This window comes from Streptomyces misionensis (assembly GCF_900104815.1).
In the GTDB taxonomy this organism is placed as follows: domain Bacteria; phylum Actinomycetota; class Actinomycetes; order Streptomycetales; family Streptomycetaceae; genus Streptomyces; species Streptomyces misionensis.
This window is the reverse complement of the sequence record NZ_FNTD01000004.1, coordinates 2,062,501-2,288,409: the sequence shown is the minus strand read 5'-3', so window position 1 is coordinate 2,288,409 and position 225,909 is coordinate 2,062,501. Positions and strand designations below refer to the sequence as shown.

The window sequence follows — 225,909 nt, the reverse complement described above, 5'->3', positions numbered from 1 at the left end:
CCGCCTACGAGCGGCTGCACGCCACCAACAACTTCCCGGAGTTCACCGGGCGGCTGTGCCCGGCGCCCTGCGAGTCGGCGTGTGTGCTCGGCATCAACCAGCAGCCGGTCACCATCAAGAACGTCGAGGTCTCCATCATCGACAAGGCGTGGGACAGCGGGCACGTCACCCCGCGCATCCCCGAGCGCCTGTCCGGCAAGACCGTCGCGGTGATCGGCTCGGGCCCCTCCGGCCTGGCCGCCGCCCAGCAGCTGACCCGGGCCGGCCACACGGTCGCCGTCTACGAGCGCGCGGACCGCATCGGCGGCCTGCTGCGGTACGGCATCCCCGAGTTCAAGATGGAGAAGCGGCACATCAACCGCCGCATCGAGCAGATGCGCGCGGAGGGCACCCGCTTCCGCACCGGCGTCGAGATCGGCCGCGACCTGAGCGCCCGTGACCTCAAGAAGCGCTACGACGCGATCGTGATCGCCGCCGGCGCCACCACCGCCCGCGACCTCCCGGTCCCCGGCCGGGAACTCAAGGGCATCTACCAGGCCATGGAGTACCTGCCGCTGGCCAACAAGGTGCAGGAGGGCGACTACGTGGTGTCGCCCGTCTCGGCCGAGGGCAAGCACGTCGTGGTCATCGGCGGCGGCGACACCGGCGCGGACTGCGTGGGCACCGCCCACCGGCAGGGCGCGGCCTCGGTCACCCAGCTGGAGATCATGCCCCGGCCGAACGAGGAGCGGCACCCCACCGGCCAGCCCTGGCCGACCTTCCCGATCCTCTACAAGGTCACCTCGGCCCACGAGGAGGGCGGCGAGCGGATCTACTCCGCCTCCACCACCCGCTTCGAGGGCGACGAGGACGGCAACGTGCAGTGGCTGCACCTGGCCGAGGTCGAGTTCGTGGACGGCAAGCTGACCCGGAAGCCGGGCACCGAGCGCCGTATCCCGGCCCAGCTGGTCACGCTGGCCATGGGCTTCACGGGCACCGACCGCGAGAACGGTCTGGTGGAGCAGCTCGGCCTGGAGCTGGACGAGCGGGGTAACATCGCCCGCGACGCCGACTTCCAGACCAACGTGCCGGGGGTGTTCGTCGCCGGTGACGCCGGCCGCGGGCAGTCCCTGATCGTCTGGGCGATCGCGGAGGGCCGCTCGGCCGCCCGCGGAGTCGACCGCTACCTGACCGGGGCCAGCGACCTGCCGGCCCCGATCCGCCCGACGGACCGCGCCCTCGCGGTCTGACGGCACCACGAGACGTTTCCGCACAAAGGCGTGCGGAACACCTGACGGCGCCTGCCCACTGTCCCCGACCGGACGACCGGGCAGGCGCCGTTGCCTTGCCCCGGTGCGGGCCCGCTCAGCCGGTCAGCGAGGTCGCCTTCAGCCAGGCGAGGACCAGCAGCAGCGCCGTCAGGGCCACGCACACCCCCGCCTGGACCACGGTGCGCCGCGCGTCGCGGGGCGCGTAGGCGAAGGCCAGCGTCACCACGCCGCCCGCCAGCAGCCCGCCCAGGTGGCCCTGCCAGGAGGTCAGCCCCGCGGAGATCACCAGCCACAGCAGCAGGCCCGCCATGGAGCGGTTGACCGCCCGCATGTCCTGGCCGAGGCGGCGGCCCATGACCCAGTAGGCGGCGCCGAGCCCGAAGATCGCGCCGGACGCGCCGACCGAGTACGACCCGGGGTCGAGCAGCAGCTCCAGCACCGAACCGCCGAGCGCGGACAGCAGATACAGGGCGGTGTAGCGGATGCGCCCCAACTGGGTCTCCACGACCCGGCCGACGTTCCACAGCGCCACCATGTTGAGCAGGATGTGGGTGATCCCGAACGTGCCCTCGCCGGGCGTCATGTGCAGGAACGCGCCGGTCAGCAGCCGGTACCACTCGCCGTGCGCCACCCCCTCGGGGACATAGCCGGCGGGCGAGGCGCCCAGCATGGCGAAGCGGTACTCGAACTCCGGCCGGGCCAGCTCCACCAGGTAGGCGACCACGTTCAGCCCGATCAGCACGTACGTCACCAGCGGCACCGTGCCGACCGGGGCCCCGAACACGGTCCGCGCCTGCCGGACGGAACGGGCGCCCTCCTTCACGCACTCCACGCACTGGTGGCCGACGGCGGCCTCCCGCATGCACGACGGGCAGATGTGGCGGTCGCAGCGGGTGCAGCGGACGTACGACTCCACCTGCGGATGACGGAAGCAGGTGGTCACAGCGGACTCGGCGGCCACGGGCCGGCTCCTCGGATAAGGGAGGGAAGGGGGATGACAACGGGCCGGTGGGGCGGCAGCGATCAAAATAGCGAACCGGGGTGACCGGCGCGAAACAGCCGTTGTCCTTGATCCCTGAGCCCGGGGCCTCCGGGGAGCCCAAGGGGGACGATGCGGCCGGGCGGGATCAGGTGTCGCACTCCAGCACGGTGCGGCACAACCCGCACCGGGCCCGGACCCGCCCCCGCACCGGCAGCCTGATCCGCTGGTGGCAGGTCGGGCAGGGGAAGGAGACGCGCAGGTCGCCGGACGGGCCGGGGGCGAAGGAGTAGGGGCTGCCCGGCGGTGACGGCACGGCATGGTGCCGGTCGTGGGCGTACCGGCGGCGGCCCGCCCAGCCCGCTCCCGTCAGCGGCGGCTGCTGCTCGTCCCGGCGCGCACGGGCCAGGCCCTTGGTGTACGCGGTGTAGGCCTGCGCGCTGGTGAACCACACCGAGGGGTCCTCCTGGAAGAGCAGGGACCGCTTGGCCAGCACGTAGCCGAACTCCTCCGGGGTGAGATAGCCCAGCTTCTGCGAGGAGACCCCGTCCTCCCGGTAGGCGTCCAGCAGCAGCCACCCCGCGCCCAGGTACGTCGTCACCGTGTCCGTGAGGATCTCGTTCTCCGCCGTCGTCGGGAAGGCGAGGTCGAGCCGGTGCAGATAGACGTGCGCCACCTCGTGGGCGAGTGCGGCCCCGATGTCCTCCCGGTGGGTGCGGAAACGGTCGTTCAGCTCCACGAAGTACTCGGGGCCCGCCGTCAGTTCGATGTTCGCCGCATGGGTCATCTCCCGGAAGCAGACGATCAGCCGCGCGTCCGGCAGCCGGAAGTGCCGCACGATCTCGTGGGCCACCCGCTGCGCCCCCAGATGGAGGTCGTCGGTGTCGCAGAACGCCACGTCGGCGGGGACCACGCTGGCCGAGAACGTCTGCACGGTGGTCGGTGACAGCCGCCGGTACAGCGCGTTGATCGCGGCCCGCACCGTCTCCAGGTGCGGGAACCCGTGCTCCACCGGTCCGCCGTTCGCCACGTCGGCACCCCCAGAATGGCCCCCTGCGGGCCCTTTCCCAGGGTAGGCGCCCGTGGGCCCCGCGCCCCCGCTCACACCGGCAGCAGCCGCACCGCCCCCGCGTCGCCGTCCTGCGCGCCCTCCAGTTCCAGCACCCACACCTCGTTGGCCCCTTCGCGCAGCACCGGTCCGGGCACGTACAGCGACCGCTGCGGGCCCACCGACCAGTAACGTCCCAGGCAGAAGCCGTTGACCCAGGCGAAGCCGCGCGTCGGGCCGGGCAGTTCCAGGCGCGCGTCCCCGGCCGTACCGGACACCGTGGCCGTGCCCCGGTACAGGCCGGGGCCGCCGACCGCCGGGGGCGGCGCGCCGAACGGCACCGCCGACACACCGTCCTCGAACGCGTCCAGGTCCAGTCCCCGCGCGCGCACCCCGTGCAGGTACTGCCGCTCGTGCAGCACGCCCCCGGTGATCCCCTTGGCCTCGCCGACCAGCGGTCCGTAGTTCACCCGGCCCAGGGACTCCACCCACAGCTCCACCCGCGCCGGACCCGCGACGGGGTCCTTCAGCCGCGGCTCCTCCTCGGTGAGCACCCCGGCCCGCTCGCCGTCGACGTACACCACGGCCAGGTCGCGCAGCCCCCGCACCCAGAGCGGATACGGCCGGCGCGGCCCGGGCACGTCCACCTGGTAGCGCACCAGGCCCCGGGTGACGCCCAGTTCCTCGAAGGAGGGCGGCCGGGGGGAGCACGTCTCGGCACCGCCCAGCGCCTCCAGGACGGCGTCGAGGGGAGCCCAGCCGGTGAGGAGGACATCGGCCGGGCGGTCCAGGGCGGCGGGGGGCGGCGGGAGTTCGGGCAGCGGGTCCGCCCGGTGTTCGGCCAGCACCTCGCGAAAGCGCCAGAACTTCTCGGTGGGGCGGCCGTACTCGTCCACGGGGGCGTCGTAGTCGTACGACGTCACATCCGGCAGCAGCGCGCCCTCGTGCAGCTCGCCGTCGCGGTTGGCGCCCGCCCAGCCGCCGAAACTGGTGCCGCCGTGTGCCATGTAGAGGTTCACCGAGGCGCCGCACTCCAGGATCTCGCGCAGCGCCCGCGCGGCCTCGTCCGGGTCGCGCACGGCACTCCCGCCGGACCAGTGGTCGAACCAGCCGCACCAGAACTCCATGCACATCAGCGGCCCTTGGGGGCGGTGCCGGCGCAGCGCGGCGAACGCCTCGCGCGCGTGGGAGCCGAAGTTCGCCGTGGCGAGCACCCCGGGCAGCGAGCCGCCGGTCAGCATGTGGTCCTCGGGGCCGTCCGAGGTGACCAGCGCGGCGGTGACGCCCTCGGCGCGCAGCAGTCCGGCCAGTTCGGCGAGGTAGCCGGCGTCCGAGCCGTAGCTGCCGTACTCGTTCTCGACCTGTACCAGGATCACCGGGCCGCCGCGGTCGGCCTGCCGGGAGACGACCTCGGGCAGCAGCCGGCGGAACCAGTCGCGGACCGGGGCGAGGTACCGCTCGTCCCGGGTGCGCACGCGCGTGCCCGGCCCGGCCGTCAGCCACGCCGGCAGCCCGCCGTTCTCCCACTCGGCGCAGATGTAGGGCCCCGGCCGCACGATCGCCCACAGGCCCGCCTCGCGCACCGCGTCCAGGAACCGGCCGACCGCCGCCACGTCCCGGTACCTCCCCGGAGCCGGCTCGTGCAGGTTCCACGGGACATAGGTCTCCACGCAGTTCAGGCCCATCGCCCGCAGCATCGCCAGGCGGTGCCGCCACTGGTCCTCGTGCACCCGGAAGTAGTGCAGCGCGCCGGACAGCAGCCGCACCGGCCGCCCGTCCAGCAGGAAGTCGGTCTCGCCCACCGTGAACTCGCTCATGCCGCACAGCCTCACCCCTTCCGGTGCCCCGCGCCATGGACGAAGATCGGCACCGCTTGGACAAAAACCGGCCGCCGCCGACGCCGGGAGGAGCAGCGGTGTACCAGACCTGGATGCGGTTCTTCAGCCCCGGCCCGGCGCACCACCGCCTCGGCCTGGTCTGCCTCGGGGTGGGGCTCCAGCACGGCGCGCTGCCCACGGTCGGCCCGCGCACCCTCGACCACCACGTGGCCGTCGTGATCGGCTCCGGCGCCGGCTGGTACCGGGGCGCCGACGGCCGCCGTACGACGGTCACCGCGCCCGCGCTGCTCTGGCTCACCCCCGGGGTGCCCCACCACTACGCCCCCGACCCGGACACCGGCTGGGACGAGGGCTTCGTGGACTTCGCCGGGCCCGCCACCGCCACCTACACCGAACTCGGCTACATCGAGCCCGGCCGGCCCGTGGTGCCGCTGTCCGACGCCGCCGGGCCGCGCGCGGTCGTCGCCCGCATCGCCCGCGCCGCCCGCCGCGGCAACCCGCTGCTGGAGGTGGAGACCGGCGCCGCCGTGCACGAACTCCTCGTCGCGCTGCGCCGCGCCCGCGCCGACCTCGCCCCCGACGGCGACCACGTCCTCAAGGCCCTCGCCCGGGACGCCTGCAGCCCGCTCAGCGTCGCCGACCACGCCGCCCGGCACGGCATGACCACCGCCGAACTGCGCGGCGCGGTCCGCCGGGCGGCCGGCTGCACCCCCAAGGACTACCTGCTCGGCATCCGGCTCGGCCGCGCCAAGGAGCTGCTCGCCGCCACCGAACTGCCCGTCGCCGCCGTCGCCCGCCGGGTCGGTTACGACGATCCCGCGTACTTCTCCCGGCTGTTCACCCGCCGTGTCGGTATCGCCCCGGTCCGCTTCCGCGCCCAGCAGGGGCGCAGCGTCCCCGGCGGCTGGAGCGACCGGGTCCCCGACCCCGACGATCCGCCCATGGTCGGCCCCGCGTGACCGCCCCGCCGAACCCCCGGTGACCAGCCGTGACGCGCCCGCCCCCGCCCGGTGGTCCGCTGCGCGATCCACTCCTCGGACACCACGTGAAACCGCCCCGCCGACCACATACAGTGGGCGCCCATGACCACCAGCAACACGGGTACCGGTGCCGTGGACCCCGAGGTCCGTCAGGAACTGGAGCGGCTGCGCGACAGCATCGACAACATCGACGCGGCCGTCGTCCACATGCTCGCGGAGCGCTTCAAGGCCACGCAGCAGGTCGGCCGGCTCAAGGCGGTGCACCAGCTGCCGCCCGCCGATCCGGCCCGCGAGGCCCGGCAGATCGAACGGCTGCGCAGGCTCGCCGAGAGCGCGAAGCTCGACCCCGCGTTCGCCGAGAAGTTCCTCAACTTCATCATCGCCGAGGTGATCAGACACCACGAGCGCATCGCCGAGGACACCAACGGCAACTGAAACCGGTACAACGGTGAGCAAAACGGCGATCCGGGCAAGAGCCGTGTAACGCTCCCCCTCTGTGCGCTGTCGGTCCCATCAGGCAGCATGGCGTGCATGTCCGTACTCACGCGCGATGAAGCGCAGCTCCGAGCACAGTTCCTCGACGTCCACCGCTACACGGTCGAACTGGACCTCACCACCGGGGACGAGACCTTCGGCTCCCGCACGGTGATCCGGTTCACCGCACGGTCCGCCGGGGACACGTTCGTCGAGGTGAAGCCCGCCGAGCTGCGCTCCGTCACGCTCGACGGACAGCCCCTGGACCCGGAGTCGCTGCACGAGGACCGGCTGCCGCTGAAGAACCTCACCGCGGGCGAGCACGAACTGCGCCTCGACGCGGTCATGCGCTACTCGCGCACCGGTGAGGGCATGCACCGCTTCACCGACCCGAGCGACGGCGAGACGTACCTCTACACGCAGTTGTTCATGGACGACGTCCAGCGCATCTTCGCCGCCTTCGACCAGCCCGACCTGAAGGCCGTCTTCGAGATGCGGGTCAAGGCGCCCGAGGGCTGGAGCGTGCTCGCCAACGGCGTCACCGAGCAGCGCGCCGACGGCGTCTGGGAGGCCGCGCCCACCCCGCCGATCTCCACCTACCTGGTCGCCGTCGCGGCCGGCCCCTGGCACTCGGTGCGCACCGAGCACCGCGGGCTGCCCTTCGGCATCCACTGCCGCCGCTCCCTCGCGCCCTACCTGGACGCCGACGCCGAGGAGATCTTCGAGGTCACCCGCGCCTGCTACGACCGCTACCACGAGAAGTTCGAGGAGCCGTACCCCTTCGACTCCTACGACCAGGCGTTCGTCCCCGAGTTCAACGCGGGCGCCATGGAGAACCCGGGCCTGGTCACCTTCCGCGACGAGTTCGTCTACCGCTCCGCCGTCACCGACACCGAGCGCCAGACCCGCGCCATGGTCATCGCGCACGAGATGGCCCACATGTGGTTCGGCGACCTGGTCACCCTCAAGTGGTGGGACGACATCTGGCTGAACGAGTCCTTCGCCGAGTACATGGGCTACCAGACCACGGCCGAGGCCACCCGCTTCACCGACCCCTGGACCGAGTTCGGCGTCACCCGCAAGGCCTGGGGCTACGAGGCCGACCAGCGCCCCACCACCCACCCGGTCGCCCCGGAGAACGTGGACGACACCGCCTCCGCCCTGCTCAACTTCGACGGCATCTCCTACGCCAAGGGCGCCTCCGCGCTGCGCCAGCTGGCCGCCTGGCTCGGCGAGAAGGACTTCCTCGCCGGCATCAACACCCACTTCGCCCGGCACAAGTTCGGCAACGCCACCCTCGCCGACTTCATCGACTCCCTGGCCTCCGCCACCGAACGCGACGTGCGCGCCTGGGCCGACAGCTGGCTGCGCACCACCGGCGTCGACACCCTCACGCCCGTGGTCGAGACCGCCGACGGCGCCTGCACGCTGAGCGTCGACCGCAAGGGCGGCCGCCCGCACCACCTCGTCGCCGGGCTGTACGACCACGATGTCGCCGACGAGGGCCGGCTGGTGCTGCGCGAACGCATCGGCCTCGACGTCCCGCAGGACGCCCCGCGGCCCATCGGCAAGCGCCCCGCGCTGCTCCTGCTCAACGACGAGGACCTCACCTACGCCAAGGTCCGCTTCGACGCCGGGTCCGCCGAGACGCTGCGCACCAGCCTGTCCGGGCTGCCCGACCCGCTCACCCGCGCGATCGTGTGGAACGCCCTGCGGGACGCGGTGCGCGACGGCGAACTGGCGCCCACCGCCTACCTGGAGACCGCCCGCGCCCACCTGCCGCGCGAGACCGACCTGGCCGTCGTGCAGGGCGTGCTCGCCTTCGCCACCGGCCAGATCGCCGACCGGTACCTGCCGGCCGAGGAGCGCCCGGCCGCCCTGGCCACCCTCACCGCCCTCTGCCGCGATCTGCTGCGGCGCACCGAGGACGGCGACCACCCCGGCCTGCGGCTGATCGCCGTGCGCCACCTGATCGGCGTGGCCGCGCACCCGGACACCATCGCCGCCTGGCTCGCCGACGGCACGGTGCCCGGCGGCCCGGAGCTGGACCCCGAGCTGCGCTGGCGCATCCTCGCCCGGCTCGCCGTGCTCGGCGCCACCGACGAGGCCGCCATCGCCGCCGAACTGGCCCACGACCCCAGCGCCACCGGCCAGGAGGGCGCCGCCCGCTGCCGTGCCGCGCTGCCCGACGCGGAGGCCAAGCGCGCCGCCTGGGCCGCGATGTTCACCGGCGACGAGCTGTCCAACTACCTGTTCACGGCCACCGCGCAGGGCTTCTGGCAGCCCGAACAGGCCGAGCTGGTGCGGGAGTACGTGCCGCGCTTCTACGAGGACGCGGTCCCGCTCGCCGCCCGCCGCGGCCCCGCCATCGCGGCCGCCGCCGGCCGCTACTGCTTCCCGGCCCACTTCGTCGACGCCGGGCACCTGCGGCTGGGCGAGGCCTGCCTGGACGGCGCCGACCTCACCCCGGCCCTGCGCCGGGGCATCGCCGACCAGCTGGACGACCTGGCCCGCGCCCTGCGGGTGCGCGAGGGCGGGCAGCGGAAGTAGGCCGCGGGGCGTAGGGCGCGGCTCGTCCTCGGTGACGATGCGGCGCCCCTTCCCCCTCCCTAGGCTCGGTGGACCACAACGATCGACCGAGCCCTGGAGGCCACATCGTGATCGCAGTGACCGGCGCGACCGGAAACGTCGGCCGTGCCCTGGTGGACCGGCTCCTCGCCGCGGGGGAGCCGGTACGGGCGCTCACCCGCGACCCGGAGCGGGCCGCCCTGCCCGAGCGGGCCGAGGTGGTGCGGTTCCGCACGGAGGAGCCCGCCGCGCTGTTCGACGGGGTGACGAAGCTCTTCCTCTACGCCCAGGCCGTAACCCCGCAGTTGCTGGCGGCGGCCCGCGCGCACGGCGTGCGGCACGCCGTCCTGCTGTCCAGCGGCATCATCGCGGACGGCGCCGACGAGACCCACCCGATCCACGTCCTGCACGCCACCGCCGAGCGGCAGATCCGCGAGAGCGGGCTGGGCTGGACGTTCCTGCGGCCCAACGCGTTCGCCACCAACGCCCTCCAGTGGGCGCCGCAGATCCGCGCCGGCGACACCGTGCGGGGCGTCTTCGCGGGCGCGCGGTCCGCGCCGATCCACGAGGACGACATCGCGGCCGTCGCCGAGCGCGTCCTGCTGGACGACGGCCACGAGGGCGCCGTGCACCGCATCACCGGCCCGGCGGCGACGACCAACGCCGACCAGGTCGAGGCGATCGGCGCCGCCGTCGGCCGGGACCTGACCTTCGTGGAGGTCGACCCGGAGCAGGCGGGCCCCGAACTGTTCCCGCACGTGCCCCCGCAGATGCTCGGGCGGCTGCTCGCGACCTTCCGGGAGTCCGTGGGCGTGCCCCCGGAGATCACCTCCACCGTCGAGCGGATCACCGGCACCCCGGCCCGCCCCTTCAGCCGGTGGGCCCAGGACCACGCGAAGGACTTCGGCGCGTAGCGGCGTCCCGCCGCAGCACCGCCCGCCGTACGCCCCCCTCCCGCGGCCCGGTCCGGCGGTTCGCGCCGGTCGGGCGGGGCTCCGGGTCCAGGGCGAACCCGAGCCGTTCGAGGAAGCGTTCGCCGGGCCGCCAGCCGGGCGGGACCGTCGCCGTCACCTCGGCGGCGTCCCCGGCCCGGGACAGCAGGGCCTCGGCCAGGGCGCGGCCGAGGCCCCGCCCGCGCGCCCAGGGGGCCAGCAGGAACAGGCCGACGGCGACGGCGCCCGGCCCCGGGTGGTCGCGCACCGCGTCCACCACGCCCGCGACCACCCCGTCCCGCTCCAGGACCAGCAGCACCTTGTCGTCCGGGTGCGCGCCCTCGGGCAGGGCGTAGAACAGGCTCTGCACGTCACCCGGTGCCGACGGCAGGCCCGTGGCCGCCGTGAACCAGTCCTCGCACTCCTCGAACAACCGCAGCAGCGGCGCCTCGTCCGCGGGGCCCAGCTCGCGCACCAGCACCCGCTCGCCGGGCACGTCGATCATCCACGTGTCCACCATCCGGCCGACGGTAGCGACGCGCGTCCCGGTCCGCATCCCCGTTCCGACAGGTTTTCCCCGTACGGCAGTACCCACTTTCGGGTTCCGCTCGTTGGGCATTCGGGACACACGCCCCTCTTCCCGTACCACCCGGAGTCCACGCGGCGCGCCCCGGCGGCCCCGCGAGCGGAGGCCAGCCCATGCCGATCGAGCCCCTCGCCTCGGGTCCCCACGGCCCCGACGCCCTCCGGCCGCTCCTCGACACCGTGTTGGAGGCGCTCGCGCAGGGCCGGCGGGCCCGCGGCGGCCCGCTGCCCGCGGGCGGCCCCCGGGCCGTCGCCCGCCGGGTCGCCGACGCGCTCGGCGAGGTACTGCCCGAGGAGGGCGACCCGGACGGACTGCGCCTGCTGGTGGCGGCCCTCGCCGAGGGGGCCGCCGACCCCGCCGACCCGCTGTGCGCCGGCCATCTGCACTGCCCGCCGCTCGCCGTGGCCACCGCCGCCGACCTCGCCGTCAGCGCCCTCAACCCCTCCCTGGACTCCTGGGACCAGGCCCCCGGCGCCACCGCCCTGGAAGCCGTCGTCGCCGGGACCCTCGCCCGGACGGCCGGCCTGGCCGACGCGCTGGTCACCACCGGCGGCACCGAGTCCAACCAACTCGCCCTGCTGCTCGCCCGCGAGGCGTACGGCGGCAGCGTCCGCCTCGTCTGCGCCGCGTCCGCCCACCACTCGCTGGCCCGCGGCGCCTGGCTGCTCGGCCTGCCCGACCCGGTCGTCGTCCCGGCGCCCGGCGGCACCCTCGACCCGGCCGCCCTCGACGCCGCCCTCACCGACCTATCCGGCCCCCTGCTGGTCGCGGCCACCGCCGGCACCACCGACGCCGGCCTGATCGACCCGCTGCCCGAGATCGCCGCCCTGTGCGCCGCCCACGGCGCCCGGCTGCACATCGACGCCGCCTACGGGGGCGGGCTGCTCTTCAGCGACCGGCACCGGGCCCGGCTCGCCGGACTCGACGCCGCCCACACCGTCACCCTCGACCTGCACAAACTCGGCTGGCAGCCGGTCGCCGCGGGCCTGCTCGCCGTCGCCGACCCGGGCGAGCTCGCCGTGCTCCACCACCACGCCGACTACCTGAACGCCGACGACGACACCGAGGCCGGCTTCCCCGACCTGCTCGGCCGCTCCCTGCGCACCACCCGCCGCCCCGACATCCTCAAGGTTGCCGTCACCCTCCGGATTCTCGGGCGGCGCGGACTCGGCGCCCTGGTCGACCAGGTCTGCGACCGGGCACACGAGTTCGCCGCGCTGGTGCGCGCCCACCCCGGCTTCGAGCTGTACGACACCCCCGTCGTCAGCACGGTCCTGTTCCGCCCCGCCGACGCCGACGACGCCACCGTCGCCGCCGCCCGCCGGAACCTGCTGCACGAGGGCCGGGCCGTCCTCGGCCGCGCCCGGCTCGACGGCCGCCTCTGGCTCAAGGCCACCCTCCTCAACCCCCACACCCGCCCCGACGACCTGGCCCACCTGTTGAAACTCGTCGAAGGAAGCACCCCCGGATGATCCCCACCACCGCTCCCCGGACCACCCTCGCCCCGCGCCGCGACCCCGACGCCCCCCGCGACCTGGTCGGCATCGGCATCGGCCCCTGCAACCTCTCCCTCGCCGCCCTCGCCCAGCCCCTGCCCGAACTCGACGCCGTCTTCTACGAACAGCGGCCCGGCTTCAGCTGGCACCCCGGCCTGCTCATCGAGGGCTCCACCATCCAGGTGCCCTTCCTCGCCGACCTGGTCACCCTCGCCGACCCCACCAGCCGCTGGAGCTTCCTCAACTACCTCAGAACCCGTGAGCGGCTGTTCCCCTTCTACTTCTCGGAGCGCTTCCACATCCAGCGCGCCGAGTACGACGCCTACTGCCGCTGGGTCGCCGAAAGCCTGCCCGGACTGCGCTTCGGCCACCAGGTGGACTCGGTGCGCTGGAACGCCGGACGGGGCCTGTTCGAGGTCGACTTCACCCAGCTGGACGCCGACGGCGAGGCCGACGCCCTCGGCCGCGCCTACACCCGCAACATCGTCCTCGGCGTCGGCACCGTCCCCCATGTACCCGCGCCCCTCAAGCCCATGGTCGACGCCCCCGGCCTGCCCGTCGTGCACGCCGCCGACTACCTCGACCACCGCGACGCCGTGCTCGCCGCGGGCCACATCACCGTCGTCGGCTCCGGGCAGTCCGGCGCGGAGATCTTCCTCGACCTGCTGCGCCACCGCCCGGTCGGCGAGGAGCGGCTGCACTGGATCGGCCGCAGCGCCGCGTTCGCGCCGATGGAGTACTCCAAGCTCGGCCTGGAACACTTCACCCCCGACTACACGCGCTACTTCCACGCCCTCGCCGAACCGGTGCGCGACCGGCTCGTCACCGACCAGTGGCAGCTGCACAAGGCCGTCGACGCCGGCACCCTCGCCGCCATCCACGACGAGCTGTACCGGCGCACCCTGAACGGCGGCTGGCCCGACGCCGTGCTCACCCCCGGGGTGCGGGTGCGCACCGCGGGCCGGATCGCCAACAGCAAGGTCGAACTCCATCTGGAGCACCTCCAGGAGGGCAGCCGCTCCCGGCTCGCCACCGACGCCGTCGTCCTGGCCACCGGCTACCGCCAGCGACCCCTCGACCGTCTGCTGGCCGCCCTCGACCCGTATCTCCGCCGCGACGACGGCGACCGCCCGCGCATCGACGCGGACTTCCGCCTCGACCTGGACCCCGCGGTGACCGGCTCCGTCTACGTCCAGAACGCCGAACTGCACACCCATGGCGTCGGCGCCCCCGACCTCGGCCTGGCCGCCTGGCGGGGCGCCACCATTCTCAACTCGCTGACCGGAAAGGACCCCTATCCGCTGCCGTCCCGTACGGCTTTCACCACCTTCGGCCTGCGTGAATCGCATTCCGCCGTCCCGCAAGCCCGGCACGCGCCCCAACTCACCCCGCTGGCCGAGGAGGGATAACGCATCGGCCCGCCGGTTTCGAGCCACCCGGAAATTGCTCATAGGAGCGGCCGTCCGCACAATTCAACACTTGTCAATAAGGTTTCACGTAAAGGTTGTTGAGTGGTCATGCGGCCCGGAATCTCTACCGGCGGGTAAGTCATAGGCTCGAACCATGCGCCGAGCAAAGATCGTTTGTACATTGGGGCCCGCCACCGACTCGTACGCCCAGATCAAGGCACTGGTCGAGGCCGGAATGGACGTCGCCCGCTTCAACCTCAGCCACGGCAGTCGCGCCGAACACGAGGAGCGTTACCAGCGCGTGCGCAAGGCTGCCGACGAAACCGGCCGCAGCGTCGGAATCCTCGCCGACCTTCAAGGTCCGAAGATCCGCCTCGGCCGTTTCGACGAGGGCCCGGTACTGCTTGAACGCGGTGACACCTTCACCATCACCGTCGAGGACGGCGTGGCCGGCGACCGCCACGGGTGCGGCACCACCTACGCCGGCCTCGCCGGCGACGTCGCCCCCGGCGAGCGCGTCCTGGTGGACGACGGCCGGGTCTGCCTGGAGGTCACCGAGGTCGACGGCCCCCGGGTGCGCACCCGGGTCGTCGAGGGCGGCATGGTCTCCGACCACAAGGGCCTGAACCTGCCCGGCGTCGCCGTCTCCGTGCCGGCCCTCTCGGAGAAGGACGAGGAGGACCTGCGCTGGGCGCTGCACACCGGCTTCGACATCGTCGCCCTCTCCTTCGTGCGCAGCGGTGACGACGCCCGTGCGGTGCGGCGCATCATGGCCGAGGAGGGCCGCCGCCTCCCGGTGATCGCCAAGATCGAGAAGCCGCAGGCGGTGGCGAACCTGGACGACATCGTGGCCGCGTTCGACGGGCTGATGGTCGCGCGCGGCGACCTCGGCGTGGAGATGCCGCTGGAGCAGGTGCCGATCGTCCAGAAGCGCGCCATCAAGCTCGCCCGGCGCAACGCCAAACCGGTCATCGTCGCCACCCAGATGCTCGACTCCATGGTGGACAACTCCCGCCCGACCCGCGCCGAGGCCTCCGACGTGGCCAACGCGGTCCTCGACGGCACCGACGCGGTGATGCTGTCCGGCGAGACCAGCGTCGGCAAGTACCCGGTCGAGACCGTCCGCACCATGGCGAAGATCGTCACGGCGGCGGAGGAGGACATGCTCGCCAAGGGGCTGCCGCCGCTGACCGAGCGGAACAAGCCCCGCACCCAGGGCGGCGCGGTCGCCCGGGCCGCCGCCGAGATGGGCGACTTCCTCGGCGCCAAGTTCCTCGTGGCCTTCACCCAGTCCGGGGACACCGCCCGCCGGCTGTCCCGCTACCGGCCGCCGATCCCGCTGCTGGCCTTCACCCCCGATCCGGCCACCCGCTCCCAGCTCAGCCTCACCTGGGGCGCCGAGACCTTCCTCGGCCCGCACGTCGACTCCACCGACGCCATGGTCGACCAGGTGGACGAACTGCTGCTGAAGTACGGCCGCTGCGCGAAGGGCGACGTCGTGGTGATCACGGCCGGCTCCCCGCCCGGGGTCTCCGGCTCCACCAACATGGTCCGGGTCCACCACATCGGCGAGGACGACAGCCCGGAGGAATGAGCCGGGCCCGGAACGCGAAAAGGGCCCCTTCCCGAAGGGGCCCGCAGAAATCGGTGATCACCGAACCGGTGACCTTGGAACACAAGGAAAAGTGCCCCGGGTCGGACTCGAACCGACACTGTACGGGTTTTGAATCCGTTGCCTGCTGCCAATTGGGCTACCGGGGCTCGCAGAATCCAAGGTTTCCCCCGACCCTCCGCGCGTCCACCATACCGTAGCTAGGTAGGCTCTTGTCAGCAGTACCCCTGCCCTGAACGAGGAGCCCCCGTGACCGCCGAGTCGCCCCAGCCCGTAGACGCGCCCGACGACGACAAGTCGCACGTGCCTCCGCTGACGACCCGTGTCGTCATCGCCGAGGACGAGGCCCTGATCCGTCTCGACCTCAAGGAGATGCTGGAGGAGGAGGGCTACAGCGTCGTCGGCGAGGCCGGCGACGGCGAGCAGGCCGTCGAGCTGGCCCGCGAGCACCGTCCCGACCTGGTCATCCTCGATGTGAAGATGCCCAAGCTGGACGGCATCTCCGCGGCCGAGAAGATCGCCGAGGAGTCGATCGCGCCGGTCCTGATGCTCACCGCCTTCTCCCAGCGCGACCTGGTCGAGCGGGCCCGGGACGCCGGTGCGATGGCCTACCTGGTCAAGCCCTTCAGCAAGAGCGACGTGGTGCCGGCGATCGAGATGGCCGTCTCCCGCTTCACCGAGCTGAAGCAGCTGGAGCAGGAGGTCGCCGACCTCACCCAGCGCCTGGAGACCCGCAAGCTGGTCGACCGCGCCAAGTCGGTCCTGCAGACCGAGTACGGCCTGACCGAGCCGGCCGCCTTCCGCTGGATCCAGAAGACCTCCATGGACCGCCGCATGTCGATGCAGCAGGTCGCCGAGGCCGTGATCGCGGACAACGAGGAGAAGAAGGCCGCGAAGAAGGACTGAGCGGCCCCGTACGCGACGACGATGCCCGCGCCCCCTTGCCGGGGGCGCGGGCACCGTCGTGCAGCGGCGGTGTCAGTCCTCGCCGAGGTAGGCCTTGCGGACCGACTCGTCGTGCAGCAGCTCCTGCCCGCTGCCCGACAGCACGATCGAGCCGACCTCCATCACATGGCCCTGGTCGGCGAGCGAGAGCGCGGCCTGCGCGTTCTGCTCGACCAGCAGGATCGTGGTGCCCTGGGACTTCAGCTCGGCGATCGTCGCCATGATCTTCTGCATCATGATCGGCGACAGACCCATGGACGGCTCGTCCAGCATCAGCAGCTTGGGACGCGACATCAGCGCCCTGCCCATCGCCAGCATCTGCTGCTCACCGCCCGAGAGGGTGCCCGCGGCCTGCTTGCGCCGCTCGCCCAGGATCGGGAAGAGGTCGTAGGCCCGCTGGATGTCCTGCTCGATGCCGTCCTTGTCCTTGCGCAGGAACGCCCCGAGCTGGAGGTTCTCGGCGATGCTCAGCCGCGGGAAGATGTGCCGGCCCTCGGGGGAGTGGGCGAGCCCGAGGGCGACGATCTTGTGCGCGGGGACGCCGGCGAGCGGCTTGCCGTCGAAGAGGATCTGCCCGCCGACCGGTTTGAGCAGCCCCGACAGGGTGCGCAGGGTGGTCGTCTTGCCGGCGCCGTTGGTGCCGATGAGGGTCACGACCTGGCCGGCCTCGACGCTGAACGAGATGCCCTTGACGGCCTCGATCTTGCCGTAGGCGACCCTGAGGTCCTCGACCTGGAGCAGTGCGGTCACCGGGCCTCTCCCTCCGTGCTGTCGGCGGCTCCGGCCGCCTCGACCTCCGCGGCCTCCGCCGCGCCCGGCTCGCCCTCGAAGGGCTCGCCCAGATAGGCGGCGACGACCCGCTCGTCGGCCTGGACGACGTCGGAGGTGCCCTCGACCAGCTTCTCGCCCTGCACGAGCACGGCGACGCGGTCGCACAGGTTGAAGATGAACCGCATGTCGTGCTCGATGACGAGGACGGCGATGCCCTTGTCCCGGATGGCGAAGACCAGTTCCTCGGTGGTCCGGGTCTCCTGCGGGTTCATGCCGGCCGTCGGCTCGTCCAGGAGCAGCAGCCCCGGCTCGCTGGCCAGGGCCCGCGCGATCTCCAGCTTGCGCTGCTCGCCGTAGGGCAGGTTGCGGGCCAGGTGGTCGCGCTTGCCGGCCAGGCCGACGAAGTCGAGCAGTTCCATCGCCCGCGCCTCGGACTCCCGTTCGGCCTTGCGGAAGCCGGGGCCGCGCAGCAGCGCCGACCACAGCCCCTCCTTGGTCCGCGTGTGGCGGCCCACGAGGACGTTCTCCAGCACGGTCATGTTGGCGAAGAGCCGGATGTTTTGGAAGGTGCGGGCGATGCCCGCCTGCGTCACCAGGTGCGGCTTGGGCGGCAGCACCTTGCCCTGGTAGGCGACCGTGCCCTCGGTGGGGACGTACAGGCCGGTGAGGCAGTTGAAGAAGGTGGTCTTGCCGGCGCCGTTCGGCCCGATCAGGCCGACGATCTCGCCGCTGTTCACCGTGAAGTCCACGGACCGTACGGCGGTCAGGCCGCCGAACCGCATGGTGACGTCACGGGCTTCGAGTACAGGTGTCGTCATGGTTCCTTACGCCCCTGCCTTGGTGACGGTCGCCCCGTCGGACAGCGTCGTCTGTGCCGGTACGTCGAGCTGGCCGGTCTCGTGGAACTCCAGCTTCTGGCGGCGGTTGGCGATGATGCCCTCCGGCCGGAACCGCATGAGCAGGATCAACGCCACGCCGAAGGCGAGCAGTTCGTAGTTCTGCAGGAACTGGAGCTTCTCCGGGACCAGGTACAGGACGCTCGCGCCGAGCAGCGGGCCGCTGACGGTGCCCATGCCGCCGAGGACGACGGCGGCCAGCAGGAAGGCCGAGTTGGGCGGTGCGGCGCCGGCGAACTGGTAGGGCTGCGGGTTGACGCTGTAGTTCACGTGCGCCATCACGGTGCCGGCCAGGCCCGCGAGGGAGGCGCCGAGCGCGAACGCGATCAGCTTGACCCGGAAGCCGTTGATGCCCATGGCGGTCGCGGCGGTCTCGTCCTCGCGGATGGCGATCCAGGAGCGGCCGATGCGGGAGTCGGCGGCGCGGGTGAAGACGAGCACCACGATGGCCGTCACGATCAGCATCAGGAACAGGTAGTTGGCGAACCGGCCCAGGGTGAACCCGGCGATCTGGTGCTGGTCGCCGAGGTGGAACCCGAAGATGCTCAGGTCCGGGATCTGCGTGATGCCGTTGGGTCCGCGGGTGATGTCCGGACCGGAGTCGCCGTCCAGGTTGTTGACGGCGATGCGGAAGATCTCACCGAAGCCGAGGGTGACGATGGCCAGGTAGTCGCCGCGCAGCCGCAGCGTCGGGGCGCCGATGAGCACACCGAAGACCAGTGAGGCGGCCATGCCGGTGAGGGCGGCGGCCCAGAACGGGAAGTGCACCCCGGAGAAGCGGGAGTACTCCGAGCCGGAGACCAGGGCGGCCGCGTAGGCGCCGACGCCGAGGAAGGCGACGTAGCCGAGGTCGAGCAGGCCGGTCAGACCGACCACGATGTTCAGGCCTAGGGCGACCGTGGCGAAGATCAGGATGTTGACGCCGATGTTGGCGTTGTGGTCGTCGCTCTGGGTGAAGGGGAAGATCACGGCGGCGACGAAGGCGAGCGCGGCCGCGAAGCCCTTGTGCCGCGCGGAGAGGGCGGAGTAGCGGTCGACGAGCCCGGCGTGGATGAGACCCCAGGAGGCGAAGACGATCACCAGCAGGAAGCCGATGAAGGTCTCGCTGTCGTCGTCGTTGATGCCGATGCCGTAGGTGAAGACCACCAGCGCGAGGGCGGTCCCGATGGTGATCACGGCGCGCTCGACGAGCCCGGAGCGCGTGCCCGCGCGCGGCTGGTCGGGCTTGGTGAAGTAGCCGCGCGGACCGGTGCCGGGGGCCGGGTGGGGCAGGGCGAGGGCGCCGACGACGGGCAGGGCCGAGGCGGCCATGGCCACCCAGGCGCCGGGGTCGAGGTTGACCAGGCCGCCGAGGTCGACCGCGATGGCGATGCCGGTGAACCAGCAGACGGTGAACGCGGACAGGGAGACCAGGAAGACGGGACTGGTGGCGCCCGCGGGGTTCAGCCGGTCGAGCCCCTTCACCCGCCACAGGCTCAGCCCGTACAGCAGGGTGAGGGCGCCGGCGACCAGGGCGAGGATCTGGAGTCCGGCCGGGTAGCCGTAGATCGTCAGGTTGCCGGGGAAGTCGGGGGTCCAGGTCCAGCTCATGAAGGCGCTGGCGATGGTGCCGACGGCGCCGATCGGGACGAGCAGCCGGGCGGCGGCCGGCGGGAGGGGTATCGGGCCGCGGTCGGCCCGGCTCGGGGTGGTGGTGTCGGTCATGCTGCTCACGCCCTGTCCGCGACGCGTTCGCCGAGCAGGCCCTGTGGCCTGAAGAGGAGTACGAGGATGAGGAGGACGAAGGCCCACACCGCGGCCCAGCCCTGGCCGCCGAGCTGCTGCATGCCGGGGATGTCCGCGATGTAGGCGGTGGCCATGGCCTCGGCGAGACCGAGGACGAGACCGCCGAGCATGGCGCCGTAGATGTTGCCGATGCCGCCGAGGACGGCCGCGGTGAACGCCTTCAGACCGGCGATGAAGCCCATGTCGTAGGAGACCGAGCCGTACTTGAGGCCGTACGCCGTGCCCGCGACCGCCGCGAACAGGCCGCCGATGGCGAAGGCGACGACGATGATGCGGTTGGTGTCGATGCCCATCAGCTGGGCGGTGTCCGGGTCCTGCGCGGTGGCCTGCATGGCGCGGCCGGTGCGCGACAGCCGCACGAAGAAGGCCAGGACCGCCATGCACACGGGGGCGGCGACGATCAGGAAGACGTCGCCGCTCTGGATGGTGATCGAGCCCAGGTGGTAGGGGCCGAAGGGGAGCTGGGGGAAGACCCGGGCGGTCTTGGCGTTCGGGTACAGGTTGAAGACGAGCTGCTGGAGCGCGAGCGAGAGGCCGATGGCCGTGATCAGCGGCGCGAGGCGTGGCGCGCCGCGCAGTGGCCGGTAGGCGAAGCGTTCGGCGCCGACGGCGATGAGGACGGCGACCAGGGCACCGCCGACGAGCATCGCCGGCAGGGCTATCCACATGGATATGCCGTCCGGGAGGGCGAGGTAGACCGTGAGGGCGCCGAAGCCTCCCGTCATGAAGATCTCGCCGTGAGCGAAGTTGATGAGCTGGACGATGCCGTACACCATCGTGTACCCGATGGCGATCAGGCCGTACATCGAGCCGAGGAACAGCCCGTTGGCCAGCTGCTGCGGCAGGGTGTTCACCGCATGGCCTCCATGTGGTGGGGAGAGTCAAGGTGGCGGTAGAGGGCGGGCCGCGCGGTGACGGTGGTCGGTGCCGCGCGGCCCTGGTGCTGCGGTGTGTTCCGGGACTACTTCGGGTTGGCCGTACCGCTCTTGACGGACTTCCACGCGCCGCCCACGACCTGGTAGACGGTCAGCTGCTTGTTCGTGGTGTCGCCGTACTCGTCGAACGAGATCTTGCCGGAGATGCCGTCGAAGCTGTTGTGCTGGACGGCGTCGACGACCTTGGCGCGGGCGTCGTCCGGGATCTTGCCGTCCTTCACGACCTGGCCGACGGCCTTGATGATCGCGGTGGTGGCGTCGTAGGAGTACGAGCCGTACGTGCCGTAGTCGCCCGGGTACTTCTTGGCCTTGTAGGTGGCCACGAAGTCCTTGGCGGCGGGCAGGGTGTCGACGGGGACGCCGATGGAGGTCACCAGGTCGCCCTCGGCGGCCTTGCCGGCGGTCTTGATGTAGGTCGGGGTGAACATGCCGTCGCCGCCGAACAGCGGGATCTTGGCGCCGGCGTCCTTGAGCTGCTTGGTCAGCACCTGGGACTCGTCGTACTGGCCGCCGTAGTAGAGCAGGTCGGCACCGGAGTTCTTGATCTTGGTGACGAGCGTGGAGAAGTCGCGGTCGCCCACGCTGACGTGGTCGGTGCCGATGACCTGGCCGCCCTGCTTGACGAACTGCTCCTTGAAGAGCTTGGAGAGGCCCGCGCCGTAGGTCTGCTTGTCGTCGACGACGAACGCCTTCTTCTTGTGCAGGCCGTTGTAGGCGTAGTCCGCGGCGAACGCGCCCTGGAGGGCGTCGGTGGTCGCGGTGCGGAAGTAGGTCTTGAACGGACGGACCTTCTTGGTCTGCCAGTTCTTGCCCTGGGTCAGCTCCGGGGCGGTGTTGGACGGGGAGATCTCCACCAGGTTGGCGGTGTCCAGCACCTGCTGCATCTGCGTGGCCACACCGGAGTTGAGCGGGCCGACCACACCGAGGACGTCCTTCTCGGCGACCAGCTGGGTGGCGTTCTGCTGGCCGGTGGCGGGGATCGCCTTGTCGTCCAGCGCCTTGACCTTGAAGGTGACGCCCGGGACCGTCTTGTTCTTGTTCGCGTCGTCCACCGCGATCTGGGCGCCGTACTGGATACCGAGGCCCGTCGCGGAGTTCTGACCGGTCAGCGGCGCGTCCACGCCGATGGTGACCGTCACGTTGCCACTGTCGCCGCCCTTGCCGTCATTGTTGCGGGAGCCGCAGGCGGTGAGAGTCAGAGCTCCGGTCGTCAGTACGGAGGTAAGAATCACCAGAGAACGCTGTCGCACAATCGATCCTTTCCGCGGGCATGGGCGGTCCCTTCGAGGGACGGCGAAGTGCCGCGTCGGTACCGAACTCCCGTTGGAGCGGTGACTGGCCGTGACTCTAAGCCCGCTATGGAGACCTGAGCATCGCCGTGCGCGCGCTTGTGACTTTCTTGTTATGACGGGATGGACGGATGAGTTCCGGCGGGGATACTCTCGGCCGGTTTGGCGGAATTTCCGTGAGGTCCACATTTTGAGAATGCGCACTTCCGGTTGGCCGTGGACCAGCGGGCCCGGCACGCCGGGCCCGCGGGGGCCGGGGGCGGCCCGGAAAGATCACCCGGGGGCTCGTCCGGGCGGGGGAGGCAAGGGCGCTTATTGCATGCGTGTTACGCAGTGTTACGAGCAGAAAGAAAGGTGCGCCATACAGGAATTTCGGGTGGCCGGACGCCGACATATCCGCACTGATCCGATGTGCCCACCAGGCCCGGACGATGGAATTCCGTTTCTCCGCCGCACGGGAAGAAAAGGCGGCAAAAAACGAGAAAGGCCCGGTCAGCCCCTTGGCGGGGGCGGACCGGGCCTTTGTCTCGCGGACCGTCAGGCGGAGGTGGGCGCCTGCGCGCCGTCCTGCGGCCGGACGTCGCGCAGCATGCAGGTCAGCCGGGCGCTGCACACCCGGCGGCCCTGCTCGTCGCTGATCACGATCTCGTACGTCGCCGTCGACCGGCCCCGGTGGACGGGCGTGGCCACGCCGGTCACCAGGCCCGAGCGGATGCCGCGGTGGTGGGTGCAGTTGAGGTCGACGCCGACCGCGACCTTGGTGCTGCCGCCGTGCAGCATGGCGCCGACCGAGCCCAGGGTCTCCGCCAGCACCGCCGAGGCGCCGCCGTGCAGCAGGCCGTACGGCTGGGTGTTGCCCTCCACCGGCATGGTCCCGACGACCTTGTCCGCGGCGGCCTCGACGATCTGCACGCCCATCCGCGTGCCGAGGTCCCCGGCCGAGAACAGGGCGGGCAGGTCCACGCCGAGCGCCGCGTACTCGTCTATGACCTCCTGCGGGAATCTCACCTGCTGCTGCTCGCCCATGGGCCGGCTCCGTTCGTCGTACACCTGTCTCTGGCTGAGCGAACGCTCAGTCGGTCGCCGATTGTTCCAGACGGCCTTCCGTGTGCGCCTCCAGGCGTACGATCACCGACTTGCTGGCCGGGGTGTTGCTGGTGTCCGCGGTCGCGTCCAGCGGCACCAGCACGTTCGTCTCCGGGTAGTACGCCGCCGCGCAGCCCCGGGCCGTCGGGTAGAGCACCACCCGGAACCCGGGCGCCCGCCGCTCCACGCCGTCCCGCCACTCGCCGACCAGGTCCACGTACGCGCCCTCGGCGAACCCGAGCGCGCGCGCGTCCTCCGGGTGCACCAGCACCACCCGGCGGCCGCCCTTGATGCCCCGGTAGCGGTCGTCCAGGCCGTAGATCGTGGTGTTGTACTGGTCGTGCGAGCGCAGCGTCTGCAACAGCAGCCGCCCGGCGGGCAGTTCGGGGAACTCCACCGGTGCCGCGGTGAAGTTCGCCTTGCCGGTGGCGGTCGGGAAGCGGCGCTCGTCGCGCGGCGCGTGCGGCAGCGCGAAGCCGCCGGGCCGGGCCACCCGCGCGTTGAAGTCGGCGAACCCGGGGATCACCCGCCCGATCCGGTCGCGGATCGCCGCGTAGTCCTTCTCGAACTCCTCCCACGGCACCACGCTCCGCTCCCCGAGCACCGCGCGCGCCATCCGGCACACGATGGCCGGCTCGGACAGCAGATGGGCGCTCGCGGGCGCCAGTCGGCCGCGCGAGGCGTGCACCATGCCCATCGAGTCCTCGACGGTCACGAACTGCTCGCCGCTCGCCTGCACATCGCGCTCGGTGCGGCCGAGGGTGGGCAGGATCAGCGCCCGCGCGCCGGTGACGGTGTGCGAACGGTTCAGCTTGGTCGACACGTGCACGGTCAGCCGCGCCCGCCGCATCGCCGCCTCGGTCACCTCGGTGTCCGGGGAGGCGGAGACGAAGTTGCCGCCCATGGCGAAGAACACCTTCGCCTCGCCGTCGCGCAGCGCGCGGATCGCCCGTACGACGTCGTACCCGTGCTCCCGGGGCGGCGCGAAGCCGAACTCCGCCTCCAGGGCGTCCAGGAAGCCGGGGGCGGGGCGCTCGAAGATGCCCATGGTGCGGTCGCCCTGCACGTTCGAATGGCCGCGCACCGGGCACACGCCCGCCCCCGGCCGGCCGATGTTGCCGCGCAGCAGCAGGAAGTTGACCACCTCGCGGATGGTCGGCACGGAGTGCTTGTGCTGGGTGAGGCCCATGGCCCAGCAGACGATGGTCCGCCGCGAGGCGAGCACCATCTCCAGCGCCTGCTCGATCTCCGCGCGGCTCAGGCCGGTCGCGGTCAGCGTCTCCTCCCAGTCGGCCGACCGGGCGGCCCGCGCGAACTCCTCGAAGCCATGGGTGTGTTCGCGGACGAACTCCTCGTCGACCGCGCCCTCGGTCTCCAGGATCAGCTTGTTGAGGAGCCGGAAGAGCGCCTGGTCGCCGCCGATGCGGATCTGGAGGAACAGATCGGTGAGCGCGGCGCCCCGGACGAGGCCCTGGGGGGTCTGCGGGTTCTTGAACCGCTCCAGACCCGCCTCGGGCAGCGGGTTGACGCTGACGATCTTCGCGCCGTTCGCCTTGGCCTTCTCCAGCGCGGAGAGCATGCGCGGGTGGTTGGTGCCCGGGTTCTGGCCCGCCACGATGATCAGGTCGGCCTTGTACAGGTCCTCCAGCAGGACGCTGCCCTTGCCGATGCCGATGGTCTCCGACAGCGCCGAGCCCGAGGACTCGTGGCACATGTTCGAGCAGTCCGGCAGGTTGTTCGTGCCCAGCTCGCGCGCGAAGAGCTGGTACAGGAACGCCGCCTCGTTGCTGGTGCGGCCCGAGGTGTAGAAGACCGCCTCGTCCGGGGAGCCGAGCGCGGCGATCTCCTCGGCGATGATGCCGAAGGCGCGCTCCCAGGTGACCGGCTCGTAGTGCGCCGCGCCCTCGGGCAGGTACATGGGGTGGGTGAGCCGCCCCTGCTGGCCCAGCCAGTACCCGCTGCGGGTCGCCAGGTCGGCCACGGGGTGCGCGGCGAAGAACTCCGGGGTGACCCGGCGCTTGGTGGCCTCCTCGGCCACCGCCTTCGCGCCGTTCTCGCAGAACTCCGCGGTGTGCCGGTGGTCCGGCTCCGGCCAGGCGCAGCCCGGGCAGTCGAAGCCGCCCTTCTGGTTCACCCGCAGCAGCGTCAGCGCGGTGCGCCGCACACCCATCTGCTGCTGGGCGATGCGCAGGGTGTGTTTGATGGCCGGCAGCCCCGCCGCCGCGTGCTCCGGCTCCGCGACCTGCGGCGCGTCCTGCACCGGATCGCCCTTGGGCGGCTTCGTCGCCATCGCAACGCTCCCCTTCGACTGCGTGTGCCGTGTACGCAGGGATCCTCCCACGAGGGGGTGACGGCGGGTACGGCTGCCTCGGCCCTCCTTCCGCCCGGCCGTCCCGCCGTGCCGTGACGCCGGTCACCGCGCGCGGGGCCCGCCCGGCGAAGGCGGACGGTCCGGACTGTCGGTGGGGCGTGGCAGGATCGGTGGCGTGGCAGAGAAAGCATCGAAGAAGACCGACCAGACCCCCGGCGGTACCCGTCCCCGGCTGATGCTCATGGACGGGCACTCGCTGGCCTACCGCGCGTTCTTCGCGCTGCCCGCGGAGAACTTCACGACCGCGACGGGCCAGCCGACGAACGCGATCTACGGCTTCGCGTCGATGCTGGCCAACACCCTGCGCGACGAGGCGCCCACCCACTTCGCGGTGGCCTTCGACGTCTCCCGCAAGACCTGGCGCTCGGAGCGCTTCACCGAGTACAAGGCGAACCGCTCCAAGAGCCCGGACGAGTTCAAGGGCCAGGTCGAGCTGATCGGCGAGCTGTTGGACGCGATGAACGCCCCGCGCTTCGCCGTCGAGGGCTTCGAGGCGGACGACGTCATCGCCACCCTCGCCACCCAGGCCGAGGCCGAGGGCTTCGAGGTGCTGATCGTCACCGGCGACCGCGACTCCTTCCAGCTGGTCAGCGAGCACACCACCGTGCTGTACCCGACCAAGGGCGTCTCGGAGCTGACCCGGTTCACCCCCGAGAAGGTCCAGGAGAAGTACGGCCTGACGCCCGCCCAGTACCCGGACTTCGCCGCCCTGCGCGGCGACCCGTCCGACAACCTCCCCGGCATCCCCGGCGTCGGCGAGAAGACCGCCGCCAAGTGGATCAACCAGTTCGGCTCCTTCGCCGAGCTGGTCGAGCGCGTCGACGAGGTCAAGGGCAAGGCGGGCCAGAACCTCCGCGACCACCTGGAGTCGGTCAAGCTCAACCGCGTCCTGACCGAGCTGGAGCGCCAGGTGGAGCTGCCCAGGGCGGTCACCGACCTGGAGCGCCTGCCGTACGACCGCAAGGGCGTCGCGATGGTCCTGGACACCCTGGAGATCCGCAACCCGTCGCTGCGCGAGCGCCTGTTCGCGGTGGACCCCGGCGCCGCCGAGTCCGAGACCACGCCGGTCGCCGCCGAGGGCGTGGAGATCGACGGGAGGGTGCTGCGCACCGGCGAGCTGGCCCCCTGGCTCGGCGAGCACGGCACGCGGCCCCTGGGCGTCGCCACCGTCGACACCTGGGCGCTGGGCACCGGCTCGGTCGCCGAGGTCGCCCTGGCGGCGGCCGGGGGAGCGGCCGCCTGGTTCGACCCCGCCGAGCTGGACGAGGCCGACGAGAACGCGTTCGCGGCCTGGCTGGCGGACGCGGAGCGCCCCAAGGTGTTCCACGACGCCAAGGGCGCCATGCGGGTCTTCGCCGAGCACGGCTGGCGCGTCGAGGGCGTGCGCATGGACACCGCGCTCGCCGCCTACCTGGTCAAGCCGGGCCGCCGCTCCTTCGACCTGGACGCGCTGTCGCTGGAGTACCTGCACCGCGAGCTGGCGCCGGCCGCCGCGGCCGACGGCCAGCTGGCCTTCGGCACCGACGAGGCCGCCGAGGCAGAGGCCCTGATGATCCAGGCCCGCGCCGTGCTGGATCTGGGCGAGGCCTTCGCGAGCCGCCTGGACGAGGTCGGCGCCGCCGACCTGCTGCGCGACATGGAGCTGCCCACCTCCGCGCTGCTCGCCCGCATGGAGCGGCACGGCATCGCCGCCGACCGCGCCCACCTGGAAGCGATGGAGCAGATGTTCGCGGGCGCGGTGCAGCAGGCCGTGAAGGAGGCGCACGCGGCCGCGGGCCACGAGTTCAACCTGGGCTCGCCCAAGCAGCTCCAGGAGGTCCTCTTCGGCGAGCTGGCCCTGCCCAAGACCAAGAAGACCAAGACCGGCTTCACCACGGACGCCGACGCGCTGGCCTGGCTCGCCACCCAGACCGACAACGAGCTGCCGGTGATCATGCTCCGCCACCGCGAGCAGGCCAAGCTCCGCGTCACCGTCGAGGGCCTGATCAAGACCATCGCGGGCGACGGCCGTATCCACACCACCTTCAACCAGACGGTGGCCGCGACCGGCCGGCTGTCCTCCACGGACCCGAACCTCCAGAACATCCCGGTGCGCACCGACGAGGGCCGGGCCATCCGGCGCGGCTTCGTCGTCGGCGAGGGCTTCGAGTCCCTGATGACCGCCGACTACAGCCAGATCGAGCTGCGGGTGATGGCCCACCTCTCCGAGGACGAGGGCCTGATCAGGGCGTTCACCTCCGGTGAGGACCTGCACACCACCGCCGCCTCCCAGGTCTTCGGCGTCCCGCAGTCCGCCGTGGACGCGGAGATGCGCCGCAAGATCAAGGCGATGTCGTACGGCCTGGCGTACGGGCTGTCCGCCTTCGGCCTCTCGCAGCAGCTGAACATCGAGGCGGCCGAGGCCCGCGCCCTGATGGACGCCTACTTCGAGCGGTTCGGCGGCGTCCGCGACTATCTGCGCCGCGCGGTGGACGAGGCCCGGGCCACGGGCTACACGGCGACCCTCTTCGGCCGCCGCCGCTATCTGCCCGACCTCAACAGCGACAACCGCCAGCGCCGCGAGGCCGCCGAGCGCATGGCCCTCAACGCGCCGATCCAGGGCACGGCCGCCGACATCGTCAAGATCGCCATGCTCAAGGTGGACGACGCGCTGCGGGCCGCGGAGCTGAAGTCCCGGATGCTGCTCCAGGTCCACGACGAAATCGTGCTGGAGGTCGCCCCCGGCGAGCGCACCGCCGTCGAGGAGATCGTCCGCCACGAGATGGCCCACGCCGTGGACCTGCGCGCCCCCCTCGACGTCTCGGTCGGCGTGGGCCCGGACTGGGAGTCGGCGGCGCACTAGCCCGCCGCGCACCGGCCTCCGGCGCCGCGGTGCCTCGCGCTGCGGTGAGGGGCCGCACTCCGTGGGAGTGCGGCCCCTCACCGGTACCGGAGGACGCGGCGGCGCCCGGCCGCCGCAACCCGGGATCGCCCATTCCGTGCCCGCACCACAAAGACGGCCCAACCCCCGGCGGGACCGTCACTCACGTGGCCCCCGCCAAAACGCCCCCCGGCCCCCGCAGCCGCAAAACTGCGGGCATGGGTATACGCATGCTTCACCGCCGGACGCCCGAGGCAGTCACCCGGGTCTGGGCGGACACCGCCTCGGCGCAGGCACCGACCGCCTCGCCGGTCCCGGCCCTCGCGGCCGGCGCAAGCACCGCCCGCATCCCGGCCGACCCGGCCACGACCGTCCGCAGGGCCGCCGAGCACGTCCGGCGCGGGCTCACCGACCGGGCCAGGGCGGTCAGGACCGGCCACGCCCCCGACTGGCGCCAGTGGGCCGATCTGGCCCGCGGCTATCTCGCCCTCGCGCTCACCCTGATCCCCCGCACGCGCCCCCGGCCCACCCTCACGGTCTTCGTCGCGTCCCCCGCCGAACGACCGGCCCCCCGCCACCGCGACCCCCGCGATCCCGGCCCGAGCGCCGCCCTCTGAACGACCGGCCCCTCCCGCGCCGTTGTCACCGTCCTGGCGGATCGCCGGGCGCGCCATGGCAACGACAGTTGGCCAACCGGTGAAAATCGGGCATGAACGGGTGCCCGCACAAAGCAAGTTGTCGTAGGGTCGCCTGCGGCGCCGTGCCTGGCGCACGGTCGCACAGCCATCACCACGTGGAAGGCGGCACAGGGGCAACCGGAACACCGGGTCAACCGTCACACCAGGGCGAGACACACAGACGGAAACGGACGCACGACGTCCACGGGAGGGGTTCACTCTATGGCGGCGCATTTCGGCAGGCGGCTCCGCAAGGGAGCGGCGACCACGGCCGTGGCCGCGGCAGCGGTCGCGGCACTCTCCGCTTCCCAGGCTCCGGGAGTGACCGGCGACGACCACGGCAGACAGACGGCGGCCGGCGCCTCCGCCCCCGTACCCGACGCCGCCGGCGACGACGCCACGGGCAACTCGCCCTACTACACGGACCTGCCGCCGCTGAACAGCCCCAAGCCCAGCCCCTCGCCGACCACCGGCACCCCGGTCGTGCAGGGCGAGGCCGAGGCCGGCATACCGGCCACGGTGCTCGACGCGTACAAGAGGGCCGAGGCCGAACTGCGCACCTCCAAGCCCGGCTGCAACCTGCCCTGGCAACTCCTCGCCGCCATCGGCAAGGTGGAGTCCGGCCAGGCCCGCGGCGGCCAGGTCAGCGCCGACGGCACCACGCTGAGCCCGATCCTCGGCCCGGTGCTCGACGGCAACGGCTTCGCGCTCATCAAGGACACCGACCACGGCGAGTACGACGGCAACAGCCGGTACGACCAGGCCGTCGGGCCCATGCAGTTCATCCCGTCCACCTGGGCCTGGGCCGGCCGCGACGGCAACGGCGACGGCAAGAAGGACCCCAACAACATCTACGACGCCGCCCTCGCCGCCGGCCACTACCTGTGCCGCGGCGACCGGGACCTGTCCCGCGAGGCCGACCTGCACGCCGCGATCCTCGGCTACAACGACTCGCAGGACTACCTGAACACCGTCCTGTCGTGGATGGAGTACTACCGCAAGGGCACCTACACCGTGCCCGACGGCAGCGGCGGCCTGCCCGCCCACCGCAGCGACGACGGCACCCCGCACGGCGGCACGTCCCCGAAGCCCTCGAACCCGCACACGCCGGGACGGCAGGACCCGAAGGGCCCCACCGCACCGGCGAGTCCGTCGCCCACGAACCCGGGCGACGGCAAGGACGGCGGCCCGAGCACCGAGCCGCCCACGACGCCCGGCACCCCGCCGGCCACGCCGCCCACCGCCACCGACACCGTGGACCACCTCCGGGACACGGGCACCACCCGGCTCACCGCGATGGCCGGGCACGCCTTCACGGGGGCGATCGGCGCCCGCGCCGAGACCAAGGCCGGCGCGCCGGTGGCGAAGGTCCGCATCCGGTTCACCATCACCGGGGACACCGACACCACCTTCACCGGCGGCGAGAGCGTCGCCACGGTCGCCACCGACGCCCAGGGCGTGGCCAAGGCCCCGGCGCTCCAAGCGGGCGAGAAGACCGGCGACTTCAAGGTCACCGCCACCGTCGTGGGCCGCTCGCTCAAGGGCGTCGACTACCAGGCGACCGTCACCGAGCGCGCCGCCGACGCCCTCACCGCCACCGCCACCGGCGACACACCGCCCACCTGCACCCCGGGCGGCGAGTTCGCGGACCGGATCCAGGTGAAGGCGACCTACAAGGGCGCCGTCGCGGACCAGGTCGCGGCCACCGCCACCCTGGTCACCTCCGCGGCCGACCCCGCCGAGAACACCAAGGGTCCCTACTTCAAGGACGCCGACGGCAAGGCCGTACGCACCCTCACCGGTCTGAAGACCGACGCCAAGGGCCTGCTGACGCTGCCGAAGCTGTACGCCGACGACACCACCGGCACCTTCCTGCTCCGCATCACCACCCCCGGCGGCGGCACCCTCACCGTCCAGCTGAAGGTCGCCGCGGACGACACCGCCACGACGAGCCCGTCCCCGTCCCCGAGCCCGTCCGCCTCCTCCTGACGGACCGGGCCCTTGTGGACCGGCACGGCGCCCTCCCCGCTTCCGGCGGGGAGGGCGCCGTCGTTCGCGCGCGGCCTCCCGTCGCCCGGACGTGACACACCGTCAGCAGTCGTCCCCCCCCCGTCCGCCCGCACTCCCCGAACCGCCGCCGCCGGCGGTCTCCCGGTCAGCGCCTGAGCCGCGCGTTGGTGTGCCGGGTGGGCTCGGCACCCGCCGGGTCCTCGGGCCACGGGTGCTTCGGATAACGGCCGCGCAGCTCCGCCCGTACGCTCTGGTAGCCGTCCCGCCAGAACGACGCCAGGTCGGCCGTCACGGCGGCCGGCCGGCCCGCGGGGGAGAGCAGGTGCACCAGCAGCGGGACGCCCGCCACCGACGGCGTCCGCGCCAGCCCGAACATCTCCTGGAGCTTGACCGCGAGCACCGGCCGTTCCGGGTCCCGGTAGTCGATCCGGATCCTGGACCCGCTCGGCACGGTGATCCGCTCGGGCGCCAGCTCGTCCAGCCGGACCGCCTCCCCGCTCGCCCAGGGCAGCAGCCGCGTCAGCGCCTGCCCGGCGTCGATCCGCGCCAGGTCCGCCCGGCGCCTGGCCCGGCCCAGCTCCGGCTCCAGCCACTCCGCCCAGCGCGCCCGCAGCGCCTCGTCCGAGACGTCCGGCCACGGTTCCCCGAGGCGGGCGCGCAGGAACGCCAGCCGCTGCCGCAGCACCCGCGCGTCCGGCGTCCAGCGCAACAGGCCGAGCCCCTCCTGGCGCAGCCCGTCGAGCAGCGCCGCCCGCACCAGCTCCGGCGCCGCGTCTCGCAGCGGCCGCACGGCCGACTCCACCGCCCCCAGCCGCTCGACACGCCGCGCCACGACGTCGCCCTCGGCCCAGCGCACCTCGTCCCGCTCCACCGACACCGCCCCGGCCGCGGCCCGGGCCACCTCCTCCGGCACGGCGGCCCCCAGCCGCACCCGGGCATGCCCCTTGCCGCCCGGCCGGTCGGCGACGGCCACGACGATCCACGGTGCACCCCGCAGCGCCGAACCCTCCGCCACCTCGGCCCGCGTCCCGGACACCATGAGGTACGACCCGCCGTCCCACTTCGCGATCCGCTCGGGGAAGGCGAGCGCGGCGACCAGCCCGGCGAGGTGCTCGTCACCGGTGCCCGGCCCGGCGCCGAGGGCACCCTCCGGCCGGCCGGCGGACGGCCCGGGCGACTCCGCCGACACCGCCCGCAGCCGCCGCACCTCCGCGGCCCAGCGCCCCGCGTAGGCGTCACCCCCGCGCCGCGCGCGCCGCAACGCGGCGGCGAGATCGTCGCCGTACTCCCGCGGCACCTCCTCCGACAGCAGCGCGACCACCTCGGCCCCCGCGCCCGCGGTGTCGAGCAGGGCCCGCCCCAGCCGGGGGTGGACGCCGAGGCGGGACAGCCGCACCCCGCGGTCGACGGCCCGGCCCGCAGAGTCCACCGCGCCCACCGCCGCCAGCGCGGAGCGCGCCGCCGCCATCGCGCCGGGCGGCGGCGGATCAAGCAGCGCGAGGCCCGAGGCGTCCGGGTCGCCCCAGCAGGCCGTCTGGAGGGCGAAGGCGGTCAGATCGGCCACCTTGATCTCCGGCGCCGGAAACGCCGGCAGACGGCCGTCCTCGGCCTCCGCCCAGCACCGGTACACCGTCCCCGGCGCCTCACGCCCGGCCCGGCCCGCCCGCTGCCGCCCGGCCGCCCGCGAGGCCCGCACCGTCGTCAGCCCGCCGATCCCGCGCGCATGGTCCACCCGCGGCTCCCGGGCGAGCCCCGAGTCCACCACCACCCGCACCCCGGGCACCGTCAGCGAGGACTCCGCGACCGACGTCGCCAGCACCACCCGGCGCCGCGCCCCGGGCGCCAGCACCGCCTCCTGCACGGCCGCCGGTGCCCGCCCGTGCACCTGGAGGACGTCCACCGCGCCCAGCTCCCCCAGCTGTCCGGCCACCCGCGCGATCTCGCCGACCCCCGGCAGGAAACACAGCACGTCACCGTCCCGCTCGGCCAGCGCCCGCCGCACCACCGACGCCACGTGCGCCAGCAGCGCCGGGTCCACCCGCATCCCGTGCGGCGGCCGCACGGGGCGCACGGGCGGCGCCCACACCACCTCCACGGGATGGCTCACGCCGGTCGCCTCCACCACCGGCGCCCCGCCCAGCAGCCGCGCCCACCCCTCGGCGTCCGTGGTCGCCGACGCCGCCACCAGCCGCAGCTCCGGCCGCAGGGTCTGCCGCACGTCCCACAGGAAGGCCGCCGCCGTGTCGGCGTCCAGATGCCGTTCGTGGCACTCGTCGAGCACCACGACGTCGGCCCCGGCCAGTTCCTGGTCGCGCTGGAGCCGCTGCAACAGCACGCCGGTGGTCACGACCTCCACCCGGGTGCGGCGGCCCACGGCCCGCTCGCCGCGCACCGTGAAGCCCACGCTCTCGCCGGGCCGCTCGCCCAGCAGCCACGCCATCCGCCGGGCCGCCGCGCGCGCCGCGATCCGCCGCGGCTCGGCCACCACGACCCGCCGCGCGGGACCGTCCCCGACCAGCCCCGCCAGCACCAGCGGCACCAGTGTCGTCTTGCCGGTGCCGGGCGGCGCCACCAGGACGGCGGTGCCGCCGTCCGCGAGCGCGTCGGTCAGGGCGGGCAGGGCGGAGCGCACGGGCAGCGCGTCCAGGGCGTCGTCACGGATCACGCCCCCCAGTGTCGTACGGCGGCCGAGAGGCCCCGCACGCCCGGTGGGCTGCCCGCTCCGGTCAGTCCCGCTCGCACACGAAGATGGCCGTGCCCGGGATCAGGCCGCCCCGCAGCGGGGACCAGCCGCCCCACTCGGAGCTGTTCCAGGCCGGCCACTCCGGCTCGACCAGGTCCACCAGGCGCAGACCCGAGGCCACGATGTCCCGCACCCGGTCGCCGAGCGTCCGGTGGTGCTCCACGTAGACCGCCCGGCCCTCCTCGTCCTGCTCCACGTAGGGCGTGCGGTCGAAGTAGGAGGCGGACACCGACAGGCCCTCGGGACCCGGCTCGTCCGGGAACGCCCAGCGGATCGGGTGGGTCACCGAGAAGACGAACCGCCCGCCCGGCCGCAGCACCCGCCGCACCTCGCGCAGCACCAGGCGCGGGTCCGCGACGAACGGCAGCGCGCCGTACGCCGAGCACGCCAGGTCGAAGGAGCCGTCCGCGAAGGGCAGCGCGCCCGCGTCCGCGCACACCAGCGGGAACGAACCGCCGATGCGCAGCGCGTGCTGGAGCTGGCGGTGCGAGAGGTCCAGGGCCACCGGGCGCGCCCCCTGGGCGGCCAGCCAGCGCGCGCACTGGGCCGCGCCGGCGCCGATCTCCAGGACGTCCCTGCCCTTCAGGTCCTCCGGCGGGCCGAGCAGCTCGGCCTCCACCTCGTCCAGCCCCTCCGGGCCCCACACGAACCGGTCGTCGCCGAGGAACGTGCCGTGCTCGACCTGGTACTCGTCCGCGTTGCGGTCCCACCAGCCGCGGTTGGCCCGGCTGCTCTCCGCGACCCCGGCGTCACGGCGGGTGGCTTCGGGCTCGAACCCCTCGGGCTCGGGCCGTTCCGGCTCTTGGATGATCGGCTCCCTCGTCGTAATCTTCCGTCCGATCCACCGGACGGCGGTAGGCCGGAGAAGGGGTCGCACGGCCCCGTCACGCGGTCCTGGGGGACATTCTTGCGCCGGGTATGCGGCCGTCTGTCCCGGGTGTCCGCCTTCGCGCATTGACCCTGTCCGGCTGCCCCCGTATGCTACAAGTTGCGCTGCGGGCCTGCGCACCTCAGACGTAGCAGGCTGCGCTCGCATCTGTATGTATGTCCCCTCGGTTGTCGAGGCGCCACTGGTCACCCGGTGTCCTTTTGGTTGGCGCTTCCTTGGCTGTCCGGCTTCTGCAGAGCGAAACGGGCTCCCGGCGTAAGCAGTACCTACGACTTCAATGTCCGTACCGGAGCCCTTTCCCACATGACGAGCAGCACCGAGACCACCGCCACCACCCCGCAGGTAGCGGTCAACGACATCGGTAACGAGGAAGCCTTCCTCGCAGCGATCGACGAGACGATCAAGTACTTCAACGACGGCGACATCGTCGACGGCGTCATCGTGAAGGTCGACCGGGACGAGGTCCTGCTCGACATCGGTTACAAGACCGAAGGTGTCATCCCGAGCCGCGAGCTCTCGATCAAGCACGACGTCGACCCGAACGAGGTCGTCGCCGTCGGCGACGAGATCGAGGCCCTTGTCCTCCAGAAGGAGGACAAGGAAGGCCGCCTGATCCTCTCGAAGAAGCGCGCCCAGTACGAGCGTGCCTGGGGCACCATCGAGAAGATCAAGGAAGAGGACGGCATCGTCACCGGTACCGTCATCGAGGTCGTCAAGGGTGGTCTCATCCTCGACATCGGCCTCCGCGGCTTCCTCCCGGCCTCCCTGGTCGAGATGCGCCGCGTCCGCGACCTCCAGCCGTACGTCGGCAAGGAGCTCGAGGCGAAGATCATCGAGCTGGACAAGAACCGCAACAACGTGGTCCTGTCCCGCCGTGCCTGGCTGGAGCAGACCCAGTCCGAGGTCCGCCAGACGTTCCTCACGACCCTCCAGAAGGGTCAGGTCCGCTCCGGTGTGGTCTCCTCGATCGTCAACTTCGGTGCCTTCGTGGACCTGGGTGGCGTCGACGGTCTGGTCCACGTCTCCGAGCTGTCCTGGAAGCACATCGACCACCCGTCCGAGGTCGTCGAGGTCGGCCAGGAGGTCACCGTCGAGGTCCTCGACGTCGACATGGACCGCGAGCGTGTCTCCCTGTCGCTGAAGGCGACCCAGGAAGACCCGTGGCAGCAGTTCGCCCGCACCCACCAGATCGGCCAGGTCGTGCCCGGCAAGGTCACGAAGCTGGTTCCGTTCGGTGCGTTCGTCCGCGTGGACGAGGGCATCGAGGGTCTGGTCCACATCTCCGAGCTGGCCGAGCGCCACGTGGAGATCCCGGAGCAGGTCGTCCAGGTCAACGACGAGATCTTCGTCAAGGTCATCGACATCGACCTCGAGCGTCGTCGCATCAGCCTCTCGCTGAAGCAGGCCAACGAGTCCTTCGGCGCCGACCCGTCGGCCGTCGAGTTCGACCCGACCCTGTACGGCATGGCCGCGTCCTACGACGACCAGGGCAACTACATCTACCCCGAGGGCTTTGACCCCGAGACCAACGACTGGCTCGAGGGCTACGAGAAGCAGCGCGAGGAGTGGGAGCGCCAGTACGCCGAGGCGCAGTCCCGCTTCGAGCAGCACCAGCAGCAGGTCATCAAGTCCCGCGAGGCCGACGCCGCTGCCGCGGCCGAGGGCGGCGAGGTTGCGGCTCCGGTCGCGACCGGTGGCGGCTCGTACTCCTCCGAGGGTGCGGACAACTCCGGCGCCCTGGCGTCGGACGAGGCGCTGGCCGCGCTGCGCGAGAAGCTCGCCGGCGGCCAGAGCTGATCTCAGGCCGCTGAGGCTTGACAGGTAGCTGCTGAGGGGCTCCACCTTTCGAGGTGGGGCCCCTCAGGGTTTTCCCGGGCGGTCCGCCGTGGGTCGCCGCCCGGTTCCCCGTGCCCCTCAGCCGGTCACCTGGATGTTGGTCAGGCCCTTGCCGTCCGTCACCGTGTTCGAGCTGTAGACCGTCGTCCGGCAGTCGGCGCCGTAGTTGGTGACGTCGATGGCCAGCCGGGTGGATCCCGTGGCCCCCGTCAGGGTCGACCTGTTGCCCTTGAAGACCGTGCCGCAGCCCCAGCCGGGCTGCTGGCTGTGGGTCTGGTAGCCGTCGTTGCTGGTGCGGGTGCCGGTGTTGTCCTGGACCAGGACGTCGTTGCCCTTCACGTCGACCCAGGAGTCGTCGTAGTTGGCGCCGGTCAGGCCGCTGCCGTCGAAGGTGTTCCCGATGATCCGGGTACCGGTCGTGCCCTCCTTGACGTCGACGTTCTCGCCGCCCACGTCCGGGCCGATGGTGTTGTCCAGGATCTGGATGCGGTCGCTCTTGTCGGACAGGGTGTTGGCGGTGCCGACGTACACGCCCTCGCCCATGCCGTCGCCGTCGTTCCCGGTGTCGTAGATCCGCGAGTTCCTGATCACGCCGTCCGTGCTGGAGTTGCGGAAGTGCACCCCCTCCATCGCCGGCCCGTGCACCGTGACGCCGTCCACGGTCACGCCCGTGGAGGCGTCGATCACGATGCCCTTCTGGCCGCCGGCCACCGTGAGCCCGCTGACCGTCCAGTAGGAGGCGCCGTTCAGATGGAGGCCGTAGCCGCCGCCGGCGGTGAGCACGGCCTCGGCGGAGCCGGTGAGGGTGATGCGGGCGGACGCGGTGGCCGGCGTGGTCGCGTTGAAGTTCCCGCTGTAGGTGCCGTCGGCGAGATGGATCGTGTCGCCGGGCCGCGCGTTCGCGAGGGCGGTCTTCAGCTGGGCCGCGGTCGTCACCTCGACGGTGGAGGCGGCGACGGCCGGACTCGGCGCGGCGAGGAGCAGACCGCCGGTGACGGCGGCCGCGCCGAGCAGGGCGGTGAGCGGCGTGCGTGGACGCATGGGGGCTGCCTTCCTGGCGTACGGGCGCTTGGTCTCATACTTCGGGGGCGGCGCGAATCTCATACATGAACCACGGCCGTCATCGTGAACGACGGTCTCCGTGAAGGTACGGACCAGGTGACGGGGCGTCAAGGTGCCCCGAGAGCGACCGCCGATCCACGGCGTGTCGCGGGAATGGTCCCGTGCCGGGGCACGTTGTAGGAGTGGAACAGGAGGAGGAGCGGTCACAGTGCTTGATCCGCAGGGTTTGTACGCATGGGAGCCGAAGGGCCTCGCCGTGGTCGACATGGCGCTCGCCCAGGAATCGGCCGGCCTTGTCATGCTCTACCACTTCGACGGATACATCGACGCGGGCGAGACCGGTGACCAGATCGTCGACCGGCTGCTCGACTCACTGCCCCACCAGGTCGTGGCGCGCTTCGACCACGACCGCCTCGTGGACTACCGGGCCCGCCGGCCCCTGCTCACCTTCAAACGCGACCGCTGGACCGACTACGAGACCCCGGCCATAGAGGTCCACATCGTCCAGGACGCCACCGGCGCCCCCTTCCTGCTGCTGTCCGGGCCCGAGCCGGACGTGGAGTGGGAGCGTTTCTCGACGGCCGTACGGCAGATCGCCGACCGGCTCGGCGTGCGCCTGGCCGTGAACTTCAGCGGCCTGCCCATGGGCGTGCCGCACACCCGCCCCGTGGGCCTGACCCCGCACGGCAACCGCGCGGACCTCGTCCCCGGCCACCGCAGCCCCTTCGAGGAGGCCCAGGTGCCCGGCAGCGTGGAGCAGCTGGTGGAGTACCGCCTCATGCAGGCGGGGCACGACGTGCTGGGAGTCGCCGCACACGTGCCGCACTACGTCGCCCGCTCCCCGTACCCGGACGCCGCCCTGACCGTCCTGGAGGCGATCACCGCGGCCACCGGACTGGTCCTGCCCGGCATCGCGCACTCCCTGCGCACCGAGGCCCGCCGCACCCAGACCGAGATCGACCGCCAGATCCAGGAGGGCGACGAGGAACTGACCTCGCTCGTCCAGGGACTTGAGCACCAGTACGACGCGGCGGCCGGCGCCGAGACCCGGGGCAACATGCTCGCCGAGCCGGTGGAGATCCCCTCCGCGGACGAAATCGGGCGCGAGTTCGAGCGGTTCCTGGCGGAGCGGGAGGGCGAGGCCTGACCACCGGCCGGCCCTGCCGCCGTCCGTGGCAGGGCCTAAGCTTCCGCTCATGCTGAAAGTTGGCCTGACCGGCGGCATCGGTGCCGGCAAGAGCGAGGTGTCGCGGCTGCTCGTGGAGCACGGCGCCGTGCTGATCGACGCGGACCGCATCGCCCGCGAGGTCGTCGCGCCCGGCACACCCGGTCTGCGGGCCGTGGTCGAGGCCTTCGGCACGGACGTCCTCGCCCCGGACGGAAGCCTCGACCGGCCCCGGCTCGGCTCGATCGTCTTCGCCGACCCGGACAAGCTCGCCGTCCTCAACTCGATCGTGCACCCCCTGGTCGGCGCCCGCTCCCGTGAGCTGGAGGAGGCCGCGGCCCCGGACGCCGTGGTGATCCACGACGTGCCCCTGCTGACCGAGAACGGCCTCGCGCCGCTCTACGACCTGGTGGTCGTCGTGGACGCGCGCCCCGAGACCCAGCTCGACCGGCTGACACGGCTGCGGGGGATGACCGAGGAGGACGCCCGCGCCCGGATGGCCGCGCAGGCCACCCGCGAGCAGCGGCGCGCGATCGCCGACGTCGTGATCGACAACGACGTGCCGTTGGACGCGCTGCGCGAGAGCGTCGACGCGGTCTGGGACGACCTGGTGCGCCGCGCCCGTGGCACCCGCGCCGCGGACGGGGCCACGGAATAGCGGTCCGCGCGGGGGCGTTGAACTCCCGGAACAAGGGAAGGACTCTGCCGTGCCCGAGACCAGCGGTTCGCCCGGACCCACTCCGGAGACCCATGTCATCGACTTCCGCGCCGCCGAGCAGTTGCTCAGCGCGCGGGACCCCCGGGGTGCGGTGAAGCTGCTCGACGGGGTCATCGCCGCGCACCCCGAGAACACCGCGGCCCGCCTGCTGCGCGCGCGTGCCTTCTTCGCCGCCGCGCAACTGCGCCCCGCGGAGCTGGAGTTCACCATCGTGCTGGAACGGGAGCCGGACAACGCGTTCGCGCACTTCGCGCTCGCCCGCACCTATGAACGCCAGGGCCGTCCCGACCAGGCCAAACGTCACTTCCGGCTGGCGGCGGCGCTCGACCCCAACCCGGAGTACCTGAAGGCGGCGCGCTTCGACGGCTGACGGACCGGGGCTCCCGTCAGGGGTGCCCGTGTCCGTGCCGGCGCGGGCGCCAGTGGCGCGACGGCGGCCGGGGGTACGGCTGCCCGACGCGCGGCGGCTGGTACGGCGGCACATCGCGGCCCGGCTGGTAGTGCGGGCCCTGCCGGATGTGCCGGACGATCACCGCCATGTCGACGACGATCACCAGCAGCAGCACCCCGCAGGCCGCCGCCCAGCCGGGTAGCCCGACCAGCGCGAACAGCGCCGTGCCGAAGACCGCCCAGACCAGCCCCCACACGCTCAGCCACAGCCGCGCCCGCAGCGCACTGCGCGCGGTCGCCGGTTCACTGCCCGTACGCATGGGAACTCACCACTCCTCCTTGCAACGTACTCTTCGGCGACCGGGCGCACCAACGGCGTCCGCCGGACGCCGGCCGAGAGCGTCGCGGAGTTCCCGCTCGGCGACACTTAGCTCGAACGAGTGAACTACGGTCGAACGGGAACGGGCGGTCGGAGGCGGGCCGTTGTCCGGGCATGACGGTCGAGATGCGTGAGGGATACGAGGGCACGGGAAGCGGCGCGATCACCCCGGACGGCTGCGCGGTGGAGGTCTACTCGCGGCTGCCCGCGGGGCCGGAGCCGGACATCATCGCCGCGGCGGTACCGGCCGGGGCACACATCCTGGAACTGGGCAGCGGGGTGGGCCGGATGACCCATCCGCTGCTGGAGCGGGGGTTCACGGTCACCGCGGTGGACGAGTCCGCGGAGATGCTGGCCCGGATCCACGGGGCGCGCACGATATGCCGCCCCATCGAGGAACTGGACCTGGGGGACGAGAAGTTCGACGTGGTGCTGCTCGCGTCGTTCCTGGTCCACGCCGGTGACGAGGCGGTGCGCCAGGGACTGCTGCGCACCTGCGCCCGCCATGTGGCCGAGGGGGGCAGCGTCCTCATCCAGCGGGAGGGCGAGGGCTACCACACCGATGTGCCGAGAGAGCGGGTCGACCCCGGCGGCTTCACGGTCCGGATCGCCTCGGTGCGGCCCGTGGGGGACGGGGTCAACTCCGTCCACGTCGAGTACATGTTCCCGGACGGCACCTGGACCCAGACCTTCCTCGCCCGGCCCCTGACCAAGGAGCAGTTCGAAGCGGCGCTCGCGGAGGCGGGACTGGAGGTGGACGAGTATCTGACCCCGGACGGGACATGGGTACGGGCCGTGCCGGTGGCGTAGGCGCACGGTGACGGCGGCCGGCCCGGCGGAGGTCCGTCCGCCGGGGCACCGGTCGGCGTTTCGGCGGCGCCGCCCGTCACCGGCCCTTGGGCCGCCCGCCAGGACCGGCGAAGCCGGCGGCGGGGCCGGAGGCGGGGCCCGGGGCGGCGAGGCCGCGCAGGCGCTCCATCTCCCGGCGGTCCCGCTTGGTGGGGCGGCCGGCGCCCCGGTCGCGCAGGCCGGCGGGGGCGACGGCCTCGCGGGGCGGGGGCGGAGGGGAGTTGTCGATGTAGCACTGCACGGCCACGGGCGCGCCGACCCGCTTGCGGATGAGGCGCTTGACGATCACCACCCGCTCCCGTCCCTCGTGCCGCAGCCGCACCTCGTCGCCCACCCGGACGGAGTACGCCGGCTTCACCCGCTCACCGTTCACATGCACATGCCCACCACGGCAGGCGGCGGCGCCGAGGGAACGCGTCTTGATCAGCCGCACGGCCCAGATCCAGCTGTCGATCCGGACCGTCTCGCCGTTGCCCGGCCCCGCGGCCTCGGCGGCGGCCACCTTGGGGTCGAGCGGTTGGCCGGCACGGGCACCGGAGTCCTCGGCGGGCCGGTCGGGGCCCGTCCCGGCGGGCCCGCCGGTGCCAGGGTTCACGTTCTCGTCCGTGTCCTCGGAAGCCATGTTCCGACCCTAACGCCCCGGGCCGGATGAGCCGGACCCGTTTTCCCGGGGGCGGCCCGGGGCCCGGACGGGAGCCGTCGGGAGAAGAGAGAGAAGGAAGGAGGAGAGGCATCACCGAAGATCATGGACATGGGTCGCGGTGCCCTGGGCATACGGTGGCCGTATGGACGACAGCGGTGCCCTCGCCCGGCTGGACCGGCGCCTCACGGGCTGCCGGGCCTGCCCCCGGCTGGTGGAGTGGCGCGAGGAGGTCGCGCGCACCAAACGAGCCGCGTTCGCCGACTGGACGTACTGGGGCCGGCCGGTGCCCGGCTTCGGTCCCGCGGACGCCCGGCTGCTGATCATCGGTCTGGCCCCGGCGGCGCACGGCGGCAACCGCACCGGGCGCATGTTCACCGGCGACCGCTCCGGGGACGTGCTCTACCAGGCGCTGTACGACGTGGGCCTCGCCAACCGCCCCACCTCGGTCAGCGCCGACGACGGACTGGAGCTGTACGGAGTCCGGGTCACCGCGCCCGTGCACTGCGCGCCGCCCGCGAACAAGCCGACCCCCGGCGAGCGCGACACCTGCCGGTCCTGGCTGGTCCAGGAGCTGCATCTGCTGCGCCCGACGGTGCGGGCCGCGGTGGTCCTCGGCGCCTTCGGCTGGCAGGCGGCGCTGCCCGCGTTCGCCGAGGCGGGCTGGACCGTCCCCCGGCCCCGCCCGGCCTTCGCGCACGGCACCCGGGTCACGCTCGACGGCCTGGACCTCTTCGGCTGCTTCCACGTCAGCCAGCGCAACACCTTCACCGGCCGGCTGACCCCAGCGATGCTGCGCGAGGTGCTGCGCACGGCCGCGCAGACGGCGGGACTGCCGGTGTCCTGAAGCCCGGGGCCCCGGCCCGGCCGCGGTGCCCGGCGCGGGCAAGCCCCGGAGAGGGGCGAACCCGCCGTCGCGGAAGGCACGTTCAGGGCTGCCACACGTACCGCACGTCCGGCTCCCGCTCCTCGTTGCCGTGGCCGTCCGTGGTCTCGACGGCGACGAAGCCGTGGCGTTCGTAGAAGCGCCGGGCGGGTCCGTTGACCTGGAAGGTCCACAGGCTCAGCCGGTCCGGGCAGCGCTCCTTGGCCACCGCCATGAACCGGTCGCCGAGCCCCCGCCCCCGCCACCGCGGGTCCAGGTACAGCTGGGACAGCAGTTCCCCGTCGAGCACCATCACCCCGACGATCCGCTCCTCGTCCGCCTCCGCCACCCAGGTCTCGCGCAGCGGCACGACGACGTCCCGGAAGTAGTCGTGGACCTCCTCGTCGGTGCGCGGCCGTACGACCGTGGGCAGCGCGGCGCCGAACGACCGCAGCCACACATCGGAGGCGGCCCGGGCGTCCGCCGCCACGGCCCGCCGCAGGACGACCCCGGTCACCGCTGTTCCCCGGTGTCCGCCGGACCGTCGGGCACCACCGCGGTCGCCGTGATCTCCACCAGCTGTCCGGTGTACCCGAGGCAGGCGACACCGAGCAGGGTGGACGAGTGCGGGCCCTTGCTCAGCCCGGAGTCCTCCACGACCCGCCAGACCGCCGACAGGGTCGCGGGCTCATCGCCCACGACGTACACCTCCGTCCGGAGAACGTGCGCCAAGTCGCTGCCCACGGCGAGCAGTTGCGCGCTCAGGTTGGCGATCACCTGCTCGGCCTGGCGCACGGGATCGCCGGGTCCGACGAGCTCGCCCCGCTCGTCGAGCGGTACGGACCCGGCGAGGAACGCCAGTCGGGTGCCCGCCTCGACCACGGAGGCGTGGGAGTAGGTGGGCGGCGGGAAGAGGGTGGGAACGGTGACGCGCTGGATCACGGATCTGCTCCTGGGACGGTCAGCGGACAACCTCCCGATCATCGGCCCCCGTCGGGCGCGCGCGCATCCCAATTTCCCGGCGCGGGGGCGGACACCGGGGTAATCCGCGCGCGGACCCGGCCCTCCATGGCGCAGGCTGGCCCCATGCCACGTCTCTGCGACCCCGACTTCCTCTCCGCCACCGCCGACCGGCTCGCCGCCCTGCCCACCGTCCGCGCCGTCGCCCTCGGCGGCTCCCGGGCCGAGGGCACCCACCGCCCCGACAGCGACTGGGACCTGGCCGTCTACTACCGGGGCCCCTTCGACCCGGCCGACCTGCGCGCCGTCGGCTGGCAGGGCGAGGTCTGCGGAGTCGGCGACTGGGGCGGCGGCGTCTTCAACGGCGGGGCCTGGCTGACCATCGACGGACGCCGGGTCGATGTGCACTACCGCGACCTGGACGTGGTCGAGCACGAACTGGCCGAGGCGGAGCAGGGACGGTTCCGGGTGGAACCGCTGCTGTTCCACCTCGCCGGCATCCCCACCTATCTGATCGTGGCCGAACTGGCCGTCAACCGGGTGCTGCGCGGCGAACTGCCCCGCCCCGCCGGCTACCCGGACAAGCTGCGCCGGGGCGCCGCCGACCGCTGGCACGGCACCGCCCGCGCCACCCTCGGCTACGCCAAGGCGAACCACGCGCCCAAGGGGCGCCTCACCGAGACCGCGGGCGCCGTCGCCACCGCCGCGACCCAGGCGGCCCACGCCGTCCTCGCCGCCCGCGGGGAGTGGGTGACCAACGAGAAACGGCTGCTGGAACGGGCCGGACTGCGGGTGTTCGACACGCTGCTGAGCGAGCTGAGCCCCGCTCCCGACGCCCTGGTCAGCGCCGTCGCCAGAGCGGAGGAGATCGTCGCGGCGGCACTGCCACCGGCGCCGTGACCGCGGCCGGGTGAGAAAACCCCGCGCACGGCGATGAGTTCCGGGCCCGGCGCCGGTCAGCACTCTCGACCGACCGTCGGACAGGAGGGCCCATGTCGCTTCCGGAGATCGTCTCGCGCGAGCAATGGCGCATCGCGCGCGAGGAGTTACGGCACAGGGAGGAAGCGGTCAGACAGGCGCGCCGGGCGCTCGGTGCCGAGCGGCGCCGGCTGCCCATGGTCGAGGTCGACCCCGAGTACCTCTTCGAGGGCGGCGACGGCAAGGCGACCCTGCTCGACCTCTTCGAAGGACGCTCCCAGCTGGTCGTCCACCACTTCATGTTCGCCCCCGAGTGGGAGACCGGCTGCCCCTGCTGCGCCGCCTTCCTCGACCAGGTCGGCCACCTCGCGCACCTGCGCGCCCGGAACACCTCGTTCGCCGCCGTCTCCCGGGCCCCGTTCACCCGCATCCTGCCGTTCAAGGCGCGCATGGGCTGGGCGGTGCCCTGGTACTCCTCGGCGCCCGGCGACTTCAACACCGACTTCGGGGCGACCGTGCGCGACGGCGGCGAGCTGGTCGAGCGGCCGGGCCTGAGCTGCTTCCTGCGCGAGCACGACCGGGTGTTCCACACCTACTCGGTCAACGACGCGGAGCTGGACGAACTGGGCAGCACCACCGCCCTCCTCGACCTGACCGCCCTCGGCCGGGACCCCGCCGGAAGCGAGGAACTGCGCCTCCACGACGAGTACGACTTCTGACCCGGAAGATGCGGTTTCCTTTCGGAATGTGACCGGACCATCGCGATCCGCGCCGAATCCGTGCCGGACATGTCTCAGTCCGGTCACCGGCCGAGGCGTTCACCTCCCGCCGGGCGTTCTCTCCTTCAGAACGACGAAGGACCACACAGGACGACGCTCTTGCGGAGGTGCGCGATGGTGAACGCACGAACGGTGCTCGGACGCTTCCCGGCCGGCGGCCCGCGCGGATCGCGGCCCGCCGAGGAGTTCGCGCACGCGCGACGCCTGGAGGGCCGGCCCGCCGAGGTCGTCATGGACCTGGCGACGGACACCTTCCTGGTGATCGTGCGGGGGAGCGAAGCGGCCGTCAGGCGGTGATCGTCCGCGACCACTCCGGAGTCGTCCCCGTCGCCCGGCACAGCGCCAGGTAGAGCGGGATCGGCGGGGTGTACGGCACCGTGCCCCGCGGCCGGTGGATCAGCCGCGCGGCGCCCCCGACCAGCGCGCCCGGGGCGTACTCGGCGGGCGCCGGCCAGGGCAGCGCGTAGTCGGAGTCCGACGGCACGATCCACCACCAGCGCGCCCCGTCGGCGTACACACACCCCAGCCGCGGCAGCCGCGCCACGACCGGCGGCCCGAGGCGATCGGGCACGGCCACGGCGTCACAGCCCAGCGGCACGGTCATGCCCTCCGGCACCTGGAGCCGGTGGCCCGGATCCGCGCCCGGACGCCGGCGTTGCAGCCGCACCAGGGTGTTCATCCCCATCGCCCGTTCCCCGCCCGCGACCTCGAGGCCGGGACCAGGGCGCCCGCCGGAGCCCCGCCCCGCCGCGCCGTGCCGTCCCGGGCTCGCCGCGCCGGTCACGGCCGCTCCCAGTCGCGGCGCTGCTCCGGCGCCCGGTGCGGAGGCTGCTCCGCGCCCCGGTGCCGGTACGGCTCGGCGGCGCCGTTCGGACGGCGGTCCGGGGTGCCGTGCCGGCGGTGGTGCCCTTCGGGCGCCCGGTGCGGTGGGTGCGGCTGTCCCGGCACCCGGTGCGCGGGCTGCTCGGCGCCCGTACCGGAGGCGAGGTCGTGGGCCTCGGCCGGTTCGTCCTCGCCGGAGTCGCCGGGCCGGGCCGGCTTGGGGCGCGAGCCCCAGCCGAGATCCTCGCGTGGCGCGGCGGGCTCGGCGGCCGGCTCCTCCCGGCGGGCCAGCTCCGCCCAGACCAGCAGCCCGGAGCCGTGCTCCTGCGCACCCCAGGCCCGGCACAGCGCGTCGACGAGGAGCAACCCCCTCCCGTGCTCCTCGTCGGGCCGCTGCGCGGCGGGGTGGGGCTCGCCGGGAGCACAGCCCTCGTCGCGCACGGCGATGCGGACCATGTCGTCGTGGTCGTGCAACTCGCACACCACCCGTTCGCTCGCGGTGTGCACGATCGCGTTGGTGACCAGCTCGGATATGACCAGGGCCGCGCTGTCACAGGTGTCCGCGCACACCGACCAGCCGGTCAGCCGGGCGTGCGCCAGGCGCCTCGCCCGGGCGACGGAACCCGGATGCGCGACCAGCTCGAAACGGAACCGGCGCTCGGCGGCGCCGCCCCGCGGGGCAGCCACTGCGGCGCCGAGACCGGGGCGGTCGGCGGCGGCGTCTGTTCCTAAAGGCGCGGACGGAATCACGCCTGCCACTATCGCCCTGCCGCGGACACTTGGCAAGAGTCACTCTGAAAATTGCAGAGTGCGCTGTGACTCGGTCAGGCGCCGTGGCACACTGCTCGCAACAGCACGTCCCGCGGCGCCAATTGGGTCCACCGGAGGTCCGACCCGGTCTTCGAATGAGCCTTCGAACGGCGCCGCAGGGCTGTCAGGGTTCCTTTGAGTGAAGGCTTTCGGTGGAGGTGGGAGCGTGAGCGAGCCGCGGTCCGCGCCGACGGTGGGACAGGTTGTCCTCGGGCGGCGCCTGCTGGACCTGCGGGAACGCGCCGGACTCAAGCGCGAGGACGCCGCCCGGGTACTGCGCGTCGCCCCCGCCACCGTCCGCCGCATGGAGATGGCCGAGGTCGCCTTCAAGATCCCGTACCTCCAGCTGCTGCTGAAGGCCTACGGTGTGCCCGAGGACGAGGCGGAGGCCTTCGTCCAGCTGGCCGAGGAGGCCAACCGCCCCGGCTGGTGGCAGCGGTTCCACGACATCCTGCCCGGCTGGTTCTCCATGTACGTCAGCCTGGAGGGCGCGGCGAGCCTCATCCGCTCCTACGAACCCCACTTCGTCCCCGGACTCCTCCAGACCGAGGACTACGCCCGCGGAGTACTCAGATCCGGTGCCATCGGCCAGACCAGCCCGGACGACATCGAGCGCCATGTCGCGCTGCGCATGCAGCGCCAGCAGCTGCTCACCCGCTCCGACGCCCCCCGGTTCTGGGCCGTGATGGACGAGACCGCCCTGCGCCGCCCGGTCGGCGGGCCCGAGGTGATGCGCGCCCAGGTCGACAGGCTCCTGGAGGCGGCGAGCCTGCCGAACGTGACGCTCCAGGTCGCCCCGTTCGAGAACGGGCCCCACCCGGGAACCTACGGGCCCTTCGTGCTGTTCCGATTTGCCATGTCAGAACTGCCGGACATGGTCTACAGCGAGTACCTGACCGGCGCCGTCTACCTCGACGCGCGCACCGAGGTGGCGACCCACCTCGAGGTCATGGACCGCATGGCGGCGCAGGCCGCCACGGCACAACGCACGAAAGAGATCCTCCGGGATCTCCGCAAGGAGCTCTGAATGGAACGCATCAAGCCGCGCGCACGCGTCTACAACGGCATGCCCGCACGGGAGTTGGGCAGCGAGGGCTGGCACAAGCCCTGGAGCGGCGGCAACGGGGGAAACTGCCTGGAGGCGATGAAACTGGCCGACGGCCGGATCGCCGTACGCCAGTCCACCGACCCGGACGGGCCGGCGCTGATCTACACCATGGACGAGATGACCGCCTTCATAGAAGGCGCCAAGGCGGGGGAGGCCGACTTCCTGCTCACCTGACACGTGTCGCCTGTGTTGATTACTTGCTCGACTTCACGCATTGACAACAGACTTGACAATCCTTCACATCAGACGTTTACGGAGTGCCGCATGACAGGGCAGGACCCGACGGCCGTCGAGATCGACACCAGCAAGCCGCATCCCGCGCGGATGTACGACTGGTACCTCGGCGGCAAGGACAACTACCCGGTCGACGAGGAGATGGGCCGGCAGATGCTGGCCCTCGAACCCCGCGTGCCGGTGATGGCCCGGGTCAACCGCGCCTTCATGCACCGCGCCACCAGGTGGCTGGCCCGGCAGGGGGTGCGGCAGTTCCTCGACATCGGCACCGGCATACCGACCGAGCCCAACCTGCACCAGGTCGCCCAGCAGATCGCGCCCGACAGCCGGGTCGTCTACTGCGACAACGACCCGATCGTGCTGGCCCACGCGGCCGCCCTGCTGCGCAGCACCCCGCAGGGCGCCACCGAGTACCTCCAGGCCGACGTGCGCGACCCGGACGCGATCATCGCCGGCGCCCGGGAGGTCCTGGACCTGAAGCAGCCGGTCGCCCTCTCGCTGATCGCCCTGCTGCACTTCGTGCCGGACACGGACGGCGCCCATGAGCTGGTCGCCCGGCTGCTGGCCGAACTGCCGTCCGGCAGCTACCTGGTGATGACCCACGCCACGGCCGACTTCACCCCGAAGGACGCCGCGACCGCCACCGGCAAGCTCAAGGGCGCCGGCATCACCCTCGCCCTGCGCACCCGGGAGGAGTTCACCCGCTTCTTCGACGGCCTCGACCTCGTCGACCCGGGCGTCGAGATCGTCCACAAGTGGCACCCCGAGCTGGGCGAACCCGTCCCGGGTCAGGACGACGGGGTGATCCCGGGGTACGGCGCGGTGGCGCGGAAGGCGTAGCGGCGCCCGGCAGGGGCGGTGGTGTGCGCCCGCGCACCACCGCCCCTGCCCTGCCCGTCCACCGGCTCCTCCCGGGGAGCTCGGCGGCTCACACCTGCATCGGCTTGTCCCCCGGGGAGATCGGCGCGTGCAGTCGCGACGTGCCGGTCAGATAGCGGTCGACGGCCGCCGCCACGGCCCGGCCCTCCGCGATGGCCCAGACGATGAGCGACTGCCCGCGCGCCGCGTCCCCGGCGGCGAACACGCCGGGCACATTGGTCGCGAACCCGTCGTCGCGGGCGATCGTGCCCCGCTCGTCCAGCGCCAGCCCCAACTGGTCGATCAGCCCGTCCTCCCGGTCCGGCCCGGAGAAACCGAGCGCGAGCAGCACCAGATCGGCCGGGATCGTCCGCTCGCTGCCGGGCAACGGCCGCCGCCGCTCGTCGACCTCCACCAGCTCCAGCGCCCGCACGTGCCCGTCGCCGTCCCCGGTGAAACGGAGCGTCGACGCCGCGAACACGCGCGCGTCCGCGTCCGCCGCCGGCGCCGTCCGCAGCTGCCCCGCCTCCTCGTGCGCCGGCGACAGCCGGTAGACCTTCGGATACGTCGGCCACGGCTCCGCGTACTCGTCACGCTCCGCGCCCGGCTGCGCGTAGATGTCCAGCTGGGTCACCGACGCAGCCCCCTCCCGCACCGCCGTCCCCAGGCAGTCCGCCCCGGTGTCCCCGCCGCCGACGATCACGACATGCCGCCCGGCCGCCGACAGCGGCGAGACCGCGAGGTCCCCCTCGCACACCCGGTTGGCCAGCGGCAGATAGCGCATCGCCTGGTGCACCCCCGCCAGCTCCCGCCCGGGCACCGGCAGTTCCCGCCACGCCGTGGCACCCGTCGCGAGGACGACGGCGTCGTACCGCGCCCGCAGCTCCGCCGCCCCCACGTCCCGTCCGACCGCCGTCGAGGTACGGAACCGCGTGCCCTCCGCCCGCATCTGCCCGAGCCGCCGCTCCAGCTGCCGCTTCTCCATCTTGAACGCCGGGATGCCGTACCGCATCAGCCCGCCGATCCGGTCGTCCTTCTCGTACACCGCGACCGTGTGCCCGGCCCGCGTCAGCTGCTGCGCGGCGGCGAGCCCCGTGGGGCCGGAGCCGATCACCGCGACCGTCCTCCCCGACAGCCGCTCCGGCGGCCGCGGCGCCACGAACCCCTCTTCCCAGGCCCGGTCGGCGATCGCGCACTCGACGTTCTTGATGGTGACCGCCGGCTGGTTGATCGCCAGCACACAGCCCGCCTCACAGGGCGCCGGGCACAACCGCCCGGTGAACTCGGGGAAGTTGTTGGTGGCGTGCAGCCGGTCGCTCGCCGCCCGCCAGTCGCCCCGGGCCACCAGGCCGTTCCACTCGGGGATGAGATTGCCCAGCGGACACGCGTCGTGGCAGAACGGAACCCCGCAGTCCATGCACCGGTCCGCCTGCCTGCCGATGATGGGCAGCAGCGCCCCGGGGACGTACACCTCGTCCCAGTCCCGCACCCGCTCCTCGACGGGACGCCGCGCCCACTCCTGACGCGGCGTGGTCATGAACCCCTTGGGATCGGCCATGATCCTCATCCTCGCGTACGGGCACCGGGGGCGCCGGGTGTACGACGGGCCATACGCCACAAGGCAGCACATACCGCCACTCTTGCGGCCACGATACGTCCGCGCCGACACCCGCGCAGTACGGGCGCCGGTGCCCGTCGCACCACGCCTGACCAGGCGCGGTGCCGGCCGCCCTCAGCGGGGGAGGGACGTTCGCGTGCCCGGGGCCAGGCCGTGGCCGTACCCCCGGTCCTCACCCTCCCCGGCTCCCCGCCACGCCCGCAGCACGGCCTCCACGGCCGGGGCGATCCGGCGCCGGGCCTCGTACCGCGGCACCCCGTCCATCAGCAGCCGGTCGTACGGCGTGTCCACGTGCCGCACCCCGGCCACGACCGCCGACACCACCGCGGTCTCGGACAGTGCCCGCCCGGCCGCGCTGCGCCCCACCCGCCCGCTGCCCCGTGCGGAGGCGTGCGCCGCGATGGCCCCGGCCCGCTCCGCCGGGCAGCCCGGGAACAGACGGAGGATCTCGGCCGCGAACGCCGCCGTGAACCGCTCGTCCGCCACCCCCCGGCGCCGCGCGTCCCGCGCCCGTCGCCGGCGCCGGGCCTCCGCGTCCGCCAGGCAGCGCTCCTCCGCACGGGCCAGCGCCGCCTCCTCCACGAGGACGCCCTGCCGCTCGTAACGGCTCTTGCGCCGGTTGAACCGCACCACCACGACCGACAGCGCGCTCTCCTCCCGCGACCTGCGGGTCAGCGCCGTGTCACCGCGCGGCAGGAACACCAGATGCCCGAGATCGGCGCAGTCCAGGCAGCGCGGCGCACCGTCCTCCAGCACCAGCAGCGACAGCGGTCCGCGCCGGCAGGCGGCACAACGCTTGTGCCGCAGTGGCTGGACGGCGACAAGTCGGCCCGGGGAGTGGGGAGTTACGGGCTGGCCCATATCCCTTTCCTTCCCCGTCCGGCAGGGCTCCGCACCGCCGCTGCACCGCACCCGGCATCATGGGCCCGTGCGACTCGAAGCGATCACCTGGGAACGGCTCGCCGGGCGGCTCGCCGACCGGCTGGCCGGGCTGGAGACGGCCGACGGCGGAACCTGGGCGCGCGTCGGCTTCGACGGGGCCCCGGCCGCCCGCCCGGGAGACCTGGCCGAGCTGGTCGCTCAGGCGCTGCGGGTGCGCGGCCGGCCGTCGCTGGTCGTCGGCACCGAGGGCTTTCTGCGCCCCGCCTCACTGCGGCTGGAGCACGGCCGGCGCGACGCGGAGTCGTACTACGGCGGCTGGTTCGACACCGGCGCCCTGTGGCGCGAGGTGTTCGGCCCGCTCGACCCCGGAGGCAGCGGGCGCGTCCTACCCGACCTGTGGGACCCGGCCACCGACCGCGCCACCCGCAGCCCCTATGTCCAACTCCCGCCTGGTGGCGTTCTGTTGCTGCACGGCCCCCTTCTGCTGCGGCACTGGTTCCCCTTCGACCTGACCGTCCACGTCCTCCTCTCCCCGGGCGCCCTGCGCCGTCGTACTCCGGAATCCGACCACTGGACGCTCCCCGCCTTCGAGCGCTACGAGGCGGAGACCGACCCGGCCGGCACGGCGGATGTGGTGGTGCGCGCCGACGACCCGCGCCACCCCGCCTGGAACGGCTGACCCGCACGGGCCGCACGGGGCCGTGGTGCCGCCTCGGCGGGCTCGGCGGTCAGAGCCAGCCGTTGCGTCTGAAGCCCCGGTACAGCGCCAGGCACGCCAGCGCCATCGCCCCCATGGCCAGCGGATAACCGAACCGCCAGTGCAGCTCCGGCATGTGGTCGAAGTTCATGCCGTACACACCGCACACCATGGTCGGAACGGCGATCACGGCCGCCCACGCCGTGATCTTCCGCATGTCCTCGTTCTGCGCGACCGTCACCTGCGCGAGGTGCGCCTGGAGGATGGAGTTGAGCAGCTCGTCGAAGGCGGCTATCTGCTCCGTGGCCCGGATCAGATGGTCGAGCACATCCCGGAAGTAGGCCTGTATCTCGGGGGCGACGACCCGTATGGGCCGGGTGGCCAGGTCCTCCACGGGGCGGGCCAGCGGCATCACCGCCCGCTTCAGCTCCAGCAGTTCGCGCTTCATCTGGTAGATGCGCCCGGGATCGAGCCGCGCGCCCTCTTCCGAGAACACCTCGCTCTCGACCTGGTCGATGTCGGCCTGCACCGCGTCCGTCACCCCGAGGTAGTCGTCCACCACATGGTCGGCGAGGGCGTGGAGCACCGCCGCGGGGCCCTTCGAGAGCTGGTGCGGGTGGGACTCCAGCTCTTCGCGCAGCGGGCCCAGCGAGCCGTGCCTGCCGTGCCGCACCGTGATGACGAAGTCCTCGCCGACGAAGACCATGATCTCGCCGGTGTTCACCACCTCGCTGGTCGCCGTCAGCCGTTCGTGCTCGACGTAGCAGACCGTTTTGAACACCGCGAACAGCGTGTTGCCGTAGTGCTCCAGCTTCGGCCGCTGATGGGCCTCGACCGCGTCCTCCACCGCCAGCGGGTGCAGGTCGAACAGCTCGGCGACGCCCGCGAACTCGTGGTCCGTCGGTTCGTGCAGCCCGAGCCAGACGAAGCCCTCGCCGGTCTTGCGGACCATCCGCACCGATTCCAGCAGATCGGTGCACTGCGGCACGCGCACGCCGTCCTGGTACGTCACGCAGTTGACCACCGAGGAACCCAGGGGCGAGCGGGCCGGATGACTCAGGTCCACGCGCGGCCGCCGCCGGGCCAGCCGCGCGACCTTGCGCAGGCCGTCCACCGGGCTCAGCCCCGTGACCTTCCGCAGATTTCCTGCCATGGACATCTGGATCTCCTCGGGTGGATCTCCTCGTACGACGCTTCCGCGCCGTGATCCGAGAGTTTGCCAGGCCAGGGCAAAGCGCGGGTAAGCCTGTGGGAACGCGACGTTCCGCTTGGTTCCCGCCTGTGGACGACACGCGGGGCGGCCCCGTACGCGAGGAGCAGCCGACCGGCCGGACAGGCCCTCCAACTGGGATGATCGCCGCATGACACCATCCGACGGGTACCTCCTGGACAACCGGCAGCGCGAGGCGGGGGAGCGCTTCGACGCCTTCGCCACCCTCTTCGACCCCACGACCTTCCGGCACATCGAGGCGCTCGGCATCGAGCCCGGCTGGCGCTGCTGGGAGGTCGGGGCCGGCGGTACCGTGGTGTCCTGGCTCGCGGAGAAGGCGGGCCCGGCCGGTCGGGTCGTCGCCACCGACATCGACACCTCGCGGCTCGCCCCCGCGGGCCGGCCGCCGGTGGAGATCCGCGTCCACGACGTGGGCGCGCAGGAGCCGCCGGGGGAGGGCTTCGACCTGGTCCACGCCCGGCTGGTGCTCGTGCACGTCCCGGACCGGGACCGGGCGCTGCGGTCCATGATCCAGGCGCTGCGGCCCGGCGGATGGCTGCTGATCGAGGACGCCGACCCCGCCCTCCAGCCGCTGACCTGCCCCGACGAGTCCGGCCCCGAGCAGCGGCTCGCCAACCGGCTGCGCCAGGGCTTCAGGGGGCTGCTCGCCGAGCGGGGCGCCGACCTCGCCTACGGACGCCGGCTGCCGCGGCTGCTCCGGGAGGCCGGTCTCCACGAGGTCGAGGCCGACGGCTTCTTCCCCATGACCTCACCCGCCTGCACCGCCCTGGAGGCCGCGACGGTCCGCCAGATCCGGGGCCGGCTCATCGACGCGGGCCTGGCCACCGCCGAGGAGATCGAACAGCACCTGGCCAACGTCGAGGCCGGCGGCATGGACCTGACCACCGCACCGATGATCTCGGCGTGGGGGCGCAAGGCGTGACACCGGTCCGCGATGCGAGACACCGGCTCGCTGGTGCCGCGATGCGTGGCACCAGCGCGCGCCCGTGTCGCGATGCGTGATCCCGGCTCGCGTGCGCGCCACCGGTCCGCACCCATGCCGCGGTGCGCGCCACCGGTCCGCACGTATGCCGAGGTGCGCGCCACCGGCCCTGTGCCGCCATGTGTGCCGCAAGGCGTGACACCCGCCCCCCGCCCGGCCGCACCGCCTGGCACGTAACGCGTCTCCAGGCCGGCCGTCCCCTTCCGGGGTCGGTGGCCGGCCGGCGGGCTCCCGGTGCGGTGGTCAGTCCGCGGGCTCCGGCTGCGATGGTCGCGGTGGCCTGTCGGCGGGCCCGAAGGGCGGCGGCCCGCCGGCCGGCTCGGGACGCGGTGGTCTGGCGCCGACCAGGCCCACCGCCTCCGCGCCCGCCCGGCACCCCCGTGCCGCCGCTTCCTCCGGGTCCATGCCCGCCAGGAGGGCGGCGAGGAAGGCACCGGTGAAGGCGTCGCCGGCGCCCGTGGTGTCCCGAGGGGTCGCCGGTACGGCGGGGACCCGGACGGGCGTGCCGCCCGCCCCGGTCACCAACGCCCCCTCCGCCCCCGCCTTGATCACCACCAGCGGGACGATCTCGCTCAACCTGGCCGCCGCGTCCGCCGGTTCCGGCAGCCCCGTCAGCAGGCACGCCTCGTCCCGGCTGGGCAGCAGGGCGTCCAGCCCCCGCGCGAAGGCGAGGAAGCGCTCCACCCCCAGCCGCGCCAGGAAGCCCGCCGAAGCCGGGTCCATGCTGACCGGGACGCCCCGCGCGCGTGCCGCCGCCAGCGCGGTCCGCGCGAGCGCCCGGCTCGACTCGGTGAACAGCAGATAGCCCGACAGATGCAGTCGGCCCACCTCGTCGAGCAACGCGTCCGACCAGTCGGCGGGCTCCAGCCGCAGCGAGGCCCCGCTGTCCGTGAGGAACGTACGCTCGGCCGCCGCCCCCGCGTCGACCAGGCAGACCACCGTCCCCGTCGCCGCCTGCGGATCGGTCACCAGCAGGGGACGGACCCCGGCCGCGAGCAGCTCCCGTTCGTGCCACACCGCCGAGTCCGCGCCCACCCGGCCCAGCAGCCGTACGTCCGGACAGCCCGAACGAGCCGCCCAGCAGGCCACGTTGGCGCCAGCGCCGCCCGGCAGCGTGCGGATCACCGCCGCGGTGTCGGTGCCGGCCGCGAGCGGGCCACGGTGCCGGGCCACCACATCCGTGACCACGTCCCCGACGACCAGCAACGCTCCCGCGCGCCCCGGGTTCACCCCCGCGCCCACGCGACGGCGATCCGCGCCCCCAGCCGCACATTGCCGCGCACCGCCGCCAGGTTGGCACTCAGCGACGCGCCGTCCGTGTGCCGGACCAGGTAGTCCAGGAGGAACGGCGTCACCGCCTGACCCGTGACGCCTCGTTCCGCGCAGGCGGCGAGCGCCTCGTCCAGCACGCGCGCGTGCAGCTCCGGGTCGAGCTGGTCCGCCTCCGGCACCGGATTGGCCACGATCAGCGCCGACCGCGCCGCGTCCAGCGCGTCCTGCGCCCGCATCACCGCGGCGACCTCTTCCGGACTGCGCAGCGTCCAGTCCACCGGATGCCCCGAGTCGGACAGATAGAAGCCGGGGAACCGGTCGGTGCCGTACCCGGCGACGGCCACACCCAGCGTCTCCAGCCGTTGCAGGGTCGCGGGCACGTCCAGGATCGACTTCACGCCCGCGCACACCACGGTGATCCCGGTCCGCGCCAGCAACCCCAGGTCGGCCGACTCGTCCTGGGTCACCGTCCACTCCCGGTGCACCCCGCCCAGCCCGCCCGTGGCGAAGACCCTGATGCCCGCCAGCGCGGCCAGCCGCGCGGTCGCCGACACCGTGGTCGCCCCACTGGCCCGCGCCGCCACGGCGAGCGGCAGGTCGCGGTGGCCCAGCTTGCGGATGCCGTCCTCGTTGGCGACCCGCTCCAGCTGCGCCTTGTCCAGGCCGATCAGCGGCCGCCCGTCGAGCACGGCGACCGTCGCCGGTACCGCGCCCTCGCCACGCACCGCCTCCTCCAGCTCCAGGGCCACCCGCAGATTGCGCGGGCGGGGCAGGCCATGGGCGATGATCGTGGACTCCAGGGCCACCACCGGCCGCCCCGAACCGAGCGCTTCCCGGACCTCTTCCGACACCACCAGCACCATGTGCCCGCCTCCTGTCCGTCGGCCCCTGCCCGTCCTCCCTCATCCCTGGCGGGCGCCGGCCACGGCTAAACGCCGGGCGGCCCGGCCGGCCCGCGCGGTGGCCGAAGACGGCCGAACGAGGCGGCGGCCCCGGCCGGATCCGCGCGCCGACCGGTCAGAACAGCGGTTCCGGGAGCACCCCTTCGAGCGCGAGCAGCTTCCGCTTGGTCTCCAGACCGCCCCCGAACCCCCCGATCCCGCCGTCGCTTTCGACCACCCGGTGACACGGCACGACCACCGGCAGCGGATTGGCGCCCATCGCCGCGCCGACCGCCTGCGCCCCGCCGGGCTGCCCGACGCGCCCGGCGAGATCGCCGTACCCCACCACGCTGCCGTACGGCACACCGGAGGCCAGCTCCCGCAGCACCTGCCGGTTGAACCCGGAGATCAGCGACCAGTCCAGTGGCAGCTCGAAGTCCTGCCGCTCACCCGCGAAGTAGGCCCGCAGCTGACGTATCGCCTCGGCCAGCGGCGGCGCGTCCGGATCCGCGACGGGCGCACCGCCGAACCGGGCCGCCAGCCGCTCCAGCGCCCGCTCGCGCACGGTTTCGGTGGCGTGGAAGACGACGTTGACCAGCCCGTTCGCGGTCGCCGCCAGCATCAGCGGGCCGATGTCCGTCTCCACGACGGTCCACACGACCCGCTGCCCGTCCTGCCCATGGCTGTCCATGCGCCCACGGTACGACCCACCACTGACAACGCCCGCCCGACCGGCTCACCGCCCGCGCAGCGCCGCCCGGACCACGTCGGCCTTGCTGCTGATGATCCCGTCGACGCCGTACCCCGCCACCTTCAGCGCGGTCGCCTTGTCGTCCACCGTCCACGCGTACACCCCGAGCGGCCGGCCGTGCGCCCCGCGGACGCCGTGCACCGCCGAGACGTAGGCCTTCGACAGCGATCCGTGGGACGGATTGATCAGATCGGCGAAACGCGCGTACTGCTTCAGCTGCGACACCGGGGGAGCGCCGAGGTAGGCCGTGGTCAGCGCGGGCTTCAGCTCGTGGACGGTGCGCACACTGGCGGCGCTGAAGCTCTGCACGACCAGCCGCTTGAGGTGCGGGCGGTCCAGCCAGCCGTCGTTGCCGAGGGTCTTCAGGATCTGCCGCTCGATGCCGGGGTACAGCTCGGGGTTCTTGACCTCCAGGAGCAGGCTCTGGTGGTTGTGCTCGACCCGGCGCATGTACTGGTCCAGTGTCGGTACGCGGGTGCCCTTGTAGGCGGACGAGAACCAGCTCCCCGCGTCCAGGCGGGCGATCTCCGCGGCGGTGAAGTCCTTCACCTTCCAGGGCGCCCGGCCGGGGAAGACCTTCTTCGCGTCCGTGGTGCGTTGCAGGCTGTCGTCGTGCACGACCACCAGCTCGCCGTCCTTGGTGCGCTGGACGTCGTTCTCCACCCAGGTGGAGCCCACCCGGGCCGCCTCGTCGATCGAGGGCAGCGTGTTCTCGGGGGCGTAGGCGGGGGCACCCCGGTGGCCGATCACCAGGGGCGTGCGCACCTCGCCCGCCCGGGCGTCGGAGGTGGGGTTCACCAGGACCACCGCCGCCAGGACGGCGACGGCCGAAGCGGCGACCACGCGCGCGTGCATGCGTACTCCTCACGTCGAGCGAAAACCGGCAGCACCAGACTGACAGCACCGTGGCCACGGCACGCGGACGCACGAAGGCCACACCTCACGTGAAGACGTCTCCGCGTGCTCACCGGTGCCTCACAACTGGGGCAAGGGCGTGTTTCTTTGTCGGAAAGTCGTTCGACCATTCCGGTGCGGGTCATACTCTCTGCGACACCCCGGCCGCCGGAGCGGTCCCGGGACGGCGCGCATTTCCCGGAATTCCGGGACAGACGAGGGCGAAGGGCAGCCGCGGATGCAGGGCACGGTCGACGGTTTCGGCTACGGGGCCGTCACCCCGTTGGTGGCCTTTCTGATGGCCTGCCTCGGCGGCGCCCTGGGGCTGCGCTGCATCACCCGGTCCCTGCTGCTCCCGCACTCCCGGCGGCCCGTCTGGCTGGCCCTGGGCGCCGCCGCGCTCGGCTGCGGCATCTGGACCATGCACTTCATCGCCATGCTGGGGTTCAGCATCGAGCGGACACCGGTCCACTACGACCAGCCGGTCACCTACGCGAGCCTCGGGCTCGCCGTCGTCATGGTCGGCATCGGCGTCTTCATCGTCGGCTACCGGGGTGCCACCGGGGGGCCGCTGTTCACCGGCGGCACGATCACCGGTCTGGGCGTCGCCTCGATGCACTATCTCGGCATGGCCGGAATGCGCTTCCACGGCCAGTTCGTCTACAGCACCCCCACGGTCGTCGCCTCCGTCGTCATAGGGGTCGTCGCCGCCGTGGCCGCCCTGTGGGCCGCCGGCCGCGCCCGCGGGCTGCTGCCGACCGTCGGCGCCAGCCTCCTGATGGGGGCCGCCGTCAGCGGCATGCACTACACGGCGATGGCCGCCCTCAGCGTCCACCTCGACGGCACCGCCGAGACCACCGCCGACGCCCAGACGGCCTCCGCGCTCGTGCCCATGCTGATCGGCCCGCTCGTCATGCTGGTCCTCGTGGGCGTCGTCGTGCTCCTCGACCCGATGCTCGTGGTGCGCCGCCCCGCACCGGTGCCGGTCGAGCGCCGGCCGGGCGTCCCGGCCGCCGCCCGGATCCCGCGCACCGCCCCCCACCAGGGAGATCACCCGGTCCGCCGCCCCGTGCGGCAGGGGGCCCGCACCCCGCAGAACCGCTGACCGGGACCCGTTGTCAGTGCGGGGTCGTACGGTTGATGACATGCGGCCCGTTTCCCACATCGAACGCACGGTGGCGCCCATCGAGGTCGTCAGCCCCTACCAGCCCAGCGGCGACCAGCCGACGGCCATCGCCGACCTGGCCAAGCGCATCAAGGCCGGTGAGAAGGACGTCGTCCTGCTGGGCGCGACCGGCACCGGCAAGTCCGCCACCACCGCGTGGATGATCGAGAAGCTCCAGCGCCCCACCCTGGTGATGGCGCCGAACAAGACGCTGGCCGCCCAGCTGGCCAACGAGTTCCGCGAGTTCCTGCCGAACAACGCGGTCGAATACTTCGTCTCGTACTACGACTACTACCAGCCCGAGGCGTACGTCCCGCAGTCGGACACCTACATCGAGAAGGACTCCTCGATCAACGAGGAGGTCGAGCGGCTGCGCCACTCGGCGACGAACTCGCTGCTCACCCGCCGTGACGTCGTCGTGGTGGCCTCGGTGTCGTGCATCTACGGCCTCGGCACTCCCCAGGAGTACGTGGACCGGATGGTCCCCCTCCGCGTCGGCGACGAGATCGACCGGGACGAACTGCTGCGCCGCTTCGTCGACATCCAGTACACGCGCAACGACCTGGCCTTCACTCGCGGCACCTTCCGCGTCCGCGGCGACACCATCGAGATCTTCCCGGTCTACGAGGAGCTGGCCGTCCGCATCGAGATGTTCGGCGACGAGATCGAGGCGCTGTCCACGCTGCACCCGCTCACCGGCGAGATCATCAGCGACGACCAGCAGTTGTACGTCTTCCCCGCCTCCCACTACGTCGCCGGCCCCGAGCGCATGGAGCGGGCGGTCAACGACATCGAGAAGGAACTGGGCGAGCGCCTGGCCGAGCTGGAGAAGCAGGGCAAGCTGCTGGAGGCCCAGCGGCTGCGCATGCGCACCACCTACGACATCGAGATGCTCCGCCAGATCGGCACCTGCTCCGGCGTGGAGAACTACTCGATGCACTTCGACGGCCGCTCGCCCGGCTCCCCGCCCAACACCCTGCTCGACTACTTCCCGGACGACTTCCTGCTCGTCATCGACGAGTCGCACGTCACCGTTCCGCAGATCGGCGCGATGTACGAGGGCGACGCCTCCCGCAAGCGCACCCTCGTGGAGCACGGCTTCCGCCTGCCCTCCGCCCTGGACAACCGGCCCCTGAAGTGGGAGGAGTTCCAGGAGCGCATCGGGCAGACCGTCTACCTGTCGGCCACCCCGGGCGCCTACGAGCTGTCGCGCTCCGACGGCGTGGTGGAGCAGATCATCCGACCGACCGGCCTGGTCGACCCGGAGGTCGTGGTCAAGCCCACCGAGGGCCAGATCGACGACCTGGTGCACGAGATCCGCAAGCGCACCGAGAAGGACGAGCGCGTCCTGGTCACCACGCTCACCAAGAAGATGGCCGAGGACCTCACCGACTACTTCCTGGAACTCGGCATCCAGGTGCGCTACCTGCACAGCGACGTCGACACCCTGCGCCGGGTCGAGCTGCTGCGCGAACTGCGCTCCGGCGAATACGACGTCCTGGTCGGCATCAACCTGCTGCGCGAGGGCCTCGACCTGCCCGAGGTGTCCCTGGTGGCCATCCTCGACGCGGACAAGGAGGGCTTCCTGCGCTCCGGCACCTCGCTGATCCAGACCATCGGCCGCGCGGCGCGCAACGTCTCCGGCCAGGTCCATATGTACGCCGACAAGATCACCCCGGCGATGGAGAAGGCCATCGAGGAGACCAACCGCCGCCGGGAGAAGCAGATCGCCTACAACAAGGCCAAGGGCATCGACCCGCAGCCGCTGCGCAAGAAGATCAACGACATCGTCGCGCAGATCGCCCGCGAGGAGGTCGACACCGAGCAGCTCCTCGGCAGCGGCTACCGCAAGTCGAAGGACGGCAAGGGCGCCAAGACGCCCGTTCCGACGGCGGACAAGCCCGGCAAGGGCAAGGCGGCCAAGGGCGCGAAGGGCAAGGCCGCGGCCACGGTGCCCACCGACCGTCCGGCGGCCGAACTGGCCGAGCAGATCGAGGAGATGACCGAGCGGATGCGCGCCGCCGCCGCGGAGCTCCAGTTCGAGATCGCGGCCCGGCTGCGCGACGAGGTCTCCGAGATGAAGAAGGAGCTGCGGCAGATGCGGGAGGCGGGCCTCGCCTGACCCGGGCACGCCGCCGGACCCCCGGCGTACGCGCGCAGTGTTGCAACACCGACACAAAGCGCGGGCCGGGGCTCGGCGCCCTCGGCGCCCCTGCGTAGGGTTTTGATCAGCCGCGCGGTACGGCGGCCAACAGGGGACCTTCGAGAGGGGATTCAGCCGTGTCCGTCAACTTGAGCAAGGGTCAGGCCATCAGCCTGGAGAAGAACGACGGGGGCACCCTCTCCGCGGTCCGCATGGGCCTGGGCTGGCAGGCGGCGAAGCGACGCGGCCTGTTCGGCTCGCGCACCAAGGAGATCGACCTGGACGCCTCGGCGGTGCTCTTCGCCGAGAAGCAGCCGGTCGACGTCGTCTTCTTCCGGCACCTGGTGAGCGACGACGGCTCGGTGCGCCACACCGGCGACAACCTGGTGGGCGGCGCCGGCCAGGGCGGTGACGACGAGGCGATCCTCGTGGACCTGGAGCGCGTCCCGGTCCACATCGACCAGATCGTCTTCACCGTGAACTCCTTCACCGGCCAGACCTTCCAGGAGGTGCAGAATGCTTTCTGCCGTCTGGTGGACGAGAGCAACGGCCAGGAACTCGCCCGCTACACGCTCGCGGGCGGCGGCGAGTACACCGCGCAGATCATGGCCAAGGTGCACCGGGTCGGCTCGGGCTGGACGATGACCGCCCTCGGCACCTCCGCCAACGGGCGCACCTTCCAGGACCTGATGCCGGCGATCCTGCCGCATCTGTAACCCCGGTACGCAGGGGCGGGGCGCGGACGACAGCGCGACGTCAAGAGAAAGTAAAGCTGTCTTGATCAGGCGATTTGAACTTACCTTTGCCTTTCTCTTTACCAATGCTTGGTGATTGGGGTACTGTCTTCCGCACGGAGGGGAGTACTCCCTGACTGCGGCGCACCCGTCAGTACGGACCGTTTCCGGTCCCGGGGCGTCGGCCCCGCGCGGGTGGAAGAGACCTCCGGCAGTGACAACGCATATGTGCTTGCCATCTCGACATGCCGGAGGTTGCCGTGGAAGTCTCCACGACCCTGTGGGTCCTGACCGTCCTGGGTCTGGCCGCCCTGATCGGAATCGACTTCCTCGTCGGGCGAAAGCCCCATGAGGTGTCGATCAAAGAAGCCGGTGTCTGGACCGTCGTCTGGATCGCCCTGGCCGCACTCTTCGGTGCCGGTCTCCTCGTCTTCGGCGGCGGGCGCCCGGCCGGCGAGTTCTTCGCGGGCTACATCACCGAGAAATCGCTCAGCGTCGACAACCTCTTCGTCTTCGTCCTGATCATGACGAAGTTCGCGGTGCCCGCCCTGTACCAGCGGCGCGTGCTGCTCATCGGCGTCCTGATAGCCCTGGTGCTGCGCGCCGTGTTCATCGCGGCCGGAGCCGCGATCGTCACCAGCTTCTCCTGGGTGTTCTTCCTCTTCGGCGCCTTCCTGATGTGGACCGCCTGGAAGCTCGTCCAGGAGGCCCGCGCCGACAACGCGGACGAGGAGGAGTTCGAGGAGAACAGGCTGCTGAAGGCCGCGGAGCGCAGGTTCGGCGTGGCCGACCGCTACCACGGCACCAAGCTGTGGGTCCGGCAGAACGGCAAGCGGATCATGACCCCGATGCTGGTCGTGATGCTCGCCATCGGCACCACGGACGTCCTGTTCGCCCTGGACTCGATCCCCGCGATCTTCGGCCTGACCCAGGACCCGTACATCGTCTTCACCGCCAACGCCTTCGCGCTGATGGGCCTGCGCCAGCTGTACTTCCTCCTCGGCGGCCTGCTGAAGAAGCTGGTCCACCTCTCCTACGGCCTGTCCGTCATCCTCGGCTTCATCGGCGTGAAGCTGGTGCTCCACGCGCTGCACGAGTCGGGTGTCCCGGTTCCCCAGATCAGCATCCCGGTGTCGCTCGGGGTGATCTGCGCCGTCCTGGCCGTCACCACGTTCACCAGCCTCATGGCCTCCCGGAAGCAGACCGCCGCGGAGGCCGGCGCGGACGCCGAGGGCGAGCGGAAGGAGGCCGTGGACGCCTGACCGCGGCGCCGCGCACGAGATCCGGAACGAACACGCGGGGGCCGGCCGAGACAATGCCGGGCCCCCGCCGGGAAAGGTACGGAAGCATCCAGAAGGAACGGAATGCGAATCATGGAGCCGTCTGCGACGATCGCGGCATGATCAGTTGGCTGAGATCACTCGCCCGGCGATGGACCATCCCCGTGCCGGTGATCGCGATCGTCCTGCTGGTCCTCACGTGGCACCGGGCCATGCCCGCCCCGGTCATCGCCCTGGTGACGGTCGTGCTCGCCGGGGCCGTCCTCGCGGCGGTGCACCACGCGGAGGTGGTCGCCCACCGGATCGGCGAACCCTTCGGCTCCCTGGTGCTAGCCATCGCCGTCACCGTCATCGAAGTGGCCCTCATCGTCACACTGATGGCCGACGGCGGCGACAAGAGTTCCACCCTGGCCAGGGACACCGTCTTCGCCGCGGTGATGATCACCTGCAACGGCATCGTCGGCATCTGCCTGCTCGTCGGCTCGCTGCGGCACGGCACGGCGGTCTTCAATCCCGAGGGCACCGGCGCCGCCCTGGCGACGGTGGCGACCCTGGCCACGCTGAGCCTGGTGCTGCCCACCTTCACCACCAGCAAGCCCGGACCCCAGTTCTCCTCCCTGCAACTGACGTTCGCCGCGCTGTCCTCGCTGATCCTCTACGCCCTGTTCGTGACCACCCAGACGGTGCGCCACCGGGACTACTTCCTGCCCATCACCCGGCAGGGTGAGGTCATCAGCGCCGAGGACCACGCGAGCCCCCCGTCCAAGCGCACCGCGCTGATCAGCCTCGGCCTCCTCGGCCTGGCCCTGATCGGCGTCGTCGGCCTGGCCAAGGGCGTGTCGCCCGCGATCGAGGCGGGGGTGGCGGCGGTGGGCCTGCGCCAGGCCGTCGTCGGCGTGATCATCGCCCTGCTCGTGCTGCTTCCCGAGACGATCGCCGCACTGCGCGCCGCGCGCCGCGACCGGGTGCAGACCAGCATGAACCTCGCGCTCGGATCGTCGATGGCCAGCATCGGCCTGACCATACCGGCGGTGGCGCTCGCCTCGCTGTGGCTGCCGGGACCGCTCATCCTCGGCCTGGAACCCGTCCACATGCTGCTGCTCGCGCTGACGGTGGTGGTCGCCTCCCTCACTGTGATTCCGGGGCGGGCCACCCCCTTGCAGGGCGGTGTCCACCTCGTGCTCTTCGCGGCCTATCTGGAGCTGGCGATCAATCCTTAGGCCGCGGCTCCGGCCGGGCGGGATCTGCTCGCCATCGGCTGCGACGGCGAGCTGACCCGGCCCGGCCACACCGCACGCGCCCCGGCTCAGCCCGTGGTGGCGGGCTCCACCGTGGGCACGCGCGAGGGGCGGGTCTCCGGCAGCAGTGCGAAACACCCCAGGCTGAACAGGGCCATGGCGGTCAGATACACTCCCACGCCCCAGGGGACGCGCCCGCTGCCCTGGGCCAGCGCGGTGGCCACGACCGGGGTGAGCGCGCCGCCGATGATCCCGCCGAGGTTGTAGCCCACCGAGGCGCCCGTGCAACGCACCCGTGCCTCGAACAGCTCCGGCAGATAGGCGGAGATCACCGCGAACACGGTGACGAAGGCGAGCAGCGCGCCCAGGATGCCGAAGAACATCAGCAGCGGCTCGCCGGTCGCCAGCAGCGCCACCATGGGCAGCATCCACAGCGCGCAGAGCGCGCACCCGGTCAGGCACATCGGCCGGCGCCCGCAGCGGTCGCCGAGCAGCGCCGCCGCCGGAACGAGAGGGGCCTGCACGACGACCGCGGCCATGACACAGGTCAGCATGACCGTGCGGCTCACTCCGAGCCGCTCCGTGGCGTACGACAGCGACCAGGTCGTCACCGTGTAGAACACCGCGTACCCCACGGCCATCGCCCCCGCCGCCAGCAGCACCAGCCGCCCGTGGCGCCGTACGACCTCCACGAGCGGCATGCGCACGGGGTCGTCGATCTCCAGGAACCGGGGGCTCTCGGCCAGCGACGAGCGCAGCCACAGCCCCGCCAGCGCGGGCACGGCGGCCACCCAGAACGGCACCCGCCAGCCCCACTGCGCGAACTGCGCGTCCGACAGCCCGGCCGACAACGCCACCATGACGCCGTTGGCGAGCAGAAAGCCGATCGCCGGGCCCGCCTGCGGGAGGCTCGACCACAGGGTGCGCCGCTCGGCCGGCGCGTGCTCCACGGTCAGCAGCACGGCCCCCCACTCGCCGCCGAGCCCCAGCCCCTGAAGGAACCGCAGCAGGAGCAGCAGCACGGGCGCGGCCACGCCGATCGACGCGTACGAGGGCACGCAGCCCACCGCGACCGTGGAGCCGCCGGTGAGCAGCAGCGAGGCGACGAGCACCGGCCGCCGGCCGCGCCGGTCGCCCAGGTGCCCGAACAGCACCGAGCCCAGCGGTCTGGCCACGAAGCCCACACCGAAGGTCGCGAACGCCGCGAGCGTCCCGGCGAGCGGCGAGAAGGACGGGAAGAACAGCCGCCCCAGGACCAGCGCCGCCGCGGTCCCGTAGGCGAAGAAGTCGTAGAACTCGACCGCGGCCCCGGCGAGGGAGGCGGCGGCGAGGCGGGGCAGGGAGGCGGAGGTGACAGGACGTACATCGTGCATGGTGCGTCAACTACCCACCGTGATCACGGGTTACGGGGGCGTGTGGGGGTGACCGAGTGACCGCAGCGCGCGCCCGGGGCGAGGGGGCACAGGGCCGGGGTGCGCGCCGGGGCCGTGATAGACCGGGGGCGAGCGGCGGTCGCCGTCGTACCGCCTCGAACGACCGGAGGAACCGTGCCCCGCACCCTGGCCAACGCCCCGATCATGATCCTCAACGGGCCCAACCTGAACCTGCTGGGCCAGCGCCAGCCCGAGATCTACGGCAGGGAGACCCTCGCGGACGTCGAGGCGCTGTGCGCCAAGGCGGCGGCCGCGCACGGCGGTTCGGTCGACCTGAGGCAGTCCAACCACGAGGGCGAACTGGTCGACTGGATCCACGAGGCACGCCTGGACCACTGCGGGATCGTCATCAACCCCGGCGCCTACTCCCACACCTCGGTCGCGATCCTGGACGCGCTCAACACCTGCGACGGGATGCCCGTCATCGAGGTGCACATCTCCAACATCCACCAGCGTGAGACGTTCCGGCACCACTCCTACGTCTCCCTGCGCGCGGACGGCGTGATCGCCGGATGCGGTGTGCAGGGCTACGCGTTCGGCGTCGAGCGCGTCGCGGCGCTGCTGGCCGCCGCGTAGCCCGCGCACCGCCTACAGGCGGCCCGCCTCGACGATCCGCCGCAGAAAGCGCCGGGTGCGCTCCTGGCGCGGCTCCCCGAACACCTGCTCGGCGGTGCCGCGCTCCAGCACCACCCCGCCGTCCAGGAAGCAGACCTGGTCCGCGACATCGCGCGCGAAGCCCATCTCGTGGGTGGCCAGCACCATGGTCATGCCCTCGTCCTTCAGGCCCCGGACCACCTCCAGCACCTCGCCCACCAGTTCGGGGTCGAGGGCGGCCGTGATCTCGTCCAGCAGCAGCAGCCGGGGCCGCACGGCGAGCGCCCTGACGATCGCCACCCGCTGCTGCTGGCCGCCGCTGAGCCGGTCCGGATAGGCGTCCGCCTTGCCGGCGAGCCCCAGACGCTCCAGCAGCTCCCTGGCCCGCTCCTCGGCCGCCGCGCGGGAGACGCCGTGCACCCGGCGCGGGGCGAGCGTGATGTTGTCCAGCACGCTCATGTGCGGGAAGAGGTTGTACGCCTGGAAGACCACGCCGATCCGGCGCCGGACCGCGTCCTGGTCGGTGCGGGGATCGGTGATCTCCTCGCCGTCCAGCCAGATCGCGCCGTCGTCGATCTCCTCCAGGAGGTTGGCGCACCGCAGCAGCGTGGACTTGCCGGACCCGGAGGCACCGATCAACGCGGTCACCGTGTGCGGGGCCACCTCCAGGTCGACGTCCCGCAGCACCACCGAGCCGCCGAACGTCTTGCGGACCGACTCCATGCGCAGCACAGGCGCGTCGCTCATAGGGTTCCTCCCTGGTCCCGCCGCCGGTCGAGCCGGGCGGTCACCCAGTCCGTGAAGCGCGTCATCGGAATGGTCAGCGCCACGAACACCAGTCCCGCCACGATGTACGGCGTGTAGTTCAGACTGCGGCCCACGATGATGTCGGCCGCCCGTACGGCGTCCACCGCACCGCCGATCGACACCAGGCCGGTGTCCTTCTGCAACGACACCAGGTCGTTGAGCAGCGGCGGCACCTGCCGGCGCACCGCCTGGGGCAGCACGACGTACCGCAGCGCCTGGCGGTTGGTCAGGCCCAGCGAGCGTGCCGCCGCGCGCTGCGAGGGGTGGACCGACTCGATGCCGGCCCGGAACACCTCCGCGACGTAGGCGGAGTACGTCAGCGTCAGCGCGGTGCCCCCGAGCAGCACCGGGTCGACCGTCACCCCCTGAAGCCGCAGCGCGGGCACGCCCAGGACCACGATCATCAGGTTGATGATCAGCGGCAGTCCGCGGAAGAAGTCGGTGTACGCCGCGGCCAGCACCCGCAGCGGGAAGAACACCGGGCCGCGCAGGGTCCGCGCGATCGCGATCAGCATGCCGAGGACCAGCACGGCGACGCCGCAGACCACCAGCAGCCGGACGTTCAGCCACAGCCCTTCGAGCACCTTGGGCAGCGCCTCGCGCGCGTAACCGGCGTTGAAGAACGTCTCCTTGGTACGCGGCCAGCCCGGCGCGTGGACCACGACCAGGTAGAGCACGGCGGCCGTGACGAGCGTCGACAGCGCCGCCACGGCCGTCGCGCGACGGGCCCGCGCCCGCTTGTGGCGCTCGCGCTCCAGGCGCCGCTCGGAGGGCACGTAGCCGTCACCGGGCACGGCCGCCGCGCCGTCCGCTCCCTCCGGGACCGACTCGCCCTTGGTGACGGTCACTTGAGCACCGGGGCGCCGACGGCGTCGGACAGCCACCGCTGGTCGAGCCGCGCCAGCGTGCCGTCCTCGCGCAGCGCGTCGACGGCACGGCTCACACAGGGGGTCAGCGCGCTGCCCTTGTCGAGCACCAGCCCGAACTGCTCGGGAGCGCCGCCCCGGTTCTCGAACTGGCCGACGATCTTCGCGTTCGTCACCTCGGCCGACGTGATGTAGAAGGCGGTCGGCAGGTCGGTGACGACGGCGTCGACCTGGCCGTTGCGCAGCGCCGACTTGGCCTGGTCGTTCTTGGCGTAGACGGCGGGCTGCCGGTCGGGCTTCACCACGTCGGTGATGTAGTCGAGGCTCGTGCTGCCCACCTGGGCGCCCAGGCGCAGGCCGCGCAGGTCCGCGATGCCGGTCGCCTCGGCGGCCTTGCCGCCCTTGAGCGCGATGACGGCCTGGCGCACGTCGTAGTAACCGGAGGAGAAGTCGACGGCCTTCTTGCGCTCGGCGCTGATGGAGACCTGGTTGATGTCGAAGTCGAAGGTCTTCACGCCGGGCGCGAACGCCTTGTTGAAGGGCACCCGCTGCCAGACCACGGCGTCCTTGCCGTAGCCGAGTCGCTTCGCCACGGCGTACGCGACCGCCGATTCGAAGCCCTTGCCGCTCGCGGGATCGTCGTGCTCGAACCAGGGCTCGTAGGCGGGTTGGTCCGTCGCGATGGTCAGCTTCCCGGGCGTCCTGGTGGCCGCCTTGCCCTTGGCGCAGACGGCGCCGGCCGAACCGGTCCTGGCGGCCGACGGCTGCACCTCGGGCTGCGGGGCACAGCCGACGGCGGTGGTGAGCAGGGCGAGGGTGACGGCCGCTGCCGCGCGGCGCACTGTGCGAGGGGCGAGATGCATGGCGGGAGAGTGGCAGTGAACTCGGCTTTTGTCGAGGTCACGACCACGTGTGTCCGCATGGTGGGAGCGGGTGTTGCCGCCGTGTGAACGGGGACCACGGGGCCCGCGGGCACCCTGGCCCGGGCCGCCGGCCGAGGGCGGGATGGGAAGACCGGCGGCCCTTCCGCTCAGGAGCCGTCGTCCTGTGCGGCTGCCACCAGTTGACCGCGCGGGACCGCCCCGGGGGAGCGCGCGCGTGCGCCGGGCGCGCGCGAAACGTTCACACGGGGCGCGCGGAACGGCATTCACGCCGAGCGTGTGTGCCGGTCGTACGCCGGGCGTGCGGTACGCACCGGTGTCGTCGCGCTCCCTCGGTATGTCAGGGCGGCCTCCCCAGCCCTGACACCGCACGGACCGGCGAGGAGGCCCCGCCGGTACCGGCACCGCCCCGGACCCGGCCGATCAGTCGCCGTGGGCGACCGGCTCGAGGGCGGCGTCGAGCGCGTCGAGCACCGCCTCGCCGTTCGCCCTCGCCCACTCGGTCAGCGTGTGGATCGGACCGATCAGCGTCTCGCCGAGCGGGGTCAGCTCGTACTCGACGCGGCGCGGCGCCTCGGCGCGGGCGTGGCGGCGGACGAGTCCGTGCGCCGTGAGCCGCCGAAGCGTCTGGGTGAGCATCTTGCGGGAGATGCCGCCGATCAGCTCGATCAGTTCGCCATGGCGCACCGGGCCCTTGCTGAGGCCGTAGAGCACGACCACCGTCCACTTGTCGGCGATCAGATCGACCGCCAGACGCGCCGGGCAGTCGGCGAGAAAGGCATCACCGGGACGGAAACCGCTCATGCGGCCAAGGTACCCGCGCCGGAGTTACCTGCTGGTTCCCGGCGGATTCATAGCCTGGGTTCTCCCCCCTCCGCCAGAAACGAGGAGAGTCATGCGCGTCGTCACCCAGTACACGCTCGGCGGTCCCGAGGTCCTCACCATCGTGGACGCGCCCGAACCCCGCCCCCTCCCGACCGAGGTCCTCGTCCGCGTCAGGGCGATCGGGCTGAACCCGCTGGAGGCGCGCCTGCGCGCCGGCGAGTTCCCGTTGCTCGGCCGGCCGCCGTTCGTTCTGGGCTGGGACATCAGCGGCGTGGTCGAGGACGCACCGGCGACGGGGCGGTGGAGGCCGGGTGACGAGGTGTTCGGAATGCCGCTGTTCCCGCGGGCGGCGAGGGCGTACGCCGAGGTCGTGTCGGCGCCGGCCCTGCACCTGGCACGCAAGCCGGCATCGCTCTCGCACGTCGAGGCGTCGGCGCTGCCGGTCGTCGGGCTGACGGCGTGGCAGGGCCTCGTCGACCTCGGCGGCGTGACCGAGGGCGATCGCGTCCTGGTGCACGGCGGTGGCGGCGGGGTCGGCCATGTGGCGATCCAGATCGCGAAGGCGCTGGGCGCGCACGTGATCGCGACCGCGGGCGGGAGGAAGCGTGAGTTCGCCGAGGAGTTGGGCGCCGACGAGGTCATCGACCACACGGCGGTCGACTTCGCCGAGGCGGTCCGCGACGTCGACGTCGTGCTCGACACGATCGGCGGCGACACGGTCGAACGGTCGCTCGACGTGCTCCGCCCGGGCGGTCACCTGGTGACGGCGGTCGCCGAGGAGGACACCGCGCTCGCCGCCAGGTACGAGGCGGCCGGCATGCGCTTCAGCGGCATCGCGGTCGACCCCGATCCGGTCGCCCTGCGGGGTCTCGTCGATCTCGTCGAACAGGGCAAACTCCGGGTCCATGTGCAGGAGACGTTCCCGTTCGAGCGCGTCGCCGAGGCACACCGGCGGCTCGACGCCGGTCACCTCCAGGGCAAGCTCGTCCTCACTGTCTGAGCCCGTCCGCGGGGCTCGCATGAGCGGCGACCACCGGGGTGCCTGCTGCGCCCGTCGCTTTCCCGGTTCTCGCCGTGCCGGTGCGGTGGGCGCGTTCGATGGCCTGGCCCCAGTAGGTTCCGGCGACCATGAGCACGGCGCCCAGAGCGGCCCAGAGGGTGAGCCGTTCGCCGCCGACGCCGATCCCGATGGCGGCGGCCCAGATCGGCTCGGTGCCCAGCAGCAGGCTGGCCCGGCTGGCGGAGGTCCCTTGCACGGCCCAGGTCTGGGCGAGGAAGGCGAACACGCTGCAGAACAGGGCGAGATAGATCAGCTGCGCCCAGGTGGTGGCACCGCTGTGCACCAGGTCGGGCAGGCCGGTGACGGCGGGGGGCAGGAACAGCGCGGAGCCGACGACGGTCTGGGTGGTCGTCAGGTGCAGCGGGTCCATGGGGCGGCTCGCGGTGAGCCGTCCGACGAGGGCGACATGCCCGGCCCGGACGACCGCGGCGGCGAGCACCAGCACGTCTCCGAGCCGCGGGGCGTGCAGCCCGGTGCCGGAGGCGAGCAGGCCGACGGCCACCGCGCAGACTCCGGCGGCGAGGAAGAACGTCCACGGCAGCCGGCGGCCTCCGGTGCGGTCCAGCAGCGGGGTCAGCACGATGGTCAGGCTGATGATCAGCCCGGCGTTCGCGGCACTGGTGTGCGCCACCCCGTAGGTCTCCAGCACGAGCACGGCCGCCTGGGTCACTCCGAGCAGCGAGCCGGCGCGGACCTCCGCACGGGTCCAGCGGTGCCTTCCCCGGCGGACCGCGGCCAGGGCCCCGCACCCGAGCGCGGAGACCGCATAGCGGGCGAACAGGACCGTCAGGACCGGAAGCGCGGCGGTGGCGGTCTTGGCCGCGAGGTAGCTGGAGCCCCAGACCAGCGCGACCAGGAGGAGTACCGCATCCGTGCGGCGGGCGATGTGCATACCCACACGCTGCCCGAGCACCACATTGAAGGCCAGAACCAACTTCTAAAGCGAAGGTGTAGCCGCCCTACACTGTCGGCGTGGACGAACGGCAGCTGCGCATCCTGCGCGAACTGGGCGACCTGGGCAGCGTCAGCGCGGTCGCCGAGGCGTTGCACGTGACGCCCTCCGCGATCTCGCAGCAACTGCGGCTGCTACAGCGTTCGATCCCCGTCCCGCTCACCGAACGCGCCGGACGCCGGGTGGTCCTGACCGACGCCGGGCAGGCCCTGGCCGCGGCGGCCGTCAAGGTCGAGACCGCCCTGGCCCAGGCCCGGAACACGATCACCGACTTCGCCGGGCAGCCCGACGGCGAGGTGTCGGTGGCCGCCTTCCACAGCGCGGCGTCCGCGTTCTTCCCGGTCCTGCTGCGGGACCTCGTCGGCCCCGGCCTGCCCCACCTGGCGCTCGGGGACGAGGACGTCGCCCAGGACCGCTTCCCGGCCCTCACCCGTCACTACGACCTCGTCATCGCCCACCGCCTCGACCACGGTCCGCCGTGGCCGCGCAGCGTGACCTCCACGACGCTGCTGCGCGAGCCCCTCGACGTCGCCCTGCCGACCGGCCACCCGCTGGTGTCCAAGGCGCTGCTGACGCCGCGGGACGTGGCGGACCAGCCGTGGATCACGGTGCACGACGGCTTCCCGCTGATGTCCACCATCGAGGCCATCGCGAGCGTCGCCAACCGCCGGCCCGAGATCGTCCATCGCATCAACGACTTCGCCGTGGTCGCCGAGGTCGTCGCGGCCGGCGGCGGCCTCGCGCTGATGCCCCGGTGGACCGCCCGGCCGCACCCCGACGTCGTCCTCAGGCCGCTCGGCGGAGTACACGCCCGACGCCGCATCGACGTCCTGCACCGGCCCGAACGCACCGCCCGAAGGGCCGTCCGCACGGTCCTCGCCGAGTTGCACCGCGCCGCCGCACGGATCCAGGCCCGGGACCACTGAACCACCCGCCACCGGTGGGCACGCCCGCCTCTCGTCGGCGACAAGGGCCCCCGGCTTCGGCCGCGGGCCCTCTCGACAGCGGTTCGGTGCCGTCGCCGGACGTCACCAGCCCCGCGCGCGCCACTCCGCGAGGTGCGGCCGCTCGTCGCCGAGCGTGGTGTCGTTGCCGTGCCCGGGGTAGACCCAGGTCTCGTCCGGCAGCGTGTCGAAGATCTTCGTCTCCACGTCGTGGATCAGGCTGGCGAACGCCTCCGGGTCCTTGAACGTGTTGCCGACGCCGCCGGGGAAGAGGCAGTCGCCGGTGAAGACGTGCGGGTGGCCGTGCGGGTCGTCGTAGACCAGGGCGATGGAACCCGGCGTGTGCCCCGCGAGGTGGCGCGCGGTGAGTTCCACCCGGCCCACCCGGATCACGTCCCCGTCGTCCACGAGCACATCGGTGGGGACGGGGATGCCGGGCGCGTCCTCGCGGCCGGCGTGGGTGCGCGCGCCGGTCGCGGCGACGACCTCGGCGAGCGCCTGCCAGTGGTCGCCGTGCCGGTGCGTGGTGACGACGGACGCGATGCCGTCGTCACCGATCATGCCCAGGAGCGTGTGCGCCTCGTTCGCGGCGTCGATCAGGAGCTGCTCGTCGGTGGCCCGGCAGCGCAGCAGATAGGCGTTGTTGTCCATCGGGCCGACCGCGATCTTGGTGATCATCAGGTCCTTGAGCTCGTGAACGTCAGCCGGTCCGCCGACCCTGACCTCTCCCGTGTACGTCATGTCGATCAGCCTATAGCGGGGCGGCGCCGGGCGGGCCGTCCATGTCGCGCGGGCCGGGTCCTACAGCGGCGGCAGCTTCGGCAGCGCGCCGCCCTCCGCGGTCAGCGCGGAGCCGTCGCGCCGTCCGGCGAGCCAGCCGACCAGCTCCGCCGCCGGGCCCGAGACGGTCACCTCGGGCTCGTCCGCGGCCCTGCCGGTGTCCCAGGTGTGCGTGCCGTCCGTGATCCGGGTGGCGGGGACGTCCGGGTTGCCCGAGAACCGCTGGGCGAGGAAGCCGGTCTCCCGCTCCAGGAACTCCGCGGGGACGTCCGCCAGCTCGTAGCCGACGCCGAGGTCCACGTGGTGCAGCTCCACCTCGGCCCACCGCCGGAACGGCAGCCGGGCCGCGGCGTCGGTGACCCCGTTGCGCAGCTCCACCGTGCGCGTCCAGTCCGCGGGCGCGTCCCCTGCCGCCCGGAACCGGTCCGCGCTTTCGCGCAGGTCGGCGAGCTGGACGTCCAGGGGACGCGGCGCGCCGTCCTCGATGTCGGCGTCCCGCGCCGCGGCGCTCGCGTACATGGGACGGCCCTCCAGGGCGTTCACGAGCGCGTCCGCGTTGCGGGCGAGGTGGGCGAGGATGTGTCCGCGGGTCCAGCCGGGAAGCCGTGACGGCTCGGCGAGCGAGGCGTTGTCCAGTCGGGCGACCGCGCGCAGCAGCCGGTCGGTCGCGTCACGTACACATGCCAGGTCATGAGCGTGATCAATCATGGGCCCGACCCTAGCGGTGCCACACGTTCGGGTGAAGCTCGTGAAGCTCGTCCGCAAATCGAATGCGCGTGCTATATCGTCGAGCGTGGCGTCGGGCATGCTGGAAGGCCGGGGATTGTTATGCAACCGGGCAATCCGACCGGCGTTGTCAGTGGCTCCCCCTAGTCTGGAGAAGACGGGGGCCCGCCCCTGTCACTTCTCCCAAGAAAGGTGCGGACCGGCGTGGCCGACCGTCTCATCGTCCGTGGCGCGCGCGAGCACAACCTGAAGAATGTCTCGCTCGACCTGCCTCGCGACTCGCTCATCGTCTTCACGGGCCTGTCCGGGTCGGGCAAGTCCTCCCTGGCCTTCGACACGATCTTCGCCGAGGGCCAGCGGCGCTACGTGGAGTCCCTCTCCTCGTACGCACGGCAGTTCCTCGGCCAGATGGACAAGCCGGACGTCGACTTCATCGAGGGCCTGTCCCCGGCGGTCTCCATCGACCAGAAGTCGACCTCGCGCAACCCCCGCTCGACCGTCGGCACCATCACCGAGGTCTACGACTACCTCCGGCTGCTCTTCGCGCGCATCGGCAAGCCGCACTGCCCCGAGTGCGGCCGCCCGATCTCGCGCCAGTCGCCGCAGGCCATCGTGGACAAGGTGCTGGAGCTGCCGGAGGGGAGCCGCTTCCAGGTGCTGTCGCCGCTGGTGCGCGAGCGCAAGGGCGAGTTCGTGGACCTCTTCGCCGACCTCCAGACGAAGGGCTACTCCCGCGCGCGCGTGGACGGCACGACCGTCCAGCTGTCCGAGCCGCCGACGCTGAAGAAGCAGGAGAAGCACACCATCGAGGTGGTCGTGGACCGCCTCACGGTGAAGGACTCCGCCAAGCGCCGCCTCACCGACTCCGTGGAGACCGCCCTCGGCCTGTCCGGCGGCATGGTCGTGCTCGACTTCGTGGACCTCCCCGAGGACGACCCCGAGCGCGAGCGCATGTACTCGGAGCACCTGTACTGCCCGTACGACGACCTGTCCTTCGAGGAGCTGGAGCCGCGCTCCTTCTCCTTCAACTCGCCCTTCGGCGCCTGTCCCGAGTGCACCGGCATCGGCACCCGCATGGAGGTCGACCCCGAGCTGATCGTCCCGGACCCCGACAAGTCCCTGGACGAAGGCGCCATCCACCCCTGGTCGCACGGACACACCAAGGACTACTTCGGCCGCCTGATCGGCGCCCTCGCGGACGCGCTCGGCTTCCGCACGGACATCCCGTTCGCGGGCCTGCCGCAGCGCGCGAGGAAGGCCCTGCTGTACGGCCACAAGACCCAGATCGAGGTGCGCTACCGCAACCGGTACGGCCGCGAGCGCGTGTACACCACGCCGTTCGAGGGCGCGGTGCCCTTCGTCAAGCGCCGGCACAGCGAGGCCGAGAGCGACGCCAGCCGGGAGCGCTTCGAGGGCTATATGCGCGAGGTGCCCTGCCCCTCCTGCGAGGGCACCCGCCTCAAGCCGATCGTGCTCGCCGTGACCATCATGGAGAAGTCGATCGCCGAGGTCTCCGCGATGTCGATCAGCGACTGCGCGGAGTTCCTGGGCGAGCTGAAGCTGAACGCGCGGGACAAGAAGATCGCCGAGCGGGTGCTCAAGGAGGTCAACGAGCGGCTGCGCTTCCTGGTCGACGTCGGCCTGGACTACCTCTCGCTCAACCGCGCCGCCGGCACCCTCTCCGGCGGCGAGGCCCAGCGCATCCGCCTGGCCACCCAGATCGGCTCCGGCCTGGTCGGCGTGCTGTACGTGCTGGACGAGCCCTCCATCGGTCTGCACCAGCGCGACAACCACCGGCTGATCGAGACCCTGGTGCGGCTGCGCGACATGGGCAACACGCTCATCGTGGTGGAGCACGACGAGGACACCATCAAGGTCGCCGACTGGGTGGTGGACATCGGCCCCGGCGCCGGTGAGCACGGCGGCAAGGTGGTGCACAGCGGTTCGCTGAAGGAACTGCTCGCCAACACCGAGTCGGAGACCGGCGCCTACCTCTCCGGCCGCAAGGCGATCCCGCTCCCGGACGTCCGGCGCCCCCGCGACCCCTCCCGCCAGCTCACCGTGCACGGCGCCCGCGAGAACAACCTCCGGGACATCGACGTGTCCTTCCCGCTCGGTGTCTTCACGGCGGTCACGGGCGTGTCGGGATCCGGCAAGTCCACCCTGGTCAACGACATCCTCTACACCCACCTGGCGCGCGAGCTGAACGGCGCCCGGACCGTCCCCGGCCGGCACACCCGCGTCGCGGGCGACGACCTGGTGGACAAGGTCGTGCACGTCGACCAGTCGCCCATCGGCCGCACCCCGCGGTCCAACCCGGCGACCTACACCGGCGTCTTCGACCACATCCGCAGGCTGTTCGCCGAGACCACCGAGGCGAAGGTCCGCGGCTACCAGCCGGGCCGCTTCTCCTTCAACGTCAAGGGCGGCCGCTGCGAGAACTGCGCCGGCGACGGCACCATCAAGATCGAGATGAACTTCCTCCCGGACGTCTACGTCCCGTGCGAGGTCTGCCACGGCGCCCGGTACAACCGGGAGACCCTGGAGGTCCACTACAAGGGCAAGTCCATCGCCGAGGTGCTGAACATGCCGATCGAGGAGGCCATGCACTTCTTCGAGGCGGTCCCGGCGATCTCCCGCCACCTGAGGACGCTGAACGACGTCGGCCTCGGCTACGTCCGCCTCGGCCAGTCCGCCACCACCCTCTCCGGTGGTGAGGCCCAGCGCGTCAAGCTCGCCAGCGAGCTCCAGAAGCGCTCCACCGGACGCACGGTCTACGTCCTGGACGAGCCGACCACCGGTCTGCACTTCGAGGACATCAGCAAGCTGCTGACGGTCCTCGGCGGCCTGGTCGACAAGGGCAACACGGTCATCGTCATCGAGCACAACCTCGACGTGATCAAGACCGCCGACTGGCTCGTGGACATGGGCCCGGAGGGCGGCGCCGGCGGTGGTCTGGTGGTCGCCGAGGGCACGCCCGAGGAGGTCGCCGCGGTCCCGGCCAGCCACACCGGCAAGTTCCTGCGCGAGATCCTCGGCGCCGAGCGCATCAGCGACGCGGAACCCGTCAAGGCGCCGCGCGCCACCCGGAAGACGGCCGCGGCCAAGTCGGCGGCGAAGAAGACGGTGACGGTCAAGGCCGACGACACGGCGACCAAGAAGGCCGCCGCGACCACCCGGAAGACGGCCGTGAAGAAGGCGACGCCGGCGAAGAAGACGACGCGCGCCCGCAAGGACTGACGCCGGATCAGACCCCGGCCGGCTCGATCGGAACGAGAACTGACATCGGATCAGGAAGACGGCGCCCCGCGGGAACTCCCCGCGGGGCGCCGCTCGTTCTCTCGTCAGTCGCACCGACCGGCGGCCGCTCCTTGACAAGAGCAGAGAGGAACCAGACGGTTCACAGATCACCCAGCTCGGCCGCGTACGGCGGCTCCGCCCCCGCCCGCGAGCAGGTGATCGCCGCCGCGCGCGCCGCGAAGCGCAGCAGCCGGGTCCAGCCCTCCGCTCCCAGGGCCGCCAGCGCCCGCGGCGACAGCGCGTCCTGGGCGGCCAGAGCGTGCAGCAGGGCGGCGTTCACCGTGTCCCCGGCACCGATGGTGTCCACGACGTCCACCTTCTCGCCGGGCACGGAGTACTCGCCGCCCTCGGTGAACACGGTCAGACCGTCGCCGCCCCGGGTCACCACCACCGCCGACGGCCCCTCGGCCAGCCACTCGCGCGGCGTGCCGCCCAGCCACGCCGCGTCCTCCTCGGACACCTTCAGCAGCGCCACCGACGGCAGCCAGCTCGCGAAGCGCGCCCGGTAGGCGTCCGCGTCCGGGATCAGTCCCGCCCGGATGTTCGGGTCGAGCGCGGTGAAAAGACCCTGCCCGGCCGCCCGCCGCAGCAGCTCCTCGTAGGCGCTCGCCCCCGGCTCCAGGACGAGCGAAAGGGTGCCGAAGGACACCGCCCGCGTGCCCGCCGGGAGCGAGGGAGGAGCGGTGAAGAGACGGTCGGCGGTGCCGTCGACGTAGAAGGAGTACGCGGCCGAGCCGCCGTCGTCGATCGTGGCCACCGCGAGAGTCGTCGGCTCCGGCCCGCGCTGCACGCCGGACACCTCGACGCCCGACCGCCGCAGCCCGTCGAGCAGCGCCTCACCGAAGGCGTCGCAGGACGTCCGGGAGCAGAAGGCGGTGGGCGAGCCGAGCCGGCCGAGGGCGACCGCGGTGTTGTAAGGGCCGCCGCCGGGCGCCGGCTTCAGGGCCGCCAGGGCGCCGGGGCCCTGCGGTACCAGGTCGATCAGTGCCTCACCGGCGACGACGATCACGAGGAGGTTCCCTTCTCGGACGGGGACTCGGGCAGCGGTTCGGACAGGGCGGACGACGCGGGGCCCGGCGCCGCATCGGGCCGCTCGGGTCCCTCAGGGCAGCCGCAGGAGCCGCGGTGCACGAACGTGCAGGGCAGTCGGACCGTGCGGGGCGGCCGGTCCGGCTCGGCCAGGCGTTCCAGGAGCAGCCGCACAGCCTGGGCGCCCAGCTCCCTGCTCGGCTGGGCGATGGCGGTGAGCCGGGGCGAGAACAGGTCGGCCCAGGGGAAGTCGTCGAAGCAGCACAGGGCGAGGTCGCCGGGCACGGACAGACCGCGCCCGGCGAGGGCGCGCAGGGTGCCGAGCGTCATCGCGTTGTTGGCGGTGACGAGCGCGGTGGGCGGATCGGGCAGGGCGAGCAGGGCGGCCGCGGCGCGTTCGGCACCGGCCGACTCGGAGTTGCCGGACACCAGGAGGCGGTCGTCGAGGGCCAGGCCCGCGGCGGCGAGGCCGTCCCGGTAGCCCGCGACGCGCTCACGGGTCGTGCTGAGCCCCGGCAGGCCCGCGACCAGGCCGATCCGGCGGTGTCCCAGCCCGGCGAGATGGGCCACGAGCCGGGCCGTCGGACCGGCGCTCTCGGCGCACACCTGGTCGAAGCGCGGGGAGCCCGCGTCGGGAGCCGCGTCCGCGCCGTCGATCAGCCGGTCGAGGAACACGGTCGGTACGGCGTGCCGGCGCAGATAGCCGACCAGCTCGCCCGGCTGCGCGGACGGAGCGACGATCATGCCGTCCACCCGGCGCTCGTGGAGGAGCCGCGCGACCTTCCGCTCGTGTGCGGGATCGTCGTGCGGGTCCGCCAGGAGCAGGCCGTACCCGGCCTCCAGGGCGGCGGCCTCGACGCCCTGGAGGATCTCGGTGAAGTACGGGTTGCTGATCGCCGACACCGCGAGCCCGATGGACCGGGTGCGGGCGGTCACCAGGGAGCGGGCCAGGGTGTTGGGCGTGTACCCGAGGGCGTCCACGGCGTCCAGGACGGCCTGCCGGGTGCCCGGCAGCACCGGGCGTGTGCCGTTGAGCACGTGGGAGACGGTCGCCACGGAGACCCCGGCGCTCCGCGCGACGTCCGCCATGGTGGGCATCGCGTTCCCCTCCCCGCCCGTCCGCCGGCCGTTCCCGCCCGGCCCCCACCAGGCGGTCCCCGGCGAGTGCGGTCTTCAGGCCGGGAAGGTATCCCATCGACCGGCCCCGCGTAAACGCTTGCGCAAGCGTTTACGCGCTCCCGTTCGCCGCGCCGCACACCTCCCCGGCCCTCCCCGGCCCTCCGCCGCACGCACCGCACCCCGCCCCCGGAGCGGCCCTTCTGCCCCGGTATCGTCGCCCCGTACACCCCTTGACCAGTGGAGTTCGAGATGCCCACGCGACCGTCCGCGAGCCGTCGTACCGTCCTTCGAGGGGCCGCCGTGGTCCCGGTCGCCGGGCTCGGCCTGGCAGCGTGCTCCGCACCGGGAGGCAACGGCGCCTCCGCGTCCAACCCGACCGCTCCGGTGGACCTGGGCGCCGAGAGCGAGGTCGCCAAGGGCGGCGCCAAGCTCTACCGGGACCACAACGTGGTGGTCAGCAGGGACGACAGCGGGGCGCTCAAGGCGTACAGCACGATCTGCACGCACGCCGGTTGCCCCATCAACAAGCTCCAGGGGACGACCCTGATCTGCCCCTGCCACGGCAGCCAGTTCGACGCCATGACCGGCAAGGTGGTCCAGTCGCCGGCCACCGTGCCGCTGACCGAGCTGTCGGTGAAGACCAAGGACGGCAAGATCGTCGCGGGCCCGGCGGCCTGACCCCGGCGGCGACCCGACCGGTCCCGGGTCAACCGGCGGGCGCCGCGCTCCCGTTCACCGCTGCCAGTCCCATGCGATGCCCACGATGCCCGGCCGGATGCGCGGCTCGACCACATGGACGCAGTGGTGCGGAGCGGTCACGGGCAGTTCGTACCGCCCGCCGCGCGGGGCCGCCGGGGAGTGCTGGGTGAACCGGTGGCAGCGAACCGGCAGCGCCGCCGCGTCGAAGCGCACCTGGAGCGCGTACTGACCGCCGGGCGCGTCGAAACCCCGCAGGTACTCGCGGGCCGTCTCGGCCGTGCCGTCCTCGACGGCGTACCGGAAGAGGAAGGTGTCCCCGGCGCGCAGCCGGGTGCCGAAGAGCAGCTCGGCCACCAGCACCCCGGTCTCCTGGTCGAAGCGGACACGCCCGGTGCGGCAGTTCTCCAGGGCCCGCACCCGCATGTCGCGCGGCGCGCAGCCCGCATCGCCCTGGTGCACCACGAGGAAGCCGTCGACGCCGTCGCGGTGGGCGCGCACGATGTGATGGGCCTCGCGGGCCGCCAGCTCGCGCCGGGCGCCGATCCGGACGCACTCGTGGTGGCCCAGGGTGTGCAGCCCGCCGTCCGCCGGGCGGCCCAGCTCGGCCCGGAGCCGGTCCAGCACGGCCGACGCCTCGACCAGGGAGCGGTAGGAGCGGGCCGACCGGCGGTCGGACCCCGGATGCCGGTCGGGCTCGGCGAGCAGCCGGATCAGGGACTCGTCCGGCAGCTGGAGGATCTCCTCCAGGGCGCGTACCGCGCGCAGCGACTCCGGGCGCTGCGGGCGGCGGGCGCCCTGCTGCCAGTAACTCAGGCTGGTCACCCCGACCTTGACCCCGTGGCGCGAGAGATGGTGCTGCACGCGCTGGAGCGGCAGGCCGCGCGCGGCGATCGCGGCCCGCAGCGCCACGTGGAAGGGGCCGCCCCGCAGGGCCGAGTCCAGTTCCCCGCCGGGAAGGTCCGCGTGCTGTGTGGCGTGCAGCATGCCGAGGGGCCTTTCTGTGAGGTGTCACGACGGCTGGTCGGACCGTCTGCGCGGGTGTGCGGGGCCACCCCCGTGGCGTCATGGACGCCCATGGCTGCGCACGCCGCGCCCCTTCGCACGTGCCGGCCCCGAGTTCCCCCGCATTGAAGCGTGTTGATCAGCACCCGACAACACCTTGGGGCCGGTCGCGCCGTACGACTGGCCGGACCCCGACCCTCGTCGGCCGGCGGGCGCCCACGGGCGGCCCTTTCGGGCCCCGGAGCCGGAACGGACCGGTCCGCGCGCCGCGGCGGCGGCGTCGTCCACAGGCCCGACGCGGTGTCGGCGCTCGCCAGTAGGGTGTGAGACATGGCCGATCCCTCCAGCTACCGCCCCAGGCCGGGAGACATCCCGGACACCCCCGGGGTGTACAGGTTCCGTGACGAGCACCGCCGGGTGATCTACGTCGGAAAGGCGAAAAGCCTGCGCCAGCGCCTGGCGAACTACTTCCAGGACCTGGCGAACCTGCACCCACGCACCCGGACCATGGTGACCACCGCCGCGTCCGTGGAGTGGACCGTGGTGTCCACCGAGGTCGAGGCGCTGCAGCTGGAGTACTCCTGGATCAAGGAGTTCGACCCCCGGTTCAACGTCAAGTACCGCGACGACAAGAGTTACCCGTACCTCGCGGTGACGATGAACGAGGAGTTCCCGCGCGTCCAGGTGATGCGCGGTCACAAGAAGAAGGGCGTGCGGTACTTCGGGCCGTACGGACACGCCTGGGCCATCCGGGACACCGTCGACCTGCTGCTGCGGGTCTTCCCGGTGCGCACGTGCTCGGCGGGCGTGTTCAAGAACGCCGCCCGCACCGGCCGGCCCTGCCTGCTCGGCTACATCGGCAAGTGCTCCGCCCCCTGCGTCGGCCGCATCAGCCCCGAGGACCACCGGGACCTGGCCGACGAGTTCTGCGACTTCATGGCCGGCCGCACCGGCACCTACCTCCGCCGTCTGGAGAAGCAGATGATGGAGGCGGCGGAGGAGATGGAGTACGAGCGCGCCGCCCGGCTGCGCGACGACATAGGGGCCCTGAGAAAGGCCATGGAGAAGAGCGCGGTCGTGCTCGCCGACGCGACCGACGCGGACCTCATCGCCGTCGCCGAGGACGAGCTGGAGGCGGCCGTGCAGATCTTCCACGTGCGCGGTGGCCGGGTGCGCGGTCAGCGCGGCTGGGTGACCGACAAGGTCGAGGAGGTCACCACCGGCGCCCTGGTCGAGCACGCCCTGCAGCAGCTGTACGGCGAGGAGACCGGGGACGCCGTGCCCAAGGAGGTCCTGGTCCCGGCGCTGCCCGAGCCGGTCGAGCCGGTCCAGGAGTGGCTGACCGGCCGCCGCGGCTCACATGTGTCGCTGCGCATCCCGCAGCGCGGCGACAAGAAGGCGCTCATGGAGACCGTGCAGCGCAACGCCCAGCAGGCGCTCGCCCTGCACAAGACCAGGCGCGCCTCCGACCTCACCACCCGCTCCCGCGCCCTGGAGGAGATCGCCGACGCCCTCGGCCTGGACAGCGCCCCGCTGCGCATCGAGTGCTACGACATCTCGCACCTCCAGGGGGACGACGTGGTCGCCTCCATGGTGGTGTTCGAGGACGGCCTGCAGCGCAAGAGCGAGTACCGCCGCTTCCAGATCAAGGGCTTCGCGGGCCAGGACGACGTCCGCTCCATGCACGAGGTGATCACCCGCCGCTTCAAGCGGTACCTCGCCGAGAAGGAGCGGACGGGGGAGTGGGCCGACGGCGAGGACACCGACGGCGCCACCACCCCAGCCGGCTCGGCGGCACCCGTCGGCACGGAACCCGTCGGCACCCTGGCCACGCCCTCCGCCGCCGTCCCCCCGCTCACCGGCACCGACGCGGACGCCCGCCCCGGAGCCGGTGCCGTCACCGGTACGCGATCCGTCCCGGCCGAGCCGGCCCCGACCGCCCCGGAACCCGGCGTCGGCCCGGTCGACGGCGTCCTCAAGGACGACGACGGCCGCCCGCGGAAGTTCGCCTACCCGCCCCAGCTCGTCGTGGTCGACGGCGGTCAGCCGCAGGTCGCGGCGGCCCAGCGGGCGCTGGACGAGCTGGGCATCGACGACATCGCGGTGTGCGGCCTCGCCAAGCGGCTGGAGGAGGTCTGGCTGCCAGGTGAGGACGACCCCGTCGTGCTGCCCCGCACCAGCGAGGGCCTGTACCTGCTCCAGCGCGTCCGGGACGAGGCCCACCGGTTCGCGATCACCTACCAGCGCACCAAGCGCGCCAAGCGCTTCCGCGCCGGCCCGCTGGACGACGTCCCCGGCCTCGGCGACACCAGGAAACAGGCGCTCATCAAGCATTTCGGCTCGGTGAAGCGGCTGCGGTCCGCCACAATCGAACAGATCCAGGAAGTGCCCGGGATAGGCCGCAAGACGGCCGAGACCATCGCCGCGGCCCTCGCCCAGGCGGCCCCGGCCGCACCCGCCGTGAACACGGCGACCGGAGAGATCATGGAAGACGAGGAACCCGAGGCGACGGCGGGTTCCTCGGGGGCGCCCGTGACCACGGGTCCCCCGGACGAACGACGGGGGCAGGAGACATGACCGAGCACGACGCAGACCCCACGCCGCGCCGAGATCAGGCCCGCGGCGGCCCGGGCGACGACACGGCCCGGCAGCACACGGGCCGGTCCGACGCCCGGCGGCACACGGGCCAGGACGCGGCCGACGACAACGGAGCACAGGTGAGTACGGGCAGCGAGACACCCGGGGTACCCGAGGCGGCCATCCCCGAGTTGGTGATCATCTCCGGCATGTCCGGAGCGGGCCGTTCGACGGCCGCGAAGTGTCTGGAGGACCTCGGCTGGTTCGTCGTGGACAACCTCCCGCCCGCCCTCATCCCCACCATGGTGGAGCTGGGCGCCCGCTCCCAGGGCAACGTGGCGCGGATCGCGGTGGTCGTGGACGTCCGCGGCCGCCGCTTCTTCGACAACCTGCGCGAGTCCCTGGCGGACCTGGAGGCCAAGCACGTCACCCGGCGGATCGTCTTCCTGGAGTCCTCCGACGAGGCCCTGGTGCGCCGCTTCGAGTCGGTGCGCCGCCCGCACCCCCTCCAGGGCGACGGCCGCATCGTGGACGGCATCGCCGCCGAGCGGGAGCTGCTGCGCGAACTGCGCGGCGACGCCGACCTGGTGATCGACACCTCCAGCCTCAACGTGCACGAGCTGCGCGCCAAGATGGACGCCCAGTTCGCCGGCGAGGAGGAGCCCGAACTGCGGGCCACCGTGATGTCCTTCGGGTTCAAGTACGGCCTGCCGGTCGACGCCGATCTCGTCGCGGACATGCGGTTCCTGCCGAACCCGCACTGGGTCCCGGAGCTGCGCCCGTTCACCGGCCTCAACGAGGAGGTCGCCGCCTACGTCTTCAACCAGCCCGGCGCCAAGGAGTTCCTGGACCGCTACGCCGAGCTGCTCCGGCTCATCGCGGCAGGGTACCGGCGCGAGGGCAAGCGCTACGTGACCATCGCCATCGGCTGTACCGGGGGCAAGCACCGCTCGGTCGCGATGTCGGAGAAGCTCGCCGCGCGCCTCGCGGCCGAGGGGGTCGAGACGGTGGTCGTGCACCGGGACATGGGACGGGAATGACGGAACGTACACCGCGGCTGGGCCGGCTGCGCCGGATGGTGCCGGACGCGCGCTCCGGCCGCACCGCCGGGACCGGGGCCGGCCGCCCCGCCGAGGCCCGCGGGGGCCGGCCCCGCCGCCGGGGCGCCCAGCCCAAGGTGGTCGCGCTCGGCGGCGGCATGGGCCTGTCGGCCTCGCTCGCCGCACTGCGCCGGATCACCGGCGATCTCACCGCCGTGGTCACCGTGGCCGACGACGGCGGCTCCAGCGGCCGGCTGCGCGACGAACTGGGCGTGCTGCCGCCCGGCGACCTGCGCAAGGCGCTGGCCGCGCTCTGCGGCGACGACGACTGGGGCCAGACGTGGGCCCGGGTCATCCAGCACCGTTTCACCTCCCAGGGCGACCTGCACGACCACGCGGTGGGCAACCTGCTGATCGTCGCCCTGTGGGAGCAGCTCGGCGACCACGTCCAGGCCCTGGACCTGGTGGGCAAGCTGCTCGGCGCGCACGGGCGGGTGCTGCCCATGTCCGCCGTGCCGCTGGAACTCCAGGCCCTGGTCAAGGGGCACGACCCGGAGCGCCCGGAGGACGTGGACACGGTGTGCGGGCAGGCCACGGTCGCGCTGACCCCCGGTGAGGTGCAGTCCGTGCACCTGGTGCCGAACGACCCGCCGGCCGTCCCCGAGGCCCTGGCGGCGGTCCTGGACGCGGACTGGGTGGTGCTCGGCCCCGGCTCCTGGTTCTCCTCGGTGATCCCGCACCTGCTCGTGCCCGAACTGCTGGACGCACTGACCGAGACCAAGGCGCGCAAGGTCCTGTCCCTGAACCTCGCCCCGCAGCCGGGAGAAACCGACGGCTTCTCCCCGCAGCGTCATTTGGAGGTTTTGGGGCGACACGCCCCTAAACTCGCCCTGGACGTGGTGCTGGCCGACGAGGCCGCCGTGCCCGACCGCGACTCGCTCACCGAGGCCGCCAAGCGGCTGGGCGCCGCGGTCGAGCTGGCCACGGTGGCCCGGACCGACGGAACACCCCGGCACGACCCGGAGCTGTTGGCCGCCGCGTACGACCGTATTTTTCGGATGCATGGAAGGATCGGCCCATGGCGATGACGGCAGCGGTGAAGGACGAGATCTCCCGGCTCCCCGTCACCCGGACCTGCTGCAGGAAGGCGGAGGTCTCCGCCATTCTGCGGTTCGCCGGCGGCCTGCATCTGGTGAGCGGGCGCATCGTGATCGAGGCGGAGCTGGATACCGCGATGGCGGCGCGCCGCCTCAAGCGGGACATCCTGGAGATCTTCGGGCACAGTTCCGAACTGATCGTGATGGCGCCTGGCGGGCTGCGGCGCGGCTCGCGCTACGTCGTCAGAGTCGTCGCGGGCGGCGACCAGCTCGCCCGGCAGACGGGCCTGGTCGACGGCCGGGGCCGGCCGATCCGCGGGCTGCCCCCGCAGGTGGTCTCGGGGGCCACCTGCGACGCGGAGGCGGCCTGGCGCGGGGCGTTCCTCGCGCACGGCTCGCTGACCGAGCCCGGCCGCTCCTCCTCCCTGGAGGTGACCTGCCCGGGTCCGGAAGCCGCGCTGGCGCTGGTCGGCGCCGCCCGCCGGCTGTCGATCGCCGCGAAGGCCCGCGAGGTGCGCGGGGTGGACCGGGTGGTCGTCCGTGACGGCGACGCGATCGGCGCGCTGCTGACCCGGCTGGGCGCGCACGAGTCGGTGCTGGCCTGGGAGGAGCGCCGGATGCGCCGCGAGGTGCGGGCCACGGCCAACCGGCTCGCCAACTTCGACGACGCCAATCTGCGGCGCTCGGCGCGCGCGGCGGTGGCCGCCGGGGCCCGGGTGCAGCGCGCGCTGGAGATCCTCGGGGACGAGGTGCCCGAGCACCTCGCCGCGGCCGGGCGGCTGCGCATGGAGCACAAGCAGGCCTCGCTGGAGGAGCTGGGCGCGCTCGCCGACCCGCCGCTGACCAAGGACGCGGTCGCGGGCCGCATCCGCCGGCTGCTGGCCATGGCCGACAAGCGGGCGGCCGATCTCGGCATCCCGGGCACCGAGGCCAACCTGACCGAGGAGCTGGCGGACAACCTGGCCGGCTGACCGCTCCGCGCAGCGCGCCGACACGCCGGTGCCGCATCCCCGTCCGAGGGATCCGGCACCGGCTTTTCGTTTGCCCTCGCCCGTCGAACTCCCCGACTCCATACCACAGGTGAGCGGAGCCCTCATCAAGGGTGCGGAATCGGGGTACTCAACAGGTGAGCCGACCCGCTCACGAACGAGTGACAACGACGTCAGCAACGGGGGACATGGGATAGCAAATCCGGGTGAATCGACCGCCGATCCAGGGGGGTCCGTACCCCTACTGACGTGTACGGAAGACCTGCCCATGTATGCGCCATCTCGATGTCACCGAGGGCCCCTCGGAGAGGTAGGGTCGGTGGTGGTCGGGGACATCCCAAACAGAGCTCGCCGGCTCGCATGGCCGGCGTACCAACGAGGAGATCGGTTCGTGACGATCCGCGTAGGCATCAACGGCTTCGGCCGCATCGGCCGTAACTACTTCCGCGCGCTGCTGGAGCAGGGTGCGGACATCGAGGTTGTGGCTGTCAACGACCTGGGTGACACGGCCACCACGGCCCACCTGCTCAAGTACGACACGATCCTGGGTCGCCTCAAGCAGGAGGTCTCCCACACCGCCGACACGATCACCGTCGACGGCCACACCATCAAGGTGCTCTCCGAGCGCAACCCGGCGGACATCCCCTGGGGCGAGCTGGGCGTCGACATCGTCATCGAGTCGACCGGCATCTTCACCAAGCGCGAGGACGCCGCCAAGCACCTGGCCGGCGGCGCCAAGAAGGTCCTCATCTCGGCTCCGGCCAAGGACGAGGACATCACCATCGTGATGGGCGTCAACCAGGACAAGTACGACCCGGCGAACCACCACGTCATCTCCAACGCGTCGTGCACCACCAACTGTGTGGCCCCGATGGCGAAGGTCCTGGACGAGAACTTCGGCATCGTCAAGGGTCTGATGACCACGGTGCACGCGTACACCAACGACCAGCGCATCCTGGACTTCCCGCACAAGGACCTGCGCCGGGCCCGCGCCGCCGCCGAGAACATCATCCCGACCACCACCGGTGCCGCCAAGGCCACCGCCCTGGTCCTGCCGCAGCTCAAGGGCAAGCTGGACGGCCTGGCCATGCGCGTCCCGGTCCCGACCGGCTCCGTCACCGACCTCGTCGTCGAACTCAGCCGCGAGGTCACCAAGGAAGAGGTCAACGCCGCCTTCCAGAAGGCCGCCGAGGGCGAGCTCAAGGGCCTCCTCGACTACACCGAGGACCCGATCGTCTCCTCGGACATCGTCAACGCCCCGGCGTCCTGCACCTTCGACTCCTCCCTGACCATGGTCCAGGAGGGCAAGAACGTGAAGGTCATCGGCTGGTACGACAACGAGTGGGGCTACTCCAACCGTCTCGTGGACCTCACGGTCTTCGTCGGCAACCAGCTCTGATCGCCGAAGACCACAGCAGCACGACCGTGACATGAGAGCAGGGCTCGGCAGGCGCAGCGCGGCGCCCGCCGGGCCCTGTCTCGCGCACGGACCACGTCCTCATACGATCAGGTGCACCACGAGCCCTCCTCAGGAGTCCACTCAATGAAGACGATCGACGAACTTCTCGCCGACGGCGTAAGCGGCAAGCGGGTCTTCGTCCGCGCCGACCTCAACGTGCCGCTGGCCGACGGGACGATCACCGACGACGGCCGCATCCGCGCCGTGCTGCCCACCGTCAAGGCTCTCGCCGACGCGGGCGCCAAGGTGATCGTCGCCTCGCACCTGGGCCGCCCCAAGGGCGCCCCGGACCCCGCCTTCTCGCTGCTGCCCGCCGCCGAGCGCCTCGGTGAACTGCTCGGCGCCCCGGTCGCCTTCGCCCAGGACACGGTCGGCCCCGCCGCCCACGACGCCGTCGACGGCCTTGAGCCCGGCCAGGTCGCGGTCATCGAGAACCTGCGCTTCAACCCGGGCGAGACGGCCAAGGACGACACCGAGCGCGGCGAGTTCGCCGACCGGCTCGCCGCCCTCGCCGACGTGTACGTGGGCGACGGCTTCGGCGCCGTGCACCGCAAGCACGCCTCCGTGTACGACCTCCCGGCCCGGCTGCCGCACTACGCCGGCCACCTCATCGCCACCGAGGTCGGCGTCCTGAAGAAGCTCACCGAGGACGTCAAGCGCCCCTACGTCGTCGCGCTCGGCGGCGCCAAGGTCTCCGACAAGCTCGCCGTCATCGACCAGCTGCTCGGCAAGGCCGACCGGCTGCTCATCGGCGGCGGCATGGCCTACACCTTCCTCAAGGCCAAGGGCTACGAGGTCGGCATCTCCCTCCTCCAGGAGGACCAGATCCCGGCCGTCACCGAGTACATGCAGCGCGCCGAGAAGCAGGGCGTGGAACTGGTCCTGCCCGTCGACGTCCTCGTGGCCCGGGACTTCCCGGACCTCAAGACCAAGGCGCCGAGCCAGTTCACCACCGTCGACGCGGACAAGATCCCCGCCGACCAGGAGGGCCTGGACATCGGCCCCAAGACCCGAGAGCTGTACGCCTCGAAGCTCGCCGACGCCGAGACCGTCTTCTGGAACGGTCCCATGGGCGTCTTCGAGCACCCCGACTACGCCGAGGGCACCAAGGCGGTCGCCCAGGCCCTCGTCGACTCGGACGGGTTCACCGTCGTCGGCGGCGGTGACTCCGCCGCGGCCGTGCGCACGCTCGGCTTCGACGAGAACGCATTCGGCCACATCTCGACCGGTGGCGGCGCCTCCCTCGAATACCTCGAGGGCAAGACGCTCCCCGGCCTCGCCGCACTGGAGGACTGACCCCGTATGACCACCCGCACGCCGCTGATGGCGGGCAACTGGAAGATGAACCTCAACCACCTCGAGGCCATCGCCCACGTCCAGAAGCTCGCCTTCGCCCTGGCCGACAAGGACTACGAGGCCGTCGAGGTCGCCGTCCTGCCGCCCTTCACCGACCTGCGCTCCGTGCAGACCCTGGTCGACGGCGACAAGCTGAAGATCAAGTACGGCGCCCAGGACATCTCGCAGCACGACTCCGGCGCCTACACCGGCGAGATCTCCGGCCCGATGCTGGCCAAGCTGAAGTGCACGTACGTGGTCATCGGCCACTCCGAGCGCCGTCAGTACCACCACGAGACCGACGAGGTGGTCAACGCCAAGGTCAAGGCCGCCTACAAGCACGGCCTGACCCCGATCCTGTGCGTCGGCGAGGAGCTGGACGTCCGCGAGGCGGGCAACCACGTCACCCACACCCTCGCCCAGGTCGAGGGCGGCCTGAAGGACCTCCCGGCCGAGCAGGCCGAGACCATCGTGATCGCCTACGAGCCGGTGTGGGCCATCGGCACCGGCAAGGTCTGCGGCTCCGACGACGCCCAGGAGGTCTGCGCCGCCATCCGCGCCAAGATCGCCGAACTGTACTCGCAGGACGTCGCCGACAAGGTCCGCATCCAGTACGGCGGCTCCGTGAAGTCCGGCAACGTCGCCGAGATCATGGCCAAGGCCGACATCGACGGCGCCCTGGTCGGCGGCGCGTCGCTGGACACCGACGAGTTCGTCAAGATCGTGCGTTTCCGCGATCAGTGACGGTGCGGTGACGCCGCTCATGAGTAGGCGGTAGCCGCGATACGTCGTACTCTTGCGGGGGCACGGCCCAGGTGCTGTGCCCCCGTCGTCCATCCGATTCCGAGGAAGTTGGTCCAGCCGTGGTTTTGGGGTTCTCGATCGCCCTGATCGTCTTCAGCCTGCTGCTGATGCTGCTGGTGCTGATGCACAAGGGAAAGGGCGGCGGCCTCTCCGACATGTTCGGTGGCGGCATGCAGTCCTCCGTCGGCGGCTCCTCGGTCGCCGAGCGCAACCTCGACCGGATCACCGTCGTGATCGGCGTGCTGTGGCTCGCGTGCATCGTGGTCCTCGGCATCCTGATGAAGACGAACAGCTGATCCCGGGCCGCACGGCCCACACATTCCGTACGTTGAGCCCCATGTTCGGTACGCGCTCCCATGCGCGGCCTATCATGGGGCTTGCGTCTGGATGTGGGGGCGGTAACTCCAATCACTGGACGCGCGTTGGGCCTTACGTAGACTGAGGCGCTCGCGGCGAAGCGGAACGCCGACTCGCTTCGCGGCACCATCACGCAGGGAGTTACGACCGTGGCAAGTGGCAACGCGATCCGAGGAAGCCGGGTCGGGGCGGGGCCGATGGGCGAGGCCGAGCGCGGCGAGTCCGCACCGCGGCTGCGCATCTCCTTCTGGTGCTCCAACGGGCACGAGACGCAGCCGAGCTTCGCCAGCGACGCGCAGGTTCCCGACACCTGGGACTGCCCGCGCTGCGGCTTTCCGGCCGGCCAGGACCGGGACAACCCCCCGGACCCGCCGCGCACCGAGCCGTACAAGACCCACCTCGCCTATGTGCGGGAGCGGCGCAGCGACGCGGACGGCGAGGCGATCCTCGCCGAGGCGCTCGCCAAACTCCGCGGCGAGATCTAGGAACTGACGACCGGCCGGGCCCCTCGGGTGCCTGGCCGGAGCCGTATCCACCCGCTCGCCCGCGGCCCGTTGTCAGTGGCACCCCCTACGGTTCTCGTGAAGGCGACGACCGCGAGGGGGAGTTGTGGCGACGGCGACGGGGCGGATGCGCGCGCCCGCATGGCGCGGGGTTTTCCGGTGGCCGTGGAGCGCCGCCGTGCCGTTCCGCTCCGACGCCGCGCCGCGCACCGCCGTGCCGCGGCCGACCGTCGCTCAACGCCGCCCTGACCGCCCGTGGCCATCGCGACAACGCCTCCGCCGCCCTGCTGCCCGCCCTGTCGCCCCCGAGGACGGCGCGACCGCGGCCCGTACCCGGCAGTGATCAATTAGGTTGGAACCCGCTGGGACAGGCACGAAAGAAGGCGGAAGTCGGAAATGAACGCAGACGGCCGTACCAGGCTCAACCAGTCGCCCGAGTGGACCGCTCTCGCCAAGCACCGGGAGGAGCTGGCCGGCGTCCATCTGAGGGACCTGTTCGCCGCCGAACCCGAGCGCGGCACCGGGTACACCCTGCGGGTCGGCGACCTCACCATCGACTACAGCAAGCACCTGGTCACCGGCGAGACCCTGCGGCTGCTGCGCGAGCTGGCCGCGGCGAGGGACGTGGCCGGGCTGCGGGACGCCATGTTCCGGGGCGAGAAGATCAACGTCACCGAGGGCCGGGCGGTGCTGCACACCGCGCTGCGCGCCCCGCGGGACGCGGTGATTGAGGTCGACGGCGAGAACGTGGTGCCCAAGGTGCACGCGGTGCTCGACAAGATGGCCGACTTCGCCGAGCGGGTCCGCTCCGGCGCCTGGACCGGGCACACCGGCAAGCGCATCAGGAACGTGGTCAACATCGGCATCGGCGGCTCCGACCTCGGCCCCGCCATGGCCTACGAGGCGCTGCGCGCCTACACCGACCGCGAGCTGACCGTCCGCTTCGTCTCCAACGTGGACGGCGCCGACCTGCACGAGGCCACCCGCGACCTGGACCCGGCCGAGACCCTGTTCATCGTCGCCTCCAAGACCTTCACCACGATCGAGACGATCACCAACGCGACCTCCGCGCGCGCCTGGCTGCTGGCCGCGCTGGGCGACGAGGCCGCGGTGGCCAAGCACTTCGTGGCGCTGTCCACCAACGCGGGCAAGGTCGCCGAGTTCGGCATCGACCCGGACAACATGTTCGAGTTCTGGGACTGGGTCGGCGGCCGCTACTCGTACGACTCCGCGATCGGCCTCTCCCTGATGATCGCCGTCGGACCGGACCGGTTCCGGGAGATGCTGGACGGCTTCCGGCTGATGGACGAGCACTTCCGCACCGCGCCCCCGGAGGCCAACGCCCCGCTGCTGCTCGGCCTGCTGGGCATCTGGTACGGCAACTTCCACGACGCCCAGTCGCACGCGGTGCTGCCGTACAGCCACTACCTGTCCAAGTTCACCGCCTACCTCCAGCAGCTGGACATGGAGTCCAACGGCAAGTACGTGGCGCGGGACGGCAAGCAGGTCGACTGGCAGACCGGGCCGGTGGTCTGGGGCACTCCCGGCACCAACGGGCAGCACGCGTACTACCAGTTGATCCACCAGGGCACCAAGCTGATCCCGGCCGACTTCATCGGCTTCGCCGAGCCGGTCGCCGAGCTGAACGGCGAACTGAAGGCCCAGCACGACCTGTTGATGGCCAACTTCTTCGCCCAGACCCAGGCGCTCGCCTTCGGCAAGAGCGCCGAGGAGGTCCGCGCGGAGGGCGTGCCCGAGGAACTGGTGCCCCACAAGACCTTCCCGGGCAACCGGCCCACGACCACCATCCTGGCGAGGGAACTCACTCCCTCCGTGCTCGGCCAGCTGATCGCCCTCTACGAGCACAAGGTCTTCGTGCAGGGCGCGGTGTGGGACATCGACTCCTTCGACCAGTGGGGCGTGGAGCTGGGCAAGGTCCTCGCCAAGCGCGTCGAACCCGCCCTCACCGAGGGCGCCGAGGCCCCCGGCCTCGACGCCTCGACCAAGGCGCTGGTCGCCCGCTACCGGGAGCTGCGCGGCCGGAGCTGAGGGGCCGGAGCTGAGGGGCCGGAGCTGAGGGGCCGTGCGCCGAGACCGGCGCCAAGGCCCCCGACGGCCGGTCGGCGGCCCGGCCCGATGGCGTCCCCCGTGTCCCGTACACTCCCGATGATCATGAACAACGCGACTCGGGGGAGTGTGCCGTGGCACGGGGGATCCGCAGGCCGGGAGAACAGCGCGAGCGGAACTGGCTGAAAGCCCATCACGCGGCACGGGCGGTGTTCCACCCGGCCTGGATACCCGAGCCGCTCGACCCGACCGTGGAGCAGCTGAAGCGGATCCGGGTGGCCGGGGGCACGGTCGCCGCCATCGGCGTCTACACCTTCGTGCAGGGCGGCTTCGCCGTCACGGAGATGCTGGAGAACCTGCTCGTCGCCTGTGGGGTGCTGCTGGTGATCGCCCCGCTGACGGTCGGGGTGATGCTGTGGATCTGGCGGCGCACCGGCAGCCTGCGCGCCCTGCGCCCGGCGCTGCTGAGGGCACTGGGGCTGCTGCTCACCTTCATCGCCTCGGCGGTGGTGGCCCTGCTGCTGCTCCAGCACAACAGCGAGCTGGGCTCGGGGCTGCTGATCCTGCCGGTGAGCCTGGTGACGCTGTGGCTGATCTGGTTCGTCGGTGCCGGGGCCCTGCGCGTCACCGGGAACTTCTTCGGCACGGCGGCCGTGCACCGCGCCCTGCCGCCCCTGCTCGCCGTCGTCACCAGCTGGCTGATGGCCCTGCCGGACCTGTTCACCGGCGATCTGCACGGCCTCGGACTCGCCCTCGGCATCGTGTTCGTCCTCGGCGCCCCGGTGACGGTCACCGGCATCGCCCTGTACGAGCTGGCCCTCCTGAAGCGGCGCTACGGCATCCGGCTGACCGACCATCCGGCGCTGCACGCCCGCCGGGCACCGGCCGACGCGCCGTACTCCTACGGTCGTTGATCCCGGATACGCGAGACGGCGGGGATGGTGGCCATCCCCGCCGTCTCCTCGTTCCGGGCGTCGTGCGTCAGGGGGACGCCGGCGGATACAGCGACCGGGGCAGCTGGGAGGCCGCCGCCGCGTCCAGCAGCCACAGCGTGCGGCTGCGGCCGCGGGCACCCGCCGCCGGGGCCTGGATCTCGCCCGCGCCGGACAGGGCGATGGCCGCGGCCTCCGCCTTGTCCTCGCCGGCCGCGAGCAGCCAGACCTCGCGGGCCGAGCGGATCGCGGGCAGGGTGAGCGAGATCCGGGTGGGCGGCGGCTTGGGCGCGCCGTGCACGCCCACCACCGTGCGCTCGGTCTCCCGTACGGCCGGCAGCTCCGGGAAGAGCGAGGCCACATGGGTGTCCGGGCCGACGCCCAGCATCAGCACGTCGAAGGTGGGCACCGAGCCGTGGTTCTCCGGGCCGGCCGCCTTCGCCAGCTCCGCCGCGTAGGCCTCGGCCGCCGCCTCGACGTCCGTGCCGTACGGCCCGTCGGAGGCGGGCATGGCGTGCACGCGCTCCGGGTCCAGCGGGACGGAGTCCAGCAGGGCCTCGCGGGCCTGGGTGACATTGCGCTCGGGGTCGCCTTCGGGCAGATAGCGCTCGTCGCCCCACCACAGGTCGAGCCGGGTCCAGTCGACGGCGTCCCGGGCCGGTGCCGCCGCCAGCGCGGCCAGCAGGCCGTTGCCGTTGCGGCCGCCGGTGAGGACCACGGACGCGGTGCCCCGGGAGGCCTGCGCGTCCACGATCTTCGTGATCAGCCGGGCCGCGGCGGCCTGGGCCATCAGTTCCTTGTCGCGGTGGACGACCAGCTGCGGGGTGTTCACTTCGCCGTCGCCTTCCTCGCGGGGGCCTTCTTCGCGGTCCTGGCCGCCGCCTTCTTCGCGGGCGCCTTGGCCGCCTGCTCGACGGGCTCCGGCTCGGCGACCGCCGCCCCCTTCGCGGGGACCTCGGCTTCCGCGGTCCCCGCGGGGGCCTCGGCGTCCGGGGTTCCCTCACCGGAGGCGTCAAAGGACTCGCCGGCCGCCTGCCGCGGAACCGTGTCCAGCCGGTCCACCCCGTAGCGCAGCGCCGACGCGTAGGTGTCGTCCGGGTCCAGCCGGCGCAGCTCCTCCGCGATCAGCTCGGCGGTGTCCCGCCGCTTCAGCGCCACCGCACGGGCCGGCTGGCCCTCGATGGACAGCGTGGCGAGGGAGCCGTCCGCCCGGTCCAGGGTGATCGGGCCGCAGGTGGTGTCCATGCGGACGGCCGTCAGGCCCGGCCCCGCGGACGGGGACAGGCGCACCGGCACGTCCAGCCGGTCCGCGAGCCACATCGCCAGCAGCTCGCAGCTCGGGTTGAACTCCTCGCCCTCCACCTCGACCGCCTGCACCTTGCAGGTGACCTGGTCCAGGGCGGCCGCCAGCATCGAGCGCCAGGGCGTGATCCGGGTCCAGGACAGATCGGTGTCGCCGGGGGTGTAGGCCGCGGCGCGGGCGGTCAGCTCGCGCACCGGCTCCTCAGCGGCGTAGGTGTCGGTGACCCGGCGCTGGGCGAGCGCGCCCAGCGGGTCCTTGGCGGGGTCCAGCGGCGCGTTCACCGGCCACCACACGACCACCGGTGCGTCCGGCAGCAGCAGCGGCAGCACGACGGAGTCGGCTTGGCCGACGACCTCGCCGTACAGCCGCAGCACGACCGTCTCGCCGGTGCCCGCGTCCGCGCCCACCCGCACCTCGGCGTCCAGACGCGAGGAGGTGCGGTCGCGCGGGGTGCGCGAGACCCGCTTGACGACCACCAGCGTGCGCGAGGGGTGCTCGCGCGAAGCGTCGTTGGCGGCCTTCAGCGCGTCGTAGGCGTTCTCCTCGTCGGTGACGATGACGAGGGTGAGGACCATGCCGACGGCGGGGGTGCCGATGGCCCGGCGGCCCTGTACGAGCGCCTTGTTGATCTCACCGGCGGTGGTGTCGGTCAGGTCTATCTTCATGGCCGGCGCCAGCTCCGTCCGTCTCGTGCGAGCATCTCGTCCGCCTCGGCGGGGCCCCAGGTGCCCGACTTGTACTGCGCGGGCCTGCCGTGCTTGTCCCAGTACTCCTCGATCGGGTCGAGGATCTTCCAGGACAGCTCGACCTCCTCCGTGCGCGGGAAGAGGTTGGCGTCGCCGAGCAGCACGTCCAGGATCAGCCGCTCGTACGCCTCCGGGCTGGACTCGGTGAACGACTCGCCGTAGGCGAAGTCCATCGACACGTCCCGGATCTCCATCGAGGTGCCCGGCACCTTGGAGCCGAAGCGGACCGTGATGCCCTCGTCCGGCTGGACGCGGATCACGATCGCGTTCTGCCCCAGCTCCTCCGTCGCCGTGTGGTCGAAGGGGGAGTGCGGGGCCCGCTGGAAGACGACGGCGATCTCCGTCACCCGGCGGCCCAGACGCTTGCCGGTGCGCAGGTAGAAGGGGACGCCCGCCCAGCGGCGGTTGTCGATGCCCACCTTGATCGCGGCGAAGGTGTCGGTCTTCGACTTCGGGTCGATGCCGTCCTCTTCGAGGTAGCCGATGACCTTCTCGCCGCCCTGCCAGCCCGCCGCGTACTGACCGCGCACGGTGTTCTTGCCCAGGTCCTTCGGCAGCCGCACGGCGCCGAGCACCTTGGTCTTCTCCGCGGCCAGCGCCTGCGCGTCGAAGGAGGCGGGCTCCTCCATCGCGGTCAGTGCCAGCAGCTGGAGCAGGTGGTTCTGGATGACGTCACGGGCGGCGCCGATGCCGTCGTAGTAGCCGGCGCGGCCGCCGATGCCGATGTCCTCGGCCATGGTGATCTGCACGTGGTCCACGAAGGACCGGTTCCAGATCGGCTCGAACATGGTGTTGGCGAAGCGCAGCGCCAGGATGTTCTGGACGGTCTCCTTGCCGAGGTAGTGGTCGATCCGGAACACCTGGTCCGGCTCGAACACCTCGTGCACGACCTTGTTCAGTTCCTCGGCCGACTTCAGGTCGTGCCCGAACGGCTTCTCGATGACCGCGCGCCGCCAGGAACCGCCGGACTGGTCGGCCAGACCGTGCTTCTTCAGCTGCTGGATGACCACCGGGAAGGAACGCGGCGGCACCGACAGGTAGAAGGCGAAGTTGCCGCCCGTGCCCTGGGCCTTGTCCAGCTCCTCGATGGTGGAGCGCAGCCGCTCGAACGCCTCGTCGTCGTCGAAGGTGCCCTGCACGAAGCGCATCCCCTGGATGAGCTGCTGCCAGACCTCCTCGCGGAACGGCGTACGGGCGTGCGCCTTGACGGCGTCGTGGACCTCCTGGGCGAAGTCCTCGTTCGCCCACTCGCGGCGGGCGAAGCCCACCAGCGAGAAGCCCGGCGGGAGCAGACCCCGGTTGGCGAGGTCGTACACCGCGGGCATCAGTTTCTTGCGCGACAGATCGCCCGTGACCCCGAAGATGACCAGACCCGACGGCCCCGCGATGCGCGGGAGCCGTCGGTCGGCCGGGTCACGGAGCGGGTTCGCCCCGGAACCGGAAACGGATGACAACTCAGTCCTCCGAGGGGGCGAGGCGTTCGAGCTCCGCCTGAGTGGACTTCAGCAGGTCGTTCCAGGACGCCTCGAACTTGTCGACGCCCTCGTCCTCCAGCACCTGCACGACGTCGTCGTACGAGATGCCGAGCTTCGCCAGCGCGTCGAGCTCGGCACGGGCCTGCTCGTAGGTGCCGCGCACGGTGTCGCCGGTGATCTGCCCGTGGTCGGCGGTGGCCTCCAGAGTGGCCTCCGGCATGGTGTTGACCGTGTTCGGCGCCACCAGGTCGTCGACGTACAGGGTGTCCTTGTACGCCGGGTCCTTCACGCCGGTCGAGGCCCACAGCGGACGCTGCTTGTTGGCGCCCGCCTTCTCCAGCGCGAGCCACCGGTCGGAGGAGAAGACCTCCTCGTACGCCTGGTAGGCGAGGCGCGCGTTGGCGAGGGCGGCCTTGCCGCGCAGCGCCTTGGCCTCGTCGGTACCGATCCCGTCGAGCCGCTTGTCGATCTCGGTGTCCACCCGGGACACGAAGAAGGAGGCCACGGAGTGGATCTTCGACAGGTCCAGGCCGCGCTCCTTGGCCTTCTCCAGGCCGGAGAGGTACGCGTCCATGACCAGGCGGTAGCGCTCCAGGGAGAAGATCAGCGTGACGTTGACGCTGATGCCCAGGCCGATGACCTCGGTGATCGCCGGCAGACCCGCCTGGGTGGCCGGGATCTTGATCAGGGTGTTGGGGCGGTCCACCAGCCAGGCCAGCTGCTTGGCCTCGGCGACGGTCGCCTTGGTGTTGTGCGCGAGGCGCGGGTCGACCTCGATGGAGACCCGGCCGTCCTGGCCGTCGGTGGCGTCGAAGACCGGGCGCAGGATGTCGGCGGCGTCCCGGACGTCCGCCGTGGTGATCATGCGGACGGCCTCTTCGACGGTGACCCTGCGGGCGGCGAGGTCCGACAGCTGCTGGTCGTAGCCGTCGCCCTGCGAGATCGCCTTCTGGAAGATCGTCGGGTTGGTGGTGACGCCCACGACGTGCGAGTCGTCGATCAGCTCGGCGAGGTTGCCGGACGTGATCCGCTTGCGCGACAGGTCGTCCAGCCAGATCGCGACGCCTTCGTCGGAGAGGCGCTTGAGTGCGTCTGTCATGGAATTACATCTCCTACGTGTCGTATATGAGCGTCAGCGCTGGGCGGCGGCGATGGATTCCCGCGCCTTGGCGGCCACGTTCTCCGCGGTGAAGCCGAACTCCCGGAAGAGCACCTTGCCGTCCGCGGAAGCACCGAAGTGCTCCAGGGAGACGATGCGACCGGCGTCCCCGACGTACTTGTGCCAGGTCAGGCCGATGCCCGCCTCCACAGCGACACGGGCCTTCACGGACGGCGGCAGCACGGAGTCCCGGTACCCCTGGTCCTGCTGCTCGAACCACTCGACCGAGGGCATGGACACGACCCGGGTCGCGACGCCGTCGGCCTGGAGCTGCTCACGCGCCTCGACGGCCACGTGCACCTCGGAGCCGGTGGCGATAAGGATCACCTGCGGCTCGCCGCCCTCGGCCTCGAACAGGACGTAACCGCCCTTGGCCGCGTCCTCGTTGGGCTCGTACGTCGGCACGCCCTGGCGGGTGAGGGCGAAGCCGTGCGGCTGGCCCTTGCCGAACTCCTTGGTGTAGCGCTTGAGGACCTCGCGCCAGGCGATGGCGGTCTCGTTGGCGTCGGCCGGGCGGACGATGTTCAGGCCCGGGATGGCGCGCAGCGAGGCCAGGTGCTCGACCGGCTGGTGGGTCGGGCCGTCCTCGCCGAGGCCGATGGAGTCGTGCGTCCACACGTACGTCACCGGCAGGTGCATCAGGGCCGACAGGCGCACGGCGTTGCGCATGTAGTCGGAGAAGACGAGGAACGTGCCGCCGTAGACGCGGGTGTTGCCGTGCAGCGTGATGCCGTTCAGCTCCGCGCCCATGGAGTGCTCGCGGATGCCGAAGTGGATCGTGCGGCCGTACGGGTCGGCCTCCGGCAGCGGGTTGCCCTCGGGCAGGAACGAGCTGCTCTTGTCGATCGTGGTGTTGTTGGAGCCGGCGAGGTCGGCGGAGCCGCCCCACAGCTCGGGGATCACCGGGCCGAGCGCCTGGAGGACCTTGCCGGAGGCGGCACGGGTGGCGACGGCCTTGCCGGGCTCGAAGACCGGGATCTTCTCCTCCCAGCCGGTGGGCAGCTCGCCCGCCGCGATGCGGTCGAACTCGGCGGCGCGCTCGGGGTTCTCGTCCCGCCACACCTGGAGCGACTTCTCCCACTCGGCCTTCGCGCGGGCGCCGCGCTCCAGGGCCTTGCGGGTGTGCGTGATGACCTCGTCCTCGACGGCGAAGGACTGCTCCGGGTCGAAGCCGAGGACGCGCTTGGTGGCCGCGACCTCGTCCTCGCCCAGCGCCGAGCCGTGCGCGGCCTCGGTGTTCTGGGCGTTCGGGGCGGGCCAGGCGATGATCGAGCGCATCGCGATGAAGGAGGGCCGGTCGGTGACCGCCTTGGCCTCCTGGATCGCGGCGTAGATCGCCGCCGGGTCCAGGTCGCCGTCCGCCTTGGGCTCCACGCGCTGCACGTGCCAGCCGTAGGCCTCGTACCGCTTGACGGTGTCCTCGGAGACCGCGGTCTCCGTGTCGCCCTCGATCGAGATGTGGTTGTCGTCCCACAGCAGGATCAGGTTGCCCAGCTTCTGGTGCCCGGCCAGCGAGGACGCCTCGGCGGAGATGCCCTCCTGGAGGCAGCCGTCACCGGCGATGCAGTAGATGAAGTGGTCGAACGGCGACTCGCCCTCGGGGGACTCCGGGTCGAACAGACCGCGCTCGTAGCGGGCGGCCATCGCCATGCCCACCGCGTTGGCCACACCCTGGCCCAGCGGGCCGGTGGTGGTCTCCACACCCTTGGTGTGTCCGTACTCCGGGTGGCCCGGGGTCTTCGAACCCCAGGTGCGGAAGGACTCCAGGTCCTCCAGCTCCAGGCCGAAACCGGCCAGGTAGAGCTGCGTGTAGAGGGTCAGGGACGAGTGGCCGGCGGACAGCACGAAACGGTCGCGCCCCACCCACTCCGGGTCGGCCGGGTCGTGCCGCATCACCTTCTGGAAGAGGGTGTAGGCGGCCGGGGCCAGGCTCATGGCCGTACCGGGATGGCCGTTGCCGACCTTCTGTACGGCGTCGGCGGCCAGGACACGGGCGGTGTCCACGGCCCGCTGGTCCAGGTCGGTCCACTCAAGGTCTGTGGTGGTCGGCTTGGTGCTCACCCTGGGTCAGGGCTCCTCTCCACATGTCGGTCGCCGGTCTTCGGGGCATGCGCCCACCCGGCCGCCGGCGTGCTTCTGCCCGCCGGCCGCTGACGAGCCTACCCTCGTAAGGACGTGCGTTTTCGCGGGTGATTCCAGACTGCCGGGCATCCGCGGGATCCGCCTCCCGACTGGCCGATACGGCATTCGGCACATGAATAAGGAGGCGCTCATCTGACCGCTCAAAAGAGTGGTGGGGCCCCTCTTATGGGGCCTTTGACAAGAGGGTGTCGGAAGAGGACCGCAAAGCGTCGTCCGGGCCGTCCGCCAACACGACCCCACCCCCGCGAATGCCGGGGTATGGGCAACGTCTAAAGTGGCGTGGTACGCGCGAGCCCCAATCAAGACCTCATCCGGGGGAGGCTCGCTGGGATGTCTCTGTCAGGGGTGTGCGTGACGGCCGTCGAATCCCGTCCAGCGGGGGTGCTCGGTGGTACGAGCCCGAGCCCGGTTCACCGGCCGTTCGGGGCCCGTGCCAAGGCGTTCGTGGCACTGACCAAGCCGCGGATCATCGAGCTGCTGCTCATCACCACGGTGCCGGTGATGTTCCTGGCCCAGCAGGGTGTGCCCTCCCTCAAGCTGGTGCTGCTCACCTGCCTGGGCGGGTATCTGTCCGCGGGCGGCGCGAACGCGCTGAACATGTACATCGACCGGGACATCGACGCCCTGATGGACCGCACCTCGCAGCGGCCGCTGGTGACCGGCATGGTCAGCCCGCGCGAGTGCCTGGCCTTCGGCATCGGCCTCGGGGTCGTCTCCACCCTGCTGTTCGGGCTGACGGTCAACTGGCTCAGCGCCTGGCTGTCGCTCGGCGCGCTGCTCTTCTACGTCGTGGTCTACACGATGATCCTGAAGCGGCGCACCGCGCAGAACATCGTGTGGGGCGGCATCGCCGGCTGTCTGCCGGTGCTGATCGGCTGGTCCTCGGTGACGAACTCGATGTCCTGGGCGCCGATCATCCTCTTCCTGGTGATGTTCTTCTGGACGCCGCCGCACTACTGGCCGCTGTCCATGAAGGTCAAGGACGACTACGCGCGCGCGGGCGTGCCGATGCTGCCGGTGATCGCCTCCAACAAGGTCGTCGCCCGGCAGATCGTCATCTACAGCTGGGTGATGGTCGTCGTCTCGCTGCTGCTCACCCCGCTGGGCTACACCGGCTGGTTCTACACGGTGGTCGCCCTCGCCGCCGGCGGCTTCTGGCTGTGGGAGGCGCACGGGCTGCAGAACCGGGCGAAGGCGGAGGTCACCGGCGCCAAGCTCAAGGAGATGCGCCTGTTCCACTGGTCGATCACCTATGTGTCGATCCTCTTCGTCGCCGTCGCGGTGGACCCGTTCCTGCGCTGACGCACTCTCTTCCCCGGCGGGAGGGGCGCGTGGTCAAGGCCACGCACCCCTCCCGTCGCCGTTTCATCTACTCGTCGGTAGCATCCTGGTCATGGCAGACACGCAGCAGGTTGACGCGAAGGCCGAGCGCACGGCGGCCCGGCTCGCCCACAGGATCAGCGCCTTCTCCAAGGCCCACGGCGGCGCCGAGGGGCAGGTGGCCTACATCGGCCGGCGCGGCGCCCGGATCGTGCTCGTCGGCGCGGACGGCGGCTGGGGCGACGTGGTGGCCCCCACGTACGCCATCGCGGAGCAGGCGGTGGCGAAGGCCGGGATCACCGTGCACGAGTCCTTCGACGGGGAGTTCGCGGCGAAGGTGCGGACCGGGCCGTACGAGTGGAAGCGGATGGCGGGCATCCAGCTCGGCGGCTGACCCCGGCGGCTCGTCCGCGCCGGGGCGGGGGCGAAAGTGCCGTCCGCGCGGTTCCCCGCGCACCATCGGTGCGCCAGGCTGACGGCATGCGGACGGATGCCCTGCTCGAACGTTTCCTGGACGCGCTCGCCCCGTTGCGTCCCCGCGCCGTCTGGGCGCACGGCTCGCTGGCCGGGGGCGACTACCAGGAGGGCCGCAGCGACCTCGACCTGATCGCGGTGCTGCCCGCGCGCCCCGGCCCCACGGCGGTACGGCGCATCGTGACGCTGCACCGGCGGCTGCGCGAGGTGCCGCTCGCCGCGAAACTGCACTGCGGCTATCTCGCCCCGGCCACCCTCGCCGACCCCGGCCGGGCACATCTCGCCTGGGCGCACGGGCATGTGCTGCGGCGCCCGGTCACCCCCGTCACCCGGCGCGAGCTGCACGCCTTCGGCCGGGTGCTGCACGGGGAGCCGCCCGCCGGCCTGTTGCCGCCGGTACCGGAGCGTGACCTGCGCGCGTTCGTCGTGCGCGACCAGCGGGACTTCTGGCGACCGGCCGTCGACAAGGGCCGCCTGTGGCGGCAGGACGTCTGGGTGGACCTCGGGCTGCTGACCTTCGCCAGGGCCACCGTGACGCTGCGCGAGGGGCGGCTGATCAGCAAGCGGGACGCCCTGGCGGAAATGCCGGGGCTGGGCGCGCCGGCCGAGGTGGTCGAGGACATCACCCGCCGGCGGTACGCGGACCCCGCCCCGGCGGACGGCACCTGGCTCGCCCGCCGCGCGGAGCTGACCCGGGCCTACCTCGGCCCGGCGATCGACGCGCTGGTCACCGCGTACGGGTGAGTCAGGCGTTCGTGGGGACCGTGACCTCGGCCGCGGGACCGGGCAGGCCCAGTTCCGCCTCCGGGCGTTCGCGCAGCGACAGCAGGACCCGCAGCACGCCGATCCACACCAGGCAGGAGCCGAGCATGTGCAGGCCGACCAGCAGCTCGGGCAGGTGCGTGAAGTACTGGACGTAGCCGATGACGCCCTGGGCCAGCAGGATCAGGAACAGCTCGCGGGTGCGGGCCAGCGGTCCGCGCGGGGCGTCGACGGCCTTGAGGATGAACCACAGCGCGAACGTCAGGGTCACCACGATCCAGGCGAGCACCGCGTGCAGCTTGGCCACGGCCTCCCAGTCGATCGGGATGCGCTGCACGTCGCTGGAGTCGCCCGCGTGCGGCCCGGCGCCGGTGACCACCGTGCCCACCGCGAGGAGCAGCACGGACGCGAGCACCAGGAACCACACCAGCTGGACCACGGCCTTGCCGACCAGCGGCCGGGGCGCGGCGTCGCCCTCACGGGTGCGCTGCCACATCACCACCGCGACCGCGGTCAGCGCCGTCGCCAGCAGGAAGTGCGCCGCGACGGTGTACGGGTTCAGGCCGACCAGCACCACGATGCCGCCGAGCACCGCGTTGCCCATCACCAGCCAGAACTGGGCCCAGCCGAGCCGCGTCAGGCTGCGCCGGCGGGGCTTCTCGGAACGGGCGGCGACGATCGCCCAGCCGACCGCGGCGCACAGCACGTAGGTCAGCAGGCGATTGCCGAACTCGATGGCGCTGTGGTAGGTCAGCGCCTGCGTCGGCGTCAGCGAGCCGTCGGTGCACTCGGGCCAGGTCGGGCAGCCGAGGCCCGAAGCGGTCAGCCGGACGGCGCCGCCGGTGACGACGATCACCACCGACATCACGAGCGCGGCGAGCGCCGCCCGCCGCACGGTCCGGGGCTCCGGCGTCCAGCGGTCGGCGATGAAGGCGAGCGGATTGCGCAGGGCCGAGGCGGCATCGGCGCGGGTCAGCTTTGGCACGCCCACCATGGTAGGCGCCCGCTTGTGCACGCTTTCACGAGGGTCCGGTCCCGGCGCCGTGTCGCCGCTCACTCCGACGGGGGACGGCTCACTCCCAGCGGAAGAACTTCCCGGCCGCGGCGAGCCCCGCGACCGCCCACACCGCAAGGACGCCCAGGTCGCCCCAGGGCATGCCGGCGCCGTGCTGGAGGACGTCCCGCAGGCCGTCGGAGAGGGCGGAGATGGGCAGCAGCCCGAGGACGTGCTGCCCGGCCGAGCCGAACTTGTCCAGCGGCACGATGACGCCGCCGCCGACGAGCAGCAGCAGGAACACCAGGTTGGCGGCGGCCAGCGTCGCCTCGGCCTTCAGGGTGCCGGCCATCAGCAGGCCGAGGCCGGAGAAGGCGGCGGTGCCGAGGACCAGCAGCAGGAGCACGGCGGCCGGGTCGCCGTGCGGGGACCAGCCGAGGGCGAGGGCGATCACCGTCAGCAAGATCACCTGGAGCACCTCGGTGACCAGCACCGACGCCGTCTTCGCGGTCATCAGGGCCCAGCGGGGCAGCGGCGAGGCGGCGAGCCGCTTGAGCACGCCGTAGCGGCGCTCGAAGCCGGTGGCGATGGCCTGTCCGGTGAAGGCGGTCGACATCACGGCGAGGGCGAGGATGCCCGGCGCGAGGAAGTCGACGGCCTTGCCCTTGCCGGTGTCCACGATGTCCACGGAGCTGAAGAGCACCAGCAGCAGGGTCGGGATGACCACCGTCAGCAGCAGCTGCTCGCCGTTGCGCAGCAGCATCTTCGTCTCCAGGGCCGCCTGCGCCGCGATCATGCGGGGCAGGGGCGCGGCCCCCGGCTTGGGGGCGTACGTACCCGGCGCGGTGGTCATGAGCGCAGCTCCTTGCCGGTCAGCTCGAGAAAGACGTCTTCCAGGGTGTGCCGTTCGACCGAGATGCGGTCCGGCATCACGCCGTGCTGGGCGCACCAGGAGGTCACGGTGGCGAGCAGTTGCGGGTCGACCTTGCCGACGACGCGGTAGGCGCCCGGGGTCAGCTCGGCTGCCGTGCAGCCGTCCGGGAGCGCCTTGAGCAGGGAGCCGACGTCGAGGCCGGGGCGGCCGGTGAAGCGCAGGGTGTTCTCCGCGCCGCCCTTGCACAGCTCCTCGGGGGAGCCCTGGGCGATGACCTTGCCGCCGTCGATGATTGCGACGTCGTCGGCGAGCTGCTCGGCCTCGTCCATGTGGTGGGTGGTGAGGATCACCGAGACGCCGTCGGCGCGCAGGTCCTTCACCAGGTCCCAGGTGGCCCGGCGGGCCTGCGGGTCGAGGCCCGCGGTCGGCTCGTCCAGGAACACCAGCTCCGGGCGGCCGACGACGGCCATGGCGAGCGCCAGGCGCTGCTGCTGGCCGCCGGAGAGCCGGCGGTAGGAGGTGCGGCCGCACGCGCCGAGCCCGAGCCGCTCGATCAGGGCGTTCACGTCCAGGGGGTGGGCGTGCAGCTTGGCGACATGGCGCAGCATCTCGTCCGCGCGGGCGCCGGAGTAGACGCCGCCGGACTGGAGCATCACACCGATCCTGGGCCGCAGCTCGGCCGACTGGCGCACCGGGTCGAGGCCCAGGACGCGCACCGTGCCGGAATCCGGCTTCCGGTATCCCTCGCAGGTCTCGACCGTCGTCGTCTTGCCGGCGCCGTTGGGTCCGAGGACGGCGGTCACGCCCGCCTGGGCCACCAGGTCGAGGCCGTTGACCGCGGTCTTCGTGCCGTACCGCTTCACCAGGGCCGCGACCTGGACGACGGGCTCACTATGCATGGGTCCAGAGTCTAGGGAGAGCGCTCGCCGATCAGGCGGCCGGGTCGGGGAAGTCCCGGTACGCGGCCAGCCGGCGTTCGGCGTGGGCCACCGCGTCCGCGACCGGGAACAGCCGGGCGTCGGCGGCGCCCACCTTGCCGCGCACGACGGGCCACTCCCGCTCGAAGTCGCGCCCCAGCTCCTCGAACCCTTCGGAGCTGATCGCCACCTCCGGCACGGTCAGCCAGCCGCCGGGCGCGGGCCGGCCGACCGGGACGAGCGGCGCGGGCAGGCGGTACTCGGCCAGGTGGAAGCTGGTGCAGGAGCCGTATCCGGCGCCCAGCAGCAGCACCCGGGCGCCCAGCCGCTCCAGCCGGGCCAGCGGGCTGTGCTCGCCCAGCCGGCAGTTCGCGGCGTGTCCCTCGGTGATCTCCGGGGCGCGGGGGCCGACGGCCGCGAAGGAGGTCTGCAGGTGCGCGCTGCGCAGGGCGCCGGGCCAGGTGCGCACGGTCTCGGGGACGACGCCGACCCCACGCGTGGGCGTGACCAGCGGGTCGTACACGGGCATGGTGGCCCGCACGCGCTCCCGCCACTCCTCCGGCACCGGCGGGTTCTCCCAGCAGGCGGGGTCGGAGAGGTCGGAGGTGTGGGCCGGGACGACCAGCGTGCCGGAGGGGCCGAGGGCGTCGAGGAGTCCCTGGACGACGGCCACCGCCCCGCCGTTGACCCAGCCGAGGGAACTCAGCGAGGTGTGCGCGAGCAGGATCTCGCCGGGTGTCACACCGAGCCGGCGCAGCCCGTCGGCGATGTCGTCCCGGGTGACAAGAGGGCCGGTGGGAGGGGGTATGGCCATGGCCGGGGAGTCTCGCGTACGGGTGCGCGCGGCGCCACGGAATTTCCGGCGCGGCCGTCCCGGATGATCGATCGGTGATCGTTTCCGCAGGTCAGATTAGGTATGCCTAAGTGATGCAGGGCACCGGGCGGTGATCCGGACGCCGCTTGTCAGGCCCCGAGGAATTACGCAACAATGGCGTTGTGAAAAACGTCGGCGAGGCTCGGGAGGCCCCCACGGGGACCCCCCAGGAGGAGTTCGCGACCGGGGAGCGCTCCACGCGCAACCGGGTCGCGCGGTCCATCCTGGACCACGGCCCGTCGACCGTCGCCGAACTCGCCGGCCGGCTGGGACTCACCCAGGCGGCCGTCCGTCGTCACCTGGACGCGCTGGTCGCGGACGACGTGGTGGAGGCGCGCGAACAGCGCGTGTACGGCACGCGCACGCGCGGGCGCCCCGCCAAGGTCTTCGCGCTCACCGACTGCGGCCGCGACGCCTTCGACCAGTCGTACGACAAGCTGGCCGCGGACGCGCTGCGCTGGATCGCCGAGCACGAGGGCGGGCCCGGCGCGGTCTCCGCCTTCGCCCGCGCGCGGATCGCCGCCCAGGCGCGCGCGTACCGCGAGGCGATCGAGCGGGTGACCCCGGACAAACGCGCGGAAGCGCTGGCCAAGGCCCTGAGCGCGGACGGGTACGCTGCTACGGCGCGCAGCGCACCGGTCGGCGAGCAGCTGTGCCAGCACCACTGCCCGGTCGCCCATGTGGCGGAGCAGTACCCGCAGCTGTGCGAGGCGGAGACCGAGATCTTCGCCGAGCTGCTGGGTACCCACGTCCAGCGGCTGGCGACCATCGCGCACGGCGACGGCGTCTGCACGACGTTCATTCCCAAGATTTCCACTGACGCACCTGCAAGCACGGCCGGGAGGAACCCCGCATGACTCTCCCCACGGAGACTGCCCACCCTGAGCTGGAGGGCCTGGGCAAGTACGAATACGGCTGGGCCGACTCCGACGTGGCCGGTGCCTCCGCCCGGCGCGGCCTGAACGAGGACGTCGTCCGCGACATCTCCGGCAAGAAGTCGGAGCCGGAGTGGATGACCAAGCTGCGCCTGAAGGGCCTCAAGCTCTTCGAGAAGAAGCCCATGCCGAACTGGGGCTCGGATCTGTCGGGCATCGACTTCGACAACATCAAGTACTTCGTGCGCTCCACGGAGAAGCAGGCGGAGTCCTGGGAGGACCTGCCCGAGGACATCAAGAACACCTACGACAAGCTGGGCATCCCCGAGGCCGAGAAGCAGCGCCTGGTCGCCGGCGTCGCCGCCCAGTACGAGTCGGAGGTCGTCTACCACCAGATCCGCGAGGACCTGGAGCAGCAGGGCGTCATCTTCCTGGACACCGACACCGCCCTGAAGGAGCACCCGGAGCTCTTCAAGGAGTACTTCGGCACCGTCATCCCGGCCGGTGACAACAAGTTCGCCGCGCTGAACACGGCCGTGTGGTCCGGCGGCTCCTTCATCTACGTGCCGAAGGGCGTGCACGTGGAGATCCCGCTCCAGGCCTACTTCCGCATCAACACGGAGAACATGGGCCAGTTCGAGCGGACCCTGATCATCGTCGACGAGGGTGCCTACGTGCACTACGTCGAGGGCTGCACCGCGCCGATCTACAAGTCGGACTCGCTGCACAGCGCCGTGGTCGAGATCATCGTCAAGAAGAACGCCCGCTGCCGCTACACGACCATCCAGAACTGGTCGAACAACGTCTACAACCTGGTCACCAAGCGCGCCGTGGCGTACGAGGGCGCGACCATGGAGTGGATCGACGGCAACATCGGCTCCAAGGTGACGATGAAGTACCCGGCCGTCTACCTGATGGGCGAGCACGCCAAGGGCGAGACCCTGTCCATCGCCTTCGCGGGCGAGGGCCAGCACCAGGACGCCGGCGCCAAGATGGTCCACATGGCGCCCAACACCTCGTCGAACATCGTCTCCAAGTCGGTGGCCCGCGGTGGCGGCCGTACGTCCTACCGCGGTCTGATCGAGATCGGCGAGGGCGCCGCCGGCTCCAAGTCGAACGTGCTGTGCGACGCGCTGCTGGTGGACACCATCTCCCGTTCGGACACCTACCCGTACGTGGACGTCCGCGAGGACGACGTGTCCATGGGCCACGAGGCCACCGTCTCCAAGGTCTCCGAGGACCAGCTCTTCTACCTGATGAGCCGTGGTCTGTCCGAGGACGAGGCGATGGCGATGATCGTGCGCGGCTTCGTCGAGCCGATCGCCAAGGAGCTGCCCATGGAGTACGCGCTGGAACTCAACCGGCTGATCGAGCTGCAGATGGAGGGCGCGGTCGGCTGACCGCCGCCGCCTTCCCCATCAAGCCACTGACCTGAGAAAGCGAGCAATACGACAGCCATGGCTGAGGCCCAGAACATCCCCGTGGGGTCGACCACCGCGGGCTCGATCGCGGTCGCCGCGGAGTCGACCGTCGTCTCGCGCATGAGCGCGCCCCCCTCCTACGACGTGGCGGACTTCCCCGTCCCGCACGGCCGCGAGGAGGAATGGCGGTTCACCCCGCTGGAGCGCCTGCGCGGGCTGCACGACGGCACCGCCGTCGCCTCCGGCGACGGCGTGAAGGTCGACGTCCGGGCGCCCGAGGGCGTCGTCGTCGAGCACGTCGGGCGGGACGACGCGCGGCTGCGCAAGGCGGGCGTCCCGGTGGACCGGGTCGCCGCGCAGGCGTACTCCGCCTTCGAGCAGGCCTCGGTCGTGACCGTCCCCAAGGAGACCGTCCTCACCGAGCCGATCCGCATCGCCGTGCACGGCCAGGGCGGCACCGCCTTCGGCCACCAGGTGATCGAGCTGGGCGCCTTCGCCGAGGCCGTGGTCGTCATCGACCACACCGGTGACGCGGTGCTCGCCGCCAACGTCGACTACCTGCTCGGCGACGGCGCCAAGCTCACCGTCGTCTCCGTCCAGGACTGGGACGACAAGGCCGTTCACATCGCCCAGCACAACGCGCTGGTCGGCCGGGACGCCTCCTTCAAGTCGGTCGTCGTCACCTTCGGCGGCGACGTCGTACGCCTGCACCCGCGCGTCACCTACGCGGGCCCCGGCGGCGAGGCCGAGCTGTACGGCCTCTACTTCACCGACGCGGGCCAGCACCAGGAGCACCGCCTCCTGGTCACCCACAACGCCCCGCACTGCAAGTCGAACGTCGTCTACAAGGGCGCGCTCCAGGGCGACGACGCGCACGCGGTCTGGATCGGCGACGTGCTCATCGAGGCCAAGGCCGAGGGCACCGACACCTACGAGATGAACCGCAACCTGGTCCTCACCGACGGCGCCCGCGTCGACTCGGTGCCGAACCTGGAGATCGAGACCGGTGAGATCGTCGGCGCCGGCCACGCCTCCGCCACCGGGCGGTTCGACGACGAGCAGCTGTTCTACCTGATGGCCCGCGGCATCCCCGAGCACGAGGCCCGCCGCCTGGTGGTCCGCGGCTTCTTCGCCGAACTGGTCCAGCAGATCGGTGTCACCGACATCGAGGAGCGACTGCTCGCCAAGATCGAGCAGGAGCTGGAGGCCTCGGTCGCATGAGCTTCCAACGCGCCTGTGGGCTGAGCGAGCTGTCGGAGGGCACCCCCAAGCGGGTGGAACTCGACGGCACGCCGGTCTCGGTCGTCCGGACCGAGGGCGAGGTGTACGCGATCTACGACATCTGCTCCCACGCGAACGTCTCGCTCTCCGAGGGCGAGGTGGAGGACTGCCAGATCGAGTGCTGGCTGCACGGCTCCGCCTTCGACCTCCGCACCGGCAAGCCGTCCGGGCTGCCCGCGACGCGCCCCGTCCCCGTATACCCCGTAAAGATCGAAGGGGACGACGTTCTCGTCTCCCTCACCCAGGAGTCCTGAGGCATCCATGGCAACGCTTGAAATCCGAGACCTGCACGTCACCGTCGAGGCCGACAACGCCACGAAGGAGATCCTCAAGGGCGTCGACCTCACCGTGAAGCAGGGCGAGACGCACGCCATCATGGGCCCCAACGGCTCCGGCAAGTCCACCCTCGCCTACTCGCTCGCGGGTCACCCGAAGTACACGATCACCGAGGGCACCGTGCTGCTCGACGGCGAGGACGTCCTGGCGATGTCCGTCGACGAGCGCGCCCGCGCCGGCCTGTTCCTGGCGATGCAGTACCCGGTCGAGGTCCCCGGCGTCTCGGTCTCCAACTTCCTGCGCACCTCCGCCACCGCCGTCCGCGGCGAGGCCCCCAAGCTGCGCACCTGGGTGAAGGAGGTCAAGGAGGCCATGGAGCGTCTCCACATGGACCCCGCCTTCGCCGAGCGCAACGTCAACGAGGGCTTCTCCGGCGGTGAGAAGAAGCGCCACGAGATCCTCCAGCTCGAACTGCTCAAGCCCAAGATGGCGATCCTGGACGAGACCGACTCCGGCCTCGACGTCGACGCCCTGCGCATCGTCTCCGAGGGCGTCAACCGCGTCCGCGAGACGGGTGAGGTCGGCACCCTGCTGATCACGCACTACACGCGCATCCTGCGCTACATCAAGCCCGACTACGTCCACGTCTTCGCGGCCGGCCGCATCGTCGAGTCCGGTGGCCCCGAGCTCGCGGACAAGCTGGAGAACGAGGGCTACGAGGCATACGTGAAGGGTGGCGCATCCGCGTGACACAGCTGTCGGGCCTCCTCGACACCGAGGCGATCCGCAAGGACTTCCCCGTTCTGGACCGCGTCGTCCACGACGGCCGGAAGCTCGTGTACCTGGACAACGCGGCGACGAGCCAGAAGCCGCGCCAGGTGCTGGACGCCCTCAACGAGTACTACGAGCGTTACAACGCCAACGTCCACCGCGGCGTGCACGTCCTCGCCGAGGAGGCCACGGCACTCTACGAGGGCGCGCGCGACAAGGTGGCCGAGTTCATCAACGCGCCGAGCCGCGACGAGGTGATCTTCACCAAGAACGCCTCCGAGTCGCTCAACCTCGTGGCCAACATGCTGGGCTGGGCCGACGAGCCCTACCGGGTCGACCACGAGACCGAGATCGTCATCACGGAGATGGAGCACCACTCCAACATCGTGCCGTGGCAGCTGCTGGCGCAGCGCACGGGCGCGAAGCTGAAGTGGTTCGGCCTCACCGAGGACGGCCGGCTCGACCTGTCCAACATCGACGAGATCATCACCGAGAAGACGAAGATCGTCTCCTTCGTGCTGGTCTCCAACATCCTGGGCACCGTCAACCCGGTCGAGGCGATAGTGCGCCGCGCCCAGGAGGTCGGCGCGCTGGTGTGCGTCGACGCCTCCCAGGCCGCGCCGCACATGCCGCTGGACGTGCAGGCCCTCCAGGCCGACTTCGTGGCCTTCACCGGCCACAAGATGTGCGGCCCGACCGGCATCGGCGTGCTGTGGGGCCGCCAGGAGCTGCTGGAGGACCTGCCCCCGTTCCTGGGCGGCGGCGAGATGATCGAGACCGTCTCGATGCACTCCTCGACGTACGCCCCGGCACCGCACAAGTTCGAGGCGGGCACGCCCCCGATCGCGCAGGCGGTCGGCCTGGGCGCGGCGATCGACTACCTCCAGGCCATCGGCATGGAGAAGATCCTCGCCCATGAGCACGCGCTGACCCAGTACGCGGTGGAGCGTCTGGCCCAGGTCCCGGACCTGAGGATCATCGGCCCGACCACGGCCGAGGACCGGGGCGCCGCGATCTCCTTCACACTGGGCGACATCCACCCGCACGACGTGGGCCAGGTCCTGGACGAGCAGGGCATCGCGGTCCGCGTCGGCCACCACTGCGCCCGTCCCGTCTGCCTGCGCTACGGAATTCCCGCGACCACGCGAGCGTCGTTCTATCTGTACTCCACGCCGGCCGAGATCGATGCTCTGGTCGACGGCCTGGAGCACGTACGGAACTTCTTCGGCTGAGAGGCGTGTGCTGAGACCGTGAAGCTGGATTCGATGTACCAGGAAGTCATCCTGGACCACTACAAGAACCCCCATGGGCGTGGTCTTCGGGATGGCGACGCCGAGGTGCACCATGTGAACCCGACGTGCGGCGACGAGATCACCCTCCGTGTGAAGTACGACGGCACCAAGATCGCGGATGTCTCGTACGAGGGCCAGGGCTGCTCCATCAGCCAGGCCTCTGCGTCCGTGCTGAACGAACTCCTCGTCGGCAAGGACCTGCCCGAGGCGCAGAAGATCCAGGAGACCTTCCTGGAGCTGATGCAGTCCAAGGGCCGGATCGAGCCGGACGACGCGATGGAGGAGGTGCTGGAGGACGCCGTGGCGTTCGCCGGTGTCTCCAAGTACCCCGCGCGGGTCAAGTGCGCCCTCCTGAGCTGGATGGCGTGGAAGGACGCGACGGCCCAGGCGCTGGGTGGCGCCGACGCCGAAAGGAAGACCGCATGAGCGACACCGTCGAGATGAAGCCCGCCTCCGAGGAGGAACTCCGCGAGGCCCTGATGGACGTGGTCGACCCCGAGCTGGGCATCGACGTCGTCAACCTCGGCCTGATCTACGGCATCCACGTGGACGACTCCAACGTGGCGACCGTGGACATGACCCTGACCTCGGCGGCCTGCCCGCTGACCGACGTCATCGAGGACCAGGCCAAGTCCGCCACGGACGGCATCGTCAACGAACTCCGGATCAACTGGGTCTGGATGCCGCCGTGGGGCCCGGACAAGATCACCGACGAGGGCCGCGAGCAGCTGCGCGCCCTGGGCTTCAACGTCTGACAGCGCTTCGGTGAAAGGGGCCACGGCAAGCCGTGGCCCCTTTTCCGTACCCGCGATGTGTACGCCCGTACATGTGATGTGTACGCTCGTACACATGGGATATCTGACGCTCGCCGGTGCCATAGCCGCCGAGGTGTGCGCGACGACGGCGATGAAGTACAGCCACGGTTTCAGCAGGCCGGGGCCCTCGCTGGTGACGGCGCTGGGGTATCTGGTCTCCTTCGTGCTGCTCGCGCAGACCCTGAAGTCCGTGCAGATCGGCACGGCGTACGCGATCTGGTCCGGGGTGGGCACCGCGGCCATCGCCGTGCTCGGGCTGCTGCTGTTCGGAGAGGGGCTGGGCATGGCCAAGATCGCCGGGATCGTGCTGATCATCGGCGGAGTGGTGGTGCTGAACCTCGGCGGGGCGAGCCACTGATGGCCCGGCGCCACGACCCCGGCCGGCGGCAGCGGATCATCGACGCGGCGATCCGCGTGGCCGCCCGGGACGGCCTGGCCGGGCTGAGCCACCGCACGGTCGCCGCGGAGGCCGACGTCCCGCTCGGCTCCACCACGTACCACTTCGCCACCCTGGACGAGCTGCTGGTGGCGGCCCTGTGCCAGGCCAACGAGGGCTTCGCCGGGGTGCTGGACGACAGCGGCGTCGCGGCCGCCCCCGGCACCGACCTCGCGGCCGGGCTCGCCCGCGTCCTCGGGCAGTGGCTGGGCGGCGACCGCCCGGGCGCGGAGCTGGAGTACGAGCTGTACCTCGCCGCCCTGCGCCGCCCGGCCCTGCGCCCCGTCGCCGCCCGGTGGACCGAGGAGACGGTCGCCCGCCTGTCCGCCCGTGTCGACCCCGTGACGGCCCGCACCCTGGTCGCCCTGATGGACGGCATCTGCCTCCAGGTGCTGCTGACCGGGGGTTCCTACGACGAGGAGTACGCGCGCGAGGCGCTGGGCCGGGTGATCGGCCGGGGCCCCGGCCGCCGGGCGGACGGCGCGGGGAAGGACGCGCCCGGCACATGAGACACGGTTCGCTCCCGCACCCCGCCCCACGTTAGGTTTTCCCCATGACCGACACTGCTTCCCGTACCACCGGCGCCGTCGCCGCCGGTCTTGCCACCATCGCCTCCGACGGCACCGTTCTCGACACCTGGTACCCCGCGCCCGAACTGGTCGAGGAGCCGGGCCCGGCCGGCACCGAGCGGCTGTCCGCCGAGCGCGCGGCGGAGCTGCTGGGCGGCGGCGCGACCGCGGCGACCGGCCCGGACGCCCGCCGGGGCGTCGAGGTGGTCGCGGTCCGCACGGTCATCGCCTCGCTGGACGAGAAGCCGCTGGACGCGCACGACGTCTACCTGCGGCTGCACCTGCTCTCGCACCGCCTGGTCAAGCCGCACGGCCTGAGCCTGGACGGCATCTTCGGCCACCTGGCCAACGTCGCCTGGACCTCGCTCGGTCCGGTCGCCGTGGACGACGTCGAGAAGGTGCGGCTGAACGCGCGCGCCGAGGGCCTGCACCTCCAGGTCACCTCGATCGACAAGTTCCCGCGCATGACGGACTACGTCGCCCCCAAGGGCGTGCGCATCGCCGACGCCGACCGGGTCCGCCTGGGCGCGCACCTGGCCGAGGGCACCACCGTGATGCACGAGGGCTTCGTCAACTTCAACGCCGGCACGCTCGGCACGTCGATGGTCGAGGGCCGGATCTCCGCCGGTGTCGTCATCGGCGACGGTTCGGACATCGGCGGCGGCGCCTCCACCATGGGCACCCTCTCCGGCGGCGGCAACGTCATCATCTCGATCGGCGAGCGCTGCCTGATCGGCGCCGAGGCGGGCGTGGGCATCGCGCTGGGCGACGAGTGCGTGGTCGAGGCCGGTCTCTACGTCACCGCGGGCACCCGGATCACCATGCCCGACGGCCAGATCGTCAAGGCCCGCGAGCTCAACGGCGCCTCCAACATCCTCTTCCGCCGCAACTCGGTCACCGGCACGGTCGAGGCCCGCCCGAACAACGCGGTCTGGGGCGGCCTGAACGACATCCTGCACAGCCACAACTGACGCGTCCCGCACGCCCCGAGCGCCCCTCGCCCGTGCGGTGAGGGGCGCGCTGTCATGCGTGGGGCAGTCCGGCCGCGAACCGCGCCAGGGCCCCGAAGTCGCCCTCGCGCAGGCCGATGCGCGGGTCCACGGGGTGCAGCAGGGCCGGGCCGGGGTGGTGGCCGGTGACGAACGCGGGGTCCGCGGGGCCCAGTTCGTCGTCCACCCAGGCGAACGGTCGGCCGCCGGCGTACGCCACGATCGCCTCCGTCTTCCAGTGCACCCCGTCGGGGCGGTGGGCGAACAGACCCGTGCCGAAGTCGACGTAGGGCAGCTCGGGCAGACCGAGCACCGGGGCGATCCAGCGGTTGGCCTCGGCCATCCAGGTCGTCGCCCAGCACAGCTCGTAACCGAGGGCGAGCAGCGCGGGGCCATGGGCCGGATTCAGCCAGACCCGCAGCGGGCGACGGGCGTCCAGGGGGACCCGGATCGTCGTGTAGCCCTCGGGCCGGCGCTCCGGCCGGGCCGCGTACGGGTTCAGGGGGCCGTCGACGTCCAGGAACAGCAGGGGGCGGGCCACCCGGACACCGTACGGCAGATGGGCGGCGCGGGGTCAGGCCCGCGTCAACTCCTCGTGGTGGGCGAGGAGTTCGGAGGTCGTTTCGGGGGAGGCCGGCAGCAGCGGGGCGCGGACCGGGCCCGCGGGGAGGCCGAGGCGGGCGAGGAGGGCCTTGGCGGTGACCGTGCCGGGCAGGCCCGCGGCCATCATGGCCTCGATCAACGGGGTGGCCCGCAGCTGGAGACGGGTCGCCAGGGCGGTGTCGCCCGCGTCGAAGGCGTCGAGGACCGCGGCGATGTGCCGGGGGGCCGCGTTGGCGACGGTGCTGACGCAGCCCGCCGCGCCGACGGCGTAGAGGGCGAGGTTCTGTTCGTCGCAGCCCGCGTAGTAGGCCAGGTCCGTGCGGGCCAGCACCTTCTGGGTGCCGAGGAGGTCGGAGGAGCAGTCCTTGACGCCGACGATCCGGGGGTGTTCGCACAGGCGGAGGATCGTCTCCGGCTCGATGCGGGTGCCGGTGCGGCCGGGGATGTCGTAGAGCAGCACCGGGAGTTCGCTCGCGTCGGCGACGGCGCGGAAGTGGGCGGCCACCGCCTCCTGGGGCGGCCTGCTGTAGTACGGCGCCACCACCAGGACGGCGTCGGCGCCCGCCTTCTCGGCGGCGCGGGCCAGTTCCACGGTGTGCCGGGTGTCGGCGGTGCCGATGCCCGCGATCAGCGGGACCCGTGCGCCGACCGCCTCCCGCACGGCCGCGATCAGCTCCGCCTTCTCGGTGTCCGTCGTGGTCGGGGACTCGCCCGTGGTGCCGTTGAGGACCAGACCGTCACAGCCCCGGGCCACCAGGTGGGCGGCCAGTTCCCCGGCTCCGGCCCGGTCCAGCGCGCCCTCCTCGGTGAACGGGGTGATCATCGCGCAGAGGGTGCGGCCGAAGGGAGACCGCCGGTGTGTGCTCGTCATGGGAGTAGTGTCGACGGGACATCGGTGAAGCTCTACTTAATTCTTCTTCACGATATCTGTAAGTTCGCTTACCGTTTTCCGTTGTGGCGCAAGGTCGTGTGTCCAAGTCGGCCCGTCATGGGTCACTATGGCCAAAGGGTCGTCACCGACGTCAGCCATGGGAGGCACCATGAAGCTCGGCAAGGCACTGGCCACCGGAGTCGCCGAGGAGCGGCCGCTGGTGCAGGAGGAAGAGACCCGGCAGCCCGTCGAGGCGGAGCGCACCGCTGCACCGGCCGAGCCGGCCCGCGAAGAGGTCCCGGCCGCCCGATGAGGCTGCGGCTCCCGGCGGAACGCCCCACGGAGCCGCCGACCGGCTACAAGATCGCCCACCCGGTGCTGTCCCAGGACGGCACCCGGGCGGGGTTCACCGGCGTGTCGCTCGGCGGCGCGCTTCCGTACGGGGTTCTCGACGAGGCGTCCTGCGTCTACGGGCGCAGGCACCGCCCACCCGCGCGCCTGTGCGACTGCGGCTTCCACTGCGTCCACGACCGCGCCGCCGCCGAGGCCCTGCGCTGCACCGCCGAGCACCGCGCGGCGCTGCTGCTCGACGTCACCGTGCTCGGCGCCTACATCCGTTTCGAGCGCGGTTTCCGTTACGCCCGCCAGCGGGTGCGCACCGCCACCGCGGGGCCTTGCGCCTGCGGTGCCACCGCGGCCGTGCTGGCCGACGCCGGCTGGGGCAGACCCGGCTGGCGCGCGCTGGCCCCCTGCTGCGCGGGCTGTGCGCGCGGCCGTACGTCCGTCACCCTCGCGCGGTTCGCCCGGCTGGCCGGGCAGGGGCTGCGGGTGCGGGCGGACGGCGGCGTCCGTGCCGAGGCCGCTGTCGGGCCGGACCCGGGCACCGAGCCGAGCGTGCCCGAACTGGTCGCGGAGGCGGCGCTGTTGCAGGCCCGGCTCGACTGGTTCCAGTCCCAGCTCGCGCGCCTCGGCGAGCGCGGGACCGGGGGCGAGGGCAAGGGCTGACGTTCCCCGGCACGGGTACCCGAATGTTCCGTACAGAGAGGAGGCGGGACACCGTGACCGTGACCTCGCACACGCGACCCGCAATCGACACCCGACCCCGACGACTCGACGGACACCACCCCTCCACGGGTGAACTCGTCAACCGGGCCACCGAACAGCTGTCCCGGCTGCTCCGGCAGGAGGTCGCCCTCGCCAAGGCGGAGCTGACCGAGAAGGGCAAGCGCGCCGGACGCGGCGGCGGACTGCTGGGCGCCGCGGGTGCCCTCGCCTACGTGGGACTGATCGTGCTGGCCGGCGCGGCCACCGCCGCCCTGCGGCTGGTGCTGCCCCTGTGGGCGGCGGCGCTGGTCGTCGCGGTCGCGCTCTTCCTCGTGGCCGCCGCGCTGGCCGTCACCGGGCGGGCCCAGCTGCGCCGCGCGGGCTCACCGATGCCCGAGAGGACGATCGGCAGCGTCAAGGCCGATGTCGACGTGATCAAGGAAAGGGCGCATCGATGACCGACAGGACCCCCCACCGTCCGGGCGCCAAGGGCCCCGACGAGCTGCGGCGGCAGATCGAGCAGACCCGAAGCCAACTGGGCGACACCGTCTCCCAGTTGGTGGACCGGGTCGATGTGAAGGGCCGGGCGCGGGCGCGGGCCGCCGACCTGCGGGACAAGGCGGGCGCCATGACCGTGCAGCTGCGCTCCACCGCCGCCCACGCCGGGCACGGCGCCCAGGACCGGGCCGCGAGCGCGGCGCAGGCGGTGCGGGGCCGTGCCGCGCAGGCCGGGCACGCCGTGCAGGGGACCGGGCACGCCCTCCAGTCCCGGGTCACCGGACACGGCGGTCCGGGGGCGGACGGACGGCCCCTGAGCGACCGGGCCGTCGAGGCCGGACGCCATGTTCAGGACAGGGCGCTGGACGCCGGGCACCGGGTCCAGGACAAGGCCGCCCAGGCGGGCACCCGTGCCCAGGACAAGGCCGCCCGGGCCGGTGCCCGGGTCGCCGCACCCGCGCGCAAGGCCTCCGAGGGCCTGCGGGAGCTGCCCATGCCGGTGCTGATCGTGGGCGCCGCCGGCGCGATCGCCCTGATCGCCGGGGTACTGCGCCGGGGCCGCGCGCGCCGCTCCTGCTGAGACCCCCGGGGGCCCTCCCGGACATCGCGACACCCTCTCACCGAAAACTCAGTCCGTCTGGACAAAAAAAGTTTTCGGTGGGAGGGTGAGCGCATGCTGGATGTGACCGTGATCGAGGACCCCGAGGCCGCGGCCGTGTCGCTGGACCCCGTCCGGGCCCGGCTGCTCGCCGAACTGACCGCCGGACCGGCGTCCGCGGCCATGCTGGCCGCCAAGGTCGGACTGCCCCGGCAGAAGGTGAACTACCACCTCAGGGCGCTGGAGCGGCACGGACTGGTCGAGCTGGCCGGGGAGCGCCGCAAGGGCAACGTCACCGAGCGGCTGATGCGCGCGAGCGCCGCGTCGTACGTCATCTCGCCGGCCGCCCTGCCCGCCGTGCAGCCGGACCCGGACCGCTTCCGGGACCAGCTGTCCGCGCGCTGGCTGCTGGCGCTCGGCGCCCGCCTGGTGCGCGACGTCGGCGCGCTGCTCACCGGCGCCGCCAAGGCCCGCAGGCAGCTCGCGACCTACGCGCTGGACGGCGAAGTGCGCTTCGCCTCCGCCGCCGACCGCGCCGCCTTCGTGCAGGAACTGACGGCGGGCGTGAGCGCCCTGGTGCGCAAGTACGACGCCCCGGACGCCGAGGGCGGCCGGGACCACCGGATCGTCGTCGCCCTCCACCCCACGGTCAAGGACCACCCCGCCCCGGAAGGCCGAGCAGGAGCCCTGTCATGAGCAAGGAATTCGAGATCGCCCGCGAGTTCGAGGTCGACGTCCCGCCCGAGCGGGTGTGGGCGGCGGTCACCACCGGCACCGCCGGCTACCTGTGGCCGATGGAGGCGCCCGAGCCGCGCGAGGGCGGCCGGGGGCCGTTCGGCTCGACCGTCGTCGCCTGGGACCCGCCGCACCGCTACGCGAGCCGCAGCGAGGACGTGGGCATGCCCACGCAGTCGCTCAACCAGCTCGACCACACCATCGAACCCCGCGACGGGGGCCGCCGCGCCTGGGTGCGCTACGTCCACAGCGGCATCTTCACCGACGACTGGGACAACCAGTACGACGGCGCGAACCGGCACACCGACTTCTATCTGCACACCCTGCGCGAGTACCTGACGCACTTCGCGCCGCGCCCCGTCGCCTTCGCCCAGGTGACCGGGCCCGCGGCCACCGCCACGCCGGACGCGCTCGCCGCCGCGGGCCGCGCGCTCGGGCTGCCCGACGACGCGGTGGCGGGCGACGAGGTGAGCGTCCGGGGACCCGGCGGGCGGACCCTGGACGCCGTACTGGACTACCGCGACGCCTGCTTCATCGGGCTGCGCACCGGCAGCGCCCTCGTCCGCCTCTTCGGCCGCGGCCGCTGGGGCGCGCCGCTCGGCATCAGCGTGCACGACTTCGCGCCGGACGCCGACGCCGAGGCGAACGAGGCCGCCTGGCAGGACTGGCTGAACGGAGCGTTCGGCCGGTCCTGAACCCGCCGGACCGGTCCTGCCCCCCTCAAGGACCGGTCCCCGCCCCCTCGGATCAGGGGCGGAAGCGCAGCACCTGCGGGTCGTGGTCGCTGATCTGGTCGTGGAACTCCGAGTTGATGTGCACGCTGTCGTACGCGAAGTCGTCGCGACGGACCGCCGGGCTGATCAGGATCTGGTCCAGCACCTGCGCGTTGCCCTGGTAGTCGTAGGTGTAACGCTCGCTCGCCGGCAGCGACTTGATCGCCGACCACAGCTCGCCGTCGCCCTCGAGGATCTTCGCGGTGCCGGAGAACTCGAAGTCGTTCATGTCGCCGACCGCGAGGACGTTCGCGTTCTTCTGGACCTTCAGGATGTCCTTCACGAACGCGTTGACCTCGACCGCCTGCGCGTGGCGCTGGTTCTCCGAGCTGCGCGTGACCGGCTGGTACTGGCCGGTCAGCGGCTGGTCGCCGCCCTTGGAGACCAGGTGGTTGGCGATCACGAAGACGGTCTTGCCGCGGAAGACGAACTGGCCGACCAGCGGCTTGCGGCTGTTCTGCCAGGCCGCGTCGGCCGGGTCGATCCGGCCGGGCGAGGCGGTCAGTTCGGCCTTGCCGTGCACCTTGGTCACGCCGACCGCGGTGGTGGAGTCGCCGCCCGCGCGGTCCACGAAGGACACCCGCTCGGGGTTGAACAGGAACACCTGGCGGATGTTGCCGCCCGGCTCGCCGCCGTCCTGGTCGTTGACCGGGTCGATGGCGCGCCAGTCGTAGCGGGGGCCGCCCGCCGCGACGATCGCGTCGATCAGCTTGTTCACGGTGACGCTCGCGTCGACCGTGCCGTCGTCCGTCGCGCCGTTGTCGTCCTGGATCTCCTCCAGGGACACGATGTCGGGCGACTGGAGGTTGTGCACGATGGCCGCGGCGTGCTGGTCGAAGGTCTTGTCCGACGGGTCGAGGTTCTCGACGTTGTACGTCGCCACCGCGAGCTGCTTGTCGGACTGCTTCTCGGTGGTCTCGCGCTGCAGCCCGCCGCTCTTCAGCGTGCCGAGCCGCCCGGCGACCAGGGTGTAGCCGCCGTACTGGTTGAAGTCCAGCGGACCGGTGGTGGTGCCGGTGAGGGTGTCGCCGACGTCGGCCGTCGGGAAGTCGGCGGTGGCGCCCAGCGACTGGATCTGGAGCCGGCCCGTGTTCTGGGAGTCGTAGGAGCCGTAGACCGTGCCGCCGCGGGCGGCGCGGTGCTCGTCCGGCTTCACCGTGACCCACAGCTCGGCGTAGGGGTCGGTGGCGGTGACCACCCGGACGTCCTTGACCTGGACGTTCATGCCCTCCAGGGACTCGTAGTAGTCCAGGGCGTACGTGTCGGGCCGCAGCGGCAGGTTGTTGATCGAACCGCCGTCGGCGCTGTCCCCCTGCGGGGTGTACTGGTCCGGCACCGCGTTCGCGTCGATGACGACCGGCGCGGGGACGGCGTTGCCGGTGGAGACCGTGGTGACCGTCGGCTTGCTGATCTCCGTCAGCGACTGGTTGCCGGTGGCGGCACCGCCCGGGACGTACTCGGAGACCGTGCCGGACACCGTCACCGCGTCGCCGACGGCGACCTTGGGCGTGGAGCTGGTGAAGACGAATATGCCCTCGCTGGTCGCCGGGTTGTCGTCCGGCGTCGGGTCCTGGAGCCAGAAGCCCTTGGAGGAGCCGTAGGTGCGCGTGGCCGTGACGATGCCGGGCACGTCCGTCACCTTCTGCCCGGCGTACGGCGACAGCCGGGTGGTGCCCTGGATGTCGTGGATGCGCACCGAGTCGGCGTGCGCGGGGGAGGTGAGGACGACGGCCGACGCGGCGGAGCAGACGGCGGCGACGGTGAGCGCGGCGAGGCGCGCGGTGGACCTGCTCGGCAAGGGATCCCTCCGGGGGCGTGACTGGGTGCCGGGACGAGGCGGAATGGGAGCGTGTGGGGGCCGTTGCCCTCCGTGACGCGCGTAGAGCCGGGTGAACGGCCGTTCCCCCGATTTCTACGCGCGTCAATCTCCAGCCTGGGCCGGGGAGTTGTCAAGGTTTCGGCCATGTACGGGAGGCGGCCGGGAGATGAACCGGGCGGCATGGGTGGAAATCCGTCTAGGCTGAGGGGCTGAGCCCGTTCACGCTCCGAGGAGATCCAGCCGATGTCAGACAGCTCCCCCCTGCCGCCCGTACGGCTGCACTCCGAAGCGGAGCTGGCGCGCGCCGCGCTGTCCACGCCCTTGCTCTCCCGGGCCGCCCGCCTCGCCCGCTGGGCCGGCCCCGGCACCCGGGTGGACGCGGGCGGCAGCCTGATCGAGGAACAGCTTCCGGCCGCCGCCGAAGAGCTGGGCCTCACCGGCGACGACGCGGCCGCCTACGCCGCCGAGGCATGGCGGGTCGCGCTGGACTCCGGCCTGGTCGAGATCGCCGACGAGGAGGCCGGGACGGTCCGCGCGGGCGAGGCGCTGGGGCTGCTCACCGGCTCCCCGCACGAGGTGCTCACCGTGTGGCTGGCCGCCCTGGAGACCGTGCTCGCCGACGCGAGCGTGCCCGACCTGGACGATCTGGTCGACGCGTTGGACGAGGGTGGCGAGATCGATTTCTCGTCACTCGACTGGGACCCCGAGGCGGAGGCGGAGATCCTCGACGCCGTCCTCGGCAACCTCTATCTGCTGACCGTGAGTGAGGACGGCGCCGGGGACGGGCCCGTGCCGCTGCCCGCCCTCGCCGCGTCGGTGATCGTGCCCGACGACATGGGCGAACCCACCGACGACGTGCTGGAGCAGATCTCCGACGCGATGATGCGCCTGGACGACCAGTTCCGGACGCTGGAGCCGGTCGGCCTGGTCGAGTACGAGCCGGTGGACGAGGCGCTGATGGCCGACGCCGACGAGGAGCCCGGAGCCCCGCTGGACGAGACCGACGTCTCCCGGTACGGCATGGTCCGCCTCACCCCGCTCGGCGCGTACGGGCTGCGCGCCCGGCTGCTGGAGGCCGGCTTCGACGCGCCGGCCGTCGGCGACCTCGCCGACAAGGGCGCGGACGCGCTGCTGGACGGCACCGCAGGCTTCGGCCCGGCCGCCGCCCGCGCCGAGACCGAGCAGTGGCTGGCCCGTCAGGAACCGCTCGCCGCCGCACGGGAGTTGCTGGCCGCGGCGCGCGGCGCGGACGCCGGGGCGCCGCTGCGGCGGCTGCGCTGCCAGCAGGCGCTGTCCCTGGTCGGCGCGGAGGCCGAGCCCGCGCTGCGGGAGGTGCTGGACGACCCCGAGCTGGGCGGCCTGGCCCGGGTCTGGCTCAGCGAGCGGGGTGCCGACGAGGTGCCGGCGCCGTCCCAGGAACTGGTCTTCTGGCTGACCATCGACACCGTCGCCGCGCAGCTCGCCGCCGAGGGCAACTCCGAGGAACTCCAGGCCCTGGTGGAGGGACTGGCCGAGCAGCACAGCGGGTTCTTCGCGGCGGCGTGGCGGGTGGAGCACCCGGCGACCGCCGACGTGCTGGAGGCGATGGGCCGGCTGCACCCGGACAAGAAGGTGGCGAAGGAGGCCCGCAAGGCCGCGTTCAAGGCGAGGTCGCAGCAAGCGGGCTGAGCACCCGGGGTGGGCCGGGCTTGGGGCGGCCATGGGGTCGGGTATACGGATTCTTGAACAAGGGACCTCGATGCGGTCTCCTGTTCAACTCCCGTTCGGACACCGGCGGGAGCGTGTGCGCCGAACGAGGTCCGCCGCCCTCCACGGCCCACCCATCCGTCACAGGAGACACCATGTCGCTCACCCGCAGGGACTTCGCCAGAACATCCGCGCTCACCGGGGCCGGGATCGCCCTGGCGGGCAGCGTCGGCGCCCTGGCCACCGCGCCGAACGCCCTCGCGTCCACGGAGACCGACACCGCACGCGCGGGCCGCGGCGACGCCCCGGAACACGGGCACCCCGGCGCCGGCTACGGCCCGCTGCTGTCCGACCCCGAGGGCATCCTCGCCCTGCCCGCGGGCTTCTCGTACGAGATCGTCACCTACAGCGGCAGGACCCGCCTGGAGTCCGGGGAGTTCACCCCGTCCAACCACGACGGCACCTCCACCTTCGAGGGCCCCCGGGGCACCACCCTGCTGGTCAACAACCACGAACTGGCGGGCCCGCGCGCCAAGTGGACCTACCCGGTGCCGCTCACCGAGGGCCTGGTGTACGACCCGGCCGCGGCCGGTGGCTGCACCGTCGTCGAGGTCCGCCGGGGCCATGTCGCCGAGTGGGTCGGCATCGCCGGCACCTCCACCAACTGCGCGGGCGGCAACACCCCGTGGGGCACCTGGCTGACCTGCGAGGAGACCGAGGACAAGGCCGGCCAGAACGGCATGACCAAGGACCACGGCTACGTCTTCGAGGTGGACCCCGCCGACCGCCGGGCCAACCGCGACCCCAAGCCGGTCAAGGCGCTGGGCCGGTACGCCCACGAGGCGGTCGTGGTCGACCCCAAGCGCGGCCACCTCTACCTCACCGAGGACGCCTCCGGCCCCAACGGACTGCTCTACCGCTGGACCCCGCCGGCCGGTTTCCGGCACGGCCACGGCCGGCTGCGCACCCTCGCCGACGACGCGGGCGCCCTCCAGGCGTTCAAGTGCTTCGACTCCGGCGGCCGGTTCGTGGACGACCTCTCCCGCGCCACAAGGACCGGCACGGTGTACGGCGTCGACTGGGTCGACGTGCCCGACCGCGACGCCCGCAAGGTGTCCACGCGCAAGCAGTTCGGCGACGGCCAGGTCACCCGCGCCCGCAAGCTGGAGGGCATGTGGTGGGGCGACGGCGGCGTCTACGTCGTCTCCTCCTACGCCCGCGCGGAGAGCCCGGTCCAGCACGACGGGCAGGTCTGGTTCTACGACCCCCGGCGCCGGACCCTCACCCTCAAGGTGCTGATCGGCGTGAACCCGGACCCGGCCCGGGACGGCGCGTTCGACGGCCCGGACAACATCACCGTCTCGCCGTACGGCGGTCTCGTGATCGCCGAGGACGGCGAGGGCGTCCAGCACCTGTTCGGCGCCACCGACAGCGGCCGCACGTACCCGATCGCCCGCAACGAGCTGAACATCGGCACCGAACAGGAGCCGGAGTACAGCGAGTTCACCGGCGTCACCTTCTCGCCCGACGGGCGGACCCTGTACGCCAACATCCAGACCCCGGGCATCATGGTCGCCATCACCGGGCCCTGGAAGCGCCAGCCCAAGTAGCCGCTTGGTCGCGCTGCCGCAGGCGGGGCGGGACGCGCGCCGGCCCTGGCAGTCGTGAGACCTGCGGCGGTGCGGGGAGCCGCCCCGGCCGGCTCCCCGCGCCGCCCCGGCGAACCCCTCGTCAGAGGGCCTTCGCCGCGGGTTCCACCATGTTCCGGACCGTCCGCGCCTTCACGAAGTCGCCCATCGCCGTCATCTCCCACTCGCCGGAGAACTGGCGGATCAGCTTGGCCATCATGACGCCCGTCTCGGGTTCGGCGTGGGTGAGGTCGAAGCGGACGAGTTCCTCCTCCGTGGCGGCGTCCACCAGGCGGCAGTACGCCTTGGCGACGTCCGTGAACTTCTGGCCGGAGAACGAGTTGACGGTGAAGACGAGACCGGTGACCTCCTGCGGGATGCGGCCGAGGTCGACGACGATCACCTCGTCGTCGCCCGCGCCCTCGCCCGTGAGGTTGTCGCCGGAGTGCTTGACCGCGCCCTTGAGGATCGTCAGCTTGCCGAAGTAGCAGCTGTCGACGTGGTTGCGCTCGGGGCCGTACGCGATGACCGAGGCGTCCAGGTCGATGTCGCCGCCCCCGAACGCCGGCTCCCAGCCGAGCCCCATCCGCACCTGGGACAGCAGCGGGCGACCGCCCTTGACCAGGGACACCGTCTGGTTCTTCTGGAGACTCACCCGCCCCTTGTCCAGGTTGATCTTCCCGGTGCCGGGCGCGGGGGCGGGCGGGGCGGCCGGCGCCGGGGGAGCGGCCGGAACCGGTGGCGCCACCGGCTGCGGGGGCGCCACCGGCCGCGGCGGGGCCGCCGTCGCCGGTTCCTCCACCGTCACACCGAAGTCGGTGGCGATGCCCGCCAGGCCGTCGGCGTACCCCTGGCCGACCGCGCGGGCCTTCCACTGGCCGCCCCGGCGGTAGATCTCCACGACGACCAGCGCGGTCTCGGCGCCCAGCTGCGGCGGCGTGAAGGTGGCCAGCGGCGCGCCGCCGTCCGCGTCACGGATGGTGGCCGTCGGCTCGATGCCCTGGAAGGTCTGGCCGGCCGCGTCGGGGCTGGCGGTGACCACGATCTTCTCGATCTCCGGCGGCACGGCGGTGGTGTCCACCGTGATCGCGTCGGGGGCGGCACCGCCGCCGGACCGGTAGGTCACGCCCGGTCCGGACGGCTGGTTGTAGAAGATGAAGTCGTCGTCCGAGCGCACCTTGCCGTCGCCCGTGAGCAGCAGGCCGGAGACGTCCAGCCGCACGGGGGCGGCCACGTCCACCGTGACGCGCGCGGCGGCCAGCGGGATGTTCGAGCCGGGGGTCATAGCTGTCATGTGGGGGGTAACGAACGAATCCGGTTTACCGTTCCCTTACCACGCGCATCGACCGTGCCGGCGGCCTCGGGCGCGTCACCGCTGGGGCATGACGACGATCTTGCGCCCCACGCCCGCCGCGAACTGCTCCAGCGCCTGCGGGTAGCGGTCCAGCGGGAGGCGGTCGCTGATGAAGACCTCCGGGTCGAGGACGCCGTTCGCGAACAGCTCCGCCGCCCGTTCGTAGCTGTGCAGCACCGCCATGGAGCCGGTGATGGTGATCTCCTGGTTGTAGATGCGGTACGGGTCGATCGTCACCCGGGTCGCGTAGTCCGCCACCCCGAACTGGAGGAACGTGCCCGCCTTCGCCACGCGTCCCAGGCCGTCCTGGATGGCCGCCGCGTTGCCCGTCGCGTCCACCACCACGTCCCAGCCCTGCGGCCGGTCCAGTTCGTCCGCGCCGCCCGCCGCGGCCGAGACGCCGAGCAGCCGGGCGGTCTCCAGCCGGGCCGGGTTGACGTCCACCATGTCCACGCTCGCCGCGCCGGTGCGCTTGGCCAGCTCCAGCATCATCAGGCCCATGGTGCCGGAGCCGTAGATCAGGACGTGCGCGCCGAGCCGGGACCGGAGGACGTCGTAGCCGCGCACCGCGCAGGACAGCGGCTCCACCAGGGCCGCGTCCTCGGTGCGGACGTGTTCCGGGAGCTTGACGCAGTTGGCGACGGGCGCGACGGCGTACTGCGCGGCGCCGCCCGCCGTCGTCACCCCGATCGCGGCCCAGCGCTCGCACAGGTTGTTGTGGCCGGTGCGGCAGTAGCGGCACTCGTGGCAGTACAGGGACGGGTCCACCGCCACCCGGTCGCCGGCCGCGACCTCGGTGACCTGGGTGCCGGTCGCGACCACCGTGCCGGCGAACTCGTGGCCCGGCACGATCGGCAGCTTGGGCGCGAACTCGCCCTGGAGGATGTGCAGATCGGTGCCGCACAGCCCGCACGCGGCGACCTCCACGACGACCTCGCGGGGTCCCGGCGTCGGGTCGGGGACCTCGGTGACGACGGCACGGCCCACGGACTCGATGACGGCGGCCTTCATTTGACGGCTCCCAACGACAGGCCCTGGACCAGCTTGTCCTGGGCGGCGAACCCCGCGGCGAGCACCGGCAGGGAGATGACGAGCGACGCGGCGCACACCTTGGCCAGGAACAGCCCCTGGCTGGTGATGAAGCCGGTCAGGAAGACGGGCGCGGTCTCGGCGACCACACCGGTGAGCACCCGGGCGAACAGCAGCTCGTTCCAGCTGAAGATGAAGCAGATCAGCGCCGTCGCCGCCATGCCGGGCAGGGCGATGGGGGCGACCACCCGGGCCAGGATCGTGGGCAGCCTGGCCCCGTCCACCCGGGCCGCCTCGATGACCGCGACCGGCACCTCGGCGAGGAAGGACTGCATCATCCACACCGCGATCGGCAGGTTCATCGCGGTGTAGAGGACGACCAGCAGCCAGATGTTGTCGAGCATCCCGGCGTTCTTCGCGAAGAGGTAGATCGGCAGCAGGCCCGCCACGGCGGGCAGCATCTTGGTGGACAGGAAGAAGAACAGCACGTCCGTCCACTTGCGCACCGGGCGGATCGACAGCGCGTAGGCCGCCGGAAGGGCCAGCAGCAGCACGCACAGCGTCGAGGCGACCGAGGCCACCGCGGAGTTGGCCAGCGCCGGCCAGGGGCTCGCGCCGCCGCCGGTGCCGAAGAACTCGCGGTAGCCGTCCAGGGTGAGGGAGGCGGCGAAGGACGGCGGGTTGGTCGCCGCGTCCTGTTCCGAGTGGAAGGACGTCAGCGCCATCCAGGCGATGGGCAGGAAGAAGACGATGCCGGCCAGCCAGGCGACGAGACCGAGACCGTGACGGCGTACCGCGGTCATGAGCGGCCCACCTCCTCGCGGAACAGGGACGACACCACGCGCAGGGCGAAGGTCGCGATGATGATCGAGCCGATGACGACCAGGACGCCCGCGGCCGAGGCGAGGCCGTTCTCGTGGGCCTGGTAGAAGCTCTGGTAGACGGTGTACGGCAGGTTCGCCGTGCCGAGGCCGCCGGACGTGATGGTGAACACCGCGTCGAAGTTCTGCACGATGTAGATCGAGCCGAGCAGGGCGCCGAGTTCGAGGTAGCGGCGCAGATGGGGCAGCGTGAGGTGGCGGAAGATCTGCCAGTCGCTCGCGCCGTCGACCCGGGCCGCCTCGATCTGCTGCTGGTCCCGGCTCTGCAGCCCGGCCAGCAGGATCAGCATCATGAACGGCGTCCACTGCCAGACCAGGGAGGCCTCCACCGCGAGCAGCGGGGTGCGGGAGATCCAGTCCGGCTGGGGGCCGCCGACATAGTGCAACAGGCCGTTGAGCAGGCCGTACTCGGGGTTGTAGAGCACGTGCTTCCACAGCAGCGCCGCGGCCACCGGTACCACCAGGAAGGGCGCGATCAGCAGGGTGCGCACGACGCCCCGGCCGCGGAAGCGCCGGTCGAGCAGCAGGGCGAGGAGCAGCCCCAGCACCAGGCTGGCCAGCACCACCGCCACCGTCAGCAGCACCGTCGTCCACACCGAGTGGCGCAGGTCCGTGTCGGTGAGCACCTGGCGGTAGTTGTCGAGGCCGGTGAAGCGGCGGGCCTTGGGGTAGAGGGCGTTCCAGTCGAAGAAGGAGATCACCAGCGTGGCCACGAACGGCAGCTGGGTGACCACGATCATGAAGACGAGGGCGGGCAGCAGCGGGGCCCGGGTGGCCCAGGCGCGCAGCCGGGCGGGGGGCCGTTTCAGCGTTCTCGGGGGAGCGGCCGCGAGCGGGGCCGTGGTGGTGGCGGTCATCGTCCCTCGTACTCCTTGGAGATCTTCTCGGCCAGCTGCTGGGACTTCTTCAGGGCCGTGCCGACGGACTGGCGTCCGGCGACGGCCGCGCTGATCTCCTGGGAGACCTTGGTGCCGAGATCGGTGAACTCGGGGATGTCGACGAACTGGATGCCGGGCGCGGGCCGCGGCTGCACCCCGGGGTCGTTGGGCCGGCTGCTCTCGATGGCCTGCCGGGTCATCTCCTGGAAGGCCGCCGCCGACCTGCGGTAGTCGGCGTTCTCGTACGTGGACGCCCGTTTGCCCGCGGGCACGTTCGGCCAGCCGCTGGTCTCGCCGACCAGCCGCTCGTACTCCTTGCCGGACGCCCAGGAGACGAACTTCCAGGCCTTGTCGGGGTTGCGGGAGGACTGCTGGATGCCCCAGGCCCAGGTGTAGAGCCAGCCGGAGGACCTGGTCCTCTCGACCGGGGCGGGCGCGTAGCCGAGCTTGCCCTTGACCGGGGAGCCCTTGGCCTCCAGGGAGCCGGCCGCGGAGGTGGCGTCGTACCACATGGCGACCTTGCCCTGGGTCAGGTCGTTCAGGCACTCGGCGAACCCGGACTGCGCGGCACCCGACTCGCCGTGCTTGCGCACCAGGTCGACATAGAACTTCGTCGCCTTCTCGAACTCGGGGGAGTCCAGGTGCGCCTTCCACTTCGTGTCGAACCAGGTGCCGCCGAAGGTGTTCACCACCGTGGTCAGCGGCGCCATCAGCTCGCCCCAGCCGGGCAGTCCGCGCAGGCAGATGCCGCGCATGCCGGGCCGGGCGCCGTCCACCTCGGCGGCGAGGTCGGCCACCTGCTGCCAGGTGGGGTGGGCGGGCATGGTCAGGCCCTTCGCCGCGAACACGTCCTTGCGGTACATCAGGAAGGACGACTCGCCGTAGAAGGGCTGGCCGTAGAGCTTGCCGTCGTCGCCGGTGAGGGACTGGCGCATCGGGGCGAGCACGTCCTGCTCGTCGTACGACGGGTCCTTGGCGACGTACGCGTTCATCGGGCGCAGCCAGCCGTTGCGGGCGTAGATCGGGATCTCGTAGTTGGACAGGGTGGCGACGTCGTACTGGCCGGCCTGGTTGGCGAAGTCCTGGCTGATCTTGTCGCGGACGTCGTTCTCCGGCAGCACGGTGAAGTTCACCTTGATGCCGGTCTCCTTGGTGAAGTGCGTCGCGGTCAGCTTCTGCAACTCCACCATCTGCGGATTGTTGACCATCAGCACGTTGATCGAGTCGCCGCCGGATCCGGCCCCGCCCGCCCCGACCCAGCAGCCGGACAGCAGGGGGGTGAGCAGCGTCCCTGCGGCGGCCAGGACGAGCGTGGCTCGCGGCCTCCGTCGGCTCGGGGTGCGCATGGATCACTCCTGGGATGTATGGGGACGTAAGGGGCATCCCGCGAACAGGGGATACCCCTGTGGGGGTGGGGGTTGGACCTTCAGACCCGGATGACCTGCGGGCCCAGCAGGGCGTAACGGTGGGCCTCGGCCGCCGGGAGCAGGGTGCTCGTCACGATCGCCTCCAGCGAGCCGACCTCCGCGAACCGGCAGAAGCTCACCGCGCCGAACTTGGTGTGCACACCCGCGAACACGGTGCGCCGCGCCGCCCGCATCGCCTGCGCCTTGACCTCGCCGACCGCCGGATCGGGCGTGGTCAGGCCGTGTTCGCGGGAGATGCCGTTGGCACCGATGTAGGCGAGGTCGAGGACGAATCCGGACAGCATCCTCGTCGTCCAGTGGTCGACGGTGGCCAGCGTCCCGGACCGCACCCGGCCGCCGAGCAGCAGCACCTGGATGTGGTCCGCCCCGGCGAGCGCGCCCGCGACCGGCAGGGACGCGGTGACCACGGTCAGCGGCCGGTCCGCGGGCAGCGCCTCGGCGATGAGCTGGGGGGTGAAGCCCTCGTCGACGAAGACCGTCTCGGCGTCGCCGAGCAACTCGGCCGCCGCGGCGGCGATCCGGCGCTTCTCGGGCACCTGGCTGGTGGACCGGAAGGCCAGCGTGGTCTCGAAGCCGGCGCTCTCCACCGGGTAGGCCCCGCCATGGGTGCGGCGGACCAGCCCGTGGTCCTCCAGGGAGCGCAGATCGCGCCGGATGGTCTCCTTGGCCACGCCCAGCTCGGCGGCGAGCGCGGTGACGTCGACCGAGCCGGTGGCGCGCGCCGCCCGCACGATCTCGTGCCGGCGTTCCTCCGCCGTCCTGGTCATCCGGTCACCCACCTCCCCGAAAGCTGCCCGTTCGGGCCCATGGGGGAAGTTGTACTCCCGGTCCGCCGCCCTGACCAGGCTTGTTGCCCGCCCGATGCTGCCCGGTTGGGCCCGTTTGCCGAGCGGTGTGCCCGCCGCGGACCTGCGCGGGCGCGAGGGCCCGTGTGGAAACGGGCGTCCCCGGTGCCCGAATCCGCTCGCCGACCGGCCCGTTCGCTGCCCGCCCGGGCACGGGACCCCTCCGGGGCTCAGTACGGCCAGACCGGCGGGTCGGTGACGAAGGGCCCGCCCAGGCGGTTCTGGGCCGGGTCCGTGAGGTCCGGTTCGCCCTGCTCGGCGAGGAGCCGCGCGGCGTACGGCTCGGAGTCGTCCCGCGGTGTGTAGCCGAGGGCCCGGGCGCTGCTCAGGTCCCACCACAGACGGGTGTTGGCGGAGGAGCCGTAGCCCACCGTGTGGCCGACGCGTTCGGCGGTCAGGGCCGCGTGGAAGAGCCGGGCGCAGTCGGCCGGGCTCAGCCAGGTGGACAGGGCGCGCACGCTGGTCGGCTCCGGGAAGCAGGAGCCGATGCGCACCGAGACGGTCTCCAGTCCGTGCTTGTCCCAGTAGTACTGGGCCAGGTCCTCGCCGAAGCACTTGGACAGGCCGTAGAAGGTGTCCGGGCGGTGCGGGGTGCCGACGGGGACCGGCGCCTCGCCGGGGCGCGGCACCGGGGCGAAGCCGACGGCGTGGTTGGAGGAGGCGAACACGATCCGGCGCACGCCCGCCTCCCGCGCGGCCTCGTACAGGCGGTAGGTGCCCTCGATGTTGGCCTTCAGGATCTTCTCGAACGACGCCTCCAGGGAGATGCCGGCGAGATGGAGCACCGCGTCCACGCCCCGCACCGCCTCGCGCAGCGCCACCGGGTCCGCGAGGTCGGCGGTGACGGCGTCCGGCGCGCCCTCGACGGGCCGGACGTCGAACAGCCGCAGGGTGTGTCCGTACTCCGGGAGCAGGGGCCGCATCAGGGTGCCGATCCGGCCGGCGGCGCCGGTGAGCAGAACGGTACGGGCAGCGGGCATCCTCGGCCTCCTTGGGTCAACGGCCGCGCGCGGGGCCCTGGTTCGCCTTCCTTGACCGGCTCTCCCCGGGCCCTTTAGCGTGAGGCCGTTCACGAATATGGACATCGGTCAGAAGAATGTACCCACGCCGGTCCGGCTCCGGCACCGATCGGATGGGAGCACGCGTGAAGGCCTCGGCGTTCGTCTACCCCTGGGACGTCAACGGGGACCCCGACGCACCGGCCCGGATCGCCGCCCTCGGCGTCGAACAGGTGACCCTCGCCGCCGCCTACCACTCCACCCGCGCCCTGACCCCGCGCCACCCCCGGCACCGAATCGTCACCGCCGAGCACGCGGCCGTCCTCTACCCGCCGGGCGCGCGCTGGGCCGGCCGCGCCCTGCGCCCGTACCCCGCGGGCCGCTGGGCCCCCGGCGACGCGTACGGCGAGGCGGCGCGGGCGCTGGCCGCCGCCGGTCTCGCGGTGCACAGCTGGGTGGTGCTCGCGCACAACTCCCGGCTGGGCGCCGAGCACCCGGACACCTCGGTCGTCAACGCCTACGGCGACCCCTACCCCTGGGCGCCCTGCATCGCCGGGCCCGCCACCCGCGCCTACCTCACCGACCTGGCCGTCGAGGCCGCGGTACGCCCGGGCGCGCGGGGCACCGAGCTGGAGTCCCTCGGCTGGTACGGGCTGCGGCACCTGCACGCCCACGACAAGATCTCCGGCGTCGCCCTGGGGGAGGCCGGGGAGTACCTGATGTCCCTGTGCTTCTGCCCGCACTGCCGCACGGGCTACGGCGAGCAGGGGCTGGACCCCGGGGAGCTGGCGCGGGCCGTCCGGGCCGCCCTCGAGCCGCTGTGGCGGGGCGCGGTGGCCGACCGGGGCCTGCCGACCCTCGCGGAACTGCTCGGCGCGCGGACGGCCGCCGCCACGCTGGCCTGGCGGGAGCGGACCGCCCGCACCCTCCAGGAGGAGGCCGTGACCGCCGTGCGCGCCGCCGCCCCCGAGGGCTTCCAGGTGCTGCTGCACGCCGACCCCCACACCCACCGCTGCGGCGCCAACGCGGGGGCCGATCCCGCGCACGTCCTCTCCGTGGCCGACGGCGTCGTCGTCCCCTGCGCCGGTGGTACGGATCTGCTGGCGCCCTTCGCCGCGCACGCCCGCGAACGGACGGTGCTCGCCGCCAACTTCACCGTGGTCACCGGGATGGGCGGCAGCCCCGCCACCCTCGCGGCGGACGCGGCCCGGGCCCGCGCGGCCGGCGCGACCGAACTGCGGCTGTATCACGCCGGGTTGGCGTCGGACGGGGATCTCGCCGCGGTGCGCGAGGCGCTGGCGGCGCGCTGAACGAGCGGGACGGCGGTGAGGAGCAGCGCGATGCCGTAACAGGGCAACAGCAGCTCGGGACCGGCCAGTTCGACCAGTGCGGCGCCGGCCGCGAGGCCCAGGACGTTCGGCGTGAACAGCAGGGTGTTCGCGGTGGCCGTGACCCGGCCGAGCAGCGGGCCGGGGGTCTCCCGCTGGACGGCGGTGAGCGCGGCGATCAGCACGCACGGCAGGCCCAGACCGGCCGCCAGGGAGGCCGCGAGGGCCGCCGCGTCCCACGGCACGGCCCGCGCTAGCGCGGCGAGCCCGGTCAGCGCGATGCCCGCCGCCGCGAACCCCCGGCCGCCGAGCCTGCGCAGCGCGGGGCCGGTGAGCAGTCCGACCGCGACCGAGCCCGCGCCCTGGACGGCGTAGAGCACGCCGGTGTAGGCGGGGGAGTGGCCGAGGCGGTCGACCACGGCGTACAGCGTCGGGGCGCACAGGGAGCTGATCAGCATCGTCGTACCGCCCGCCAGGACCAGGGGGCGCAGTCCGGCATGGCCCCACAGATGGCGCACGCCCTCGGCGGTGCGGCCGCGCCGGGCGCCGCCGTCCGCGGGCACCGGCCCGCTCTCCCGCACGCGCAGCAGGGCGCACAGCACCGCGGTGACGACGAAGGTGCCCGCGTCCAGACAGGCGACGGCCGGACCGCCGAAGGCCGCGTACAGGCCCGCCCCGGTGAGCGGGGCGACGAGCTTCATACCCTCCGTGATGGTCATCCGCAGCCCGTTGAAGTCGCCGAGCAGACCGGCGGGGACGACGTCGGTGACCAGGGCCGCCTCCGCCGCGTCGGTGACCACGCCGGCGGTGCCGTACAGGACCAGCACCGTGAAGAGCAGCCACAGCCGGGCGGGGGAGTCGACGGTGAAGAGGGTGAGGAGCAGGGCCGCCACCATCAGGTTCACGGTGATGATCAGGGGCTTGCGGCGCACGCGGTCGGCGAGGGTGCCGAGGGCCGGGCCGGCCAGCGTGGGTGCCCACAGCGCGAGCATGCACAGGCCCGCCAGGCCGTTGGACCCGGTGAGCTCCTTCACCCAGATGCCGGAGGCCAGCCACAGCGCGGAGGTGCCGAACGCGTTCACCACCAGGCCCGTCAGGTACCGGCCCGCGTCGCCGTCGCGCAGCACGCGGAGCACGGTCGAAGAGGTCGTCATGCCAAGCCATCGTGGATCTGAGGAGGGGCCGGACGGATCGGGGAGATGCCCTATTCACCGACGGGTTCCGGGGCGGCCGGCCGGTCGCCGCCCGGGTACGACCACTTACCCCGTCCCTCACATCCCGGAATATCCCGAACGTCCCACCGCCGCGCGGGAGTTTTGTGGTGGCGGGCCGGCATGGCCGGAAAAAGACGTCCGTATCGATCGGGTAACAGGCCTCGCCGAACCGCTTGTTATGCGCGTAGACAATCCGTGACCTGGTACATCACTCCATCCACCAGATCCGGAGAATCCATGCGGAAGTCCCTCAGAGCGGCTGCCGTCGGTGCCGCCTGCGTCGTCGCCGGTGCCGCGCTGTACGGCGCGGGCGCGGCCACCGCCGGCCAGTCCACCGCCAACTCCACGCACGAGCCCTACAACATCGGGCTCCTGACGAAGGACATCGACGCCTACTACGGCACCACCGCCGACGGCAACGGCGTCTACCAGGCGTCCCCGGACAGCCCGTACGCCAAGGACCTCGCGCGCATCGACGCGGACGCCAGGAAGTACATCGACCAGGCCGCCCACACCGCGCGCAAGCACCACCAGAAGCCGGCCGTCATGTTCGACATCGACGACACCGTGCTGCTGAGCCTCGACTACGAGAAGCGCAACAACTACGGCTACAACTCGGCCACCTGGAACGACTACGTCAACCGGGCCGACCGCCCCGCCGTCTTCGGCAGCCCCGAACTGATCCGCTACGCCCGGTCCAAGGGCGTCGAGGTCTTCTACAACTCCGGTCTCACCGAGGCCCAGCGCGGTGCCGCGGTCGCCAACCTGAAGAAGGTCGGCGCCGATGTGAACCTGGACGCCGGGCACATGTTCCTCAAGAACCCGGCCAACCCGCCGGCCTACCTGAAGGACTGCGCCACGCCGGGCACCTGGACCTGCACGACCGTCCAGTACAAGGCCGGCACCCGCAAGCACATCGAGGACGACCTCGGCTACACCTTCATCGCCGACTTCGGCGACCAGTACTCGGACCTGGACGGCGGCTACACGGGCCGCACGTACAAGCTGCCGAACCCGACGTACTTCGTCGGCTGAGGCCGCCCGGACGTCTTCGGAGCCGGCCGCGAGGCCCCCGGAACCCCCTGACGGCCACCGCCCCCGCCCGCGCGCACGGCGCCGCGGCGGGGGCGCGGTCGTCGTCAGCCCTTGAGCGCCGCCGCCATCATCGCCCTGGCCACCGGCGCCGCCAGCCCGTTGCCGCTGACCTCCGAGCGCGCCGCGTCCGACTGCTCGACCATCACCGCGACGGCCACCTCCTTGCCGGTGCTGTCGGACTTGCCGAACGCGGTGAACCAGGCGTACGGCGTCTTGCTGTTGTTCTCGCCGTGCTGCGCGGTACCCGTCTTGCCGCCGACGGTCACCCCGTCGATCAGCGCGTTGGTGCCGGTGCCGTCCTTCACCACGGTCTCCATGGCCGACTGGAGCTGGGCGGCGGTCCGGGCGCTGACGATCCGCTTGGTCGTGGTGTGGCCGTCGTAGTCCTGCACCACGTCACCGCCGCTGTCGACGGTGCGCGACACCATGTGCGGGGAGACGAGTTCGCCGCCGTTGGCGAGCGCCGCGGACACCATGGCCATCTGCAGCGGGGTCGCGGTGACGTCGTACTGGCCGATGCCCGTCAGACCGGTCGAGGACTTGTCCATGCCGGTGGGGTAGACGCTGGTGTACGCGCGCACCGGCACGTCCTGGTGGTCGTCGTTGAAGCCGAACTTCTCGGCCATGGCCCGCACCTTGTCCTGCCCCAGGTCGACGGCCATCTTGGCGAACACGTTGTTGCAGGAGTACTGGAGGGCGACCCGGATGGAGGCGTTCGCGCAGGGCGCCGAGGGGTTCTCGTTGTCCATGTCGCGCACGGTGCCCGGCAGCCGGTACGGGTTGGGGCTGTCGGTGCGCTGGTCCACGTCCTTGTACAGCCCGCTCTCCAGCGCGGCCGAGGCCACCACCAGCTTGAACGTGGAGCCCGGCGGCAGCGGCTGGCGCAGCGCGCGGTTGGTCAGCGGCTTGTCCGGGTCCGCGTTGAGCCGCTGCCAGGACGGCCCGGCCGTGTTGGCGTCGGTGAGCGCCGAGGGGTCGTACGACGGCGTCGAGACCGCCGCGAGGATGCGGCCGGTCCTGGGGTCGATCGCGACGGCGCCGCCCTTCTTGCCGCCGAGGGCGCGGTAACCCGCCTTCTGCACGGCCGGGTCGATGGTGGTGACCACGTCCCCGGGGGAGGCCCGCTCGCCGGTCAGGGTGTCCATCACCGTCTTGAGCCGGGGGTCGGTGCCGTTGAGCAGGTCCGTGTAGATGCCCTCCAGCTGTGTGGGCGCGTACGCCTGTGACGCATAGCCGGTCACCGCCGCGTACAGCGCGCCGTCCGTGTAGGTCCGCTTGTACGCGAGGTCGCCTCCCTTCGTCCTGGCGGAGCCGGTGATCGCGTTCCCGGCCACGATGATGTTCCCCAGCGGCCGCGAGTACGTCTCGATCGCGCCGCGCCGGTTGAGCGTGTCGTCCGCGAGGGCCTTGCCGTCGTAGAACTGCACCCAGGTCGCCCGCACCAGCAGGGCGAGCACGAGCAGCAGCGCGAAGACGGACGCCCGTCTGATCGTCTTGTTCATCCCGACCGACAGACGAGCCGAACGGGCGGAACGTTCCCGTCCGGCCGATTTCTCATCGCCCGCTCATCTTGCGGTCAGGTGTCCGCCTCGTCCCGCGCGCCGGCCGCCAGGACGAGCACCACCTCGTCGATCTCCCGGCCCCGGCCGTTGGCGAAGCCCCGGGCGCGGGCGGTCTCGCGGAAGCCGCACTTGGCGAGGACCCGCAGCGAGGCGGCGTTGTCCGCCGCCGCCCGCGCGTACAGCGGCCGCTCCGGGACCTCGGCGAGCAGCGCCCGCAGCGCGGCCGTCGCCACACCCCGGCCCCAGTACCCGCGGTCGATCCAGTACGTCACCTCGCGCTCGCCGGGTTCGCCGTAGACCGCCGCGCTGCCGGCCACCCGTCCGTCGGCCAGCACGGTGCGCAGCACGTCGCCGGAGGCCCGCACGCGTTTGAGGTGTGCCTCGAAGGCGTCCCGGTCGGTCGGGTCCTTCGGGCCGAACGCGGCCATCCGGAGCGACTCCGGGTCCGTCATCTGCCGGAAGAAGACCGGCAGATCCTCGTCCTCCACCATCCGCAGCGCGATCTCCATGGGGCCCGAGACTACGACGGCCGGACCGCGTGCGGCGCTCGCCGCGCTCACAGCCTCCGCGTCGCCGTCGCCAGCCGTTCGCGCGCGTCAAACAGCGCGTCCCTGATCGTCCGCTCATGGTCGGGAGTCAGCCGGGCCACCGGCACCGAGCAGCTGACGGCGTCGCGCGCCGGGGTGCGGTACGGGATGGCCACGCCGAAGCAGCGCAGCCCCACCGTGTTCTCCTCGCGGTCGACCGCGAAGCCCCGCTCCCGCACCTGGCGCAGCTCCTCGATCAGCTCCTCCCGGTCGGTGAGGGTGTGCTCGGTGAGCGACGGCAGGGTCGCGGGCAGCATCTTGCGCACCTCCTCGTCGTCGTACGTGGCGAGGATCGCCTTGCCCAGGGAGGTGGAGTGGGCCGGGAGCCGGCGCCCGACCCGGGTGAAGGGGCGCAGATAGTGCTGGGACGGGCGGGTGGCCAGGTAGACGACGCTGGTGCCGTCGAGGCGGGCCAGGTGGATGGTCTCCGTGGTGTCCTCGGAGAGCCGGTCCAGGGCCGGGCGGGCGGCGGCCACCACCTCGTCGCCGTCGATGTAGGAGGTGCCGACGAGCAGCGCCCGCACCCCGATGCCGTAGCGCGTGCCCGTCGCGTCCGTCTCCACCCAGCCCAGCTCGACCAGGGTGCGCAGCAGCATGTACAGGCTGGACTTGGGGTAGCCGACGGCCTCCTGGACGGCCGCGAGGGAGTGCATCCCGGGGCGGCCGGCGAAGTACTCCAGCAGTTCGACCGTCCGTACCGCGGACTTGACCTGCGCCCCGCCCCCCGCGTCGCCTGCCGTCATCGCCCTTGACCCCTTCGATTCGACGAGGACCTGAGATATACAGTCTCCGAGCAGCGTGTTCAGCATCAGAAACGCCGTTCAGCATAGCGAACGGCGTGCTCGGGCTGACCCGGTCAAGTGCGGCCTTTTGGGAGGGACCCGCGGTGGCAGCAGCACCAGTCTGGAGTGTCGACCCGCGTACCGGGAAGCGGCGGGAACAGGTCGCGGTCGAGGCCACGGCCCAGGAGGTGGACGCGGTCGTCCGGGCGGCGCACGCCGCGCGCGGCGCCCTCGCCCGGCGCGCCGTCCGCTCCGCCTTCCTGCGCTCGGCCGCCGCGGGCCTGGAGGCGGCCCGGGAGGGCCTGGTGGAGACCGCCGACGCCGAGACCGCGCTGGGCCCGGTCCGGCTGACCGGCGAACTCGCCCGCACCGCCTACCAGTTGCGGGCCTTCGCGGACATCGTCGAGGAGGGCGCCTTCCTGGACGTCGTCATCGACCACCCGGACCCCGCCGCCACCCCGCCCGTCCCGGACCTGCGCCGCTGGAAGGTCCCGCTCGGCGTCGTGGCTGTCTACGGCGCGTCCAACTTCCCCTTCGCCTTCTCCGTCGCGGGCGGCGACACCGCGAGCGCGCTGGCCGCGGGCTGCCCGGTCGTCGTCAAGGCCCACCCGGACCACCCGGCCCTGTCCGAACTGGTCGCCAAGGTGCTGCGCCGGGCCGCCGCCGAACACGGCATCCCCGAGGGCGTCCTCGGCCTGGTGCACGGCTTCGACGCGGGCGTCGAACTGATCGGGCACCCGCTGGTCGCCGCCGCGGGCTTCACCGGTTCGCCGCGCGGCGGGCGCGCCCTGTACGACGCCGCCGCCGCGCGCCCGGTGCCGATCCCCTTCCACGGCGAACTCGGCTCGCTCAACCCGGTCCTGATCACCGAGGCCGCGGCGGCCGAGCGTGCCGAGGAACTGGGCACCGGCCTGGCCGCCTCGGCCACCCTCGGCGTCGGCCAGTTCTGTGTGAAGCCCGGCCTGGTCCTGGTGCCCTCCGGGGCGGCGGGCGACGACGTGCTGAAGCACCTGACCGACGCGGTGAGCGCCACCGAGGCCGGGGTGCCGCTCGACCACCGCATCCGCGACGCCTTCGTCGCCGGAGTCCGCGAGCGCGCCGCCCTGCCCGACGTGGCGTCCCCGGTGACCCCGGGCGCCTGCGGCGAACACCTGGTCAGCGCGGGCTTCCTCACGGTGCCGGCGGACAGGCTGACCGCGCCGGGGGCCCACGACCTGCTCCTGGAGGAGTGCTTCGGCCCGGTCACGGTGGTGGCCCGCTACACGGACGAGGCACAGGCCACGGCCGTCCTGTCCCGGCTGCCCGGCACCCTCTCGGCCACGGTCCACCTCTCCGCCGGGGAGGCCGGCGGAGCGGGCACGGCCGGTGAACTCCTCGCCCTGCTCACCACCCTGGCCGGCCGCGTGGTCGTCGACGCCTGGCCGACCGGCGTCGCCGTGGCCCCCGCCCAGCACCACGGCGGCCCCTACCCGGCCAGCACCTCGACGTCGACGTCGGTGGGCGGTACGGCGATCGAGCGCTGGCTGCGCCCGGTCGCCTACCAGAACACCCCGCCGGCCCTGCTGCCGCCCGAGCTGCGGGACGACAACCCGCTCGGCGTCCCCCGGCGGTTCAAGGGAGTCCTGGAGCGGTAGGAACCGCGGGGGCCCGGGCGGACGTCCCCTGCCGCATGACCGCGACACGAGACGACCGGGGCGCCCTGCGGATCCGCGCCGCGCTGCCCGCCGAGGCCGAGGCCGTCGCCGCGCTGCACCTGCGGGCCCGCTCGACCTACTACCCGGACGGGGTGCCGCAGGCGGACTTCGACTGGGTCAAGGCGTGGCGGCGATCCATCGAGCGCCCGGACGGGCGGGTGCTGTGCGCCCTGCGGGCGGGGCGGCTCGTCGGGATCGCCTCCTTCCGCACCCCGGACGGAGCCGGCCCGGCCACCGTCAAGCTGTTCCAGTTCCATGTCGACCCCGACCGCTGGCGGGCCGGCATCGGCACCGCCCTGCACGCGGCCTGCGCCGGGGAATGGCGGGCCGGAGGACGGCGCACCGCCGTGCTCGACGTCCACGTGGACAACCTGCGGGCCCAGGGCTTCTACGCCCGGCAGGGCTGGGTGCCCGACCCGGAGAACCCGCCGGCCGAGGGCGACCACCACCTCTTCCTGCGGTACGCCGTGCCGCCGGCGGAATGACCAGCGGCACTTGAACGTTCACGTATCGGGCGGAGAGCGGCTCCGCGCCCGTACGACCTGGAGAGAACGAAGACATGCGCGTCGAGATCTGGAGCGACATCGCCTGCCCCTGGTGCTACGTGGGCAAGGCCCGCTTCGAGAAGGCGCTCGCCGCCTTCCCGCACCGCGACGAGGTCGAGGTGGTGCACCGCTCCTTCGAGCTGGACCCGGGCCGTGCCAAGGGTGACGTCGAGTCCGTGCTCACCATGCTGACCAGGAAGTACGGCATGAGCGAGGCGCAGGCCGAAGCCGGCGAGGACAACCTGGGCGCCCAGGCCGCCGCCGAGGGCCTGGACTACCGCACCCGGGGCCGCGACCACGGCAACACCTTCGACATGCACCGCCTGCTGCACCTCGCCAAGGAGCACGGCAGGCAGGACGAGCTGATCCAGATCCTGTACCGGGCCAACTTCGCCGAGGAGCGGTCGGTCTTCGCCGAGGGCGACGAGCGGCTGGTGGAGCTGGCCGTGGAGGCCGGGCTCGACGCCGACCGGGCGCGCGCGGTGCTCGCCGACCCGGAGGCCTACGCCGACGCGGTCCGCGCCGACGAGCGCGAGGCCGCCCGGCTCGGGGCGACCGGTGTGCCCTTCTTCGTCCTCGACCGCACCTACGGCGTCTCCGGCGCCCAGCCCGCCGAGGTGTTCACCCAGGCGCTCACCCAGGCCTGGGGCGAGCAGACCCCGCTGAAGCCGGTCGACCGGCAGGACGCCGAGGCGTGCGGCCCGGACGGGTGCGCGGTGCCGCGGCAGGACTGAAAACCGCAGGCCGCGGCGGTCGTATAAGCAGAGCTTGGCCGCTCGCCGGGGAAAGGCGCGATGGACGGGGCCCGTTCCGGCCCGCACAGTGGGCTCATGGAGACCTTCGAGAGCCTCGTCCGCGCCGAGTTCCGCCCGAAGAACACCTATCTGAACACCGCGACCAGCGGCCTGCTCCCGGCCCGTACCGTCACCGCCCTGCGGGAGGCGACGGAGCTGCGGGCCGAGGGGCGGCCGCTGGACCCGCTGTTCGAGAACGTCGAGCACGCCCGGGCCGCCTTCGCCCGCCTCGCCGGGGTCCCGGTCACCCGGGTGGCGGCCGGCCCGTCCGTCGCCGCGCAGACCGGTCTGATCGCGGCCGCGCTGCCCGCGGGCGCCGAAGTCCTCACCGCCGAGGACGAGTTCACCTCGGTGGTGAACCCCTTCCACGTGCGCGGCGACCTCAAGGTGCGCGCCGTGCCGCTGGAACGGCTCGCGGAGTCCGTGCGGCCCGGCACCGCGCTGGTCGCGGTGAGCGCCGCCCAGTCCGCCGACGGCCGGATCGCCGACCTCGCCGCGCTGCGCGAGGCGGCCCGCACCCACGGCGCGCGCACCTACGTCGACTTCTCCCAGGCCGCAGGATGGCTGCCCGTCGACGCGGACGGCTACGACTACACGGTGGCGACCACCTTCAAGTGGCTGCTCGGCCCGCACGGGGCGGCCTTCCTCGTGGTCCCCGAGGACTTCGGCGAGCTGACCCCGCTGCTCGCGGGCTGGGTCGCGGCCGAGCAGCCGTGGGACAGCTGCTACGGCCCGGTCGCCGAACTCGCCCACTGCGCCCGCCGGTTCGACGTCAGCCCCGGCCTGTTCACCTACACCGGGGTGCACAGCTCGCTCACGCTGTTCGAGGAGCTGGGCGTGGCCGCCGTACGCGAGCACGACCTGGCCCTCGCCGACCGCTTCCGGCGCGGGCTCGCCGGGCTCGGGCACGAACCGCTGCCCGCGCCCGGCTCGGCGATCGTCTCCGTGCCCGGACTCGGCGGCAGGCAGGCGGAGCTGAGCCGGGCCGGCATCGAGGTCTCCAACCGGGCGGGCAACCTGCGCGCGTCCTTCCACCTGTACAACACGGCGGCGGACGTGGACCGGCTGCTCGACGTGCTGGCCGGCTGAGACATGACCGGGCCGGGGCCGCCCGTCCCACACGCGGCGGCCCCGGCCCGGTGACCGAAGGCGCCTACCGCACCGGGGTGAAGTCGCGCGCGCCGATGAACTCCGGCCGGCGCACCGGCGCCGCGAACGGCTCCACCGCCGTGTTCTCCACGCTGTTGAACACGATGAAGACGTTGCTGCGCGGGTACGGCGTGATGTTGTCGCCGGAGCCGTGCATGCAGTTGCAGTCGAACCAGGTCGCCGAGCCCGGCCTGCCGGTGAACAGCCGGATGCCGTACTCGCCCGCCAGCTTGGTCAGCGCCTCGTCGGACGGGGTGCCCGCGTCCTGCATCTGGAGCGACTTCTTGTAGTTGTCCTTGGGCGTCTCACCGGCACAGCCCAGGAACGTCCGGTGCGAGCCCGGCATGATCATCAGGCCGCCGTTGGTGTCGAAGTTCTCGGTCAGCGCGATCGAGACGGACACCGTGCGCATGTTCGGCAGCCCGTCCTCGGCGTGCCAGGTCTCGAAGTCCGAGTGCCAGTAGAAGCCGCTCGCCCCGAAGCCCGGCTTCACATTGATCCGGGACTGGTGGACGTACACGTCGGAGCCGAGGATCTGCCGGGCCCGGCCGACCACCCGCTCGTCGCGCACCAGGTTCGCGAACACCTCGCTGATCCGGTGCACCTCGAAGACCGAGCGGATCTCCTGGGACTTCGGCTCCACGATGGAGCGCTCGTCGAAGCGGATCGCCGGGTCGGCGACCAGCCGCTCCAGCTCGCGGCGGTAGACCTCGACCTCGTCCGGACCGATCAGCTGGTCGACGGCGAGGAAGCCGTCACGCTCGTACGACTGGAGTTCGGCCGCCGCGATCGGTCCCGGCGTGTCGGGGGAGCCCCAGAGGACCGGGTCCTGGCGCGGGACGGTCACCTCGGCGCTGCCGCGGGTCGGGTAGAGGTCCTTCACAGTGGCGGTGGTCATGGGTCCTCACACCTCCTCGGGCTCGGTGAGCAGCGGGTACACCCCGTTCTCGTCGTGGTCCTCCCGTCCGGTCACGGGCGGGTTGAACACGCAGATGCAGTGGAAGTCCTCCTTGACGCGCAGCGTGTGCCGCTCGTGCCCGTCCAGGAGGTACATGGTGCCAGGCGTGATGGTGTACGTCTTGCCGGTCTCGCGGTCGGTCAGCTCGGCCTCGCCCTTGGTGCAGACGACGGCCTCGATGTGGTTGGCGTACCACATCTGCGTCTCGGTGCCCGCGTACAGGATGGTCTCGTGCACGGAGAAGCCGACCCGCTCCTTGGCCAGGACGATGCGCTTGCTCTCCCAGGTGCCCGACTTGGACTTGATGTGCCGGTCGGTGCCTTCGATGTCCTTGAACGATCGGACGATCACGGTGGTGCTTCCTCCTGGTAGGCGTTGCGGTTCAGGCGGTTTCCCGGACGGCGCGGGCGAGGACGCTGAGCCCCTCGTCCAGCTCGTCCGGGGTGATGGTCAGGGCCGGCAGCAGCTTGACGACCTCGCTCTCCGGCCCTGAGGTCTCGATGAGCAGGCCCAGTTCGAAGGCCCGCCGGGCGACGCGCGCGGCACGGTCCTTGGCGTGGAACTCCAGGCCCCACACCAGTCCGCGCCCGCGGTACTCCTTCACATCGGCGAGGTTCTCCTCGGTGATGGAGATCAGCGCCTGCTCGACCTGCTCGCCGCGGGTGCGGGTCTGCTTCTCCATGGCCGAGCCGTCGGTCCAGTAGGTCTCCAAGGCCGCGGTGGCGGTGACGAAGGCGGGGTTGTTGCCGCGGAAGGTGCCGTTGTGTTCGCCGGGCTCCCAGACGTCGAGTTCGGGCCGGAACAGGCACAGGGACATCGGCAGTCCGTAGCCGCTGATCGACTTGGAGACGGTGACGATGTCGGGGGTGATGCCGGACTCCTCGAAGGAGAAGAAGGCGCCGGTGCGGCCGCAGCCCATCTGGATGTCGTCGACGATCAGCAGCATGTCCTGCCGTTCGCACAGTTCCTTGAGGGCGCGCAGCCACTCGGGGCGGGCGACGTTGATGCCGCCCTCGCCCTGCACGGTCTCCACGATCACCGCGGCGGGTTTGTTCAGGCCGGAGCCCTGGTCCTCCAGGAGCCGCTCGAACCACAGGAAGTCGGGGACGGTGCCGTCGAAGTAGTTGTCGAACGGCATCGGGGTGCCGTGCACCAGGGGGATACCGGCGCCGGCCCGCTTGAAGGCGTTGCCGGTCACGGCGAGCGAGCCCAGGGACATGCCGTGGAAGGCGTTGGTGAAGGACACGATGGCCTCGCGGCCCTTGACCTTGCGGGCCAGCTTCAGTGCCGACTCGACGGCGTTGGTGCCGGTCGGGCCGGGGAACATGACCTTGTACGGCAGATCGCGCGGGCGCAGCACCAGGTCCTGGAAGGTCTGCAGGAACGAGCGCTTGGCCGTGGTCGACATGTCCAGGCCGTGGGTGATCCCGTCCCGGGACAGGTAGTCGATCAGCGCCCGTTTGAGCACCGGGTTGTTGTGGCCGTAGTTGAGTGATCCGGCACCGGCGAAGAAGTCGAGGTACGCATGGCCGTCCTCGTCGTACAGCCGGCTGCCCTGCGCGCGGTCGAACACGGTGGGCCAGCCACGGCAGTAGCTGCGCACCTCGGACTCGAGGGTCTCGAAGACGCTGAGGTCGGGCTGGGTGATGGTCACGGTGATTCGCTCCTCAGTGGGCGGGGGTCTCGGTCAACGGGCCGATCCGGTAGAGGACTTCGGGGTCGTGCGGGCCGTCCGGGAACAGCTCGGCCGGGAACAGCACCTCGCGGACGAGGGGCGCCCCGTGCCGCTCGGCGAACGAGGTGAAGAGCCGCTCGGAGGCGGTGTTGCCGGGGGTGATGGTGGTCTCGACGTCGGTGACGCCGCGCTCGGCGGCGAGGCGCGCGGTCAGTCCGTCCAGCAGCGCGGCGGCGATGCCGTGGCCGCGGTGGGCGGAGTCCACGGCGACCTGCCAGACGAGCAGGGTGCGGGGGCGGTCGGGGCGTATGTAGCCGGTGACGAAACCGACGGGCGTGCCGTCCGCACCGCGCGCCACCGCCGAGGTGCCGGCGAAGTCCCGGCACCACAGCAGATAGCTGTAGGACGAGTTGACATCGAGGGTTTTCGAGTCCTTGGCGAGGCGCCAGAGCGCGGCTCCGTCCGCCGTCGCCGGTCGGTCGATGAGCAGGTCTGCGGGTGCGGCAGTCATGCGGCACGAATTTAGCGATGCGAATTAAGAAATGCACGACCGCGACTCTGGCGCCGCCGGGACGGCTGTGCAAAATGCCCGAGTTGTACCACGTCAAAGTGGGGCAAAGTTACTTCGTTGTGGAGTGTGTCACACCCCGGAAACCGCCGGAAATGTTCCGGAAAACTGCCCCGTTTAGCTTCACGGAAAGCGGGCAGAAGAAGATGGGAAGCTGCCGTCCGATAAATTGGCGAGAATTGTGAAAGTAAATTGAATTCAGGCTTCGGTGGTTTCGTCGATTTGTTCGCGAGGGATATTCGCGTGCCCGCGGGACACGACGACGGCCCGCGCCGTGCGGCGCGGGCCGTCGTCTGCCGGAACCGGTGGCTACCGCCAGGCCTGCTCCGCGGCCCGGCGCGCGTCGTCCGGGCGCAGGGCGGCGCCCTGCTCGGCGAGGGCCGCGCCCAGGGCGGCCAGACAGGCGTCCACCGCCTCCGGGGTGGCGTCGGGACCGTAGTGGTTGACCCTGATCATCTCCTTGGCCAGGGCGCCGCCGCCCGCGGCCAGCGGCAGCGCGGGGTCGGCGGCCAGGGCGTGGGCCACCAGCTCGGAGGCGGCCATGGAGGACGGCACGCGCAGGGTCGTCGCCACCGGGGCCGCGTCCGCCGCCTCGTGGACGTACGGCTCCAGGCCGCCGCCGAGGGCCAGCGCACCCGCCCGGGTGGCGCGCGCCGCGCCGCGGTGGCGGGCCATCACCGTCTCCAGGCCGTCCGCCTCGATCCGCTCCAGGCACGCGTCCAGCGCCAGCATCTCCAGCTGCGCCGGGGCGTGCGGCAGCGCCGTGCGGCCGGCGTCCAGCCAGCGCTCCTTCCAGTCCAGCAGGGAGAGGTAGGAGCGGCGCGGCGCGTTCGGGTTCGCCGCCATCCGGGCCCAGGCGCGCTCGCTCACCGAGATCGCCGAGACGCCCGCCGGTCCGCCCATCGCCTTCTGCGCGCCGATCACGCACAGGTCCACGCCCCAGGCGTCCGGCAGCACCGGCTCGGCGCCCACGGAGGCGACCGCGTCCAGGTAGAAGAGGGCGCCGTGGCGCCGGACCACCTCGCCGATCTCCGCGACCGGGTTGGTGTTGCCGGTCGCCGCCTCCGCGTGCACCAGGGAGACGAAGTCGATCTCCGGGTGCTCGGCGAACGCGGCGCTGATCTGCTCCGCCCGCACCGCCGTGTGGAAGGGGACCGAGATGTCGTACACCGTGGCGCCGGCGTCGCGCAGCCAGTTGCCGAAGGTCTGGCCGTAGGGGCCGGTGATCACGTTCAGCGCCACCGTGCCCGGACCGGCCGCCGCGCGGATCGCGCCCTCCAGCGGCAGCAGCGCCTCGCCCTGCGTGATCAGTACGTCCTGCCGGGTGTCCAGCAGCCGGGCCACCCGGTCCTCGATGGCGGCGAAGCGCTGCGCGGTCAGCGGGGGCAGATCGAGGAAGGGGTGGGTCACGTCGGTGCTCTCTTCGCTCACAGGAGTCCACGGGGGCCGACCGGGAGGTGGCCGAGACGAGCCTAACTCCAGGCCCGAACCGCCCACCGACCAGTTGGTTCTCAGGTCCGACGGCCTCCTGGCCATGGGTTTGTTTTGAGCACCCCAAACATCTCCTTATAATCGGAACCTCTCATTCCCCCCACAGGAGACTCCCCCATGAAAACCCTCCTCGGACGCCGGACCCGCCTGCTGGCCGCGGTCACCGCGACCACCGGCCTCGTCCTCGTCGCGGCGGGCTGTTCCTCCGGTGACTCGGGGAGCGGCAAGACCACGGCCGGCGGCGTCCACCTCGCCAACGCCGGGAAGCTGACCACCTGCACCCACCTGCCCTACCCGCCGTTCCAGTCGGTGGTCGACGGCAAGGTGCAGGGCTTCGACGTCTCCCTGATCGACCTGGTCGCCAAGGACCTCGGCGTCAAGCAGCAGATCGTGGACACGCCGTTCGAGAACTTCAAGACGGGCGCCTTCCTGAACTCCGGCCAGTGCGACCTGGCCGCCGCCGGCATGACGATCACCGCCGAGCGCGCGAAGAACGTCGACTTCTCCGACCCGTACTTCGAGGCCACCCAGGCCGTCCTGGTCGCCAAGGACAGCGGGATCACCTCGCTGGCGGGCGCCAAGGGCAAGAAGCTCGGCGCGCAGGCGCAGACCACCGGCGAGGACTTCGCCAGGAAGAAGGGCCTCGACCCGGTCTCCTTCGCCTCCTCCGACGCGGTCCTCAACGGCCTGCGCACCGGCCAGGTCCAGGCCGTCGTCATCGACTACCCGGTGGTGCAGGGCTGGCTGAAGGACAAGGCCAACGCGGACAAGTTCAAGATCGTCGACAATCTGAAGACCGGCGAGCAGTACGGCTTCACGGTCAAGAAGGGCAACAAGCCGCTGCTGAACGCCATCAACAAGGCGCTCAAGGACGCCAAGGCCGACGGCACCTACAAGAAGATCTACGAGAAGTGGATCGGTCCGTACGACTCCTCCGTCGCCTCCCCGGCCGGTTCCTGACCCCATGGCCGACACGGACACCGGTATCCAGCCCAAGCGCACCGGGCTGACCCGCACCCAGAAGCGCCGGATCTCCCGCGGCGCCCAGTACGTCGTCCTCGTCGCCGCGGTGATCGCCTTCGTGGTCTACGCGGACTGGGGGCGGCTGCAGAACCAGTTCGCGCAGCCCGCCATCGCGAAGCAGCTGTTCCCCGAGCTGATCACGGTGGCCCTGAAGAACACCGTGCTGTACACGCTCTCCGGGTTCGTCGTCGGCCTGGCCCTCGGCATGGTCATCGCCCTGATGCGGCTGTCCTCCGTGGGGCCCTACCGCTGGCTCGCCGGCATCTACGTCGAGATCTTCCGCGGCCTGCCCGCGCTGCTGATCTTCATCTTCGTCGGCGTCGGCGTGCCCCTGGCCTTCCCGGACGTGCAGTACCCGGGCGGGACGTACGGCAAGGTCGCCGTCGCGCTCGGCCTGGTCTCCGCCGCCTACATGGCGGAGACGATCCGCGCGGGCATCCAGGCGGTGCCCAAGGGGCAGCTGGAGGCGGCCCGCTCGCTCGGCTTCTCGCCGGCGCGCGCCATGGTCTCCATCGTGCTGCCGCAGGCCTTCCGGATCATCCTGCCGCCGCTGACCAACGAACTCGTGCTGCTCTTCAAGGACTCCTCGCTGGTGCTGTTCCTCGGCGTCACCCTGGAACAGCGCGAACTGTCCAAGTTCGGCAACGACCTGGCCAGCCAGACCGCCAACTCCACGCCCATCCTGGTCGCGGGCCTGTGCTATCTGCTGATCACGATTCCGCTGAGCCTCGTCGTGCGCCGTATGGAAGCCAAGTCCCTCAGGGAGATCAGGTGAGCCGCCCCGAGATCAGCGTCCGGGACCTGCACAAGTCCTTCGGCGACAACCACGTGCTGCGCGGCATCGACCTGGAGATCGGCCAGGGCGAGGTCGTCTGCGTCATCGGCCCCTCCGGCTCCGGGAAGTCCACGCTGCTGCGCTGTGTGAACCTGCTGGAGGAGCCCACCAAGGGTCAGGTCTTCGTGGGCGGCACCGAGGTGACCGACCCGGACGTCGACATCGACGCCGTGCGCCGCCGCATCGGCATGGTCTTCCAGCAGTTCAACCTGTTCCCGCACCTCAGCGTCACCGAGAACCTCACGCTGCCCCAGCGCCGGGTGCTGAAGCGGGACAAGGAGCGGGCCGCGCGGATCGCCGCTCAGAACCTGGCCCGGGTCGGCCTCGCGGAGAAGGCGGACGCCTACCCCGCGTCCCTCTCCGGCGGCCAGCAGCAGCGCGTGGCCATCGCCCGCGCCCTCGCCATGGGCCCCGAGGTGATGCTCTTCGACGAGCCGACCTCCGCGCTCGACCCGGAGCTGGTCGGCGACGTCCTCGCCGTGATGCGCGGGCTCGCCCGCGAGGGCATGACGATGATGGTCGTCACCCACGAGATGACCTTCGCCCGGGAGGTCGCCGACCGGGTCGTCTTCATGGACGGCGGGGTGATCGTCGAGGACGGCCGCCCCGACCAGGTCATCGGCGCGCCCCGGCACGAGCGCACCCGCCACTTCCTCTCCCGCCTCCTCGATCCGGCGATGGCCGAGGTCGAGGAGGACGTCCCGGACCAGGGGGGAACCGGCGGGGTCTAGCCCTCTGGACGAGAGGCCCTAAGGTGCCGGTATGAGCGATCAGCCGGTGCTGCATGTGAAGGGCAGGGTCCTCGTCGGACCGGAGGACGTGCGCGACGAGTTGTGGGTGGTCGGCGGCCGGGTGTCGTTCGACCGCCCGGCCGGGGCCCGGGACGTCCGCACGGTCGAGGGCTGGGCGCTGCCCGGCCTGGTCGACGCGCACTGCCACGTGGGTCTCGGCGCGGAGGGCCCGGTCGACGCGGAGACCGCGGAGAAGCAGGCGCTGACCGACCGGGAGGCGGGCACCCTGCTGCTGCGGGACGCCGGCTCGCCCTCCGACACCCGCTGGATCGACGACCGCGAGGACCTGCCGAAGATCATCCGGGCCGGCCGGCACATCGCCCGCACCCGCCGCTACATCCGCAACTACGCCTGGGAGATCGAGCCGGAGGACCTCGTCGCCTACGTCGCCCGGGAGGCCCGGCGCGGCGACGGCTGGGTCAAGCTGGTCGGCGACTGGATCGACCGCGACCTCGGCGACCTCGCTCCCTGCTGGCCCCGCGAGGCGGCCCGGGCCGCGATCGAGGAGGCCCACCGGCTCGGCGCCCGGGTCACCGCGCACTGCTTCGCCGAGAACTCCCTGCGCGATCTGGTCGAGGCGGGCATCGACTGCATCGAGCACGCCACGGGCCTGACCGAGGACCTGATCCCGCTGTTCGCCGAGCGGGGTGTGGCCATCGTCCCCACGCTCGTCAACATCGCCACGTTCCCGCGGCTCGCGGCGGGCGGCGACACCAAGTACCCGCGCTGGTCCGCCCATATGCGACGGCTGCACGAGCGGCGCTACGACACCGTGCGCGGCGCCTACGACGCCGGCATCCCGGTGTTCGTCGGCACGGACGCCGGCGGTTCGCTGCCCCACGGCCTGGTCGCGGCGGAGGTCGCCGAGCTGGTCCGGGCGGGCATCCCCCGCGTCGAGGCGCTGGCGGCGACCAGCTGGACCGCCCGGGAGTGGCTGGGCCGGCCCGGTCTGGAGGAGGGGGCGCCGGCCGACCTCGTGGTGTACGACGAGGACCCCCGGGCCGACGTCGGGGTGCTGGCATCGCCGCGCCGGGTGGTCGTCGACGGGAACGTGTATTCCTGAGGTCTCGAAGATGCGTGCGGAATTTCCACTTTGGAGTGAAGTGACCCGGGAACGCTGACCGTTCACCCACACGGCGTACAAGGTTGACGGGTCCCAAGCTTGTTCCCTCTGGGGGGTCCCACACCGTGAACAGCAATACCTTCCGCATGCCCGGACGCCGTCTCGCCGCGGCGGCGACCGTCACCGCCCTGGCCGCCGCGCCCGCGCTCCTCGGCGCGGGCGCGGCGCACGCCACCGGTGCCACCGGTCACGCCTCCGCCACCGTGCTGCGCACCGGCCTCGACGTGTCCCTGCTCAACAAGTCCGTCGACGTCCCGCTGGCGGTCTCGCTCAACGAGGTCCAGGCGCCGCGCAGCGCCGACCGCACGGCCCTCTCCGCCCATCTGGACGGGGTGGCCGGCGACAAGCCCTTCACCGTCCTCGGCGCGGACGTCGCCCAGGCGAAGGCCACGGTGACCGACCGGCGGGCCGAGGGCTCGGTCCGGGTCGTCAACGCCCGGCTGCACGTGCCCGGTCTGCCCGCGCTCGCCCTGATCGAGGTCGGCACGGTCACCGCCCGGGCCACCTGCGAGGCGGGCGCGGCGCCGACCGCCGCCGCGGACGTCCTCGGCGCGGTCACCGTCCTCGGCCGGCGCGTCACGCTCACCGCGGGCGGCACGACCGAGGTCAAGGTGCCCGGCGTGGGCGAGGTCCGCCTCGACCTCGCCCAGCGCGCCACCACGACGCGTACGGCCGCCGCGACCGCCCTGCAACTCAAGGTCTCCGTCAACCCGTTGAAGCTCAACGTCGCCGACGTCGAGGGCACGGTCACGCTCGCCAAGGCCACCTGCGACGCCCCGAAGGCGCCCGCCACGAGCCACCCGGCCCCGAGCCGTCACCCCGCCCCCGGCACCACGTCCGGCGCGGCCCCCGTCTCCGACACGAAACCCCAGGGCGGCACCACCGGGACCGACCTGGCCGAGACCGGCGGCAGCCCGGCGACACCGTACATCGCGGGCGGCGCGGTGGCCTTGCTGGCGGCGGGCGGGGGAGCGGTGCTGGTGGCGCGGCGAAGGAAGCACTGAGCGCGCGGGGGCCTGCCGGCCGGGTTCCAGGGGGCCGGGGTGCCCGGAGCGACCGGGAGCGGTGGCGGGGGTGCGACGTCTCGCTCCGGGGGAGCGGAGCCGATGGTCGCCCGGCCGTCCGCGTGGGGGACCGGGGCCCAGGCCGGGGCGCCTGAGGTGCCCGGGCGGCGTTCGGCCTGCGGTGCCGACGGGGCGGCGTCGGGCGCGGCCCGCGGACGCCGGCTCGCCCGGTCGCTCCGCCTGATCGGCGGGTGCGGGGTGCTCGCCGGCCCCTCCGCCCCGGCCGTTCTTCGGCGGCCGAGCCTCGTGACGAGTCGCGGGACCGGTCGGTGCGGGGCTGGGCGGAGCCCCTTGAGGGCGCCCGGAGCGGCGCGACCGGCTCCCGGCCTGGCGGCGGATGCGGCGCGCGCACCGGAATTCCCGGCGGGGGCGGTACGCGCGCCGTTTCCTCCCCAGGCGGTCGACGAACCCTGCCGGTGCCCGCGGCGCCGGAGGCGGGTCCGGGCCCCGCGGGCACGCCATCCCGTCAGGGGAGGGCGGCCGACAGGGCGGTCAGGAAGGCGTCCGTCGTGGAGCGGTCCCGGACGGCCAGCCGTACCCAGTCCTCGCCCAGGCCGGGGAACGTGTCCCCGCGGCGCACGGCGTAGCCGAGATCGCGCAGCCGGCGTCGTACGGCCGCCGCTCCCGCCATGCGGACCAGTACGAAGGGGGCCTCGGCCGGGCCGGTGACCGAGACGCCCCGGTCGGCGAGCGCGGCCAGGCCCGCCACCAGGTGGGCGCGGTCCGCCGCGATGCGGTGCGCCGCGTGACCCGCCTCGGCCAGGGCCGGAGGCGCCATGCACGCCTCGGCGGCGGTCAGCGCCGGGGTCGACACCGGCCACAGCGGCTGGGCCCGCTCCAGGGCCGTGATGATCTCCGGGGCGGCCAGGACGTAGCCGATGCGCAGTCCGGCCAGCCCCCAGGTCTTGGTCAGGCTGCGGAGCACGATCAGACCGGGCAGGTCCGTCCGCCCGGCCAGCGCCTCCCGCTCGCCGGGCACCGCGTCCATGAAGGCCTCGTCGACCACCAGGTACCGGCCGGGCCGGGCGAGCCGGCCGATCACCCCGGCCGGGTGGAGCACCGACGTCGGGTTGGTCGGATTGCCGATCACCACCAGATCGGCGTCCCCGGGCACCGCCTCGGGGTCCAGCCGGAAGCCGTCCCGCGGCCGCAGCAGCACCCGCTCCACGGTGTGCCCGGCATCCCGCAGCGCCGCCTCCGGCTCGGTGAACTGCGGATGCACCACGACCGGCCGGCGCACCCCGAGGGCCCGGGCGAGCAGCACGAACGCCTCGGCCGCGCCCGCCGTCAGCAGCACGCGCCCGTCGGGCAGTCCGTGCCGCGCCGCCACCGCCGCCCGCGCGGCCCGCCCGTCCGGGTAGGCCGCGAGGGACGACAGCGACCCGGCGATCCGGGCGCGCAGCCACTCCGGAGGGGTGCCGGTCCGCACGTTGACCGCGAGGTCGACCAGTGCCGCGCCGTCGTCCCGCACCTCGGCGTCCCCGTGGTGGCGCAGGTCCGGCCCGCGATCGTCAGTGCGCATGGCTGTGCGTGTGCCCGCCGTGGTGGTGACCGTGCCCGTGCCCGTCGTCGTCCGGGTGGAAGTGCGGCTGCTGCGGCAGCCCCACCTTGTCCTCGAAGCCCGGCAGCGCGATCCGGTACACGCACGAGTCGCAGTTCATCCGCAGATCGCCCGCGACGGCCTCCTCGTACCGTTCGAGCACCAGGTCGAGCAGCTCCGGCTCGGGTCCGATCACGTCGGCCGAGCGCACCTCGACGTCGGGGTGCGCGGCCGCCCACTCCTCGGTCTGCCGCCGCACCCGGTCCGGCAGGATGCCGGTGAACAGGAAGTAGGGCAGCACGACGACCTTCCGCGCCCCCAGCCGCGCGCACCGGTCCAGGCCGCTCGGCACGTCCGGCGCCGCCAGCGACACGAACGCCGTCTCCACGCCCGCGTAACCGCGGCCCTCCCACAGCAGCCGCGCCGCCTTGAACACCTCCGCGTTGGCGTCCGGGTCCGTGGAGCCGCGGCCCACCAGCAGCACGGTCACCTCCGCCCGGTCCTGGCCGCCGGTCGCCTCGTCGAGGCGCCGCTCGAGGACCTTCAGCAGCGCCGGGTGCGGGCCCAGCGGACGGCCGTAGGTGTACGAGATCCCCGGGTGCCGCTCCTTCTCCCGGGCCAGCGCGGCCGGGATGTCGCCCTTGGCGTGCCCGGCGGACACCAGCATCAGCGGGACGGCGGCGAACCGGCGCACGCCCCGCTCCACCAGTTCGGCCACGGCGTCGCCCAGCGGCGGCGGGGACAGCTCGATGAAGCCGCCCGCGACGGGCAGGTCCGGACGGCGGCGGCCCAGCTCCTCGACGAAGGCGCGGAACGCCTCGGCTCCGGCGTCGTCACGGGTGCCGTGGCCGGCGATCAGCAGGGCGGGCGGGGTGGTCACAGGGTCTCCTCGGACGGTATCGGGTGGTACAGCAGGGCGTTGAGCGCGGCGGCGGCGACCGCCGAGCCGCCCTTCTCGGACACGTTGCTCACGGCGGGCAGCCCGCTCGCGCGCAGCGCGGCCTTGGACTCGGCCGCGCCGACGAAGCCGACGGGCAGGCCGATGACGAGCGCGGGCGCGGCGTCCAGGGTGAGCAGTTCCTCCAGGGCGGTCGGCGCGCAGCCGATCACCCACAGGGCGCCGGGGCCCACCTCCTCGTAGGCGAGCCGCACGGCGTGCGCGGAGCGCGTGAGCCCCGGCCCCGGCCTGGCGTCCTTCAGCCGGCACACGGTCCGGCGCCGGGTGATGCCGGCCGCGACCATCTCCACGTCCACGACGACCGGCGCCCCGGCGTGCAGCGCGGCGTGCGCCGGGACCAGGTCCGCCTCCGCCAGGACGAGGTCGCTCGCGTACTCCAGGTCGGCGGCGGAGTGGATGACCCGCTCCACCACCGCCCGGGTCAGCGGCGGGAAGTGCGAGGTGTCCAGACGGGCCCGCAGCCGCCGGAAGGACTCCTCCTCGATGGGGTGCACGATCCGGTTCACCGGGCCTCCTCCTGCGCCGGGCCGCTCTGCCAGCGGTAGCCGCGCGGGGTCACCATCCGCCCGGCGACCGTGCGGGACGCGGTGTTGCCCACGGTGACGACCGTCATCATGTCGACCGTCGCCGGGTCGAGCCCGGCCAGCGTGGTGACCCGGCTCGACTCGTCCGGCCGGGAGGCGTTGCGCACGACGCCGACGGGTGTCGTCGGCTCCCGGTGCCCGGCGAGGATCGCGAGCGCCTTCGGCAACTGCCAGTCGCGGCCCCGGGAACGGGGGTTGTAGAAGGTGACCACGAGGTCCGCCTCGGCCGCCGCCCGCACCCGCCGCTCGATGACCTCCCACGGCGTGTGCAGGTCGGAGAGGCTGATCGACACATGGTCGTGGCCCAGCGGCGCGCCCAGGATCGCGGCGGCGGCCAGCGCGGCCGTCACCCCGGGCACCCCGACCACGTCGATGTCGTCCGAGGCCTCGGCGAGCGCGGGCGAGGCCATGGCGTACACGCCCGCGTCCCCGCTGCCGATCAGCGCCACCGCGTGGCCCCGCCGGGCCTGCTCGACCGCGGTGCGCGCCCGCTCCTCCTCGGCGCCGAGCCCCGACTCCAGCACCCGGGTGCCGGGCCGCAGCAGATCGCGGACCTGGTCCACGTACTGGTCGAGCCCGACCAGCACCGAGGCCCGCCGCAGCTCGGCCGCCGCGCGCGGGGTGAGCAGGTCCCGGGCACCCGGCCCGAGCCCGACCACCGCGAGCCGCCCGCGGCCCGGACGCCGCGCCACGGCGCAGGTCGCCATCGCCGGGGAGGCGTCCGACTTCCGCTTGGGGACCAGGAGTTCACCGCCGCGCACCAGGGCCGCCGCCTCGGCGACCGACGGGGTGCCGACGGCCGCGAGCGGGGCGTCGGAGGGGTTGGGCACCTCGACCGCCGCCAGTTCCGCGGCGGAGTACGTCACCACGGGCACGCCCAGCCGTTCGGCGGCGCCCAGGATGCCGGGCTCGGCCGACTTGGCGTCCACGGTGGCGAGTTCGGCGACCGACTTCGCGGACAGCCCCGCCTCCTGGAGCGCGCCCTCGACCAGCGCCAGGACCTCCTCCACCGGCGCCCCCCGGGACGCGCCGACGCCGACCACCAGGGACGGCGGCCGCAACAGCACCTCGCGTTCGCCCGGTGGGACGTCCCGGTCGGTGAGGCGGACGGTGTACGACCCCTGCGCCGAGCAGGGCAGCGGGGGCAGCGGCCAGGCCAACTCCTGCTCCAGCGCCACCGGTTCGCCGTCCAGCAGTGCCCGGGAGACGGCGGCGATCGCGCCCTCGCAGGGCAGGCCGAGGGTGTCCAGACCGGCCAGCCCCGCCGCGTCCGTCGCGGTGGTCACCACCGGCTCGGCGCCCAGCAACCCGCCCACCTCGCGGGCGAGTTCATTGGCGCCGCCGCCGTGCCCGCCGACCAGGGACACCGCGAACCGGCCGCCCTCGTCCACGCAGACCACGCCCGGGTCGGTCGCCTTGTCGCCGAGCAGCGGCGCGAGCAGCCGTACCGTCGCGCCCGTGGCCAGGAAGCACACCAGCTGCTCGCACTCGGCGAACGCGGCCCGCACCGCCGGTCCCACGGCACCCTCGTACACCCGCGTACGGTCCGGCCAGGCCGCGGCCAGCCGGTCCCGTGCCGCCGCCCCCGCCGCGGTGGCGGAAATCAGGCCGATCACTGGTCAACTCCTCGATTGGGTACGGGGCTTCTGACGCCCCACAGCAGAAACACCGGGTTGGTGGCCGCGAGCCGGGTCACCTCGCCCGGCAGCGGGGCCAGCCGCGAGGACTGGAGCAGCACCCCGTCGCAGGCCAGCCCGGCACCGGTCAGCGCCTCGCGGGCCGCCGGCACCCGGTCCAGGGCGGCCATGGCCACGACCACGGCCCGCCGGGCGCGCGGCGCGCACGCCCGGATCACGGCGGGCAGTTCACGCCCCCCACCGCCGATGAACACGGCGTCCGGGTCCTGCGCGAGCCCGTCCAGCGCGTCCGGCGCGGTGCCGTGCACCACGTCCACCTCGACCCCGTGGGCGCGGGCGTTCTCCCGGATCCGGGCCACCCCGTCCGCGCTCTTCTCCACGGCGACGACGGCCGCGCCGAGCCGGGCGCACTCCACCGCCACCGACCCGGACCCGGCGCCCACGTCCCACACCAGGTCGCCGAGGCGCGGTCCGAGCCGGGCCAGGGCGAGCGCGCGCACCTCGAACTTGGTGATCATCGAGTCGCGGTGGGCGAACTCCGTCTCCTCCAGCGCCCAGCGCGAAGGCCCGGGCGCCGCTCCGGCGAGGGCGCGCGGCACCTTGCCCACCAATGACACATCCGGCACATGCGGCTCCTCCGGCACCGGCGGCTCCTCAGGCACCAGCGGCGCACCGGGCGCATCGCGCAGATCCGGCCCCCGCCGCGTCGCCAGGCACAGCACCACGCTCACCGCGGTGCCCCAGTCGCGGGCCGCCGCCTCGGCCGGGGACACCCGCTCGACCCGCTCGCGCACCGGATCGCCCAGCGCGCTCGCCACGACGAGCACCCGGTCGCGGCCGGTGAGCGCCGCGCCCAGTTCGGCGGGGCCCGCGCCCGGGCCGGTGAGCACGGCCACCTTGGGACGGGCCCGGCAGACGTGCACCGCGGTGCGCAGCGCCCTGCCGTGCGCGCTGACCACCACCGCGTCGTCCCAGGGCAGCCCGAGCCGGGCGAACGCCGCGGCCACCGAGGAGACCCCCGGGCGCACCGACAGCCGCTCGGCGCCGAAGCGCTCGGCCAGCACCCGCACGATCCCGAAGAACCCCGGGTCGCCGGAGGCCAGCACCAGCACCGGCAGCTCCTTCTCGACATACCCGGCGATGGTGTCCAGGGCGGGCGCCAGCGGGCCCAGCACGACCCGCTCGGCCCCGGCGGGCAACACGGCCGCGTCCAGGTGCCGCCGCCCGCCGACGACGAGCGCGGCGCCCGCCGCGACGTCCTCCGGCAGCGGCGCCCCCGTCCCCGTGCCGACGACCGTGATCACCTGCCCGCCCCTCGCTCCCGCAGCTCCCGCCGGGCCGCCGGGTCCGCCTTGCGGAAGCCGTGGAAGTGGCCCGGGTGGTAGAGGTGCGAGCGGGTGCCGTGCGCGGCCAGCGCCGGACCCACCAGGAACAGCGTGTGCTTCCAGAGCTTGTGCTCCTTGACCGTCTCCTCCAGCGTGCCGATCGTGCACCGCACGACCAGTTCCTCCGGCCACGTCGCCTGATGGGCGACGATCACCGGGGTCGTCGTCGGATAGCCGCCCTCCAGCAGCTCCCGCACCAGCTGTCCGCTGCGCGCCGCGGACAGGAAGACCGCCATCGTGGTGCCGTGCCGGGCGAACTCGCGCACCTCCTCGCCGGGCGGCATCGGCGTCTTGCCGCCGCCGAGCCGGGTGAGGACGACGGACTGCGCGACCTCGGGGATGGTCAGCTCGCGCCCCGCGAGGGCCGCCACCGCCGAGAACGACGAGACCCCGGGGACGATCTCCGTCGCGATCCCCAGCTCCGCGCACCGGTCCAGCTGCTCCTGCGTGCCGCCCCACAGCGCCGGGTCGCCGGAGTGGATCCGCGCCACCTTCAGGCCCTCGGCGTGCGCCCGCCGGTAGACGGCCACGACCTCCTCCAGGGACATCGTCGCCGAGTCCAGGATCTCCGCGTCCGCGCGCGCGTGCTCCAGCACCTCGGCCTGGACCAGGCTGGCCGCCCAGATCACCACGTCCGCCGCCGCGATCGCGCGCGCGGCCCGGAACGTCAGCAGGTCGGCGGCGCCGGGTCCGGCACCGACGAAGGTCACCTTGCCGAGGGGTGTCCCGGCGGGCGTGTCTGTGGGGGCGTCGGCCATCGGAAAGGTCCTCTCGTACGGAAAGCACACGGCAGTAGCGGGGTGAAATGTCAGGATGCGAGGCGATATGCGAGGTGCCCGATGTGCGCGAAGGCGCCTTCATCGGATAGCAAGTGCCTATGGCGGTCTTCGTCGCGCTCGGCGCGTTCCTGATGACGCTGGCCGGCGGCTGGACGGCACAGCGGGTGACCGACCGTCGGCATCTCGTCCTCGGACTCGCCGGCGGTCTCATGCTGGGCGTGGTCGGCCTGGACCTGCTGCCGGAGGCACTGCGCGCCGCCGACCGCGAGATCTTCGGGGTACCCGCCGCACTGCTGCTGTTCGTGACCGGTTTTCTCCTGGCCCACCTCGTGGAACGCACCCTCGCCGCGCGCCAGGCCGCCCACGGCGGGGACGAGCACGACCATCACCGGGCGCCCGAGGTCGGCCTCACCGCGGCCGGCGCCATGGTGGGCCACAGCGCCATGGACGGCGTGGCGATCGGCGCGGCCTTCCAGGTCGGCGGCGGCATGGGCACCGCCGTCGCGCTCGCCGTGATCGCCCACGACTTCGCCGACGGCTTCAACACCTTCACCATCACCAGCCTGTACGGCAACGCCCGCCGCCGCGCCCTCGGCATGCTGCTCGCCGACGCCTGCGCCCCCCTGGCCGGCGCGCTGTCCACCGTCTTCTTCCACATCCCCGAAGCGGTGCTCGGCGGCTATCTCGGCCTCTTCGGCGGCGTGCTGCTCTACCTCGCCGCCGCCGAGATCCTGCCCGAGGCCCACCACGAGCACCCGGCCCGCTCCACCCTGCTGTGCACGGTCGCCGGCGCGGCGTTCATCTGGCTGGTGGTCGGCATCTCCGGCTGAGGGCACCGGCCCTCCCGCGCGGCTCACAGCTTGCCGCCCCGCCCGCCGTCCCGCCGCGGCGGCGCGATCAGCGTCGACAGATACGGCAACGGCGCGCCGTCCAGCTCGGCGGCCGGCCGCACCGACTCCTCGGGCAGTCCCAGCGCCGACCCCCACACCGCGTCCTGGAGCCGCCCGGAGCGGGTCAGCGCCCCGGCGACCTCGGCGGCCTGCCGCCCGAACTTGTACGCCACGACCGTCCCCGGCCCGGCCAGCGCCTCCTCCAGCACCGCGGAACCCGCCGTGACCGGCACCAGCGTCAGCGGCTCGGTGCCCTCGGTCAGCACGGCACCGGAGCGCGCCGCCAGGTCCTGCATGGCGGTGATCCCGGGCACGGTCTCCACGACGAGCCCCGGCACCAGCTCCGCGACGGTCTGCGCGAGATACGTGAACGTCGAGTACACGTTCGGATCGCCGATGGTGGCGAAGGCGACCGAGCCGTGCCGCCCCAGCAGCGCGGCGACCCGCTCGCCCGCGGCGTCCCAGGCGGCCTCCCGGCGGGTGCGGTCGGTCCGCTCGTTCAGCGCGAACACCACGCGGACGACCTTCTCCTCGGCCACGTAGTGCAGCACGGTCGCCTCGGCGCGCCCCGGCTCACCCCCGTCCCGCCCGTCGGCCGCGCCCATCACCGGCACGACGACGACGTCGGCCGCCCGCAGCGCGTTGACCCCCTTCACCGTCACCAGCTCCGGGTCGCCCGGACCGACTCCGACACCGATCAGCCTGCTGCTCATGACGTCCGGCACCTCTCCACGAACCGACGGGCCACACCGGGCTCGGACGCCCAGTGCGTGTGCAGGTAACTCGCGTGCACGCCCCGCTGAACAAAACCCTCCACCCGCCGGTCCCGGCCCCGGACGCCCCACGCGGGGGCGGGACCGGCGCCCGGCTCGACCGCGGTGCGATGGAACTCGTGCCCCCGCATCCGCGTCCCGGCCGCGGCCAGCGCGCTGTCCCCGACGGCCACGGCGTCCCGGTACCCGAGGATGAGCCGCTCCGTCATCCGCGCGGTGGCGTCCAGCACCCCGCACATGGGGCGGCCGTCCAACTCCCGGCACAGATAGAGCAGTCCGGCGCACTCGGCGGCGATCGGCGCCCCGGACGCGGCGAGTTCGGCGACGGCCGCGCGCAGCGGCTCGTTGGCGGACAGCTCGGCGGCGTACACCTCGGGGAAACCGCCGCCGACGACCAGCCCGGCCGTGCCGTCGGGCAGCCGCTCCGCCCGCAGCGGATCGAAGGGGACGACCTCGGCGCCGGCGGCGGTGAGCAGTTCGGTGTGCTCGGCGTAGGAGAAGGTGAAGGCCGGGCCGCCGGCCACCGCGATGCGCGGCCCCGGCCCGCCGGCCGGCCGGACCGGGCCGTCGGGGCCGGGCGGCAGGGGGCTCCACGGGTCCCCCGGCACCGGTCCGGCGGTACGGGCCAGCGCCTCCAGCGCGGCCAGGTCGCACCCCTCGGAGACCAGTGCCGCCATCGCCGCCACGGAGCCGGTCGCCGCCGACTGCCGCTCGGCCACCGGCACCAGGCCCAGGTGCCGGGACGGCGTCTCGACCGGACGGGCCCGCCGCAGCACGCCCAGCACCGGCACCCCCGCCGAGTCCAGCGCCTCGCGCAGCAGCTCCTCGTGGCGGTCGGACCCCACCTTGTTCAGGATCACGCCGCCGATCCGCACCCCCGGGTCCCACGACGCGAACCCGTGCACCAGCGCCGCCACCGACCGCGACTGCGCCGAGGCGTCCACCACCAGCACCACCGGCGCCCGCAGCAGCTTGGCGACCTGCGCGGTGGACGCCAGCTCGCCCTCCCCGGCGGCGCCGTCGTACAGCCCCATCACGCCCTCGACCACGGCGAGGTCGCACCCCCGCGCCCCGTGCAGGAACAGCGGGGCGATCAGCTCCGGCCCGCACAGGTACGCGTCCAGGTTCCGCCCCGTCCGCCCGGTCGCGAGCGCGTGGTACCCGGGGTCGATGTAGTCCGGCCCGACCTTGTGCGGGGACACGGCGAGCCCCCGCGCGGCGAACGCGGCCATCAGCCCCGTGGCCACGGTGGTCTTGCCGCTGCCCGAGGAGGGCGCGGCGACGACCAGCCGGGGCACCGGCGAACTCACCACTCGATGCCCTTCTGGCCCTTCTGCCCCACGTCCATGGGGTGCTTCACCTTCGACATGTCCGTCACCAGGTCGGCGAAGTCCACCAGCTTTGGCGGCGCGTTCCGCCCGGTGACGACCACGTGCTGGGTGCCGGGCCGCGTGCGCAGCACCTCGATCACCTCGTCGGTGTCCACCCAGCCCCAGTGCATCGGGTACGCGAACTCGTCCAGCACGTACAGCCGGTACGTCTGCGCCGCCAGGTCCCGCTTGACCTGCTCCCAGCCCTCCCGGGCCTTCTCCTCGTTGTCCATCTGCGCGTCCCGCTGGACCCAGGACCAGCCCTCGCCCATCTTGTGCCAGGCGACGGTGCCGCCCTCGCCGGAGGCACCCAGCACGCGCAGCGCGTTCTCCTCGCCGACCTTCCACTTCGCCGACTTGACGAACTGGAACACCCCGATGGGCCACCCCTGGTTCCAGGCCCGCAGCGCGAGCCCGAACGCGGCGGTGGACTTGCCCTTGCCGACCCCGGTGTGCACGACGACCAGCGGACGGTTGCGCCGCTGACGGGTCGTCAGGCCGTCGTCGGGTACGACACTCGGCTGCCCCTGAGGCATTACGCGGCCCTCCTGCTGCTGTTCCCCTGCACATCCCTGACGAGACCGGCGATCGAGTCGGCCCGCAGCTCGTCCAGCGTGACGGCCGTACCGCCCAGCTCGCCCGCGAGCCGCCCGGCGAGACCGAGCCGTACCGGACCCGACTCGCAGTCCACGACCACCGACGCGACCGCCTCGGCCGCGAACAGCCGTGCCGCGCGTCCGGCGAGCGCCACCGGCTCCGGTCCGCCCGTGGCCCGCCCGTCGGTCACCACCACGACCAGCGCCCGGCGCGCCGGATCCCGCAGCCGCTCCACCCACAGCACCTCGTGCGCCTTGAGCAGCCCGGCCGCCAGCGGCGTACGGCCCCCGGTCGGCAGCGACTCCAGCCGTACGGCGGCCGCGTCCACGGAGGACGTCGGCGGCAGCGCGACCTCCGCGGCCGACCCCCGGAACGTCACCAGACCGACCTTGTCCCGCCGCTGGTAGGCGTCGAGCAGCAGCGACAGCACGGCGCCCTTCACGGCGCTCATCCGCTGCCGGGCCGCCATCGACCCGGAGGCGTCGACGACGAACAGCACCAGGTTGCCCTCGCGCCCCTCCCTGACGGCCTGCCGCAGATCGTCCCGGCGGACCACCAGCCCCGGCCCGGACCGACCCCGCGCCCGCTGGTGCGGGGCGGCGGCCCGTACGGTCGCCGCCAGGTGCAGCTTGGTCAGGGCGCCCCGCGGCCGCCGGGCCCCGGTCGTCCGCCCGTGCTCGGTCCGCGCCCGCGAGCGCCGCCCGGCGGCGCCCTCCCCGATCCCGGGCACGCTCAGCGCCTTGGTCCGGAACGGCTCGGCGGCCCGCGCGGCCGACTGCTCCCGCGATCCCGCTGCCTGCGGCTCCCCGCCCTCGCCGGCCTCGGGCCGCGCGGCGGTGTCCCCGCCGCCCTGCGGACCGTCCTCGGGCTCGGGCACGCCACCGCCACCGGGACCGCCGGGGCCGGGATCGTCGTCCCCGTCCCCGTCCCCGTCGCCGTCCTGCCCGGCGGACTGCTCCAGCGTCTCGTCCAGCTTGTCCTCGTCCAGGCCCGGCGCGTCGAAGGGGTTGCGGCGCCTGCGGTGCGGCAGCGCCAGCAGCGCGGCCTGCCGCACGTCCTCGGCCAGCACGTCCGTCCGCCCGGCCCACGCGGCCAGCGCGGTCGCCGTGCGCGCCATCACGATGTCGGCGCGCATGCCGTCCACCTCGAAGGCCGCGCAGGTCGCCGCGATCTGCCGCAGCGCGCCGTCGCCCAGCCGCACCCGCGGCAGCAACTCCCGCGCCGCAGCGATCCGTTGGCGAACGGCGGCCTCCTCGGCGGCCCACCGCGCGGCGAAGCCGTCCGGATCGTCGTCGTAGGCCAGCCGGCGCCTGACGACCTCCACCCGCTGGTCCGGCTCCCGCGAGGCCGCGACCTCCACGGTCAGCCCGAACCGGTCGAGCAGCTGCGGCCGCAGCTCGCCCTCCTCGGGGTTCATCGTCCCGACGAGCAGGAAACGCGCCGCGTGCCGCACGGACACGCCCTCGCGCTCCACGTACGAGGAGCCCATCGCCGCCGCGTCCAGCAGCAGGTCGACCAGATGGTCGTGGAGCAGGTTGACCTCGTCCACGTACAGGATGCCCCGGTGCGCGTCGGCGAGCAGGCCCGGCTCGAACGCCTTCACGCCCTCCGCGAGCGCCCGCTCGATGTCCAGCGCGCCGACCAGCCGGTCCTCCGAGGCACCGACCGGCAGCTCGACCATCCGCGCGGCCCGTCGCGCACCCGGCCCCGGCTCGTGCGGCCCGTCCGGGCAGGCCGGGTCCGGGGCGGCCGGATCGCAGGAGAACCGGCACCCGGGCACCACGGCCACCTCGGGCAGCAGCGCCGAAAGGGCCCGCACCGCCGTGGACTTGGCGGTGCCCTTCTCGCCGCGCACCAGCACCCCGCCGACCGCCGGGGAGACGGCGTTCAGCAGCAGCGCCAGCCGCAGATCGTCCTGGCCGACCACGGCCGTGAAAGGAAAGGGGGTGGTCACTGGTCGTCGCCCTCCAAGTCGCCTTCCAGCTCCAGATAGGTGGCACGCAGCCGCTCCAGCGTGTCCGCGTCCGGCTCGGCCCACAGGCCCCGGTCCGCCGCCTCCAGCAGCCGCTCGGTGATGCCGCGCAGCGCCCAGGGGTTGGACTTCTTCATGAAGTCCCGGTTCTCCGGGTCGAAGACGTACTCGGCGCTGAGCTTCTCGTACATCCAGTCGTCCACCACGCCCGCCGTGGCGTCGTAGCCGAACAGGTAGTCCACGGTCGCCGCCATCTCGAAGGCGCCCTTGTAGCCGTGCCGCCGCATCGCCGCCATCCAGCGCGGGTTGACCACCCGCGCCCGGAACACGCGGTGCGTCTCCTCGCCCAGCGTCCGCGTGCGCACCTGGTCCGGAACGGCCGAATCGCCCACGTACGCCTCGGGGTTGGCGCCGGTCAGATGCCGGACCATGGCGACCATGCCGCCGTGGTACTGGAAGTAGTCGTCGGCGTCGACCAGGTCGTGCTCACGGGTGTCGACGTTCTTCGCCGCCACCGCGATCCGCTTGAACGCCGTCTCCATGTCGCCGCGCGCCGCCCGCCCGTCGAGCCCGCGCCCGTACGCGTAACCGCCCCAGACGGCGTACACCTCGGCGAGGTCGGCGTCGGAGCGCCAGTTGCGGGCGTCGATCAGCGGCAGCAGACCCGCGCCGTACGCACCCGGCTTGGAACCGAAGATCCGGGCGGTCGCGCGGCGCCGGTCACCGTGTTCGGCGGTGTCCTGCACAACGTGCGCCCGCACATAGTTGGACTCCGCCGGCTCCGCCAGCTCGGCCACCGCCCGCACCGCGTCGTCGATCAGCCCCACGACGTGCGGGAACGCGTCCCGGAAGAAGCCGGAGATACGGACCGTGACGTCGATGCGCGGGCGCCCCAGCTCGGCCTGCGGGATGATCTCGAAGCCGGTCACCCGGCGCGAGGCGTCGTCCCAGACCGGACGGCAGCCCAGCAGGGCCAGGATCTCGGCGATGTCGTCGCCCTGGGTGCGCATCGCGGAGGTGCCCCAGACCGTCAGGCCGACGGACTTCGGGTACTCGCCGGTGTCGGCCAGATACCGCCGCACCAGCGAGTCGGCGAGCGACTGCCCGACCTCCCAGCTCAGCCGGGACGGGATCGCCTTCGGGTCGACCGAGTAGAAGTTGCGGCCCGTGGGCAGCACGTTGACCAGGCCGCGGGTCGGTGACCCCGAGGGGCCCGCCGGGACGTAACCGCCGTCCAGCGCGCGCAGGATGTGCCCGATCTCGTCCGAGGTGCGCGCCAGCCGGGGCACCACCTCGTCGCACGCGAACTCCAGCACCGCCACCGCCTCCGGCGGCACGGCAGCGCCCAGTGCCTCCCGTACGACGTCCCCGACGGCCGCGCGCGCCCAGTCCCGCGCCTCCATGCCCTCCGCGACCCGGCGGCACAGCTGCTCCAGCAGGTCGATCGCGTCGGCCGCCGTCCGCGCCGGGCCCGGCGCCAGGTCGGTCAGCTCCACCGGCACCTTCACCGCGGCACCCGGCTCGGCCAGCAACTCCTTCTCCACCAGCCCGAAGTGGGCGGCGAGACAGGCCCGCAGACCGGGCAGGGCGTTCGCCCGGCCGCCCCACACCTGGGAGGCGCGCAGCACGGCGAGGACGAGGTTCACCCGCGGTTCGCCGACCGGGCCGCCGCCCAGGACGTGCAGGCCGTCGCGGATCTGCACGTCCTTGATCTCGCACAGATAGCCGTCGATGTGCATGACGAACTCGTCGAACTCCGCGTCGTCCGGCTGCTCGTCCACATGCAGGTCGTGGTGGAGCTCGGCGGCCTTGACCAGGGTCCAGATCTGGGCGCGCACCGCCGGGGCCTTGGCCGGGTCCAGGTCGGAGACGAGCGCGTACTCGTCCAGCAGCTGCTCCAGCTTGGCCAGGTCGCCGTAGGTGTCGGCGCGGGCCATCGGCGGCACCAGGTGGTCCACCACCGTGGCGTGCCCGCGCCGCTTGGCCTGGGTGCCCTCGCCGGGGTCGTTGACGATGAACGGGTAGACCAGCGGCAGTTCGCCGAGGACCGCGTCCGGGGCACAGCCGCGGGAGAGGCCGAGGCCCTTGCCCGGCAGCCACTCCATCGTGCCGTGCTTGCCCATGTGCACGACCGCGTCGGCGCCGAAGCCGTGCTCCAGCCAGCGGTAGGCCGCCATGTAGTGGTGCGAGGGCGGCATGTCGGGGTCGTGGTAGATCGCGATCGGGTTCTCCCCGAAGCCGCGCGGCGGCTGGATCATGACCACGACGTTCCCGAACCGCAGGGACGCCAGCACGATGTCGTCGCCGTCCACGTACAGGCTGCCCGGCGGCTCGCCCCACGCCTCGGTCATCGCCTCGCGCAGCCCCGGGTCCAGCGTCTCGAACCACGCCCGGTAGTCGGCCAGCGGCACCCGCGCGGGCGCGGCGGCCAGCTGCTCCTCGGTCAGCCACTCCACGTCGTGGCCGCCGGCCTCGATCAGCCGGTGGATCAACTCGTCGCCGCCGGACGGGTATCCGCTGACCCCGTACCCGGCGTCCCGCAGCGCGTCCAGCACCCGCACCGCCGACGCCGGGGTGTCCAGGCCGACCGCGTTGCCGACCCGGGAGTGCTTGGTCGGGTACGCGGTGAAGACGAGCGCGATCTTCTTCTCTGCGTTCGGCTTGTGCCGCAGCCGGGCGTGCCGCACCGCGATCCCGGCCACCCGCGCGGCCCGCTCGGGGTCGGCGACGTAGACCGGGACCTCGTCGGGGCCCTGCTCCTTGAAGGAGAAGGGCACGGTGATCAGCCGGCCGTCGAACTCCGGGATGGCGACCTGCATCGCCGCGTCCATGGGGGACAGCGCCGCGTCCGACTCCTCCCAGGCGGCCCGCGAGGAGGTGAGGCACAGACCCTGCAGCACCGGGACGTCGAGGTCCGCCAGCGCGCCGATGTCCCAGGACTCCTCGTCCCCGCCGGCCGACGCCCCGGAGGCGTGCGTGCCGCCGGCCGCCAGCACGGTGGCCACCAGCGCGTCGGCCCGCCCCAGCAGCTCGTACAGCCCGGGGTCCGCGCCGCGCAGCGAACCGCAGTACACCGGGAGGGCGTTGGCACCCCGCGCCTCGACGGCCGCGCACAGGGTGTCCACGAAGGCCGTGTTGCCGCTGAGTTCGTGGGCCCGGTAGAAGAGCACGCCCACGGTCGGGCGGTCCGCGCGGATCTCGTGGGCGCCGTGGACGCCGTACTCCGGCATCCGGTGCGGCTCCTCGAAGCCCTCGCCGGTCAGCAGCACGGTGTCGGACAGGAAGCGGGCCAGCTCCCGCAGGTTCGCGGGGCCGCCCTCGACCAGGTAGCGCAGCGCCTCCGCGACCACGCCCGCGGGCACCGTGGACTCGGCCATCAGCTCCGCGTCCGGGACCGCCTCGCCGCCCAGCAGCACCGCCGGGACACCGGACGCCTTCAGCGCGGCCAGCCCCTCCTCCCAGGCGCGCTTGCCGCCGAGGAGCCGTACGACGGCGAGGTCGGCGCCGTCCAGCAGCCGCGGCAGTTCCCCGGCGACGTCGACCCGGGTGGGGTTGCCGATGCGGTAGTCCGCGCCGGAGGCCCGGGCCGCCAGCAGATCCGTGTCGGCGGTCGACAACAACAACACTGTGCTCATGCGGGCGCTCCCGGTGGAATGAAGGGCAGTCCTTGCGGCGCGCCGGACTCGATGAGCCGCCACAGCGCGTCCGTGTCCGCGTGCTGTTCGATCAGATCGCCGAGCCGGTCCAGCTGCTCCTCGCGCAGCGCGGCGAAGGAGGTGTCCGGCGCCGGGACGAAGCGGCGCCCCGCGGCGGCGGCCACCTCGCGCAGGAAGGCCCGGCGGAAGCGGTCCGACTCCAGCGAGCCGTGCCAGTGGGTGCCCCAGGTCTGGCCCGACCGGCAGCCGTCCAGGAAGGGTTCGCCGCCCTCGACGGACGCCACCCCGTGGTGGATCTCGTACCCCTCCACCGGCTCGCCGAGGGCCCGGCCGGCGGGCCGGGCGAGGGTCTTCTCCCGGGCGAAGCGCACTCGTACGGGCAGCAGGCCGAGCCCGGCAACCGCGCCGGCGCGCGACTCGACCTCGTCCTCGATGTGCTCGCCGAGGATCTGGAAGCCGCCGCAGATGCCGAGCACGGGCCGCTGCGACGCGGCCCGCCGGACCAGGGCGTCCGCGAGCCCCCGGGCGCGCAGCCACTCCAGCGCCCGGACCGTGCCCCGGGTGCCGGGCACGATCACGAGGTCCGCGTCGGCCAGTTCCTCCGGCCGGTCCACGAACCGCACCACGACGCCCGGTTCGGCGGCCAGCGCGTCCACGTCGGTGAAGTTGGACATCAGCGGGATCGCGCACACGGCGACGCGCAGCACGTCCTCGCCGACGGGGGGAGCGACGGCCGACTCCCGCACGGCGCCCCGGAGGGACACCCGCAGTCCGTCCTCCTCGTCGATCCCCAGTCCGTGCCGGAACGGCAGCACGCCGTACGTCCGCCGCCCGGTGAGGTCCCGCAGCATGTCCAGCCCGGGCTCCAGCAGCGAGACGTCGCCCCGGAACTTGTTCACCAGGAACCCGGCGACCAGCTCCTGGTCCTCGGGCGCGAGCAGGGCGAGGGTGCCGAAGAAGGAGGCGAAGACGCCCCCGCGGTCGATGTCGCCGACGACCAGCACGGGCAGCCGGGCACCGCGCGCGATCCCCATGTTGACGATGTCGGTGCGCCGCAGATTGATCTCGGCCGGGCTGCCCGCCCCCTCGCAGATCACCGCGTCGTACGTGCGCCGCAGCTCGGCCAGGCAGTCCAGCACCGTGCCCAGCAGCCGCCGCTGCCGCCCGCCGTGGTAGCCGCGCGCGCTCATCTCGCCCACCGGCCTGCCCAGCAGCACCACCTGGCTGCTCTGCTCGCCGCCCGGCTTGAGCAGCACGGGGTTCATCAGCGCGGTCGGTTCGATCCGGCACGCCTGGGCCTGCATGGCCTGGGCCCGGCCGATCTCGGCGCCCTCGCGGGTGACGAAGGAGTTCAGGGACATGTTCTGCGCCTTGAACGGCGCGACCTTCACGCCCTGGCGTGCCAGCCAGCGGCAGATCCCGGCCGTCACGACGCTCTTGCCGGCGTCCGACGTGGTGCCGGCGACGAGCAGACCACCGCTCATTTCCCGTGTCCCTTCAGACCCTTGACTCCGGTGACCAGGAGGCGCGCGGCGACCGTGGTGCCGAGCGCGAGCAGACCGACGCGGCGGGAGAGCCGTACCGCCCGGTCGATGTCGTCGGCCCGGACGGGCCGTCCGGCGGCGCCGTTGAGGACGGGGCGGTGTTCCACGCGGCCGCCGTAGGAGAGGGTGCCGCCCAGCCGGACGCCGAGGGCGCCCGCGAAGGAGGCCTCCACGGGACCGGCGTTCGGGCTCGGGTGCCGGCGGGCGTCCGCGCGCCAGGCGCGTACGGCGCCGCGCGGGTCGCCTCCGGCCGCGGCGGCGAGCACGGCGGTCAGCCGGGCCCCCGGCCAGCCGGCCACGTCGTCCAGGCGGGCTGCGGCCCAGCCGAAGCGGCGGTGGCGCGGGGACTTGTGACCCACCATCGCGTCCAGGGTGTTGACCGCGCGGAAGCCGAGCAGCCCCGGCACCCCGGCGACCGCGCCCCACACCAGGGCGCCCACGACCGCGTCGGAGGTGTTCTCGGCGACCGACTCGACCACGGCCCGCGCGATGCCGTCGGCGTCCAGCGCCTGCGGGTCCCGGCCGCACAGATGGGGCAGCCGGGCGCGGGCCGCCTCGACGTCCCCGGCGGCCAGGGCGCGGCCGATGGTCCGGGCCTCCCGGGCGAGCGAGGTGCCGCCGACCACGGACCAGGCGGCCGCGGCGGTCAGCGCGACGGAGGCGGCGGGGGAGGGGCGTACGACGCGTGCGGCCAGCGCTCCGAGCGCGACGGCGCCACCGGCGCACACGGTGGTGTGCAGAGCGCCCCAGCCGCGGTGGTCGTGCCACAACGCGCCCTCCACCGCGGCGGCCGCACGCCCGAACGCGGCGACCGGATGCCCGCGGCGGGGATCACCGAGGAGCAGGTCGCCGAGAAGCCCGGCGGCGGCGCCGTACGCATACCTGCGATCGGCACCCATCGGCTCAGCCGGCCGTGGGCACCGCGACAGTGGTCCTGGTACTGGTCCTTCGGCTGCCGAGCATGGCGATACAGGTCCTCACTCAGGGTGTCCGCGCCCTGGTACGAAGAAAACGGGCGGCGAGAGTTCCTGGCTCCCGGGGTGTTCACCCCGGTGACAGTGGCGGGACCGCGCCGGATTCGCACCGGCTTCCTCTTCTGCCGCCCTACATGGCCTGGGCAGTCCACCACGTGCCCGGAACGGCCGTCAACTTGCCGTTGACCTGCGGGAGTGTGCGGATGCCCACATCACGCCACGGTACGGGCACGCCGAAGGCCCCGGCGCGCGAGGGGCGCGCGGGAGCCTTCGGGTGTGCCGTCGAGTGGGGCCGTGCGGTCAGGACTTGGAGACGATCAGGACGATGCCGTACGCCACCGCGGCCGCGCACGCCGCGAAGCAGACGTAGGCGCCGGTGACGGCGAGCGCCGCGGACTCGCCCTGGGCGGCGGCCTTCTCGCGCTTGGCCAGGCCGTTGACCCCGAGGGTGAACAGGGCCACCAGGCCCACCGTGAACACGAGGCTGACGCCGAAGACGGAGCCGATGGCCGCCCAGTCGATCTTCATGGGGATGCTTCCTTGGTGAACGGGGGCGCGGGGATCAGACGGTGGCGGCCGGCGGGACGGCCGGGGCGGTGGCCGCCGGTTCGGCGGCCGGGGCCGGGATGGTGGCGGTCAGGCCGTCGGCGACGGTGCCCGCCGGGGGCGGGGTCACCGCGGCGATGGCGGTGGTGACCACGCCGGAGGGCTCCGCGGGCGGGTCGGCGACCACGTTGGTGTGGTCGATGACCTCGCGGCGGGACAGCTTGTAGATCCAGGCGCTCGCGGCGACCAGGAAGACGGCGACCACGGCGGTGCCCCAGTCGCCCAGCTCGGTGACGGCCTCGGCGCCCGCGCCGACCAGGGCGGCGGCCGGCAGGGTGAGCACCCAGGCGACGGCCATGCGGGTGGCGGTGGACCAGCGGACCACGCCGCCCTTGCGGCCCAGGCCCGCGCCCATCACGGCGCCGGAGACGACGTGGGTGGTGGAGAGGGAGAAGCCGAGGTGGGAGGAGGCCAGGATGGCCGTCGCGGCGCTGGTCTGGGCGGCGAAGCCCTGACGGGGCTCCAGGTCGGTCAGGCCGGTGCCCATGGTGCGGATGATGCGCCAGCCGCCGATGTAGGTGCCGGCCGCGATGGCCAGACCCGCGGAGAGGATCACCCAGGTGGGAGGGTTGGAGCCGGGGGAGATGGCGCCGCCCGCGATCAGTGCGAGGGTGATGATGCCCATCGTCTTCTGCGCGTCGTTGGTGCCGTGCGCGAGGGAGACCAGGGCGGCGGAGGCGACCTGGCCGGTGCGGTAGCCCTTGCGGGTGGCCACGCCCTCGGTCTTGCCGCCGATGCCGTAGGAGGACCGGGTGGCGACCATCGAGGCGATGCCCGCGACGACCGGCGCCGCGACCGCGGGCAGCAGCACCTTGGTCACCAGGACGCCGCCGTGCACGGCGCCGAATCCGGCGGAGGCGACGGCGGCGCCGATCAGACCGCCCATCAGGGCGTGGGAGGAACTGGAGGGCAGGCCCACCAGCCAGGTCACCAGGTTCCAGAGGATCGCGCCGACCAGGGCGGCGAAGATGACCTCGGGACGGATGCCGCTCTCGTCGACGAGACCCTTGGAGATCGTGTTGGCGACCTCCACGGAGAGGAAGGCGCCCACCAGGTTGAGGGAGGCGGACATGGCCACCGCGAGCTTCGGCTTCATGGCGCCTGTGGAGATGGTGGTGGCCATCGCGTTCGCGGTGTCGTGGAAACCGTTCGTGAAATCAAACGCGAGTGCGGTCACCACCACAATCGCGAGGATCAGCGAGAAGCTTTCCATTTACCCAGGCAATCGTTCGAGGTCGTTGGCTGGATGAACGTAGGCAACCTGGGTGAACGGAAGATGAACTGGGACGGGCACGAGGGTGTCCGTAACGGGGGGTGTGGGCCTCCGTTTTCGCCTCCCGTCCCGGGCGCGCCCAGGCGTCCCTTGGGTTACCAGCCCAGCGCGAAGGTCCGCAGCCGGCCGGCGGTGCCGTTGAAGAGATTCTGGTCACCCGGCAGCCGGCCGGCGGTGTCGTACTGCCAGAAGGTCCAGTACCGCCAGCCGCCCGGCAGCCTGCCCGGCCCGGAGGTGCCGTGGCGGGCCACCCACAGGGGGTGGGTGGAGGCGAAGGCGCGGCTGTTGCCGGTGCAGAGCTTCCACCACTGCGAGGTGGTGTAGATCACAGGCCGGCGGCCGGTCTCGCGCCGGATCTCGTCGCTGAAGGACCAGATCCACTTCGTCATCTTCTTCTTGCTCAGCCCGTAGCACTTGTGCCTCGCGCTGTACGGGTTGTACTCGATGTCCAGCGCGGGCGGCAGCGTCCAGCCGTCGGCCCGCCAGTCCCCGCCGTGCGCCACGAAGTACGCGGCCTGCCGGGCGCCGGAGGAGCGGTCCGGCAGCGCGAAGTGGTAGGCGCCCCGGATCAGGCCGGCCTCACGCGCCCCGTCGTACTGCTGGTCGAAGTAGGGGTTGCGGTAGCCCGTGGCCTCGGTCGCCTTGACGTAGACGAAGCGGGCGCCGTCGTCCTGCGCGGACTGCCAGTCCACGCGCTTCTGGTGGGAGGACACGTCGTGCCCCCGGGGCTGGTTCGCGGCCCGGTCCGGGGGACCGGCCGAGGCGGTCGGGGCGCAGGTGAGGACGAGCGCCGCCGCGGCCGCGGCGAGGGCACCGGCGCGGCGACGGAGGAGGGTGCGGGCCATGTGCCGTCTCCCCGGGGTGACGGACGACCAGGTCGTGGCGGACGAGCGGGTCGCCGGGCGGGCAAGGAGGGCTCATTCAAGGGCGGTTGATCATCGAATCGGCGTAGATTGCTGGTGTTTTGCCGCGATATGCACCCTTTCGGGGTGCGGGATCTCGGACAGAGGTACGCCGAACGGCCGCCCGCCGCGGGGGTGGCTGGCAGGATCACGGCGAGACCGCGGAGCCGCGGGACGGGCGAGGAAGGGCGGACGGGGTGCGCGCAGAGGTGAACGAGGAAACGGCGGGCCGGTGGGCGGCATTGGTCGCGACGGCGCGGCGGAGCGTGGCCGACGGACTGGTCGTCGGTACCTCGGGCAACGTCTCCGCGCGCGTCGGGGACGTGGTGCTGGTCACTCCCTCGGGCGTGCCCTACGACCGGCTGGGCCCGGACGACATCACCGGTGTGGACCTCACCGGCCGTCAGGTGCTCGGCACGCTGGTGCCGACCAGCGAGCTGCCCATGCACCTCGCCGTCTACCGCAGCACCGAGGCCCGCGCGATCGTGCACACCCACGCCGTGCACGCGACGGCCGTCTCCACGCTGGTGACCGAGCTGCCACTGGTCCACTACATGGCCGCGGCCCTCGGCGGACCGGTCCGGGTCGCGCCCTACGCCACGTACGGCACCGACGAACTGGCCGAGAACATGCTCCGCGCCCTGGCCGGCCGCTCCGGCTGCCTGCTGCGCAACCACGGCACCATCACCTACGGCGCCACCCTCGACCAGGCCTACGACCGCACCGCCCAGCTGGAGTGGATGTGCCGGCTGTGGCTGACGGCCTCCTCCGTGCCGGGTCTGACCCCCTCTTTGCTGACGGAGGCACAACTCGCCGAGGTCGGGGAACGCCTGAAGGGATACGGCCAACGGAGGTGACCGCCCCATGCTCCCCGTCCCTGCTGCCCCCGACCGCCCCGCACCGGGCACGCCCGGTGGACTCCGCCGGTCCCCGGCCACCGGTGCGGCCCGTAGCCGGGTGACCCCGGCCTCCTCGCCCCGCCGCCGCGACACCGGCGCGCCGGCTCATGCCCGCCGCCGTCTCGCGGCCCGGCTCGCCTCGCTCCGGCACCGGGACCCGGCGAGCCGGCCTTCCTCGCCCCCGCGCCAGGCCGCCGCTCCCCGGCGTGGCCCCGTCCCGCGCCCGGGCACGGGGGACCGGCCCGCACCCGGCCGCCGGGGCCGCGCGCACGGCCCCGCCGCACCGGGCCGCCTCGGCACGAACCAGCCCGCCAAGGCCCCCCGCCGGCTCCCGGACCGACTCGCCCGCGTCCTGCGCCAGCCCCTCCCGGGCCCGCTCGCCCCGGTCTCCCCGCGGGGGCTCGCGGCCTGGTTCGCCGTGGCGCGCGGCCGGCGCCTCGTGGGCCCGCCCGCCACACGCCGCCGGGCAGGCTCCCGGCGCCGGGCGGACCCGTTCCCCGGCGGCCGGAGTCCCGCCGCCGCGGCCGCCGCCCGGGCGCCCCGCGCCGTCCCGGTGCCGCCCGGACCGCCCGCGGCCGCGCGCCCGTCACCCTCCTCCCCGGCTCCGCTGGCCGGGCTCCGGGGCCGCCGGGACACTGATGGGGTGCGCACCGTCAAAGCGGCCGCCGCCGCAGTCACCGCCGTACTCGCCGCCGGCATGGCGTCCGTGGCCGCCGGGCGGCTCGCCAGCGACGCCGCGCTGAAGACCACCGGCAGCCGCCCGCTGCCCACCGAACCCCGGCTCACCGTGCACGGCACCGCCGCCGGCCAGATCACCCTCACCCGGGACCTGGCCTCCCTGCGCCCCGGCTCCTACGGCCTGGCGGGCGACGGCTCCCACGCGGTCGTCGGCCCCGTCCTCGCGGGCACCGGGCACACCGCCGACACCGTCGTACGCCGCCTCGACCGCGTCACCCACGGCACCCTCGCCCCCGGCGACTCCGTGTGGCTCACCCCGAACCTCCACGTCGGCAACCCGCGCACCGCCCTCGGCCTCGACCACGCCGACGTCGACGTGCCCGGCGAACTCGGCACCCTGCCCGCCTGGTTCCTGCCCGGCAACCGGGACGTCTGGGTGATCGCGGTGCACGGCCTGGGCACCACCCGCGAACACGCCATGAACCTCATGGGGTTCCTGAACGGCCGCCACCTGCCGGTCCTCGCCCTCGCCTACCGCGGCGACCTCGGCGCCCCCCGCCCCGCCGACGGCCTGAACCACTTCGGCGAGACCGAGTGGCGGGACGTGGACGCGGCGATCCGCCACGCCGTCCGCCACGGCGCCCGCCGCGTCATCCTGCTCGGCTGGTCCACCGGCGCCACCATGGCCCTGCGCGCCGCCGAGCACTCCGCGGTGCGCGACCGCATCGCCGGCCTCGTCCTCGACTCCCCGGTGCTCAGCTGGGAGGCCACGCTGCGCGCCCTCGCCCGCGCCCGGCACACCCCGCCCCCGCTGCTGCCGCTCGCGGTGCGCGCCGCACAGGGCCGCGCCGGGCTGCACGCCGACCGGGTCGCCGAGATCACCGACCCCGAGCGGCTCGACGTACCCACCCTGATCATCCACGGCCCCGGCGACCGCGTGGCCCCCTGGGAGTTCTCCCGGATGCTCGCCGAGCGCCGCCCCGACCGCGTCGCCCTGCACACCGTCCCGGGCGCCCCGCACGCGGCGATGTGGAACCCCGACCCGGAGCAGTACGAGGAGCGTCTGCGGCGCTTCCTCACCCCGCTGATGTGACGGCGCACGCAGGGGCGCGCCAGGCGCGCGCCCCTGCGGTCCGGCCGTTCCGGTTAGGGCCCTGGGAATGGCCGAAACGCGCCCGCCCGGCCCCCGCGGAACCCGGTGCCTTGGCCAGCCCCGTCGCCCGCCGTGACATTCCGTTTGGGTTTTCGGACCGTCAACCGGAAGACTGCCCCTGTGACGTCCCGTATCCCGCGCGACTCCAGGCTCCGACTCGTCCGACCTCGACCCCTGGCCGCCGCCCCCAGAGCTGTGAACCAGCGGCACCCGCGCCGCCCCGCACCCCGGCCGCCCGAGGGCACCCCCGCCCGGGCCGAGCTGGCCAAAATGGCCCGCAGCGGGCTGGCCGGCGCGGTCCGCGTCGCCCGCTGGGCGGACACCGCCCTGGGCCCCGGCCAGGGCGGTGCCACCGCCGACGGCAAGGCGACCCTCTCCACCGCGACCGCCGAACGCGCCGCCGCCGACCTCGGCCTCACCGCCGACCAGGTCCGCGCCGACTGGGACACCGCCCGTCTCGCCGGGCTGGTCGAGGTGCACGGCGGCAGCGCCCGCCCCGGCTGGCGGCTGCGCGCCTGGGACCGCGACGACAGCGCCGTGCTGCGCGGCTGGGTCGCCCTCTTCGACGCCTGGTCGCTCGCCGTGCCCGAACCCGCGGGGCACGAGCCGGCCGCCGTCGCCGAGGTCGTCTCGGCCATGCCCCAGGTGCTCTCCTTCCTCCAGCTGTCCGCCGGGCCGGTCCCGGTCGAACAGCTCCTCGACCTGCTCCAGCAGCGGGTCACCGAACTGCGCACCGAACGCTGCGAGGTCACGTACGAGCCCGGCAGCGAGCCGCCCGCCGCGCCGGCCGAGGCCACGGACGTCCCGCCCGCCTCCCTCGCCCCGCTCCTCGACTGGGCGCTGGGCGCGCTCGCCTCCGTCGGCGCCCTCACCTACGGCGCGGGCCAGGCCACCCTCACCCCGCTGGGCAGCTGGGCGGTGTGGGTCAAGCTGGAGCAGATCTGCGTGGCCGCGCAGAGCCCGGCCGGCAACATCGAGCAGTCCGCCGAGGACATGCTGCGCGGCTGCGCCCAGCTGCGCCCCAACGCGGCCCGCGCCGAGTACCGCGCCTGGCTGGCCGCCCGCACCGTCGGCAGTGCCGTCACCGAGCTGATCGACGCGGCGCGCGGCGAGGACGCCCTGCTGCGCGGGCTCGCCTTCGAGGCGCTGCGCGTGGTCGGCGCGCCCGCCGAGCCCGAGGTGCGGGCCGTGGTGGACGAGCCGGCGCTGCGGCCGTACGCGCTGCTCTGGCTCGCCGAGCACGACGGCCTCGACCCGGAGGACGCCCACGAGGTTCTCACCCGCGAGGAGGCCACCTGGCTGTGGGTGGACACCGCCGCGGCCGTCGCCGACCACGGCGAGGCGCCGATGCTGGTCCGGCATCTGGAGTCCGCGGTGCAGCCCACCGTGCCCCAGCTGCTCGACGAGGTCCGCGCCGTCGGCCACCCGCGCACCGTGCAGGTCCTGGTCGCCCTCGCCGCCGCCCACCCCGACCCGGCCCTCGCCAAGGCCGTGCGCCGGGCCGCGTTCCAGGTGCACACCGGCGGCTGAGCCCGGCGGGGCGGCTCAGACGCCGATCTCCGGCGCGTACGTCCCGAAGCTCCAGATGTTGCCCTCGACGTCCCGGGCGAGGTAGTCCCGGGAGCCGTAGTCCTGGTCCGTCGGGGGCAGCAGGATCTCCACGCCGTGCGCCACGGCCCGCTGGTGGTGGGCGTCCACGTCGTCCACCACGACGTACACCCCCGCGGGCCCCGCGTCCCGCAGCGCCGCGTCGAACGGCCCGCCGCGGCCCTTGGAGCCGATCATCACCGCGCCGTTGCCCTGCACCAGCTCGGCGTGCAGCACCTTGCCGTCCGCGGCCTCGTACACCGTCAGCTCGGTGAACCCCAGCCCCTGCGTGAGCTGCCGGATCGCCGCCTTCGCGTCCGCGTACAGCAGCGTGGGACAGATGCCAGGCCGTCCGCCGCCCATACCCGCCATACAGATCACTCCTCCCGCAGAGTTCTCCCCGGCCCGCCCGGCGGGGATGCGGACGCGGGAAAACGGCTTGCACCGCCCCGTTAGACTTCCTCCCATGGCCATTCTCCTCGCGCATTAGACGGCGGGAACGTCCTCAGCCGCCCACCCGCCAATCCCTGTACGCCCAGGAGTCTGTCCGTGATCTCCGCCACCGGAATCGAGCTGCGCGCCGGCGCCCGTGTCCTCGTCGAGAACGCCACCTTCCGCGTCGCCAAGGGCGACCGCATCGGCCTCGTCGGCCGCAACGGCGCCGGCAAGACCACCCTCACCAAGTGCCTGGCCGGCGAGGGCATCCCGGCCGCCGGCACCATCACCCGCTCCGGCGAGGTCGGCTATCTCCCGCAGGACCCCCGCACCGGCGACCTGGACGTGCTCGCCCGTGACCGTGTCCTGTCCGCCCGCGGCCTCGACGTACTGATCCGCAAGATGCGCGAGAACGAGCAGCGCATCGCCAACGGCACGGGCGCCACCCGCGAGAAGGCGCTCAGGCAGTACGAGCGCCAGGAGACCGAGTTCCTCACCAAGGGCGGGTACGCCGCCGAGGCCGAGGCCGCCACCATCGCCGCCGCGCTGAACCTGCCCGACCGGGTGCTCGGCCAGCCGCTGCACACCCTCTCCGGCGGTCAGCGCCGCCGTATCGAGCTGGCCCGGATCCTGTTCTCCGACGCGGACACCCTGCTGCTGGACGAGCCGACCAACCACCTCGACGCCGACTCGATCGTGTGGCTGCGGGACTACCTGAAGACCTACCGCGGCGGCTTCATCGTGATCTCCCACGACGTCGACCTGGTCGAGACGGTCGTCAACAAGGTGTTCTACCTGGACGCCAACCGCTCCGTGATCGACATCTACAACATGGGCTGGAAGCTCTACCAGCAGCAGCGCGAGGCCGACGAGAAGCGCCGCAAGCGGGAGCGGGCCAACGCCGAGAAGAAGGCCGCCGCGCTCAACGCCCAGGCCGACAAGATGCGCGCCAAGGCCACCAAGACGGTCGCCGCGCAGAACATGGCCCGCCGCGCCGAGAAGCTGCTCTCCGGGCTGGAAGAGGTCCGGATGTCCGACAAGGTCGCCAAGCTCCGCTTCCCGGAGCCCGCGCCCTGCGGCCGGACCCCGCTGACCGCCGAGGGCCTGTCGAAGTCGTACGGCTCGCTGGAGATCTTCACCGACGTCGACCTGGCCATCGACAAGGGCTCCCGGGTCGTCATCCTCGGTCTCAACGGCGCCGGCAAGACCACCCTGCTGCGGCTGCTCGCGGGCGTGGAGCGGCCGGACACCGGCCAGGTCGTCCCCGGCCACGGCCTCAAGCTCGGCTACTACGCCCAGGAGCACGAGACCCTCGACCCGGACCGCACGGTCCTGGAGAACATGCGCTCGGCCGCCCCGGACATGGACCTGGTCGAGGTCCGCAAGGTGCTCGGCTCGTTCCTGTTCTCCGGCGACGACGTCGACAAGCCCGCCGGTGTCCTCTCCGGCGGCGAGAAGACCCGTCTGGCGCTCGCGACCCTGGTGGTCTCCTCCGCCAACGTGCTGCTGCTGGACGAGCCGACCAACAACCTCGACCCGGCCAGCCGCGAGGAGATCCTCGGCGCGCTGCGCACCTACAAGGGCGCGGTCGTCCTGGTCACCCACGACGAGGGCGCCGTGGAGGCGCTCCAGCCGGAGCGGATCATCCTGCTGCCCGACGGCATCGAGGACCTGTGGGGCGCCGACTACGCGGACCTCGTCACCCTGGCGTGATCGAAAGTCTGATCCACTGAGTATGGATCATTCGGCCGAGCCGTGATCCGTCATCTGTGTGAGATCTCCTCATATCAGGGTGTGTCGTACACCGATTTCGCGGCCGATTCCTTGTCCAGCAAGGGGTCGGCCGTGGCGCGTCTCTGACCTGGTACTTCGCGAATCCACCCGTTCGGCCGTGTCGGCGCCACCGCTTGGAATACGGCCTTCCGCTTGTGGGGATCCGCTCCTGTCGTCACAACGATGTCTCACGGACCTTGCCGAATGGGTGGCCATCACGCCCCGGAGGGGTGATCATGAGGAGACCAGAGCGCACTTCCCATGAGGAGGCACGGGTGGCCGAGACTCTGAAGAAGGGCAGCCGGGTGACCGGCGCCGCGCGCGACAAGCTCGCGGCAGACCTGAAGAAGAAGTACGACTCCGGTGCGAGCATCCGGGCGCTGGCCGAGGAGACCGGCCGCTCGTATGGCTTCGTACACCGGATGCTCAGCGAGTCGGGCGTCACGCTGCGTGGGCGTGGCGGAGCGACCCGGGGCAAGAAGGCCGCATCGTCCTGACTCCGGGCGGCCCACCGGCTTCGATGGTGGCCACCCGGTCGTCGAACCGACCGGCCGGGTGGTTACTGTGCAGTCACTTAGCTCCGCTTCGCTGACCGCACCCATCGGAGGCGCCCCATGGCCACGTCCGCCCAGGACCTCGCACCTGTACTCGACAAGGACGGCGTACGGCTCACCGTCGACGACGCGCTCGCCACGGTGACGCTGACCAACCCGGCCAAGCGCAACGCGCAGAGCCCCGCCCTGTGGCGGGCGCTCATCGAGGCCGGTCGGCTGCTGCCGGGCTCCGTCCGCGTCGTGGTGCTGCGCGGCGAGGGCAAGTCCTTCTCCGCCGGGCTGGACCGGCAGATGTTCACCCCGGAGGGGATCCCGGGCGAGCCGAACTTCATCGATCTCGCGCGCCGTGACGACGCAGGGATCGACGCGACCATCGCCGAATACCAGGAGGCGTTCACCTGGTGGCGGCGCAACGACATCGTGTCCGTCGCCGCCGTTCAAGGACATGCCATCGGTGCCGGGTTCCAGCTGGCGCTCGCCTGCGACCTGCGGGTCGTCGCCGACGACGTGCAGTTCGCCATGCGCGAGACCAGCCTCGGCCTCGTCCCCGACCTGACCGGCACGCACCCGCTGGTCGGTCTGGTCGGGTATGCCCGCGCGCTGGAGATCTGCGCCACCGGACGCTTCGTCGACGCGCGGGAGTCCGTCGCGTCGGGACTGGCGAACCTCGCGGTGCCGGCGGCGGAACTCGACGCCGCGGCGCGGGACCTGGCGGCGGCGCTGCTGGCGGCCCCGCGGGACGCGGTCGTGGAGACCAAGGCGCTGCTCAAGGGCGCGGTGGACCGCACGTACGACGAGCAGCGCGCGGCCGAACGCGCCGCCCAGGCCCGGCGGCTGCGGGACCTCGCCGGGCTCGGCGAGTAATCACCCGGAGATCACGCGGGCCCCGCCGGGGCCTGCTCGCCGACCTCCGTCACCAGTACCGCCACCGTCGGCCGGTCCGCCAGCGCGTCCCGGACCGCCGCGCGGACCCGCCGGGCCACGTCGGCGGTCCGGTGGGCCGCGGTGGCGGCCAGGTCCACGCGCACATGGCGGTGGGTCAGGGTGGCCGTGCCGCCCGCGCGGGTCTCGACGCGCAGGCCGGTCAGCCGGGCGACGCCCGGCACGGACAGGGCCGCCGCGGCGGCGGGGTCCCCGGCCGGGATCGTCACCTCGCGGGCGGGCGGCGGCTGCGAGGGCGGTGCCTGCCGCGCCGCTCCGGCCGTCTCCAGCAGGTCGGTGACGCGCAGGTCCACCTCCGTCACCGCGAGGCCGAGGCGCTCGTCCGCCGCCGTGGCGAGCGCGCGCCGCAGCCGCGCCGCGGCCTCCGGCAGCGGCTCGGCGAAGGCCGCCGCGAAGTCCGCCGTCAGCCGCAGGGCGCCCGGCGGCAGCGCGCTCGGCGGGGCCGGTACGGCGGGCTCGGCCACTCCCGCCGGATGGGCGAGGGCGATCCGCAGCGCGCCCAGCCGCACCCCGGGCACCTCGTCCGCCGCGCGGCGCAGCACCGCCGCCGCCGCGGCCTCCGCGATCCACGCACCGTCACCCGGCCCGCCCAGCGGCAGCAGCCTGCCGAGCCCCACGTGGTGCCGTACGACCTGGGTCCATCCGTCCGCCGTCATTCCTCCAGCCTGCCGCATTCCCGGCGCGCGGTCGCGCAACCTTGCTTACGGTGGTCGCAGGACGACGACCGAAAGGGACGTACGGCTATGACCGACATGACGACGAGCCCGGAAGGCGGCGGCGAGCCGCAGGTGTCGCCCCGTAAGACGGTCCGGCGCGGCGGCGGCGACGCGGCCACCCGTGGCCGGACCACCATCGCGGACGGCGTGGTGGAGAAGATCGCCGGGATGGCGGCACGGGACGTACTCGGCGTGTACGCGATGGGCGGCGGCTTCTCCCGCACCCTCGGCGCGATGCGCGAACGGGTGCCCGGCGGCTCCAAATCGGTGACCCGCGGGGTGAAGGCGGAGGTCGGCGAGGTGCAGACCGCGCTGGACCTGGAGATCGTGGTGGACTACGGCGTCTCCATCAGCGATGTGGCCGGCGCGGTGCGGGAGAACGTGATCGCCGCCGTGGAACGCATGACCGGCCTGGAGGTCGTCGAGGTCAACATCGCGGTCGGCGACGTCCACCTGCCCGAGGAGGAAGAGGAAGAGCCGGAGCCCCGGATCCAGTGACCGGGCGCACCCCGCACCCCGCGAACCCTAACCCCCTACGCCTGACGAGCTGAGGAGCGCTGCATGAGCATGGCCGTGGTCGGTCTGATCGCCGGAATGGCGCTGGGCTTCGCCGGGTTCTACGGCGGGTTCGGCGCGTTCCTGCTGGTGGCGGCCTTGGGAGCCGTCGGGTTCGTGCTCGGCCGGTTCGCGGACGGCGATCTGGACCCCGGTGACTTCTTCCGCGCCCGCGACGAGCGACGCGACCGGCGGCGGTGACCGGCGTGAGCACCGGGACCGGCACGGCGCGGCAGCCGCAGAGCCGGGTGCCGCCGGCCGAGCGGGGCGCCACCCGGGTGGCCGACCGGGTCGTGGAGAAGATCGCCGCGCAGGCCGCCCGGGAGGCGGTGGGCCCACCGCCCGCCGACGGCGACGCGCCGCACGCGACGGTCGCGGTCCGCCACGGCACGGCACGGGTCCACATCGAGCTGGACCTCGGCTACCCCTGCGACATCGGGGCCCGCTGCGCCGCCGTGCGCCGCCGGGTGACCGAGCGGGTGGGCGCGCTGGCGAACCTGACGGTGTCCGAGGTCGCCGTCTGGGTCGAGCGCCTGTACCCGTCGCCGAAGGGAGCGGAGAGGACGCGATGAGCCAGGCAGGCGCCACCACGGCCCTCGACAAGACCACCGACACCCCGGTGTCCGCCGGCGGCAGCGGCCGCTTCTGGTCCCCGCGCCGGGTCCCCGCGGGCATCGTCGCCGTCCTGCTGCTGGCCGGGGCGGGCCTGCTGCTCTACGACGTGGCCTCGGTGCGCGCCCACCGCCCCGCGATGAGCTGGCGCCGGGCACTGGCCCGGCAACTGGCCGAACGGCAGCTGGGCGACACCTGGGTGCTGGCCGGCGCGGCCCTCGCCGCCGCCCTCGGCCTGTGGCTGATCGCCCTCGCGCTCACCCCGGGCCTGCGCGCGCTGCTGCCGATGCGCCGGCCGCACCCCGACGTCCGGGCGGCACTGCGGCGGGACGCGGCGGCCCAGGTGCTGCGCGACCGGGCCGTGGAGGTGTCCGGCGTCCAGGCCGTACGGGTACGGATGCGCCGCCGCAAGGCCGACGTCCGCGCCGCCTCGCACTTCCGCGAGCCGGCCGACGTCCGCGCCGACCTGGACACCACCCTCACCGAGGCGATCCAAGGCCTCGGCCTGACCCATCCGCCCCGGCTCGCACTGCGGGTCAACCGGGCCGTACCGAAGGGATGACGGCGATGCGCTCCGGCGGACTCAACCGCGCCCTGCTGGGCCTGATCGGCCTGCTCCTGCTCGCCCTCGGCGGCGCGGTCCTGGCCGTCGGCCTCGGCGCGCCGCCGCCCTCCTGGTGGATCCACGGCGGCCCGCACGACGTCCTGCTCACCCGCGCCGAGCGCACCCACTACCGCGGCGCCCGCTGGTGGTGGCCCGCCCTGATCGCGGCGCTGGCCGTCATCGTCGTGCTGGCCCTGTGGTGGCTGACCAGGCTTCCGCGCCGGCACCGCCTCGGCGAGCTGCGGGTGGACACCGGCGACGGCGGGGCCGCCCTGCTGCGGGCCGGGGCCCTGGAGACCGCCCTGACCGAGGAGGGCGCCGCCGGGGACGGCGTGGCCCACGCCCGGGTCCACCTGCACGGCCGCCGGGCCCGGCCGCGGGCACGTGCCGTGCTCCAGCTGACCCCGGACACCGACCCGTCGACGGCCCTGAGCGAGTTCACGGCCGGGCCGCTGGCCCGCGCCCGCGAGTCGGCGGGGCTGGCCGCCCTCCCCGCCGAGGTCCGCCTGCGGGCGGTCAGGCACCGGGCGGAGAGGGTGAGCTGACGGGGGGCCGGCGGCTCAGAAGCCGTGCCGCATCCCTCCGTCCACCGGCACCATGAGCCCCGTCAGATAGGAGGCCGCCGGGGACAGCAGGAAGGCGGCCACCTTGCCGAACTCCTCCGGGGTGCCGTAGCGGCGCAGCGGGATGCGGGACTCGTTGGCGGCGCGGGTGGCCTCCGGATCGGCGGACAGGGCGTCCAGTTCGCGGACGCGGTCGGTGTCGATGCGGGCCGGCAGCAGGCCGAGCACGCGGATGCCGCGGGGGCCGAGTTCGTCCGCGAGGGACTTGGCGAAGCCCGCGAGGCCCGGGCGCAGGCCGTTGGAGACGGTCAGCCCGGGGATGGGCTCGTGCACCGAACCGGAGAGCACGAAGCCGATGACGCCGCCCTCGTCCAGCTCGGCCGCCGCCGCGCGGGCGAGCCGCACCGCGCCGAGGAAGACGGACTCGAACGAGGCACGCCACTGCTCGTCGGTGTTGTCGGCGACGAAGCCGGGCGGCGGGCCGCCCACGCTCACCAGCACCCCGTGAAAGCCGCCGAAGTGCTCGCGGGCGGCCGCGATCAGCCGGTCGGGGGCCTGCGCGTCCGCGTTGTCCATGGCCACGCCCACGGCGTTCGGGCCCAGTTCGGCGGCGGCGTCGGCCGCCCGCTGCTCGTCGCGGCCGGTGATCACCACCTTCGCGCCGTCCGCGACGAGCTGCCGCGCGGCGGCGTTGCCCAGTCCGCGGGTGGCTCCGGTGACGATGTACACCCGGTCCTTCAGTCCAAGATCCATGCCCCCTATCCTGCCTCGTCGGCCCCGAACAGCGTGAGGGCGGAGTTCACCAGGCCGAGATGGCTGAAGGCCTGCGGGAAGTTGCCGAGCTGGCGGCCGTCGACGGGGTCGTACTCCTCGGCCAGCAGCCCCACGTCGTTGCAGACCCCCACCAGCCGCTCGAACAGCTCGCGGGCCTCCTTGTGGCGCCCGGTCACGTGCAGCGCGTCCGCCAGCCAGAACGAGCAGGCCAGGAAGGCGCCCTCGCCGCCCGGCAGCCCGTCGACCGGCGATCCGCCGTCGTCCCCGGAGCCGTAGCGGCGCAGGAAACCGCCGTGGCCGAGGCCGGCGCGGACGGCGTCGACCGTGCCGACCACCCGCGGGTCGTCCGGCGGCAGGAAGCCGACCCGCGGGATGAGCAGCAGGGCGGCGTCCAGCGCCCGCGAGCCGTAGTACTGCGTGAAGGTGTTGCGCTCGGGGTCGTACCCCTTCTCGCACACCTCCCGGTGCACCTCCTCGCGCAGCCGCCGCCAGCCCTCCAGGTCGCCGTGCAGCTCCGGGTGCTGTTCGAGCGTCCTGACCGACCGGTCGGCGGCCACCCACACCATCACCTTGGAGTGCACGAAGTGGCGCCGCCCGCCGCGCACCTCCCACAGGCTCTGGTCGGGCCGGCGCCAGGCCGACTCCAGGAACTCCATCAGCGACCGCTGGATGGACCACATGTGCGGCCGGGTGGGCAGGCCCGCGCTGCGCGCCAGCGACAGCGAGTCCATCACCTCGCCGTAGACGTCGAGCTGGAGCTGTTCGGCGGCGCCGTTGCCGATGCGCACCGGCGCGGAGCCGGCGAAGCCGGGCAGCCACGGCAGCTCGCTCTCCGGGAGCCGCCGCTCGCCCGCGACGCCGTACATGACCTGGAGGGCGGCCGGGTCGCCGGCGACCGCGCGCAGCAGCCAGTTGCGCCAGGCCTCGGCCTCCTCCTGGTAGCCCGCGGTGAGCAGCGCGCCGAGGGTGAGGGTGGAGTCGCGCAGCCAGCAGTACCGGTAGTCCCAGTTGCGCACCCCGCCCGGTTCCTCGGGCAGCGAGGTGGTGGCCGCGGCGAGGATTCCGCCGGTCGGGGCGTAGGTGAGCGCCTTGAGGGTGATCAGGGAACGGACGACCGCGTCCCGGTGGGGGCCGTCGTAGCGGCACCGCCCGGCCCAGCTGCGCCAGTCGGTGACGCTGCTCTCCAGCGCCTCGTAGGGGTCGACGAGCCGTGGGCGCGGCTCGTGGGAGGGGTGCCAGGTCAGCACGAACGCGACCCGCTCGCCCTCGTCGACGGTGAACTCGGAGTGGGTGCAGTAGTCCTCGCCCCAGGTGCGCACCGGCGGCTCGGAGCGCAGCCACACCGAGTCGGGTCCGGCCACCGCCACCCGGTGGCCGTCGGAGCGGCGCATCCACGGCGTGATCGAGCCATAGTCGAAGCGCAGCCGCAGCGTGCCGCGGAGGGTCACCCGGCCGCCGACGCCCTCCACGATGCGGACGACGTCCGGGGCGTGCTCGCGCTGCGGCATCAGATCGGTGACGCGGACCGTGCCCTGCGCGGTCTCCCACTCGGTGTCGAGGACGAGGGTGTCGGTCCGGTAGGCCCGGCGGGTGCAGGTGCCCGCGCTCGCGGACCCCCTGGGCGGTTTGGGGGCGATCCGCCAGTGGCCGTGGTTCTCGTCGCCGAGCAGCCGCGCGAAACAGGCCCCGGAGTCGAAGCGGGGCAGGCACAGCCAGTCGATCGAGCCGTCCCTGCCGACCAGCGCCGCGGTCTGCTCGTCGCCGATCAGGGCGTAGTCCTCGATACGAGCGCTCACGCAATGCGGTTTCCCGGCCGCCCGAGGGGCCAATCAGGTGGTGCGCCCAGGGAGTGAAACCGGCGCGCGGCCGTCAGACCGCGGCCGGTTCGTTCTCCTTCGGCTGCGGCGCGGCCGCGGCCTCCTCCTGGTCCCGGATCTCCCGCCGGAGCAGGAACCACCAGCCGACCGGCACGGCCGCCGCGAACAGCCACCACTGGATCATGTACGCGTAGTTCAGCGGGGCGTCCTCGGTGCCGGGGTCGGAGATCTGCTCCGGGGAGCCCCCCTTGGACGCGGGCGCGGTCTGCTCCATGTAGCCGCCCAGCACCTGCGCGCCGAGCCGGCGCGCCTCCGCGGTGCTGTCGATCAGCATGACCATCCGGTCGGGCAGGCCCTTGATGTTCTTGATGCCGCTCGCCGCGGTGGTCTCGTCGGCCATCAGCCGCCCGCTGATGGTGGTGCGGCCGGCCGGCGGGGCGGGGATCTTCGGGAAGGCGGTCTGCGTGCCGTCGGCGGGCACCCAGCCGCGGTTGACCAGCAGCACCTTGCCGTCGGTCAGCACGAAGGGGGTGAGGACGTGGTAGCCGACGTCGCCGTCGGCGTTGGTCCGGCGCCGGACCACCTCGGTCTTGTCGGTGTCGAAGGTGCCGGTCGCGGTGACCGTGCGGTACTTCTCCGCGCGGGTCACGGCGTGCCCGGGGGAGGACAGCTGTTCGACGGGGACCGGCTTGGCGTGCAGCGCGGCGGAGACCAGGTTGTTGCGCGCGGTGCGCTCCTCGTAGCGGTGCTGCTGCCAGAAACCCAGCTTGATCATCGTCGGGATCAACGCGATCGCGACGATGGTGAGGATGACCCACTGGAGGGACAACAGGAAGCGGTAGCGATGCACCCCACGACGGTACATCCGGGCCGTGGGGTGCATTCAGGCGGGTACCGGGTCACCCCGGGTGTCGTACGGCCCTCAGGTCACACCCGGTCGACGACCCCCGTGCGCCCCTCCGCGCGGGCGCAGTGCGCGCCGCAGAACCAGTGGCCGTCCACCTCCACGCCCTGTCCGATGATCTGCACCCGGCAGTGCTCGCAGATCGGGGCCATGCGGTGGATCGCGCAGGAGAAGCAGTCGAAGACGTGGACCGCGCCCTGGGCGTGGACCTCGAAGGTCATTCCGTAGTCATTGCCGCAAACTTCGCATCTCGCCATGCGCCACAGGGTGGGCCGTCGCGGGTGCGCGGGCGAGCCGGCGCCGGGTGAGTCGTGCGTCAACCACTCGTCCGGACGATCACCCGTCCGTGAGGCCGGTGCCCTCCGCTTCCGGGCCCGGTGTCACTCGTCCGCGGGCTCGACGTCCCTCAGCAGCTGTCCGAACGCGGCCTCGTCCATGATCGGGGTGCCGAACTGCCGCGCCTTCACCGTCTTGGAGGTGCCCGAGTCCGGGTCGTTGGTCACCAGCAGGCTGGTCAGCCGGGAGACGCTGGACGCCACGTGCAGCCCGCACTCGGTCGCCCGGTCCTCCAGCAGCTCCCGCTCGACCGAGGTGTCACCCGAGAACGCCACCCGCATGCCCTGTTTGAGGCGTTTGCCGTCTTCGTAGCGGCCCGGGTTGGGATAGGGGCATGCGGGCCTTTTGCGAGAGGGGCGCCAACTGCCGGGCCGGTAGCCGCCGTAGCCCCCGGCCGCCTGCCGGGGCACCGGCTGGTCCGACCACTCCGTCAGCGGGCGGCACTCCAGCAGCGGCAGCCGTACGCCGCCCGCCGCCGCGGCCAGCAGGCTGGGCCGGAACGCCTCCGCCAGCACCCGCGCGTCGTCCAGCGCGTGGTGCGCGCGCTGCTGCACCACGCCGAAGTGCGCCGCGAGGGACTCCAGCTTGTGGTTGGGCAGCGGCAGCCCCAGCTCCTTCGAGAGCGCGATGGTGCACAGCCGTTGACGCACCGGGGCCCGGCGTTCGGCGCGCGCGTACTCGCGCGCGATCATCTGCCAGTCGAAGACGGCGTTGTGCGCGACGAGCACCCGGCCGTCCAGCCGGGCCGCGAACTCCTCGGCGATGTCCGCGAAGACGGGCGCGCCCTCCAGCACGTCGCTCGTCAGGCCGTGTATCCACACGGGCCCCGGATCGCGCTCCGGGTTGACCAGCGTGTACCAGTGGTCCTCGACCTCGCCGCGCGCGTCCAGCCGGTAGACGGCGGCGGAGATGATCCGGTCGTGCCGGGCCAGGCCGGTGGTCTCCACGTCAACGACCGCGTATCCCTGGGGATACGCGGCCGGCCACCGGGTGGGGGAGGACACTGCGGTCGCACGGTCTTCGAGCATGGTCACTGAGGATACGGGCCATGACCGACAATCCGGCCCCGCAGGGCCGGTCGGGCACCGCTCCCGGTGCCCGACCAGTCCGTGTACCTGCCGAATGTCCCTTTTTCGCGGGGCCTGTTGTCGCTCCCGAGGCGCTGGTGCGGCACGGACGCCCCGGGGAGTGCGATGCTCGCTGCTGTGACGGAACCGACCCATGACGAGAACCACGGCGGCGCGCTCGGCTCGCGGCTGAACTGGCTGCGCGCCGCAGTGCTCGGCGCGAACGACGGCATCGTCTCCACCGCGGGACTCGTCGTCGGCGTGGCCGGGGCGACCCAGAGCCGGTCCGCCCTGCTCACCGCCGGACTGGCCGGACTGCTCGCCGGGTCGATGTCCATGGCGGCCGGCGAGTACGTCTCCGTCTCCACCCAGCGCGACTCCGAGCTGGCCGCGCTGGCCGTGGAGAAACGGGAGCTGCGCGAGCAGCCCGAGGCCGAACTGCGGGAGCTGACCGAGCTGCTCCAGGAGCGCGGCCTGTCCCGCGAGGTGGCCCGGGAGGCCGCCGAGCAGCTCACCGAGCGGGACGCGCTGCGGGCCCACGCCAGCGTGGAACTGGGCATCAACCCCGACGAGCTGACCAACCCCTGGCACGCGGCCTGGGCGAGCTTCCTGGCCTTCACCGTGGGCGCCCTGCTCCCCCTGCTGGCCATCGTGCTGCCACCGGCCGGCTGGCGGCTGCCGGTGACCGTGGTCTCCGTGCTGGCCGCGCTGGTGCTGACCGGCTGGACCAGCGCCCGCCTCGGCGCCGCCGCCCCTCGGCGGGCGGTGGTGCGCAACGTGGTCGGCGGCGCGCTGGCGATGGCGGTCACCTACGCGGCGGGCAGCGCCCTGGGCGCGGTCGGCGTCTGACCGTCCGGCCGCCCGGGACCGGTCTCACGCCCAGACGGCCCGCTGCGTGCCCCACGGCACCGGGGGACGGGCCCACGTGGCCGGCCCGCCCGTGAAGTCCACCGCGGGCAGGGCGTACCGCAGCCGCCCGAGGGGGCTGTCCGTCTCGGCGAGCCAGGGGTCCGGCGTGTCGTACGGCGTGCCGTCCGTCCCCCGGTCCGGCTCGATCCCGTCCGTCAGCCAGAGCGCCGTGCGGGCCAGCGCGAGCCGCACCGAGCGGCTGCCGCCGTCGTACGACTGCTCGGTCAGCGCCCGCAGCACGGCCCCCGCCAGCAGATAGCCGGTGCCGTGGTCCAGGGCCTGCGCGGGCAGCGCGCCGGGCTGTCCGGCCGAGCCCTCGGTCGTCGCGATGCCCGTCGCCACCTGCACCAGGCTGTCGAAGCCGCGCCGCCCGGCCCAGGGACCGTACGCGCCCCACGCCGACACCTGCGCCACCACCAGGCCGGGCCGCCGCTCCGCCAGGGCCTCGGGGGAGAGGCCGAAGCGGTCGAGCGCGCCGGGACGGTAGCCGGTGACCACGACGTCCGCCGCGGCCAGCAGCTCCTCGAAGGCGTCCCGGTCGACGGCCAGGTCGAGGGTCGCGGACCGCTTGCCGAAGCCCGTGTCGGCGTGCTGGTCGGGGAGTTCGGGCAGCCAGGGCGCGTCCAGGCGCAGCACGTCGGCGCCCAGCAGGCCGAGGGCACGGGTGGCGACCGGGCCCGCCAGGACCCGGGTCAGGTCCAGGACCCGCAGCCCGGCGGCGGGCAGCAGGGGAGCGGCCGCGGGGTCCAGGGGCGGGAGCACGCGCGCGGGGGCGCTGTCGAGGCGGACCCGCTCCACCAGGGGCCGGGCGGCGACCTCGGCGGCCTGCTCGGTCGCCCGCCACCGACCGGGGTCGCGCAGGGCCACCGCGAGGCCGCCGGCGTCGTTGACGGCCGCCTCGGTCTCCAGGGCGCGGCGGTCGGCGAGCCGGGCGGCCACGTCCTCGGGCGAGGCGTCCGGCGGGAGGGACAGCGCGTCGAGCAACCGGGCCCGGTGGTGCGGGTAGTTGGCATGGGTGCGCACCCACCCGTCGGCCGTGCGCCAGAACCGCGACAGCGGCGCGAAGGAGACCGGTGCCCGCCCGTCCACCCGGACCAGCCGCTCGCTGTGGAACGCGGCCGCCACCGCGCCGTCGTCCACCCGGACGCCGGGCACCTCGGCGCGCCCGGTCCGGTGGGCCCCCAGCTCGGCGGCGGCCAGGGCGCAGGCGCCGACGCACGCGCGCGCCAGCTTTCGTACCGGGAGCCGGGCCGGCAGGGCGCCGGGCCGCTCGATCGTGGTCACCCGGGAGACGAGGGCGGGGTCGCCGCCCAGTGCAGTCCACGCGAACGCGATATCTGTCATGACTGCACTATGCATTATTGATTCAATCAACCTGATGAGGTGAGGTGCCGTCGACGTGCGAGCGGGCGGCCGGGGTGTGCCGCCATGGAGCACGGCCCCGGCCCGCCCGCCCGCACCCGGGCGCTACCTGGTCACCGCGTCCAGCGCGTCGGCCATGCCGCGGCCGTAGAAGCCGTTGCGGTTCTTCGGGCCCTCGCAGACCGCGTCGACCTTGCCGTCACCGTTGATGTCGTACGGGTTCGCGCACGGCGTGGCGTCGGCCTCCGCGTACAGCAGGGCCTTGACCAGCGCGGGGGAGGCATGCGGATGGGTTGACTTGATCAATGCTGCAACACCGGCCACGTGCGGGGTCGCCATGGAGGTGCCGGCCATGTAGCCCCACTTGCCGCCCGGCAGCGTCCCCAGGATGAGACCGCTGGTCGCCGGGGGCGCGGGCTGCTGGTACACCGTCGAGTCACCGCCGGGCGCGGCGATGTCGACGACGCCGAGACCGTAGTTGGAGTACGACGACTTCAGCCCCTTGGCGCCGGTCGCCGCGACGGTCACGACGCCCGGCAGCTCGGTCGGGATGTCGAAGCACCGGCGCTTGTCGACCACACGGGACGACGGGGTGCCGTCGTTCGGCGAGGCGGGGTCGGTGATCGAGCCGGCGGCCAGGTCGTACTTCTCGTTGCCCGCCGCCGCTATGTTGACCGCGCCCCGCTTCTCCGCGTACCGCGAGGCCCGCTCGACGGCGTCCACGAGCGCCTTCTGGTCCGGGTCGGTGACGCAGTTGAAGTACCAGGGGTCGGTGTAATAGCTGTTGTTGGTCACGTCCACGTGGTGCTCGGCGGCCCACACGAAGCCGCAGACCACGGACTCGGCGTAGAAGTACCCGTCGGGGTTGGCCACCTTGATGCCGGCCACCTTCACGCCCGGCGCCACGCCCGTCATGCCGACGCCGTTCTTCGCGGCCGCGATCTCCCCCGCGACGTGGGTGCCGTGCGGGCTCTCCGCGGCGCCGGGCCGCCAGGCGCCGTCGGTGGTGTCCGGCTTGCCCGAGACGCAGTTGACGGAGGCGGCCCGGTCGAAGTTGGGCGCGATGTCGGGGTGGGTGTCGTCCACGCCGGTGTCGATGACCGCGACCGTGACATCGGGGCTGCCCAGGGTCTTCTCGTGCGCCTTGTCCGCCTTGATGGCCGGCAGGTCCCACTGGAGCGGCTCCAGCGGGTCCTCGCCCCCGGTCGCCGCCGCGCCCGCCGCGGCCATCTGAGCGCCGCTCAGCGCCTTGGGCGTGCCCAGGTCCATGGTGGAGGAGGCGGCCAGCGGGGCGGTGCGCGTGGCACCGGCCGAGTCCACCCCGGGCACCGCGCGCATCAGCCGGGCGAAGTCCGCCTTGGCGGAGTGCGCGACCAGGACGCCGATCCGGTCGTAACCGGCCACCAGGGTGCCGCCGTTGCGCGTGATCTCCCGGCGCACCGACTCCAGCGTACGGCGGTCCGTGCGGGTGTTGACCACGTACGACAGGTTCGGCCCGTCCGCCGCCTCCGCCTTCGCGGGTGCCGCCGCGACGGGTGCGGCCGTGGCGGCCGAGGGCAGGAAGCCGAGCGAGGCGGTCAGCGACAGCACGACCGGCACCGCGAGCGCGAGTCGGCGTCTGGGGCGCAACTGGGCCATGGATCCTCCACAACATCCGGATACGGAACGACGGAACCCGCCCGGGACACGATCGGTGCTCGGGCAGGTGCATGACGAGTGGCGTGCAGCCGGAACCTAACCCGTTCTCTCAGCGATCAGCAATGAGTTGGCAATGACTCAATCAGATCGGTTGCGGGCAAATTCAGGGGCACTTGGGTCGGCTCGCGCGTGGCGCCGTGGATCTGGGCGCGGCGCGCCAGCACCATCGAGCGGCCGGCCTGCACGCCCCACCTCATCCGCATCCGCGAGGAGACACCGTGGCCACCGAGACACCGCCCCCCGCGACACCGGGGACCCCCCGTCCCGCCACCGAGGAGTTCACCGAGGTCCAGCAGAGCGCGGACTTCCGCGAACTGCGCCGTGCGCACCGCTCGTTCGCCTTCCCGCTGACCGCCGCCTTCATCGCCTGGTACCTGCTGTACGTGCTGCTGTCCAACTACGCGGGCGGCTTCATGGCCACCAAGGTCGCCGGGAACGTCAACGTCGCCCTGGTCCTCGGCCTCGCCCAGTTCCTCACCACCTTCCTCATCGCCTGGTGGTACGCCCGCCACGCCGCCGCCCGGCTCGACCCGCGCGCGGCCGCCATCAAGTCCCGCATGGAGGACGCCGAATGAGCCCCGCGACCCACCCCGTGCTGCTGGCCGCCGGCGAGGCGAGCGAGCACCGGACGCTGATCGTCACCCTGTTCGCCGTGTTCGTCGTCGCCACCCTCGTCATCACCGTGTGGGCCGGGCGGCAGACCAGGGACGCCGCCGACTTCTACGCGGGCGGCCGGCAGTTCACCGGCTTCCAGAACGGCCTCGCCGTCTCCGGCGACTACATGTCCGCCGCGTCCTTCCTCGGCATCGCCGGCGCCATCGCCCTCTTCGGCTACGACGGCTTCCTCTACTCCATCGGCTTCCTGGTCGCCTGGCTCGTCGCCCTCCTCCTGGTCGCCGAGCCGCTGCGCAACTCCGGCCGCTACACCATGGGCGACGTGCTCGCCTACCGGATGCGCCAGCGCCCGGTCCGCACGGCCGCCGGCGCCTCCACCATCGTCGTGTCGATCTTCTACCTGCTCGCCCAGATGGCCGGCGCGGGCGTGCTCGTCTCCCTGCTGCTCGGCATCACCGGCGACATGGGCAAGATCGGCATCGTCGCCCTGGTCGGCGTCCTGATGATCTTCTACGTCACCATCGGCGGCATGAAGGGCACCACCTGGGTGCAGATGGTCAAGGCGGTGCTGCTGATGATCGGCGCCCTGCTGCTGACCTTCCTGGTGCTGCTGAAGTTCCACTTCGACGTCTCCGATCTGCTCGGCCGGGCCGCCGACAACAGCGGCAAGGGCAGCGCGTTCCTGGAGCCCGGCCTGAAGTACGGCGCCACCGGCACCACCAAGCTGGACTTCCTCTCCCTCGGCCTCGCCCTGGTCCTGGGCACCGCGGGACTGCCGCACATCCTGATCCGCTTCTACACCGTGCCCACCGCCAAGGCCGCCCGGAAGTCGGTCATCTGGGCCATCGGCCTGATCGGAGTCTTCTACCTGATGACCCTCGCCCTCGGCTTCGGCGCCGCCGCGCTGATCAAGCCGGACGAGATCATCGCCTCCAACAAGGCGGGCAACACCGCGGCCCCGCTCCTCGCCCTGCACCTCGGCGGGGTCGACTCCAACGCGGGCGCCGTCCTGCTCGCCACCATCTCCGCCGTCGCCTTCGCCACCATCCTCGCCGTCGTCGCCGGCCTCACCCTCGCCTCGTCCTCCTCCTTCGCCCACGACATCTACGCCAACGTCATCAAGAAGGGGCAGGCCACCGAGCGGCAGGAACTGGGCGCGGCCCGCTGGGCGACCGTCGGCATCGGCGCCGTCTCCATCGTCCTCGGCGCCCTCGCCCGCGACCTCAACGTGGCCGGCCTGGTCGCCCTCGCCTTCGCCGTCGCCGCCTCCGCGAACCTGCCGACGATCCTCTACAGCCTGTTCTGGAAGCGGTTCACCACCTCGGGCGCCCTGTGGTCGATCTACGGCGGCCTGGTCACCGCCGTCGGCCTGGTGCTGTTCTCCCCGGTCGTCTCCGGCGGCCCCGGCTCGATGTTCCCCGGCGTCGACTTCCACTGGTTCCCGCTGGAGAACCCCGGGATCGTCTCCATCCCCGTCGGGTTCCTGCTGGGCGCCCTGGGCACCCTGTTCTCCAAGGAGGCGCCGGACTCCGGCAAGTACGCGGAACTGGAGGTGCGCTCCCTGACCGGCACGGGCGCGCACTGAGACCCGTACGACCGGCCACGCCGTCAGGGCTGTACGGTCCTACGACGCGGCCGCGGGTCAACTCGTGGGATCGGGCCGGTGTCGATGTCGGTGGTGTCACGTAGGCTCGCAGATGACACGGAAACACAGCCGATGCCGAGGGAGGGGGCCCTGGTGCTCATCGACACGTACGGCCGCGTGGCCACCGACCTGCGGGTCTCGCTGACCGACCGGTGCAATCTGCGCTGCACCTACTGCATGCCCGAGGAGGGCCTGCAGTGGCTGGCCAAGCCCGACCTGCTCACGGACGACGAGATCGTGCGCCTGATCGACATAGCGGTGCGCACGCTCGGTGTCGAGGAGGTCCGGTTCACGGGCGGTGAGCCACTGCTGCGCCCCGGTCTGGTCGGCATCGTCGAGCGCGTCGCGGCCCTCGACCCGCGGCCCCGGACGTCCCTCACCACCAACGGCATCGGCCTGGGCCGCACCGCCGCCGCACTGAAGGCGGCCGGCCTGGACCGGGTCAACGTCTCCCTGGACACCCTGCGACCCGAGGTCTTCAAGGCCCTCACCCGCCGCGACCGGCACAAGGACGTCCTCGAAGGACTGCGCGCCGCCCACCAGGCGGGACTCACCCCGGTCAAGGTCAACACCGTACTGATGCCGGGGCTGAACGAGGACGAGGCCCCCGACCTGCTGGCCTGGGCGATCGAGCACGACTACGAACTGCGGTTCATCGAGCAGATGCCCCTGGACGCCCAGCACGGCTGGAAGCGCGAGGGCATGGTCACCGCCGGCGACATCCTCGCCGCCCTGCGCACCCGCTTCCGGCTCACCCCCGAGGGCGCCGACGAACGCGGCTCGGCACCGGCCGAGCGCTGGCTGGTGGACGGCGGACCGCACCGGGTCGGTGTGATCGCCTCGGTCACCCGCCCGTTCTGCGCGGCCTGCGACCGCACCCGGCTGACCGCCGACGGCCAGATACGCACCTGTCTGTTCGCCACCGAGGAGACCGACCTGCGCGGCGCCCTGCGCTCCGGCGCCCCCGACGAGGAGATCGCCCGCATCTGGCGGCTCGCGATGTGGGGCAAGAAGGCCGGCGCGGGACTGGACGACCCGTCCTTCATCCAGCCGGACCGCCCCATGTCGGCGATCGGCGGCTGACGGCCGGCCTCGATCGCCGCCGCGCCGCCCGGCGTTCAGTCGGCGCGCTCCCACTCGCCCAGCAGGACGACGTCCTTCAGGAACCCCCGTACACCGAGGAACTGCGACAGATGCTCGCGGTGCTCCTCGCACGCGAGCCACGTCTTGCGCCGCTCCGGCGTGTGGATCTTCGGGTTGTTCCAGGCCAGCACCCACACGGCGGCCGCACGGCAGCCCTTGGCGGAGCAGATGGGGGTCTCGTCACTCACGGATCTCTCGCGTCTCACGCAACGGAAAACTCAACGAACAGGGGCGCGGAAAAAGAACAACGGCGCGGAAAACGGGCGCGGAACGAGGCGACGCCGAGCAGCCACGGGGGGAGCTGCCCGGCGTCGGTCCGTCGCTCCGACGGGGGATGCGGAGCGCATTCGCAGTATGTCACGGCGGACCCGTCGCCCGGCACTGGAACTGCATGATTGATTCTGAGCTTTTTCTGAGCTTCGCCCGCCGTCGCCGACCGCTTCCCCCGCGTCCGCACAGGTCACGCGGGGCCGGAGCGTTCGCCGCGCACCCCGGCCTTCGGGCCGTTCTGCCCGTCCTCGGCGTTCTCGTCCGCGTCGGGCGACGTCCCGATCATCGGGCGCAGGGGCGCGGTGACGAACGTCGAGGGCAGTCCGGGCGGCCGCTCCCGGCCCGCGTTGGCGACCACCACGGCGATATAGGGCAGGATCGCCCCGGCCACCAACGCCACGATGGCCAGCGGCCGTTCGACGTTCCACAGGGTGGCCGCGAGGATCACCGACACCGTGCGGATCGACATCGAGATGACGTACCTCCGCTGCCGGCCGCGCACATCCTCGGCGAGCCCGGTCCGGGCCCCGGTGATCCGGAACACCTGGCCGCCGTCGCCGTGCTGTCTCCGCATCACTTCCACCATCCGCCCGTGTCGGACTCTCCCGGTCCGCGCCCTCGTCCACGCCCGGCGAAGCAGGGGGCGCCGGGACACGTCCAACGGTACGCCGCGCCCGCGCGGCCGACGAGACCGGGTCACCCCCTGCCTGCGGCGATGATCCCGCCGGGCACGCGCGGGTGCCGACATGCGACCGGGGACGGACCGGCCGACACTGGCGTAAAGCTCACTTCGACCGCGACGAGGAGGCAGCCATGGGCTGGTTGTGGGCGATCATCGTGGGACTCGTGCTGGGTGTGATCGCCAAGGCGATCATCCCGGGCAAGCAGCACAGCCCTCTCTGGCTGACCACCATCTGCGGCATCCTCGGCGCCGTCGCGGGCAACGCGATCGCCCGTGCCCTCCACGTCGCCGAGACCCGGGGCATCGACTGGAGCCGGCACATCTTCCAGCTCGTGGCCGCGATCATCATCGTGGCCGTGGTGGACTCCTTCTACGCGGCGACCCTGGGCAAGCGAAAGCGCCGCAGGATGGAAAGGGTCTGAGACCGCCCCCGAGGGCGGCGTCCGGAGGGACGCGGGAAACCGCGGCACCGCGGCCCCCCACGTCCCGACGGCGCTACTGGCCGGCGACGACCTCCACCGCCGCCAGATTCCGCTTGCCGCGCCGCAGCACCAGCCACCGCCCGTCCAGCAGCTCGTCGGCCGACGGCACCGCGTCCTCGGCGGCGACCTTCACGTTGTTCACGTAGGCACCGCCCTCCTTCACGGTGCGCCGCGCCGCGGACTTGCTGGCGACGAGCCCCACCTCGGCGAAGAGGTCGACCACGGGAGCGAGCTCGGTGACCTGGATGTGCGGCACCTCGGACAGCGCGGCGGCCAGCGTCCGGCCGTCCAGCTCCGCCAGCTCGCCCTGCCCGAACAGCGCCTTGGACGCGGCGATCACCGCGGCCGTCTGCTCGGCGCCGTGCACCAGCGTGGTCAGCTCCTCGGCGAGCGCCCGCTGCGCCGCCCGGGCCTGCGGCCGCTCCTGCGTCTGCCGCTCCAGCTCCTCGATCTCCTCACGGGAGCGGAAGCTGAAGATGCGCAGGAACTTCGCCACGTCCCGGTCGTCCGCGTTGACCCAGAACTGGTAGAACGCGTACGGCGTGGTCATCTCGGGGTCGAGCCAGATGGTGCCGGACTCGGTCTTGCCGAACTTGGTGCCGTCCGCCTTGGTGATCAGCGGGGTGCCCAGCGCGTGCACCACGGCGTCCGGCTCGACCCGGTGGATCAGATCGGTGCCCGAGGTCAGGTTGCCCCACTGGTCGCTGCCGCCGGTCTGCAGCGTGCAGCCGTAGCGCCGGTACAGCTCCAGGAAGTCCATGCCCTGGAGGATCTGGTAGCTGAACTCGGTGTAGCTGATGCCCGCGTCGGAGTTGAGCCGCCGCGAGACGGCCTCCTTCGCGATCATCTTGTTGACCCGGAAGTGCTTGCCGATGTCCCGCAGGAACTCGATGGCCGACAGGCCCTGGGTCCAGTCCAGGTTGTTGACCATCACCGCGGCGTTCGGGCCCTCGAAGTCCAGCAGCGGCTGGATCTGCCCGCGCAGCCGCTCCACCCACTGGGCGACGGTCTCCGGGGCGTTCAGCGTGCGCTCCGCGGTCGGCTTGGGGTCGCCGATCAGTCCGGTGGCACCTCCGACCAGGCCCAGCGGACGGTGACCCGCCTGCTGGATGCGGCGCATCGTCAGGATCTGCACGAGGTTGCCGAGGTGCAGACTGGGCGCGGTCGGGTCGAAGCCGCAATAGAACGTGACGGGACCGTCCGCGAACGCCTTGCGCAATGCGTCCTCGTCCGTGGAGAGGGCGATGAGCCCACGCCACTTCAGTTCGTCGACGATGTCCGTCACGGTTCTCGTGTCTCCTTGGTGATCTTCGGGTCGGCCGGATGCCGGCCGACTACGAGGTTATACGCCCTGGCTGACAGAACTCATGTTGAATTCGGGGACCCGCAGCGGGGGCATCGCGGCCCTGGTGAACCAGTCGCCCCACTCGCGCGGCAGCGTCTTCTCCGTACGCCCCGCCTCGGTGGCCCGGCGCAGCACGTCCACCGGCGACTCGTTGAACCGGAAATTGTTCACCTGACCGGTCACCTCCCCGTTCTCCACGAGGTAGACGCCGTCCCGGGTCAGACCGGTGAGCAGCAGCGTCGCCGGGTCGACCTCGCGGATGTACCACAGGCAGGTCAGCAGCAGCCCGCGTTCGGTGGCCGCGACCATCTCGTCCAGCGAGCGGTCGTTGCCGCCGTCCAGGATGAGGTTGCCCGGCGCCGGCGCGACGGGCAGCCCGGTCAGGGCGGCGCTGTGCCGGGTGGTCGTCAGCCGCCGCAGGACGCCCTCGCGGATCCAGTCGGTGGCCGGGGCCGGCAGCCCGTTGTCGAACACCGACCGGTCGCCGCCGGAGGAGTGGGCCACCACGAAGGGCGCGCACTCCAGGCCGGGCTCGTGCGGGTCGCCGCGCAGCGTGAGCGGCAGCTCGGCGAACCGCTCGCCGATCCGGGTGCCGCCGCCGGGCCTGGAGAACACCGTGCGGCCCTCGGCCGCGTCCCGGCCCGACGCCGACCACATCTCGTAGATCAGCAGGTCCGCCACCGCGGTCGGCGGCAGCAGCGTCTCGTAGCGGCCCGCGGGCAGCTCCACGCGCCGCTCCGCCCAGCCCAGCCGCACCGCCAGCTCGGCGTCGAGCGCGGCCGGGTCGACGTCCTTGAAGTCCCGGGTGGACCGCCCGGCCCAGGCCGAGCGGGTGCGGTCGGGCGACTTGGCGTTCAGCTCCAGGGTGCCGGCCGGCTGGTCGTGCCGCAGCCGCAGGCCGGTGGAGGTGCCCAGGTACGTCGAGACCAGCTCGTGGTTGGCGAAGCCGTACAGCTCCCGGCCGCCGGCCCGGGCGCGGGCGAAGGCCTCGCCGAGCGCCGGGGCGAAGTCGGCGAACACGGCGGAGGAGGTCTCGGCCGGCGCGTCCGTGAAGTCGGGCGCCGGCGGCACACCGGTGACCAGCGGGCGGGCGTCCTCGGCGGGCCCGGCCCCGCGCGCGGCCGCCTCGGCGGCCCGCACCAGCGGCTCCAGCTCCTCGGCGGTCACTGCGGAGCGCGAGACGACACCGGAGGCGGTGCCCTCCTTGCCGTCCACGGTGGCGATCACGGTGAGCGTACGGCCGCGGGTCACCCCGTTCGTGGTGAGCGCGTTGCCCGCCCAGCGCAGGTTGGCGGTGGAGTGCTCGTCGGCGATGACGACGCACCCGTCCGCCCGGGACAGCGCAAGGGCCCGCTCGACGGTCTCGTGCGGCTTGTCGGTACGGGGGCTCATCGGCCGGCCTCCTGAGTGGTGTTGAGGATGTTGACGCCCCGGAACAGGGCGGAGGGGCACCCGTGCGACACGGCGGCCACCTGCCCCGGCTGGGCCTTGCCGCAGTTGAAGGCGCCGCCCAGGACGTAGGTCCCCGGGCCGCCGACCGCCGCCATCGACCCCCAGAAGTCGGTGGTCGTGGCCTGGTAGGCGACGTCCTTCAGCTGCCCGGTGAGCCGCCCGTTCTCGATCCGGAAGAACCGCTGACCGGTGAACTGGAAGTTGTACCGCTGCATGTCGATCGACCACGACCGGTCCCCGACCACGTAGATGCCCCGGTCGACGCCCCCGATCAGGTCCTCGGTGGACAGCCCGGCCGGGTCGGGCCGCAGCGACACGTTGGCCATGCGCTGCACCGGCACATGGGCGGGGGAGTCGGCGTACGCGCACCCGTTGGACCGCTCGAACCCGGTCAGCCGGGCGATCCTGCGGTCCAGCTGGTAGCCGACCAGCGTGCCGTCCTTCACCAGGTCCCAGGACTGCGCCGCGACGCCCTCGTCGTCGTACCCGATGGTCGCCAGGCCGTGTTCGGCGGTGCGGTCGCCGGTGACGTTCATCAGCTCGGAGCCGTACCGCAGCTTGCCCAGCTGGTCGAAGGTGGCGAAGGAGGTGCCGGCGTAGGCGGCCTCGTAGCCCAGCGCCCGGTCCAGCTCGGTGGCGTGCCCGATGGACTCGTGGATGGTCAGCCACAGGTTGGAGGGGTCGATCACCAGGTCGTACAGGCCCGGCTCCACGCTCGGCGCGCGCATCTTCTCGGCGAGCAGCTCCGGGATCCGCGCCAGCTCGTCGTCCCAGTCCCAGCCGGTGCCGGTCAGGTACTCCCAGCCGCGCCCGGCCGGCGGCGCGAGGGTGCGCATCGAGTCGAACTCGCCGCTGGAGCCGTCCACCGACACGGCGGTCAGCTCCGGATGCAGCCGCACCCGCTGCTGGGTCGTCACGGTCCCGGCCGTGTCGGCGTAGAACTTGTTCTCGTGCACGGTGTGCAGGCTCGCGTCCACGTGATCGACGCCGTCGGCCGCGAGCAGCCGGGCGCTCCACTCCGCCAGCAGCGCCGCCTTCTCCTCGGCCGGCACCGAGAAGGGATCGATCTCGTACGACGACACCCAGGTCCGGTCCGCGTGCACCGGCTCGTCGGCCAGCTCCACCCGCTCCTCGGCCCCGGCGGCCTTGATGACCTGCGCGGACAGCTTGGCCATGGCCACCGCCTGGGAGGCGACCCGGGCCGCCGCGTCCATGGTCAGATCGACCCCGGAGGCGAACCCCCACGTGCCGCCGTGCACGACCCGGACCGCGTACCCGAGGTCGGTGGTGTCCGAGGACCCCGCGAGCCGGGCGTCCCGCAGCCGCAGGGTCGCGTCGCGCACCCGCTCGAACCGGAAGTCCGCGTGCTCGGCCCCGAGCGCCCGCGCGCGGGCGAGCGCGGCGTCGGCGAGGGACCTGAGCGGAAGCGCCGTGAAGGCTTCGTCGATGGAATGGGGCACGGAGGTCTCCCTGCTGTCGTGGCCTGTCGGCTCCGATCATGGCGCGCGGGCGGGGCGACGGACCACACCCTTTCGGGTCGGGAGCGGTCCGATCTGTAGGGACCCGACAGTGACGGTCCCGCGCCACTGTCGGTGCCCGATTGCCCGCGGGCGCGACCGGACCGATAGGTTTTCGATGAAGCCGCCTGTCATCCAGGTGTTCGGGCGGATTGTCGGATCTCTGCAGACCGCTATCGAAAGGGTGATCCGTTGAGCCGCTCGGTTCTCGTCACCGGAGGCAACCGGGGCATCGGCCTCGCCATCGCCCGCGCTTTCGCCGACGCCGGCGACAAGGTCGCCATCACGTACCGCTCGGGTGAGCCGCCGGCCGGCTTCCTCGCCGTCAAGTGCGACATCACCGACGCCGAGCAGGTGGAGCAGGCCTACAAGGAGATCGAGGACCAGCACGGTCCCGTCGAGGTGCTGGTCGCCAACGCCGGCATCACCAAGGACCAGCTCCTGATGCGCATGTCCGAGGAGGACTTCACCTCGGTCGTCGACACCAACCTCACCGGCACCTTCCGCGTCGTCAAGCGCGCCAACCGCGGCATGCTGCGCGCCAAGAAGGGCCGCGTGGTCCTGATCTCCTCCGTGGTCGGGCTGCTCGGCTCGGCGGGCCAGGCCAACTACGCCGCCTCCAAGGCCGCCATGGTCGGCTTCGCGCGCTCCCTCGCCCGTGAGCTGGGCTCGCGCAACATCACCTTCAACGTCGTCGCCCCCGGCTTCGTCGACACCGACATGACCAAGGTGCTCAGCGACGAGCAGCGACAGGGCATCGTGTCCCAGGTGCCGCTCGGCCGGTACGCGCAGCCGGAGGAGATCGCCGCGGCGGTGCGGTTCCTCGCGTCGGACGACGCCTCGTACATCACTGGAGCCGTCATCCCCGTTGACGGCGGACTGGGAATGGGTCACTGATCACCATGAGCGGAATTCTCGAGGGCAAGCGCGTCCTGATCACCGGTGTGCTGATGGAGTCCTCCATCGCCTTCCACGCCGCCAAGCAGGCCCAGGAGCAGGGCGCCGAGATCATCCTGACCGCCTTCCCGCGGCCCACGCTGACCGAGCGCATCGCCAAGAAGCTGCCGAAGCCCACCAAGGTCATCGAGCTGGACGTGACCAACGAGGAGCACCTCGGGCGGCTGGCCGACCTGGTCGGCGAGGAGCTGGGCGGTCTCGACGGCGTCGTGCACTCCATCGGCTTCGCCCCGCAGGACGCGCTCGGCGGCAACTTCCTCAACACGCCGTTCGAGTCGGTGGCCACCGCCATGCACGTCTCGGCGTTCTCCCTGAAGTCGCTGACCATGGCCTGCCTGCCGCTGATGCAGAACGGCGGCTCGGTCGTCGGCCTCACCTTCGACGCCCAGTACGCCTGGCCGCAGTACGACTGGATGGGCCCGGCCAAGGCCGCCCTGGAGGCCACCAACCGCTACATGGCGCGCGACCTCGGCAAGCAGAACATCCGCTGCAACCTGATCTCGGCGGGCCCGATCGGCTCGATGGCCGCCAAGTCCATCCCCGGTTTCGGCGAGCTGGCCTCCGTGTGGGACAGCCGCTCCCCGCTGGAGTGGGACCTGAAGGACCCGGAGCCGGCCGGCAAGGGCATCGTCGCCCTGCTGAGCGACTGGTTCCCGAAGACCACGGGCGAGATCATCCACGTGGACGGCGGTCTGCACGCGATCGGCGCCTGAGCCCTCCGCTCGCACGAAGAGGCCCGCACCCCCGCCCGGGGTGCGGGCCTCGTCCGTCTCCGCGTCCGTCACCCGTTCGGCTCACCGACCGGGCGGGCCGGCGTCCGCGCGGCGCACGCTGGAAGCGCGTCCACTCCGCGCATCCCTCCGAGCCCGGCCGAGGAGGTCCCCTTGTGCGCCTGTCCCGGAGCCTGGCACCGCTGACCGTGGCCGTCGCCCTGGTGCTGTCCCTGCCGTACGACGCGGCGCCGCACGCCCCCGTGAGCGGCGGCGGGGCCGGCGCGCCGCAGCCGTTCGGGGCCGCCTGCCGTACGGCGGTCACCGGTTCCCACGTGGTGGCGTACTGCCACAACCCCTATGTCGACACCGACCGGGTACGGCTGCACATCGAGTGCACCCGCTGGTGGGACATCGACACCGACAGCGCCCCGGTGGACGCCGCGCCGGCGCTGACCGTCCGGCTGACCGGGCGGTGCTGGAAGGAGGTCGGCTCGGCCTGGATCAGCCACCAGAAGGTGCGCTGAGCCGGCCCGTACGGCACTGGAAGGGGTAGCCGGCGGCCTCGCTCGCCGCCGTCTCGGCGTCGCCCGCGCGGATCGCGTCCACCAGACGGGCGTGGTCCATGTGCGCCTCGGGCGTCAGCTCGGCGCCGACGTCCGCCCGCAGCGCGGCCCGCAGCAGCTCGCCGAGGTCCGCGTACATCGCCGTCATGACCTCGTTGTGGGAGGCGGCGACGACGGCCAGGTGGAAGGTGGCGTCCGCGGTCACGAAGGCCTCCGTCTCGCCGCTCCGCCACGCCTCCTCGCGCCGCACCAGCAGCGCGTCCAGTTGCCTGAGGTCCTTCTCGGAGCGCCGGGTGGCGGCCAGCTTGGCGGCGGCGGACTCCAACGTGGAGCGCAGTTCGGCGATGTGCCCCGGGTCCGCGTCGGCGAACCGCAGGTGCATCACGCCGGCCAGCTCGCTGGTGGCCACCACATACGTGCCCGAACCCTGGCGGATGTCCAGCAGTCCGTTGTGGGCGAGCGCGCGCACGGCCTCGCGGACCGTGTTGCGGGCGACGCCCAGCTGCTCGACGAGTTCCGGCTCGGTCGGGATGCGGGAGCCGACCGGCCACTCGCCGGTGGCGATCTGGTTGCGCAGTTCGGCGATCACCTGCTCGGACAGGGCCGAACGGCGCGGGTGGCTCAGGGGCATGGCACACCTTTGCACGAGAGGCCGGGGCGCGCACGCTCCGGGGGTTGCGGAAGGGGACGACGACCCATCATGGACAGCCGTTCATGGACAACCAATCATCCTATGATTCTATGATGGGTCTCATGGCTAGTGAGGAAACCCGCGCAGTGGACACCCGTACGGCGATGTCACCGACCGAACGCGGCACGTCCGCCACGCCGAGCGCCGCCGAGACGCCCCCGAAGCCGGGCGCTCCGCGTCCCTGGGTGATCCGCCTGGTCACGGCGGGCATCGTGCTGTCCGCGCTCAACCTGCGCCCGGCCATCACCAGCCTCGGCGCCCTCCTGGAGGAGGTCCGCGAGGGGCTCGGCATGAGCGGCAGCGTGGCCGGGCTGCTCACCTCCGTGCCCCCGCTCTGCTTCGCCGTCTTCGGGGTGACCGCGCCCCGCCTGGCCCGCCGCTTCGGCCCGGCCGCCGTGGTGTGCGCCGGCATGGCCGCCATCTGCGCGGGCCTGCTGATCCGGCCGTACGCCGGGGGCACCGCCGGGTTCCTGGCGCTCAGCGCGCTCGCCCTGATGGGGATCGCGGTCAGCAACGTGCTGATGCCGGTCATCGTCAAGCGCTGGTTCCCCGACCGGGTCGGCTCCATGACCGGCCTGTACTCGATGGTCCTCGCCCTCGGCACCTCGGTCCCCGCCGCGGCGACCGTCCCGCTGACCCACGCCAGGGGCGGCCGCTGGCAGCTGGGCCTCGCCGTCTGGGCGGCGATCGCGGCGGTGGCCGTGCTGCCGTGGCTGCCGCTGGTACGGCAGGGCCGGGACGGCGCCGAGCAGGCAGGACCCGGACAGGGGGCCGTCGCGCGGGCGGCCGCCGCGCCCGGGGCGGAGCCGGCGCAGGCCCCGCTGCGGATCACCCGCAGCCGCACCGCCTGGGCGCTCGCCGTCTTCTTCGGTCTCCAGGCCACCGCGGCCTACATCACCATGGGCTGGATGGCGCAGATCTTCCGCGACGCGGGCGTGTCGGCCGGCACCGCGGGCCTGCTGCTCGCCGTCACCATGGTGATGGGCGTGCCGCTGGCCTTCGTCATCCCGCGGGTCGCCGCCCGGCTGCCCCACCAGGGCCCGATCGTGCTGGTCCTGGGCGTGTGCGGGCTCGCCGGATACGCCGGCCTGTACCTCGCCCCGGCCGGCGGGGCCTGGGCCTGGGCGCTGCTGCTCGGCATCGCCAACTGCGCCTTCCCGCTCGCGCTGACGATGGTCGGCATGCGCGCCCGCAGCGGTGCGGGCGTGGCCCAGCTGTCCGCGTTCGCGCAGAGCACCGGCTATCTGATCTCCATCCCCGGACCGCTGCTGGTCGGCGTGCTCTACCAGCACAGCGGCGGCTGGGGACTGCCGATCGCCCTCATGGCGGCGCTGATGGTGCCCCAGATGGTGGTGGGCTTCCTCGCCGGCCGCGACCGCACCGTGGAGGAGGAGGCCGCCGCGCGCTGACCCCCGCGCACGGAGACCGGGGGAGAGGTGCGAGACTGGGCGCATGCAGCCTGTGCTCGACCCGAACCCCCGCAACGGTCAGAAGAAGATGCTGCTCGTCTTCGGCTCCTTCTTCGCGATCTTCGTCCTCATCGCCATCGTCGCGACCGTCGCGTCCCCGTGACGCCGATCGCCCCGTGACGCCGCCCGCCCCGGGCCCCTCCCGCCATGGCGTTCCCGGTGGATGGTGGGGCTGGCCCCCCTGTCCCCTAGGGGGCAGGGGTCAGGGGTAACTGGGTGGAAAACCTGATGGGTTGGCGGCCACGGATTCCGTACCTTCGAGTGGTGACCGCACCGCGCGGTCACCGAACCGCTCGAAGGACCTCGGAGGCGATCATGTCCGCCCGCACCCACCACCGGACCCACCCGGCGACCACGGGCGGCGCCGACATCCGGCTGCCCTGGTGGGCCCTCGCGCTGCCCGCGCTCGCCTTCGTCTTCCTGTTCCTGCTGATACTCAGCCCGTCCGACGCGCACGCGGCCGGCTCCGACCCGGCCATACCCCGGCTCGTCGAGCACGCGCAGCAGCTGCTCGGACACTGACCGAGACCCGCCGTACGCGGCCGGTTCGCGTGTCAACTCCCTGCGCCCCGTGGCCTGTTTCATGCGAAGCTGGGACGCATGAGCGTCGCAGAACCCCGCAGGATCGCCCTTTTCCGGCATGCGAAAGCCGACTGGCCCCAGGTGTCCGACCATGAGCGCCCGCTCGCCGAGCGGGGCCGCAAGGACGCGGCGGTCGCCGGACGCAAGCTGACCGACTCCGGCCTCACCTTCGACCTGGCCCTGTGCTCCACCGCGACCCGGACCCGCGAGACCTGGAAGCTCGCCGTCCACGAGCTGGCGCACCGGCCGAAGACCGTCTACGAGGAGCGGATCTACGAGGCCTCGCCCGGCGAGCTGATCGCCCTGCTCAACGAGGTCCCGGACGAGGTGGCGACGGTGATCCTGATCGGCCACAACCCGGGAGTGCACGGCCTCGCCGAGATCCTGTCCGGCTCGGCCGACGACGAGGCCCGCGAGCGGATGAACCGGCGGGGCTTCCCCGCCGCCGCCTTCGCCCTGCTGTCCTTCGAGGGTCCCTGGAAGAGCCTGGAGCCGGGGGTGGCCACGCTGACCGGCTACTGGGCGCCCTCGGAGTGACCCGGAACCGGCGTCAGGGGCCCGGCGCAACCGGCCGGACCCCTGTCGTACGGCGGTGGGTGGCGGGGCTCAGTCCTCGGCGTGGGTGTCGGCCGCCTCGACCTCTTCCCGGGTGATGCCGAGGAGGTAGAGGACCGTGTCGAGGAAGGGGAAGTTCACCGCGGTGTGAGCCGCCTGGCGGACCACGGGCTTGGCGTTGAAGGCCACTCCCAGTCCGGCCGCGTTCAACATGTCCAGGTCATTGGCGCCGTCGCCGATCGCCACCGTCTGCGCCAGCGGCACCCCCGCCTCCGCGGCGAACCGGCGCAGCAGCCGCGCCTTGCCCGCGCGGTCCACGATCTCCCCGGTGACCCGGCCGGTCAGCTTGCCGTCCACGATCTCCAGCGTGTTCGCCTGGGCGAAGTCGAGGCCGAGCCGCTCCCGCAGATCGTCGGTGACCTGGGTGAAGCCGCCGGAGACCACCCCGACCTGGTAGCCGAGCCGCTTCAGGGTGCGGATCAGGGTGCGGGCGCCCGGGGTCAGCCGGACCTCGTTGCGCACCTTCTCCACCACCGAGGCGTCGAGACCCGCGAGCAGCGCGACGCGCGCGTGCAGGGACTGCTCGAAGTCCAGCTCGCCGCGCATCGCCGCCGCGGTCACCTCGGCGACCTTGTCCTCGCAGCCCGCGTGCGCGGCGAAGAGCTCGATGACCTCGTCCTGGATCAGGGTGGAGTCCACGTCCATCACGACCAGGCGCTGCGCGCGTCGGTGCAGGCCCGCCGCGACCACGGCGATGTCCACACCCAGGGCGGCGGCGTCCTGCGCCAGCGCGGTGCGCAGCGGCTCGGTCTCCACGCCGGAGACCGCGAACTCCACGGCGGTCACGGGGTACTTGGCGAGCCGGAAGATGCGGTCGATGTTGCCGCCGGCCTTGGCGATGCGGGCGGCGATGGCCGCGGTCGACTCGGCGGTGAGCGGATGGCCGAGAACGGTCACCAGGGAGCGCCCGAGGCCGCGCGGGCGGTTGTCGCCGTGTCCCGAGATGATCTCCGCCTGCATCTTCATCGACTCGGCCCAGCTGTGCACGGTGGCCCGCAGGTCGCCCTCGATCCCGGCCGGCGGCTGGCTCACCAGCGCGCACAGGACCAGGCGTCCCCGCGTGACGACCTGCTCGATGTCGACCACGTCGACGGAGTACGCGGCAAGGGTGTCGAAGAGCCCGGCCGTGATGCCCGGCCGGTCCTTGCCGAAGATCTTGACGAGGAGAGTGGGGACCTCGGGGGTCTGCGCAGCATCCATGGTCCTCCCACCGTATCCGGCACCCCGTGCCGCCCGCCCGCGAGGTCCGCCTGACGGACACGGAACAATGGGTGGCGAGGGGGCGTCCGGGACGTTGCGGACGGGAGGCCGCGAACCCCCAACTCCCCGCCGCCGTCCCCGGCGAGAGGCGGAGCGGACGAGGGCGCTCCCGGCAAGCCCGGGTTTTGGTCAGGGGGGCGGGCCTGAAATAGTTCCCCACGATGTTCGACATCCCTAGACTCCCCGCGATGGGGGCAATTCGGGGGACAACTCAGTGGGGCATGGAGTGCCGGAACTCGTACTGGAAACAAACGGACGTACCTGGACGCTCGATCCGTCCAGGCCTTACACCCTGGGCAGGGATCCGCAGGGTGACATCGTCTTCGAAGACGCCAGGGTCTCCTGGCGGCACGCCACGGTCAGCTTCGACGGCCGCAGTTGGGTCGTCGAGGACCACGGCAGCACCAACGGCACGTATCTGCGGGGGCAGCGGATCCAGCGGTCCGAGATAGGCCCGGGCGTCTCGCTGCACCTCGGCAACGCGACCGACGGGCCGCGGCTGGATCTCGCCGGTGCCGCGATCGCCGCCGGCCTGCCGCAGCAGCCGCAGGCACAGCAGGCGCCGTACGCCCAGGGCGCGGGCGCCGCGGCCTGGGCCCAGCAGCCCGCCCACCAGGCACCCGCCGCGCCCGCGCACCAGGCGCCCGCCCAGGCCGTGCCCCACCAGGCACCCGCCGCCCAGGCCCCGGGCCCCGGCTGGCAGCAGGCGCCGCAGGCCGACCAGCAGGCCGGCGCCTTCCCGCAGCAGCAGGCCGGACCCGGCGCCGCCTACGCGGAGCAGGCGTCCGGGCCGGTGCACGGGGACCGCAGCCCGACCACGTTCCACCAGTTCTCGCTCGGCCGCGTGATGCGCATCGGCCGTGCCCTGGAGAACGAGCTGGTCGTCTCGGACCTCCAGGTGTCCCGGCACCACGCGGAGTTCCACTCGACGCCCGACGGCCGCTTCGAGATCCGCGACCTCGGCTCGCACAACGGCACGTACGTCAACGGCCACCCGGTGCCCAAGGGCGGCTCGGTGCAGCTCGGCCCGGCCGACATCGTCGGCGTCGGCCACTCCGCCTTCCGGATCGTCGGCGACCGCCTCGAGGAGTTCGTCGACACCGGTGAGGTCTCCTTCTCCGCGCGCCACCTGACCGTGACGGTCGACGGCGGCAAGCAGATCCTGAAGGACGTCTCCTTCGGCGTCCCGGAGAAGTCCCTGGTCGCGGTCATCGGCCCGTCCGGCTCCGGCAAGTCCACGCTGCTCAAGGCGCTCACCGGCTACCGGCCCGCCAACCAGGGCGAGGTGCTGTACGACAACCGGAACCTGTACAAGCAGTTCGCCGAGCTGCGCCAGCGCATCGGCCTGGTCCCGCAGGACGACATCCTGCACAAGGAGCTGAGCGTCCGGAAGGCCCTGAAGTACGCGGCCAAGCTGCGCTTCCCGGCCGACACCACCGCGCAGGAGCGCGACGCGCGCATCGACGAGGTGCTGCGCGAGCTGAAGCTCGACATCCACAAGGACAAGAAGGTCACCTCCCTGTCCGGCGGTCAGCGCAAGCGCGTCTCGGTCGCCCTGGAGCTGCTGACCAAGCCGTCGCTGATCTTCCTGGACGAGCCGACCTCGGGCCTGGACCCGGGCATGGACCGCGATGTCATGCAGCTGCTGCGCGGTCTCGCCGACGACGGCCGGACCGTGCTCGTCGTCACCCACTCGGTGGCCGAGCTGGCGCTGTGCGACAAGCTGCTGGTGATGGCGCCGGGCGGCGCGGTGGCCTACTTCGGGCCGCCGGAGGAGGCGCTGAACTTCTTCGGCTACGACAGCTGGGCCGATGTGTTCTCCGCCTTCGAGAACTACCGCGACTACGACTGGGCGGGCCGCTGGAAGGGCTCGCAGCACTACACGATGTACGCGGCGGACATCGACGCCGTGGCCCCGCAGGCCGCGCACACGCCGCCGCAGGTCATCAAGCCGCCGAAGCCGCAGGCCTGGGGCTCGCAGCTGCTCACCCTCATCCGGCGCTATGTGTCGGTCATCGTCTCCGACAAGGGCTTCCTGGCGCTGACGGTGATCCTGCCCGCGGTGCTCGGCTCGGTCAGCCTGCTGATCAACCACGACCACGGGCTGCTGGTCAACCCGAAGATCGATCCGCGCACCGGGTTGCACGCCCCCAACGGCACCGCCACCACCGTGCTGCTGATCCTCGCGGTCGGCGCGTGCTTCGCGGGCGCCGCGAACTCCGTGCGTGAGCTGATCAAGGAACGGGTGATCTACGAGCGGGAGCGGGCGACCGGCCTGTCCCGGTCGGCCTACCTGATGTCCAAGGTGGTCGTGCTCGGCGCCGTCACCGTGCTCCAGGGCCTGATGGTCGGCCTGATCGGCTTCTCGTCCCGCGAGATCCCGGACCAGGGCGTGGTCCTCGGCGGCTCGACCCTGTTCGAGCTGTGCCTGCCGATCATGGCGCTCGGCTTCACCTCGATGATGGTCGGTCTGGTGATCTCCTCGCTGGTGAAGACCGCCGAGAAGACCATGCCGCTGCTGGTGATGTTCGCGATCATCCAGGTCGTCTTCACCGGCTGCCTGTTCACCCTGCACGGCACGCTCGGCGTCAACGAGTTCTCGTACCTGATGCCCTCGCGCTGGGCGGTGGCCGCGGCCGGCGCCACGCTCGACTTCAACGACATCGCCCCGAACAGCGACGACCCGGGCAGCACCGACCCGCTGTGGAACCACGCCGCCTCGGCCTGGGGCCTGGACATGATCGTGCTGGTCGTGCTCGGTGTGATCTGCGGCTTCTTCGTCTCCCGCTTCCTGCGCCGCCACGAACCCGAGGTCATGCGCAAGTAGCCCCCGGTACGTCGAAAAGGGCGGCACCCCGCAACGGGGTGCCGCCCTTCGGCGTTCGTCAGAGGTCCGCGCCGACCTCAGTACGCGCTGTTGACGTTGTCCATCGAGCCGTAGCGATGGGCCGCGTAGTTGCAGGCGGCGGTGATGTTGGCGACCGGGTCGTAGATGTTCCACGAGGTGCCGGGCACGTGGTACGTGTTGAAGGTGGGCTGGATCACCTGGAGCAGGCCCTTGGACGGGATGCCGTTGCGGGCGTTGATGTCCCAGTTGTTGATGGCCATCGGGTTGCCCGAGGACTCCCGCATGATGTTGCGGTGCAGGCCGCTGTAGCTGCCCGGGATGCCCTTGGCGCGCATGATGTCCAGGGACTGGCGGATCCAGCCGTCGAGGTTGTTCGCGTAGGTCTTCGCGGCGACGGTCTGCATCTGCGGGCGCTGCGCGGAACGGCCCGCGGCCTGCTTGGCGGAGCGCTCCTGCGCGGCCTTCTTGGCGGCGGCGTCGGCGGCGGCCTTCTTCGCGGCGGCCTCGGCGCGCTGCTTGGCGACGAGCTGGTCGGCGGCCTTCTTCTGCGCGGCGATCGCGTCGAGCTTGATGTTCTGCGTGCCGGCCCGGTCGGTGATCGGACCCTTGACGCTCGTCAGCGGGGCGTCCTGGGTGGCGACCTTGGCGACCTGGGCGGCGGTGGCGGGGGAACCGGTGGTGACGGTGTCCGCGTTGCCGGGGACGGCCGACAGGGCGATGGCGGCGGTGCCGAGAGCGGCGACACCGGCGACGGCGATCTTGTGCTGCTTGGTCAGGTTCCGACTATGAGCACGACTGAGGATGTTCTTGGGCATAGCTGTGGACCTCTTCGATAGCGCGGAGGTCGCTCCTGCGTCCGCCGGGGGAATCGGTTCCTCCCGCACAAAAGCCGCGGGCTGAACCCACGGCGCTGAGCGACGGAAGCAATTCTTAGCGGGCGCAAAATGCCCTGGCAAAGGTGTGACGTACGATCCGGGGTAGTGGATCAGGGAAGGGCAAAACGGGACAGATTGGACCATCTGTCCCGTTCGTGCGGGGGTGTTTATCTCCTATGCGCTTTCGTACGTGATGTGGGCCCTATGCGCGGGCTCACAGCGGGGGCAGAGCGTTCTCACCGTTAGTTGCCATCGCAACGCGTGCTGTGAGTGTCCTCCTCCGGAAGGAGGAGATGGACGTCCCCGAACTCGTGCCACAGGTAGGGCCCGCGCAGCGCCTCCTCGTAGGCCCGGTCCACCGCGGCCCGCCCGGCGATCGCACGCAGCATCAGCAGGTGCGAGGCCTCCGGCTCGTGCAGCCCGGTCAGCAGCCCGTCCACCACCCGCACCCCGCGCTCGGGCGTGACCACCAGATCCGTCCACCCCGCGGCCGCCCGCACCACCCCGTCCGGCCCCGCGGCCGACTCCAGCGCCCGCACGGCCGTCGTCCCCACCGCGATCACCCGGCCCTCCCCGGCCGTCACCGCGTTCACCAGCCGCGCCGACGACTCCGGCACCGAGAAACGCTCCGGGTACGGCGGCTCGTGCGCCTCCGCCGACGCCACCCCCGTGTGCAGCGTGACCCGCGCGAACCCCACCCCCCTGCGCACCAGCTCCGCCACCAGCCGCGCCGTGAAGGGCCGCGCCGCGCTCGGCATCTCCGCGCTGCCCGCCCCGTCCGGCGACGGCAGCGCGAACAGCGTCTGGTACGCCGACAGCGGCTGGTCCCGCTCCGTATAGGAGTAACGGATGGGCCGCCCGTGCTCCCGCAGCAGCTCCAGCACCCGGCCGCCCACGGCCCGCGCCCACCACAGCCGCTCCCCGCGCGCGCTCACCGGCTCCTCGACCACCAGCCGCGCCCCACCCGCCAGCGCCACCTCCATCCCCGCACGCGTGCCCGTACGCGCGCGCGTGGTTCCCCTTCCATCCGGCTCCCGCAGCTCCACCGCCCAGCGCCCGTCGTCCCCGCGGGTGGAGAAGTGCACCACCACCCGGCCCGGCCCGATCCGCCCGTCCACCGCCGCGGCCAGCGTCGGGGAGGTGTTCACCACCAGCAGGTCCCCGGCCCGCAACAGCGACGGCAGCTCCCCGAACGCGTGGTGCGCGACCCGTGTCCCCCGCGACACCAGCAGCCGTACGTCGTCCCGGTCCAGCCCCGGCCCCCGCTGCTCGGCCGGCACCCGCGCCGAGCGCTCCCGCGGCACCCGTACCACCGTGCTCATCGGCCCGCCACCAGCGCGTGTGCCGCGTACCGCCCACTGGCCGGCCGCTCCGCCAGCAGCCGCAGGAACCCGGGCACGACGGCGGCGGGCGCCACACCCAGGTCCTCCTCGCCCGGCACGGCCGCCGCGTGCAGCTCGGTCGCCATGTCCCCGGGGTCCACCGCCCACACCCGCAGGCCCGGCTCCTCCACCGCCAGCACCGCCGCCAGCTGCTCCAGAGCCGCCTTGGAGGCGCCGTAACCGCCCCAGGTCTCGTACGCCTCCGCCGCCGCGTCCGAGCCCACCGCGATCACCGTGCCGGCCGCCGACGCCCGCAGCAGCGGCAGCGCCTCCTGGACCAGGCCCAGCGCGGCGGTCACATTGACCTCCAGGGCCCGCCGCAGCCCCGTCAGCGGCAGCTCCGCCAGCCGCACCAGCGGCTCCGCGCCGAGCGCGCTCGCGTTGTTCACCAGCAGATCGACCCCGCCCAGCTCCCGGGCGGCGGCCACCAGCGCGGCCCGGTGCCCGGCGTCCGTCACGTCCCCGGGCAGCGCCACCACCCGGGTGCCGTGCCTGCCGACGGCCGCCTCGGCCTCCCGCAGCGCCGCCGCGCCGCGCGCGTCCAGCACCAGGTCCCAGCCGAGCCCGGCCAGCGCCTCGGCGAGCGCCCGCCCCAGCCCCTTCGAGGCCCCCGTGATGATCCCTACCGGCATGACTACCGTCTCCCCTCGTCGCGGTCCGCCCCCTCGGGCGGCGGGGATCAACCTAGGAACGCACCCCGCGGCACCACCTCGGCCGCGAGCCGCAGAGCCGGCGGTCCCTTCGGCGTACATCACCGGTCCGGGGCCCCGGGTCCTGGGCCGTCCGTCCTAGGTCCAGCGGACGGGGCCCGTGCCGCGGTGGGCCGATCCGCCCCGGCCGGCCCCGCCGGTACCGTGAGGACATGAGTCACGGCCCCCGGTCCGGCCTCGCCGCGGTGAGTTCCGCGCTGCTGGCCATGAGCAGACACCTGGAGACGCGCGACGTCCTCAAGACGATCGTCGCCTCCGCCCGCGAGCTGCTCGACGCGCAGTACGCCGCCCTCGGCGTCCCCGACGACCACGGCGGCTTCGCCCAGTTCGTGGTGGACGGCGTCAGCGACGCCCAGTGGAAGGCGATCGGCCCGCTGCCCCGCCAGCACGGCATCCTCGCCGCGATGCTGCACGAGGCCCGCCCCCAGCGCCTCGCCGACGTGCGCCGGGACCCCCGCTTCGAGGGCTGGCCCCAGGCCCACCCCGACCTCGTCGACTTCCTCGGCCTGCCCATCCGCGCCGACGACGAGGTCATCGGCGCGCTGTTCCTCGCCAACAAGAACTGTCCCAAGCCGGACGGCGGCTGCGGCTTCACCGAGGAGGACGAGGAACTGCTCGCCCTGCTCGCCCAGCACGCCGCGATCGCCCTCACCAACGCCCGCCTCTACGAACGCAGCCGCGAACTCACCATCGCCGAGGAACGCTCCCGGCTCGCCCACGAACTGCACGACGCGGTCAGCCAGAAGCTCTTCTCGCTGCGCCTGACCGCCCAGGCCGCCGCCGCCCTCGTCGACCGCGACCCCGCGCGCGCCAAGGGCGAACTCCACCAGGTCGCCGCGCTCGCCGCCGAGGCCGCCGACGAACTGCGGGCCGCCGTCGTGGAGTTGCGGCCCGCGGCCCTGGACGAGGACGGCCTGATCGCCACCCTGCGCACCCAGATCCAGGTCCTCGACCGCGCCCACAGCGCCCGCGTCACCTTCACCGGTGCCGGCTACCGGGCGCTGCCCGCCGCCCAGGAGGAGGCCGTGCTGCGGGTGGCCCAGGAGGCCCTGCACAACGCGCTGCGCCACGCCCACGCCGAGCACGTCGACGTCAGCGTGGAGCGGCGCGGCGGCGGCGCCGTGCTGCGCGTCGCCGACGACGGCGACGGCTTCGACCCGGCCGCGGTGGGCCGCGCCGGACGGCACCTCGGGCTGGTCTCGATGCGCGACCGGGCGAGCGGGGTCGGCGGCACGCTGACCGTGGAATCGGCGCCCGGCAAGGGCACCACGATCGAGATGGAGGTCCCCGGTGGCTGAGCCCATCAAAGTGCTGATCGTCGACGACCACCAGGTCGTCCGCCGGGGCCTGCGCACCTTTCTGGAGGTGCAGGAGGACATAGTCGTCGTCGGCGAGGCGGCCGACGGCGCCGAGGGGGTCGAGCGCGCCGGGGAGCTGCGGCCCGACGTCGTCCTCATGGACGTCCGGATGCCGGGCACGGACGGCATCGACGCCCTGCGCCGGCTGCGCGAACTCGCCAACCCCGCACGGGTGTTGATCGTCACCAGCTTCACCGAGCAGCGCACTGTGGTGCCCGCCCTGCGCGCGGGCGCCGCGGGGTACGTGTACAAGGACGTCGATCCCGACGCCCTGGCCGACGCCATCCGCTCCGTGCACGCCGGGCACATCCTGCTCCAGCCCGAGGTCGCGGGCGCGCTGCTGTCCCAGGAGGAGGCCAACTCAGGTCAGGGCAGGGGTGGTTCGCTCACCGAGCGGGAGCGGGAGGTGCTGGGCCTGATCGCGGACGGCCGTTCCAACCGCGAGATCGCCCGTGCGCTGGTGCTGTCCGAGAAGACCGTCAAGACGCACGTCTCCAACATCCTGATGAAGCTCGACCTCGCCGACCGCACCCAGGCCGCGCTGTGGGCCGTGCGGCACGGGGTGAGCAGCTGAGGCGACCCCACGGCGCGTCAACCTGACGCCGCGCCGACACTCCCGTCCGGGCTGAGATTCATACCGTCGTGGGAATGTCACCCGGATGGCGCATCCCCCGGCGGTCTCCGCCGTTCTCCAGTGCGTGCCACGGAGAACCGCCGTGGCGAAGCTCAAGAGGGGTTGGAAAGTGAAGAACCTGAAGAAGGCAGCGGCCGTGACGATGGTGGCGGGTGGCCTCGTGGCCGCCGGTGCCGGCCTGGCCTCCGCCAACAGCCAGGCGGCCGGTGCGGCGCAGGGCTCCCCGGGCGTGGTCTCGGGCAACACCGTTCAGGCCCCGGTGCACGTCCCGGTGAACGCGGTCGGCGACAGCGTCAGCGTCATCGGCGTGCTGAACCCGGCCTTCGGCAACCTCGGCCTCAACCACTGAGGAACCACCGCGTCGCCGTCGTCTGAGGCACAGGCCCCCCGGTCCAGCGGGGGGCCTTGTCACATCACCGGTCCGTACGAGCCCCGGCACCCCCCCCGCAGGCGTCCGGCCGCCGCTAGGGGCGGTGGGTTCGCTGCCGGCCCTGACGGGCGGCCGGCGGGCGCGGGGACGGTTCCGTGTTCGGCGCCTCCGTCCGACGGGCGGCCCGGCGCTTCGTGCGGCCGACGGCTCAGGGGGTGCCGGTGCCGCAGCGGGCCGGTGTCTCCGTGCAGGACCAGCCGCCCCCGGCACCGCTCGTCGGCCTCCGGCCTCGCCCGGCTCGCCCGGGGCGGTGGGTTCGCTGCCGGCCACCCGCGGCCGACGGGCCCCGGGGCTTCGTGCGGCCGACGGCCCAGGGGGCGCCGGTGCCGCACCGGGCCGGTGTCTCCGCGCAGGACCAGCCGCCCCCGACACCGCTCGTCGGCCTCCGGCCTCGCCCGGCCCGCGCAGCCGGTGCACACGACCCTGCCGACCCCGCACCCTGCGGCTCCGAGTCCGGTCGGACGATCCCTGACGCGCTGCGCGCCCTTTCGCCCCGGCGGGCCAGCCGGTGCCACCGGCGATCCCACACGCGGCAGCAACGCTCCAGAACCTCCCTCGTCGGCCCGACAGCCTGGGACCCGGTCGGTCGTCGTGCGCCGGGTTCGGGCCTCCCGCTGGTCCACATAGGAGGCACCTCAGCCGCCCCGACCCGGCCGCCGCACCCCGCGTGAGTGCCCCCTCGGTCCCCGGCCGCCGCACCTGGGGCGAGTGCCGCCCCGAGCCCCGGCCGTGGCACCCCGGGCCGGCGCTGCCCACGTGCCCGCCCAGTGTTCACACCGTGCTCCCGGCCCGCAGTGCCCTGCGTGAGTACCGTCCGCCGGTCCCCGGGCCACGGCCGCCACGCCCCCGAGCCCGGCCGCTCGTCGTGCATCACTGCCTCCGGCCGCCGCACCCTGGGCGGGCCGCCTCCGAGTCCCGGACGCAGCGCCCCGCGCCTGCGCCGCCCCCGCCCAGTGTTTACGCCGTGCTCGCCGGCCCTGCGTAAGCGTCGCCCGCCGGTTCCCGGGCCACGGCCGCCACGCCCCGCGCCGGCGCCGCCCCCGAATCCGGCCCCTCGTCGTCCACCGTGCCCGGCCGCCCGTCGTCCACCGCGCCCCCCGGCCGCCCCGGGACCCCTACACCCGGCACCCCCGGCCAAAGCCCCGCAGGGTCACCGCACGCCCCGCTCCCGTTCTTCCACGATCGAGTTGTACGCCGCCACCTGCGCCCGGCGGGCCGTGCGCTCCACCGGGCGCAGGGCCTCGGTGCGGGCGGAGATCTCGGCGGCGGTGACCGCGGCGCCGTGGCCGTTGCCCTCGGCCAGGGAGATCAGGAAGGCGACCCGTTGGGCCAGCTCCAGGACGCGCACCGCGCGCGGCGGATAACCCGGCGCCAGGACCTCGCGGCCGCGCTCCGCCCGGGCCCGGTACGCGTCGATCGCCGCCTCCGCCACCGGCCCCGACGCGGCGACGTCCAGCCGGGCGAGCACCGCCGTCGCGTCCCGCAGCGCCTCCGCCAGCTCGCGCTCCGCCTCGCCGAGCGAGGGCACGTCCGCGGGCGGGGCCTCCCGCACCGGCAGCACATGCCAGACCACCTCGGCATGGACATCACCGGCCGGCCCCACCTCGTACGGCTCGGGCACCAGACCGAACGCCGCGCCGAAGCAGACCACCGCCTCCTCCGCCTCCAGCGCCCGCGCGTTGAACTCCGGCGGCCCGCTGAGCCCCAGCGGATGCCCCGGCGCCGGCAGCGCCACCCGCAGCCCCGTCGTCCCCAGCGCCCGCAGCCGCCCCAGCGCGAGCGTGAGCCCGACCGGAGCGGGCTCCCCGGGCAGCCCCGCCACCCGGTGCACCGTGTCGTCGCCCACAATGGCGAGCGCTGCGTCATCCGGAGAGACAAGTCCGGCCAAAAGGGCATTTCCCCAAGCAGCGAGGCGCCCTGAACGTGGTTCCGTGAGCATGCCCCCACCCTAAGGACCGGACCGATGGAATGGACTGGTGCACTCGTGGCGTAGATTTCATATGGGCTGCGCCCACCGGCGCGGCGGACCGAGCCACAGGCGTACGCGACAGCCGGAACCGGCCACACTGCAAGGGGAGACAACGCGCTCATGAGCGATGTTCTGGAGCTTCAGGACGTATCCGTGGTCCGTGAGGGCCGGGCTCTGGTGGACCAGGTCTCCTGGTCGGTCAAGGAGGGCGAGCGCTGGGTCATCCTCGGCCCCAACGGCGCCGGCAAGACCACCCTCCTGAACGTCGCCTCAAGCTACCTCTACCCCACCACGGGTTCCGTCACCATCCTCGGTGAAACCCTGGGCAAGCCCGGCACCGACGTCTTCGAGCTGCGCCCCCGCGTCGGCGTGGCCGGCATCGCCCTCGCCGAGAAGCTCCCCAAGCGCCAGACGGTCTTCCAGACGGTCCTCACCGCCGCCTACGGCATGACCGCCGGCTGGCACGAGGAGTACGAGGACGTGGACGAGCAGCGCGCCCGCGCCTTCCTCGACCGCCTCGGCATGAGCGACTACCTCGACCGCCGCTTCGGCACCCTCTCCGAGGGCGAGCGCAAGCGGACCCTCATCGCCCGCGCCCTGATGAGCGACCCCGAGCTGCTGCTCCTTGACGAGCCCGCCGCCGGCCTCGACCTCGGCGGCCGAGAGGACCTCGTGCGCCGCCTGGGGCGGCTCGCCCGCGACCCCATCGCACCCTCGATGATCATGGTCACGCACCACGTCGAGGAGATCGCCCCCGGCTTCACCCACGTCCTGATGATCCGTCAGGGCAAGGTCCTCACCGCCGGCCCGATCGAGCTGGAACTGACCTCCCGCAACCTCTCCCGCTGCTTCGGCCTGCCGCTCGTCGTCGAGCAGGTCGGCGACCGCTGGACCGCCCACGGCCTGCCCCTGTCCTGACCCCGCGCGAACCGGCCCCGCCCCTCAACGCGCCCTGTCCGCGGTCCGAACGGGGCCCTACGATGACCACGTGAACGACATCGACGCATGGGTGTGGTGGCTCGTCGGCGCGGCGGCGCTCGGAATCCCGCTCGTCGTCACCGCCATGCCCGAGTTCGGCATGTTCGCGGTGGGGGCCGTCGCGGCCGCCGTCGCCGCCGGCCTCGGCCTCGGCGTGGTCGGCCAGGTGCTCACATTCCTCGTGGTCTCCGTCGCCCTCATCGCCGTCGTACGGCCCATCGCGGCCCGGCACGGCCGGCAGAGCCCGCAACTCGCCACCGGCGTGGAGGCGTTGAAGGGCAGACAGGCCGTCGTCCTGGAGCGGGTCGACGGCTCCGGCGGCCGCATCAAGCTCGCCGGGGAGATCTGGTCGGCGCGCGCCCTGGACTCCGGCCGGGCCTACGAGGCGGGCCAGGAGGTGGACGTCGTGGACATCGAAGGAGCCACCGCGATCGTCATCTGAGCGATCCTGCCCACGAGTTGGGCCGGGGTCTGTCAGACTCGACGGGCAAGATCCTTTGAACAGCACGAGCAGCACGCACGAGATCGTCCGAAGGCGTCCAGGCGGAGAGGGGTACGGGGAACACGATGGAACCGGTCATCATCGTCCTGATCATTCTGGTGGTGTTGGTCTTCATCGCCCTGATCAAGACCATCCAGGTCATCCCACAGGCCAGCGCGGCCATCGTCGAACGCTTCGGCCGCTACACGCGGACCCTGAACGCGGGCCTGAACATCGTGGTCCCGTTCATCGACACCATCCGCAACCGGATCGACCTGCGTGAACAGGTCGTGCCGTTCCCGCCCCAGCCGGTGATCACCCAGGACAACCTGGTCGTCAACATCGACACCGTCATCTACTACCAGGTGACGGACGCCCGCGCCGCCACCTACGAGGTCGCCAGCTACATCCAGGCGATCGAGCAGCTCACCGTCACCACGCTGCGCAACATCATCGGCGGCATGGACCTGGAGCGCACCCTGACCTCCCGCGAGGAGATCAACGCCGCCCTGCGCGGCGTCCTGGACGAGGCCACCGGCAAGTGGGGCATCCGCGTCAACCGCGTCGAGCTGAAGGCCATCGAGCCCCCGACCTCCATCCAGGACTCGATGGAGAAGCAGATGCGCGCCGACCGTGACAAGCGCGCCGCGATCCTCACCGCCGAGGGCACCCGCCAGGCCGCGATCCTCACGGCCGAGGGCGAGAAGCAGTCCCAGATCCTGCGCGCCGAGGGTGAGGCCAAGGCCGCCGCCCTGCGCGCCGAGGGCGAGGCCCAGGCCGTGCGCACGGTCTTCGAGGCCATCCACGCCGGCGACCCCGACCAGAAGCTCCTGTCGTACCAGTACCTCCAGATGCTCCCGAAGATCGCCGAGGGCGACGCCAACAAGCTCTGGATCGTCCCCAGCGAGATCGGCGACGCCCTCAAGGGCCTCTCCGGCGCCATGGGCAACTTCGGCCCCCTCGGCGGCGGCAACGGCGGCAATGGCAACGGCGGCGCCACCCTCCCGGCCCAGAACAACGGCCCGGCGACGGAACGCCGCGAGAAGCCCAGCATCGACTGAGGACCACCGCACGAACGCCGGCACCCTGCCCGCGCCCCTCACGGACGCGGGCAGGGTGATCGATCAAGCAGGAGCGGACGACGGCCGGCCGGGCAGAACCCGCGGCCGCCGCGGAACGTCACGAGACGTCACGGCGCTCGGTCAGGCGGCGTCCTGGGCCAGCCAGTCGGGCAGTGCCGCGAAGTCCTCGGCGCCCAGCGCGAGCAGCATCGCGTCCGCCGGCGTCGGCTCGAACGGAGCCCTCAGCAACGTCATCCCGGCCTCCTCCGGAGTCCGGTCCGCCTTGCGGTGGTTGTCCTCCGCGCACGCCGCCACGGTGTTCAGCCACGTGTCCTGCCCGCCCTGCGCCCTCGGCACCACGTGATCCACCGTCGTCGCCCTGCGCCCGCAGTACACGCACCGGTGCCGGTCCCGCACCAGCACCCCCCGCCGCGACCACGGCGCTTGTCTTCGGAACGGCACCCGCACGTACCGGCACAGCCTGATCACCCGGGGTGCGGGTATGTCCACCGCGGCCCCGCGCATGCGCAGTTCGGGATGGGCCTGCTCGACCACCGCCTTGTCCTGGAGCACCAGGACGACGGCTCGGTGCAGAGTCACCGTAGACAGCGGCTCGAAGCTCGCGTTCAGCACCAACGTGTCACGCATCCGGCCCACCTCCCGTGTGCAGCCGCCCACCCCCCGGCGGGCTTGGCTCAACTCTGGACGGGCGCGCCGAGATGGACAACGCAATAAAAAATGCCCGTCTCCGGTCACTTCCAAGACCGGAGACGGGCGAACGTTCCGTGAACGCCCGGCTGACTCGACGTGCCGCGCTCAGCCCTGCGCGGGGTTCTCGTACTCGCCGATGAGCTGCGCCCGCGCGAGGGTGTGGAACCGCAGGTTGAAGCCGACGACGGCCGGCGACGCGTCCGCGTCCGGACCCAGCTTCTCCTGGTCCACCGCGTACACCGTGAAGACGTAGCGGTGCGGGCCGTCTCCGGGCGGCGGCGCGGCACCGCCGAAGTCCTTCGTCCCGTAGTCGTTGCGCGCGTGCACGGCACCCTCGGGCAGCCCCTCGAACTTGCCGCTCCCCGCGCCCGCGGGCAGCTCCGTCACCGAGGCCGGGATGTCGAACAGCACCCAGTGCCAGAACCCGCTGCCGGTCGGCGCGTCCGGGTCGTAGCAGGTCACGGCGAAGCTCTTGGTCTCGGGCGGGAAGCCCTCCCACCGCAGCTGCGGCGAGGTGTTGCCCTCCGCGTGCACCTGAGCGCTCTTCAGCGTCGCGCCCTCCTCGACGTCCGCGCTCGTCACCGTGAACGACGGCACGGGCGGATGGAAATCATGG

The 225,909-nt window shown here is 72.7% G+C and carries 215 protein-coding genes, 1 tRNA gene and 1 riboswitch (2 of these 217 cut by a window edge); of the genes, 111 read left to right on the top strand and 105 right to left on the bottom strand.

Annotated elements, in window-relative coordinates; translation table 11 throughout:
- Nucleotides 1–1,229, top strand: the 3' portion of a protein-coding gene (locus BLW85_RS12005) for a glutamate synthase subunit beta (protein ID WP_074992040.1). Its footprint begins 235 nt before the window's first position; only the last 1,229 of its 1,464 coding nucleotides appear in the window; its start codon lies beyond the left edge, outside the window; its stop codon occupies nt 1,227–1,229.
- Between the two features lie 115 nt (nt 1,230–1,344).
- Here BLW85_RS12005 and BLW85_RS12000 read toward each other — a convergent pair whose 3' ends face one another.
- The 3 genes from BLW85_RS12000 to BLW85_RS11990 form a co-directional block, all read right to left on the bottom strand.
- Nucleotides 1,345–2,211: a rhomboid family intramembrane serine protease gene (locus BLW85_RS12000; protein ID WP_074992039.1), complete on the bottom strand. Its 867-nt coding sequence runs from the start codon at nt 2,209–2,211 to the stop codon at nt 1,345–1,347.
- Between the two features lie 166 nt (nt 2,212–2,377).
- Nucleotides 2,378–3,259, bottom strand: a complete 882-nt coding sequence (locus BLW85_RS11995; RefSeq protein WP_074992038.1) for a hypothetical protein — start codon at nt 3,257–3,259, stop codon at nt 2,378–2,380.
- Between the two features lie 71 nt (nt 3,260–3,330).
- Nucleotides 3,331–5,094: a glycoside hydrolase family 35 protein gene (locus tag BLW85_RS11990; protein WP_074992037.1), complete on the bottom strand. Its 1,764-nt coding sequence runs from the start codon at nt 5,092–5,094 to the stop codon at nt 3,331–3,333.
- Between the two features lie 98 nt (nt 5,095–5,192).
- Here BLW85_RS11990 and BLW85_RS11985 point away from each other — a divergent pair, with 98 nt between their 5' ends.
- From BLW85_RS11985 to BLW85_RS11970, 4 genes are all read left to right on the top strand, one after another.
- On the top strand, nt 5,193–6,074 hold the full coding sequence (locus BLW85_RS11985) for a helix-turn-helix domain-containing protein (RefSeq protein ID WP_074992036.1): 882 nt from the start codon (nt 5,193–5,195) through the stop codon (nt 6,072–6,074).
- Nucleotides 6,075–6,197: 123 nt separating this feature from the next.
- Entirely contained in the window at nt 6,198–6,530 is a 333-nt protein-coding gene (locus BLW85_RS11980; protein ID WP_070028528.1) for a chorismate mutase, read from the top strand.
- Between the two features lie 96 nt (nt 6,531–6,626).
- Nucleotides 6,627–9,119: an aminopeptidase N gene (pepN, locus tag BLW85_RS11975; RefSeq protein WP_070028527.1), complete on the top strand. Its 2,493-nt coding sequence runs from the start codon at nt 6,627–6,629 to the stop codon at nt 9,117–9,119.
- A gap of 107 nt (nt 9,120–9,226) precedes the next feature.
- Nucleotides 9,227–10,051 (top strand): NAD(P)H-binding protein, encoded by an 825-nt coding sequence (locus tag BLW85_RS11970; protein WP_070028526.1) that lies wholly within the window; start codon nt 9,227–9,229, stop codon nt 10,049–10,051.
- Here BLW85_RS11970 and BLW85_RS11965 read toward each other — a convergent pair.
- Nucleotides 10,008–10,589, bottom strand: a complete 582-nt coding sequence (locus BLW85_RS11965; protein WP_167381399.1) for a GNAT family N-acetyltransferase — start codon at nt 10,587–10,589, stop codon at nt 10,008–10,010. The genes BLW85_RS11970 and BLW85_RS11965 overlap by 44 nt on opposite strands.
- A 179-nt stretch (nt 10,590–10,768) precedes the next feature.
- Here BLW85_RS11965 and BLW85_RS11960 point away from each other — a divergent pair, with 179 nt between their 5' ends.
- From BLW85_RS11960 to pyk, 3 genes are all read left to right on the top strand, one after another.
- On the top strand, nt 10,769–12,127 hold the full coding sequence (locus BLW85_RS11960) for a pyridoxal phosphate-dependent decarboxylase family protein (protein ID WP_074992035.1): 1,359 nt from the start codon (nt 10,769–10,771) through the stop codon (nt 12,125–12,127).
- The gene (locus BLW85_RS11955; protein WP_074992034.1) at nt 12,124–13,560 is read left to right on the top strand and encodes a lysine N(6)-hydroxylase/L-ornithine N(5)-oxygenase family protein; all 1,437 of its coding nucleotides are present in this window, start codon (nt 12,124–12,126) and stop codon (nt 13,558–13,560) included. The genes BLW85_RS11960 and BLW85_RS11955 overlap by 4 nt, the downstream gene beginning before the upstream one ends.
- Nucleotides 13,561–13,714: 154 nt before the next feature.
- Nucleotides 13,715–15,154 (top strand): pyruvate kinase, encoded by a 1,440-nt coding sequence (gene pyk / locus BLW85_RS11950; protein ID WP_074992033.1) that lies wholly within the window; start codon nt 13,715–13,717, stop codon nt 15,152–15,154.
- A gap of 92 nt (nt 15,155–15,246) precedes the next feature.
- On the opposite strand, the gene BLW85_RS11945 is transcribed toward pyk, so the two are convergent.
- Nucleotides 15,247–15,321, bottom strand: a tRNA-Leu gene (locus BLW85_RS11945).
- A 100-nt stretch (nt 15,322–15,421) separates the two neighbouring features.
- Between BLW85_RS11945 and BLW85_RS11940 the strand changes: the two genes are divergently transcribed.
- On the top strand, nt 15,422–16,078 hold the full coding sequence (locus BLW85_RS11940; RefSeq protein ID WP_070028521.1) for an ANTAR domain-containing response regulator: 657 nt from the start codon (nt 15,422–15,424) through the stop codon (nt 16,076–16,078).
- Between the two features lie 72 nt (nt 16,079–16,150).
- Here the strand turns inward: BLW85_RS11940 and BLW85_RS11935 are convergent, their stop codons facing one another.
- The 7 genes from BLW85_RS11935 to BLW85_RS11905 form a co-directional block, all read right to left on the bottom strand.
- Nucleotides 16,151–16,867, bottom strand: coding sequence for an ABC transporter ATP-binding protein (locus tag BLW85_RS11935; protein ID WP_070028520.1), 717 nt, complete (start codon nt 16,865–16,867; stop codon nt 16,151–16,153).
- Entirely contained in the window at nt 16,864–17,706 is an 843-nt protein-coding gene (locus BLW85_RS11930) for an ABC transporter ATP-binding protein (RefSeq protein ID WP_070028519.1), read from the bottom strand. Before BLW85_RS11930 ends, BLW85_RS11935 begins: the two co-directional genes overlap by 4 nt.
- Nucleotides 17,707–17,712: 6 nt before the next feature.
- The gene (locus tag BLW85_RS11925) at nt 17,713–19,488 is read right to left on the bottom strand and encodes a branched-chain amino acid ABC transporter permease (protein WP_070028704.1); all 1,776 of its coding nucleotides are present in this window, start codon (nt 19,486–19,488) and stop codon (nt 17,713–17,715) included.
- 5 nt (nt 19,489–19,493) lie between these two features.
- On the bottom strand, nt 19,494–20,423 hold the full coding sequence (locus BLW85_RS11920) for a branched-chain amino acid ABC transporter permease (RefSeq protein ID WP_070028518.1): 930 nt from the start codon (nt 20,421–20,423) through the stop codon (nt 19,494–19,496).
- Nucleotides 20,424–20,530: 107 nt separating this feature from the next.
- Complete coding sequence (locus BLW85_RS11915) at nt 20,531–21,739, bottom strand: branched-chain amino acid ABC transporter substrate-binding protein (protein ID WP_070028703.1); 1,209 nt, start codon at nt 21,737–21,739, stop codon at nt 20,531–20,533.
- Between the two features lie 591 nt (nt 21,740–22,330).
- Nucleotides 22,331–22,819 carry a hotdog fold thioesterase gene (locus BLW85_RS11910; protein ID WP_074992032.1) on the bottom strand — a complete coding sequence of 163 codons (489 nt, stop codon included), beginning with the start codon at nt 22,817–22,819 and terminating at the stop codon, nt 22,331–22,333.
- A gap of 46 nt (nt 22,820–22,865) precedes the next feature.
- The gene (locus tag BLW85_RS11905; protein ID WP_074992031.1) at nt 22,866–25,169 is read right to left on the bottom strand and encodes an FdhF/YdeP family oxidoreductase; all 2,304 of its coding nucleotides are present in this window, start codon (nt 25,167–25,169) and stop codon (nt 22,866–22,868) included.
- Between the two features lie 196 nt (nt 25,170–25,365).
- On the opposite strand from BLW85_RS11905, the gene polA reads away from it, so the two are divergent.
- The 3 genes from polA (at nt 25,366) to BLW85_RS11890 (ending at nt 30,776) form a co-directional block, all read left to right on the top strand.
- The gene (gene polA, locus BLW85_RS11900) at nt 25,366–28,092 is read left to right on the top strand and encodes a DNA polymerase I (protein WP_074992030.1); all 2,727 of its coding nucleotides are present in this window, start codon (nt 25,366–25,368) and stop codon (nt 28,090–28,092) included.
- A gap of 236 nt (nt 28,093–28,328) precedes the next feature.
- Entirely contained in the window at nt 28,329–28,727 is a 399-nt protein-coding gene (locus tag BLW85_RS11895) for a hypothetical protein (RefSeq protein ID WP_107409108.1), read from the top strand.
- Nucleotides 28,728–29,009: 282 nt separating this feature from the next.
- Nucleotides 29,010–30,776 carry a lytic transglycosylase domain-containing protein gene (locus BLW85_RS11890; RefSeq protein WP_074992028.1) on the top strand — a complete coding sequence of 589 codons (1,767 nt, stop codon included), beginning with the start codon at nt 29,010–29,012 and terminating at the stop codon, nt 30,774–30,776.
- A gap of 166 nt (nt 30,777–30,942) precedes the next feature.
- Here the strand turns inward: BLW85_RS11890 and hrpB are convergent, their stop codons facing one another.
- Nucleotides 30,943–33,462 carry an ATP-dependent helicase HrpB gene (gene hrpB, locus BLW85_RS11885; RefSeq protein ID WP_074992027.1) on the bottom strand — a complete coding sequence of 840 codons (2,520 nt, stop codon included), beginning with the start codon at nt 33,460–33,462 and terminating at the stop codon, nt 30,943–30,945.
- A 61-nt stretch (nt 33,463–33,523) separates the two neighbouring features.
- Nucleotides 33,524–34,381, bottom strand: a complete 858-nt coding sequence (locus tag BLW85_RS11880) for a class I SAM-dependent methyltransferase (RefSeq protein ID WP_208624963.1) — start codon at nt 34,379–34,381, stop codon at nt 33,524–33,526.
- Between the two features lie 351 nt (nt 34,382–34,732).
- Here BLW85_RS11880 and rpsA point away from each other — a divergent pair, with 351 nt between their 5' ends.
- Entirely contained in the window at nt 34,733–36,226 is a 1,494-nt protein-coding gene (gene rpsA, locus BLW85_RS11875) for a 30S ribosomal protein S1 (protein ID WP_074992026.1), read from the top strand.
- A 117-nt stretch (nt 36,227–36,343) separates the two neighbouring features.
- Here rpsA and BLW85_RS11870 read toward each other — a convergent pair whose 3' ends face one another.
- Entirely contained in the window at nt 36,344–37,306 is a 963-nt protein-coding gene (locus BLW85_RS11870; protein ID WP_070028510.1) for a right-handed parallel beta-helix repeat-containing protein, read from the bottom strand.
- Nucleotides 37,307–37,535: 229 nt separating this feature from the next.
- On the opposite strand from BLW85_RS11870, the gene BLW85_RS11865 reads away from it, so the two are divergent.
- From BLW85_RS11865 to BLW85_RS11855, 3 genes are read left to right on the top strand one after another with little or no spacing between them, the layout of a single operon-like run.
- Entirely contained in the window at nt 37,536–38,474 is a 939-nt protein-coding gene (locus BLW85_RS11865; protein WP_070028509.1) for a proteasome assembly chaperone family protein, read from the top strand.
- Between the two features lie 49 nt (nt 38,475–38,523).
- On the top strand, nt 38,524–39,150 hold the full coding sequence (gene coaE / locus BLW85_RS11860; RefSeq protein WP_074992025.1) for a dephospho-CoA kinase: 627 nt from the start codon (nt 38,524–38,526) through the stop codon (nt 39,148–39,150).
- A 49-nt stretch (nt 39,151–39,199) separates the two neighbouring features.
- Complete coding sequence (locus tag BLW85_RS11855; RefSeq protein WP_070028507.1) at nt 39,200–39,580, top strand: tetratricopeptide repeat protein; 381 nt, start codon at nt 39,200–39,202, stop codon at nt 39,578–39,580.
- Nucleotides 39,581–39,596: 16 nt separating this feature from the next.
- Here the strand turns inward: BLW85_RS11855 and BLW85_RS11850 are convergent, their stop codons facing one another.
- The gene (locus tag BLW85_RS11850; protein WP_074992024.1) at nt 39,597–39,920 is read right to left on the bottom strand and encodes a DUF6343 family protein; all 324 of its coding nucleotides are present in this window, start codon (nt 39,918–39,920) and stop codon (nt 39,597–39,599) included.
- A gap of 185 nt (nt 39,921–40,105) precedes the next feature.
- On the opposite strand from BLW85_RS11850, the gene BLW85_RS11845 reads away from it, so the two are divergent.
- Nucleotides 40,106–40,789: a class I SAM-dependent methyltransferase gene (locus BLW85_RS11845; RefSeq protein ID WP_074996043.1), complete on the top strand. Its 684-nt coding sequence runs from the start codon at nt 40,106–40,108 to the stop codon at nt 40,787–40,789.
- Between the two features lie 76 nt (nt 40,790–40,865).
- Here BLW85_RS11845 and BLW85_RS11840 read toward each other — a convergent pair whose 3' ends face one another.
- On the bottom strand, nt 40,866–41,450 hold the full coding sequence (locus BLW85_RS11840) for an RNA-binding S4 domain-containing protein (RefSeq protein ID WP_079172319.1): 585 nt from the start codon (nt 41,448–41,450) through the stop codon (nt 40,866–40,868).
- Nucleotides 41,451–41,613: 163 nt separating this feature from the next.
- On the opposite strand from BLW85_RS11840, the gene BLW85_RS11835 reads away from it, so the two are divergent.
- Complete coding sequence (locus BLW85_RS11835; protein WP_074992023.1) at nt 41,614–42,315, top strand: uracil-DNA glycosylase; 702 nt, start codon at nt 41,614–41,616, stop codon at nt 42,313–42,315.
- An 82-nt stretch (nt 42,316–42,397) separates the two neighbouring features.
- Here BLW85_RS11835 and BLW85_RS11830 read toward each other — a convergent pair whose 3' ends face one another.
- Nucleotides 42,398–42,850, bottom strand: coding sequence for a GNAT family N-acetyltransferase (locus tag BLW85_RS11830; RefSeq protein WP_070028504.1), 453 nt, complete (start codon nt 42,848–42,850; stop codon nt 42,398–42,400).
- Nucleotides 42,847–43,275: a RidA family protein gene (locus BLW85_RS11825; RefSeq protein WP_074992022.1), complete on the bottom strand. Its 429-nt coding sequence runs from the start codon at nt 43,273–43,275 to the stop codon at nt 42,847–42,849. The genes BLW85_RS11830 and BLW85_RS11825 overlap by 4 nt, the downstream gene beginning before the upstream one ends.
- 144 nt (nt 43,276–43,419) lie before the next feature.
- On the opposite strand from BLW85_RS11825, the gene BLW85_RS11820 reads away from it, so the two are divergent.
- The 3 genes from BLW85_RS11820 to BLW85_RS11810 all read left to right on the top strand — a co-directional run bounded on the left by BLW85_RS11820 (nt 43,420) and on the right by BLW85_RS11810 (nt 45,287).
- Nucleotides 43,420–44,193, top strand: coding sequence for a nucleotidyltransferase domain-containing protein (locus BLW85_RS11820; protein WP_074992021.1), 774 nt, complete (start codon nt 43,420–43,422; stop codon nt 44,191–44,193).
- Between the two features lie 92 nt (nt 44,194–44,285).
- Nucleotides 44,286–44,930, top strand: a complete 645-nt coding sequence (locus BLW85_RS11815) for a DUF899 domain-containing protein (protein WP_074992020.1) — start codon at nt 44,286–44,288, stop codon at nt 44,928–44,930.
- A gap of 174 nt (nt 44,931–45,104) precedes the next feature.
- Nucleotides 45,105–45,287 carry a hypothetical protein gene (locus BLW85_RS11810; protein ID WP_074992019.1) on the top strand — a complete coding sequence of 61 codons (183 nt, stop codon included), beginning with the start codon at nt 45,105–45,107 and terminating at the stop codon, nt 45,285–45,287.
- Here BLW85_RS11810 and BLW85_RS11805 read toward each other — a convergent pair.
- Nucleotides 45,277–45,675 (bottom strand): hypothetical protein, encoded by a 399-nt coding sequence (locus BLW85_RS11805; protein WP_070028700.1) that lies wholly within the window; start codon nt 45,673–45,675, stop codon nt 45,277–45,279. The genes BLW85_RS11810 and BLW85_RS11805 overlap by 11 nt on opposite strands.
- Nucleotides 45,676–45,770: 95 nt before the next feature.
- Nucleotides 45,771–46,499: an ATP-binding protein gene (locus BLW85_RS11800; RefSeq protein WP_403420495.1), complete on the bottom strand. Its 729-nt coding sequence runs from the start codon at nt 46,497–46,499 to the stop codon at nt 45,771–45,773.
- Nucleotides 46,500–46,788: 289 nt separating this feature from the next.
- Here BLW85_RS11800 and BLW85_RS11795 point away from each other — a divergent pair, with 289 nt between their 5' ends.
- The 3 genes from BLW85_RS11795 (at nt 46,789) to BLW85_RS11785 (ending at nt 48,804) form a co-directional block, all read left to right on the top strand.
- The gene (locus BLW85_RS11795; RefSeq protein ID WP_070028499.1) at nt 46,789–47,649 is read left to right on the top strand and encodes a helix-turn-helix domain-containing protein; all 861 of its coding nucleotides are present in this window, start codon (nt 46,789–46,791) and stop codon (nt 47,647–47,649) included.
- Nucleotides 47,650–47,904 carry a DUF397 domain-containing protein gene (locus tag BLW85_RS11790; protein WP_070028498.1) on the top strand — a complete coding sequence of 85 codons (255 nt, stop codon included), beginning with the start codon at nt 47,650–47,652 and terminating at the stop codon, nt 47,902–47,904.
- A gap of 90 nt (nt 47,905–47,994) precedes the next feature.
- Entirely contained in the window at nt 47,995–48,804 is an 810-nt protein-coding gene (locus tag BLW85_RS11785) for an SAM-dependent methyltransferase (RefSeq protein WP_070028497.1), read from the top strand.
- An 88-nt stretch (nt 48,805–48,892) separates the two neighbouring features.
- On the opposite strand, the gene BLW85_RS11780 is transcribed toward BLW85_RS11785, so the two are convergent.
- Nucleotides 48,893–50,380 (bottom strand): glutamate synthase subunit beta, encoded by a 1,488-nt coding sequence (locus BLW85_RS11780; RefSeq protein WP_074992018.1) that lies wholly within the window; start codon nt 50,378–50,380, stop codon nt 48,893–48,895.
- A gap of 174 nt (nt 50,381–50,554) precedes the next feature.
- On the bottom strand, nt 50,555–51,301 hold the full coding sequence (locus BLW85_RS11775) for a DUF2293 domain-containing protein (RefSeq protein ID WP_074992017.1): 747 nt from the start codon (nt 51,299–51,301) through the stop codon (nt 50,555–50,557).
- 67 nt (nt 51,302–51,368) lie between these two features.
- Between BLW85_RS11775 and BLW85_RS11770 the strand changes: the two genes are divergently transcribed.
- On the top strand, nt 51,369–52,001 hold the full coding sequence (locus tag BLW85_RS11770) for a nucleoside/nucleotide kinase family protein (protein ID WP_074992016.1): 633 nt from the start codon (nt 51,369–51,371) through the stop codon (nt 51,999–52,001).
- Between the two features lie 49 nt (nt 52,002–52,050).
- Here the strand turns inward: BLW85_RS11770 and corA are convergent, their stop codons facing one another.
- Entirely contained in the window at nt 52,051–53,178 is a 1,128-nt protein-coding gene (corA, locus tag BLW85_RS11765; RefSeq protein WP_070028493.1) for a magnesium/cobalt transporter CorA, read from the bottom strand.
- Between the two features lie 202 nt (nt 53,179–53,380).
- Here corA and BLW85_RS11760 point away from each other — a divergent pair, with 202 nt between their 5' ends.
- The gene (locus tag BLW85_RS11760) at nt 53,381–54,172 is read left to right on the top strand and encodes a class I SAM-dependent methyltransferase (RefSeq protein ID WP_074992015.1); all 792 of its coding nucleotides are present in this window, start codon (nt 53,381–53,383) and stop codon (nt 54,170–54,172) included.
- 303 nt (nt 54,173–54,475) lie between these two features.
- Here the strand turns inward: BLW85_RS11760 and BLW85_RS11755 are convergent, their stop codons facing one another.
- The 4 genes from BLW85_RS11755 to BLW85_RS11740 all read right to left on the bottom strand — a co-directional run bounded on the left by BLW85_RS11755 (nt 54,476) and on the right by BLW85_RS11740 (nt 57,991).
- Nucleotides 54,476–55,474, bottom strand: a complete 999-nt coding sequence (locus BLW85_RS11755; RefSeq protein WP_079172317.1) for a carbohydrate kinase family protein — start codon at nt 55,472–55,474, stop codon at nt 54,476–54,478.
- The gene (locus tag BLW85_RS11750) at nt 55,459–56,367 is read right to left on the bottom strand and encodes a pseudouridine-5'-phosphate glycosidase (protein WP_074992014.1); all 909 of its coding nucleotides are present in this window, start codon (nt 56,365–56,367) and stop codon (nt 55,459–55,461) included. Before BLW85_RS11750 ends, BLW85_RS11755 begins: the two co-directional genes overlap by 16 nt.
- A 154-nt stretch (nt 56,368–56,521) precedes the next feature.
- Entirely contained in the window at nt 56,522–57,076 is a 555-nt protein-coding gene (locus BLW85_RS11745) for a methylated-DNA--[protein]-cysteine S-methyltransferase (protein ID WP_070028490.1), read from the bottom strand.
- 45 nt (nt 57,077–57,121) lie between these two features.
- Nucleotides 57,122–57,991, bottom strand: coding sequence for a glycerophosphodiester phosphodiesterase (locus BLW85_RS11740; RefSeq protein WP_074992013.1), 870 nt, complete (start codon nt 57,989–57,991; stop codon nt 57,122–57,124).
- 277 nt (nt 57,992–58,268) lie between these two features.
- Between BLW85_RS11740 and BLW85_RS11735 the strand changes: the two genes are divergently transcribed.
- The 5 genes from BLW85_RS11735 (at nt 58,269) to BLW85_RS11715 (ending at nt 64,572) form a co-directional block, all read left to right on the top strand.
- Nucleotides 58,269–59,135, top strand: a complete 867-nt coding sequence (locus BLW85_RS11735; RefSeq protein ID WP_070028488.1) for an MHYT domain-containing protein — start codon at nt 58,269–58,271, stop codon at nt 59,133–59,135.
- A gap of 40 nt (nt 59,136–59,175) precedes the next feature.
- Nucleotides 59,176–61,317, top strand: a complete 2,142-nt coding sequence (uvrB, locus tag BLW85_RS11730) for an excinuclease ABC subunit UvrB (RefSeq protein WP_074992012.1) — start codon at nt 59,176–59,178, stop codon at nt 61,315–61,317.
- 158 nt (nt 61,318–61,475) lie between these two features.
- Nucleotides 61,476–62,054: a TerD family protein gene (locus BLW85_RS11725; RefSeq protein WP_070028486.1), complete on the top strand. Its 579-nt coding sequence runs from the start codon at nt 61,476–61,478 to the stop codon at nt 62,052–62,054.
- Between the two features lie 278 nt (nt 62,055–62,332).
- Nucleotides 62,333–63,334, top strand: coding sequence for a TerC family protein (locus BLW85_RS11720; protein ID WP_074992011.1), 1,002 nt, complete (start codon nt 62,333–62,335; stop codon nt 63,332–63,334).
- A gap of 137 nt (nt 63,335–63,471) precedes the next feature.
- On the top strand, nt 63,472–64,572 hold the full coding sequence (locus tag BLW85_RS11715; RefSeq protein ID WP_070028484.1) for a calcium:cation antiporter: 1,101 nt from the start codon (nt 63,472–63,474) through the stop codon (nt 64,570–64,572).
- A gap of 86 nt (nt 64,573–64,658) precedes the next feature.
- On the opposite strand, the gene BLW85_RS11710 is transcribed toward BLW85_RS11715, so the two are convergent.
- On the bottom strand, nt 64,659–65,963 hold the full coding sequence (locus tag BLW85_RS11710) for an MFS transporter (protein ID WP_177330025.1): 1,305 nt from the start codon (nt 65,961–65,963) through the stop codon (nt 64,659–64,661).
- Nucleotides 65,964–66,137: 174 nt separating this feature from the next.
- On the opposite strand from BLW85_RS11710, the gene aroQ reads away from it, so the two are divergent.
- On the top strand, nt 66,138–66,599 hold the full coding sequence (gene aroQ / locus BLW85_RS11705) for a type II 3-dehydroquinate dehydratase (RefSeq protein ID WP_070028483.1): 462 nt from the start codon (nt 66,138–66,140) through the stop codon (nt 66,597–66,599).
- A gap of 12 nt (nt 66,600–66,611) precedes the next feature.
- Here aroQ and BLW85_RS11700 read toward each other — a convergent pair whose 3' ends face one another.
- From BLW85_RS11700 to BLW85_RS11685, 4 genes are all read right to left on the bottom strand, one after another.
- Nucleotides 66,612–67,364 (bottom strand): amino acid ABC transporter ATP-binding protein, encoded by a 753-nt coding sequence (locus BLW85_RS11700; protein ID WP_070028482.1) that lies wholly within the window; start codon nt 67,362–67,364, stop codon nt 66,612–66,614.
- Complete coding sequence (locus BLW85_RS11695; protein WP_074992010.1) at nt 67,361–68,272, bottom strand: amino acid ABC transporter permease; 912 nt, start codon at nt 68,270–68,272, stop codon at nt 67,361–67,363. The genes BLW85_RS11700 and BLW85_RS11695 overlap by 4 nt, the downstream gene beginning before the upstream one ends.
- Nucleotides 68,269–69,153, bottom strand: coding sequence for an ABC transporter substrate-binding protein (locus BLW85_RS11690; protein WP_070028480.1), 885 nt, complete (start codon nt 69,151–69,153; stop codon nt 68,269–68,271). Before BLW85_RS11690 ends, BLW85_RS11695 begins: the two co-directional genes overlap by 4 nt.
- Before the next feature lie 441 nt (nt 69,154–69,594).
- The gene (locus BLW85_RS11685; RefSeq protein ID WP_074992009.1) at nt 69,595–69,975 is read right to left on the bottom strand and encodes a winged helix-turn-helix transcriptional regulator; all 381 of its coding nucleotides are present in this window, start codon (nt 69,973–69,975) and stop codon (nt 69,595–69,597) included.
- 91 nt (nt 69,976–70,066) lie between these two features.
- On the opposite strand from BLW85_RS11685, the gene BLW85_RS11680 reads away from it, so the two are divergent.
- Nucleotides 70,067–70,996, top strand: coding sequence for an NADP-dependent oxidoreductase (locus tag BLW85_RS11680; protein ID WP_070028478.1), 930 nt, complete (start codon nt 70,067–70,069; stop codon nt 70,994–70,996).
- Here BLW85_RS11680 and BLW85_RS11675 read toward each other — a convergent pair.
- Entirely contained in the window at nt 70,986–71,948 is a 963-nt protein-coding gene (locus BLW85_RS11675; protein WP_079172316.1) for a DMT family transporter, read from the bottom strand. The genes BLW85_RS11680 and BLW85_RS11675 overlap by 11 nt on opposite strands.
- An 80-nt stretch (nt 71,949–72,028) precedes the next feature.
- Between BLW85_RS11675 and BLW85_RS11670 the strand changes: the two genes are divergently transcribed.
- Nucleotides 72,029–72,934 carry a LysR family transcriptional regulator gene (locus BLW85_RS11670; protein ID WP_074992008.1) on the top strand — a complete coding sequence of 302 codons (906 nt, stop codon included), beginning with the start codon at nt 72,029–72,031 and terminating at the stop codon, nt 72,932–72,934.
- Nucleotides 72,935–73,036: 102 nt separating this feature from the next.
- Here the strand turns inward: BLW85_RS11670 and BLW85_RS11665 are convergent, their stop codons facing one another.
- Nucleotides 73,037–73,693 (bottom strand): MBL fold metallo-hydrolase, encoded by a 657-nt coding sequence (locus BLW85_RS11665; protein WP_074992007.1) that lies wholly within the window; start codon nt 73,691–73,693, stop codon nt 73,037–73,039.
- 60 nt (nt 73,694–73,753) lie between these two features.
- The gene (locus BLW85_RS11660; protein WP_074992006.1) at nt 73,754–74,440 is read right to left on the bottom strand and encodes a maleylpyruvate isomerase family mycothiol-dependent enzyme; all 687 of its coding nucleotides are present in this window, start codon (nt 74,438–74,440) and stop codon (nt 73,754–73,756) included.
- A 222-nt stretch (nt 74,441–74,662) separates the two neighbouring features.
- On the opposite strand from BLW85_RS11660, the gene uvrA reads away from it, so the two are divergent.
- Nucleotides 74,663–77,698 carry an excinuclease ABC subunit UvrA gene (gene uvrA, locus BLW85_RS11655; RefSeq protein WP_074992005.1) on the top strand — a complete coding sequence of 1,012 codons (3,036 nt, stop codon included), beginning with the start codon at nt 74,663–74,665 and terminating at the stop codon, nt 77,696–77,698.
- A gap of 160 nt (nt 77,699–77,858) precedes the next feature.
- Here the strand turns inward: uvrA and BLW85_RS11650 are convergent, their stop codons facing one another.
- Nucleotides 77,859–78,767, bottom strand: a complete 909-nt coding sequence (locus BLW85_RS11650) for a carbohydrate kinase family protein (protein WP_074992004.1) — start codon at nt 78,765–78,767, stop codon at nt 77,859–77,861.
- Nucleotides 78,764–79,885, bottom strand: coding sequence for a LacI family DNA-binding transcriptional regulator (locus tag BLW85_RS11645; RefSeq protein WP_074992003.1), 1,122 nt, complete (start codon nt 79,883–79,885; stop codon nt 78,764–78,766). The genes BLW85_RS11650 and BLW85_RS11645 overlap by 4 nt, the downstream gene beginning before the upstream one ends.
- Nucleotides 79,886–80,155: 270 nt before the next feature.
- Here BLW85_RS11645 and BLW85_RS11640 point away from each other — a divergent pair, with 270 nt between their 5' ends.
- Nucleotides 80,156–80,584: a Rieske (2Fe-2S) protein gene (locus BLW85_RS11640; RefSeq protein ID WP_074996042.1), complete on the top strand. Its 429-nt coding sequence runs from the start codon at nt 80,156–80,158 to the stop codon at nt 80,582–80,584.
- A gap of 54 nt (nt 80,585–80,638) precedes the next feature.
- Here the strand turns inward: BLW85_RS11640 and BLW85_RS11635 are convergent, their stop codons facing one another.
- The gene (locus BLW85_RS11635) at nt 80,639–81,589 is read right to left on the bottom strand and encodes a hypothetical protein (RefSeq protein ID WP_074992002.1); all 951 of its coding nucleotides are present in this window, start codon (nt 81,587–81,589) and stop codon (nt 80,639–80,641) included.
- 348 nt (nt 81,590–81,937) lie between these two features.
- On the opposite strand from BLW85_RS11635, the gene uvrC reads away from it, so the two are divergent.
- The 11 genes from uvrC (at nt 81,938) to BLW85_RS11575 (ending at nt 94,749) form a co-directional block, all read left to right on the top strand.
- Complete coding sequence (uvrC, locus tag BLW85_RS11625; protein WP_074992001.1) at nt 81,938–84,184, top strand: excinuclease ABC subunit UvrC; 2,247 nt, start codon at nt 81,938–81,940, stop codon at nt 84,182–84,184.
- Nucleotides 84,181–85,224: an RNase adapter RapZ gene (gene rapZ, locus BLW85_RS11620; RefSeq protein WP_074992000.1), complete on the top strand. Its 1,044-nt coding sequence runs from the start codon at nt 84,181–84,183 to the stop codon at nt 85,222–85,224. The genes uvrC and rapZ overlap by 4 nt, the downstream gene beginning before the upstream one ends.
- The gene (locus tag BLW85_RS11615; RefSeq protein WP_074991999.1) at nt 85,221–86,312 is read left to right on the top strand and encodes a gluconeogenesis factor YvcK family protein; all 1,092 of its coding nucleotides are present in this window, start codon (nt 85,221–85,223) and stop codon (nt 86,310–86,312) included. Before rapZ ends, BLW85_RS11615 begins: the two co-directional genes overlap by 4 nt.
- Nucleotides 86,303–87,292, top strand: coding sequence for a DNA-binding protein WhiA (gene whiA, locus BLW85_RS11610; RefSeq protein ID WP_014672011.1), 990 nt, complete (start codon nt 86,303–86,305; stop codon nt 87,290–87,292). Before BLW85_RS11615 ends, whiA begins: the two co-directional genes overlap by 10 nt.
- Nucleotides 87,293–87,701: 409 nt before the next feature.
- On the top strand, nt 87,702–88,709 hold the full coding sequence (gap, locus tag BLW85_RS11605; protein WP_070028466.1) for a type I glyceraldehyde-3-phosphate dehydrogenase: 1,008 nt from the start codon (nt 87,702–87,704) through the stop codon (nt 88,707–88,709).
- A 144-nt stretch (nt 88,710–88,853) separates the two neighbouring features.
- The gene (locus BLW85_RS11600; protein ID WP_074991998.1) at nt 88,854–90,065 is read left to right on the top strand and encodes a phosphoglycerate kinase; all 1,212 of its coding nucleotides are present in this window, start codon (nt 88,854–88,856) and stop codon (nt 90,063–90,065) included.
- 6 nt (nt 90,066–90,071) lie between these two features.
- Nucleotides 90,072–90,848 carry a triose-phosphate isomerase gene (gene tpiA / locus BLW85_RS11595; RefSeq protein ID WP_070028464.1) on the top strand — a complete coding sequence of 259 codons (777 nt, stop codon included), beginning with the start codon at nt 90,072–90,074 and terminating at the stop codon, nt 90,846–90,848.
- A 125-nt stretch (nt 90,849–90,973) separates the two neighbouring features.
- Complete coding sequence (gene secG, locus BLW85_RS11590; protein ID WP_070028463.1) at nt 90,974–91,204, top strand: preprotein translocase subunit SecG; 231 nt, start codon at nt 90,974–90,976, stop codon at nt 91,202–91,204.
- Nucleotides 91,205–91,414: 210 nt separating this feature from the next.
- Nucleotides 91,415–91,750: an RNA polymerase-binding protein RbpA gene (locus tag BLW85_RS11585; protein ID WP_003957010.1), complete on the top strand. Its 336-nt coding sequence runs from the start codon at nt 91,415–91,417 to the stop codon at nt 91,748–91,750.
- 414 nt (nt 91,751–92,164) lie between these two features.
- Nucleotides 92,165–93,817, top strand: coding sequence for a glucose-6-phosphate isomerase (pgi, locus tag BLW85_RS11580; RefSeq protein WP_074991997.1), 1,653 nt, complete (start codon nt 92,165–92,167; stop codon nt 93,815–93,817).
- Between the two features lie 152 nt (nt 93,818–93,969).
- The gene (locus BLW85_RS11575; RefSeq protein ID WP_143060439.1) at nt 93,970–94,749 is read left to right on the top strand and encodes a hypothetical protein; all 780 of its coding nucleotides are present in this window, start codon (nt 93,970–93,972) and stop codon (nt 94,747–94,749) included.
- Nucleotides 94,750–94,816: 67 nt separating this feature from the next.
- Here the strand turns inward: BLW85_RS11575 and pgl are convergent, their stop codons facing one another.
- The 5 genes from pgl to tkt are packed head-to-tail and all read right to left on the bottom strand — an operon-like array spanning nt 94,817 to nt 101,511.
- Nucleotides 94,817–95,599: a 6-phosphogluconolactonase gene (pgl, locus tag BLW85_RS11570; RefSeq protein ID WP_074991995.1), complete on the bottom strand. Its 783-nt coding sequence runs from the start codon at nt 95,597–95,599 to the stop codon at nt 94,817–94,819.
- Complete coding sequence (opcA, locus tag BLW85_RS11565; RefSeq protein WP_074991994.1) at nt 95,596–96,735, bottom strand: glucose-6-phosphate dehydrogenase assembly protein OpcA; 1,140 nt, start codon at nt 96,733–96,735, stop codon at nt 95,596–95,598. The genes pgl and opcA overlap by 4 nt, the downstream gene beginning before the upstream one ends.
- Complete coding sequence (zwf, locus tag BLW85_RS11560) at nt 96,732–98,270, bottom strand: glucose-6-phosphate dehydrogenase (protein ID WP_070025414.1); 1,539 nt, start codon at nt 98,268–98,270, stop codon at nt 96,732–96,734. The genes opcA and zwf overlap by 4 nt, the downstream gene beginning before the upstream one ends.
- 1 nt (nt 98,271) lies before the next feature.
- Complete coding sequence (tal, locus tag BLW85_RS11555) at nt 98,272–99,390, bottom strand: transaldolase (protein WP_070025413.1); 1,119 nt, start codon at nt 99,388–99,390, stop codon at nt 98,272–98,274.
- 33 nt (nt 99,391–99,423) lie between these two features.
- Entirely contained in the window at nt 99,424–101,511 is a 2,088-nt protein-coding gene (gene tkt, locus BLW85_RS11550; RefSeq protein ID WP_074991993.1) for a transketolase, read from the bottom strand.
- Between the two features lie 426 nt (nt 101,512–101,937).
- On the opposite strand from tkt, the gene BLW85_RS11545 reads away from it, so the two are divergent.
- The 3 genes from BLW85_RS11545 to BLW85_RS11535 all read left to right on the top strand — a co-directional run bounded on the left by BLW85_RS11545 (nt 101,938) and on the right by BLW85_RS11535 (nt 104,130).
- A complete protein-coding gene (locus BLW85_RS11545; RefSeq protein WP_071828840.1) occupies nt 101,938–102,894 on the top strand; it encodes a heme o synthase in 957 nt (318 codons plus the stop codon).
- A 91-nt stretch (nt 102,895–102,985) separates the two neighbouring features.
- Nucleotides 102,986–103,306 (top strand): hypothetical protein, encoded by a 321-nt coding sequence (locus BLW85_RS11540; RefSeq protein ID WP_070025410.1) that lies wholly within the window; start codon nt 102,986–102,988, stop codon nt 103,304–103,306.
- 86 nt (nt 103,307–103,392) lie between these two features.
- Complete coding sequence (locus BLW85_RS11535) at nt 103,393–104,130, top strand: nucleotidyltransferase domain-containing protein (protein WP_074991992.1); 738 nt, start codon at nt 103,393–103,395, stop codon at nt 104,128–104,130.
- Between the two features lies 1 nt (nt 104,131).
- Here the strand turns inward: BLW85_RS11535 and BLW85_RS11530 are convergent, their stop codons facing one another.
- The 4 genes from BLW85_RS11530 to BLW85_RS11515 all read right to left on the bottom strand — a co-directional run bounded on the left by BLW85_RS11530 (nt 104,132) and on the right by BLW85_RS11515 (nt 107,747).
- Nucleotides 104,132–105,142, bottom strand: a complete 1,011-nt coding sequence (locus tag BLW85_RS11530; RefSeq protein ID WP_070025408.1) for a COX15/CtaA family protein — start codon at nt 105,140–105,142, stop codon at nt 104,132–104,134.
- Nucleotides 105,143–105,221: 79 nt separating this feature from the next.
- Entirely contained in the window at nt 105,222–105,995 is a 774-nt protein-coding gene (locus BLW85_RS11525; protein WP_070025407.1) for an ABC transporter permease, read from the bottom strand.
- A complete protein-coding gene (locus BLW85_RS11520) occupies nt 105,992–106,915 on the bottom strand; it encodes an ABC transporter ATP-binding protein (RefSeq protein WP_074991991.1) in 924 nt (307 codons plus the stop codon). The genes BLW85_RS11525 and BLW85_RS11520 overlap by 4 nt, the downstream gene beginning before the upstream one ends.
- 31 nt (nt 106,916–106,946) lie before the next feature.
- Nucleotides 106,947–107,747 (bottom strand): AAC(3) family N-acetyltransferase, encoded by an 801-nt coding sequence (locus BLW85_RS11515; protein ID WP_074991990.1) that lies wholly within the window; start codon nt 107,745–107,747, stop codon nt 106,947–106,949.
- A 182-nt stretch (nt 107,748–107,929) separates the two neighbouring features.
- On the opposite strand from BLW85_RS11515, the gene BLW85_RS11510 reads away from it, so the two are divergent.
- The 11 genes from BLW85_RS11510 to dapD all read left to right on the top strand — a co-directional run bounded on the left by BLW85_RS11510 (nt 107,930) and on the right by dapD (nt 116,514).
- Nucleotides 107,930–108,664, top strand: coding sequence for a helix-turn-helix transcriptional regulator (locus tag BLW85_RS11510; protein WP_070025404.1), 735 nt, complete (start codon nt 107,930–107,932; stop codon nt 108,662–108,664).
- Nucleotides 108,661–110,082, top strand: a complete 1,422-nt coding sequence (gene sufB / locus BLW85_RS11505) for a Fe-S cluster assembly protein SufB (RefSeq protein ID WP_070025403.1) — start codon at nt 108,661–108,663, stop codon at nt 110,080–110,082. Before BLW85_RS11510 ends, sufB begins: the two co-directional genes overlap by 4 nt.
- Nucleotides 110,083–110,139: 57 nt before the next feature.
- The gene (sufD, locus tag BLW85_RS11500) at nt 110,140–111,324 is read left to right on the top strand and encodes a Fe-S cluster assembly protein SufD (RefSeq protein ID WP_070025402.1); all 1,185 of its coding nucleotides are present in this window, start codon (nt 110,140–110,142) and stop codon (nt 111,322–111,324) included.
- Nucleotides 111,321–111,638, top strand: a complete 318-nt coding sequence (locus tag BLW85_RS11495; RefSeq protein WP_070025401.1) for a bifunctional 3-phenylpropionate/cinnamic acid dioxygenase ferredoxin subunit — start codon at nt 111,321–111,323, stop codon at nt 111,636–111,638. The genes sufD and BLW85_RS11495 overlap by 4 nt, the downstream gene beginning before the upstream one ends.
- Before the next feature lie 7 nt (nt 111,639–111,645).
- A complete protein-coding gene (gene sufC / locus BLW85_RS11490) occupies nt 111,646–112,410 on the top strand; it encodes a Fe-S cluster assembly ATPase SufC (protein ID WP_070025400.1) in 765 nt (254 codons plus the stop codon).
- Nucleotides 112,407–113,663, top strand: a complete 1,257-nt coding sequence (locus BLW85_RS11485; RefSeq protein WP_070025399.1) for a cysteine desulfurase — start codon at nt 112,407–112,409, stop codon at nt 113,661–113,663. Before sufC ends, BLW85_RS11485 begins: the two co-directional genes overlap by 4 nt.
- Before the next feature lie 18 nt (nt 113,664–113,681).
- Nucleotides 113,682–114,149, top strand: coding sequence for a Fe-S cluster assembly sulfur transfer protein SufU (gene sufU / locus BLW85_RS11480; RefSeq protein WP_070025398.1), 468 nt, complete (start codon nt 113,682–113,684; stop codon nt 114,147–114,149).
- A complete protein-coding gene (locus BLW85_RS11475; protein ID WP_037656710.1) occupies nt 114,146–114,478 on the top strand; it encodes a metal-sulfur cluster assembly factor in 333 nt (110 codons plus the stop codon). Before sufU ends, BLW85_RS11475 begins: the two co-directional genes overlap by 4 nt.
- Nucleotides 114,479–114,572: 94 nt before the next feature.
- A complete protein-coding gene (locus BLW85_RS11470) occupies nt 114,573–114,896 on the top strand; it encodes a DMT family transporter (protein WP_070025397.1) in 324 nt (107 codons plus the stop codon).
- A complete protein-coding gene (locus BLW85_RS11465) occupies nt 114,896–115,483 on the top strand; it encodes a TetR/AcrR family transcriptional regulator (RefSeq protein ID WP_074991989.1) in 588 nt (195 codons plus the stop codon). The genes BLW85_RS11470 and BLW85_RS11465 overlap by 1 nt, the downstream gene beginning before the upstream one ends.
- Before the next feature lie 44 nt (nt 115,484–115,527).
- Nucleotides 115,528–116,514 (top strand): 2,3,4,5-tetrahydropyridine-2,6-dicarboxylate N-succinyltransferase, encoded by a 987-nt coding sequence (dapD, locus tag BLW85_RS11460; RefSeq protein ID WP_070025395.1) that lies wholly within the window; start codon nt 115,528–115,530, stop codon nt 116,512–116,514.
- A gap of 52 nt (nt 116,515–116,566) precedes the next feature.
- On the opposite strand, the gene BLW85_RS11455 is transcribed toward dapD, so the two are convergent.
- Together BLW85_RS11455 and dapA are read right to left on the bottom strand one after the other, a co-directional pair.
- Nucleotides 116,567–117,073 carry an HAD domain-containing protein gene (locus BLW85_RS11455; protein ID WP_070025394.1) on the bottom strand — a complete coding sequence of 169 codons (507 nt, stop codon included), beginning with the start codon at nt 117,071–117,073 and terminating at the stop codon, nt 116,567–116,569.
- Nucleotides 117,074–117,106: 33 nt separating this feature from the next.
- On the bottom strand, nt 117,107–118,006 hold the full coding sequence (gene dapA, locus BLW85_RS11450) for a 4-hydroxy-tetrahydrodipicolinate synthase (protein WP_074991988.1): 900 nt from the start codon (nt 118,004–118,006) through the stop codon (nt 117,107–117,109).
- Nucleotides 118,007–118,175: 169 nt separating this feature from the next.
- Between dapA and BLW85_RS39355 the strand changes: the two genes are divergently transcribed.
- The 6 genes from BLW85_RS39355 to BLW85_RS11425 all read left to right on the top strand — a co-directional run bounded on the left by BLW85_RS39355 (nt 118,176) and on the right by BLW85_RS11425 (nt 121,576).
- Nucleotides 118,176–118,319 carry a hypothetical protein gene (locus tag BLW85_RS39355; protein ID WP_167381398.1) on the top strand — a complete coding sequence of 48 codons (144 nt, stop codon included), beginning with the start codon at nt 118,176–118,178 and terminating at the stop codon, nt 118,317–118,319.
- Nucleotides 118,316–119,011, top strand: a complete 696-nt coding sequence (locus tag BLW85_RS11445; RefSeq protein ID WP_070025392.1) for a hypothetical protein — start codon at nt 118,316–118,318, stop codon at nt 119,009–119,011. Before BLW85_RS39355 ends, BLW85_RS11445 begins: the two co-directional genes overlap by 4 nt.
- 53 nt (nt 119,012–119,064) lie before the next feature.
- Nucleotides 119,065–119,508, top strand: a complete 444-nt coding sequence (locus BLW85_RS11440; protein WP_107409105.1) for a phage holin family protein — start codon at nt 119,065–119,067, stop codon at nt 119,506–119,508.
- The gene (locus BLW85_RS11435; RefSeq protein ID WP_074991987.1) at nt 119,505–120,128 is read left to right on the top strand and encodes a DUF3618 domain-containing protein; all 624 of its coding nucleotides are present in this window, start codon (nt 119,505–119,507) and stop codon (nt 120,126–120,128) included. Before BLW85_RS11440 ends, BLW85_RS11435 begins: the two co-directional genes overlap by 4 nt.
- Before the next feature lie 93 nt (nt 120,129–120,221).
- A complete protein-coding gene (locus BLW85_RS11430) occupies nt 120,222–120,842 on the top strand; it encodes an ArsR/SmtB family transcription factor (RefSeq protein ID WP_070025390.1) in 621 nt (206 codons plus the stop codon).
- Complete coding sequence (locus BLW85_RS11425; protein ID WP_070025389.1) at nt 120,839–121,576, top strand: SRPBCC family protein; 738 nt, start codon at nt 120,839–120,841, stop codon at nt 121,574–121,576. Before BLW85_RS11430 ends, BLW85_RS11425 begins: the two co-directional genes overlap by 4 nt.
- Before the next feature lie 52 nt (nt 121,577–121,628).
- On the opposite strand, the gene BLW85_RS11420 is transcribed toward BLW85_RS11425, so the two are convergent.
- Complete coding sequence (locus BLW85_RS11420) at nt 121,629–123,452, bottom strand: endonuclease/exonuclease/phosphatase family protein (RefSeq protein ID WP_070025388.1); 1,824 nt, start codon at nt 123,450–123,452, stop codon at nt 121,629–121,631.
- Nucleotides 123,453–123,716: 264 nt separating this feature from the next.
- Here BLW85_RS11420 and BLW85_RS39350 point away from each other — a divergent pair, with 264 nt between their 5' ends.
- A complete protein-coding gene (locus BLW85_RS39350) occupies nt 123,717–125,141 on the top strand; it encodes a hypothetical protein (RefSeq protein WP_074991986.1) in 1,425 nt (474 codons plus the stop codon).
- 173 nt (nt 125,142–125,314) lie between these two features.
- Nucleotides 125,315–126,769: an alkaline phosphatase PhoX gene (locus BLW85_RS11410; protein WP_074991985.1), complete on the top strand. Its 1,455-nt coding sequence runs from the start codon at nt 125,315–125,317 to the stop codon at nt 126,767–126,769.
- A 121-nt stretch (nt 126,770–126,890) separates the two neighbouring features.
- On the opposite strand, the gene BLW85_RS11405 is transcribed toward BLW85_RS11410, so the two are convergent.
- The 7 genes from BLW85_RS11405 to BLW85_RS11375 form a co-directional block, all read right to left on the bottom strand.
- The gene (locus tag BLW85_RS11405) at nt 126,891–128,072 is read right to left on the bottom strand and encodes a TerD family protein (RefSeq protein WP_070025385.1); all 1,182 of its coding nucleotides are present in this window, start codon (nt 128,070–128,072) and stop codon (nt 126,891–126,893) included.
- Between the two features lie 84 nt (nt 128,073–128,156).
- Nucleotides 128,157–129,152, bottom strand: coding sequence for a zinc-dependent alcohol dehydrogenase family protein (locus BLW85_RS11400; protein ID WP_070025384.1), 996 nt, complete (start codon nt 129,150–129,152; stop codon nt 128,157–128,159).
- Nucleotides 129,149–129,973, bottom strand: a complete 825-nt coding sequence (locus BLW85_RS11395; protein ID WP_070025383.1) for a carbohydrate ABC transporter permease — start codon at nt 129,971–129,973, stop codon at nt 129,149–129,151. The genes BLW85_RS11400 and BLW85_RS11395 overlap by 4 nt, the downstream gene beginning before the upstream one ends.
- Nucleotides 129,970–130,908 carry a carbohydrate ABC transporter permease gene (locus tag BLW85_RS11390; RefSeq protein ID WP_074991984.1) on the bottom strand — a complete coding sequence of 313 codons (939 nt, stop codon included), beginning with the start codon at nt 130,906–130,908 and terminating at the stop codon, nt 129,970–129,972. The genes BLW85_RS11395 and BLW85_RS11390 overlap by 4 nt, the downstream gene beginning before the upstream one ends.
- Nucleotides 130,905–132,275: an ABC transporter substrate-binding protein gene (locus BLW85_RS11385; protein ID WP_070025381.1), complete on the bottom strand. Its 1,371-nt coding sequence runs from the start codon at nt 132,273–132,275 to the stop codon at nt 130,905–130,907. Before BLW85_RS11385 ends, BLW85_RS11390 begins: the two co-directional genes overlap by 4 nt.
- Before the next feature lie 80 nt (nt 132,276–132,355).
- Nucleotides 132,356–133,123 (bottom strand): DeoR/GlpR family DNA-binding transcription regulator, encoded by a 768-nt coding sequence (locus BLW85_RS11380; protein ID WP_070025380.1) that lies wholly within the window; start codon nt 133,121–133,123, stop codon nt 132,356–132,358.
- Nucleotides 133,124–133,371: 248 nt separating this feature from the next.
- Nucleotides 133,372–134,181, bottom strand: coding sequence for an NAD-dependent epimerase/dehydratase family protein (locus BLW85_RS11375; RefSeq protein ID WP_074991983.1), 810 nt, complete (start codon nt 134,179–134,181; stop codon nt 133,372–133,374).
- A 164-nt stretch (nt 134,182–134,345) separates the two neighbouring features.
- Between BLW85_RS11375 and BLW85_RS11370 the strand changes: the two genes are divergently transcribed.
- Entirely contained in the window at nt 134,346–135,509 is a 1,164-nt protein-coding gene (locus BLW85_RS11370) for a hypothetical protein (protein ID WP_074991982.1), read from the top strand.
- Here the strand turns inward: BLW85_RS11370 and BLW85_RS11365 are convergent.
- Nucleotides 135,446–136,681 (bottom strand): MFS transporter, encoded by a 1,236-nt coding sequence (locus BLW85_RS11365; protein WP_074991981.1) that lies wholly within the window; start codon nt 136,679–136,681, stop codon nt 135,446–135,448. The genes BLW85_RS11370 and BLW85_RS11365 overlap by 64 nt on opposite strands.
- Before the next feature lie 297 nt (nt 136,682–136,978).
- Between BLW85_RS11365 and BLW85_RS11360 the strand changes: the two genes are divergently transcribed.
- Complete coding sequence (locus BLW85_RS11360) at nt 136,979–137,776, top strand: HAD family acid phosphatase (RefSeq protein ID WP_074991980.1); 798 nt, start codon at nt 136,979–136,981, stop codon at nt 137,774–137,776.
- Nucleotides 137,777–137,880: 104 nt separating this feature from the next.
- Here BLW85_RS11360 and BLW85_RS11355 read toward each other — a convergent pair whose 3' ends face one another.
- From BLW85_RS11355 to BLW85_RS11345, 3 genes are all read right to left on the bottom strand, one after another.
- Nucleotides 137,881–139,338: a peptidoglycan D,D-transpeptidase FtsI family protein gene (locus BLW85_RS11355; protein ID WP_070025375.1), complete on the bottom strand. Its 1,458-nt coding sequence runs from the start codon at nt 139,336–139,338 to the stop codon at nt 137,881–137,883.
- 74 nt (nt 139,339–139,412) lie between these two features.
- Nucleotides 139,413–139,907: a GNAT family N-acetyltransferase gene (locus BLW85_RS11350; protein WP_074996041.1), complete on the bottom strand. Its 495-nt coding sequence runs from the start codon at nt 139,905–139,907 to the stop codon at nt 139,413–139,415.
- 47 nt (nt 139,908–139,954) lie between these two features.
- On the bottom strand, nt 139,955–140,728 hold the full coding sequence (locus tag BLW85_RS11345) for an IclR family transcriptional regulator (RefSeq protein WP_070025374.1): 774 nt from the start codon (nt 140,726–140,728) through the stop codon (nt 139,955–139,957).
- Nucleotides 140,729–140,871: 143 nt separating this feature from the next.
- Between BLW85_RS11345 and BLW85_RS11340 the strand changes: the two genes are divergently transcribed.
- From BLW85_RS11340 to BLW85_RS11325, 4 genes are all read left to right on the top strand, one after another.
- Nucleotides 140,872–142,401, top strand: coding sequence for an aldehyde dehydrogenase (NADP(+)) (locus BLW85_RS11340; protein WP_070025373.1), 1,530 nt, complete (start codon nt 140,872–140,874; stop codon nt 142,399–142,401).
- Nucleotides 142,402–142,436: 35 nt separating this feature from the next.
- Nucleotides 142,437–142,946: a GNAT family N-acetyltransferase gene (locus BLW85_RS11335; protein WP_074991979.1), complete on the top strand. Its 510-nt coding sequence runs from the start codon at nt 142,437–142,439 to the stop codon at nt 142,944–142,946.
- A gap of 74 nt (nt 142,947–143,020) precedes the next feature.
- On the top strand, nt 143,021–143,740 hold the full coding sequence (locus BLW85_RS11330) for a DsbA family oxidoreductase (RefSeq protein ID WP_070025371.1): 720 nt from the start codon (nt 143,021–143,023) through the stop codon (nt 143,738–143,740).
- Between the two features lie 96 nt (nt 143,741–143,836).
- Nucleotides 143,837–144,889 carry an aminotransferase class V-fold PLP-dependent enzyme gene (locus BLW85_RS11325; protein WP_074996040.1) on the top strand — a complete coding sequence of 351 codons (1,053 nt, stop codon included), beginning with the start codon at nt 143,837–143,839 and terminating at the stop codon, nt 144,887–144,889.
- A gap of 64 nt (nt 144,890–144,953) precedes the next feature.
- Here BLW85_RS11325 and thpD read toward each other — a convergent pair whose 3' ends face one another.
- The 5 genes from thpD to BLW85_RS11300 all read right to left on the bottom strand — a co-directional run bounded on the left by thpD (nt 144,954) and on the right by BLW85_RS11300 (nt 149,560).
- Nucleotides 144,954–145,847, bottom strand: coding sequence for an ectoine hydroxylase (gene thpD, locus BLW85_RS11320; protein ID WP_070025369.1), 894 nt, complete (start codon nt 145,845–145,847; stop codon nt 144,954–144,956).
- A 6-nt stretch (nt 145,848–145,853) separates the two neighbouring features.
- Entirely contained in the window at nt 145,854–146,258 is a 405-nt protein-coding gene (locus tag BLW85_RS11315; RefSeq protein ID WP_070025367.1) for an ectoine synthase, read from the bottom strand.
- Between the two features lie 31 nt (nt 146,259–146,289).
- On the bottom strand, nt 146,290–147,561 hold the full coding sequence (gene ectB, locus BLW85_RS11310; protein ID WP_074991978.1) for a diaminobutyrate--2-oxoglutarate transaminase: 1,272 nt from the start codon (nt 147,559–147,561) through the stop codon (nt 146,290–146,292).
- A 13-nt stretch (nt 147,562–147,574) separates the two neighbouring features.
- Nucleotides 147,575–148,093: a diaminobutyrate acetyltransferase gene (gene ectA / locus BLW85_RS11305; RefSeq protein ID WP_070025895.1), complete on the bottom strand. Its 519-nt coding sequence runs from the start codon at nt 148,091–148,093 to the stop codon at nt 147,575–147,577.
- Nucleotides 148,094–148,459: 366 nt separating this feature from the next.
- The gene (locus BLW85_RS11300) at nt 148,460–149,560 is read right to left on the bottom strand and encodes an aminotransferase class V-fold PLP-dependent enzyme (protein WP_074996039.1); all 1,101 of its coding nucleotides are present in this window, start codon (nt 149,558–149,560) and stop codon (nt 148,460–148,462) included.
- 198 nt (nt 149,561–149,758) lie between these two features.
- Between BLW85_RS11300 and BLW85_RS11295 the strand changes: the two genes are divergently transcribed.
- The 5 genes from BLW85_RS11295 to BLW85_RS11275 all read left to right on the top strand — a co-directional run bounded on the left by BLW85_RS11295 (nt 149,759) and on the right by BLW85_RS11275 (nt 154,417).
- On the top strand, nt 149,759–150,601 hold the full coding sequence (locus BLW85_RS11295) for a basic amino acid ABC transporter substrate-binding protein (RefSeq protein ID WP_070025896.1): 843 nt from the start codon (nt 149,759–149,761) through the stop codon (nt 150,599–150,601).
- 4 nt (nt 150,602–150,605) lie between these two features.
- Nucleotides 150,606–151,439 carry an amino acid ABC transporter permease gene (locus BLW85_RS11290; RefSeq protein WP_070025897.1) on the top strand — a complete coding sequence of 278 codons (834 nt, stop codon included), beginning with the start codon at nt 150,606–150,608 and terminating at the stop codon, nt 151,437–151,439.
- Nucleotides 151,436–152,230 (top strand): amino acid ABC transporter ATP-binding protein, encoded by a 795-nt coding sequence (locus BLW85_RS11285; protein WP_071828794.1) that lies wholly within the window; start codon nt 151,436–151,438, stop codon nt 152,228–152,230. Before BLW85_RS11290 ends, BLW85_RS11285 begins: the two co-directional genes overlap by 4 nt.
- A 31-nt stretch (nt 152,231–152,261) precedes the next feature.
- Entirely contained in the window at nt 152,262–153,353 is a 1,092-nt protein-coding gene (locus tag BLW85_RS11280; RefSeq protein WP_070025899.1) for an amidohydrolase family protein, read from the top strand.
- A gap of 125 nt (nt 153,354–153,478) precedes the next feature.
- Nucleotides 153,479–154,417 (top strand): SCO1860 family LAETG-anchored protein, encoded by a 939-nt coding sequence (locus BLW85_RS11275; protein ID WP_074991977.1) that lies wholly within the window; start codon nt 153,479–153,481, stop codon nt 154,415–154,417.
- A gap of 526 nt (nt 154,418–154,943) precedes the next feature.
- Here BLW85_RS11275 and cobC read toward each other — a convergent pair.
- The 6 genes from cobC to cobM are packed head-to-tail and all read right to left on the bottom strand — an operon-like array spanning nt 154,944 to nt 161,339.
- Entirely contained in the window at nt 154,944–155,999 is a 1,056-nt protein-coding gene (gene cobC, locus BLW85_RS11270) for an Rv2231c family histidinol phosphate aminotransferase CobC (RefSeq protein WP_074991976.1), read from the bottom strand.
- Nucleotides 155,989–156,897, bottom strand: coding sequence for a sirohydrochlorin chelatase (locus tag BLW85_RS11265; protein WP_070025901.1), 909 nt, complete (start codon nt 156,895–156,897; stop codon nt 155,989–155,991). Before BLW85_RS11265 ends, cobC begins: the two co-directional genes overlap by 11 nt.
- Nucleotides 156,894–157,481: a precorrin-8X methylmutase gene (locus BLW85_RS11260; protein ID WP_074991975.1), complete on the bottom strand. Its 588-nt coding sequence runs from the start codon at nt 157,479–157,481 to the stop codon at nt 156,894–156,896. Before BLW85_RS11260 ends, BLW85_RS11265 begins: the two co-directional genes overlap by 4 nt.
- Nucleotides 157,478–159,175, bottom strand: a complete 1,698-nt coding sequence (gene cobJ / locus BLW85_RS11255; protein WP_074991974.1) for a precorrin-3B C(17)-methyltransferase — start codon at nt 159,173–159,175, stop codon at nt 157,478–157,480. The genes BLW85_RS11260 and cobJ overlap by 4 nt, the downstream gene beginning before the upstream one ends.
- Nucleotides 159,172–160,500, bottom strand: a complete 1,329-nt coding sequence (locus BLW85_RS11250; RefSeq protein ID WP_074991973.1) for a bifunctional cobalt-precorrin-7 (C(5))-methyltransferase/cobalt-precorrin-6B (C(15))-methyltransferase — start codon at nt 160,498–160,500, stop codon at nt 159,172–159,174. The genes cobJ and BLW85_RS11250 overlap by 4 nt, the downstream gene beginning before the upstream one ends.
- The gene (gene cobM, locus BLW85_RS11245; protein WP_070025905.1) at nt 160,497–161,339 is read right to left on the bottom strand and encodes a precorrin-4 C(11)-methyltransferase; all 843 of its coding nucleotides are present in this window, start codon (nt 161,337–161,339) and stop codon (nt 160,497–160,499) included. The genes BLW85_RS11250 and cobM overlap by 4 nt, the downstream gene beginning before the upstream one ends.
- 119 nt (nt 161,340–161,458) lie before the next feature.
- Between cobM and BLW85_RS11240 the strand changes: the two genes are divergently transcribed.
- Nucleotides 161,459–162,190 (top strand): ZIP family metal transporter, encoded by a 732-nt coding sequence (locus BLW85_RS11240; protein WP_070025906.1) that lies wholly within the window; start codon nt 161,459–161,461, stop codon nt 162,188–162,190.
- A gap of 23 nt (nt 162,191–162,213) precedes the next feature.
- On the opposite strand, the gene cobI is transcribed toward BLW85_RS11240, so the two are convergent.
- The 10 genes from cobI to BLW85_RS11190 form a co-directional block, all read right to left on the bottom strand.
- Nucleotides 162,214–162,963 (bottom strand): precorrin-2 C(20)-methyltransferase, encoded by a 750-nt coding sequence (cobI, locus tag BLW85_RS11235; RefSeq protein WP_070025964.1) that lies wholly within the window; start codon nt 162,961–162,963, stop codon nt 162,214–162,216.
- Nucleotides 162,960–164,336, bottom strand: coding sequence for a cobyrinic acid a,c-diamide synthase CobB (locus BLW85_RS11230; protein ID WP_074991972.1), 1,377 nt, complete (start codon nt 164,334–164,336; stop codon nt 162,960–162,962). The genes cobI and BLW85_RS11230 overlap by 4 nt, the downstream gene beginning before the upstream one ends.
- On the bottom strand, nt 164,330–164,929 hold the full coding sequence (cobO, locus tag BLW85_RS11225) for a cob(I)yrinic acid a,c-diamide adenosyltransferase (protein ID WP_070025908.1): 600 nt from the start codon (nt 164,927–164,929) through the stop codon (nt 164,330–164,332). The genes BLW85_RS11230 and cobO overlap by 7 nt, the downstream gene beginning before the upstream one ends.
- Entirely contained in the window at nt 164,929–166,944 is a 2,016-nt protein-coding gene (locus BLW85_RS11220) for a putative cobaltochelatase (RefSeq protein ID WP_074991971.1), read from the bottom strand. Before BLW85_RS11220 ends, cobO begins: the two co-directional genes overlap by 1 nt.
- The gene (gene cobN, locus BLW85_RS11215; protein ID WP_074991970.1) at nt 166,941–170,597 is read right to left on the bottom strand and encodes a cobaltochelatase subunit CobN; all 3,657 of its coding nucleotides are present in this window, start codon (nt 170,595–170,597) and stop codon (nt 166,941–166,943) included. Before cobN ends, BLW85_RS11220 begins: the two co-directional genes overlap by 4 nt.
- Nucleotides 170,594–172,102: a cobyric acid synthase gene (locus tag BLW85_RS11210; RefSeq protein ID WP_074991969.1), complete on the bottom strand. Its 1,509-nt coding sequence runs from the start codon at nt 172,100–172,102 to the stop codon at nt 170,594–170,596. Before BLW85_RS11210 ends, cobN begins: the two co-directional genes overlap by 4 nt.
- On the bottom strand, nt 172,099–173,061 hold the full coding sequence (locus BLW85_RS11205; protein WP_074991968.1) for a cobalamin biosynthesis protein: 963 nt from the start codon (nt 173,059–173,061) through the stop codon (nt 172,099–172,101). Before BLW85_RS11205 ends, BLW85_RS11210 begins: the two co-directional genes overlap by 4 nt.
- Nucleotides 173,062–173,165: 104 nt before the next feature.
- A riboswitch (cobalamin riboswitch) is annotated at nt 173,166–173,304 on the bottom strand.
- Between the two features lie 132 nt (nt 173,305–173,436).
- Entirely contained in the window at nt 173,437–173,664 is a 228-nt protein-coding gene (locus BLW85_RS11200; protein WP_070025913.1) for a hypothetical protein, read from the bottom strand.
- A 34-nt stretch (nt 173,665–173,698) separates the two neighbouring features.
- A complete protein-coding gene (locus BLW85_RS11195) occupies nt 173,699–174,955 on the bottom strand; it encodes an inorganic phosphate transporter (protein ID WP_074991967.1) in 1,257 nt (418 codons plus the stop codon).
- A gap of 155 nt (nt 174,956–175,110) precedes the next feature.
- The gene (locus BLW85_RS11190) at nt 175,111–175,860 is read right to left on the bottom strand and encodes a lysozyme (RefSeq protein WP_074991966.1); all 750 of its coding nucleotides are present in this window, start codon (nt 175,858–175,860) and stop codon (nt 175,111–175,113) included.
- A 254-nt stretch (nt 175,861–176,114) separates the two neighbouring features.
- Here BLW85_RS11190 and BLW85_RS11185 point away from each other — a divergent pair, with 254 nt between their 5' ends.
- From BLW85_RS11185 to BLW85_RS11175, 3 genes are all read left to right on the top strand, one after another.
- A complete protein-coding gene (locus tag BLW85_RS11185) occupies nt 176,115–176,774 on the top strand; it encodes a class II aldolase/adducin family protein (RefSeq protein WP_074991965.1) in 660 nt (219 codons plus the stop codon).
- 685 nt (nt 176,775–177,459) lie between these two features.
- Nucleotides 177,460–178,587 (top strand): alpha/beta hydrolase, encoded by a 1,128-nt coding sequence (locus tag BLW85_RS11180; RefSeq protein ID WP_070025966.1) that lies wholly within the window; start codon nt 177,460–177,462, stop codon nt 178,585–178,587.
- A gap of 180 nt (nt 178,588–178,767) precedes the next feature.
- Entirely contained in the window at nt 178,768–180,177 is a 1,410-nt protein-coding gene (locus BLW85_RS11175; protein WP_208624831.1) for a hypothetical protein, read from the top strand.
- A 15-nt stretch (nt 180,178–180,192) separates the two neighbouring features.
- Here BLW85_RS11175 and BLW85_RS11170 read toward each other — a convergent pair whose 3' ends face one another.
- A complete protein-coding gene (locus tag BLW85_RS11170) occupies nt 180,193–180,606 on the bottom strand; it encodes a VOC family protein (protein WP_074991963.1) in 414 nt (137 codons plus the stop codon).
- Nucleotides 180,607–180,783: 177 nt separating this feature from the next.
- Here BLW85_RS11170 and BLW85_RS11165 point away from each other — a divergent pair, with 177 nt between their 5' ends.
- The 3 genes from BLW85_RS11165 (at nt 180,784) to BLW85_RS11155 (ending at nt 183,860) form a co-directional block, all read left to right on the top strand.
- Nucleotides 180,784–182,382 carry an ABC-F family ATP-binding cassette domain-containing protein gene (locus BLW85_RS11165; RefSeq protein ID WP_074991962.1) on the top strand — a complete coding sequence of 533 codons (1,599 nt, stop codon included), beginning with the start codon at nt 180,784–180,786 and terminating at the stop codon, nt 182,380–182,382.
- A 335-nt stretch (nt 182,383–182,717) separates the two neighbouring features.
- On the top strand, nt 182,718–182,939 hold the full coding sequence (locus tag BLW85_RS11160; protein ID WP_004002281.1) for a helix-turn-helix domain-containing protein: 222 nt from the start codon (nt 182,718–182,720) through the stop codon (nt 182,937–182,939).
- 117 nt (nt 182,940–183,056) lie between these two features.
- The gene (locus tag BLW85_RS11155) at nt 183,057–183,860 is read left to right on the top strand and encodes an enoyl-CoA hydratase/isomerase family protein (RefSeq protein WP_070025919.1); all 804 of its coding nucleotides are present in this window, start codon (nt 183,057–183,059) and stop codon (nt 183,858–183,860) included.
- 11 nt (nt 183,861–183,871) lie between these two features.
- Here the strand turns inward: BLW85_RS11155 and BLW85_RS11150 are convergent, their stop codons facing one another.
- Nucleotides 183,872–184,594 (bottom strand): nucleopolyhedrovirus P10 family protein, encoded by a 723-nt coding sequence (locus BLW85_RS11150; protein ID WP_074991960.1) that lies wholly within the window; start codon nt 184,592–184,594, stop codon nt 183,872–183,874.
- A gap of 87 nt (nt 184,595–184,681) precedes the next feature.
- Here BLW85_RS11150 and BLW85_RS11145 point away from each other — a divergent pair, with 87 nt between their 5' ends.
- The 5 genes from BLW85_RS11145 to amaP all read left to right on the top strand — a co-directional run bounded on the left by BLW85_RS11145 (nt 184,682) and on the right by amaP (nt 186,970).
- Nucleotides 184,682–185,152: an Asp23/Gls24 family envelope stress response protein gene (locus BLW85_RS11145; RefSeq protein ID WP_070025921.1), complete on the top strand. Its 471-nt coding sequence runs from the start codon at nt 184,682–184,684 to the stop codon at nt 185,150–185,152.
- 63 nt (nt 185,153–185,215) lie between these two features.
- Nucleotides 185,216–185,410, top strand: coding sequence for a hypothetical protein (locus BLW85_RS11140; RefSeq protein ID WP_074991959.1), 195 nt, complete (start codon nt 185,216–185,218; stop codon nt 185,408–185,410).
- A complete protein-coding gene (locus BLW85_RS11135; protein WP_070025923.1) occupies nt 185,407–185,781 on the top strand; it encodes an Asp23/Gls24 family envelope stress response protein in 375 nt (124 codons plus the stop codon). The genes BLW85_RS11140 and BLW85_RS11135 overlap by 4 nt, the downstream gene beginning before the upstream one ends.
- Nucleotides 185,778–186,383, top strand: coding sequence for a DUF6286 domain-containing protein (locus tag BLW85_RS11130; protein ID WP_074991958.1), 606 nt, complete (start codon nt 185,778–185,780; stop codon nt 186,381–186,383). The genes BLW85_RS11135 and BLW85_RS11130 overlap by 4 nt, the downstream gene beginning before the upstream one ends.
- Nucleotides 186,380–186,970 (top strand): alkaline shock response membrane anchor protein AmaP, encoded by a 591-nt coding sequence (gene amaP, locus BLW85_RS11125; protein ID WP_425275328.1) that lies wholly within the window; start codon nt 186,380–186,382, stop codon nt 186,968–186,970. Before BLW85_RS11130 ends, amaP begins: the two co-directional genes overlap by 4 nt.
- A 15-nt stretch (nt 186,971–186,985) precedes the next feature.
- Here amaP and BLW85_RS11120 read toward each other — a convergent pair whose 3' ends face one another.
- The 5 genes from BLW85_RS11120 to BLW85_RS11100 all read right to left on the bottom strand — a co-directional run bounded on the left by BLW85_RS11120 (nt 186,986) and on the right by BLW85_RS11100 (nt 191,847).
- Nucleotides 186,986–187,741 carry an SDR family oxidoreductase gene (locus BLW85_RS11120; RefSeq protein ID WP_074991956.1) on the bottom strand — a complete coding sequence of 252 codons (756 nt, stop codon included), beginning with the start codon at nt 187,739–187,741 and terminating at the stop codon, nt 186,986–186,988.
- Between the two features lie 5 nt (nt 187,742–187,746).
- Nucleotides 187,747–189,558, bottom strand: a complete 1,812-nt coding sequence (locus BLW85_RS11115) for a glycoside hydrolase family 15 protein (RefSeq protein ID WP_074991955.1) — start codon at nt 189,556–189,558, stop codon at nt 187,747–187,749.
- Between the two features lie 73 nt (nt 189,559–189,631).
- Nucleotides 189,632–190,444 (bottom strand): SURF1 family cytochrome oxidase biogenesis protein, encoded by an 813-nt coding sequence (locus BLW85_RS11110; protein ID WP_275657255.1) that lies wholly within the window; start codon nt 190,442–190,444, stop codon nt 189,632–189,634.
- A gap of 62 nt (nt 190,445–190,506) precedes the next feature.
- Nucleotides 190,507–190,740, bottom strand: coding sequence for a hypothetical protein (locus tag BLW85_RS11105; RefSeq protein WP_071828796.1), 234 nt, complete (start codon nt 190,738–190,740; stop codon nt 190,507–190,509).
- Nucleotides 190,741–190,863: 123 nt separating this feature from the next.
- Entirely contained in the window at nt 190,864–191,847 is a 984-nt protein-coding gene (locus BLW85_RS11100; protein ID WP_071828799.1) for a DEDDh family exonuclease, read from the bottom strand.
- Nucleotides 191,848–192,024: 177 nt separating this feature from the next.
- Here BLW85_RS11100 and BLW85_RS11095 point away from each other — a divergent pair, with 177 nt between their 5' ends.
- On the top strand, nt 192,025–192,735 hold the full coding sequence (locus tag BLW85_RS11095) for a VIT1/CCC1 transporter family protein (RefSeq protein ID WP_070025930.1): 711 nt from the start codon (nt 192,025–192,027) through the stop codon (nt 192,733–192,735).
- A 24-nt stretch (nt 192,736–192,759) separates the two neighbouring features.
- On the opposite strand, the gene BLW85_RS11090 is transcribed toward BLW85_RS11095, so the two are convergent.
- A complete protein-coding gene (locus BLW85_RS11090; protein ID WP_074991954.1) occupies nt 192,760–194,139 on the bottom strand; it encodes a CoA transferase in 1,380 nt (459 codons plus the stop codon).
- Between the two features lie 123 nt (nt 194,140–194,262).
- The gene (locus BLW85_RS11085) at nt 194,263–195,795 is read right to left on the bottom strand and encodes a S8 family peptidase (RefSeq protein WP_074991953.1); all 1,533 of its coding nucleotides are present in this window, start codon (nt 195,793–195,795) and stop codon (nt 194,263–194,265) included.
- Between the two features lie 278 nt (nt 195,796–196,073).
- Here BLW85_RS11085 and BLW85_RS11080 point away from each other — a divergent pair, with 278 nt between their 5' ends.
- The 3 genes from BLW85_RS11080 to moaA all read left to right on the top strand — a co-directional run bounded on the left by BLW85_RS11080 (nt 196,074) and on the right by moaA (nt 199,198).
- Complete coding sequence (locus BLW85_RS11080; RefSeq protein ID WP_070025933.1) at nt 196,074–196,430, top strand: DUF485 domain-containing protein; 357 nt, start codon at nt 196,074–196,076, stop codon at nt 196,428–196,430.
- A complete protein-coding gene (locus BLW85_RS11075) occupies nt 196,427–198,055 on the top strand; it encodes a solute symporter family protein (protein ID WP_074991952.1) in 1,629 nt (542 codons plus the stop codon). Before BLW85_RS11080 ends, BLW85_RS11075 begins: the two co-directional genes overlap by 4 nt.
- A 153-nt stretch (nt 198,056–198,208) precedes the next feature.
- Entirely contained in the window at nt 198,209–199,198 is a 990-nt protein-coding gene (gene moaA, locus BLW85_RS11070; RefSeq protein ID WP_070025968.1) for a GTP 3',8-cyclase MoaA, read from the top strand.
- A 35-nt stretch (nt 199,199–199,233) separates the two neighbouring features.
- Here the strand turns inward: moaA and BLW85_RS11065 are convergent, their stop codons facing one another.
- Both BLW85_RS11065 and BLW85_RS11060 read right to left on the bottom strand, forming a co-directional pair.
- The gene (locus BLW85_RS11065; protein WP_074991951.1) at nt 199,234–199,446 is read right to left on the bottom strand and encodes a hypothetical protein; all 213 of its coding nucleotides are present in this window, start codon (nt 199,444–199,446) and stop codon (nt 199,234–199,236) included.
- Between the two features lie 272 nt (nt 199,447–199,718).
- The gene (locus BLW85_RS11060; RefSeq protein ID WP_070025969.1) at nt 199,719–200,102 is read right to left on the bottom strand and encodes a DUF3099 domain-containing protein; all 384 of its coding nucleotides are present in this window, start codon (nt 200,100–200,102) and stop codon (nt 199,719–199,721) included.
- Nucleotides 200,103–200,341: 239 nt separating this feature from the next.
- Between BLW85_RS11060 and BLW85_RS11055 the strand changes: the two genes are divergently transcribed.
- Nucleotides 200,342–200,632 (top strand): GlsB/YeaQ/YmgE family stress response membrane protein, encoded by a 291-nt coding sequence (locus BLW85_RS11055; RefSeq protein ID WP_070025936.1) that lies wholly within the window; start codon nt 200,342–200,344, stop codon nt 200,630–200,632.
- 73 nt (nt 200,633–200,705) lie between these two features.
- Here BLW85_RS11055 and tyrS read toward each other — a convergent pair whose 3' ends face one another.
- The 3 genes from tyrS to BLW85_RS11040 are packed head-to-tail and all read right to left on the bottom strand — an operon-like array spanning nt 200,706 to nt 204,949.
- Complete coding sequence (gene tyrS / locus BLW85_RS11050; RefSeq protein WP_070025937.1) at nt 200,706–201,977, bottom strand: tyrosine--tRNA ligase; 1,272 nt, start codon at nt 201,975–201,977, stop codon at nt 200,706–200,708.
- Nucleotides 201,978–202,034: 57 nt separating this feature from the next.
- Nucleotides 202,035–203,429: a TldD/PmbA family protein gene (locus tag BLW85_RS11045; protein ID WP_070025938.1), complete on the bottom strand. Its 1,395-nt coding sequence runs from the start codon at nt 203,427–203,429 to the stop codon at nt 202,035–202,037.
- Nucleotides 203,426–204,949: a TldD/PmbA family protein gene (locus tag BLW85_RS11040; RefSeq protein ID WP_070025939.1), complete on the bottom strand. Its 1,524-nt coding sequence runs from the start codon at nt 204,947–204,949 to the stop codon at nt 203,426–203,428. The genes BLW85_RS11045 and BLW85_RS11040 overlap by 4 nt, the downstream gene beginning before the upstream one ends.
- A gap of 249 nt (nt 204,950–205,198) precedes the next feature.
- On the opposite strand from BLW85_RS11040, the gene fabG reads away from it, so the two are divergent.
- The 3 genes from fabG to BLW85_RS11025 all read left to right on the top strand — a co-directional run bounded on the left by fabG (nt 205,199) and on the right by BLW85_RS11025 (nt 207,200).
- On the top strand, nt 205,199–205,903 hold the full coding sequence (gene fabG / locus BLW85_RS11035; RefSeq protein ID WP_074991950.1) for a 3-oxoacyl-[acyl-carrier-protein] reductase: 705 nt from the start codon (nt 205,199–205,201) through the stop codon (nt 205,901–205,903).
- 5 nt (nt 205,904–205,908) lie between these two features.
- The gene (gene fabI / locus BLW85_RS11030; RefSeq protein ID WP_070025941.1) at nt 205,909–206,676 is read left to right on the top strand and encodes an enoyl-ACP reductase FabI; all 768 of its coding nucleotides are present in this window, start codon (nt 205,909–205,911) and stop codon (nt 206,674–206,676) included.
- 173 nt (nt 206,677–206,849) lie between these two features.
- Nucleotides 206,850–207,200: a hypothetical protein gene (locus BLW85_RS11025; protein ID WP_074991949.1), complete on the top strand. Its 351-nt coding sequence runs from the start codon at nt 206,850–206,852 to the stop codon at nt 207,198–207,200.
- Here BLW85_RS11025 and BLW85_RS11020 read toward each other — a convergent pair.
- Complete coding sequence (locus BLW85_RS11020; protein ID WP_070025943.1) at nt 207,178–207,870, bottom strand: FadR/GntR family transcriptional regulator; 693 nt, start codon at nt 207,868–207,870, stop codon at nt 207,178–207,180. The two genes, BLW85_RS11025 and BLW85_RS11020, sit on opposite strands and share 23 nt — an antisense overlap.
- Before the next feature lie 122 nt (nt 207,871–207,992).
- Here BLW85_RS11020 and BLW85_RS11015 point away from each other — a divergent pair, with 122 nt between their 5' ends.
- From BLW85_RS11015 to BLW85_RS11005, 4 genes are all read left to right on the top strand, one after another.
- Nucleotides 207,993–209,339, top strand: a complete 1,347-nt coding sequence (locus tag BLW85_RS11015) for a CynX/NimT family MFS transporter (RefSeq protein ID WP_208624830.1) — start codon at nt 207,993–207,995, stop codon at nt 209,337–209,339.
- Between the two features lie 43 nt (nt 209,340–209,382).
- Nucleotides 209,383–209,502: an SGM_5486 family transporter-associated protein gene (locus BLW85_RS40580; RefSeq protein ID WP_257585720.1), complete on the top strand. Its 120-nt coding sequence runs from the start codon at nt 209,383–209,385 to the stop codon at nt 209,500–209,502.
- A 212-nt stretch (nt 209,503–209,714) separates the two neighbouring features.
- On the top strand, nt 209,715–209,921 hold the full coding sequence (locus BLW85_RS11010; RefSeq protein WP_070025944.1) for a hypothetical protein: 207 nt from the start codon (nt 209,715–209,717) through the stop codon (nt 209,919–209,921).
- Between the two features lie 78 nt (nt 209,922–209,999).
- On the top strand, nt 210,000–210,518 hold the full coding sequence (locus tag BLW85_RS11005; RefSeq protein ID WP_070025945.1) for a SixA phosphatase family protein: 519 nt from the start codon (nt 210,000–210,002) through the stop codon (nt 210,516–210,518).
- Between the two features lie 69 nt (nt 210,519–210,587).
- Here the strand turns inward: BLW85_RS11005 and serB are convergent, their stop codons facing one another.
- Nucleotides 210,588–211,796, bottom strand: coding sequence for a phosphoserine phosphatase SerB (serB, locus tag BLW85_RS11000; RefSeq protein WP_074991948.1), 1,209 nt, complete (start codon nt 211,794–211,796; stop codon nt 210,588–210,590).
- Nucleotides 211,797–212,082: 286 nt separating this feature from the next.
- On the opposite strand from serB, the gene BLW85_RS10995 reads away from it, so the two are divergent.
- Nucleotides 212,083–214,683: an ABC transporter ATP-binding protein/permease gene (locus BLW85_RS10995; protein WP_074991947.1), complete on the top strand. Its 2,601-nt coding sequence runs from the start codon at nt 212,083–212,085 to the stop codon at nt 214,681–214,683.
- Nucleotides 214,684–214,760: 77 nt separating this feature from the next.
- Here the strand turns inward: BLW85_RS10995 and BLW85_RS10990 are convergent, their stop codons facing one another.
- The 3 genes from BLW85_RS10990 to BLW85_RS10980 form a co-directional block, all read right to left on the bottom strand.
- On the bottom strand, nt 214,761–215,519 hold the full coding sequence (locus BLW85_RS10990) for a transglycosylase SLT domain-containing protein (RefSeq protein WP_074991946.1): 759 nt from the start codon (nt 215,517–215,519) through the stop codon (nt 214,761–214,763).
- A 302-nt stretch (nt 215,520–215,821) separates the two neighbouring features.
- A complete protein-coding gene (locus BLW85_RS10985) occupies nt 215,822–216,901 on the bottom strand; it encodes an S-adenosylmethionine:tRNA ribosyltransferase-isomerase (protein WP_074991945.1) in 1,080 nt (359 codons plus the stop codon).
- On the bottom strand, nt 216,898–217,593 hold the full coding sequence (locus BLW85_RS10980) for an SDR family NAD(P)-dependent oxidoreductase (protein ID WP_074991944.1): 696 nt from the start codon (nt 217,591–217,593) through the stop codon (nt 216,898–216,900). Before BLW85_RS10980 ends, BLW85_RS10985 begins: the two co-directional genes overlap by 4 nt.
- 230 nt (nt 217,594–217,823) lie before the next feature.
- Here BLW85_RS10980 and BLW85_RS10975 point away from each other — a divergent pair, with 230 nt between their 5' ends.
- The 3 genes from BLW85_RS10975 (at nt 217,824) to BLW85_RS10965 (ending at nt 220,012) form a co-directional block, all read left to right on the top strand.
- Entirely contained in the window at nt 217,824–218,969 is a 1,146-nt protein-coding gene (locus tag BLW85_RS10975) for a GAF domain-containing sensor histidine kinase (protein ID WP_070025951.1), read from the top strand.
- Complete coding sequence (locus tag BLW85_RS10970; RefSeq protein ID WP_074991943.1) at nt 218,962–219,603, top strand: response regulator; 642 nt, start codon at nt 218,962–218,964, stop codon at nt 219,601–219,603. The genes BLW85_RS10975 and BLW85_RS10970 overlap by 8 nt, the downstream gene beginning before the upstream one ends.
- Before the next feature lie 169 nt (nt 219,604–219,772).
- Nucleotides 219,773–220,012 carry a chaplin gene (locus BLW85_RS10965; protein ID WP_070025953.1) on the top strand — a complete coding sequence of 80 codons (240 nt, stop codon included), beginning with the start codon at nt 219,773–219,775 and terminating at the stop codon, nt 220,010–220,012.
- A gap of 1,231 nt (nt 220,013–221,243) precedes the next feature.
- Here BLW85_RS10965 and BLW85_RS10960 read toward each other — a convergent pair.
- Nucleotides 221,244–222,032, bottom strand: coding sequence for a hypothetical protein (locus BLW85_RS10960; protein WP_071828798.1), 789 nt, complete (start codon nt 222,030–222,032; stop codon nt 221,244–221,246).
- 150 nt (nt 222,033–222,182) lie between these two features.
- Here BLW85_RS10960 and BLW85_RS10955 point away from each other — a divergent pair, with 150 nt between their 5' ends.
- From BLW85_RS10955 to BLW85_RS10945, 3 genes are all read left to right on the top strand, one after another.
- Nucleotides 222,183–222,980 carry an ABC transporter ATP-binding protein gene (locus BLW85_RS10955; protein WP_070025955.1) on the top strand — a complete coding sequence of 266 codons (798 nt, stop codon included), beginning with the start codon at nt 222,183–222,185 and terminating at the stop codon, nt 222,978–222,980.
- Nucleotides 222,981–223,050: 70 nt separating this feature from the next.
- Nucleotides 223,051–223,482, top strand: coding sequence for an NfeD family protein (locus BLW85_RS10950; protein ID WP_070025956.1), 432 nt, complete (start codon nt 223,051–223,053; stop codon nt 223,480–223,482).
- Nucleotides 223,483–223,607: 125 nt separating this feature from the next.
- The gene (locus BLW85_RS10945; protein ID WP_074991942.1) at nt 223,608–224,582 is read left to right on the top strand and encodes an SPFH domain-containing protein; all 975 of its coding nucleotides are present in this window, start codon (nt 223,608–223,610) and stop codon (nt 224,580–224,582) included.
- Between the two features lie 141 nt (nt 224,583–224,723).
- Here BLW85_RS10945 and BLW85_RS10940 read toward each other — a convergent pair whose 3' ends face one another.
- Nucleotides 224,724–225,230, bottom strand: a complete 507-nt coding sequence (locus tag BLW85_RS10940) for an HNH endonuclease (protein WP_074991941.1) — start codon at nt 225,228–225,230, stop codon at nt 224,724–224,726.
- Between the two features lie 168 nt (nt 225,231–225,398).
- Nucleotides 225,399–225,909 carry the 3' portion of a YbhB/YbcL family Raf kinase inhibitor-like protein gene (locus BLW85_RS10935; RefSeq protein WP_074991940.1) on the bottom strand. 29 nt of this gene lie beyond the right edge of the window, so the window shows 511 of its 540 coding nt (coding positions 30–540); its start codon lies beyond the right edge, outside the window — the gene reads right to left on this strand; it ends in the stop codon at nt 225,399–225,401.

Coding starts and splice junctions, on each gene's coding strand:
- BLW85_RS11990 (WP_074992037.1), bottom strand. CDS start 5,094: ATGAGCGAGTTCACGGTGGGCGAGACCGACTTCCTGCTGGACGGGCGG.
- BLW85_RS11980 (WP_070028528.1), top strand. CDS start 6,198: ATGACCACCAGCAACACGGGTACCGGTGCCGTGGACCCCGAGGTCCGT.
- pepN (WP_070028527.1), top strand. CDS start 6,627: ATGTCCGTACTCACGCGCGATGAAGCGCAGCTCCGAGCACAGTTCCTC.
- BLW85_RS11965 (WP_167381399.1), bottom strand. CDS start 10,589: ATGGTGGACACGTGGATGATCGACGTGCCCGGCGAGCGGGTGCTGGTG.
- BLW85_RS11960 (WP_074992035.1), top strand. CDS start 10,769: ATGCCGATCGAGCCCCTCGCCTCGGGTCCCCACGGCCCCGACGCCCTC.
- BLW85_RS11955 (WP_074992034.1), top strand. CDS start 12,124: ATGATCCCCACCACCGCTCCCCGGACCACCCTCGCCCCGCGCCGCGAC.
- pyk (WP_074992033.1), top strand. CDS start 13,715: ATGCGCCGAGCAAAGATCGTTTGTACATTGGGGCCCGCCACCGACTCG.
- BLW85_RS11930 (WP_070028519.1), bottom strand. CDS start 17,706: ATGACGACACCTGTACTCGAAGCCCGTGACGTCACCATGCGGTTCGGC.
- BLW85_RS11925 (WP_070028704.1), bottom strand. CDS start 19,488: ATGACCGACACCACCACCCCGAGCCGGGCCGACCGCGGCCCGATACCC.
- BLW85_RS11910 (WP_074992032.1), bottom strand. CDS start 22,819: ATGGGCGAGCAGCAGCAGGTGAGATTCCCGCAGGAGGTCATAGACGAG.
- BLW85_RS11905 (WP_074992031.1), bottom strand. CDS start 25,169: ATGGCGACGAAGCCGCCCAAGGGCGATCCGGTGCAGGACGCGCCGCAG.
- BLW85_RS11895 (WP_107409108.1), top strand. CDS start 28,329: ATGGGTATACGCATGCTTCACCGCCGGACGCCCGAGGCAGTCACCCGG.
- BLW85_RS11890 (WP_074992028.1), top strand. CDS start 29,010: ATGGCGGCGCATTTCGGCAGGCGGCTCCGCAAGGGAGCGGCGACCACG.
- rpsA (WP_074992026.1), top strand. CDS start 34,733: ATGACGAGCAGCACCGAGACCACCGCCACCACCCCGCAGGTAGCGGTC.
- BLW85_RS11870 (WP_070028510.1), bottom strand. CDS start 37,306: ATGCGTCCACGCACGCCGCTCACCGCCCTGCTCGGCGCGGCCGCCGTC.
- coaE (WP_074992025.1), top strand. CDS start 38,524: ATGCTGAAAGTTGGCCTGACCGGCGGCATCGGTGCCGGCAAGAGCGAG.
- BLW85_RS11850 (WP_074992024.1), bottom strand. CDS start 39,920: ATGCGTACGGGCAGTGAACCGGCGACCGCGCGCAGTGCGCTGCGGGCG.
- BLW85_RS11845 (WP_074996043.1), top strand. CDS start 40,106: ATGCGTGAGGGATACGAGGGCACGGGAAGCGGCGCGATCACCCCGGAC.
- BLW85_RS11840 (WP_079172319.1), bottom strand. CDS start 41,450: ATGGCTTCCGAGGACACGGACGAGAACGTGAACCCTGGCACCGGCGGG.
- BLW85_RS11835 (WP_074992023.1), top strand. CDS start 41,614: ATGGACGACAGCGGTGCCCTCGCCCGGCTGGACCGGCGCCTCACGGGC.
- BLW85_RS11820 (WP_074992021.1), top strand. CDS start 43,420: ATGCCACGTCTCTGCGACCCCGACTTCCTCTCCGCCACCGCCGACCGG.
- BLW85_RS11815 (WP_074992020.1), top strand. CDS start 44,286: ATGTCGCTTCCGGAGATCGTCTCGCGCGAGCAATGGCGCATCGCGCGC.
- BLW85_RS11810 (WP_074992019.1), top strand. CDS start 45,105: ATGGTGAACGCACGAACGGTGCTCGGACGCTTCCCGGCCGGCGGCCCG.
- BLW85_RS11805 (WP_070028700.1), bottom strand. CDS start 45,675: ATGGGGATGAACACCCTGGTGCGGCTGCAACGCCGGCGTCCGGGCGCG.
- BLW85_RS11790 (WP_070028498.1), top strand. CDS start 47,650: ATGGAACGCATCAAGCCGCGCGCACGCGTCTACAACGGCATGCCCGCA.
- BLW85_RS11785 (WP_070028497.1), top strand. CDS start 47,995: ATGACAGGGCAGGACCCGACGGCCGTCGAGATCGACACCAGCAAGCCG.
- BLW85_RS11780 (WP_074992018.1), bottom strand. CDS start 50,380: ATGGCCGATCCCAAGGGGTTCATGACCACGCCGCGTCAGGAGTGGGCG.
- BLW85_RS11775 (WP_074992017.1), bottom strand. CDS start 51,301: ATGGGCCAGCCCGTAACTCCCCACTCCCCGGGCCGACTTGTCGCCGTC.
- corA (WP_070028493.1), bottom strand. CDS start 53,178: ATGTCCATGGCAGGAAATCTGCGGAAGGTCACGGGGCTGAGCCCGGTG.
- BLW85_RS11760 (WP_074992015.1), top strand. CDS start 53,381: ATGACACCATCCGACGGGTACCTCCTGGACAACCGGCAGCGCGAGGCG.
- BLW85_RS11750 (WP_074992014.1), bottom strand. CDS start 56,367: ATGGTGCTGGTGGTGTCGGAAGAGGTCCGGGAAGCGCTCGGTTCGGGG.
- BLW85_RS11745 (WP_070028490.1), bottom strand. CDS start 57,076: ATGGACAGCCATGGGCAGGACGGGCAGCGGGTCGTGTGGACCGTCGTG.
- BLW85_RS11740 (WP_074992013.1), bottom strand. CDS start 57,991: ATGCACGCGCGCGTGGTCGCCGCTTCGGCCGTCGCCGTCCTGGCGGCG.
- BLW85_RS11735 (WP_070028488.1), top strand. CDS start 58,269: ATGCAGGGCACGGTCGACGGTTTCGGCTACGGGGCCGTCACCCCGTTG.
- uvrB (WP_074992012.1), top strand. CDS start 59,176: ATGCGGCCCGTTTCCCACATCGAACGCACGGTGGCGCCCATCGAGGTC.
- BLW85_RS11715 (WP_070028484.1), top strand. CDS start 63,472: ATGATCAGTTGGCTGAGATCACTCGCCCGGCGATGGACCATCCCCGTG.
- BLW85_RS11710 (WP_177330025.1), bottom strand. CDS start 65,963: ATGCACGATGTACGTCCTGTCACCTCCGCCTCCCTGCCCCGCCTCGCC.
- BLW85_RS11700 (WP_070028482.1), bottom strand. CDS start 67,364: ATGAGCGACGCGCCTGTGCTGCGCATGGAGTCGGTCCGCAAGACGTTC.
- BLW85_RS11690 (WP_070028480.1), bottom strand. CDS start 69,153: ATGCATCTCGCCCCTCGCACAGTGCGCCGCGCGGCAGCGGCCGTCACC.
- BLW85_RS11685 (WP_074992009.1), bottom strand. CDS start 69,975: ATGAGCGGTTTCCGTCCCGGTGATGCCTTTCTCGCCGACTGCCCGGCG.
- BLW85_RS11680 (WP_070028478.1), top strand. CDS start 70,067: ATGCGCGTCGTCACCCAGTACACGCTCGGCGGTCCCGAGGTCCTCACC.
- BLW85_RS11675 (WP_079172316.1), bottom strand. CDS start 71,948: ATGCACATCGCCCGCCGCACGGATGCGGTACTCCTCCTGGTCGCGCTG.
- BLW85_RS11665 (WP_074992007.1), bottom strand. CDS start 73,693: ATGACGTACACGGGAGAGGTCAGGGTCGGCGGACCGGCTGACGTTCAC.
- BLW85_RS11660 (WP_074992006.1), bottom strand. CDS start 74,440: ATGATTGATCACGCTCATGACCTGGCATGTGTACGTGACGCGACCGAC.
- BLW85_RS11645 (WP_074992003.1), bottom strand. CDS start 79,885: ATGCCCACCATGGCGGACGTCGCGCGGAGCGCCGGGGTCTCCGTGGCG.
- BLW85_RS11640 (WP_074996042.1), top strand. CDS start 80,156: ATGCCCACGCGACCGTCCGCGAGCCGTCGTACCGTCCTTCGAGGGGCC.
- BLW85_RS11635 (WP_074992002.1), bottom strand. CDS start 81,589: ATGCTGCACGCCACACAGCACGCGGACCTTCCCGGCGGGGAACTGGAC.
- uvrC (WP_074992001.1), top strand. CDS start 81,938: ATGGCCGATCCCTCCAGCTACCGCCCCAGGCCGGGAGACATCCCGGAC.
- rapZ (WP_074992000.1), top strand. CDS start 84,181: ATGACCGAGCACGACGCAGACCCCACGCCGCGCCGAGATCAGGCCCGC.
- BLW85_RS11615 (WP_074991999.1), top strand. CDS start 85,221: ATGACGGAACGTACACCGCGGCTGGGCCGGCTGCGCCGGATGGTGCCG.
- whiA (WP_014672011.1), top strand. CDS start 86,303: ATGGCGATGACGGCAGCGGTGAAGGACGAGATCTCCCGGCTCCCCGTC.
- BLW85_RS11600 (WP_074991998.1), top strand. CDS start 88,854: ATGAAGACGATCGACGAACTTCTCGCCGACGGCGTAAGCGGCAAGCGG.
- tpiA (WP_070028464.1), top strand. CDS start 90,072: ATGACCACCCGCACGCCGCTGATGGCGGGCAACTGGAAGATGAACCTC.
- pgi (WP_074991997.1), top strand. CDS start 92,165: ATGAACGCAGACGGCCGTACCAGGCTCAACCAGTCGCCCGAGTGGACC.
- opcA (WP_074991994.1), bottom strand. CDS start 96,735: ATGAAGATAGACCTGACCGACACCACCGCCGGTGAGATCAACAAGGCG.
- tal (WP_070025413.1), bottom strand. CDS start 99,390: ATGACAGACGCACTCAAGCGCCTCTCCGACGAAGGCGTCGCGATCTGG.
- BLW85_RS11540 (WP_070025410.1), top strand. CDS start 102,986: ATGGCAGACACGCAGCAGGTTGACGCGAAGGCCGAGCGCACGGCGGCC.
- BLW85_RS11535 (WP_074991992.1), top strand. CDS start 103,393: ATGCGGACGGATGCCCTGCTCGAACGTTTCCTGGACGCGCTCGCCCCG.
- BLW85_RS11530 (WP_070025408.1), bottom strand. CDS start 105,142: ATGGTGGGCGTGCCAAAGCTGACCCGCGCCGATGCCGCCTCGGCCCTG.
- BLW85_RS11525 (WP_070025407.1), bottom strand. CDS start 105,995: ATGACCACCGCGCCGGGTACGTACGCCCCCAAGCCGGGGGCCGCGCCC.
- BLW85_RS11520 (WP_074991991.1), bottom strand. CDS start 106,915: ATGCATAGTGAGCCCGTCGTCCAGGTCGCGGCCCTGGTGAAGCGGTAC.
- BLW85_RS11515 (WP_074991990.1), bottom strand. CDS start 107,747: ATGGCCATACCCCCTCCCACCGGCCCTCTTGTCACCCGGGACGACATC.
- sufB (WP_070025403.1), top strand. CDS start 108,661: ATGACTCTCCCCACGGAGACTGCCCACCCTGAGCTGGAGGGCCTGGGC.
- sufD (WP_070025402.1), top strand. CDS start 110,140: ATGGCTGAGGCCCAGAACATCCCCGTGGGGTCGACCACCGCGGGCTCG.
- BLW85_RS11495 (WP_070025401.1), top strand. CDS start 111,321: ATGAGCTTCCAACGCGCCTGTGGGCTGAGCGAGCTGTCGGAGGGCACC.
- sufC (WP_070025400.1), top strand. CDS start 111,646: ATGGCAACGCTTGAAATCCGAGACCTGCACGTCACCGTCGAGGCCGAC.
- BLW85_RS11475 (WP_037656710.1), top strand. CDS start 114,146: ATGAGCGACACCGTCGAGATGAAGCCCGCCTCCGAGGAGGAACTCCGC.
- BLW85_RS11470 (WP_070025397.1), top strand. CDS start 114,573: ATGGGATATCTGACGCTCGCCGGTGCCATAGCCGCCGAGGTGTGCGCG.
- BLW85_RS11465 (WP_074991989.1), top strand. CDS start 114,896: ATGGCCCGGCGCCACGACCCCGGCCGGCGGCAGCGGATCATCGACGCG.
- dapD (WP_070025395.1), top strand. CDS start 115,528: ATGACCGACACTGCTTCCCGTACCACCGGCGCCGTCGCCGCCGGTCTT.
- dapA (WP_074991988.1), bottom strand. CDS start 118,006: ATGACGAGCACACACCGGCGGTCTCCCTTCGGCCGCACCCTCTGCGCG.
- BLW85_RS39355 (WP_167381398.1), top strand. CDS start 118,176: ATGAAGCTCGGCAAGGCACTGGCCACCGGAGTCGCCGAGGAGCGGCCG.
- BLW85_RS11445 (WP_070025392.1), top strand. CDS start 118,316: ATGAGGCTGCGGCTCCCGGCGGAACGCCCCACGGAGCCGCCGACCGGC.
- BLW85_RS11435 (WP_074991987.1), top strand. CDS start 119,505: ATGACCGACAGGACCCCCCACCGTCCGGGCGCCAAGGGCCCCGACGAG.
- BLW85_RS11430 (WP_070025390.1), top strand. CDS start 120,222: ATGCTGGATGTGACCGTGATCGAGGACCCCGAGGCCGCGGCCGTGTCG.
- BLW85_RS11425 (WP_070025389.1), top strand. CDS start 120,839: ATGAGCAAGGAATTCGAGATCGCCCGCGAGTTCGAGGTCGACGTCCCG.
- BLW85_RS39350 (WP_074991986.1), top strand. CDS start 123,717: ATGTCAGACAGCTCCCCCCTGCCGCCCGTACGGCTGCACTCCGAAGCG.
- BLW85_RS11410 (WP_074991985.1), top strand. CDS start 125,315: ATGTCGCTCACCCGCAGGGACTTCGCCAGAACATCCGCGCTCACCGGG.
- BLW85_RS11405 (WP_070025385.1), bottom strand. CDS start 128,072: ATGACCCCCGGCTCGAACATCCCGCTGGCCGCCGCGCGCGTCACGGTG.
- BLW85_RS11400 (WP_070025384.1), bottom strand. CDS start 129,152: ATGAAGGCCGCCGTCATCGAGTCCGTGGGCCGTGCCGTCGTCACCGAG.
- BLW85_RS11395 (WP_070025383.1), bottom strand. CDS start 129,973: ATGACCGCGGTACGCCGTCACGGTCTCGGTCTCGTCGCCTGGCTGGCC.
- BLW85_RS11390 (WP_074991984.1), bottom strand. CDS start 130,908: ATGACCGCCACCACCACGGCCCCGCTCGCGGCCGCTCCCCCGAGAACG.
- BLW85_RS11385 (WP_070025381.1), bottom strand. CDS start 132,275: ATGCGCACCCCGAGCCGACGGAGGCCGCGAGCCACGCTCGTCCTGGCC.
- BLW85_RS11380 (WP_070025380.1), bottom strand. CDS start 133,123: ATGACCAGGACGGCGGAGGAACGCCGGCACGAGATCGTGCGGGCGGCG.
- BLW85_RS11375 (WP_074991983.1), bottom strand. CDS start 134,181: ATGCCCGCTGCCCGTACCGTTCTGCTCACCGGCGCCGCCGGCCGGATC.
- BLW85_RS11365 (WP_074991981.1), bottom strand. CDS start 136,681: ATGACGACCTCTTCGACCGTGCTCCGCGTGCTGCGCGACGGCGACGCG.
- BLW85_RS11360 (WP_074991980.1), top strand. CDS start 136,979: ATGCGGAAGTCCCTCAGAGCGGCTGCCGTCGGTGCCGCCTGCGTCGTC.
- BLW85_RS11355 (WP_070025375.1), bottom strand. CDS start 139,338: ATGAACAAGACGATCAGACGGGCGTCCGTCTTCGCGCTGCTGCTCGTG.
- BLW85_RS11350 (WP_074996041.1), bottom strand. CDS start 139,907: ATGGAGATCGCGCTGCGGATGGTGGAGGACGAGGATCTGCCGGTCTTC.
- BLW85_RS11345 (WP_070025374.1), bottom strand. CDS start 140,728: ATGACGGCAGGCGACGCGGGGGGCGGGGCGCAGGTCAAGTCCGCGGTA.
- BLW85_RS11335 (WP_074991979.1), top strand. CDS start 142,437: ATGACCGCGACACGAGACGACCGGGGCGCCCTGCGGATCCGCGCCGCG.
- BLW85_RS11330 (WP_070025371.1), top strand. CDS start 143,021: ATGCGCGTCGAGATCTGGAGCGACATCGCCTGCCCCTGGTGCTACGTG.
- BLW85_RS11325 (WP_074996040.1), top strand. CDS start 143,837: ATGGAGACCTTCGAGAGCCTCGTCCGCGCCGAGTTCCGCCCGAAGAAC.
- thpD (WP_070025369.1), bottom strand. CDS start 145,847: ATGACCACCGCCACTGTGAAGGACCTCTACCCGACCCGCGGCAGCGCC.
- ectA (WP_070025895.1), bottom strand. CDS start 148,093: ATGACTGCCGCACCCGCAGACCTGCTCATCGACCGACCGGCGACGGCG.
- BLW85_RS11295 (WP_070025896.1), top strand. CDS start 149,759: ATGAAAACCCTCCTCGGACGCCGGACCCGCCTGCTGGCCGCGGTCACC.
- BLW85_RS11290 (WP_070025897.1), top strand. CDS start 150,606: ATGGCCGACACGGACACCGGTATCCAGCCCAAGCGCACCGGGCTGACC.
- BLW85_RS11280 (WP_070025899.1), top strand. CDS start 152,262: ATGAGCGATCAGCCGGTGCTGCATGTGAAGGGCAGGGTCCTCGTCGGA.
- cobC (WP_074991976.1), bottom strand. CDS start 155,999: ATGCGCACTGACGATCGCGGGCCGGACCTGCGCCACCACGGGGACGCC.
- cobM (WP_070025905.1), bottom strand. CDS start 161,339: ATGGCCGACGCCCCCACAGACACGCCCGCCGGGACACCCCTCGGCAAG.
- BLW85_RS11240 (WP_070025906.1), top strand. CDS start 161,459: ATGGCGGTCTTCGTCGCGCTCGGCGCGTTCCTGATGACGCTGGCCGGC.
- cobI (WP_070025964.1), bottom strand. CDS start 162,963: ATGAGCAGCAGGCTGATCGGTGTCGGAGTCGGTCCGGGCGACCCGGAG.
- cobO (WP_070025908.1), bottom strand. CDS start 164,929: ATGCCTCAGGGGCAGCCGAGTGTCGTACCCGACGACGGCCTGACGACC.
- cobN (WP_074991970.1), bottom strand. CDS start 170,597: ATGAGCACAGTGTTGTTGTTGTCGACCGCCGACACGGATCTGCTGGCG.
- BLW85_RS11210 (WP_074991969.1), bottom strand. CDS start 172,102: ATGAGCGGTGGTCTGCTCGTCGCCGGCACCACGTCGGACGCCGGCAAG.
- BLW85_RS11205 (WP_074991968.1), bottom strand. CDS start 173,061: ATGGGTGCCGATCGCAGGTATGCGTACGGCGCCGCCGCCGGGCTTCTC.
- BLW85_RS11200 (WP_070025913.1), bottom strand. CDS start 173,664: ATGAAGATCGACTGGGCGGCCATCGGCTCCGTCTTCGGCGTCAGCCTC.
- BLW85_RS11195 (WP_074991967.1), bottom strand. CDS start 174,955: ATGGAAAGCTTCTCGCTGATCCTCGCGATTGTGGTGGTGACCGCACTC.
- BLW85_RS11190 (WP_074991966.1), bottom strand. CDS start 175,860: ATGGCCCGCACCCTCCTCCGTCGCCGCGCCGGTGCCCTCGCCGCGGCC.
- BLW85_RS11170 (WP_074991963.1), bottom strand. CDS start 180,606: ATGGCGGGTATGGGCGGCGGACGGCCTGGCATCTGTCCCACGCTGCTG.
- BLW85_RS11155 (WP_070025919.1), top strand. CDS start 183,057: ATGGCCACGTCCGCCCAGGACCTCGCACCTGTACTCGACAAGGACGGC.
- BLW85_RS11150 (WP_074991960.1), bottom strand. CDS start 184,594: ATGACGGCGGACGGATGGACCCAGGTCGTACGGCACCACGTGGGGCTC.
- BLW85_RS11145 (WP_070025921.1), top strand. CDS start 184,682: ATGACCGACATGACGACGAGCCCGGAAGGCGGCGGCGAGCCGCAGGTG.
- BLW85_RS11140 (WP_074991959.1), top strand. CDS start 185,216: ATGAGCATGGCCGTGGTCGGTCTGATCGCCGGAATGGCGCTGGGCTTC.
- BLW85_RS11130 (WP_074991958.1), top strand. CDS start 185,778: ATGAGCCAGGCAGGCGCCACCACGGCCCTCGACAAGACCACCGACACC.
- amaP (WP_425275328.1), top strand. CDS start 186,380: ATGACGGCGATGCGCTCCGGCGGACTCAACCGCGCCCTGCTGGGCCTG.
- BLW85_RS11120 (WP_074991956.1), bottom strand. CDS start 187,741: ATGGATCTTGGACTGAAGGACCGGGTGTACATCGTCACCGGAGCCACC.
- BLW85_RS11110 (WP_275657255.1), bottom strand. CDS start 190,444: ATGTACCGTCGTGGGGTGCATCGCTACCGCTTCCTGTTGTCCCTCCAG.
- BLW85_RS11105 (WP_071828796.1), bottom strand. CDS start 190,740: ATGGCGAGATGCGAAGTTTGCGGCAATGACTACGGAATGACCTTCGAG.
- BLW85_RS11100 (WP_071828799.1), bottom strand. CDS start 191,847: ATGCTCGAAGACCGTGCGACCGCAGTGTCCTCCCCCACCCGGTGGCCG.
- BLW85_RS11090 (WP_074991954.1), bottom strand. CDS start 194,139: ATGACAGATATCGCGTTCGCGTGGACTGCACTGGGCGGCGACCCCGCC.
- BLW85_RS11085 (WP_074991953.1), bottom strand. CDS start 195,795: ATGGCCCAGTTGCGCCCCAGACGCCGACTCGCGCTCGCGGTGCCGGTC.
- BLW85_RS11075 (WP_074991952.1), top strand. CDS start 196,427: ATGAGCCCCGCGACCCACCCCGTGCTGCTGGCCGCCGGCGAGGCGAGC.
- BLW85_RS11060 (WP_070025969.1), bottom strand. CDS start 200,102: ATGCGGAGACAGCACGGCGACGGCGGCCAGGTGTTCCGGATCACCGGG.
- BLW85_RS11055 (WP_070025936.1), top strand. CDS start 200,342: ATGGGCTGGTTGTGGGCGATCATCGTGGGACTCGTGCTGGGTGTGATC.
- BLW85_RS11045 (WP_070025938.1), bottom strand. CDS start 203,429: ATGAGCCCCCGTACCGACAAGCCGCACGAGACCGTCGAGCGGGCCCTT.
- fabI (WP_070025941.1), top strand. CDS start 205,909: ATGAGCGGAATTCTCGAGGGCAAGCGCGTCCTGATCACCGGTGTGCTG.
- BLW85_RS11020 (WP_070025943.1), bottom strand. CDS start 207,870: ATGCCCCTGAGCCACCCGCGCCGTTCGGCCCTGTCCGAGCAGGTGATC.
- BLW85_RS11015 (WP_208624830.1), top strand. CDS start 207,993: ATGGCTAGTGAGGAAACCCGCGCAGTGGACACCCGTACGGCGATGTCA.
- BLW85_RS40580 (WP_257585720.1), top strand. CDS start 209,383: ATGCAGCCTGTGCTCGACCCGAACCCCCGCAACGGTCAGAAGAAGATG.
- BLW85_RS11010 (WP_070025944.1), top strand. CDS start 209,715: ATGTCCGCCCGCACCCACCACCGGACCCACCCGGCGACCACGGGCGGC.
- BLW85_RS11005 (WP_070025945.1), top strand. CDS start 210,000: ATGAGCGTCGCAGAACCCCGCAGGATCGCCCTTTTCCGGCATGCGAAA.
- serB (WP_074991948.1), bottom strand. CDS start 211,796: ATGGATGCTGCGCAGACCCCCGAGGTCCCCACTCTCCTCGTCAAGATC.
- BLW85_RS10990 (WP_074991946.1), bottom strand. CDS start 215,519: ATGCCCAAGAACATCCTCAGTCGTGCTCATAGTCGGAACCTGACCAAG.
- BLW85_RS10985 (WP_074991945.1), bottom strand. CDS start 216,901: ATGAGCACGGTGGTACGGGTGCCGCGGGAGCGCTCGGCGCGGGTGCCG.
- BLW85_RS10980 (WP_074991944.1), bottom strand. CDS start 217,593: ATGCCGGTAGGGATCATCACGGGGGCCTCGAAGGGGCTGGGGCGGGCG.
- BLW85_RS10975 (WP_070025951.1), top strand. CDS start 217,824: ATGAGTCACGGCCCCCGGTCCGGCCTCGCCGCGGTGAGTTCCGCGCTG.
- BLW85_RS10960 (WP_071828798.1), bottom strand. CDS start 222,032: ATGCTCACGGAACCACGTTCAGGGCGCCTCGCTGCTTGGGGAAATGCC.
- BLW85_RS10955 (WP_070025955.1), top strand. CDS start 222,183: ATGAGCGATGTTCTGGAGCTTCAGGACGTATCCGTGGTCCGTGAGGGC.
- BLW85_RS10945 (WP_074991942.1), top strand. CDS start 223,608: ATGGAACCGGTCATCATCGTCCTGATCATTCTGGTGGTGTTGGTCTTC.
- BLW85_RS10940 (WP_074991941.1), bottom strand. CDS start 225,230: ATGCGTGACACGTTGGTGCTGAACGCGAGCTTCGAGCCGCTGTCTACG.